This is a genomic window from Peribacillus sp. RS7 (assembly GCF_041956845.1).
GTDB lineage: Bacteria > Bacillota > Bacilli > Bacillales > DSM-1321 > Peribacillus.
Map to the genome: position 1 here is coordinate 807,401 of NZ_CP168135.1, position 230,686 is coordinate 1,038,086.

The 230,686-nt window shown below is 39.4% G+C and carries 233 protein-coding genes, 5 pseudogenes, 3 riboswitches and 3 other annotated features (1 of these 244 only partly in view); of the genes and pseudogenes, 71 read left to right on the plus strand and 167 right to left on the minus strand.

Annotation, left to right across the window (positions count from 1 at the left end; translation table 11 throughout):
- The 10 genes from ACDZ29_RS04175 to kdgD form a co-directional block, all read right to left on the minus strand.
- Positions 1-406: the 5' end (the start) of an efflux RND transporter permease subunit gene (locus tag ACDZ29_RS04175; protein ID WP_375090008.1), read on the minus strand. It extends 2,633 nt beyond the left edge of the window; the window shows 406 of its 3,039 coding nt (coding positions 1-406); its start codon is at positions 404-406; its stop codon lies off the left edge, out of view.
- A gap of 602 nt (positions 407-1,008) precedes the next feature.
- The gene (locus tag ACDZ29_RS04180; RefSeq protein WP_375090009.1) at positions 1,009-1,707 is read right to left on the minus strand and encodes a polysaccharide deacetylase family protein; all 699 of its coding nucleotides are present in this window, start codon (positions 1,705-1,707) and stop codon (positions 1,009-1,011) included.
- Between the two features lie 103 nt (positions 1,708-1,810).
- Complete coding sequence (locus tag ACDZ29_RS04185; RefSeq protein ID WP_375091095.1) at positions 1,811-2,260, minus strand: ASCH domain-containing protein; 450 nt, start codon at positions 2,258-2,260, stop codon at positions 1,811-1,813.
- A 73-nt stretch (positions 2,261-2,333) separates the two neighbouring features.
- On the minus strand, positions 2,334-2,810 hold the full coding sequence (locus tag ACDZ29_RS04190) for a VOC family protein (protein WP_289315147.1): 477 nt from the start codon (positions 2,808-2,810) through the stop codon (positions 2,334-2,336).
- A 35-nt stretch (positions 2,811-2,845) separates the two neighbouring features.
- Positions 2,846-3,157, minus strand: coding sequence for a hypothetical protein (locus ACDZ29_RS04195; protein ID WP_289315146.1), 312 nt, complete (start codon positions 3,155-3,157; stop codon positions 2,846-2,848).
- Between the two features lie 253 nt (positions 3,158-3,410).
- On the minus strand, positions 3,411-3,824 hold the full coding sequence (locus tag ACDZ29_RS04200) for a hypothetical protein (RefSeq protein ID WP_375090010.1): 414 nt from the start codon (positions 3,822-3,824) through the stop codon (positions 3,411-3,413).
- 403 nt (positions 3,825-4,227) lie between these two features.
- The gene (locus tag ACDZ29_RS04205; RefSeq protein ID WP_375090012.1) at positions 4,228-4,680 is read right to left on the minus strand and encodes a GNAT family N-acetyltransferase; all 453 of its coding nucleotides are present in this window, start codon (positions 4,678-4,680) and stop codon (positions 4,228-4,230) included.
- A 207-nt stretch (positions 4,681-4,887) separates the two neighbouring features.
- Positions 4,888-6,411: a galactarate dehydratase gene (gene garD, locus ACDZ29_RS04210; RefSeq protein ID WP_375091096.1), complete on the minus strand. Its 1,524-nt coding sequence runs from the start codon at positions 6,409-6,411 to the stop codon at positions 4,888-4,890.
- Between the two features lie 124 nt (positions 6,412-6,535).
- A complete protein-coding gene (gucD, locus tag ACDZ29_RS04215; protein ID WP_289326216.1) occupies positions 6,536-7,999 on the minus strand; it encodes an alpha-ketoglutaric semialdehyde dehydrogenase GucD in 1,464 nt (487 codons plus the stop codon).
- 17 nt (positions 8,000-8,016) lie between these two features.
- On the minus strand, positions 8,017-8,949 hold the full coding sequence (kdgD, locus tag ACDZ29_RS04220; RefSeq protein ID WP_289326217.1) for a 5-dehydro-4-deoxyglucarate dehydratase: 933 nt from the start codon (positions 8,947-8,949) through the stop codon (positions 8,017-8,019).
- 311 nt (positions 8,950-9,260) lie between these two features.
- On the opposite strand from kdgD, the gene ACDZ29_RS04225 reads away from it, so the two are divergent.
- The 3 genes from ACDZ29_RS04225 (at position 9,261) to ACDZ29_RS04235 (ending at position 12,864) form a co-directional block, all read left to right on the plus strand.
- Positions 9,261-10,622 carry an MFS transporter gene (locus ACDZ29_RS04225; RefSeq protein WP_375090014.1) on the plus strand — a complete coding sequence of 454 codons (1,362 nt, stop codon included), beginning with the start codon at positions 9,261-9,263 and terminating at the stop codon, positions 10,620-10,622.
- A gap of 31 nt (positions 10,623-10,653) precedes the next feature.
- Entirely contained in the window at positions 10,654-12,012 is a 1,359-nt protein-coding gene (gene gudD, locus ACDZ29_RS04230) for a glucarate dehydratase (protein WP_375090016.1), read from the plus strand.
- Positions 12,013-12,162: 150 nt separating this feature from the next.
- Entirely contained in the window at positions 12,163-12,864 is a 702-nt protein-coding gene (locus ACDZ29_RS04235; protein WP_370016219.1) for a FadR/GntR family transcriptional regulator, read from the plus strand.
- A gap of 73 nt (positions 12,865-12,937) precedes the next feature.
- On the opposite strand, the gene ACDZ29_RS04240 is transcribed toward ACDZ29_RS04235, so the two are convergent.
- Together ACDZ29_RS04240 and ACDZ29_RS04245 are read right to left on the minus strand one after the other, a co-directional pair.
- A complete protein-coding gene (locus ACDZ29_RS04240) occupies positions 12,938-13,078 on the minus strand; it encodes a hypothetical protein (protein ID WP_289315137.1) in 141 nt (46 codons plus the stop codon).
- A 175-nt stretch (positions 13,079-13,253) separates the two neighbouring features.
- A pseudogene (locus ACDZ29_RS04245) lies at positions 13,254-14,011 on the minus strand (SDR family oxidoreductase).
- A 189-nt stretch (positions 14,012-14,200) separates the two neighbouring features.
- On the opposite strand from ACDZ29_RS04245, the gene ACDZ29_RS04250 reads away from it, so the two are divergent.
- The gene (locus ACDZ29_RS04250) at positions 14,201-14,827 is read left to right on the plus strand and encodes a TetR/AcrR family transcriptional regulator (protein ID WP_289326221.1); all 627 of its coding nucleotides are present in this window, start codon (positions 14,201-14,203) and stop codon (positions 14,825-14,827) included.
- 89 nt (positions 14,828-14,916) lie between these two features.
- On the opposite strand, the gene ACDZ29_RS04255 is transcribed toward ACDZ29_RS04250, so the two are convergent.
- Positions 14,917-15,606 (minus strand): alpha/beta fold hydrolase, encoded by a 690-nt coding sequence (locus ACDZ29_RS04255; RefSeq protein ID WP_375090018.1) that lies wholly within the window; start codon positions 15,604-15,606, stop codon positions 14,917-14,919.
- 256 nt (positions 15,607-15,862) lie between these two features.
- Positions 15,863-16,765: a LysR family transcriptional regulator gene (locus ACDZ29_RS04260; RefSeq protein ID WP_289326223.1), complete on the minus strand. Its 903-nt coding sequence runs from the start codon at positions 16,763-16,765 to the stop codon at positions 15,863-15,865.
- A gap of 122 nt (positions 16,766-16,887) precedes the next feature.
- Between ACDZ29_RS04260 and ACDZ29_RS04265 the strand changes: the two genes are divergently transcribed.
- Positions 16,888-18,891, plus strand: coding sequence for a YhgE/Pip family protein (locus tag ACDZ29_RS04265; RefSeq protein ID WP_375090019.1), 2,004 nt, complete (start codon positions 16,888-16,890; stop codon positions 18,889-18,891).
- 227 nt (positions 18,892-19,118) lie between these two features.
- Here ACDZ29_RS04265 and ACDZ29_RS04270 read toward each other — a convergent pair whose 3' ends face one another.
- The gene (locus ACDZ29_RS04270) at positions 19,119-20,567 is read right to left on the minus strand and encodes a DHA2 family efflux MFS transporter permease subunit (protein WP_289327375.1); all 1,449 of its coding nucleotides are present in this window, start codon (positions 20,565-20,567) and stop codon (positions 19,119-19,121) included.
- A gap of 256 nt (positions 20,568-20,823) precedes the next feature.
- Here ACDZ29_RS04270 and ACDZ29_RS04275 point away from each other — a divergent pair, with 256 nt between their 5' ends.
- Together ACDZ29_RS04275 and ACDZ29_RS04280 are read left to right on the plus strand one after the other, a co-directional pair.
- Complete coding sequence (locus tag ACDZ29_RS04275) at positions 20,824-21,720, plus strand: TetR/AcrR family transcriptional regulator (protein WP_375090021.1); 897 nt, start codon at positions 20,824-20,826, stop codon at positions 21,718-21,720.
- A 238-nt stretch (positions 21,721-21,958) separates the two neighbouring features.
- Positions 21,959-23,632: a ribonuclease J gene (locus ACDZ29_RS04280; protein ID WP_375090022.1), complete on the plus strand. Its 1,674-nt coding sequence runs from the start codon at positions 21,959-21,961 to the stop codon at positions 23,630-23,632.
- A 50-nt stretch (positions 23,633-23,682) separates the two neighbouring features.
- Here the strand turns inward: ACDZ29_RS04280 and ACDZ29_RS04285 are convergent, their stop codons facing one another.
- From ACDZ29_RS04285 to ACDZ29_RS04295, 3 genes are all read right to left on the minus strand, one after another.
- Positions 23,683-25,020, minus strand: a complete 1,338-nt coding sequence (locus ACDZ29_RS04285) for an amino acid permease (protein WP_370017094.1) — start codon at positions 25,018-25,020, stop codon at positions 23,683-23,685.
- A gap of 189 nt (positions 25,021-25,209) precedes the next feature.
- Complete coding sequence (locus ACDZ29_RS04290) at positions 25,210-25,842, minus strand: LysE family transporter (RefSeq protein ID WP_375090024.1); 633 nt, start codon at positions 25,840-25,842, stop codon at positions 25,210-25,212.
- Between the two features lie 183 nt (positions 25,843-26,025).
- A complete protein-coding gene (locus ACDZ29_RS04295) occupies positions 26,026-27,261 on the minus strand; it encodes an MFS transporter (protein ID WP_370016227.1) in 1,236 nt (411 codons plus the stop codon).
- Positions 27,262-27,876: 615 nt separating this feature from the next.
- On the opposite strand from ACDZ29_RS04295, the gene ACDZ29_RS04300 reads away from it, so the two are divergent.
- The 3 genes from ACDZ29_RS04300 to ACDZ29_RS04310 all read left to right on the plus strand — a co-directional run bounded on the left by ACDZ29_RS04300 (position 27,877) and on the right by ACDZ29_RS04310 (position 29,515).
- Positions 27,877-28,503: a LysE family transporter gene (locus ACDZ29_RS04300; RefSeq protein ID WP_375090025.1), complete on the plus strand. Its 627-nt coding sequence runs from the start codon at positions 27,877-27,879 to the stop codon at positions 28,501-28,503.
- Positions 28,504-28,948: 445 nt separating this feature from the next.
- The gene (locus tag ACDZ29_RS04305) at positions 28,949-29,254 is read left to right on the plus strand and encodes a hypothetical protein (RefSeq protein ID WP_375090026.1); all 306 of its coding nucleotides are present in this window, start codon (positions 28,949-28,951) and stop codon (positions 29,252-29,254) included.
- Positions 29,255-29,299: 45 nt separating this feature from the next.
- On the plus strand, positions 29,300-29,515 hold the full coding sequence (locus ACDZ29_RS04310; RefSeq protein WP_375090028.1) for a hypothetical protein: 216 nt from the start codon (positions 29,300-29,302) through the stop codon (positions 29,513-29,515).
- Here the strand turns inward: ACDZ29_RS04310 and thrS are convergent.
- Positions 29,475-31,382 (minus strand): threonine--tRNA ligase, encoded by a 1,908-nt coding sequence (gene thrS, locus ACDZ29_RS04315; protein ID WP_375091097.1) that lies wholly within the window; start codon positions 31,380-31,382, stop codon positions 29,475-29,477. The genes ACDZ29_RS04310 and thrS overlap by 41 nt on opposite strands.
- 59 nt (positions 31,383-31,441) lie before the next feature.
- Positions 31,442-31,666: a binding site (T-box leader), on the minus strand.
- Positions 31,667-31,696: 30 nt separating this feature from the next.
- Positions 31,697-31,920: a binding site (T-box leader), on the minus strand.
- Between the two features lie 30 nt (positions 31,921-31,950).
- Positions 31,951-32,170: a binding site (T-box leader), on the minus strand.
- Positions 32,171-32,290: 120 nt separating this feature from the next.
- Between thrS and ACDZ29_RS04320 the strand changes: the two genes are divergently transcribed.
- Entirely contained in the window at positions 32,291-32,566 is a 276-nt protein-coding gene (locus ACDZ29_RS04320) for a hypothetical protein (protein WP_375090029.1), read from the plus strand.
- 38 nt (positions 32,567-32,604) lie between these two features.
- On the opposite strand, the gene ACDZ29_RS04325 is transcribed toward ACDZ29_RS04320, so the two are convergent.
- On the minus strand, positions 32,605-33,261 hold the full coding sequence (locus ACDZ29_RS04325; RefSeq protein WP_289326234.1) for a DUF7010 family protein: 657 nt from the start codon (positions 33,259-33,261) through the stop codon (positions 32,605-32,607).
- 191 nt (positions 33,262-33,452) lie between these two features.
- Between ACDZ29_RS04325 and ACDZ29_RS04330 the strand changes: the two genes are divergently transcribed.
- Both ACDZ29_RS04330 and ACDZ29_RS04335 read left to right on the plus strand, forming a co-directional pair.
- The gene (locus ACDZ29_RS04330) at positions 33,453-33,968 is read left to right on the plus strand and encodes a TetR/AcrR family transcriptional regulator (RefSeq protein ID WP_375090030.1); all 516 of its coding nucleotides are present in this window, start codon (positions 33,453-33,455) and stop codon (positions 33,966-33,968) included.
- Between the two features lie 76 nt (positions 33,969-34,044).
- On the plus strand, positions 34,045-34,989 hold the full coding sequence (locus tag ACDZ29_RS04335; RefSeq protein ID WP_375090032.1) for an SDR family NAD(P)-dependent oxidoreductase: 945 nt from the start codon (positions 34,045-34,047) through the stop codon (positions 34,987-34,989).
- Positions 34,990-35,136: 147 nt separating this feature from the next.
- On the opposite strand, the gene ACDZ29_RS04340 is transcribed toward ACDZ29_RS04335, so the two are convergent.
- From ACDZ29_RS04340 to ACDZ29_RS04400, 13 genes are all read right to left on the minus strand, one after another.
- Positions 35,137-35,703: a hypothetical protein gene (locus ACDZ29_RS04340; RefSeq protein ID WP_375090034.1), complete on the minus strand. Its 567-nt coding sequence runs from the start codon at positions 35,701-35,703 to the stop codon at positions 35,137-35,139.
- A 12-nt stretch (positions 35,704-35,715) separates the two neighbouring features.
- Positions 35,716-36,570: an SAR2788 family putative toxin gene (locus tag ACDZ29_RS04345; protein WP_375090035.1), complete on the minus strand. Its 855-nt coding sequence runs from the start codon at positions 36,568-36,570 to the stop codon at positions 35,716-35,718.
- Positions 36,571-36,584: 14 nt separating this feature from the next.
- A complete protein-coding gene (locus ACDZ29_RS04350; protein ID WP_375090036.1) occupies positions 36,585-37,556 on the minus strand; it encodes a S8 family serine peptidase in 972 nt (323 codons plus the stop codon).
- Between the two features lie 202 nt (positions 37,557-37,758).
- A complete protein-coding gene (locus ACDZ29_RS04355; RefSeq protein WP_375091098.1) occupies positions 37,759-39,282 on the minus strand; it encodes an amino acid permease in 1,524 nt (507 codons plus the stop codon).
- Between the two features lie 160 nt (positions 39,283-39,442).
- Entirely contained in the window at positions 39,443-40,768 is a 1,326-nt protein-coding gene (locus tag ACDZ29_RS04360) for a peptidase (protein ID WP_375090037.1), read from the minus strand.
- A 42-nt stretch (positions 40,769-40,810) separates the two neighbouring features.
- Entirely contained in the window at positions 40,811-41,473 is a 663-nt protein-coding gene (locus ACDZ29_RS04365) for a 3-oxoacid CoA-transferase subunit B (RefSeq protein WP_375090039.1), read from the minus strand.
- Entirely contained in the window at positions 41,458-42,156 is a 699-nt protein-coding gene (locus ACDZ29_RS04370; RefSeq protein WP_289315117.1) for a CoA transferase subunit A, read from the minus strand. Before ACDZ29_RS04370 ends, ACDZ29_RS04365 begins: the two co-directional genes overlap by 16 nt.
- A 10-nt stretch (positions 42,157-42,166) precedes the next feature.
- The gene (locus ACDZ29_RS04375) at positions 42,167-43,534 is read right to left on the minus strand and encodes an aspartate aminotransferase family protein (protein WP_289326239.1); all 1,368 of its coding nucleotides are present in this window, start codon (positions 43,532-43,534) and stop codon (positions 42,167-42,169) included.
- 80 nt (positions 43,535-43,614) lie between these two features.
- Positions 43,615-43,845 carry a ferredoxin gene (locus tag ACDZ29_RS04380; RefSeq protein WP_289326240.1) on the minus strand — a complete coding sequence of 77 codons (231 nt, stop codon included), beginning with the start codon at positions 43,843-43,845 and terminating at the stop codon, positions 43,615-43,617.
- Positions 43,846-43,858: 13 nt separating this feature from the next.
- Positions 43,859-44,722, minus strand: coding sequence for a putative beta-lysine N-acetyltransferase (ablB, locus tag ACDZ29_RS04385; RefSeq protein ID WP_375090040.1), 864 nt, complete (start codon positions 44,720-44,722; stop codon positions 43,859-43,861).
- A 65-nt stretch (positions 44,723-44,787) separates the two neighbouring features.
- Positions 44,788-45,054, minus strand: coding sequence for a YokU family protein (locus tag ACDZ29_RS04390; RefSeq protein WP_289315114.1), 267 nt, complete (start codon positions 45,052-45,054; stop codon positions 44,788-44,790).
- A gap of 2 nt (positions 45,055-45,056) precedes the next feature.
- On the minus strand, positions 45,057-46,493 hold the full coding sequence (gene ablA, locus ACDZ29_RS04395) for a lysine 2,3-aminomutase (protein ID WP_289327379.1): 1,437 nt from the start codon (positions 46,491-46,493) through the stop codon (positions 45,057-45,059).
- Between the two features lie 268 nt (positions 46,494-46,761).
- Positions 46,762-48,243: a sigma-54 interaction domain-containing protein gene (locus ACDZ29_RS04400; protein WP_375090042.1), complete on the minus strand. Its 1,482-nt coding sequence runs from the start codon at positions 48,241-48,243 to the stop codon at positions 46,762-46,764.
- A 167-nt stretch (positions 48,244-48,410) separates the two neighbouring features.
- On the opposite strand from ACDZ29_RS04400, the gene ACDZ29_RS04405 reads away from it, so the two are divergent.
- A complete protein-coding gene (locus ACDZ29_RS04405; RefSeq protein ID WP_375091099.1) occupies positions 48,411-48,923 on the plus strand; it encodes a GNAT family N-acetyltransferase in 513 nt (170 codons plus the stop codon).
- 209 nt (positions 48,924-49,132) lie between these two features.
- Here the strand turns inward: ACDZ29_RS04405 and ACDZ29_RS04410 are convergent, their stop codons facing one another.
- Positions 49,133-50,050 (minus strand): peptidoglycan-binding protein, encoded by a 918-nt coding sequence (locus tag ACDZ29_RS04410; protein WP_375090044.1) that lies wholly within the window; start codon positions 50,048-50,050, stop codon positions 49,133-49,135.
- Positions 50,051-50,453: 403 nt separating this feature from the next.
- On the opposite strand from ACDZ29_RS04410, the gene ACDZ29_RS04415 reads away from it, so the two are divergent.
- Complete coding sequence (locus tag ACDZ29_RS04415; protein WP_370016233.1) at positions 50,454-51,368, plus strand: iron-hydroxamate ABC transporter substrate-binding protein; 915 nt, start codon at positions 50,454-50,456, stop codon at positions 51,366-51,368.
- 335 nt (positions 51,369-51,703) lie between these two features.
- Here ACDZ29_RS04415 and ACDZ29_RS04420 read toward each other — a convergent pair whose 3' ends face one another.
- The 6 genes from ACDZ29_RS04420 to ACDZ29_RS04445 all read right to left on the minus strand — a co-directional run bounded on the left by ACDZ29_RS04420 (position 51,704) and on the right by ACDZ29_RS04445 (position 59,151).
- Positions 51,704-52,351, minus strand: a complete 648-nt coding sequence (locus tag ACDZ29_RS04420; protein ID WP_370016234.1) for a 3-oxoacid CoA-transferase subunit B — start codon at positions 52,349-52,351, stop codon at positions 51,704-51,706.
- Between the two features lie 17 nt (positions 52,352-52,368).
- On the minus strand, positions 52,369-53,064 hold the full coding sequence (locus ACDZ29_RS04425) for a CoA transferase subunit A (protein ID WP_375090046.1): 696 nt from the start codon (positions 53,062-53,064) through the stop codon (positions 52,369-52,371).
- 32 nt (positions 53,065-53,096) lie between these two features.
- Positions 53,097-54,482 carry a GntP family permease gene (locus tag ACDZ29_RS04430; RefSeq protein WP_370016236.1) on the minus strand — a complete coding sequence of 462 codons (1,386 nt, stop codon included), beginning with the start codon at positions 54,480-54,482 and terminating at the stop codon, positions 53,097-53,099.
- Between the two features lie 814 nt (positions 54,483-55,296).
- Positions 55,297-57,045: a sigma-54 interaction domain-containing protein gene (locus ACDZ29_RS04435; protein WP_375090048.1), complete on the minus strand. Its 1,749-nt coding sequence runs from the start codon at positions 57,043-57,045 to the stop codon at positions 55,297-55,299.
- Positions 57,032-58,207 carry an acetyl-CoA C-acetyltransferase gene (locus tag ACDZ29_RS04440; RefSeq protein WP_289326249.1) on the minus strand — a complete coding sequence of 392 codons (1,176 nt, stop codon included), beginning with the start codon at positions 58,205-58,207 and terminating at the stop codon, positions 57,032-57,034. The genes ACDZ29_RS04435 and ACDZ29_RS04440 overlap by 14 nt, the downstream gene beginning before the upstream one ends.
- Complete coding sequence (locus tag ACDZ29_RS04445) at positions 58,204-59,151, minus strand: 3-hydroxyacyl-CoA dehydrogenase family protein (protein WP_375090050.1); 948 nt, start codon at positions 59,149-59,151, stop codon at positions 58,204-58,206. Before ACDZ29_RS04445 ends, ACDZ29_RS04440 begins: the two co-directional genes overlap by 4 nt.
- Before the next feature lie 253 nt (positions 59,152-59,404).
- Here ACDZ29_RS04445 and ACDZ29_RS04450 point away from each other — a divergent pair, with 253 nt between their 5' ends.
- Positions 59,405-60,181, plus strand: coding sequence for a 3-hydroxybutyrate dehydrogenase (locus ACDZ29_RS04450; protein ID WP_375090051.1), 777 nt, complete (start codon positions 59,405-59,407; stop codon positions 60,179-60,181).
- A 318-nt stretch (positions 60,182-60,499) separates the two neighbouring features.
- Complete coding sequence (locus tag ACDZ29_RS04455) at positions 60,500-61,339, plus strand: alpha/beta fold hydrolase (RefSeq protein ID WP_375090053.1); 840 nt, start codon at positions 60,500-60,502, stop codon at positions 61,337-61,339.
- 97 nt (positions 61,340-61,436) lie between these two features.
- Here the strand turns inward: ACDZ29_RS04455 and ACDZ29_RS04460 are convergent, their stop codons facing one another.
- The 6 genes from ACDZ29_RS04460 to ACDZ29_RS04485 form a co-directional block, all read right to left on the minus strand.
- Complete coding sequence (locus ACDZ29_RS04460) at positions 61,437-61,955, minus strand: histidine phosphatase family protein (protein WP_370016241.1); 519 nt, start codon at positions 61,953-61,955, stop codon at positions 61,437-61,439.
- A gap of 788 nt (positions 61,956-62,743) precedes the next feature.
- The gene (locus ACDZ29_RS04465) at positions 62,744-63,280 is read right to left on the minus strand and encodes a DUF1572 domain-containing protein (RefSeq protein ID WP_375090055.1); all 537 of its coding nucleotides are present in this window, start codon (positions 63,278-63,280) and stop codon (positions 62,744-62,746) included.
- Positions 63,281-63,338: 58 nt separating this feature from the next.
- Positions 63,339-64,085 carry a class I SAM-dependent methyltransferase gene (locus ACDZ29_RS04470; RefSeq protein WP_375090056.1) on the minus strand — a complete coding sequence of 249 codons (747 nt, stop codon included), beginning with the start codon at positions 64,083-64,085 and terminating at the stop codon, positions 63,339-63,341.
- A gap of 191 nt (positions 64,086-64,276) precedes the next feature.
- The gene (locus tag ACDZ29_RS04475) at positions 64,277-65,149 is read right to left on the minus strand and encodes a GyrI-like domain-containing protein (protein ID WP_375090058.1); all 873 of its coding nucleotides are present in this window, start codon (positions 65,147-65,149) and stop codon (positions 64,277-64,279) included.
- 326 nt (positions 65,150-65,475) lie between these two features.
- A complete protein-coding gene (locus tag ACDZ29_RS04480) occupies positions 65,476-66,126 on the minus strand; it encodes a hypothetical protein (protein ID WP_375090059.1) in 651 nt (216 codons plus the stop codon).
- A 140-nt stretch (positions 66,127-66,266) separates the two neighbouring features.
- Positions 66,267-66,728 carry a GNAT family N-acetyltransferase gene (locus ACDZ29_RS04485; protein ID WP_375090060.1) on the minus strand — a complete coding sequence of 154 codons (462 nt, stop codon included), beginning with the start codon at positions 66,726-66,728 and terminating at the stop codon, positions 66,267-66,269.
- Positions 66,729-66,957: 229 nt separating this feature from the next.
- Here ACDZ29_RS04485 and ACDZ29_RS04490 point away from each other — a divergent pair, with 229 nt between their 5' ends.
- Positions 66,958-67,137: a small acid-soluble spore protein H gene (locus ACDZ29_RS04490; protein WP_054399815.1), complete on the plus strand. Its 180-nt coding sequence runs from the start codon at positions 66,958-66,960 to the stop codon at positions 67,135-67,137.
- A 257-nt stretch (positions 67,138-67,394) separates the two neighbouring features.
- Here the strand turns inward: ACDZ29_RS04490 and ACDZ29_RS04495 are convergent, their stop codons facing one another.
- The 3 genes from ACDZ29_RS04495 to ACDZ29_RS04505 form a co-directional block, all read right to left on the minus strand.
- Entirely contained in the window at positions 67,395-67,907 is a 513-nt protein-coding gene (locus ACDZ29_RS04495; protein ID WP_289327380.1) for a DUF3189 family protein, read from the minus strand.
- Between the two features lie 66 nt (positions 67,908-67,973).
- A complete protein-coding gene (locus ACDZ29_RS04500) occupies positions 67,974-69,083 on the minus strand; it encodes a D-alanyl-D-alanine carboxypeptidase family protein (RefSeq protein WP_375090062.1) in 1,110 nt (369 codons plus the stop codon).
- A gap of 450 nt (positions 69,084-69,533) precedes the next feature.
- Positions 69,534-70,505, minus strand: coding sequence for an acyltransferase family protein (locus ACDZ29_RS04505; RefSeq protein ID WP_375090063.1), 972 nt, complete (start codon positions 70,503-70,505; stop codon positions 69,534-69,536).
- A gap of 391 nt (positions 70,506-70,896) precedes the next feature.
- On the opposite strand from ACDZ29_RS04505, the gene ACDZ29_RS04510 reads away from it, so the two are divergent.
- Entirely contained in the window at positions 70,897-71,289 is a 393-nt protein-coding gene (locus ACDZ29_RS04510) for a thiol-disulfide oxidoreductase DCC family protein (RefSeq protein ID WP_375090064.1), read from the plus strand.
- Positions 71,290-71,401: 112 nt separating this feature from the next.
- Here the strand turns inward: ACDZ29_RS04510 and ACDZ29_RS04515 are convergent, their stop codons facing one another.
- From ACDZ29_RS04515 to ACDZ29_RS04550, 8 genes and pseudogenes are all read right to left on the minus strand, one after another.
- Entirely contained in the window at positions 71,402-72,748 is a 1,347-nt protein-coding gene (locus tag ACDZ29_RS04515) for a DUF3238 domain-containing protein (RefSeq protein WP_375090066.1), read from the minus strand.
- A gap of 175 nt (positions 72,749-72,923) precedes the next feature.
- On the minus strand, positions 72,924-73,112 hold the full coding sequence (locus tag ACDZ29_RS04520; protein WP_375091100.1) for a KGG domain-containing protein: 189 nt from the start codon (positions 73,110-73,112) through the stop codon (positions 72,924-72,926).
- Positions 73,089-73,448 (minus strand): annotated as a pseudogene (gene gsiB, locus ACDZ29_RS04525) (glucose starvation-inducible protein GsiB); the annotation flags it as partial. The gene ACDZ29_RS04520 and the pseudogene gsiB, both read right to left, overlap by 24 nt.
- A 112-nt stretch (positions 73,449-73,560) precedes the next feature.
- Complete coding sequence (locus tag ACDZ29_RS04530) at positions 73,561-73,827, minus strand: KGG domain-containing protein (protein WP_251432644.1); 267 nt, start codon at positions 73,825-73,827, stop codon at positions 73,561-73,563.
- Between the two features lie 156 nt (positions 73,828-73,983).
- Positions 73,984-74,139, minus strand: a complete 156-nt coding sequence (locus ACDZ29_RS04535; protein WP_289315092.1) for a YvrJ family protein — start codon at positions 74,137-74,139, stop codon at positions 73,984-73,986.
- 50 nt (positions 74,140-74,189) lie between these two features.
- The gene (locus ACDZ29_RS04540) at positions 74,190-74,408 is read right to left on the minus strand and encodes a DUF2922 domain-containing protein (RefSeq protein WP_289326268.1); all 219 of its coding nucleotides are present in this window, start codon (positions 74,406-74,408) and stop codon (positions 74,190-74,192) included.
- A 40-nt stretch (positions 74,409-74,448) separates the two neighbouring features.
- The gene (locus tag ACDZ29_RS04545; RefSeq protein ID WP_289326269.1) at positions 74,449-74,667 is read right to left on the minus strand and encodes a DUF1659 domain-containing protein; all 219 of its coding nucleotides are present in this window, start codon (positions 74,665-74,667) and stop codon (positions 74,449-74,451) included.
- 197 nt (positions 74,668-74,864) lie between these two features.
- Positions 74,865-75,146 carry a DUF2798 domain-containing protein gene (locus tag ACDZ29_RS04550; RefSeq protein WP_375090069.1) on the minus strand — a complete coding sequence of 94 codons (282 nt, stop codon included), beginning with the start codon at positions 75,144-75,146 and terminating at the stop codon, positions 74,865-74,867.
- 192 nt (positions 75,147-75,338) lie between these two features.
- On the opposite strand from ACDZ29_RS04550, the gene ACDZ29_RS04555 reads away from it, so the two are divergent.
- From ACDZ29_RS04555 to ACDZ29_RS04565, 3 genes are all read left to right on the plus strand, one after another.
- A complete protein-coding gene (locus tag ACDZ29_RS04555) occupies positions 75,339-75,938 on the plus strand; it encodes a LysR family transcriptional regulator (protein WP_375090071.1) in 600 nt (199 codons plus the stop codon).
- Between the two features lie 62 nt (positions 75,939-76,000).
- Complete coding sequence (locus tag ACDZ29_RS04560; RefSeq protein WP_375090073.1) at positions 76,001-76,204, plus strand: hypothetical protein; 204 nt, start codon at positions 76,001-76,003, stop codon at positions 76,202-76,204.
- A gap of 341 nt (positions 76,205-76,545) precedes the next feature.
- A complete protein-coding gene (locus ACDZ29_RS04565; protein ID WP_289315088.1) occupies positions 76,546-77,190 on the plus strand; it encodes a hypothetical protein in 645 nt (214 codons plus the stop codon).
- 47 nt (positions 77,191-77,237) lie between these two features.
- Here the strand turns inward: ACDZ29_RS04565 and ACDZ29_RS04570 are convergent, their stop codons facing one another.
- From ACDZ29_RS04570 to ACDZ29_RS04585, 4 genes are all read right to left on the minus strand, one after another.
- Positions 77,238-77,492: a sigma-G-dependent sporulation-specific acid-soluble spore protein CsgA gene (locus ACDZ29_RS04570; protein ID WP_289315087.1), complete on the minus strand. Its 255-nt coding sequence runs from the start codon at positions 77,490-77,492 to the stop codon at positions 77,238-77,240.
- 231 nt (positions 77,493-77,723) lie between these two features.
- The gene (locus ACDZ29_RS04575) at positions 77,724-79,157 is read right to left on the minus strand and encodes a GntP family permease (protein ID WP_375090075.1); all 1,434 of its coding nucleotides are present in this window, start codon (positions 79,155-79,157) and stop codon (positions 77,724-77,726) included.
- Between the two features lie 135 nt (positions 79,158-79,292).
- Entirely contained in the window at positions 79,293-80,069 is a 777-nt protein-coding gene (locus tag ACDZ29_RS04580) for a 3-hydroxybutyrate dehydrogenase (RefSeq protein WP_289334417.1), read from the minus strand.
- Positions 80,070-80,109: 40 nt separating this feature from the next.
- On the minus strand, positions 80,110-81,393 hold the full coding sequence (locus ACDZ29_RS04585; RefSeq protein WP_375090076.1) for a GntP family permease: 1,284 nt from the start codon (positions 81,391-81,393) through the stop codon (positions 80,110-80,112).
- A gap of 448 nt (positions 81,394-81,841) precedes the next feature.
- On the opposite strand from ACDZ29_RS04585, the gene ACDZ29_RS04590 reads away from it, so the two are divergent.
- The 4 genes from ACDZ29_RS04590 (at position 81,842) to ACDZ29_RS04605 (ending at position 86,062) form a co-directional block, all read left to right on the plus strand.
- A complete protein-coding gene (locus tag ACDZ29_RS04590) occupies positions 81,842-82,771 on the plus strand; it encodes a LysR family transcriptional regulator (protein WP_375090078.1) in 930 nt (309 codons plus the stop codon).
- 152 nt (positions 82,772-82,923) lie between these two features.
- A complete protein-coding gene (locus ACDZ29_RS04595) occupies positions 82,924-83,850 on the plus strand; it encodes an NAD(P)-dependent alcohol dehydrogenase (RefSeq protein WP_375090080.1) in 927 nt (308 codons plus the stop codon).
- Between the two features lie 175 nt (positions 83,851-84,025).
- Positions 84,026-84,379 (plus strand): hypothetical protein, encoded by a 354-nt coding sequence (locus ACDZ29_RS04600; protein WP_375090081.1) that lies wholly within the window; start codon positions 84,026-84,028, stop codon positions 84,377-84,379.
- Between the two features lie 521 nt (positions 84,380-84,900).
- Positions 84,901-85,004, plus strand: a riboswitch (purine riboswitch).
- A 176-nt stretch (positions 85,005-85,180) separates the two neighbouring features.
- The gene (locus ACDZ29_RS04605; protein ID WP_289326275.1) at positions 85,181-86,062 is read left to right on the plus strand and encodes a 5'-methylthioadenosine/S-adenosylhomocysteine nucleosidase; all 882 of its coding nucleotides are present in this window, start codon (positions 85,181-85,183) and stop codon (positions 86,060-86,062) included.
- Positions 86,063-86,205: 143 nt separating this feature from the next.
- On the opposite strand, the gene ACDZ29_RS04610 is transcribed toward ACDZ29_RS04605, so the two are convergent.
- Complete coding sequence (locus ACDZ29_RS04610) at positions 86,206-86,571, minus strand: hypothetical protein (protein WP_289326276.1); 366 nt, start codon at positions 86,569-86,571, stop codon at positions 86,206-86,208.
- A 390-nt stretch (positions 86,572-86,961) separates the two neighbouring features.
- Here ACDZ29_RS04610 and ACDZ29_RS04615 point away from each other — a divergent pair, with 390 nt between their 5' ends.
- Positions 86,962-87,867, plus strand: a complete 906-nt coding sequence (locus ACDZ29_RS04615) for an Abi family protein (protein WP_375090083.1) — start codon at positions 86,962-86,964, stop codon at positions 87,865-87,867.
- A gap of 151 nt (positions 87,868-88,018) precedes the next feature.
- Here the strand turns inward: ACDZ29_RS04615 and ACDZ29_RS04620 are convergent, their stop codons facing one another.
- Together ACDZ29_RS04620 and ACDZ29_RS04625 are read right to left on the minus strand one after the other, a co-directional pair.
- The gene (locus ACDZ29_RS04620; RefSeq protein ID WP_375090085.1) at positions 88,019-88,744 is read right to left on the minus strand and encodes a ZIP family metal transporter; all 726 of its coding nucleotides are present in this window, start codon (positions 88,742-88,744) and stop codon (positions 88,019-88,021) included.
- A gap of 218 nt (positions 88,745-88,962) precedes the next feature.
- Positions 88,963-89,301: a hypothetical protein gene (locus tag ACDZ29_RS04625; protein WP_057276953.1), complete on the minus strand. Its 339-nt coding sequence runs from the start codon at positions 89,299-89,301 to the stop codon at positions 88,963-88,965.
- 214 nt (positions 89,302-89,515) lie between these two features.
- Between ACDZ29_RS04625 and ACDZ29_RS04630 the strand changes: the two genes are divergently transcribed.
- A complete protein-coding gene (locus ACDZ29_RS04630; RefSeq protein ID WP_370017098.1) occupies positions 89,516-90,010 on the plus strand; it encodes a L,D-transpeptidase family protein in 495 nt (164 codons plus the stop codon).
- Between the two features lie 119 nt (positions 90,011-90,129).
- On the opposite strand, the gene ACDZ29_RS04635 is transcribed toward ACDZ29_RS04630, so the two are convergent.
- Together ACDZ29_RS04635 and ACDZ29_RS04640 are read right to left on the minus strand one after the other, a co-directional pair.
- Positions 90,130-92,547: a DEAD/DEAH box helicase family protein gene (locus ACDZ29_RS04635; RefSeq protein WP_375090087.1), complete on the minus strand. Its 2,418-nt coding sequence runs from the start codon at positions 92,545-92,547 to the stop codon at positions 90,130-90,132.
- Positions 92,540-92,866 (minus strand): nucleoside triphosphate pyrophosphohydrolase, encoded by a 327-nt coding sequence (locus ACDZ29_RS04640; RefSeq protein WP_034309825.1) that lies wholly within the window; start codon positions 92,864-92,866, stop codon positions 92,540-92,542. The genes ACDZ29_RS04635 and ACDZ29_RS04640 overlap by 8 nt, the downstream gene beginning before the upstream one ends.
- Positions 92,867-92,985: 119 nt before the next feature.
- On the opposite strand from ACDZ29_RS04640, the gene ACDZ29_RS04645 reads away from it, so the two are divergent.
- The gene (locus tag ACDZ29_RS04645; protein ID WP_375090089.1) at positions 92,986-93,399 is read left to right on the plus strand and encodes a (deoxy)nucleoside triphosphate pyrophosphohydrolase; all 414 of its coding nucleotides are present in this window, start codon (positions 92,986-92,988) and stop codon (positions 93,397-93,399) included.
- Positions 93,400-93,404: 5 nt separating this feature from the next.
- Here ACDZ29_RS04645 and ACDZ29_RS04650 read toward each other — a convergent pair whose 3' ends face one another.
- From ACDZ29_RS04650 to ACDZ29_RS04690, 9 genes and pseudogenes are all read right to left on the minus strand, one after another.
- Positions 93,405-94,016 (minus strand): DUF3427 domain-containing protein, encoded by a 612-nt coding sequence (locus ACDZ29_RS04650; RefSeq protein ID WP_375090091.1) that lies wholly within the window; start codon positions 94,014-94,016, stop codon positions 93,405-93,407.
- On the minus strand, positions 94,013-96,214 hold the full coding sequence (locus ACDZ29_RS04655) for a DEAD/DEAH box helicase family protein (protein ID WP_375090093.1): 2,202 nt from the start codon (positions 96,212-96,214) through the stop codon (positions 94,013-94,015). Before ACDZ29_RS04655 ends, ACDZ29_RS04650 begins: the two co-directional genes overlap by 4 nt.
- A gap of 225 nt (positions 96,215-96,439) precedes the next feature.
- Entirely contained in the window at positions 96,440-96,994 is a 555-nt protein-coding gene (locus ACDZ29_RS04660) for a hypothetical protein (RefSeq protein WP_375090095.1), read from the minus strand.
- Between the two features lie 131 nt (positions 96,995-97,125).
- Positions 97,126-97,575, minus strand: coding sequence for an SMI1/KNR4 family protein (locus ACDZ29_RS04665; protein ID WP_375090097.1), 450 nt, complete (start codon positions 97,573-97,575; stop codon positions 97,126-97,128).
- Between the two features lie 486 nt (positions 97,576-98,061).
- Positions 98,062-98,487 carry a DUF600 domain-containing protein gene (locus tag ACDZ29_RS04670; RefSeq protein WP_375091101.1) on the minus strand — a complete coding sequence of 142 codons (426 nt, stop codon included), beginning with the start codon at positions 98,485-98,487 and terminating at the stop codon, positions 98,062-98,064.
- A gap of 156 nt (positions 98,488-98,643) precedes the next feature.
- Positions 98,644-98,823: an immunity 22 family protein gene (locus tag ACDZ29_RS04675; protein ID WP_375090099.1), complete on the minus strand. Its 180-nt coding sequence runs from the start codon at positions 98,821-98,823 to the stop codon at positions 98,644-98,646.
- Positions 98,824-98,936: 113 nt separating this feature from the next.
- Positions 98,937-99,239 carry a contact-dependent growth inhibition system immunity protein gene (locus ACDZ29_RS04680; protein ID WP_375090100.1) on the minus strand — a complete coding sequence of 101 codons (303 nt, stop codon included), beginning with the start codon at positions 99,237-99,239 and terminating at the stop codon, positions 98,937-98,939.
- A 308-nt stretch (positions 99,240-99,547) separates the two neighbouring features.
- Positions 99,548-99,988, minus strand: coding sequence for an SMI1/KNR4 family protein (locus ACDZ29_RS04685; RefSeq protein ID WP_375090102.1), 441 nt, complete (start codon positions 99,986-99,988; stop codon positions 99,548-99,550).
- Positions 99,988-100,121, minus strand: a pseudogene (locus ACDZ29_RS04690) (hypothetical protein); the annotation flags it as partial. The gene ACDZ29_RS04685 and the pseudogene ACDZ29_RS04690, both read right to left, overlap by 1 nt.
- Before the next feature lie 68 nt (positions 100,122-100,189).
- On the opposite strand from ACDZ29_RS04690, the gene ACDZ29_RS04695 reads away from it, so the two are divergent.
- Complete coding sequence (locus ACDZ29_RS04695) at positions 100,190-100,459, plus strand: alpha/beta hydrolase-fold protein (protein ID WP_375091102.1); 270 nt, start codon at positions 100,190-100,192, stop codon at positions 100,457-100,459.
- Complete coding sequence (locus tag ACDZ29_RS04700; RefSeq protein WP_375090103.1) at positions 100,443-100,622, plus strand: hypothetical protein; 180 nt, start codon at positions 100,443-100,445, stop codon at positions 100,620-100,622. The genes ACDZ29_RS04695 and ACDZ29_RS04700 overlap by 17 nt, the downstream gene beginning before the upstream one ends.
- 309 nt (positions 100,623-100,931) lie before the next feature.
- On the opposite strand, the gene ACDZ29_RS04705 is transcribed toward ACDZ29_RS04700, so the two are convergent.
- From ACDZ29_RS04705 to ACDZ29_RS04755, 11 genes and pseudogenes are all read right to left on the minus strand, one after another.
- Positions 100,932-101,441, minus strand: coding sequence for an ankyrin repeat domain-containing protein (locus tag ACDZ29_RS04705; RefSeq protein ID WP_375090104.1), 510 nt, complete (start codon positions 101,439-101,441; stop codon positions 100,932-100,934).
- A gap of 20 nt (positions 101,442-101,461) precedes the next feature.
- Positions 101,462-101,848 carry a type IV secretion protein Rhs gene (locus ACDZ29_RS04710; protein WP_375090105.1) on the minus strand — a complete coding sequence of 129 codons (387 nt, stop codon included), beginning with the start codon at positions 101,846-101,848 and terminating at the stop codon, positions 101,462-101,464.
- A gap of 223 nt (positions 101,849-102,071) precedes the next feature.
- Positions 102,072-102,416: a tRNA-Val4 gene (locus ACDZ29_RS04715; RefSeq protein ID WP_375090106.1), complete on the minus strand. Its 345-nt coding sequence runs from the start codon at positions 102,414-102,416 to the stop codon at positions 102,072-102,074.
- A gap of 396 nt (positions 102,417-102,812) precedes the next feature.
- Positions 102,813-103,223: an SMI1/KNR4 family protein gene (locus tag ACDZ29_RS04720; RefSeq protein ID WP_375091103.1), complete on the minus strand. Its 411-nt coding sequence runs from the start codon at positions 103,221-103,223 to the stop codon at positions 102,813-102,815.
- 252 nt (positions 103,224-103,475) lie between these two features.
- On the minus strand, positions 103,476-103,931 hold the full coding sequence (locus tag ACDZ29_RS04725) for an SMI1/KNR4 family protein (RefSeq protein WP_375090107.1): 456 nt from the start codon (positions 103,929-103,931) through the stop codon (positions 103,476-103,478).
- A gap of 12 nt (positions 103,932-103,943) precedes the next feature.
- Entirely contained in the window at positions 103,944-105,719 is a 1,776-nt protein-coding gene (locus ACDZ29_RS04730; protein ID WP_375090109.1) for a T7SS effector LXG polymorphic toxin, read from the minus strand.
- Positions 105,720-106,017: 298 nt separating this feature from the next.
- Entirely contained in the window at positions 106,018-106,344 is a 327-nt protein-coding gene (locus ACDZ29_RS04735; RefSeq protein ID WP_375090110.1) for a hypothetical protein, read from the minus strand.
- Between the two features lie 24 nt (positions 106,345-106,368).
- A complete protein-coding gene (locus tag ACDZ29_RS04740; protein ID WP_289326297.1) occupies positions 106,369-106,668 on the minus strand; it encodes a DUF2599 domain-containing protein in 300 nt (99 codons plus the stop codon).
- Positions 106,669-107,227: 559 nt separating this feature from the next.
- Positions 107,228-108,054 (minus strand): annotated as a pseudogene (locus tag ACDZ29_RS04745) (MetQ/NlpA family ABC transporter substrate-binding protein).
- An 18-nt stretch (positions 108,055-108,072) separates the two neighbouring features.
- Positions 108,073-108,735 carry a methionine ABC transporter permease gene (locus ACDZ29_RS04750; RefSeq protein ID WP_063235218.1) on the minus strand — a complete coding sequence of 221 codons (663 nt, stop codon included), beginning with the start codon at positions 108,733-108,735 and terminating at the stop codon, positions 108,073-108,075.
- A complete protein-coding gene (locus ACDZ29_RS04755; RefSeq protein WP_375090111.1) occupies positions 108,728-109,477 on the minus strand; it encodes a methionine ABC transporter ATP-binding protein in 750 nt (249 codons plus the stop codon). The genes ACDZ29_RS04750 and ACDZ29_RS04755 overlap by 8 nt, the downstream gene beginning before the upstream one ends.
- Positions 109,478-109,839: 362 nt before the next feature.
- Here ACDZ29_RS04755 and ACDZ29_RS04760 point away from each other — a divergent pair, with 362 nt between their 5' ends.
- Entirely contained in the window at positions 109,840-110,664 is an 825-nt protein-coding gene (locus ACDZ29_RS04760) for an alpha/beta hydrolase (protein WP_375090113.1), read from the plus strand.
- Between the two features lie 28 nt (positions 110,665-110,692).
- Here the strand turns inward: ACDZ29_RS04760 and tnpB are convergent, their stop codons facing one another.
- Complete coding sequence (tnpB, locus tag ACDZ29_RS04765; protein WP_375090114.1) at positions 110,693-111,898, minus strand: IS200/IS605 family element RNA-guided endonuclease TnpB; 1,206 nt, start codon at positions 111,896-111,898, stop codon at positions 110,693-110,695.
- 373 nt (positions 111,899-112,271) lie between these two features.
- The gene (locus tag ACDZ29_RS04770) at positions 112,272-112,640 is read right to left on the minus strand and encodes a hypothetical protein (protein ID WP_375090116.1); all 369 of its coding nucleotides are present in this window, start codon (positions 112,638-112,640) and stop codon (positions 112,272-112,274) included.
- Between the two features lie 93 nt (positions 112,641-112,733).
- Here ACDZ29_RS04770 and ACDZ29_RS04775 point away from each other — a divergent pair, with 93 nt between their 5' ends.
- Positions 112,734-113,924 carry an MFS transporter gene (locus ACDZ29_RS04775; RefSeq protein WP_375090118.1) on the plus strand — a complete coding sequence of 397 codons (1,191 nt, stop codon included), beginning with the start codon at positions 112,734-112,736 and terminating at the stop codon, positions 113,922-113,924.
- A 251-nt stretch (positions 113,925-114,175) separates the two neighbouring features.
- Here ACDZ29_RS04775 and ACDZ29_RS04780 read toward each other — a convergent pair whose 3' ends face one another.
- Positions 114,176-114,688 (minus strand): helix-turn-helix domain-containing protein, encoded by a 513-nt coding sequence (locus ACDZ29_RS04780; protein ID WP_289315065.1) that lies wholly within the window; start codon positions 114,686-114,688, stop codon positions 114,176-114,178.
- A gap of 174 nt (positions 114,689-114,862) precedes the next feature.
- Between ACDZ29_RS04780 and ACDZ29_RS04785 the strand changes: the two genes are divergently transcribed.
- Positions 114,863-116,161 carry an MFS transporter gene (locus tag ACDZ29_RS04785; protein WP_289326304.1) on the plus strand — a complete coding sequence of 433 codons (1,299 nt, stop codon included), beginning with the start codon at positions 114,863-114,865 and terminating at the stop codon, positions 116,159-116,161.
- 33 nt (positions 116,162-116,194) lie between these two features.
- A complete protein-coding gene (locus tag ACDZ29_RS04790; protein WP_375090120.1) occupies positions 116,195-117,178 on the plus strand; it encodes an ornithine cyclodeaminase family protein in 984 nt (327 codons plus the stop codon).
- Positions 117,179-117,620: 442 nt separating this feature from the next.
- Here ACDZ29_RS04790 and ACDZ29_RS04795 read toward each other — a convergent pair whose 3' ends face one another.
- From ACDZ29_RS04795 to ACDZ29_RS04805, 3 genes are all read right to left on the minus strand, one after another.
- Positions 117,621-118,157 (minus strand): hypothetical protein, encoded by a 537-nt coding sequence (locus tag ACDZ29_RS04795; RefSeq protein ID WP_375090122.1) that lies wholly within the window; start codon positions 118,155-118,157, stop codon positions 117,621-117,623.
- A 225-nt stretch (positions 118,158-118,382) separates the two neighbouring features.
- The gene (locus tag ACDZ29_RS04800) at positions 118,383-118,556 is read right to left on the minus strand and encodes a hypothetical protein (protein WP_375090123.1); all 174 of its coding nucleotides are present in this window, start codon (positions 118,554-118,556) and stop codon (positions 118,383-118,385) included.
- A gap of 958 nt (positions 118,557-119,514) precedes the next feature.
- A complete protein-coding gene (locus ACDZ29_RS04805) occupies positions 119,515-119,973 on the minus strand; it encodes an SRPBCC family protein (RefSeq protein ID WP_289326308.1) in 459 nt (152 codons plus the stop codon).
- A gap of 201 nt (positions 119,974-120,174) precedes the next feature.
- Between ACDZ29_RS04805 and ACDZ29_RS04810 the strand changes: the two genes are divergently transcribed.
- Positions 120,175-121,443, plus strand: coding sequence for an ATP-binding protein (locus ACDZ29_RS04810; protein WP_375090125.1), 1,269 nt, complete (start codon positions 120,175-120,177; stop codon positions 121,441-121,443).
- 499 nt (positions 121,444-121,942) lie between these two features.
- Here the strand turns inward: ACDZ29_RS04810 and ACDZ29_RS04815 are convergent, their stop codons facing one another.
- The 4 genes from ACDZ29_RS04815 to ACDZ29_RS04830 all read right to left on the minus strand — a co-directional run bounded on the left by ACDZ29_RS04815 (position 121,943) and on the right by ACDZ29_RS04830 (position 128,673).
- A complete protein-coding gene (locus tag ACDZ29_RS04815; RefSeq protein ID WP_375090126.1) occupies positions 121,943-125,113 on the minus strand; it encodes an ATP-binding cassette domain-containing protein in 3,171 nt (1,056 codons plus the stop codon).
- 275 nt (positions 125,114-125,388) lie between these two features.
- Positions 125,389-125,523 carry a small, acid-soluble spore protein L gene (gene sspL, locus ACDZ29_RS04820; protein ID WP_201186571.1) on the minus strand — a complete coding sequence of 45 codons (135 nt, stop codon included), beginning with the start codon at positions 125,521-125,523 and terminating at the stop codon, positions 125,389-125,391.
- Positions 125,524-125,704: 181 nt separating this feature from the next.
- Positions 125,705-128,044 (minus strand): RNA polymerase recycling motor HelD, encoded by a 2,340-nt coding sequence (gene helD / locus ACDZ29_RS04825; RefSeq protein WP_375090128.1) that lies wholly within the window; start codon positions 128,042-128,044, stop codon positions 125,705-125,707.
- A 461-nt stretch (positions 128,045-128,505) separates the two neighbouring features.
- Entirely contained in the window at positions 128,506-128,673 is a 168-nt protein-coding gene (locus ACDZ29_RS04830) for a hypothetical protein (RefSeq protein ID WP_370016288.1), read from the minus strand.
- A 247-nt stretch (positions 128,674-128,920) separates the two neighbouring features.
- On the opposite strand from ACDZ29_RS04830, the gene ACDZ29_RS04835 reads away from it, so the two are divergent.
- Positions 128,921-129,178 (plus strand): zinc ribbon domain-containing protein, encoded by a 258-nt coding sequence (locus ACDZ29_RS04835; protein ID WP_289315057.1) that lies wholly within the window; start codon positions 128,921-128,923, stop codon positions 129,176-129,178.
- Positions 129,179-129,353: 175 nt separating this feature from the next.
- Here ACDZ29_RS04835 and ACDZ29_RS04840 read toward each other — a convergent pair whose 3' ends face one another.
- Entirely contained in the window at positions 129,354-130,274 is a 921-nt protein-coding gene (locus ACDZ29_RS04840; protein ID WP_375090130.1) for a response regulator, read from the minus strand.
- Positions 130,271-131,542, minus strand: a complete 1,272-nt coding sequence (locus ACDZ29_RS04845; RefSeq protein ID WP_375090131.1) for an ATP-binding protein — start codon at positions 131,540-131,542, stop codon at positions 130,271-130,273. The genes ACDZ29_RS04840 and ACDZ29_RS04845 overlap by 4 nt, the downstream gene beginning before the upstream one ends.
- A gap of 205 nt (positions 131,543-131,747) precedes the next feature.
- Here ACDZ29_RS04845 and ACDZ29_RS04850 point away from each other — a divergent pair, with 205 nt between their 5' ends.
- Together ACDZ29_RS04850 and aspA are read left to right on the plus strand one after the other, a co-directional pair.
- Positions 131,748-133,019, plus strand: coding sequence for a cation:dicarboxylate symporter family transporter (locus tag ACDZ29_RS04850; protein WP_375090133.1), 1,272 nt, complete (start codon positions 131,748-131,750; stop codon positions 133,017-133,019).
- A gap of 20 nt (positions 133,020-133,039) precedes the next feature.
- A complete protein-coding gene (gene aspA / locus ACDZ29_RS04855) occupies positions 133,040-134,476 on the plus strand; it encodes an aspartate ammonia-lyase (protein ID WP_375090134.1) in 1,437 nt (478 codons plus the stop codon).
- Between the two features lie 225 nt (positions 134,477-134,701).
- Here aspA and ACDZ29_RS04860 read toward each other — a convergent pair whose 3' ends face one another.
- The 5 genes from ACDZ29_RS04860 to ACDZ29_RS04880 form a co-directional block, all read right to left on the minus strand.
- Positions 134,702-135,679 carry a 2-hydroxyacid dehydrogenase gene (locus ACDZ29_RS04860; RefSeq protein WP_375090135.1) on the minus strand — a complete coding sequence of 326 codons (978 nt, stop codon included), beginning with the start codon at positions 135,677-135,679 and terminating at the stop codon, positions 134,702-134,704.
- 79 nt (positions 135,680-135,758) lie between these two features.
- Positions 135,759-137,072: an Nramp family divalent metal transporter gene (locus ACDZ29_RS04865; RefSeq protein ID WP_375090137.1), complete on the minus strand. Its 1,314-nt coding sequence runs from the start codon at positions 137,070-137,072 to the stop codon at positions 135,759-135,761.
- Positions 137,073-137,797: 725 nt separating this feature from the next.
- On the minus strand, positions 137,798-138,358 hold the full coding sequence (locus ACDZ29_RS04870; RefSeq protein ID WP_289326320.1) for a competence protein ComK: 561 nt from the start codon (positions 138,356-138,358) through the stop codon (positions 137,798-137,800).
- Between the two features lie 496 nt (positions 138,359-138,854).
- Positions 138,855-139,172, minus strand: a complete 318-nt coding sequence (locus ACDZ29_RS04875; protein WP_375090138.1) for a protealysin inhibitor emfourin — start codon at positions 139,170-139,172, stop codon at positions 138,855-138,857.
- A 32-nt stretch (positions 139,173-139,204) separates the two neighbouring features.
- Entirely contained in the window at positions 139,205-140,266 is a 1,062-nt protein-coding gene (locus ACDZ29_RS04880; RefSeq protein WP_289326322.1) for a M4 family metallopeptidase, read from the minus strand.
- A gap of 401 nt (positions 140,267-140,667) precedes the next feature.
- On the opposite strand from ACDZ29_RS04880, the gene ACDZ29_RS04885 reads away from it, so the two are divergent.
- The 5 genes from ACDZ29_RS04885 to ACDZ29_RS04905 all read left to right on the plus strand — a co-directional run bounded on the left by ACDZ29_RS04885 (position 140,668) and on the right by ACDZ29_RS04905 (position 143,985).
- A complete protein-coding gene (locus ACDZ29_RS04885) occupies positions 140,668-142,011 on the plus strand; it encodes a PepSY-associated TM helix domain-containing protein (RefSeq protein WP_375090140.1) in 1,344 nt (447 codons plus the stop codon).
- Between the two features lie 27 nt (positions 142,012-142,038).
- Complete coding sequence (locus ACDZ29_RS04890) at positions 142,039-142,509, plus strand: FixH family protein (protein WP_289326324.1); 471 nt, start codon at positions 142,039-142,041, stop codon at positions 142,507-142,509.
- 216 nt (positions 142,510-142,725) lie between these two features.
- Complete coding sequence (locus ACDZ29_RS04895; protein WP_375090143.1) at positions 142,726-143,208, plus strand: hypothetical protein; 483 nt, start codon at positions 142,726-142,728, stop codon at positions 143,206-143,208.
- A gap of 451 nt (positions 143,209-143,659) precedes the next feature.
- A complete protein-coding gene (locus ACDZ29_RS04900; protein WP_289326326.1) occupies positions 143,660-143,821 on the plus strand; it encodes a hypothetical protein in 162 nt (53 codons plus the stop codon).
- Entirely contained in the window at positions 143,818-143,985 is a 168-nt protein-coding gene (locus tag ACDZ29_RS04905; protein ID WP_289326327.1) for a hypothetical protein, read from the plus strand. Before ACDZ29_RS04900 ends, ACDZ29_RS04905 begins: the two co-directional genes overlap by 4 nt.
- 256 nt (positions 143,986-144,241) lie before the next feature.
- Here the strand turns inward: ACDZ29_RS04905 and ACDZ29_RS04910 are convergent, their stop codons facing one another.
- The gene (locus ACDZ29_RS04910; protein WP_289326328.1) at positions 144,242-145,441 is read right to left on the minus strand and encodes a phosphoglycerate dehydrogenase; all 1,200 of its coding nucleotides are present in this window, start codon (positions 145,439-145,441) and stop codon (positions 144,242-144,244) included.
- Between the two features lie 138 nt (positions 145,442-145,579).
- Positions 145,580-145,658: riboswitch (ZMP/ZTP riboswitch) on the minus strand.
- A gap of 300 nt (positions 145,659-145,958) precedes the next feature.
- Between ACDZ29_RS04910 and ACDZ29_RS04915 the strand changes: the two genes are divergently transcribed.
- On the plus strand, positions 145,959-146,474 hold the full coding sequence (locus tag ACDZ29_RS04915) for a GNAT family N-acetyltransferase (RefSeq protein ID WP_375090145.1): 516 nt from the start codon (positions 145,959-145,961) through the stop codon (positions 146,472-146,474).
- A gap of 69 nt (positions 146,475-146,543) precedes the next feature.
- Here ACDZ29_RS04915 and ACDZ29_RS04920 read toward each other — a convergent pair whose 3' ends face one another.
- The 6 genes from ACDZ29_RS04920 to ACDZ29_RS04945 form a co-directional block, all read right to left on the minus strand.
- Positions 146,544-146,960: a VOC family protein gene (locus tag ACDZ29_RS04920; RefSeq protein WP_289334370.1), complete on the minus strand. Its 417-nt coding sequence runs from the start codon at positions 146,958-146,960 to the stop codon at positions 146,544-146,546.
- A gap of 35 nt (positions 146,961-146,995) precedes the next feature.
- Positions 146,996-147,151 carry a hypothetical protein gene (locus ACDZ29_RS04925; protein WP_375090147.1) on the minus strand — a complete coding sequence of 52 codons (156 nt, stop codon included), beginning with the start codon at positions 147,149-147,151 and terminating at the stop codon, positions 146,996-146,998.
- A gap of 161 nt (positions 147,152-147,312) precedes the next feature.
- Positions 147,313-147,804 carry a PTS glucose transporter subunit IIA gene (locus tag ACDZ29_RS04930; protein WP_370016298.1) on the minus strand — a complete coding sequence of 164 codons (492 nt, stop codon included), beginning with the start codon at positions 147,802-147,804 and terminating at the stop codon, positions 147,313-147,315.
- A gap of 86 nt (positions 147,805-147,890) precedes the next feature.
- A complete protein-coding gene (locus tag ACDZ29_RS04935) occupies positions 147,891-148,268 on the minus strand; it encodes an iron chaperone (protein ID WP_375090148.1) in 378 nt (125 codons plus the stop codon).
- Positions 148,269-148,365: 97 nt separating this feature from the next.
- Positions 148,366-149,010 (minus strand): Type 1 glutamine amidotransferase-like domain-containing protein, encoded by a 645-nt coding sequence (locus tag ACDZ29_RS04940; protein ID WP_370016300.1) that lies wholly within the window; start codon positions 149,008-149,010, stop codon positions 148,366-148,368.
- A 49-nt stretch (positions 149,011-149,059) separates the two neighbouring features.
- Complete coding sequence (locus ACDZ29_RS04945; RefSeq protein WP_375090149.1) at positions 149,060-149,704, minus strand: alpha/beta hydrolase; 645 nt, start codon at positions 149,702-149,704, stop codon at positions 149,060-149,062.
- A 216-nt stretch (positions 149,705-149,920) separates the two neighbouring features.
- Here ACDZ29_RS04945 and blaOXA point away from each other — a divergent pair, with 216 nt between their 5' ends.
- The 6 genes from blaOXA (at position 149,921) to ACDZ29_RS04975 (ending at position 158,772) form a co-directional block, all read left to right on the plus strand.
- A complete protein-coding gene (blaOXA, locus tag ACDZ29_RS04950; protein WP_375090151.1) occupies positions 149,921-150,712 on the plus strand; it encodes a class D beta-lactamase in 792 nt (263 codons plus the stop codon).
- Between the two features lie 399 nt (positions 150,713-151,111).
- The gene (locus ACDZ29_RS04955) at positions 151,112-152,872 is read left to right on the plus strand and encodes a sensor histidine kinase (protein ID WP_289326335.1); all 1,761 of its coding nucleotides are present in this window, start codon (positions 151,112-151,114) and stop codon (positions 152,870-152,872) included.
- Positions 152,873-152,933: 61 nt separating this feature from the next.
- Positions 152,934-154,106: a response regulator gene (locus ACDZ29_RS04960; protein ID WP_375090152.1), complete on the plus strand. Its 1,173-nt coding sequence runs from the start codon at positions 152,934-152,936 to the stop codon at positions 154,104-154,106.
- Positions 154,107-154,144: 38 nt separating this feature from the next.
- The gene (locus ACDZ29_RS04965; protein ID WP_375090154.1) at positions 154,145-155,425 is read left to right on the plus strand and encodes an ABC transporter substrate-binding protein; all 1,281 of its coding nucleotides are present in this window, start codon (positions 154,145-154,147) and stop codon (positions 155,423-155,425) included.
- A gap of 233 nt (positions 155,426-155,658) precedes the next feature.
- Positions 155,659-157,125, plus strand: coding sequence for a glycoside hydrolase family 68 protein (locus ACDZ29_RS04970; protein ID WP_375090155.1), 1,467 nt, complete (start codon positions 155,659-155,661; stop codon positions 157,123-157,125).
- A gap of 132 nt (positions 157,126-157,257) precedes the next feature.
- Positions 157,258-158,772 carry a glycoside hydrolase family 32 protein gene (locus ACDZ29_RS04975; protein ID WP_375090156.1) on the plus strand — a complete coding sequence of 505 codons (1,515 nt, stop codon included), beginning with the start codon at positions 157,258-157,260 and terminating at the stop codon, positions 158,770-158,772.
- 333 nt (positions 158,773-159,105) lie between these two features.
- On the opposite strand, the gene ACDZ29_RS04980 is transcribed toward ACDZ29_RS04975, so the two are convergent.
- From ACDZ29_RS04980 to ACDZ29_RS05020, 9 genes are all read right to left on the minus strand, one after another.
- Positions 159,106-160,863: a SulP family inorganic anion transporter gene (locus ACDZ29_RS04980; RefSeq protein ID WP_375090158.1), complete on the minus strand. Its 1,758-nt coding sequence runs from the start codon at positions 160,861-160,863 to the stop codon at positions 159,106-159,108.
- A gap of 16 nt (positions 160,864-160,879) precedes the next feature.
- Positions 160,880-161,473, minus strand: a complete 594-nt coding sequence (locus ACDZ29_RS04985) for a beta-class carbonic anhydrase (protein ID WP_375090160.1) — start codon at positions 161,471-161,473, stop codon at positions 160,880-160,882.
- Positions 161,474-161,848: 375 nt separating this feature from the next.
- Positions 161,849-162,604: a PepSY domain-containing protein gene (locus tag ACDZ29_RS04990; RefSeq protein WP_375090162.1), complete on the minus strand. Its 756-nt coding sequence runs from the start codon at positions 162,602-162,604 to the stop codon at positions 161,849-161,851.
- 106 nt (positions 162,605-162,710) lie between these two features.
- A complete protein-coding gene (locus tag ACDZ29_RS04995; protein ID WP_375090163.1) occupies positions 162,711-164,054 on the minus strand; it encodes a sensor histidine kinase in 1,344 nt (447 codons plus the stop codon).
- Positions 164,051-164,752 (minus strand): response regulator transcription factor, encoded by a 702-nt coding sequence (locus ACDZ29_RS05000; protein WP_214750939.1) that lies wholly within the window; start codon positions 164,750-164,752, stop codon positions 164,051-164,053. The genes ACDZ29_RS04995 and ACDZ29_RS05000 overlap by 4 nt, the downstream gene beginning before the upstream one ends.
- Positions 164,753-164,912: 160 nt before the next feature.
- Positions 164,913-165,794: a PhzF family phenazine biosynthesis protein gene (locus ACDZ29_RS05005; protein WP_375090165.1), complete on the minus strand. Its 882-nt coding sequence runs from the start codon at positions 165,792-165,794 to the stop codon at positions 164,913-164,915.
- 155 nt (positions 165,795-165,949) lie between these two features.
- On the minus strand, positions 165,950-166,444 hold the full coding sequence (locus ACDZ29_RS05010; protein ID WP_289326345.1) for a hypothetical protein: 495 nt from the start codon (positions 166,442-166,444) through the stop codon (positions 165,950-165,952).
- 28 nt (positions 166,445-166,472) lie between these two features.
- Complete coding sequence (locus tag ACDZ29_RS05015) at positions 166,473-166,823, minus strand: DUF4181 domain-containing protein (RefSeq protein WP_375090167.1); 351 nt, start codon at positions 166,821-166,823, stop codon at positions 166,473-166,475.
- Positions 166,824-167,018: 195 nt separating this feature from the next.
- Positions 167,019-167,249: a DUF3953 domain-containing protein gene (locus ACDZ29_RS05020; protein ID WP_289326347.1), complete on the minus strand. Its 231-nt coding sequence runs from the start codon at positions 167,247-167,249 to the stop codon at positions 167,019-167,021.
- Positions 167,250-167,503: 254 nt separating this feature from the next.
- Between ACDZ29_RS05020 and ACDZ29_RS05025 the strand changes: the two genes are divergently transcribed.
- The gene (locus ACDZ29_RS05025; RefSeq protein ID WP_375090168.1) at positions 167,504-168,907 is read left to right on the plus strand and encodes an NCS1 family transporter; all 1,404 of its coding nucleotides are present in this window, start codon (positions 167,504-167,506) and stop codon (positions 168,905-168,907) included.
- Positions 168,908-168,995: 88 nt separating this feature from the next.
- On the opposite strand, the gene ACDZ29_RS05030 is transcribed toward ACDZ29_RS05025, so the two are convergent.
- Complete coding sequence (locus ACDZ29_RS05030; protein ID WP_375091104.1) at positions 168,996-169,397, minus strand: NUDIX domain-containing protein; 402 nt, start codon at positions 169,395-169,397, stop codon at positions 168,996-168,998.
- A gap of 217 nt (positions 169,398-169,614) precedes the next feature.
- Between ACDZ29_RS05030 and ACDZ29_RS05035 the strand changes: the two genes are divergently transcribed.
- The 4 genes from ACDZ29_RS05035 (at position 169,615) to ACDZ29_RS05050 (ending at position 170,657) form a co-directional block, all read left to right on the plus strand.
- Positions 169,615-169,797 (plus strand): hypothetical protein, encoded by a 183-nt coding sequence (locus tag ACDZ29_RS05035; protein WP_375090169.1) that lies wholly within the window; start codon positions 169,615-169,617, stop codon positions 169,795-169,797.
- Positions 169,798-169,896: 99 nt separating this feature from the next.
- Positions 169,897-170,043, plus strand: a complete 147-nt coding sequence (locus tag ACDZ29_RS05040; RefSeq protein ID WP_375090170.1) for a hypothetical protein — start codon at positions 169,897-169,899, stop codon at positions 170,041-170,043.
- Positions 170,040-170,207 carry a hypothetical protein gene (locus ACDZ29_RS05045; protein WP_375090171.1) on the plus strand — a complete coding sequence of 56 codons (168 nt, stop codon included), beginning with the start codon at positions 170,040-170,042 and terminating at the stop codon, positions 170,205-170,207. The genes ACDZ29_RS05040 and ACDZ29_RS05045 overlap by 4 nt, the downstream gene beginning before the upstream one ends.
- A 45-nt stretch (positions 170,208-170,252) precedes the next feature.
- Complete coding sequence (locus tag ACDZ29_RS05050; RefSeq protein ID WP_375090172.1) at positions 170,253-170,657, plus strand: hypothetical protein; 405 nt, start codon at positions 170,253-170,255, stop codon at positions 170,655-170,657.
- Positions 170,658-170,825: 168 nt separating this feature from the next.
- Here ACDZ29_RS05050 and ACDZ29_RS05055 read toward each other — a convergent pair whose 3' ends face one another.
- The 3 genes from ACDZ29_RS05055 to ACDZ29_RS05065 all read right to left on the minus strand — a co-directional run bounded on the left by ACDZ29_RS05055 (position 170,826) and on the right by ACDZ29_RS05065 (position 175,146).
- Positions 170,826-173,996 carry a bifunctional cytochrome P450/NADPH--P450 reductase gene (locus ACDZ29_RS05055; RefSeq protein ID WP_375090173.1) on the minus strand — a complete coding sequence of 1,057 codons (3,171 nt, stop codon included), beginning with the start codon at positions 173,994-173,996 and terminating at the stop codon, positions 170,826-170,828.
- A 71-nt stretch (positions 173,997-174,067) separates the two neighbouring features.
- The gene (locus tag ACDZ29_RS05060) at positions 174,068-174,643 is read right to left on the minus strand and encodes a TetR/AcrR family transcriptional regulator (RefSeq protein WP_289326358.1); all 576 of its coding nucleotides are present in this window, start codon (positions 174,641-174,643) and stop codon (positions 174,068-174,070) included.
- Positions 174,644-174,915: 272 nt separating this feature from the next.
- Positions 174,916-175,146 carry a MazG nucleotide pyrophosphohydrolase domain-containing protein gene (locus ACDZ29_RS05065; protein WP_375090175.1) on the minus strand — a complete coding sequence of 77 codons (231 nt, stop codon included), beginning with the start codon at positions 175,144-175,146 and terminating at the stop codon, positions 174,916-174,918.
- 140 nt (positions 175,147-175,286) lie between these two features.
- On the opposite strand from ACDZ29_RS05065, the gene ACDZ29_RS05070 reads away from it, so the two are divergent.
- Positions 175,287-175,868, plus strand: a complete 582-nt coding sequence (locus tag ACDZ29_RS05070; RefSeq protein WP_375090176.1) for a TIGR00730 family Rossman fold protein — start codon at positions 175,287-175,289, stop codon at positions 175,866-175,868.
- 72 nt (positions 175,869-175,940) lie between these two features.
- Here ACDZ29_RS05070 and ACDZ29_RS05075 read toward each other — a convergent pair whose 3' ends face one another.
- Together ACDZ29_RS05075 and fabZ are read right to left on the minus strand one after the other, a co-directional pair.
- Complete coding sequence (locus ACDZ29_RS05075; protein WP_375090178.1) at positions 175,941-176,366, minus strand: NUDIX domain-containing protein; 426 nt, start codon at positions 176,364-176,366, stop codon at positions 175,941-175,943.
- Between the two features lie 33 nt (positions 176,367-176,399).
- A complete protein-coding gene (fabZ, locus tag ACDZ29_RS05080; RefSeq protein WP_375090180.1) occupies positions 176,400-176,825 on the minus strand; it encodes a 3-hydroxyacyl-ACP dehydratase FabZ in 426 nt (141 codons plus the stop codon).
- A 758-nt stretch (positions 176,826-177,583) separates the two neighbouring features.
- Between fabZ and ACDZ29_RS05085 the strand changes: the two genes are divergently transcribed.
- The gene (locus ACDZ29_RS05085) at positions 177,584-178,540 is read left to right on the plus strand and encodes an alpha/beta hydrolase (RefSeq protein WP_375090182.1); all 957 of its coding nucleotides are present in this window, start codon (positions 177,584-177,586) and stop codon (positions 178,538-178,540) included.
- 307 nt (positions 178,541-178,847) lie between these two features.
- Here the strand turns inward: ACDZ29_RS05085 and ACDZ29_RS05090 are convergent, their stop codons facing one another.
- Positions 178,848-179,462 (minus strand): undecaprenyl-diphosphatase, encoded by a 615-nt coding sequence (locus ACDZ29_RS05090; RefSeq protein ID WP_375090183.1) that lies wholly within the window; start codon positions 179,460-179,462, stop codon positions 178,848-178,850.
- Positions 179,463-179,653: 191 nt separating this feature from the next.
- On the opposite strand from ACDZ29_RS05090, the gene ACDZ29_RS05095 reads away from it, so the two are divergent.
- From ACDZ29_RS05095 to ACDZ29_RS05110, 4 genes are all read left to right on the plus strand, one after another.
- The gene (locus tag ACDZ29_RS05095; protein WP_375090184.1) at positions 179,654-180,049 is read left to right on the plus strand and encodes an SRPBCC domain-containing protein; all 396 of its coding nucleotides are present in this window, start codon (positions 179,654-179,656) and stop codon (positions 180,047-180,049) included.
- A gap of 252 nt (positions 180,050-180,301) precedes the next feature.
- Complete coding sequence (locus ACDZ29_RS05100) at positions 180,302-180,688, plus strand: hypothetical protein (protein ID WP_375090185.1); 387 nt, start codon at positions 180,302-180,304, stop codon at positions 180,686-180,688.
- Positions 180,689-180,858: 170 nt separating this feature from the next.
- Entirely contained in the window at positions 180,859-181,485 is a 627-nt protein-coding gene (locus ACDZ29_RS05105) for a DUF3885 domain-containing protein (RefSeq protein WP_375090187.1), read from the plus strand.
- A 71-nt stretch (positions 181,486-181,556) separates the two neighbouring features.
- On the plus strand, positions 181,557-182,150 hold the full coding sequence (locus ACDZ29_RS05110) for a dienelactone hydrolase family protein (protein WP_375090188.1): 594 nt from the start codon (positions 181,557-181,559) through the stop codon (positions 182,148-182,150).
- Between the two features lie 13 nt (positions 182,151-182,163).
- Here ACDZ29_RS05110 and ACDZ29_RS05115 read toward each other — a convergent pair whose 3' ends face one another.
- From ACDZ29_RS05115 to ACDZ29_RS05235, 25 genes and pseudogenes are all read right to left on the minus strand, one after another.
- Positions 182,164-182,358: a Fur-regulated basic protein FbpA gene (locus tag ACDZ29_RS05115; protein WP_289326367.1), complete on the minus strand. Its 195-nt coding sequence runs from the start codon at positions 182,356-182,358 to the stop codon at positions 182,164-182,166.
- A 33-nt stretch (positions 182,359-182,391) separates the two neighbouring features.
- Positions 182,392-182,601, minus strand: coding sequence for a Fur-regulated basic protein FbpA (locus tag ACDZ29_RS05120; RefSeq protein WP_289326368.1), 210 nt, complete (start codon positions 182,599-182,601; stop codon positions 182,392-182,394).
- A gap of 212 nt (positions 182,602-182,813) precedes the next feature.
- Entirely contained in the window at positions 182,814-184,022 is a 1,209-nt protein-coding gene (locus tag ACDZ29_RS05125) for a M20 family metallopeptidase (protein ID WP_289326369.1), read from the minus strand.
- A gap of 86 nt (positions 184,023-184,108) precedes the next feature.
- Positions 184,109-184,981 (minus strand): MetQ/NlpA family ABC transporter substrate-binding protein, encoded by an 873-nt coding sequence (locus tag ACDZ29_RS05130; RefSeq protein ID WP_375090190.1) that lies wholly within the window; start codon positions 184,979-184,981, stop codon positions 184,109-184,111.
- Between the two features lie 22 nt (positions 184,982-185,003).
- Positions 185,004-185,654, minus strand: a complete 651-nt coding sequence (locus ACDZ29_RS05135) for a methionine ABC transporter permease (protein ID WP_289318292.1) — start codon at positions 185,652-185,654, stop codon at positions 185,004-185,006.
- 13 nt (positions 185,655-185,667) lie between these two features.
- A complete protein-coding gene (locus ACDZ29_RS05140; RefSeq protein ID WP_289334338.1) occupies positions 185,668-186,690 on the minus strand; it encodes a methionine ABC transporter ATP-binding protein in 1,023 nt (340 codons plus the stop codon).
- Between the two features lie 40 nt (positions 186,691-186,730).
- Positions 186,731-186,904 (minus strand): hypothetical protein, encoded by a 174-nt coding sequence (locus ACDZ29_RS05145; RefSeq protein ID WP_375090192.1) that lies wholly within the window; start codon positions 186,902-186,904, stop codon positions 186,731-186,733.
- A 102-nt stretch (positions 186,905-187,006) separates the two neighbouring features.
- Positions 187,007-187,118: riboswitch (SAM riboswitch) on the minus strand.
- Between the two features lie 140 nt (positions 187,119-187,258).
- The gene (locus ACDZ29_RS05150; protein ID WP_375090193.1) at positions 187,259-187,726 is read right to left on the minus strand and encodes a GNAT family N-acetyltransferase; all 468 of its coding nucleotides are present in this window, start codon (positions 187,724-187,726) and stop codon (positions 187,259-187,261) included.
- Positions 187,727-187,824: 98 nt separating this feature from the next.
- Positions 187,825-188,193 (minus strand): DUF4440 domain-containing protein, encoded by a 369-nt coding sequence (locus tag ACDZ29_RS05155; RefSeq protein WP_289326374.1) that lies wholly within the window; start codon positions 188,191-188,193, stop codon positions 187,825-187,827.
- Positions 188,194-188,215: 22 nt separating this feature from the next.
- The gene (locus ACDZ29_RS05160) at positions 188,216-188,458 is read right to left on the minus strand and encodes a hypothetical protein (protein ID WP_375090194.1); all 243 of its coding nucleotides are present in this window, start codon (positions 188,456-188,458) and stop codon (positions 188,216-188,218) included.
- 325 nt (positions 188,459-188,783) lie between these two features.
- Complete coding sequence (locus ACDZ29_RS05165) at positions 188,784-190,094, minus strand: amidohydrolase family protein (RefSeq protein WP_375090195.1); 1,311 nt, start codon at positions 190,092-190,094, stop codon at positions 188,784-188,786.
- A 219-nt stretch (positions 190,095-190,313) separates the two neighbouring features.
- Positions 190,314-191,303: pseudogene (locus tag ACDZ29_RS05170) on the minus strand (zinc-dependent alcohol dehydrogenase family protein).
- A 374-nt stretch (positions 191,304-191,677) separates the two neighbouring features.
- Positions 191,678-192,868: an oxalate decarboxylase family bicupin gene (locus ACDZ29_RS05175; protein ID WP_375090197.1), complete on the minus strand. Its 1,191-nt coding sequence runs from the start codon at positions 192,866-192,868 to the stop codon at positions 191,678-191,680.
- 205 nt (positions 192,869-193,073) lie between these two features.
- Positions 193,074-193,865: an ABC transporter ATP-binding protein gene (locus tag ACDZ29_RS05180; protein ID WP_370016336.1), complete on the minus strand. Its 792-nt coding sequence runs from the start codon at positions 193,863-193,865 to the stop codon at positions 193,074-193,076.
- 15 nt (positions 193,866-193,880) lie between these two features.
- Positions 193,881-194,894 carry a FecCD family ABC transporter permease gene (locus ACDZ29_RS05185; protein ID WP_375090199.1) on the minus strand — a complete coding sequence of 338 codons (1,014 nt, stop codon included), beginning with the start codon at positions 194,892-194,894 and terminating at the stop codon, positions 193,881-193,883.
- On the minus strand, positions 194,891-195,895 hold the full coding sequence (locus tag ACDZ29_RS05190; protein WP_370016338.1) for a FecCD family ABC transporter permease: 1,005 nt from the start codon (positions 195,893-195,895) through the stop codon (positions 194,891-194,893). Before ACDZ29_RS05190 ends, ACDZ29_RS05185 begins: the two co-directional genes overlap by 4 nt.
- Before the next feature lie 85 nt (positions 195,896-195,980).
- A complete protein-coding gene (locus tag ACDZ29_RS05195; RefSeq protein ID WP_375090201.1) occupies positions 195,981-196,949 on the minus strand; it encodes a Fe(3+) dicitrate ABC transporter substrate-binding protein in 969 nt (322 codons plus the stop codon).
- Positions 196,950-197,783: 834 nt separating this feature from the next.
- Entirely contained in the window at positions 197,784-198,629 is an 846-nt protein-coding gene (locus ACDZ29_RS05200) for an HAD family hydrolase (RefSeq protein WP_289326383.1), read from the minus strand.
- Positions 198,630-198,747: 118 nt separating this feature from the next.
- Positions 198,748-200,016, minus strand: a complete 1,269-nt coding sequence (locus ACDZ29_RS05205) for a PTS ascorbate transporter subunit IIC (RefSeq protein WP_289314990.1) — start codon at positions 200,014-200,016, stop codon at positions 198,748-198,750.
- A 31-nt stretch (positions 200,017-200,047) separates the two neighbouring features.
- Positions 200,048-200,314, minus strand: a complete 267-nt coding sequence (locus ACDZ29_RS05210; protein ID WP_053347686.1) for a PTS sugar transporter subunit IIB — start codon at positions 200,312-200,314, stop codon at positions 200,048-200,050.
- A 17-nt stretch (positions 200,315-200,331) separates the two neighbouring features.
- Positions 200,332-200,598: a PTS sugar transporter subunit IIB gene (locus tag ACDZ29_RS05215; RefSeq protein WP_289314989.1), complete on the minus strand. Its 267-nt coding sequence runs from the start codon at positions 200,596-200,598 to the stop codon at positions 200,332-200,334.
- Positions 200,595-202,661 carry a transcription antiterminator gene (locus tag ACDZ29_RS05220; protein WP_370016343.1) on the minus strand — a complete coding sequence of 689 codons (2,067 nt, stop codon included), beginning with the start codon at positions 202,659-202,661 and terminating at the stop codon, positions 200,595-200,597. The genes ACDZ29_RS05215 and ACDZ29_RS05220 overlap by 4 nt, the downstream gene beginning before the upstream one ends.
- A 340-nt stretch (positions 202,662-203,001) precedes the next feature.
- Complete coding sequence (locus tag ACDZ29_RS05225) at positions 203,002-203,685, minus strand: hypothetical protein (protein ID WP_375090203.1); 684 nt, start codon at positions 203,683-203,685, stop codon at positions 203,002-203,004.
- 590 nt (positions 203,686-204,275) lie between these two features.
- Positions 204,276-204,917: an isochorismate family cysteine hydrolase YcaC gene (gene ycaC, locus ACDZ29_RS05230; RefSeq protein WP_289314987.1), complete on the minus strand. Its 642-nt coding sequence runs from the start codon at positions 204,915-204,917 to the stop codon at positions 204,276-204,278.
- 178 nt (positions 204,918-205,095) lie between these two features.
- Entirely contained in the window at positions 205,096-205,656 is a 561-nt protein-coding gene (locus ACDZ29_RS05235) for an NADPH-dependent FMN reductase (RefSeq protein WP_289326386.1), read from the minus strand.
- 209 nt (positions 205,657-205,865) lie between these two features.
- Here ACDZ29_RS05235 and ACDZ29_RS05240 point away from each other — a divergent pair, with 209 nt between their 5' ends.
- From ACDZ29_RS05240 to ACDZ29_RS05255, 4 genes are all read left to right on the plus strand, one after another.
- Entirely contained in the window at positions 205,866-206,957 is a 1,092-nt protein-coding gene (locus ACDZ29_RS05240; protein ID WP_375090205.1) for a low temperature requirement protein A, read from the plus strand.
- Between the two features lie 133 nt (positions 206,958-207,090).
- Positions 207,091-207,534, plus strand: a complete 444-nt coding sequence (locus ACDZ29_RS05245) for a MarR family winged helix-turn-helix transcriptional regulator (protein WP_089363027.1) — start codon at positions 207,091-207,093, stop codon at positions 207,532-207,534.
- A 169-nt stretch (positions 207,535-207,703) separates the two neighbouring features.
- Positions 207,704-208,048, plus strand: coding sequence for a hypothetical protein (locus ACDZ29_RS05250; protein ID WP_375090206.1), 345 nt, complete (start codon positions 207,704-207,706; stop codon positions 208,046-208,048).
- Positions 208,035-208,673 (plus strand): O-methyltransferase, encoded by a 639-nt coding sequence (locus ACDZ29_RS05255; protein WP_375090208.1) that lies wholly within the window; start codon positions 208,035-208,037, stop codon positions 208,671-208,673. Before ACDZ29_RS05250 ends, ACDZ29_RS05255 begins: the two co-directional genes overlap by 14 nt.
- 183 nt (positions 208,674-208,856) lie before the next feature.
- Here the strand turns inward: ACDZ29_RS05255 and ACDZ29_RS05260 are convergent, their stop codons facing one another.
- The 6 genes from ACDZ29_RS05260 to ACDZ29_RS05285 form a co-directional block, all read right to left on the minus strand.
- Positions 208,857-208,991 carry a hypothetical protein gene (locus tag ACDZ29_RS05260; protein WP_375090210.1) on the minus strand — a complete coding sequence of 45 codons (135 nt, stop codon included), beginning with the start codon at positions 208,989-208,991 and terminating at the stop codon, positions 208,857-208,859.
- 302 nt (positions 208,992-209,293) lie between these two features.
- Positions 209,294-209,443, minus strand: coding sequence for a hypothetical protein (locus ACDZ29_RS05265; protein ID WP_375090211.1), 150 nt, complete (start codon positions 209,441-209,443; stop codon positions 209,294-209,296).
- Between the two features lie 199 nt (positions 209,444-209,642).
- The gene (locus ACDZ29_RS05270) at positions 209,643-209,798 is read right to left on the minus strand and encodes a DUF1540 domain-containing protein (protein ID WP_065310844.1); all 156 of its coding nucleotides are present in this window, start codon (positions 209,796-209,798) and stop codon (positions 209,643-209,645) included.
- A gap of 345 nt (positions 209,799-210,143) precedes the next feature.
- A complete protein-coding gene (gene cstA / locus ACDZ29_RS05275; protein WP_375090213.1) occupies positions 210,144-211,937 on the minus strand; it encodes a carbon starvation protein CstA in 1,794 nt (597 codons plus the stop codon).
- A gap of 141 nt (positions 211,938-212,078) precedes the next feature.
- Positions 212,079-212,825 carry a LytR/AlgR family response regulator transcription factor gene (locus tag ACDZ29_RS05280; protein WP_375090215.1) on the minus strand — a complete coding sequence of 249 codons (747 nt, stop codon included), beginning with the start codon at positions 212,823-212,825 and terminating at the stop codon, positions 212,079-212,081.
- The gene (locus ACDZ29_RS05285; RefSeq protein ID WP_370016351.1) at positions 212,797-214,614 is read right to left on the minus strand and encodes a LytS/YhcK type 5TM receptor domain-containing protein; all 1,818 of its coding nucleotides are present in this window, start codon (positions 214,612-214,614) and stop codon (positions 212,797-212,799) included. The genes ACDZ29_RS05280 and ACDZ29_RS05285 overlap by 29 nt, the downstream gene beginning before the upstream one ends.
- A gap of 525 nt (positions 214,615-215,139) precedes the next feature.
- On the opposite strand from ACDZ29_RS05285, the gene ACDZ29_RS05290 reads away from it, so the two are divergent.
- Positions 215,140-215,814: a response regulator transcription factor gene (locus ACDZ29_RS05290; RefSeq protein WP_375090217.1), complete on the plus strand. Its 675-nt coding sequence runs from the start codon at positions 215,140-215,142 to the stop codon at positions 215,812-215,814.
- Positions 215,815-216,173: 359 nt separating this feature from the next.
- Here ACDZ29_RS05290 and ACDZ29_RS05295 read toward each other — a convergent pair whose 3' ends face one another.
- The 4 genes from ACDZ29_RS05295 to ACDZ29_RS05310 all read right to left on the minus strand — a co-directional run bounded on the left by ACDZ29_RS05295 (position 216,174) and on the right by ACDZ29_RS05310 (position 220,528).
- Complete coding sequence (locus ACDZ29_RS05295) at positions 216,174-216,635, minus strand: carboxymuconolactone decarboxylase family protein (RefSeq protein ID WP_289326398.1); 462 nt, start codon at positions 216,633-216,635, stop codon at positions 216,174-216,176.
- Between the two features lie 98 nt (positions 216,636-216,733).
- Entirely contained in the window at positions 216,734-217,606 is an 873-nt protein-coding gene (locus tag ACDZ29_RS05300) for an RNA polymerase sigma-70 factor (RefSeq protein WP_375090219.1), read from the minus strand.
- Positions 217,607-217,823: 217 nt separating this feature from the next.
- On the minus strand, positions 217,824-219,254 hold the full coding sequence (locus ACDZ29_RS05305) for a YfcC family protein (RefSeq protein WP_375090221.1): 1,431 nt from the start codon (positions 219,252-219,254) through the stop codon (positions 217,824-217,826).
- 71 nt (positions 219,255-219,325) lie between these two features.
- On the minus strand, positions 219,326-220,528 hold the full coding sequence (locus ACDZ29_RS05310) for a M20 family metallopeptidase (RefSeq protein ID WP_375090222.1): 1,203 nt from the start codon (positions 220,526-220,528) through the stop codon (positions 219,326-219,328).
- Positions 220,529-220,724: 196 nt separating this feature from the next.
- On the opposite strand from ACDZ29_RS05310, the gene ACDZ29_RS05315 reads away from it, so the two are divergent.
- On the plus strand, positions 220,725-221,000 hold the full coding sequence (locus tag ACDZ29_RS05315; protein WP_375090223.1) for a hypothetical protein: 276 nt from the start codon (positions 220,725-220,727) through the stop codon (positions 220,998-221,000).
- Between the two features lie 167 nt (positions 221,001-221,167).
- Here ACDZ29_RS05315 and ACDZ29_RS05320 read toward each other — a convergent pair whose 3' ends face one another.
- From ACDZ29_RS05320 to ACDZ29_RS05335, 4 genes are all read right to left on the minus strand, one after another.
- A complete protein-coding gene (locus ACDZ29_RS05320; protein WP_375090224.1) occupies positions 221,168-223,381 on the minus strand; it encodes a transglycosylase domain-containing protein in 2,214 nt (737 codons plus the stop codon).
- Positions 223,382-223,462: 81 nt separating this feature from the next.
- On the minus strand, positions 223,463-223,702 hold the full coding sequence (locus ACDZ29_RS05325; protein WP_289326403.1) for a hypothetical protein: 240 nt from the start codon (positions 223,700-223,702) through the stop codon (positions 223,463-223,465).
- Positions 223,703-224,515: 813 nt separating this feature from the next.
- On the minus strand, positions 224,516-225,409 hold the full coding sequence (locus ACDZ29_RS05330) for a LysR family transcriptional regulator (RefSeq protein WP_289326404.1): 894 nt from the start codon (positions 225,407-225,409) through the stop codon (positions 224,516-224,518).
- Positions 225,410-225,506: 97 nt separating this feature from the next.
- On the minus strand, positions 225,507-226,403 hold the full coding sequence (locus ACDZ29_RS05335; protein ID WP_375090225.1) for a LysR family transcriptional regulator: 897 nt from the start codon (positions 226,401-226,403) through the stop codon (positions 225,507-225,509).
- Positions 226,404-226,538: 135 nt separating this feature from the next.
- On the opposite strand from ACDZ29_RS05335, the gene ACDZ29_RS05340 reads away from it, so the two are divergent.
- A complete protein-coding gene (locus ACDZ29_RS05340) occupies positions 226,539-227,504 on the plus strand; it encodes a DMT family transporter (RefSeq protein ID WP_375090227.1) in 966 nt (321 codons plus the stop codon).
- A 35-nt stretch (positions 227,505-227,539) separates the two neighbouring features.
- Entirely contained in the window at positions 227,540-227,683 is a 144-nt protein-coding gene (locus ACDZ29_RS05345; protein WP_289326407.1) for a hypothetical protein, read from the plus strand.
- Positions 227,684-227,756: 73 nt separating this feature from the next.
- On the opposite strand, the gene ACDZ29_RS05350 is transcribed toward ACDZ29_RS05345, so the two are convergent.
- Entirely contained in the window at positions 227,757-228,086 is a 330-nt protein-coding gene (locus tag ACDZ29_RS05350; protein WP_375090229.1) for a hypothetical protein, read from the minus strand.
- 92 nt (positions 228,087-228,178) lie between these two features.
- Between ACDZ29_RS05350 and ACDZ29_RS05355 the strand changes: the two genes are divergently transcribed.
- On the plus strand, positions 228,179-228,355 hold the full coding sequence (locus ACDZ29_RS05355) for a hypothetical protein (protein WP_375090231.1): 177 nt from the start codon (positions 228,179-228,181) through the stop codon (positions 228,353-228,355).
- Positions 228,356-228,584: 229 nt separating this feature from the next.
- On the opposite strand, the gene ACDZ29_RS05360 is transcribed toward ACDZ29_RS05355, so the two are convergent.
- The gene (locus tag ACDZ29_RS05360; protein WP_375090233.1) at positions 228,585-230,489 is read right to left on the minus strand and encodes an endonuclease MutS2; all 1,905 of its coding nucleotides are present in this window, start codon (positions 230,487-230,489) and stop codon (positions 228,585-228,587) included.
- Positions 230,490-230,686 lie beyond the last annotated feature (197 nt).

Below are 230,686 nucleotides of genomic sequence, written 5' to 3' on the forward strand. Positions count from 1 at the left end.
GAATCATTGATGTATTTAGCTGTGTAACAGTAGGCTTTGCCATGCTTTGTGGCAATGCTACATTGCCTAAAGCCTCTTGAACATCGAGTTTCGCCTGTTTCATATCCGATCCGGCTTCAAAAAATAGATCTACTTTTGAAAATCCATCTCCAGTGGTGGAGTATACTGAACTCTTTCCTTTTACTCCCGTTACTGCTCTTTCAATCGGATCTGTAACTTGTGTTTCCATCGTTTTCGAATCAGTGCCCTGCCCCATTGTGATAATCGTAACTTGTGGATTATCAGCAGATGGTAAAAATTCCATTGGTAATTTAAAATAACTGACCACACCTATCAACAAAATAAAAATGGTTACCAATGAAACGGCAGCCTTGTTGTTAAACGACCACTTAGTAAAAAACTCCACGAACAAATCACCCCTGATTATAATTTAAAAGAAAATATTTCCATTTTAAATCTTACCATATTTTACTAATGCTGGAGTGTTAATTTTTTATTGATTTTTATATTTTTTTGCGTCTCTATAAATTAAGATAAACCAACTTGGTATGAAGAACTTTTTCCACATAAAAAAAGGCTGCGCAGCAGCCTCATAGAAACAATCTTGATTATTTAAATCCTTTTAAAAAAAGCATAACGATAGCGAAAATCATTATCCCGATAAATAATAAAGGTCCGATGCCCGAGCTATACACGAAGTATACCGTGATGTGGCGAAAAACGAGCACGACAAGAAATAGGAATAACAGGAAACACAAAATGATGATTAGAGCGGTATTTTTATTCCGATACAACGTAACCAGCCCCATTTTAATAGCTTTATTTACATGAAGGAAAATTCACAGGAAATCCTGCCTCTTACATCAACATACCGTTATGAAACAATATGCCGCCCCCATTTTGTACTATTCTGTATATCGGGAATTATTAACCCTTCACATAGCGGAATAATAAAAAAAAGGTTGCCGCAGCAACCCATTTTTTCGAGAATCTTGTAAAAATTTAACCCTATAACTCTTGAAGTTCATTGACCGTTACAAACGTGTACCCTTCGTTCGTTAACTCTCGTAAAATCTCTTCAATCGCTTGAAGTTCTTTACCCGTATCATCATACATCGGATGCAACAGGATGATCGAACCTGGTTTTATATTTTCCTTCACATACTTCACTTTGTCAGAAGCGGAAGTGTAATAGCTATCCGGTTCCAGATTCCAGGTAATGGTGTCCCTATCATTTTTATTTAAGTAATAAGGCAAACCTAAGATCTTTTTTCCGTTTGGTGGGCGAACGTCGATTTCACCCTTATATCCTGAGTTTCGAATCAATTTATCCGTTTTCTCGATTTCCGCTTTTATAAAGGAAGGGGATTTAAAAACCATTCGCTTGTGGGCATACGTATGATTCCCAATCTGATGTCCGGCTTCCGCTATTTTCCCAGCTTCCTCTGGATAATTTTCGATTTCGTTACCAATCAGGAAGAATGTAGCTTTTGCATCGTATTTATCCAACAACGGAAGGATTTGATTTACATTCTTCGATGGGCCGTCATCAAAAGTCAAAGCGACCACTTTTTCATTCGTCTCGACCTTATCCGTTAATCCTCCGAATACCTGATAGGTTCTCGAATTCATCAATTTATACGTACCAAGCAATAGCAGGAAAACAACCAGGATACCCAATCCAATGAATGTCAGTTTCTTTTTCATGGCAAATACCTATCTTTCTATAAGTTTTTTAATCCAATGACCTATTATAGCAAATCACTGAACGAAAATACTTATTGTGCACTTACGAATGAACCCTCTACATTCACTTCACATGAATCAATTCAAAACGCTCACACACCAGCAGCATATCTTCTTTAAAGGTGTGGCCAATTTTGTCCAGTGCTTCCTTGAAAAATTTTTCATGGGCATCCCACCAGTATGTATAGGTTCCATCGCCTTCCCCTTCTGCCATCGCAAACTCTTCACTCACTTCATTCATGGGCGATATATCGACTTTCACTGTTTGTATGATGGCTAAGGGCACATCCCCACTGCTTAATATAATGCTATAATCACCCACGGATGGTAATGGTTCATTTTCCTCTTCATAAAAAACATAACCAGAGCATGTAGCCGTTTTTTTCCCCTCGATCACTAATTGAGCCAAATGATCGGGATCAGCCCCGAATTGCCAGGCACTGACTGACTTGGGTTTTCCTTCGTCTTTCCCTTGCCAAAATTCATTCCAATATAATTCCGCTTTGACATTCATACTATGAATCCCCCATTCTGTTTTGACATAAAGCATATTAAAACGATTCATTCTTAAAACTTCCGCCCATCTGTCATTCGCTTTTTTCACTTCTGTATTCATTTAACCGTTCCCATTCACTTAAATACATACGATTCGTGATTTTTTTTGGATTTGCCAATTTACTAATAAATTCCAAACTGTTGCCATCTGGATCATTAAAGTGAATTTTAGCGTGGGCATCTTCCCCGTGAGGCATCACGAAAGGTTCAATTGGTTGAAATCCGAACGCCTCTCTTGGCGAATAGCCCCTATCTTCAAGCCATGCGACTGAACTCTTTAAATCTTCCAATGATACTTGAAATGCTATATGCCTTAAAGAGGGATGATACTCAACCTCCACTTTTTCCGTTTCCCAAAGCCCCAACCAACTTTTATCCTTTTCAATCCATAGAAAAGCCAGGTTGTCTTCAACCTTATGATCCAACTGTAAACCAAGTCCCTCATAGAATTCGATGGACCGTTTCAAATCACGGACCGGTAAATGTGCTTCATATAAACCTCTTATCATTGAAAAACCACCTTTTTAGTCAGATCCAATTGGGTCTACGGGGCAAATTCAATTTCACCCGTTAATAACAAAGTGATGACGATAACCCATAATATGAAGAAAGACGAAGAAAAAACCAAAGAAATAATAGGAATCACTTTTTTCTCCGTATTCTTCAAAATACCTATGATAGAAAGGACGATGCCGGTAATCGTAAGGAAAAATGTTATATAATATCCAGTCAGGCTCCCGATATTGGCAATTCCAATAGGTGTAACAAAAACAATAAAAAAGCAAATAATTCCGATGATGAATGAAATAAAACTAATTACACCGTACCTCTTCTGAATAAATGCTTCGTTTTCCATCGAGCACACCCTTTCATGATTGTCATATAGATCCTACACATCTATAAATATCTCACGAATAATTTTAACATATAATACCAGCGAATGTTTGTACACAAAAAAAAGTTGCCGCAGCAACCTTCCCCAATGATAGGACAAAAAACGTTGAATTAAAGCTTCATTTTCAAAGGTTTGCAAATGAAATTAGTAAGTGAATTAGAACGATAAAAGCCTACATCCCGATTAAGGATGTAGGCTTTTATTGACATTAATATTATTGCATTACTTTAAATGTATAAGTTATTTTTTTACCACTCGTGTTTTCAAATTTAACGCGGTATGTAGCGCCTTTGGTAACCCCCGTCCAATCCATTTGTGTTGTGCCATTTTTAGCAGGATATTTTGTTTTGTAATTCTTCCATACACCATTAGTCTTTTTTTGAAGAACTGCTTTGAATGTTCCAGATGCAGAGCTACTTGCTTTTACAGTAGTCCAAATTTCGTCTGACACAGTAGTCGTCATAGTACGTTGGTAAACATAATTAGTGAATGAACCAGAATGATAATATGAAGTCCAAATACTTCCTGTAGTTGACCAATCTGCTGCCTCTGCTTTTTGAGTACCTCCGAAGCTTGAAAGACTTAAAACAAGTGCAAGTGCAAGTGAAGCTATGATGCTTTTTTTCATATGTATTTCCTACCTTTCTAATTTCATACATTAGTAATATTAACACAACTACTCAGTAGTACAATTACATAAATTCATATTTTCTTCTTTTTATTATAGATAGTCATTCTCGTTATTTTAGCTTATTTAACGCTGTATTCTAGTTCCATAATTTCTTTCCATTCTTTGAGTATCTCTTCCTTATTACGGCCAAACCTAGAAAGTTTATGAATAACTAACTCATCATCAAAACGGATTATATTTTTATTTTTTGATACTCTGTACGTTCAATATCTCTGCCAGATAGATCCTACACATCTATAAATATCTCACGAATAATTTTAACATATAATACCAGCTAATGTTTGTACACAAAAAAGGTTGCCGTAGCAACCTTCCCCAATGACAGGCAAAAAACGTTGAATTAAAGCTTCATTTTCAAACCTTCATGAGTCGCTTTGAACCCTAAATGTTCATAAAAACGCAGCGCTTCTTCCCGATTTTTATCGGTCGTTAGCTGAATGATATGACAGCCCCGCGCTTTTGCACGCTCAATCGCATATTGGATCAACTTGCTTCCTATTCCTTTCCCCCGTTCTGAAGATGCCGTCCGAACCCCTTCAATCGTAGCTCTCCAACCGCCTTGATGGGTAATATAAGGAGTGAACGTGATTTGTTGCACCCCAACGATTTCCTCACCAAGACAAGCTACGATCAATTCATTATTCTCATCTGAATCAATGGATTCAAATGCTTTTTGATAGCTTTCAGGAAGGGGATTTTCATAGCGCTCCCTTTCCCTCCCCAATACATCGTCCGCAAGCATCTTCACTATTTCACTTAAGTCCTTTGCTATCGCATTCCTGAATGTGATCATACAATGCCTCCTAATACGTACTTCATCATCACACTTTTACGTCATGATGAAATACTAATCTATCAACCATCAATTCATGTATAACTTCTGCCAATAGTTCGGCGGTCCTCTTTTCTCGAGGAAAAATAATGACAGCATTAAAAATAGGAACAACAAAAAAAGGACAAACTTCCACTTTTATAAGGAAGTCCGTCCAGAAAATCATTATTAGGTAATTGGAGCTGGATTGAATAATGCCAAATCATTATGCAGGCCCCAATGCTCTGCCCAGGTTTTCTTTTTACCGCTGGCCACTTCCAATATAAGGTGAAATATTTCCCACCCAACATCCTCTATGGTTGCTTCTCCAGTAGCGATAGTTCCGGCATTTATATCAATCAAGTCTTTCCATTGCTCAGCCAATGTATTTCGTGTAGAAACTTTGATGACGGAAGCCATTTCCAGATTATAGGGTGTCCCTCTTCCGGTTGTAAAAACTTGAAGATGTATGCCGGAAGCCAGCTGTAACGTTCCGCAAACAAAGTCACTAGCTGGTGTAGCTGCAAAAATCAGCCCTTTTTCCGTAGCCTTTTCACCTGGAGCCAGTACGCCAGATATAGGGCTGCCTCCTGATTTGGCAATGGACCCTAATGATTTTTCCACTACATTGGCCAATCCGCCTTTTTTGTTTCCTGGCGACGGATTGGCACTTCGATCGGCATCACCCAATGCAAGGTAGTTATCATACCAATCCATTTCCTTTATTAAAGCCTTCCCTACTTCTTCATTCACTGCACGAGGCGTCAATAAATGAATCGCATCCCGTACTTCCGTGACTTCAGAAAATAGAACGGTCGCCCCTGCTCTAACTAACAGATCTGTAGCATACCCCACTGCAGGGTTAGCTGTCACACCAGAGAATGCATCACTTCCTCCGCATTGCGTTCCGATGACTAATTCGGAAACTGGACATGTTTCGCGCTGCCTGCGGTTCAACTTCATTAATCTTTCTTCAGCCATTTCCATGATGGATTGGACCATTCCCGCAAATCCCTGCTGATCCTGAAGTGAAATGATATCCGAGTCGTCTCCGCTTGGATTTATTCTCATTGGGGAAAGCTTTTCACAGCCCAATCCAACTACCAAGGCTTCACCGCCGAAGTTTGGGTGTTTCGCCAGGTTCTGAATCGTACGAATGGGAATAACTGCTTCCGGTGCATTGATTGCGACTCCACAGCCATAGTTGTGATTCAAAGCGACAACATCTTCAACATTGGGATACTTCGGGAGAATCTCTTTTTTTATGCGGTTCACCACGAAATCCAGAACGCCTACTACACATTGAACGCTAGTTGTAATGCCTAATATGTTCTTAGTTCCAACACTGCCATCTTCATTGCGAAATCCTTGAAATGTATATCCTTCAAGTGGTGGTAAAGTTTTAGGTATATCATTTGCTACCGTTAATTCCTTTAAATCCGGGGATGCCGGCAGTATCACCAATGACTCATGAATCCAACTGCCCTTCCTGATTGATTCAGCTGCATGGCCGATAACTTCTCCATAGCGGATGATGGCTTCATTCTTGTCTATATCCATTAATGCTACTTTATGTCCTTGTGGAATTCTTTCTTTCAATTCTAGCCCACAAGGGAAAAGGGTTCCTTGATTCAAGCCCCCAGTATTAACCACAATGGCGACATTGTCTATCGTATTTACCTTAATATAAAGCGGTACCTCCGTGAGTTGCATTTTCGTATCCACTTTACCACTCCCTTCATTATAAGAAAGCTAACAAAGATTCACGGGCCAGTTATTATTTCCGATATAATATCAGTTTAATAAAATGGTAACACACACACTTCTTCTTTTCCCCTTATTTGACAAACACCGTTTTAATCGATGTAAAAAACTCTTTTGCTGCTTCCCCTTGTTCCCTGGAGTGGGAGCTGGAGTTTTTCATGCCACCAAATGGCGCCTGTAATTCAACGCCTGCGCTTTCCGCGTTGACCCTGATCAATCCCGCTTCCATATCGTTAACAAATGAGAGCAAATGTTTGATATTGGCTGTAAAAATCGAAGCACTAAGGCCGTATTCCACGCTGTTCGCAAGATGCAGGGCTTCTTCAACTGAATCAGCTTTCATTATGGCAATCACTGGACCAAAAATTTCCTCTTGAACAATTGCCATTTCTGACTTGCAGTTATCAAAAATCGTCGGCTCTACATAAAAGCCATTTGCCTGAGGGCCTTCTTCAGCACGCTTTCCGCCAATTAGAAGGGTAGCGCCTTCTTGCACTCCTTTTTCGATATAGGAAAGAACCGTATTTAATTGATTTTCGCTAGCACATGGCCCCATCCATGTCCCGCTGTCCAATCCATCCCCGATGGAAATGCCTTTCGTTTCTTCCACCAGCATCCGCTTGAACTCTTCATAAACTTCTGCAGCAACAATGACACGGCTTGTCGCTGTACACTTTTGCCCCGTTGAACGAAACGCACCTGTAATGACTGCTTCCACAGCCAGATCAAGATCCGCATCCGCTGCTACGATTACCGGGTTTTTCCCACCCATTTCAAGCTGGTATTTCGCTCCACGTGCTAACGCCGCTTGTCCAATCCTTTTACCAACGCCGTTTGAGCCGGTAAAGGTAATGCCGTTAATATCTTCGTGATCGGCGATGCCCTGCCCGATGACACTGCCCGGCCCTGTGACCATATTGATTACACCCGCCGGTAAACCGGCTTCTTCAAAACACTCCATAATCTTCGCACAGGTGATGGCCGTCTCGGTTGCGGGCTTCACCACAATCGTATTCCCATATACAAGAGCAGGAGCCATCTTCCAGATTGGGATGGCGATTGGGAAATTCCAAGGTGTAATGACGCCCACTACACCAAGCGGGATGCGCGTCGTGAACATTAGCGCTGAACTGTCGGTGGATGGAATGACATCACCCACTTTACGCATTCCTTCTCCTGCATAGTATTTCAGGATCGCAATGCCGCGTGCCGTTTCCCCTTTTGTTTCAGCAAAGGTCTTACCCATTTCCCGTGTTGCACATTCAGCAATTTCATCAATCCGCTTTTCAAGAATTTGAGCTACTTTATATAGATACTCCCCGCGCTCAGATCCAGCTAGTTTGCGCCACTTATCTTTTGCCTTTTTTGCAGCTTCCACAGCCAGGTTCAAGTCATCCTTAGTAGACTTTTGTACATATCCGACAATGGCCTGTTTATCTGCCGGGTTTAAACTTTTTTCAACTTCATTTGAAATGGAAGCAACCCATTCACCATTAATATAATTTAGATACGTTTTTGTTTGAACTGTAGTTATCATATATAATCCCGCCTTTATTAGATTGATTGGATGGTTGTTTCTTTTGGAAAACGATCTAAGGCATTCTCTAATATCGTTTGCATTTCTGCATAATGTTCTTTTTCAACCGGAAGAATCGGTAATCTGACTGTTTGCCCAACCGGCATTCCCATGATCTCCATACCTGCTTTAATGAGAGAGACGGCATACCCTTTTCGCTGACGGCGAATGTTGTTGATCGGCATGATGACCTGTTGGTAAATTTCATTGACCGTTTCTTGATCTCCACTCAAAATGCCATTATAGAATTTTCGTGAGATGTGCGGGATGTAATTGGATATCGCAGATGAGTATGAGTCAAAGCCAAGTGGAACATAGGCCGACATGGTAACTTCCGCAAGCGGCATTCCGTTCAGCCAGCCGAAACGTTTTCCGAAGGTTTGTGTAAGCAGTCCATTCAACTCCATATTGCCTAGACCATCTTTGACGCCGACCACCTGCGGGACCTCCGCAAGCGCTTCCAAAGTTGAAATTGAAAGGGAAACATTATCACGCTGATATACAATCGAATTTAAGTCTGTACTCTCTGCGATGGCTTTGAAATAAGCCGCCAGACCTGCCTGTTCTCCAGTAACGAGATATGGTGGCAATATTAAATAACCATCCGCCCCTCTATCTGCTGATATTCTGGCAAGTTCCAGGGAAGTTTGAATGTTCCCCCCTACCCCTGTGTATACAGGTACTTTTCCACCCGTGACGGATACGGCCACATCCACCATCACTTCATATTCCTCTTTACTTAACGATGGATACTCTGCTGCCGCACATGCCACGAAAATGGCCTCTAGGCCTTCATCTATTAAAAATTGGATATTTTGGGCGAGTGCTTGTTCATCAAGCTTATTACTCGTCGTGAATGGAGCCACGGGAAAACCTAGGATCCCTTTAGGTGCTTTGCGAATCTTATTCATTATCCATTCCTCCTTGTGTATTATTGTTTTATTGTAAGACAAATACACCAAATGGTCAATCGTATATTTTTTATTTTCTGAAAAATGCGACATCAAATCATACCTCAATAATTTTGCTTCTAATATATACAAAAAAAATAGATAATTAAGGAGCTAAAATGTAAAAACGAATTTATAAAAAACACATTGACAAACAATTTCATTTGTCTTACCATTGGACAAAACTAAATAGTAAGAATTTTCGCAAAGGGGGGAAGCGAACACATTGTAAGCGGTATCAAGAAAATAAAATACGTTTAAGGAGTGAGTATATGAACGCAGAAGAAAAAGTTTTTCAAGCATCTCCTATACTGCCAAGTGCACAGAAAAAAACACGCACACGATGGTTCATTGTCTTTATGCTCTTTATGGTCACCGCCCTGAATTATGCGGATCGTGCGACGCTATCAATCGCGGGTACGGACATGTCTGGTCAGCTTGGTCTCGATTCAGTCATGATGGGCTATGTTTTCTCCGCTTTCGCTTGGTCTTATGTAGCTGGACAAATTCCAGGTGGTTGGCTTTTAGACCGTTTTGGCTCAAAAAGAGTTTACTTTTGGAGTATCATGCTATGGTCTACCTTTACGCTTTTACAAGGATTCCTCGGATTTTTCGGTTCTGCCGGAACAGCGGTCATGGTATTGTTCGGACTCCGTTTTTTAGTTGGATTGGCAGAAGCCCCTTCCTTCCCGGCCAACAGCCGAATCGTTGCTACCTGGTTCCCAAGCCATGAACGCGGAACCGCGGCTGCCACGTTCAATTCCGCCCAGTATTTTGCAACTGTTCTCTTTGCACCGATCATGGGTTACATTACGTATAAATTTGGTTGGGAATACGTCTTCTTCTTTATGGGCGCTTTAGGAATCATCGTTGCTTTCATCTGGATGAAAACGCTTTATAGTCCAAAGGAACATCCGCGTATCAACAAAGCTGAGCTTGAATATATCGAAGCAGGCGGCGCTTTGATCAATATGGATCAAACCATTACACATAAGGAGGGAAAGAAAGGCGTCAACTGGAATCATATTAAGCAGCTTTTATCGAACCGTATGCTGCTGGGTGTTTACCTCGGACAATATTGCATTACAACGTTAACGTACTTTTTCCTGACATGGTTTCCTGTGTACCTTGTGCAAGAAAGAGGCATGACCATTCTTGAAGTTGGATTCGTTGCTTCCCTTCCAGCCATTTGTGGATTCTTTGGCGGCATTCTCGGAGGGACATTCTCGGATTTCTTGTTACGGAAGGGATTCTCATTGACTGTCGCCCGAAAAGTGCCAATCGTTGTTGGGATGATTCTATCGATGAGCTTGGTGGCTGCAAACTATGTAGATACGGAATGGGTTGTTATTTTCGTTATGGCCCTTGCGTTTTTCGGTAAAGGATTTGGGGCACTCGGCTGGGCGGTAGTGGCCGATACCTCACCAAAAGAAATGTCCGGTGTTAGCGGGGGGCTTTTCAATACATTCGGTAACATTGCAGGCATTACAACACCGATTATCATCGGATATATCATTGCCACGACAGGGTCGTTCAATGGGGCGCTAGTCTTCGTATGTGCTAATGCTCTTGTCGCGATTTTAAGTTATTTATTCCTAGTTGGTGAAATTAAACGTGTCGAGTTAAAATCATAGTCAATTAAATATTCTAGTAGGGGGAAAAATTATGAACAATCAATTGCTTAAGGATAATGTAAAAATCGGCACACCGGTCATTTCAGAAATGAGCGTCATTCCAGTTGCGGGCCATGACGGCATGCTTCTGAACTTGAGCGGCGCCCATGCTCCTTATTTCACCCGGAACATTGTCATTCTAAAAGACAATGCGGGTAATACGGGTGTAGGTGAAGTTCCTGGAGGCGAAAAAATTCGCCAGACACTCGAAGATGCCAAACAATTGGTTGTCGGCCAGTCCATCGGGACATACAACAACATTCTAAATACCATCCGTAAGCAGTTTGCGGACCGGGATGCAGGAGGGCGCGGCCTTCAAACGTTTGATCTCCGTATTGCCATACATGCCGTAACAGCATTGGAAGCGGCACTTCTCGATTTAGTTGGCCAATACTTGGGGGTTCCAGTCGCAGCCCTTCTCGGCGAAGGACAGCAACGCGATAAGGTGGAAATGCTGGGCTACTTATTTTATGTAGGTGACCGTAATAAAACAGATCTTGGTTATTTAAGCGAACCTGAAGCGGAAGATGACTGGATCCGCCTCCGTCATGAGGAAGCACTGACACCCGAATCGATTGTCCGCTTGGCAGAAGCTGCCCACACTCGCTATGGATTCAATGATTTTAAATTGAAAGGCGGGGTTTTGCGCGGGGAAGAAGAAATCGAAGCGGTGACGGCACTTGCGGAACGCTTCCCTGAAGCCAGGATCACCCTTGATCCAAATGGCGGCTGGCTGCTGGAGGATGCGATTAAGCTTTGCCGGGATCAGCATCATGTTTTAGCTTATGCGGAAGATCCATGCGGAGCGGAAAACGGTTTTTCCTCCCGGGAGATCATGACGGAATTCAGGCGCGCAACGGGTCTTCCCACCGCAACGAATATGATTGCAACGGACTGGAGGCAAATGGGGCATTCCATTCAACTTCAATCCGTGGACATCCCTCTTGCCGATCCGCATTTTTGGACGATGCAAGGCTCCGTCCGTGTCGCTCAAATGTGCAACGAATGGGGATTGACATGGGGATCCCACTCCAATAATCACTTTGACATTTCACTTGCCATGTTTACACACGTTGCAGCAGCAGCGCCAGGCAAAATCACTGCGATCGATACCCATTGGATTTGGCAGGATGGTCAGCGCTTAACAAAAGAACCTTTTAAAATTGTCGGCGGAATGGTGGATGTTCCTTCCAAACCCGGACTTGGAATTGAATTGGATATGGAACAAATCGAGAAGGCGCATCAGCTTTATAAACAAAAAGGGCTTGGTGCCCGTGATGATTCAATCGCTATGCAATACCTGGTCTCCGGATGGAAGTTCAATCCAAAATCACCTTGCCTTGTCAGATGATTTTTTAAAGGAATGCATGCGTCACTCTCTTAAGAGCGGCGCATTTTACTTTTTTTGGACATAGGTCTACATGCAAATAAGTTTATTATATTATATAATTAGTCTTACAGTAGGAATACATATAGGAAGTCACAGAAAAGGGGTTACATAATGGAAGAATCGTCAAAGAAATTAGGCGTACAATCGGTACATCGCAACACTCTTTCACAACAAGTAGTGGATCAAATTGTGCATCTGCTCGTCACTGGACAAATGAAAGCGGGTGACAAACTGCCTCCTGAAATGGAACTTATGAAAGAACTTGAAGTAAGCCGGCCGGTTTTACGGGAAGCGCTCAGTGCACTTGATACCCTGGGTGTCATAACACGGAAAACACGTGAAGGAACCTTTTTTAACGATAAAATCGGAACTCATCCATTCTCTGTCATGCTGGCGCTGGCTACCGATAATTTACCAGCGATTATCGAAGCACGAATGGCATTGGAATTGGGATTGGTAACAATGGCTGCCGAGAAGATCACCGATGAACAACTGGGGAAATTACAAGTTACGATCGACACGATTGCCAATAGTGAAGACAACGATTATGGAGAGGCTGATAAAGAATTCCACAAAATCATTGCTTTAAGCGCGAACAATCCCATTATCGAAGGGATGATCGATTCCTTATTGATTACCCATAATAAAATAAACAGCCTGATTCAATTCAGGGAACGGGAATTGACTGTAAAATATCATAAAGCAATCTATGCGGCACTTGCAGCACATGATCCCCATGAAGCATTCAACCAAATGTACAAGCACCTTGATTACGTTCGTCAGAAAGTCCTTCAATATTCTCACGCAAAATAATATATCGTTTGTGAGGACGCAGCAAACTAATGGATCACTCAATGATCCAATTTAATAGGAAAAGTGGATTTTTTCAGGGAACCAATTTTGCTTCCAAGATTTCAGAGTTCAACTCATCTTTTAAATCCAATTGATAGCATAATTCTTTTTGAGAAAAACTGGATAGTAGTTGAACTATCCAGCCCCCACTTATCCAGTTCGATTGAAATGACAATGTCAGGACTCCCGAATGAAGTCGAAACCTTCCTCTTGCAAATTGTCTAACTAACACCAAAATCCCCATCCAATGAACCTGCCAATGACCCACTCAAAAAAATGCACCCCTGCTTATTGGCAGGAATGCATGCATATTCACCTAGTTTTTGACCATCCTCTTTTTAATCTACGGCTTAATAAGCACTCCAGCCAGCATCTGCCGTGATGACAGTACCATTAACAAAACTAGAATCGTCAGAAGCAAGGAACAAAGCCACTTTAGCGATTTCTTCAGGTTTGCCATTGCGTGGATTGATAGCCATACCCAGTTGTTGGCGGGATGCGCCAAACTTATTGATATTCGTCATGCTGGAACCAATATTGGTTTCAACTCCACCTGGTGCTATTGCATTGCAGCGAATGCCTTTATCTGCATACATGAAGCCCGTGTTTTTTGTGAACCCGACCACTGCGTGTTTAGAGGCAGTATATGCTGCGCCTGCTCGAGCACCATATAAACCGCCAGCAGAAGCAATATTGATGATGACCCCTTTTTGTTTTTCTAAAAAGATTGGTAAACCTTTCTAGTCGAACGCATGACGCTTGTCGTGTTAATTGCAAAAATCCGATCCCATCCAGAATCCTCTATATCCCCGGCAGGTTCCATGCCATCCATGATACCTGCATTATTCACCAAAATATCAACCGTACCATACGTACTGACCGTGGTATCGATCAAATGTTGAATATCTTCTTCTACCGCTACGTTCGTTTTAATGGCAAATGCCATTCCGCCATTCGCTTTTATTTCTTCTACCGTTGCATTCGCACCATCGAGATTTAAATCCGATACAACGACTTTAGCACCTTCTCTAGCATAATCTATAGCAATTTGTTTCCCCATGCCTGATGCTGCGCCAGTCACTACTGCAACCTTGTCTTGTAATTTCATTCAAACTCCCCCATTCATTCTAGTGAAGTGATACTTATTGTACAGATGTTCATTAACTACCTTCCCTTATAGTATAATTAGTTTCAGCAGGCTTATACAATCAGCAAATGATGACCTCGATGTTGAACAATGAACAGAAAGAGTTATATTGTTTATCAAAAGTACAATAACGAACAAAGGGTGAAGAAAATGTCTAATAATAACACTGGGATTGATAGAAGGATCAGGAAATCCAAAAAGGCTTTAAAAGAATCCCTCATATCATTAATGCAAAATAAGGATTTCAGGGAGATATCGATTACTGACATTGTAGAACTCGCCGATCTTAATCGGGGTACATTTTATAAACACTATCAGTACAAAGAGGAACTGCTTGAAGAGGTCATGGAGGATGTCATAGCTGATTTGATCATATCTTACCGGGAACCTTATAAAGATGTGGATACTTTCACCATCAATGAACTGACGGCTTCCGTCATCAAAATATTTGAACATGTAGCTAACTATGCAAACATTTATACCCTCATTCTAAAGTCGAATGCATGGCCAAAATTACTAGAAAGGATTTGTAATGAATTAAAGAAACTCCCTTTAGAGGACCTAGAAGATTATCGGCCGAACCCAAAGATCAATACAGAACTTGCCTCCAGTTACCAAGCTTACGCGATTTTAGGCATGATAATCGAATGGGTCAACACTGGATTTAAATACAGCGCTGACTATATGGCTGAACAGCTTCTGGAAATCATTAATAATAAGCCGGTAAACGCCGTTTATAAAATAAACCAAACATTGAAAGATTCCAGGCAAAAATAAGAGGGCTGCATTGGCAGCCCTCCCTCAAAATGCTATTTGGATGGAATTTAATCATTTATCTATTAAAAGGGCCTTATAAGTAGGTGGATTCACGAAATAAGAAAACTTCTCACGGCAGCTAAGAAAGCTGGTAAATTATCATCATGCACAAAGTGCCCGGCGTCCTCTATCGTCACCAATTCACAATTCGGAATAAGCTCGGAAACTTCCTGTAATTTGTTTTGGGGAATATGACTCGCCCCACCGCCTATAACAAGAGTTGGCATGGTAATCTCAGTAAGACGCGCCCACCATTCGGGATTGGGTTCATTCAGTTGCTGTAGAATCGAAGGCACCACCTTCCAATCAAACGGCAGAGGGCCAGAAGGTCTGGAAGGAAATTCGATTGGTTTATCCGAAAAAGGAGGAGGCGTGTCTTCGACTATCAACCTTTCTATCCTAGAAGGATAAGTTTGAGAGAAAAGATAGGAAACCGTTCCCCCCATGGAATGCCCCATTAACGAAAACCTTCCCAAATTCATAGCATCCGCAAAATGAAGCAAATCATCGCACATCAATTCAAAACTGTATGTATCAGTTCTCGAACTCCCACCGTGACCCCGTTGATCTAAAGCTAATACGCGATAATTTTCCCCTAATACGGCCGCCGCGTGATCCCATGATTCTGCACTTTTCCCCAGCGCGTGAAGGGCGACAAGCGGTGGTGCGGAACGTTCCCCACTCTCCCGATATTGAAAAGTGAGGCCATTCAACTCAATTTGATTAACCCGTACTTCCATCTCCATTCATCTCCTAGGATCGGATTTGTCATTTTGAACCCGATCTATTTAATAAAAACCTCCTAAAATACTATGTTCACCATAATTAAATTATACTTTTTATGCCTCCACCCATTTATTCGCCCTTCGCACCTTCTATTCCGGCCCTCATCCCTTTTATTCCGGCCCTCCTCCGATTTATTCGACCTTCACTCATTTATTCCGTCCTATGTCCGATTAATTCGACCTTCGCACGGTCAATCCTGCCTCTGTCCTATTATTCACCCATCAGCCTAGCAGAGTTGACAGCAGCGAAGTAATCCATTACAAATAAACGAAATTGCTTGGCTACTGGTGTGAAGTAGCGTTTTTCTGACCAGCCGAGCCCAATGGTTCTTTGACAGGCAGGCTCGGTTATCCGGATTTTATGGGATAATGATCCGGTTTGGTGGAGCCATGTCAATTCGGATACGAAGGCGACGCCCAATCCTTTCCTGACAAGGTCCGAGATGACAGCAGGTTCATCTCCTTCGAATGCGATGTGCTGGACAAATCCAGCTTCGAGGCAAAATTGGTCGGTTAGGTTACGGAACCCGAAGCCTGTGTTCATACTTATGAATGGTTCATCTTTCACTTCATGAAGTTGAATGCTTTCCCTGCCTGCCAGCCGGTGATTTGGAGGCACGATCAGATATATTTCTTCGGTAATCAGCGGTTCCCACTTTAATTCGGGGCCTTCAATTGGAACGGATGATATGCAATAATCGATTTCCCCTTCAATTAGTAGCTGTTTCATGGATGATATGGATTTTAGGAATTGTTGAAAACGGACATCCGGGTTTTGAGATAAAAATGTACCCAATAAATCAGGCAGGACCCTGGGAATGGTAACGGCCAATGTGATGTTCTTTTGGTCTTGATCTGTTAATTCCTCTATTTCGCGCCTTCCTTCGTTCAGTTCCGCGAAAGCCCGTTCGACCCGGTTCAAGAATATTCTTCCGGCTGCATTGAGCCTGATTTTCCTGTGTTCCCTATCGAAGAGTGCGACTCCCAAATCCTCTTCTAGGCGGGATATGGTTTTACTGAGGGATGGCTGTGCAATCTGAAGCTGTTCCGCAGCCTTCGTCATATGTTCCAGTCGTGCTACGGTTTGAAAGTACTTCAGCTGTAAAATTTCCATTTTCCCACTCTTTTCACATAGATTTAAATCTATTATTACATAATCATTTATGTATTATACAGTATCTTAAAAAGCCTTTATGATGAAATAATCTCATTTAGTTAGAAAGGGCAGGCTCTATAATGAAAGGTTTACAACTTGTACTTCATGATATAACAGCAATGTGGAAACATAAACACGGGAGAATCGCATTGATTTTCCTTTTAGTCGTTCCTTTAATTTACTCAGGTTTCTTCTTGGCAGGATATTGGAACCCTTATGGAAAGTTGGATCAGCTCCCGGTAGCGGTGGTCAATCTCGATAATGGTTCGGAAATGGACGATAAGCCAATCGAGGCTGGAGATGATTTCGTTAAACAATTGAAGAAGCAGAAAGAATTGGACTTTCACTTTGTTTCGGCAGAGGAGGCTAACACAGGCCTTGAAGAAGGTACCTATTATATGGTTGTCACGATTCCGGATGATTTTTCGAAAAATGTCACGACACTAATGGATGAAAAACCGGAAACGGCCAAACTTTTATATACGGTCAATCCAGGTAAGAACTTCGTTGCCTCACAAATCAGCACAACTGCTGTTGAAAAGATGACTGCAAAAATCAACGCAAGCATTACAAAGGTATATTCGGAAGGCATCCTTTCGAAATTCCAGGACGTTTCTAAAGGCTTGGCGGATGCCGGGGATGGAGCGGAAGAGCTTCATCTTGGAACGGCAGATGCGAAAAGCGGCAGTGAGAAATTGACTGATGGCATTCAGGATTTGAATGATGGTGCCCAGAAGCTGCAATCAGGCAGTACCATGCTCTTGAATGGACAAGAAGCCTTGGCTGATGGTGCGGAAGGATTAACATCAGGTTCCCAGAACTTGTATTCCGGCATGAAGCAGCTAACGGATGGACATCACTCATTGGAAAATGGAATGAATGAAGTAAGTCAGGGTGTTGAGAACTGGTCAGCCGGAAATGCAAAATTGATGCAAGGGCAAGAACAGGCTGCCGATACAGCGAATACTCTTAAGAAACAATTGGATGCCTATATCAAAAGTCATCCCGATGCAATGGAGGATCAAGACTTCAAGCAAATCCTTGCCCTATCAGAAGGCTTATCAAAAGCAGCCATCACTTTAAATGCCGGACAAAAGCAATTGGGCGAAGGTGCAGCTAAAGTGGCAGATGGCCAAGGCACCATTCAATCGGGAATGAAAACCTTTGGTGATAAAATGGCACAAGCTACCTCGGGTGCTAAGCAATTGAACGAGGGGTCTGAAGAATTCTCGAATGGATTCTCTAAATGGACTAATGGTTTTTCCACTTTAAATACCGGAATCGATTCACTAGCTGACGGCAGCAGCCGACTAGCCAGCGGATCGACGGAACTTCAAGACGGACTGGCTTCATTGGAAACGGGTTCAAACAAGTTATCTTCCAAGCTAAATGAAGCTGCGGATAAAACGGCCAGTCTTCAGTACGACGATTCGACCACCTCGATGTTCTCTGAACCCGTGCAATTGGTCCAATCCAATCTGTCGGAAGTTCCTAACTATGGAACCGGGATTGCGCCTTATTTTCTGTCATTGGCCTTTTATGTAGGCGGCATCATGGCTTCCAATATCTTGCCGCTTGGCCGCAGGCAGAATCTTAAGGTTACCGGAACCGTCCATTTCACGAATAAACTGGGGCTGGTATATGTAATCGGCTTGATTCAGGCACTTCTAGTGGATGCAGTCGTCCTGCTTGGATTCCATTTACATGTGGCCAGTATCCCTGTATTCATTCTATCAAGCATTATCGTTTCATTTACCTTCATGACGTTCATTCTTATGTTGGTGACCGTATTCGGAGTGATCGGCAAATTCGCAGCCGTGACCCTTCTCGTATTCCAATTGGCTACCTGCGGCGGAACATTCCCAGGCGAACTGGGCATGTCGATATTGACGAAAATCGGTCAATTTTTGCCAATGGCCCACTCACTAAAGGAGCTTCAAGAGGTCATCTCATTAGGCGGCTGGGAAAACTTGCGAACGCAGATTTGGATCTTACTTGCCTATCTCGTTTCTGCAGCGATCATTGGCTGGATAGCGAGTCATATCCAGCATGCAAAGACGACTTCAGATGAAGTGACATCCTGATGTAAAAGAGCGCAGTGCCAATGGCACTGCGCTTTTTTGCATACATAAAGTCAGAAGTGAACTCACGGAAAAAACATACTAACGGATGAGGCTTATGGATTGTTCGAATTATTTCCATCCGGGGTTTTAAATTTGGTGATAAACCAAACTAAATCGGCTGAAGTTTAAACAAAGCCCCTATGCTGCCTGAGTATTCAGGTGACATAGGGGCTTTTTGATTGTTTCCTTTAAGCGGTTTGATCTTCTTTCACAGCTGGTTTTTCTTCAGCCGGCCATGCACGCTTAATGAATAATGTCAGAATCAGTGCCACAGCAGCAATGAAGGTAGATACAAAGAAGGAGAAGTTAATTCCATCGAGCATCGCCTGCATTCCGATTTGGGCCTGCATTTGTTCCATCATCTCGGCAGTGGGCTGGCTTGTTAATTTGCTCATCGCTTTGGTCATTAAATCCTCACCGGAAGAAGCGGCATGGTTTGACATGACCGTAACAAGCAATGCTGTACCGATTGCGCCTGAAATCTGGTTCAGCGTGTTATTCATGGCTGTACCATGCGGGTTCATACGGGCTGGCAGCGAGTTCAATCCATTTGTCATGATCGGCATCATGGCCATGGACAAACCGAATAAACGGACGGAATACAGAATCACAATATGTGTATAAGAAGTATCCATTGATAATTTACTGAAGAAATACGTCGTCACCACAGTAATAAACAAACCGGTTGAAGCAAGTATGCGCGCACCGAATTTATCGAAGAGCTTACCGGTAATCGGTGACATGAGGGCCATCAATAGTGCACCGGGCAGCATCAATAATCCTGAATCGAATGGTGAAATGCCACGGACCGTTTGTGTATACATCGGCATTAAGATCATCGCCGAGAACATGGCCATATTCAACACGATTGAAATCGTTGCGGATAAAGCGAACATCGGATGTTTGAAAATCTTGAATTCAAGCATCGGCGTTTCCATTTTAAGCTGGCGTGTAATGAAAAGGATCAGGGAAATGGCACCGACAATCAATGTTCCATATACCCAAGGGCTATCCCACCCCTTGCTGCCTGCGGAACTGAATCCATAAAGCAAGCCGCCAAAGCCTAAGCTTGAAAGAACGACCGATAATTTATCAATTTTAATATCGACTTTTTCCTTTTTGTCTTTAAGTTTAAAGAAGCCGAGAATAAGCACTAGTAAAGCTAGCGGAGTAATGAAATGGAATAGCATTCTCCAATCATAATGTTCGATGATCCAGCCTGAAAGCGTCGGCCCGATTGCAGGGGCAAACATCATGACTAAACCGAATAATCCCATTGCCGAGCCCCGTTTTTCAACAGGGAATGCAGTTAAAAGCACGTTCATTAATAACGGCATCATAATTGCAGAACCTGCAGCCTGAACCATACGTGCGCTCAATAATAACGGGAATGCATGCGCAACACCTGCAACGATCGTCCCGATTGAGAATAGGAGCATGGCTGTCAGGAACAGATTACGCACCGAATATTTTCTTATTAAGAAAGCTGTTGTCGGAATCAAGATTCCGTTCACTAGCATGTAGCCCGTCGTCAACCATTGTACTGTGGAAGTCTCAATCCCCAGGTCTATTTTGATTGATGGCAGTGCAATATTCAAAAGGGTTGAATTCAGTATCGATATAAACGCCCCGACCATCAGTATGATCAAAATGCCATACGAACCCTTTTTTTCAGTTGTTTGTGCAGTACTCACTTTTTATCTATTCCTCCATTCAAACTATTGGTTCATTTAATTGTACGATAGGTATAACCCAATCTCATAAAATCAATAATATACCCCTAGTTCATTTTTTGCAATAAATATTTACTGGTTAAAATAAGGGTTTGTGCTGTGATGGAAAATAGAGTACGATTACATTATACAAGCAGTATAATGAAAATTAGGTGATATGATGAATAATCGAAGGCAGAATGTCATCGATACGGCTCATAAGCTGTTTATTGATAAAGGTTACCAAGCCACCTCCATTCAGGACATTCTAGACGGCAGCGGTATTTCAAAAGGTACATTTTATAATTATTTCCCTTCGAAGGGTGAATTATTTATAGCCATTTTCCGCTCCGTCTATACAAGGATTCGCCACGAACGGGAGAAACTGTTGATTGATCAAGATTCAACCAATATCGAAATTTTCATCCAGCAACTCGAACTGCAGATGATGGTGAACAAGCAAAGCAAATTGCTTATCCTGATCGAAGAAGTCCGTGTCTCCAACGATGAAGAATTAAAACAATTCATCAATCAGACGCTATTGTTGAGCATACGTTGGATGTATAACCGGTTTCTCGATATATTCGGGGAAAGCAAAAAACCCTTTCTTTTAGATAGCGTCATTATCTTTCATTCGATGATGACCCACATGAATCATTTTAGCTATCGTGCTAATGCGGCTGGTACACCGGACATACAAATTATCCGCTATTGCATGAACCGAATTGTCCATTTAGTCAATGAAGTGGCTGAAAGCGGAGAACAGATTCTTGATCCGGAACTAATGGACACGTGGTTTCCCAACTTTAAAAACCATCTTGATCCTTGCCATAATGATTTGCTGGACGCCACCACGGAATTGAAAAAAGCGATAAACAAAGCTTTTCCTTGCGGTGAAGATCGAACAAAAGCGATGGAATTGGTCGATTTTATTCAAGATGAGCTGATGCAGTCAGACAAACCGCGAAAATTTTTGATAGAAAGTTTGCTGAACTCTTTAAAGACTCAATATGCAGCGCAGGTCCAAGGATACATTGAGACTTTTGAGGAAAGCATCAACTCTTGCTTGAGCCAATGAAGGAACGAGAGCGGATTCTTCTCTAATGAGGATGGAATGGTTTACTCATGCACCTACTGAAAACGGTAGGTGTTTTTTTTATGAGCATTAGTAGCTTGTTAACGCATGTTTCTCAGACCTCCTCCCTTTCAGGTTTGGTTTTAAATTGCTTGGGAAGTCATTTTAAAAAAGAAGTTGGTTTTATAAGAGGGGCCTAAGGAAACACTATCTTTAATATATTAAAGGGAGGTCTAGCTATTTGAGTGTGAATGAAAATATTTTGTCCATACTGGCTCTAGGCGGAGTGAATGAAATCGGTAAAAACATGTATGTGGTTCAATATTCAAACGATTTGGTCATTATTGACTGTGGTGCAAAGTTTCCTGATGAAAGTTTATTAGGAGTCGATTTGATCATTCCTGATATTACCTTTCTTCAGGAAAATAAGGAGAAGATCCGGGCTTTAATTGTGACTCATGGGCATGAAGATCATATTGGCGGTATCCCCTATTTCTTGAAAAAATTGAATGTACCGATTTATGCCACACGTTTAACACTTGGTTTGATTGAATTGAAATTAAAAGAACATAACCTTTTGGGTGATACTGAATTGATCCAGATCGACTCGGATTCAAAGTTGGAGTTCGGGGGGTTGCGTCTGGACTTTTTCAAAACGAATCATAGTATACCCGATTGCCTTGGAGTCACCATGCATACTCCGGAAGGCACGGTCGTTCATACAGGGGACTTTAAATTTGACTTGACTCCCATGAATGATCAGTATCCTGATATTCATAAAATGGCGAAAATCGGGAGTGAAGGTGTACTGGTTTTATTATCTGAAAGCACGAACGCAGAACGTCCCGGCTCAAGTCCCTCGGAGCATCTGGTTGGCAGCCATATTGAAGAAGCCTTTATGCAGGCTAAACAGAAAGTTTTTCTTTCAACCTTCGCTTCAAACGTCAATCGCGTTCAACAAGTGGTGAACGCTGCTCAGAAGACAAACCGAAAATTGGTCTTACTGGGACGGAGCATGGTGAACGTCGTATCCGTTGCCATCGAGCGCGGCTACCTCGACGTTCCTGAGGGGATGCTGATCCAAGCACATGAGGTCGATAATTATGCTCCTGAAAGAGTCGCGGTTTTATGTACGGGAAGTCAAGGAGAGCCGTTTGCTGCTCTGTCTCGCCTTTCCAGTTCGAATTATCGGGATATGAGTATATTAGCTGGTGATACCGTGATTCTTGCCTCCACTCCAATACCGGGAAATGAACGCGATGTTTCACGCATCATCGACAACCTGTTTCAACTGGGGGCCAAAGTCATTTACGGATCTGGGACTGTAACAGGCATGCATGTTTCCGGACATGCCTATCAGGAAGAGTTAAAGCTCATGCTTACCCTGATGAAACCTAAGTATTTCATACCCATTCACGGGGAGTATCGGATGCTGCACCAACATCGACTACTAGCTGAGTCTGTCGGGGTGGAGAAGGACAATACTTTCATCATCAATAATGGAGATGTCGTTGATATTGAAAACTCGGTCGCCCGTCAAACGAGAAAGGTCGCTGCCGGCAATACCTTTGTTGACGGTGTGGGCGTTGGTGATGTTGGAGAAATCGTTCTGCGGGACCGTAAGCAGCTTTCCGAAGATGGGATGCTCGTAATCGTCATAACACTAAGCAAGACGGAAAGAAAAATAGTATCAGGACCCGATACCATTTCCCGTGGATTTGTATATGTTCAAAATTCCGAAGAGCTCCTGAGACATGTAAATCGTCTTGTTACGAAAACGGTCAACGATTTACAAAGTGATAAAATATACCGATGGAATATCATTAAACAAACCATAAAGAAGGAACTGGGGCAATATCTCTTTACCCAAACTAAGAAAAAACCAATGATCCTTCCGATAATCATTGAGATTTAGCGCCAACACATAAAAAGGAACTCGACTTCATATAGTCGAGTTCCTTTTTTTCAATCCAGTTCCGATTTACTGGCTTTTGCGGCCATCGCCTTATTCTTATTCCAAACCTTGAACTTCATGAAAACGGCAGCAAGACCGATGATCACGATGAATAAAAGGCTGATGAAAAACCCTGGTCGTATTTCTTTTTCAAGCAGCGTGCCACTGACAGCGGCAAAAATTAGAAGAAGTCCGAAAACGGCCGTAATCTTACTCCAAATCTTATTTTCCAAGATTTTGAATGAAGAAAGAATGATGAATGCCCAGTTATACAAAAGTAATATTCCAGCAGATGTTGTAATGTATTCATAAATCTTGCCTGGCAGGAGCAAGGCAGTGATGATCGATCCTAAAAGACCTAGGGCTCCAAGCCCTAGTGAGGGCAGTGGAAGATCCTTGAATTTCTTGATCTTTTGCATGAATACCGAGGGTGCATTCCCATCATTGGAGAGCGTTACCAATAGATTGGTTACACCAAATAGTGAAGCGGTCATCGTCGAGAATCCGGCAATGATGATCGCACCATTAAAAACGTGCGGGAAAAACGTCAGGTGATAACTGTCCAATGCCGAAACGAATGGGCTTTCTTTTTCACTGAATGCCCCTAACGATATCATGGTCACGGCTAACCCCAATGAAACGACATATATTATAGTAAGAACCAAAAGCATGATTGTCCCTGCCTTTGGAGCATCTTCTTTCTTTTTAAGCTGCATCGCCATCAGTCCAATGACCTCAATGCCGCCAAACGCATAAAAAGCATAGATAAGGGATGTCCAAAACCCTTTTAGCCCTTTTGGGAATAATTCATTGTACGTATTCGGAAATGAGGGCGGTTTCCCTCCATTAAGACCAAACCAGCCGAAAACGGCACATATTGCAATAATGATAAACATTACGATCGCTGCTGTCTTAATTACCGCAAGGATGTTTTCCACTCTGTCGAACCCTTTTGTTCCCAGCAATACCACCACGATTGAAACAATGGCAAAACCTGATGCAAATAGCCACAGCGGTACTTTAGGGAACCAAAATTGTGATAATAGCGAAAGAGCAGTAAGCTGACTTCCCATGATCAATATATTGGAGGACCAATAATTCCAGCCACAGCTAAAGCCAGCCCATCTTCCAAATGCTTTATTGGCATAATAACAAAAAGAACCCTCTTGAGGATCGGCAGCTGTCATCTTAGCAAGTAGATTATAAACGATGTAGGTACCTAGTGCAGCCAATACAAATGAAAATACAATGGATGGCCCCGTCGTTTTAATCCCTATAGTCGATCCAAGGAAATACCCTGTCCCGATCGTACAGCCTACACCGACCAATGATAGCTGCCACCATTTCATATCGCCTTGTTGTTCACCTGATGCATTAGAATCTTGGACAGCCTTCCCTTTCGCTGAACTGCAATTGGCTTTTGTCGTCATGACATTACCCCCTTCCATCATTCATAGTGTTGATAATGCCACAATGAATTATGCAAGGAAGAAGTTTTCAAATACCCTACCTTATGTAATAAACTAAAGCATTTTACTTTATGATATGATGGCAAAAATACCTTGATAAGCAAAATAAACCCCAAAGCCTACCAATGATAATCCAGAGATGATCGAAATCGCCATTAAGCTTTTTTCATTTAAAAACCTGCGAAATCCATTCGTTAATGCCGCTACAAAAAAATCCCAGCAGGTAAGACCAAGAAAAATCATCCCGCTATAGATGAAAAGTTGGGATGTCCCATAACTTGAAGCTGTTTTAGCCAAAACTGATCCATATATCCCTAACCAAAATAAAATCGATAATGGGCTGGTCACTGACATAATGAAACCAGTTAAAAAACAGGATAATAAAGAATCTCTATTCCTGTATTGATTTAATGTTATCGTATTAACCCGTAAAACACTTTCGACCCCAGAATAAATTAGCACAAATCCGCCAAAAAGCCATAGAAAGATTTGGACAATCGGAATTTCTAAAAACCGTACCATACCTACATACACTAAAATCATGAACAAGGCATCTGCGATCATCGACCCTACCCCTACGATCCAAGCATGCCAAAACCCGTTCTTGATCCCTTTATCGATACGAGCAGAATTCACCGGACCAATCGGTGCTGCAAGGGTAAGCCCCAAGAAAAAATAACTCAGCAGTAAATGTACACTCAAAAAGCATCACTCCTTCGAGCTAGTTAATAACTTGTACATTCTATGTGACACCCCCTCACCTATAACCTCTTGCTGAAAAAAATTTAGATGGGATAACACTTTTCACGCGAATTACACACAAAAAAAGCCGTGTGGAAAAACCCGGCTTTTTTGAATTTTCCTTAGTATGCTTTTCGAAGTCTTTTAGTTAGCAGCTGCTTCTTTTTTGTCTGAACTAATGAATTTCATAACAATCAATACAATGCATATACCAATGATTCCCGAAATGATATAGGTCATATTGACATGATTTTTCATGACAAGGGACATAACCGGTGGGCCTGCGGCAACTCCGATGAACCTAGATGACATGTAGAAAGAGGTAATCGTCCCCCGCTGTTCCTTTTTTATATTTTGAGTGATGATTGCGTCGAGTGTCGGCAATAACGCACCAATTGCTATGCCAACTAGGCTCGTTATGAGTAATAGAAGGAAAACCTTTTCTTTTGTAAAACCGACAAAAACAAGGCTGATTGAAAGGACAGCTATACTGATCATGATGATCATTTTCATGATTGGTAATTCTCCCTTGATTTTTTTCCCTGCAACATAAGAAGATACACAAAGAAAAAACAGCGGGATCGCTATCACGAAACCTTTTTTGACTCCATGCAAATCATGGACTTTTTCAAGGTTGTCAGACAAAAAGAAAAGAACACCGAACAAAACCAACATGACAAATACACCAATCAGGAAAACTGTATATAACCATTTTCCCTCCTGCTTGAATATTTTTTTCGTATCATGCCAGAATTCTTTAAATTTCTTCGGTTCATCCTTCTCCTTTGGTACCTTTATAAAGAAAAAGACCAAGACAATAGATATTAAACTGAAGAATGAAATCGAGAAGAATGGTAAAAACCAGATAAATGCGGCAAAAAGGGAACCCAATATTGGACTCAGGACTTTACCAAATGTATTCGAGGTTTCAATGATACCCAGGCAAGAACTGGTTTTTTCATCATCATCCTTGTATAGGTCCCCCACTAGAGGCAAAATGATTGGCGAGGCTCCAGACGCACCAATCCCTTGCAATACTCTCCCAATGATGATCCATGTATAGGGATCATCCATTTTCCATGATGCATAACCCGCGATCAAGCCGCCGATTAGGGCAAGGACAAGGCTTGGCAGGATCACCATCTTCCTTCCGAATCGATCTGATAAATAACCAGCAATAGGAATTAAGAAAATAGATGCAACAGAATAGCTTGTAATCACCATACTTGATTGAAATGAAGATATTCCCACCTTTTCCTCGAAAATCGGCAAAACAGGGATAAGCATTGAATTTCCTAGTGTCATTACCAATGGAATCGATGCCATACTGATGAGACACCACACGCTTACATTATTTTTTTGCTCCTCATGACCTTCCATACTTACACTCCTCATCCATTATAAAAGCAATAAAAGGTAACCTATCTGTGTAACCAATTTGTTGTGCATCATTTTTTAGATGTCTTTAATTATTATGTTATAGGGCAATAATATTTATTCAGTGCCAAAATTACCCCTTTAGGACTTCCCCTTCTAGTTTGCCTCGACTTTAAAATATGGATTCATTCTACTTTAAACCAAAAAACCCATTCTTTAAATGAATGGGTTTCCCTGCATTTCAAACGTCACTCGATTACAAGGTTTAACCAGTTGAAAGTCTTTCTTCAAAATGATCCTTAATTTCATTAATAGCAATATCAGTATGCATGATATCAAGGATTGTTTTGTACTTATTTGGCATTGATAATTTCGGCATAATTATCCTCCAATTCCCTTTTGAACATAGCGCATGCATTTAATTTGACGTCTTTCCATTTGACTAAATTACATTATGAAGGACCTTTCTCTGTTGTTACAAAAAGGGTCTCTACCAAGTGCAGCAAACCCGACTAAATTCACCATATCCACTCAAAAAAAGGACTAAAAAGGTGGTACAAGTCCAATTGTTTGAATACATTCAATTAACGAAGATGTAACAAACGATGAGGTGATGAATTGGGTGTTTTTTTCAGCTATGTATTATTGGGCTTATCACTGGCAGCTCCTATCGGTCCCATTAACGCTGCACAATTGGACAAAGGGATCAAGAAAGGTTTTTGGCATGCCTGGGTTTTTGGCTGGGGTGCCATTTTAGCGGATTTTGTTTTTATAGCCCTCGTCTTTTTCGGTGTCGTCCACTTTTTGGACAACTCCTTCATGAAGACATTTTTGTGGCTCTTTGGCTTTTTCGTCCTGACCTATACCGGAATCGAAAGTCTACTTAGTGCGGGTAAGATTGAAGTGAATGAACGAAAAGCAAAAGATTCCCTTTTTTCTTCATTCCTAACAGGATTCATCATGTCCCTTTCGAATCCTTTATCCATTTTGTTTTGGCTGGGGATTTATGGATCGATTCTCGCAAACTCCGCATCAAAATATGATATGGATCATTTACTTTTATACAGTTCAGGAATCCTTATCGGCCTCTTAGCCTGGGATTTCACAATGGCCATCATCGCCAGCACCTTCAGACGTTTCTTATCCAAACCCATTCTAATGGGCATCTCGATCATTTCAGGAATATCCCTTATAGGGATTGGCATTTACTTTTCCATCCAGGCAGCCAAAGTTTTGTTTACATAAAGATTTAAGGAGATGTAAGCATTTACTCGTGAATTTTGGTGCTTTACTCGTGAATTTCAGGCATTTACTCGTGAGTTTGGAGGATTTACTCGTGAATTTCGATGCTTTACTCGTGAGTTCGTAATAATTATCTTACTTTTTATAAAATAGGCCGCCTATTTTATTGTCCATAATTGTCCATGTCGGACACTAGCCCCTCTTTGTTCATAGTCTGAAGGGTAAACACAAAGGGAGGATTTCTTGAATGTATAATAATTACGGTTATTACAATTATAATGTTCCATATTATTATGATAATTCTTATGCTAATTTGCCTTATTATGATGACAGACTGCCAGTACAAACACTGGTACCAGTAGCCACTATTCAGTCACATTTAAACGCAGGCCGACAAGGTCATTGTTTCAGAGGTTTTTGGGGTAACTCCCAGCACACCTTTATTTTGATGGGAATAAATAATGTTACTAATATGGTACAGATACTCGAAGGCGGCATTCCAAATGAGGTTCATCATACAGATATAGTCGGATTACAATACCTAGGATTAACCTGCCCTGTCGGTGGCGGTGGCCAAGGTGGCGGCCAAGGCGGCGGTCAAGGTGGCGGTCAAGGTGGTGGCCAAGGCGGTGGCCAAGGCGGTGGCCAAGGTGGTGGCCAAGGTGGTGGCCAAGGTGGTGGCCAAGGTGGCCCGGGGGGTAACTGTTTCCAGCAGTTCATTCCTGGCGTTGGCTGGGTATGGATTTGTAGATAAAATAAGACAGCCGATTTATTCGGCTGTCTTATTTTATGGGTATTTATGGAAACGCAAGCATTTACTCGTGAGTTTCGTGCTTTACTAGTGAATTTCGTGCATTTACTCGTGAGTTCCACCCATTTACTCGTGAATTTCGTGCATTTACTCGTGAATTTCGTGCATTTACTCGTGAGTTTCGTGCTTTTACTCGTGAGTTCCGGATTAAGCTCCTTTCTTGTTAGATGCTCCGTTCTTTTATTTGCTGGACCATTTTATTGATGAACCGTTCAATTGCGACATTTTCAAATTCTTGTTCCCCGTATTTCCGGACATTCACTTCATTTTCTTTCTCCTCTTTATCGCCAAGGACCAGCATATATGGAATTTTCATTATCTGAGCTTCCCTGACTTTATACCCCATCTTTTCATTCCGATCATCAATTTTCACTCTTATGCCTTGATTCTTCAGTTCTTTTTGAACCTTTAAACAATAATTCAAATGAACTTGTGAGACAGGGATGATCTGTACTTGCACGGGGGCAAGCCATACCGGAAAAGCACCGGCAAAATGTTCAATCAGGATTCCAAAAAAACGATCGATCGATCCAAATATGGCACGATGAATGACGACAGGACGAACCTTTTCATTATTTTCATCGATGTAAGTCAGATCAAATTTATCGGGCATCTGAAAATCAAGTTGGATTGTTGCACATTGATGGCTTCGTTTTAATGCATCTTTAATATGAAAATCAATTTTCGGTCCATAAAATGCCCCGTCCCCTTCATTTAATTGATAATGTATCCCGATGCTTTCCAGAACATTTTTCAAGGCTGTTTCAGAAGCTTCCCAAAGGGAATCTTCGCCCATTAAATCCTCTGGACGAGTCGAGAGTTCCACCGAATACTCGAAACCAAAAGTGCGATACACCTTATCAATCAGATGAAACACTTGTTTAATTTCACTTTCGATTTGATCCTGCCGAACAAAAATGTGGGCATCATCCTGACAAAATGTACGGACCCGCAACATCCCGTTCAACGCACCGCTATATTCATGACGGTGGACTTGACCGAACTCGGCCATCCGGATGGGTAAATCCCTGTAAGAATAAAGATTGTTTTTGAAAATAAGCATATGACCTGGACAGTTCATTGGCTTCATAGCGAATTTTGTTTGATCCACCTCAGTGAAGTACATATTCTCATGGTAATGATCCCAGTGACCCGATTGTTCCCATAACTGCTGGTTCATCATGAAAGGAGTCCGAACTTCGTCGTAATCAGCTTCAGTCTGGATCTCCCGCGAGAACTTCTCCAATTCATTTCTAACGATTTGTCCTTTCGGTAAATAAAACGGCATTCCAGGAGCTTCCTCCGAAAACATGAATAACTCCAACTGCTTCCCTAATTTGCGGTGATCTCGTTTGGCCGCCTCCTCCAGGAATTTAAAATGATCCTGTAAATCTTTTTTCTTTCGGAAAGCCACGCCATACACCCTTTGAAGAACTTCATTTTGATTGTCTCCCCGCCAATAGGCTCCCGATACACGAGTCAATTTGAACGATTTTACAAATGATGTGGATGGAAGGTGGGGTCCTCTGCAAAGATCGACGAATTCCCCCTGTTGATAGATCGTTAGTTTTTCATCTTTAGGGATATTCTTTGCTATATCCAGTTTGAATGACTCCCCTCTATCCTGGAATAACTTCACAGCTTCTGCATAAGACACTTCGATCCTTTTAATTTCCAGATTTTCACTTATGATATGTTCCATCTCTTTTTCAATAGCTTGTAAATCTTCTGAGCTCAAAGGATGATCTAACTTAAAATCATAGTAAAAACCATCTTCTACGACTGGCCCCATCCCTAATTCCACATTTCGGTATAATCTTTTCACAGCCTGTGCCAAAACATGCGCCGATGTATGTCGCAAAACTTGTAATCCTTCATCCGAATCCAGATTCAAGATTGACAGTTCGGCATCCTTATTCAACTTGTGACTTAGATCAACCAGTTGTTTATCCAGTTTTCCTATTACTGCCTTTTTCCTTAAACTTGGGCTGATGGACCCTGCCACACTTTCCACTGTCATCCCTTGCGGATATTCCTTTTGCTGACCATCCGGGAATTGAACTTTAATCATTTTTTCACCCATCACATAAACACCCCTTTTTAGTAATAAAAAAACGCACCCATCCCTATATAAGGGACGAGTGCGTTTATACCCGTGATTCCACCCAATTTCCCATAAGCAAGAAAACACTCATGGCTCTGGAGCTTTTAACGCAGCTTAGACGATATCAGTTACTCTCGTTCACCGATATAGCTCAAAGGCGGTAAATCATTTTCCTAAGCCAGGAAGTTCGCAGCTGCCCTTCCCTCTCTGCAGACCGTAAAAATGATTCATGTCCTTATCATGGCAATATTTTTATATAAAAAAAACGCACCCATCCCTATATAAGGGACGAGTGCGTTATACCCGTGATTCCACCCAATTTCCCATAAGCAAGAAAACACTCATGGCTCTGGAGCTTTTAACGCAGCTTAGACGATATCAGTTACTCTCGTTCACCGATATGGCTCAAAGGCGGTAAATCATTTTCCTAAGCCAGGAAGTTTGCAGCTGCCCTTCCCTCTCTGCAGACCGTAAAAATGATTCATGTCCTTATCATGGCAATATTTTTATATAAAAAAAACGCACCCATCCCTATATAAGGGACGAGTGCGTTATACCCGTGATTCCACCCAATTTCCCATAAGTAGATTACTCATGGCTCTGGAGCTGTAACGTAGCTTAGACGATATCAGTTACTCTCGTTCACCGATATGGCTCAAAGGCGGTAAATCATTTTCCTAAGCCAGGAAGTTTGCAGCTGCCCTTCCCTCTCTGCAGACCGTAAAAATGATTCATGTCCTTATCAATGCTTCTAAAATGTAAATGGATTTTTATATTGTTATATATATTACAATATATTCCCATAAGTGACAACCTCAAATTTTTTAATTTCATTATAAACACTAAATTGGTATAATTAGTAAAAAGGAGTCGTCATGAAAAGTTTAAGCGATTGGTCTTTCGTATTTGCAGTGATTGGTGCCGTATCATTTTGCTGCGCCTTTTTTTCACCAAAATCCTTCGAGCTTCTAATGGTCTCAGGATTCGGTGCGTTACTTATTGGTATGTTATTTAGCTTCGGGGCCATGTTAAAAAGCGAAAAAGGAAAGACGAAGTTTCTGGCTGTGGCTGCCTTCTTTCTTTTAAGTTTCATTCTGGTTTGGAATGAACCATTTCAAATTGTCAGGCTATTAACCTGGATGAAAAATTAATCAAAACCCGTTCGCCACGACGGATTTTTGTATGTTTCCTATTTATTTTCATTGTGTGAATCTTCCTCTTTCGCTTCCCTTGGATTCTTTACACTAAGCAATAATGTCAGTCCAGTGGTCCAAAGAATTAGCGCGCATCCAAAGCCAAGCAAGGATAACGGTGCAAGGATTTGATGCTCCCCAAACATGACGGTGTCTGGCACAATAAGTAATGTGATAAGCGCCAATAAACAGAGAAGCACTCCTGTTGCATAGTAGATCTTGATTTGAAAAAGCGCCGCCAAAGGTAAAAAATGAATCCCTACAATAATGGCGATGACTCCAGGAATAAGATCGGTCTGATTGATCATATTACAGATGGCGATGGCAATCCCAATCAGTAAACCTTCGGCAATGAAAACGATATTAAACCAGAAATTCATACGTTTCAAACGCCTAGCCCCATTTTCTGAAACTTGATCGGGCATTTTTTGTGATGTATATATTAATGAAATGCCCTCTATAACCATTATGATTCCTACGAATATGGCAGCAAGTTCCACGTAAGGAAACCCCCACCCTTGCAATCCCATTACACCGGTACCTGCCCACAACGTGCCGAATAATGCCATGAAAATGACGCCAATTCCAGAACCGCGAAACGCCTCTTTCGATATGAGTCTTGAGGTTTGCATCATCAGTTTCCTTTCATCCACAGGTAATATCTTACATAGAATAATAGTATTGCGCTCACTCCCCGATTATTCATCATCACGGTCTTAAGCCAGGCAGACCAAACTGGAAAAAATGATTTAAATACCTTATTGCAAAAATTACCATACTGCGATATTATGTTATTAATTAGTGATTGATTAATCACTAATTAATTAAAATATGGAGGATACCAATGGCCAGACCAAAAAAAGAGAATCGAAAAGATGACATACTGGAAGCTGGTTTGGAGGTGTTTGCAGAAAAAGGCTATTACAATACAACGACTGCCTTAATTGCAGAAAAAGCCGGCATATCCCAGCCATATGTTTTTAAATTCTTTAAAACTAAAGAGGAGTTATTCGTAGCGGCTCTGGATCGAGCATACGAAAGGATCCTTCAGGCTTTCGAAATTGAAACAGAACCCGAAGACCTTGTTAACCATATGATCAAGGTATATGAAGATTTAACTGATTCCAATCCAAATGAAATTGCCTTACAGGTCATAGGACTTTCAGTAACGGAGGATGCAATAAGAAACTCTACGCAGAAAGGGTTATCCAGCATCAGGAATCTCACGCTGGAAAAATTTCAATCTGCTGGAATTCCGAATGCCGAGGACCAAGTGACCACCTTCCTGGCAAGGGGGATACTCTGTAATATTTCCCACTTCATCAATATGCCAGAACTTATAGATAGCGGGAGCAGGTAAGGACCGATTTTCATCGGTTTCTTATTTTAATCATTTATTTAGTGATTGATCAATAAATAAAAAGGGGATGAAAGATATGAAAAAAGCTATTGTATTAGGAGCAACCGGTGGATCAGGTCAAGTCATCGTTTCAGAATTGTTATCCAGGGGAAAAGAAGTCATCGCTTTCGGGCGATCAGAGAGTAAGCTTGAGCAATTAATGAAAGAACATGATCATTCTCAACAATTAACATACAGAATTGGTGACATCTTTGATTACAAAACCATTGTAGAGGCTGCAGAAGATGCGGAAGTCATTTTCCAATGCGCCAACGTTCCCTATCAAGAGATGGCTTTGAGACTCCTTTCACTTGGAGAAAGTGTAATGAAAGCCGCCGATATTTTAGGAAAGAAGATTGTCATTGTAGACGGGATATATGTTTATGGGCATCAAGTTACGAAAGGAGATGAAAACCATCCAAAACAGCCACATACAAAAAAAGGGAAAATCAGAGTGGAATTCGAGAAGCTTATCTTCAGCCAAAAATGGAAAAATGCCAAAGCATTGATTGTCAGGCTGCCCGACTATTATGGTGCCACTTCACAGAACTCCTACCTTCAGCCAACATTGAATGGGCTGGCAGCAAATAAAATGACCGTTTTTATCGGGGACTTAAAAACACCAAGAGAATATGTCTACTTACCGGATGCAGCAAAAATGATCGTGGAAATAGCAGAAAAAGACGACTCCTATGGAGAAGATTGGAACATCCCTGGGCCTGGGCTAATTTCCGGAGACGAAATCATCCAAATTGCCCGTCTGGTAACGGGACAGAAAAAGATGGTCCTTCCCCTTACAAAAAACATCATTCAGATACTCGGCTTGTTCAATCCTTTCATGAAAGAAGTAGTGGAAATCATGTATTTAACCAAAGAAAGATTCATTCTGGATGGAGAAAAATATGAAAACCGCATCGGCTCCATCCCTAAAACTTCATACAAAGAAGGAATGGAAGAAACACTGCGACTTTTAATGAGATAATTGCCCTTTTCGTCGATATATTCTTACTTTCGGAGATATAACTGGGTTTTCGTCGATATATTTCTATTTTCGGAGATATAAACATAAGTTACGATGGTTTTATGGATATGTTGTCTAAAATAGCCTACCACTAAGGTAGGCTAAAATTTAATCTAGCATTTTATATTTTTCTAAATTTTCCAAGTAGAACTGAAAATAATAATCATTAATATCCTCTTCATATTCACCTGTTTCATGAACTAGCTTTGCTCCTACCATTAAAGCATTAATGTATCCATCCAGATAATCACATCTAGCTTTCACCTTACATTCAGAAACATGATGTCCATCTTTACTTTCAAGAACAATATCAATTCGTCTTCCTTCATGTTCATCGATAATCATTTGATTATAATTATAATCGAGCCAGTTTTTTTTCCTATTACTTTTTTTAAGTGGGTAGCGACGATTGTCCTGCCGTTGTTCTTCATGAAATTTTAGTTCATGAGGCAGGAAAACTTTTTTCAACACATCTTTATCACATATTTTGAGGCAAAGAAATATCTTCTCATAATCAAAATGCTCATCCCTTGGCAAATCAAGAATTTCCGCTTTACTGAATTCCTCTGCCTTGAACTTTTGCTTCAATCTAGTTACAATCTCTTCTTTGTTAAAAACCAAATTTTGTTTCTTTTTTAAGTACTTCTTATAAATCTCCTCGTAATTAAAATTCATAACATTCCCCCATTATTTAACAGGCCCTCCATAAAAAGCATGAGCATTTGGCGTTTTTTTATAAGGATGCCAATGCCAATAATAACCTTTTCTAGGTTTATTATCTTTCTTATCCACTTCAGCAAAAGGCTTACCTAAAGTATTAGCGCCTTGTGCTACACCTTGTGCTTGATTACTTGAGACTGACCATGTATCTTTTTTAGATTTCATTCTAGAAATAGCTGCAGATTTAGAAAGCCCTTTACCAATATATACCCCACCACTTTTTACAGTCGCTTGAAAATGAATATATTTCTTATCTTTTTTTGCTTGTGTAGCTATCACAAAAGCACTTCCGCCAACAATAATCATAGCCCCCGTATGGAATAATGCAGTTAATACTGCTGGACTCATAGCAATTCCTAATGGAATTAAAAATGCTAGTGATGCATTTCCCTCTTCTGAATTATAATTGAATTCTTCACCTGAATTTGTATCGATAATCGTTACGTCTACTATCTCATTATCAAATGTACTATATTCTAATTCATTTAAGGGAACCTGATATTCTTTTTTCTCTAATTCACCAAGTTCATTAATTTCTTCTGTATAAAGTTTAATAAACTCTGCCCCTGGTTCTACTTCTACCTTGATATACCCAGTCTCGCCTACTGCATTTTCTACAGAAGCTTCTAATAATAATTCTTCACTAGAAATATCAAAATCTTCTAGTTCAATATTTTCATCTAATAATTCAGTTTCAATATTTTCTTGGAGTTCAATTATTTGTTCTTCACTTACTATACTCTTACTGTTGGCACTCATTTTATTAGGCAATATTGAAATAAATAAAGTGAATAAAAGTAAAAATATTAGATTTTTTTTCATCTGAATTCATCCTCCTATGGAAATGTCGGTACTCCATTACCAACATTCTCTTTATTAAGGTTTATACCTTTTGAATTTTTTTTAAGTAAATACATAACTTCAGAAAATGTATTTTTACCTTTTTCAATATCTAGATTATTCAAATTTTCGACAATTACCCCTGACACCAATGCTGTTGAAAATGAGCTTCCACTGAATTTAGAATACTCTCCATGATTATCTAGAGATATTAAATTTGTACCAGGGGCTACAAAATCTATTTTTCCAATAGCAGATAGATTAGTTGGTAAAAGTTGTTCGTTTACAACCCCAACTGAGATTACATTTTCAAACCTTGCTGGATATTGTGCATTTAGACCATTAGTATTTCCGCTTGAAGCAACAATGATAATTCCATTATTAACTGCTTCATCAACTATATCTTTCAATTCCTTAGATTCTGAATTGAACCCTAAACTTACGTTAATTACATCGACATTCTCATCTATCGACCAACGTAACCCATGTATGAAATCGCTTACATTAACTTCCCCATTATCTTGAATGACTTTAACAGAATAAATATCAACATTTTTTGAAATGCCTATACTATCACTATCATCATTTTTAGATGCTATTAATCCAGCTACTGCTGTCCCGTGGCCAAAATTATCAGACAAATCGTTTGAGTTATTCAAAGCGTTGAAACTTTTTTTAACAATACCTTTTAGATCAGTGTGATTTTGATTAATTCCACTATCTAAAACAGCGACTACAACTTTATCTCCTGAAATAGACTTAGATTCAAAGCTAGAATTATAGTTAAAAAGCTTATTAAGAGTTACAATTTGCTGTTTCTTTAATTGATTTAATGTTTCATCTTGTGATTTTACCTCTATCTGAGCATTTTTTAGAAATTCCATATACAATAATACAAAAAAAAACATAAGGAAAATAGTTAATGCCAATCCAGTGAATGTAAACTTTTTAGGAATATTATCACCCACTTATCGTTTATTTTAAATAAACATCTATAATTATAGTACTTTTAGTTTATATTTTTAACAATAAATAGTCAATTATTATTTTAAATGGACAATTTTTCATTAATAAACAATTTGTTATTATTCTACTTTATATAGGACATAAAAATCCCCATAAAAAAACCTGAGTCCCCAAAGGGGTCTCAGGTTTTTCTATTCCTATCAGCTAAATGGTTTTATCAAATTGGCAATCTTCCAATGAAATTAATTTGGTTTTATGATAAATTTTGTAACCTAACCAAATTGCCAGGAATATCGGTAATCCGATATAGGAGACAGCGACGCCATACCAGTCGATGCTGCCGCTTAGGTATGCTTCATAGTTTTGTCCTGCTATGACGACCATGCAAAGGATGAATGAAAAAATCGGACCGAATGGAAACCATTTTGCTTTATATTTCAATTCGGTTAAGTCACCACCTTGTGCAACATAGGCACGTCTAAAGCGATAATGGCTTATGGCAATTCCAATCCAGGCGATGAAGCCGGTTAGCCCCGATGCGTTCAATAGCCATGTAAATACATGGTCCCCAAAAATGGAGGTCAAGAAGGCGAGTCCCCCAATAAATGCCGTGATGAGCAAAGCATTCATCGGGATTCCCCTGCGATTGACCTTGCCGAGGAATTTGGGAGCTTGATTATCTTTTGCCATCGACCATAACATCCGTGTTGATGCATAAAGCCCCGAGTTCCCTGCGGATAGTAAGGAAGTTAACACGACAGCATTCATGACGGATGCCGCGAATGCAAGTCCTGCGCGTTCAAAAACAAGTGTGAAAGGGCTTACGGAAATATTTTCCACATCCCCGTTCAGCAAACTTGGGCTCGTATAAGGAATTAACAGGCCGAGTATCAGGATGGCCCCGATGTAAAACAATAGGATGCGCCAAAATACTTGGCGGATCGCATTCGGAACATTTTTTTCGGGTTCCTCACTTTCTCCGGCAGCAATACCAACCAGTTCCGTGCCTTGAAAAGAAAATCCCGCTATTAGAAAGATGCTGATGATCGATAAAAACCCTCCCTTGAATGGAGCCTCATCCATGGTGAAGTTTTCAAACCCGATCACCTTTCCGCCAAAAACCCCTAAGATGGTCAATAATCCAATAATGATAAAGAAAATGATGGCGACGACTTTTATTAAAGCAAACCAATATTCAGATTCACCAAAGCTTTTAATGGATAGGGCGTTGAGGGTGAAGACGATTCCAAGAAATAATGCACTCCAGATAAGGCTGGGGACATCAGGAAGCCAGAATTTCATGATGATGGCTGCTGCAGCTATTTCCACGGCAAGGGTGACTGCCCAGTTAAACCAATAATTCCAGCCTAGTGCAAAGCCGAATGCGGGATCTACAAAGCGCGTGGCGTAGGTGGAAAATGATCCCGATACAGGCATATATGTCGCCATTTCCCCTAAGCTCGTCATAAGGAAATAAACCATGATTCCAATGCATGCATATGCAGCGAGGGCACCACCGGGCCCTGCACTCTGGATGGTTGCCCCGCTTGCCAGGAATAATCCGGTTCCTATTGAACCGCCAATGGCTATCATGGTCATATGCCTTGCTTTGAGATTCCTTTTAACTGTCGGTTCTTGATTATCATTGAGATTCCTTTTAACTGTCGGTTCTTGATTATCATTGAGATTCCTTTTAACTGTCGGTTCTTGATTATTAATGAGATTCATGTCCATATGGTCCCTACCTCATTTTCTTTTAATATTAAAAGTTCAAGAAATAGTAAAAGAGATATTTTCAGATATGAATAGTCTCCCACAATCGTTTTGTGGAAGACTTTATTGCAGTTAAGGAAAATCCTGATATTTACTGGCTAGTCTACTATTGGGTTTAATTGCCATTGCCTTGAATCGTCAGCTTATTCCCTACAGGAATAGCCTCATCCTGATCTTGTTCCATTCCACACCATTGAATTAAAGTAAGGGCAATGATCTCCGCTGTTGAGAACACATTGTCGAGTAGGATGTATTCATTTGGATAATGGGCAACCTCGGTTACTCCAGGCCCGAACACGATTGCGGGCGTTTCACCTACATGTGTCAGCAATCCCCCATCCGTTCCCCACGGGGAGGCTTCAATGACCGGGTCCTGTCCAGCAACTCGCCGATATTGATGAACAAGCGCATTCATCAGTTCATGCTCTACATCAATTGCTCCTGGAACCCAGCGTGCCCCAAACCATTCCAATACGGGCGGGTTTTCCTTGAACCATTCGTCCACTTCTTTCAGCTGCACTAACCAGTCAGCCATTTCGTCCTTCGCCTGCTCCATCGTTTCCTCCGGCGCAACGCCCATCCTCCCCTCGATTTTCACAAGGTCGGGAACGGATGACGGCCAATTGCCACCTTCAATGACACCTAGATTGATTGGAATCGGAATAGGCGTGTTCTGATAAAGCGGGTCACTGATACGTGCATTTCGCTTCTCTTCCAAGGCACGAATATGATTGATGACGATCATGCTTTTTTCAATGGCACTAACGCCTTCATACCTTGTTCCGCCATGGGCTGAACGTCCTTTAACATGGACCCGGAACCACATCGAGCCCTGCTGTTTCGGGAAAATCCTCATATTCGTCGGTTCAGGGATAAGGGCAGCATCAGCTTTATATCCCCTCAGGACGGCTGCTAATGTTCCGGCCCCGCCGCTTTCTTCTTCAATCACACTTTGAAAAATGACATCTCCTTTTAATTGGATGCCATTTTCCTTCAATGCCTGCATGGCAAGGATCAGGGATACATTGCCCCCTTTCATATCGGTTACGCCACGTCCAAACATTCTTCCATTCTTAATGGCTCCACTATATGGATCGTCGTCCCATTGTGCCCGGTCACCGTCAGGAACCACATCGATGTGCCCGTTCAAAATGATGGAACGGCCGCCTCCAGTCCCTTTCATGATTCCCACCACATTAGGGCTGTTGGAGAAATCACTTCGTGGAGAATGGAAATAAGAATGCTTCTTCAGTTCGCCGCCGTCAGGTTCCCAACTATCGATCTGCAAACCCATTTCCTCCAGCTTTTCGGCGACGATGGCCTGTGCCCCGGCTTCATTTCCTTGCGTACTCGGGGCTTGTACCATTTTTTGCAATAGGTCTGTTCCTTCTTCCTGATGATCCTTAATCCATTGGTTTATCCGTTTTTTTATATCCGGCACTTTTATCCTCCTTAGTTATGCATATTCTATTCCTTTTTCGGCTTATTCAATAGTGTTGACGGCAGCATGGATTTTCAATGTCGCCTCTGTATTCCTTATCACATCATCAACGGTATATGGTGCCATGACTTCCTTCAGCACCAATCCCTCTTCCGTAACTTCCATGACAGCCATCTCCGTAATGATTAAATCCACACTTTGCCTTGCCGTCAATGGAAGCGTACAGGTCTTCAATATCTTCGATTCACCCTGCTTATTCACGTGATTCATCAGGACGATCACCTTTTTGGCTTTCTGGGCAAGCTCCATCGCCCCGCCCATCCCCGGCACCCGCTTACCTGGGACGATCCAATTCGCCAAGTCCCCCTTTTCACTGACTTCCAGGGCTCCAAGGATGGTGATGTCGATGTAACCTTTCCGGATCATTCCAAATGCAGTTGCACTGTCAAAGTATGAAGCGCCCATTACAGTGGTGATCGGGAACCCTCCCGCATTACAGAGGGCAGGATCTTCTTTCCCCCGATCCGGACTTGGACCTGTACCGAGAACGCCATTTTCCGCATGGAACAGCACATGGATATCTTGAGGTATATGGTCGGCCACCAGGGTAGGGATGCCGATGCCTAAATTGACGATCAATCCGTCATGGATTTCCTTGGCGGCGCGTTTCGCGATGCGATTTCGTACATCTACTGCCATGCCCATTTCCAATTCACCCCTTTTGTCGGAATCACCATATCTACATAAATGCCTGGTGTGGCAATACACTCCGGATCCAATTCGCCTGCAGGAACGATTTCTTCCACTTCCGCAATCGTGAAGGCCCCAGCCATCGCTACCAGCGGATTGAAATTGCATGCAGTCTTGTCGTACACTAAATTCCCTAGTGAATCTGCCTTTTTCGCATGGACGATGCTGACTTCAGCGGTCAACGCGGTTTCCACCAAATATTCTTTTCCTTCTATGACCATCTTGTTCTTGCCTTCTTCGGCTATCGTGCCAATCCCGACATCGACAAAAATCCCGCCTAAGCCTACACCGCCAGCACGAATCCGTTCTGCTAATGTCCCTTGCGGTGAAAACTCCACTTGCAGCTTTCCTTCAGTCATGAGCCTGCCTGCATTAGGATTGGATCCGATATGTGAGGCGATGACTTTCTTTGCCCTTTCAGCAGTCACAAGCCGGCCAATGCCGATATCAGGGAATCCAGTATCATTGCCAATCAAGGTCAAATCCTTAACACCTTTGGCCAGGATACCCTGCACGAGCGTGGGGGGAGTCCCCACTCCGCCAAATCCGCCATACATGAGCGTGCATCCATCGGAAATATGCTCCAGTGCTTCTTCCAGGGTCACAATTTTGTTTTTCTTCGTAATGACCTGCTTCATACCGTTCCTCCTAAATAGCCTGCATGTCCTCAATCAAGCCTTCCGAGTGCAATTCACGCTGCAACTCTTCAAGGGAAGCTTCCAGTATCTTGACGAGGCGATCGATTTCTTCATTCGTAATGATTAATGGCGGAGATAGGATAACCGCATCACCAGCGATTCCTTCAATCGCACCCGCAGCAGGATAGATCAACAATCCCTTCGCAAAAGCCTTATTGACAAGCCTAGTGGTCAGGCCAATTTGCAAGTCGAATGGCGTTTTTGAAATCCGATTGGAGACAAACTCAAGTCCGAGGAGAAGCCCTTTCCCCCGTACATCACCAATTATGTCGAATTTCCCAGCCAACCCTTGCAGCTTCTTAAACAGATATTGACCTTTATCTTCAGCCGCCTGAACCAGGTCATTTCCCTCAATGTAGGAAAGCACTTCCAATGAAACGGCTGCAGATAGAGGATTTGCACTATATGTGTGTCCAGCCATGATTGAATTCGAGCCTTTTAAAATGGGCTCCATGACACGGTCACTAACCATTGTGGCTGCCATTGGAGTATAACCGGCGCTCATTCCTTTACCCAATGCGATGATATCCGGGTCGACTCCCCAATGTTCCATCGCGAACATTTTTCCTGTCCGTCCGATTCCCGTCATTACCTCATCGGCGATAAAAAGAATGTCATAGTTTTCGCAGATTTCCTTAATCCTTTGATAGTAGCCATCCGGCGGTGTTACAGCACCAGCGGATGCCCCGATGATCGGTTCTGCGATGAAGGCTGCGATATTCTCGGAGCCGACCCTTTGAATGGCTGTTTCCAGTTCATTAGCACACTGAAGCTTGCAGCCGGAAGATTCATTATTATAAGGACAGCGATAACAGTAGGGAGCGGAAATGCTAGGGAAATCTTCCAATAGCGGAACAAAACGCTTTCTCCTCGGTACATGACCTGACATCGATAAAGCGCCCATCGTAATCCCGTGATAACTCGTCCATCTGGAGACGATACGATTTTTTCGCTCATATCCTTTTTCTTGCCAATGCTGAATCGCTATCTTCATCGCCGTTTCGGTCGCTTCGGATCCGCTATTCACGAAAAATGACCAATTCAAATCCCCTGGAGCCAAATCACTTAGCTTTTTGGCTAATGCTTCTGCGGCTTCACTCGTAAAATGAGACCTGTATGCAAAAGAAACTTTGCGGGCCTGCTCCGTCATTGCATCGACAACGTCTATTACACCATGGCCAATACTAGCCGTAACAGCACCTGATGATCCGTCTATATACTGCTTTCCATCTGTATCATAAAGATAAATTCCATTCCCATGAGAGATAGTGGGATAGTCATGATCTAAAGTAGGCTTAATCAAATAATTGCGTGTCATGTCATCTCTCCTTTTAACGTTCGTACCCACTGTGCAGCATTCTATTAATCAATTAATTTCCCAGATTAAAAAAACCTAGTTTACCAGCTAAAAGGTTCATCCTGAATCAGGATTGACTCTGTAGGGCAGCCTTCCATAGCATCCTGCATGTCCTCATGCAGGATTTCAGGAACTTCGGCAATCCCCTGATTATCATCCAAGATCACAAAAGCAATCCCTTGATCGTCATAGTCATAAATTTCAGGACCTGTTGAACCGCATGCCCCGCAGGCAATACAGGTTTCTTTATCAACCCATGTGTATTTAGCCATAGAAACAATCCTCCTACTTGAAAGATAAATCTTTACCCCAAATATTCATGTCCTCATACTTATCCCAAATATTGCAATTCTTCGTTAATCTGCCGCCATATTCATAACCAAGCTGATGAAAAACGGCGTTCATTCCCATCGACAATGATCGCGCCAATGAATAAGAGCAATAAATGTTTTTCCTGATCAATTCTTGTTCCAAAGCGGAGATTAGCACCTTCATGAAACCATGCTTTCGATGATGGGGAATCGTTGCACAGTCCGTCAATTCAGCATTATGATACATCTCATTCACTTCCGCGGATGCAGCACTCACAATGGATCCTTCATATTCGATAACACTGAAGATCGTACCTTCCTCCATCACTTTCTTGATATATCGCTCATCATTCATCGGTGTAGGATAGGTTTCAAAAATTTCACCATATAAATTAGCCAGCTCTTGCGCATCTTCATCTGTAGCAAAACGGAGGAGATAATTTTCAGGAATTTTCAGCATGTCCATCAGTCTGGGAATCTCACTTACATCTTGGATGACTTTATCTTCCTTGACCCAAAAGTCGCTCGTTCGCCTTTCATCCGTTAAATAGAAAGCCATGCAATAGGCATCATTCCCGTTGAAATACCTGCTTAATATTCCTTCCAGCATGTATCCTTGTCCCAATGCCGCAGATAAATCTTCGTTTCTAGCTTTAAGTATCACTTTAGTAAAGCCCTGCTCCTTTGCGATGACAAGCGCCCGGGCCATCGCTTTTTGGATATTTCCCCGATAATCATCCATGCGCAAGCGCTGATTGGCATGATCATGATAGAGTTCCATGGTATAACAATCCCCAGTCTCGATCTGGGTGAAAAAAGGCAGCTTTTGAACAGGCATTATGTAACCCCCTTATTTAAAGAATTCGGGAGAAGAGATGCATATCATCCGCTTCTCCCGGCATTCTATTTCCAATTGAATAATTTTTTGACGGGTGCCTGAAGAAGCTGCTCATACGTAAACTCATCAGGGTATTCACTCACATCATATATGGATAAGGCTTCGTCCACCTTTTGATTCATCGAATCAGACACATAGATTCCACATTCCGGACAGTTCAAGGCTGGAACTTGAAGGACTCTTATAGAGCGTTTCCCATCAGGCATGATCCAGTAACAATCCTTTTTTTCACTTTCTTCTACGTTTGGGGCATTACACCACAAGCAATCCATCTTCATTCCTCCTTGCCTTCAGATTTCACCGAGCCGCTTCCGACCAAGGCATTCTTTTTTTCTTGGGCTAACCTTAATTTTTCCTTCATTTCATCCCGTTTATCACGGCGATCCTTCAATGATGCATGTTCATCAGTGGTTTCATACGCCTTTCTCTTGTCAAGACGGCGAAGGCCCTCTGGCACCAAATTGAATTTCTCATCCGTCATGAGAGCGGAAATCCCCACGGCTTCTTTCCTATCCTCAGTACCATACACTTCATCAAAGTAAGCATCCGCACTGCCGGAAACATAATTCTTCGGCTCCGGATAACTAGTGATCACTCCTTCAAAGTTCCGTAAAACGACTTTATCCGGACTTTGCGAAAGCAGGTAATTCGGAGTCAAGGCAATCTTTCCTCCACCGCCAGGAGCATCCACCACAAAGGTTGGCACCGCATATCCTGATGTATGGCCGCGAAGCGCTTCAATGATTTCCAGTCCTTTTGAAACCGGCGCCCGGAAATGGCCAATCCCTTCAGATAGATCACATTGATAAATGTAATAAGGCCTAACCCTTGCTTTAACACAGTCATGCATAAGCTTTTTCATGATATGGACACTATCGTTGATGCCAGCCAGGATGACAGCCTGATTACCAAGCGGCACGCCTGCCATCGACAGCATATCGCATGCCTTTTTCGCTTCATCCGTCAATTCAAGGGAATGATTGAAATGCGTATTTAACCAAATCGGATGATACTTTTTCAGAATATTGCATAAATTTTCCGTAATCCTCTGCGGGAAAACGACCGGTGCACGAGTTCCGATCCGAATGATTTCCACATGCGGGATGGCACGTAAGTTACTCAATACATATTCAAGGATCTTATCATTGATCAACAGGCCGTCTCCTCCAGAAATCAGCACGTCCCTAACTTCGGGAGTATTCCGGATATATTCAATCGCCCCGTCCAGCTGCTTTTTGGGAACACCCATGCCAACCTGACCTGAAAAACGGCGGCGCGTACAATACCTGCAGTACATGGAGCATTGGTTCGTTACAAGGAATAGAACGCGATCCGGATAACGATGCGTCAATCCTGGAACAGGGGAATCCTCATCCTCATGCAGCGGATCCTCCAAATCATATCTGGTTTTGTTCATTTCTGCCGAAAGCGGTACCGACTGTAAACGAATCGGACAGCGAGGATCATCCGGATTCATCAAAGATGCATAATATGGCGTAATGTTCAATGGAATCGTTTGAGTCGAAATCCGGACTCCTTCCTCTTCATCAGGTGTCAAGTTGACGACCTTTTTCAGATCATCCAATGTTTTAATCGTATTGGTCAATTGCCAGATCCAATCATTCCACTGCTCTTCCGTTACGTCCTTCCAAAGTTCGATATCATTATAATGCCTGCGCCCACCAAGGTATTCTGTATGTTTTACATCCATTCCCATCAAATTCATTTAATATGCCCCCTTATTCTAAGAACTTATCTATATACATTTGCAAGAATGATGCCAACATTCAAAACAAGGGAAACATAAGAAAAGGGGCACAAATCGACCTTAAAATCGCAAATAATTTTTCGTTATGCCTAATTTTTTGCAGCCAGATTCTTTGCGCCAAGCAAAAAAAAAGAGGGTCTCTTTACACAAGAGCCCTCTTCAAGTTACATCATTATCAATGATTTGACAGCGTTTTCAAATACAACCACATTTATTTTGATTCTCGCGATCCTGCCGTATAAACTTTTTCAATGCCGTACTTGTTTAACTTATATTGTAATCCCTGTCTTTTAATATTGAGGGCTTCAGCCGTTTTGCTGATATTCCCGTTATATTTCTCGAACATATTGATGATCATTTCCCTTTCCATTTCTTCAAGAACGACAGGTAAATCAATCTTATTTTTCAATGGGGAAGGATGGTTCTGCGTATTTGATGCAGCGTAATTCCCTGAAGGAAAAAGATATGCAGGAAGATGGTGTTCATCAATCATATCTTCCCCTGCGTCCATGACGTTAAAGGTTAACTCGATGGCATGTCCCAGTTCACGAATGTTCCCGGGCCATGGATATTGAAGAAGCCGCTGCATTGCCTTATGACTGATTCCGCGTACTTCCGTAAAGAATGATTTGTTGAATTTCTGAATAAAGTGATTGACGATTTCCGGAATATCCGTTTTACGCTCCAGCAGTGAAGGCATTTGGATCGTCACGACATTCAGGCGAAAGAATAAATCCGAGCGAATGATTCCCCGATCTAACGCCTCTTCTGGAGAAATGTTCATCGCAGCAATGATCTTCACATTAACCTTTTGCTCCTTCGAACCCCCAACACGGCGTACCTCGCCTTCCTGAAGCACCCGCAGCAATTTTGCCTGCAGGCCGAGATCGAGGCTATTCAACTCATCAAGGAAAAGGGTACCGCCATTTGCCTGTTCAAAAATGCCCAGGCGATCCATCGCTCCGGTAAAAGCCCCTTTTGTCGTACCGAACAGCAGCCCCTCCATCAATTCCTTTGGAACAGCCGCACAGTTTTGCGCTATGAATGGTTGATTTCGCTGAGCACTTACATTATGTATACTTTGAGCGACCAATTCTTTTCCCGTCCCTGTAGGTCCATAAATCATGACTGGGGAATGTGTACGGGCCGCTTTTTTCGCCAATGAAATGGCTTGCTTAAATGCAGGGCTATCACCGATTAAATCACTGAAATGGTAGGTCGCCGTCCCTTCAAGGAACTTGGTTTTCTTATGGGTCTCGGCCAGCTGGGAACGCAAATCAACAATTTGGTCGTACATATTCATGACCTTCGTAATATCCTTTGCTATTTCCACTGCCCCAATAATTTCACCATCCTCATATAAAGGATACGTACTATTGATTGAAGTTATTTTTTTCTCTTTTAAATTGACATACGTCTGGATGGACTCATTCGTTTCCACGCCCTTTTCCAATGCTACATGCAGCGTACTGGATTCATCGGTCAAGGATGGATAAAGCTGAAAGATATTCTCCCCCAATACCTGTTCACGATCAAGCCCATCGATATGTGCCATCATTTCATTGTAGAAAACCGTATCCCCATCTTTATTCACTATATGGACACCCACATTGATCACATTCAATATCCATTCAAATTGAGTGGAAAACTGATTCACTGAAGATTTCATTTCTTCATCTCCGTTCTCTGTCATTTGATAGAATCACCTGTAAATTATAGCATTTAATGGGAAACTTTCATCTCTTTATCTTTAATAAAATCATACCCCAATAGAATAGTAATTTCACATATAAAAAAAGGTATCTCGCATCCAGCAAAGAAAGTTACTATAAGAAAAATTAAAAGGCAGGGGTGAGTCGGATTTCAGAACGAAGCAAAGAAACCAGATTAGAAATTAAACCATGGGAAGATAAGGACCTTGATTTACTTTTTCAACTTAATGCCCCAGAAATGATGGCACATCTTGGTGGTCCGGAAAGTAATGAACAAATCATGAAACGGCATCAACGGTATCTTCAGCTGGGAAATAAGGGGTGCATGTTTAGCATCATCCTGTTTCCAGAGACAGAAGCAGCTGGTTCCGTTGGCTACTGGCAAACCGAATGGAATAATGAAAATGTGTACGAAATCGGTTGGAGCGTCCTCCCTTCATTTCAGGGACAAGGAATCGCATCCCATGCCGTGAAGGCTCTGATAGCCAAAATCAAAGCCGAACGGAAATATAAATATATTCACGCATTCCCGTCAATCAATAACCCTGCGTCAAACGCAATTTGCCGTAAGCTAGACTTCCGCCTCATCTCCGAATGTGAATTCGAATACCCACCGGGAAGCCTAATGCGATGCAATGATTGGTGCTTGGAACTTGAATGAATTCTTTATGGATTATTCCCGGGTAAGTCGAATTATGCCGAGTTTAGGTGAATTATTTCCCGGGTAAGGTTTGGGGGGAGGTCGAATAATATCGTGTGCAGGCCGGATTTGGTGTTGTTCGATTATTGCGATGTAGGTCGAATTATGCTGTGTAGGTCGAATTATTGCTGTGTAGGATCAAATCCGCCATCATTTACCCGCATTCTCTATCAAGCAAACAATTCATTCCATGTTTCTTTACCTGCTTGCTTATCTGCAGAAATCTTGCTTGCCTTTTGGTATTTATATAATGCCATCTCTGTATTATCACCGAATTCTGCGTCAAGGGGCCCAGGGGTAAAGCCTTCCATGTAAAGTGCTGCTTGGAGGATCCATGTGATATTGCCTGCAGCTCCTTTTTTTACGGTGACAATCGCAGTCTTGGTTTTAGGCCCCCATTTTCCATCGACAGCAAGCTTTTTATTGAATTGCTTATTCAGTTCCGTTTGTATAGCTTTTATAAGGGCCGATCGAGTTTCGGGACCGTAAAACCCATCAACGGAAATTGCTGCTTTATACCGGCTATTTAACGTATTTTGTATGGAAATTATATAGGTATCTCCTTTGCTGGTTTTCGGGATATCCGTTTTTTCGAATTTAAAGGTAAGATGAGGTTCTTTCCCTGCTTGTAACTGTGAATAGGATAGCCCACCCGTCATTTCCAAGTGGGGATAATCCTTGAATGAACTCCAATCCCCGCCCCATTTAAATCCTAAATCCTTACCTATAGCAGCTACACGCTGCCACTTTGAATTCACTGTCCAGTTCGCTTTCTTGCCATCATCACTCACAGTGAAAAAATCAATAGCCAGTCCAAAATTATGATAAGACTGGCCTGGTTTAGCGTTTGTCACATTAGGCTTAGCTAGATTACTATAGTTTTTTCCATTGTAGCTGTAAACTCTTCCTTGGCCATAAAGCGCAGCTTGTTCTTCCAAAGAGCGGTGGCCAGCACTTATCTGTACATAAATCCCTTCATTATAAGCACGTTCGATCATTTCCAATGCTGATGCCTTCACCACTGGATTCATCCTTGTGCCCATCTTTTTCACTGATCTATCCAATAATGTTCGTAATGCTACTGTCAATGTAATCCCTCCTTTAAACCTTATATAAGCCTTTTTAACGGAAAAGTAGCATGGCTGGAATATTTCCATTTTATTATTAAGTCTCCGTTAATTGATTATGCCTTATTGAAAGGTTCTTCAGTTCTGATCTATCTTCCTTTGCCACATCTAGACCAACATTGCCGATCTTTGAACAGTTTTCTTAGTCCTCCGTGTATTTTCATAGCTTCGCCCCACCCAGCCTTAAACATGTTTCTACAAGTAGGGGCAACAGCTTAGTTCAATGAGTTTAGCAATCTGGCGAAAGTCATTGACAATGATTATCATTCCTATTAACATATTAAGTAGTAATTGAAAATGAATATCATTACTAATTACATACATTTTTTAAACTTATACTATAATAAGCAAGGAGAAAATCAGAATGAAAAAACTATTCATACCATTCCTACTCTTGTTCGTACTTATTCTTAGTGCTTGTGGGAACAACGAGACAGCGAACGAAGATAATGCAGCCAAGACTAAAAAAGAAACATTTACCTATCAATCAGAAACTGGCCCTATTGAGATTCCTAAAAACCCAAAAAGAATAATTGCTCTCTCTAATGGACCTAATGTTTTGGCTTTAGAAGGTAATATCGTTGGGATAGATCAATGGACTAATATGAATCCCCTTTTTCAAGAAAAACTTAAGGGAGTGGAAGTCGTTTCAGAAGATAGCCTGGAGAAAATCATCGAACTGGAACCGGACCTAATCATAGCAGGATCCGAGATGAAAAATATTGGCAAACTAAATGAAATTGCTCCTACTGTAGTATTCACTTGGGGGAAATTGGATTATTTATCACAGCAGATAGAAATCGGAAAACTCTTAAACAAAGAAAAGGAAGCAAAAGAATGGGTTAATGATTTCAAAACGCGTGCAGAATCCGCAGGAGAAGCGATACGTGCAAAAATTGGCGAAGATGCAACCGTTTCTGTAATTGAAAATGATGCCAAGGAGTTTTATGTATTTGGAAATAATTATGCACGCGGGACAGAAATATTGTATCAAGCAATGGATTTGAAAATGCCTGAGAAAGTAAAAGAAAAGGCACTTAAATCAGGCATTTATGTCCTCTCATCGGAAGTGCTTCCTGAGTATTCTGGAGATTATATGATCTTTAGTAAAAACCCGGATGTTGTTAATTCATTTTTGGAGACTGATTCATGGAAAAATATACCTGCCGTTAAGAACGATCGTGTATTTGAAATAAATAGTAAAGCATCAACTTACAGTGATCCAATCACACTAGAGTATCTTCTGGAATTCTTCGAAAAATCATTTCTTAACAATTAATATGCAAAGAAGGAATTCTTTTAATAAGAATTCCTTCTTTCAGACTGTAGACGAACTCGATGAAAACCGTGTTTGCCTACAGTTTTTTTATTTCTCCATACAAACTCTATGTAAAAAATGGAAGATGATAATTTTTCTAAGATTGATAACTGAATGAAAAGCCTGTTTTCCCTCCACAATCTCTAGTAAAATACAAACTGCTTTTTAACTATAGAAAGGGAATTTATTTCAACAACAAAAAAAAGACTACCTCCGTCCGCACGTTTACGAACTGAAAGTAGCCTAATAATGAGTTTTATCCGTTTCCCTGATAGGTCAATTCAAGTAATCTCTTACTATGCCTTAATTTCAATAGAGGGGCTTATTGTAAAGTCAGCCTCTGTTTTACTTTTCACTTCATCAAGTGTTATGCCATTTTGCAATTCAATCAATTCCATACCCGCTTCTGTAAAATGAAATACGGCCAATTCTGTAATCAGGCAATGGACGACCTTTTCTCCCGTCAATGGCAGTGTACAACTCTTTTTCACTTTGGATTCCCCATGTTTGTTCACATGGTCCATGATGACAACGATCCGTTTTGCTCCTTGGACGAGGTCCATCGCACCTCCCATTCCTTTTACCATCTTCCCTGGAATCATCCAGTTTGCCAAGTCCCCATTTTCGGAAACTTCCATCCCGCCTAAAATGGCTAGATCGATGTGGCCGCCGCGAATCATTGCGAACGATTCAGCACTATCAAAAAATGATGCCCCGGCCTTTGCCGTTACTGTTTCTTTTCCTGCATTAATCAAATCCGGATCGACTGCATCTTTTTCTGGATATGGTCCGATTCCCAGTAAGCCGTTTTCCGATTGAAGCATAACATTAAAGTCATTTGGAATCATGTTAGCAATCAAGGTCGGCATTCCGATTCCTAAATTTACACACATACCATCTTGGATTTCTTTAACGGCCCGTTCTAAAATTTGTTGTCTAGTCATTCGAATACTCCTCCTTTTTATACGTTAGCAGTTGTAAGTTTTTCAATTCGTTTTTCATAACGGTTTCCTACAAGTACTTTTTGTACATAAACCCCTGAAGTATGAATTTCATCTGGATCGAGCTCTCCTGTGTTCACAAGCTCCTCCACTTCAACAATCGTGACTTTCCCCGCGGTGGCAACGACAGGGTTAAAGTTTCTTGCCGTTTTCCGATAGACGAGATTACCGAAATGATCTGCTTTCCAAGCTTTTACAAAGGAAAAATCTCCGACTATTCCTTTTTCCATAATGTATGTGCGACCATCAAACTCTTTATGTTCTTTACCTTTGGCGACTTCCGTTCCTACCCCAGTAGCTGTATAGAAGGCAGGGATTCCTGCTCCACCCGCTCTTAGACGCTCAGCAAGCGTTCCTTGGGGAACTAGCTCGACCTCCAGCTCTCCACTTAAAAATTGCTGCTCAAATAATTTATTTTCCCCTACATAAGAAGCGATCATTTTTTTGATTTGTCTATTTTCCAGCAAAAGACCTAGACCCCAATCATCGACTCCACAATTGTTGCTGACAATGGTCAAATCCTTTACACCTTTATCACGCAAAGCAAAAATCAGATTTTCTGGAATTCCGCTTAATCCGAACCCGCCAACGATAATGGTTGCTCCATCCTCGATTTGTTGAATAGCGCTTTCAAAAGATGTTAATAATTTACTCATTTTCCATCATCTCCATTCCTAATACTATTCTATTAAATAAATAGGGAAGTTGCAAAAGCAAGGATGAACACAGTCACTGTTTTCAAAATCGTGATCGCAAAGATATCCTTGTAGGATTGACGATGTGTCAGTCCTGTAATAGCAAGTAAAGTAATAACGGCACCGTTATGCGGAAGCGTATCCATTCCGCCAGATGCCATGGATGCAATTCGATGTAGCATTTCCGGGCTGATTCCAACACTTTGAGCCACCTGTAAATAGTGACCGCCCATTACTTCTAACGCAATCGAAAGTCCACCAGATGCAGATCCTGTAATCCCTGCCAGTACATTGACGGCAATAGCCTCCGATACGAGTGGGTTACCGCTTGCATTGAACACCCAGTTTTGAATCACCGAGAATCCAGGAAGCGTTTTCACGACATTCCCAAAACCAACTTCAGACGCAGTATTGAATATTGCAAGCAAAGATCCCATTGCAGCAGCTGTTAATCCACTTGCCAATTTGACCTTTATACGCCCAACATTCAGAAGCATCGCTGCAATAATACCGATTGTCAGTGCAACAATCAAAGACCAGGATGAAGTGACTGTGCTTACATCGGCAATATTGAAGGATTCCTTCAACACCGATGCATCATACCAGTGCTTAACCGAAATGGCACTGCGACTGAAAGCAAAATTAAACGCTACGACAAGGACGAGCGGTACGATGGACAGCCAAAAGTTAGGCAGGTTTTGCTCTTCGGCACTTTCCGGTTCATTAATATGTCCTTCCCCGTAGCCTTCACCATTTGCCACCGCTTGTTTACGGCGACGTTCTAACCAGATCATTCCGCCAGTGAATACCATGATCGCGCCAATAATCCCGATTAATGGAGCTGCATAAGTATCTGTTCCGAAATAGTTCGTTGGAATGATATTTTGAATCTGTGGTGTTCCAGGAAGGGCATCCATCGTATAAGTGAATGCGCCTAATGCAATCGTTCCTGGCAATAATCGCTTTGGAATGTCTGCTTCTTTAAAAATTGCAGCTGCAAATGGATAAACGGCAAATGCCACTACAAACAGCGAAACCCCGCCATATGTCAGCGCCGAACAAGCCAGCACTACAGCAAGAATAGCCTGCTTTGAACCTAGTGATTTTACGATGGTCTTGGCAATGGATGCTGCTGCACCGCTCATCTCCATGACTTTTCCAAATACGGCCCCTAATAAAAATATCGGGAAAAATGCTTTTACATAGTTAGCAGCAAACGTCATATAAGTTTCTGTATAACTCGGCAGCAAATGCCCGCCAGATAAAATGACCGCCAATAACGTAACAATTGGCGCTATGATAATGACCGGATAGCCCCGATAGGCTAAAAAGATTAAAAGTCCTAAAGCCACTGCAATGGCTAAGATTTGAATCACCAATTTAATTCCCCCTTTTCTTTTTCTCCCCTTGCCCCCAAATTATTTCGGAAGCCTTTAAGTAGAAACATTAATCTCCCTAAATTCCATATTTTTAATTTTTCCGCTTTCACCATCCAAACCTGCCTTCCCCAAGTCAAGCTGAATGATCTTACTAAGTGCTTCCCATTTATTGAGAACGCTTTCAACAAACTATTGAATTAAAAATCCCTTTTCATTTTACGTCGAAACACCAGATAAAATGACAGATAGGCCATTCACCAAAGTATTTATGCAATTCTTGTGCCAACTTATCCTAAATTAAAAGAACATCATCTTTTAAAGCCTTTTCAAAGATTTCATCTCCCTTTTTATAAATTGTAAAAGCTGAAACCCCTTAAAACTGTCAAGGTTTCAATACACAGAAGTCATAAACCCCAAAAAAGTGTAAACCTTTTCTTACAACATTCAAATCCCCTCTTGTTTTGTGTACGGATTTCTTAACACACTCAAGGATTTACGGGTGTAAAACATGCACAAATGTGTATCTATTCTTAAGAGGTGGTTTAAAAGTATAAAAAAAGTACCCTTTGGCTAAAGGGCACTTCAGAATGTAGACAAACTCCATAATAATGATTTTTTGAGGATTTGTATAAATTGACCGTTGCGTTCAACTCCATGCACTCGCTTTCCGCGGGCGATCCGCCCTCGACACATTTGCGCCTGCGGGGTCTCCTTTGGACACGCTTTTCTAAGCAGGAGTTTCGCACACCCGTTCCAATCAAAATTGTTTTAAAATTCAGAAAGAACCCTTTGGCATAAGGGTTCTTTTCTACAATCATAAACCATATTTATTCATTTTTTCATACAGTGTTGTTCGGCTCACTCCGAGTCTCTTTGCCGTTTCTGATTTATTACCAGAAGTCATTTCCAAACATGAAACGATTGCAGCCCGTTCAGTTTCATCCATTACTTCAGCTAAAGTGCGGATTGAGACTGATTCTTTATGTCCCGTTATTTCTTTAGGAAAATGCTTGGAACGTATCATTTCCTCTTCATCGACGATATTCAATGCACGTTCAATAATATTTTCCAACTCACGAATATTACCCGGCCATTTATAAAGGCGAAGGAGACGTAATGCTTGATCACTCATGCCCTGTACGTGTTTTTTCATGAGGTTCTGGTACTTTTCAACAAAATGATTTACCAGTATTTCAATGTCTTCCGGTCGCTCCCTTAAGGAAGGTACGTGGATTTGCATGACCTTTAACCGGTAATACATATCAAGTCGGAATTCCCCTTTCGAGACCATTTCCTCCAAATTACGATTCGTTGCAGCAATTACCCGTACATCAATGGGAATGCTTCCCGTCGAGCCGACCCGTTCAATTTCTTTTTCTTGTAAAACACGGAGCAATTTCACTTGCATATGCAGTGGCAGCTCACCGATTTCATCCAGAAAAATCGTCCCGCCTTCAGCCGCTTCGAACTTACCTGCTTTTCCGCCTTTTTTTGCACCAGTGAAAGAACCCTCTTCATAGCCAAAAAGCTCTGACTCCAGCAGCTCTGCTGGGATGGCTGCACAGTTCACTTTGACAAATACACCCATGGCCCGTCTGCTGGCATTATGAATTGAATGCGCAAACAGTTCCTTACCAGTTCCGCTTTCACCCAAAATCAACACATTTGAGTCGCTTTTAGCAGCAATTTTCGCTTGACCTTTTACTTCCATGAATTCTGGACTTCTTCCCATCAAATGATCAAACGTATAGGAGGCCTTATTTCTCTCGCGAAAATCGCCTTTGTACTTTTTCAGCTCTACTTCAAGTGAGTTTATCCGCTTGGAAAGAGCGGTAAACTGCCCGACATTCTTAAAAAGAATCTTCCCGACCGCTCCCATTAATTTACCTTGTTTCCGTATCGGGGAGCGGGTCGCAATTATATAATTATCTTTAATCTTCTGTAATTCAGCGACCTCTTGCTTTCCAGTTTTGGCGACCACATGCATACGGGTATTTTCAATGACCTCCGTTACATGTCTCCCAATAGAGCTTTCCTGATCGACTCCAAGAAAATCCGCATAAGCGTGGCTCAGCATTTGGACATACCCTTCCGTATCGACCATCACCAAGCCATCATAGGCAAATTCGATGATATCCTTAAACAGAATTTCTTCATGATTATCGATATTAAGGAAATCACTTTTATTATTTGTAAACAATAGGAGATAAATCTGATATTCCTCATCAACCATTTGAACGATTGCTTTTCTGACAATCCCATTATTACCGTTCAAACGAATAGGAGTATTTACGTCTGGTATAAGGTTTTTTTCGATAATTAAATTTACTCGCAGGTCAAATTGATTCTCGGCAAAAGCCTCAGATAATACGCTATTGCATAAAACGATTTCTTTTTCGTTTTTCGTTACCAAAACCCCAAAAGGTAATTCTTCCAATATCGCTTTCACCAATTCCAATTGAACAGTTTTATTATCGCTGGCCATTCCCATTCTCCTTAACCGGTCTGAAGTTCCCCCCATTATATCATAGGAAATTGAGGCCAATGCATCAACGTTCCACAATCAGCGCAGTTCCCTGTCCGCCTCCGATACATAGGGTGGCAAGGCCGGTTTTTGCATCTCTGCGCTTCATTTCATACAACAATGTCACTAAGATGCGGGCACCAGATGCACCTACCGGGTGGCCCAGAGCAATTGCCCCGCCATTTACATTCACTTTTTCCGGATTCAATTCAAGGTCCTTCAGCACGGCAAGTGACTGGGCCGCAAAGGCTTCATTCACTTCCATCAAATCAATATCATCTATTGATAATCCCGCTTTTGCCAAAGCTTTTCTTGTCGCAGGCACTGGGCCGTATCCCATGATTTTCGGATCAAGCGCGGCGTTTCCATATGACTTAATTGTCGCTAACGTTTCCAGTCCCAGCTCGTCCGCTTTTTCTTTGGACATCAGGACCAACATCGCCCCACCATCATTGATCCCGGATGCATTTCCAGCCGTAACCGTTCCATTTTCCTTAAAAGCAGGACGTAGCTTCGTTAGCTGGTCTATGGTCAGCCCATGACGTGGGTGCTCATCTTGGTCTACCAAGATTGTCTTTCCTCTGCGTTTATATTCAACAGGTACGATTTCATCTGCAAATCGTCCTTCTAGCTGCGCCTTTTCAGCCTTCAATTGGCTATCTAAAGCAAATTCATCCTGCTTTTCCCGGCTGATGTCCCACTGCTCCGCAATATTCTCCGCAGTCACGCCCATATGATACTGATTGAAAACATCCGTTAAGGCATCATAGGTCATTGAATCCACTGCTTCGGCATTACCCATTTTCTGTCCAAAACGATAATTTGGAAGTAAATACGGGGCATTGCTCATGCTTTCAATCCCCCCAGCAAGAATCACATCGGCATCACCAAGGGCAATGAATTGCGCTCCCATTATTACCGTACGGAGGCCAGACCCGCAAAGTTTATTAACGGCCATTGCCGGCGTTGTTTCCGGAATCCCTGCATGAATCGCAACCTGACGTGCCACATTTTGCCCTAATCCAGCAGATAGAATATTTCCAATCAATACCTCATCGATCATATCAGCCGAGATATTTGCCCGCTTAATCGCTTCCTTTGCTGCCACAACTCCCAAGTCAACCGCTGAAACATTGGCTAGACTGCCTCCAAACGCACCCACTGGTGTTCTTGCTGCCCCTACTATCACTACTTCTCTCATAATACTTCCTCCTTCTCCATTTTTAATTTACCTAGTTTAATAAAATTACGGTCCCTCTCATTGATTTTCTGAGAAACGGTAGATTCCTCATACGTGAAAATCCCTTCACCCGACTTCGCCCCAAGCTTCCCCTTTTCGACCAAATCACGAATCAAAACAGGGGCTTCCTTACTCTGATCCAACACTGGTGAAACATTATCAAAAACACGCTGCCATGTATCCAGTCCGCCAAAATCGGCAATCTCGATTGGCCCTGTAAATGCCCATCGAAAACCTGGTCCTGCCGTTATCGCTGTATCAATATCCTCAGCATTGGCAACGCCCTCTTTTAATAGATAAAAGGCTTCCCGCATCAAGGCAGTCTGCAAACGGTTAGCAATGAATCCTGCTATTTCTTTTTTCAAGAGAATCGGAGACTTACCGATTTTACGCATCAAATCAAGTGTTGTCTTGACGACTTCCGGCTTTGTATCGTTATGCTGAACAACTTCAACCAAAGGAACCAAATGGCCAGGATTAAAGAAATGCGTGATTACCATTCGGTCCGCAAACGAGGCCTTCTCCATCAATTGGGAAATCGGAAAGGTCGATGTATTTGAAGCCACAATTGCATCCGGTTTGATTATCTTCTCCAATTGCTGATAAAGATCCAACTTCAACCCGATGACTTCCGGAATGGCCTCAATGATAAAATCAGCATCCCTTATAGCCCCTTCCAAATCAACACTATATGTAATATTAGCTAAGGCACCTTGCTTTTCCCGATCAGTCAAGACCCCTTCCTCAATGAGCAATGCTAGATTCTCAGAGATTCGATTTTGGGCATATACTAGATACTCTTCCTTTATATCGTTGATGGTGACGGAATACCCGCCAACTGCAAATGATTGAGCGATTCCACTCCCCATTACACCTGAACCGATAATGGCTATTTTTTTAATCATCTAGATTCTCCTTTCTTATCCGTTTAAATTACCTGCATTTACTCACCTTTTTATGTATGCAATATCTGTGCCAGCAATATGGGTAAACAAAAATTCTTTTGTTATTTTGAAAATCATGATAGACTCTTACTCAATAACCTATACCATATTTTCATAACCTTCCCTTTATATTCCCTTCCCTAGTTAAATATCCCTGTTCACCAACTTAATATGACAGACCTGGACCATTACATTTTTATTGGAGGAATGTAATATGGTTAAAGATAAAGTGGCGATAATTACCGGATCTGCCAGAGGAATTGGCTTTGAGATTGGAAAGATATTTGCTGAAAATGGCGCAAAGGTCGTTTTGTCCGACCTTGATCTAAACACTGTTGAAAAAGCTGCATTGGACCTAATGAACAAAGGCTTGGATGTTATCGGCTTAAAAGCAGACGTAACAAGTGAAGAAGATATTACCCAACTAATCAAACAAGCTAAAGACAAATATGGACGAATTGATATTTTCATTAATAACGCCGGCCTTCAACATGTTGCACCAATCGAAGAGTTTCCAACTGAAAAATTCGAACTGATGATCAAAATCATGCTGACCGCTCCATTCATCGCGATTAAGAACGTTTTGCCCATCATGAAAGAACAAGGCTTCGGCAGAATCATCAACATCTCTTCCATTAACGGACTAATTGGATTCGCCAACAAAGCAGCTTACAATAGTGCAAAACACGGTGTAATCGGATTAACGAAAGTAGCCGCCTTAGAAAGCGCCTCTTCAGGCATAACCGTAAATGCCCTTTGCCCAGGATACGTGGACACACCTCTCGTCCGCGGTCAACTGGAGGACTTGGCAAAAACAAGGCAAGTACCGCTGGAAAGCGTTTTGGAAGAAGTCATCTATCCGCTCGTCCCACAAAACCGCTTGCTCGACGTAAGCGAAATTGCCGACTACGCCATTTTCCTTGCAAGCGACAAAGCACGAGGCATCACCGGCCAGGCAGTTGTGTTAGATGGCGGGTATACAGCACAATAAAATACATCTTGCAAAAGAACAAAAGCCCGAATGAATGGCACCAAAAAGGTGCTCTTTTATTCGGGCTTTTCTGTATTCATGGAATAACAGGACAGACTTTTTCCTGAGGAAATAATGTGGAAAATTTTGGTGGCACAAAGAATTCCCCCATGTTACAGTATTATAGGGATACCTCCCATTTTACAAATATAAAAGGAGGCCTCGTCATGATTATTAAGTGGGTTAGACTGCGATAATTAAAGGGGCAGGCCCATCATGCTCCGGAAAGAATTTATTGATCTGCGCAATTGGATAATATTTTAAGCGGAGGTAAAAAACATGAGTGAACAGATACTGAAAATAAATAAAGTCGATATATGTACAGAAATTTTTGGAAACCCTAAGGACCCTGCTGTGCTTTTGATCATGGGAGCCATGTCTTCATTAGACTGGTGGGATGACGATTTCTGTCTCCGACTCGCTGGTCAGGGGAGGTTTGTCATTCGGTACGATCATCGGGATCTGGGACGATCGGCCGTTTATGAACCCGGTACTTCCAACTATACAATAACGGACATGGCTGACGATGCCGTGGGTGTCCTGGACGCTTATTCCATAAAGCAAGCTCATATCGTCGGAATGTCCCTAGGCGGTATGATCGGCCAGATTCTTGCCTTAAAATATCCGAAACGCGTATTTACCCTTACGCTAATTGCATCAAGTGTGTTCGGGACTGTGATGGAAAAACTGCCTCCAATGGACCAGACTATATTGGATCACCATGCGAAGAGTGCTTTCATCGATTGGTCAAATCGGGAGGCGGTCATCCCTTACCTTGCGGACGGATGGAAAACATTAGCCGGTTCCAAACCTTATGAGCAGGAAAGAATGTATAAACTGGCGGAAAGAGAGTTTGATCGCGCCAAACAGCTACCGAGCAGATTTAATCATGCCATGCTGCAAGGCGGAGACTTGTATTACGATAGAATGGGTGAGATCAGTGTACCTGTCCTCATTATCCATGGCACAGAAGATCCAGCCCTGCCATACGAGCACGGGCTTGCACTTACGAAAGCCATCCCTCATGCAGAATTAGTGACTCTTGATGGATCAGGGCATGAGATTCATAGTGAAGATTGGGACAAAATTATAGATTCAGTTATAAAGCTTAGTTCGTGATAAAAGAATAAGTCGAAGATGACCCTAATAAAAGCCCAATTTCTCAGTGGTACAAACGAGAAATTGGGCTTCCTTTGTTATATAGCGTACACAAACGTTAATTCAAATGCGTGGTACTGTTTAAAAATCTAATAAGTTTATATGGATGTTCGGTATACTCAAGAAGATGAATGCCAGTATTATTGGAATTGAACCACACATCATCAATTTCGTGTGGCAATTGAAGAAAACTTTCAATTATTTTTGTAATCATACCCCCGTGGGACACAACCGCAATCCTTTTATAGTTTGCACTGTTTTCTCTAAGGTGGGAAAGTACATTTTGAGCTCGTAATCTAAAATCAGATTCACTCTCCCTATCTTGCATCTCTCGTAACTCATCCAAGAATGTTACTGGACATTTGATAGTATTGGATAAAGTTTCAGCAGTTTTACTGGCACGAATTAAGGTACTTGACCATATGAATTCCGGTGGAAACTCTTCTGAAACACGACGACACATTTTTTCCACTTGTTCCACGCCCTTAATAGTTAGCGGTAAATCTGTAGATCCTTCATAATTTTCTTCTAAAAAATCGTCTTCTGACTCACCATGTCGAATTAATAGTATCTGCAAGATAACACCTCAATTTTGTTTATATATCCAAATTAGTAATTCTATTCAACTTTAATAAAACCTTTAAAAGAATAAAAACAGAAGTATTCGTTACAATTTATACGTGCATGAAACTTGTTCGTTGCATAAGAAAAGGAGCTGCTGATCAGCTCCTGGTAATGAAGTAAAGCATCCGTTAGTTCTACAAAAAAATCAACATACCCTTTAACAGAGCTGGCTTAAAAAATGTAATATATTTACACATAACCACTGGAACATCTGTTCTATTTATGTTATTATTATAAAAACAAAAAAAAGATCTGATCCTACCAAACGATTTGATCCGTAATTATAATTAAAGGTCGGTTGTATCCGCGGGCCTTACACGGTTGTACCGCTGAGCCGAGCCAATTGCTCTAGGGTGCCGGTAAAGACAGCTCCGAACTTCAGCTAACGCACCCATTAATTTAATAATCTGTTTAAATTTGAAAGGATTGAACTAAACAATCTTCATCATCGACAATTTTCTTTTTTTCTTCAAAATCTATATTTAGCTCACTCTCTTGATACCTGCTGCCGTACTCACGATTATTGCTATGGTACTTACAAATCATACCCGGGTCGTTGTAAATGTGACCAAAACGTTATCAATTGTGCGAAATCAACTAACATTTTTGGTTGGGGCGATATTGTAATCGTATTAGAAGGAATAATGCGTGCAAATTTGACTTCTTATTCATAATGAAAAAGCTGCCTTAAAGACAGCTCCTATCTTCAGCAAAGCACCAGTTAACTCAATAACGATCGATCTACTCTCGGTGTTTATCAAGCATTTGTTTTAAATATTCTTCAGATTTCCCCTTTGGTATACTGAGGCTTTCCCATTTATTGTTTTTTACTTGTTTACCAATATAAACAATTTGCCCAACATGATAAGAATAATGTGCCATTTGCCTCTCAATAGCCTCTAATACCAAATGACCTTCCCCACGAATATATATTTTTTTTAATAAATCTTGTTCACTTAAACCAGTTAATGTATCAATCAGGGTTTGCCAACCCTTTTCCCAAACAATTGTGAGCTCTGATTTTGAAGATATATCATCTGAAAATTCTTCGTCACGATTTCTATATTCCTTCTCTCCGTCTGTTGTTAAAAAGTCAGTCCACCTTGAAACCATATTTCCACTCAGATGCTTTACTATTATTGCGATACTATTTGACTCGTCATTATAAGTCCAATAGATCTCCTCTTCAGATAATTGGTTTATCGTTTTATCTCCAAGATCTTTTACACTTTTAAATCTTTCAATTACAATTTTTAAATATTCGTTTCCAATATTCATTATTCCGCCTCCTACAATTAATCTGATTTCTTAGAGCCTTCACAACTAAACTGCCAAGTTAGCTCCTATCCCCATTTCTTGATTTAATAATAATAAAAGACGGTCTCCGGTTTTCATTAATTAACTTCGGCATTTGCTCTAATCCAGTAGGGATTGATTGTGGTTCAATAATCTTTTCTACTACAAACCCATTATCTATAAGTGTATTTATTAAAGTTGAAATGGTTCTATGATATATAATCACACCATCAATATACCAATGTTGTTCCCTTTTTCCTTCTTCCTGGTAATTATCCAATGCCCAATGTAATTTAACCCCTTCATTATCGTGAATCCAATTATCCATCTCTTTTCGAGCTGTAACTATCGGATGTTCAGTTGAAAAGATAAATTCACCGTTCTTTTTTAATAATCCATTAATCTTCTTGATTAGGTTTGGGTAATCTTCTATGTAATGAATAGCCAAAGAACTTATGATTAAGTCGAATTTATGATTTGGTAGATCCAGGTCTTCTATTGGTATACACATATAATCTATTTTCTCGTGATTGTTATCTTTTTTCGCCTGTTCAATCATATTTCTTGAAATATCTACACCTAAAACTTTCGAAGCACCGTTTTCTATACAATAACTTGAAAAATGACCAGTTCCACAACCTAAATCTAATATTGATTTCCCCTTAAGGTTTGAAATGGTAGATTTAATTGATGGCTGCTCAACAAAATCATTATAGGTAACACCACTCTCACGTAACGACGTATATTCATTAAAGAAAATCTGATTATCATAAATATTTTGTTTCATTCATTTCCTCCCCCTGTTCTAGCATTAATCTATTAATATTAATTCTCGAAACATAATAAAAAGACCTCTTTTGCTTAGACCTGCCACCGATAGTTCCATAATAAAAAAGCTGCCTAAGGCAGCTACGATCCCCAGCTAAAAATAAATAAGAGCTGTCGAAACAGCTCTTCGGATAAATCTTATGCCTATGCTTACTTTTTCAAAACCGGAATCCAGATTTCACTTCGAAATGTTGGTGAGGTTACATCTTTATTTTCGTTCCAAAGGATTTCCGGCCCTTCGATTTGTTCATAGTTAGAGGATGGAAACCATTCGGAATAAATACGGCCCCATACATTTTGCAGTGTTTCAGGAAAAGGTCCGACTGCTTCGAATACCGCCCATGTAGATGCATCAACTTCAAGCTGTGTTAAGTTATCTGGACATTCCTTCGTTGTAGCTGCGCCGATATAATGATCAAGCTCCCCTTTTTCCTCCAGCCTGCCTTCGGAAAAGTTCGTAGATGCACTAAGCAGTCCTGTTGGCTCGACATTCGAAAGGTCTTTAAGTTCATTTATCATTTTCTCGTCTAAACTTTGCCACATGGATGCAATCTCTGGATTAACCCCGTTAAAAATGATCGGAACTCTTTTTTTAATTCCAATAATGCGAAACGCCTCTTTTTCTTCAATTCGGTAGTTCATTTCGTTGCCTCCTTTAATGGATAGTTGGAAGGACATCAGTGGAAAGGCTTTAAGTGAATGGCCATTACTTCTCGCTTCTGATGGTGTGATACCATGCAAATGTTGAAACGCCCTTGTAAAAGAGTCCGGTGAGCTGTACCCGTACTTTATCGCTATATCAATGACCTTTATCTTGTTATCTTTAAGCTCAAATGCCGCAAGCGTAAGTCGTCTTCGGCGGATATACTCGGATAGGGAAATACCTGCCAGGAAGGAAAACATCCTTTTAAAATGATATTCCGAACAATAAGCTAGCCTTGCAACTTCTTTAAAGTCAATTTCATTCGTAAGATTGTCTTCAATGAATTTAATGGCGCCATTCATATTTTTGAGCAAATCCATTCAATGACCTCCCTTATATCAACAGAATAGCAGGAGTTGAAACTAATCATCCGACATTCTGTGCACGATTATGTAGGGTCTAATCCTACTTCAGCTAAACTTCAGTTAGTTTAAGTACAAGCCCTCACAATCTCTTTATAGACTTTCAATAAAAAAGCAACCTTTTACAAAAGTAAATGAAAACGATCACACTGTAAGTCATTTTATTATTTTTATTCATGTTCAGTAAGAAGAAGCTTTTCGTTCAAAATTCTTTAATTTGGGCAACCGCATTTTTTGATTGTTTAATCAAAATGGCCCTTTTATTCACCCCGAAATTATATTTTTTAACGAATCGCTGTCATATATCCGTTATATAAATCATCACATTTTTCAAGGCATTCTAAATATAATTGTCTGATTTCTGATATAGGACATAGTTTTATATAACTTTCATCTTTTATTATCCTAATTAGTGGGTTCATTTCGTAATAATAACTATATTCTTGGTTTTCTTTATTTAAAATGCTTTTATATCTTTCTAAAATAGTTATATAAGCATCGTCAATTAACCTGTATTCACATTTGGCTCTCTCTTGTTTATAAAACGTATAGATTTCTCTTGCGAAAAATTCACTTTCCGTAAAGAAGGAAGAACTTACTGGCGAATAATATAGATACTGATCTTGATAAGGTCTCTTACAAATCTGCATTCTATGCCAACTTTTAACTTCTTTATACCGATCTCCTAAAGCTTTATGATTATTCGATATCGTTTTTATTTGGAGATTCGATACATATTGAAAAATAGCAGAATTATTTTCATAGTCAGAAATCGTAGTTATAGAACACCAGCATATATAGTTATTATCTAATATCCCAATAATGCAGACCTCTTGTTTTGGACTAATGTATATATCAAAAGAAACTTCCTTATCATCTACTTTATAATTTGGAACTACACTATGATTTTGCTTGATCAAATTAAATTTTTCCATTTTAATTCCTCTCATATCTTATATATACTGTTTTCCTGCATATAAGTAAGAATTGCTGCTTAAGCCCTTTTGCTCTATAAGAAAAGAGCAATTCGTCACTGTCCCTTAGAGAACTTTTGCACCTGCTAATGAAAATAACCTTATTGTTGATATGGGGATTTACGGACTTTTTGCATAAATAGCTCTGGATTATCAATCTGATTAAAACCGTATTTTTTATATAATGAATGTGCATCATTAGTAGCTAACATAAACCTGCGAACCCCTTCTAGTTCGGAATGGTTGGTGATAACATCCATTAACCATTTTGATAATCCCAATTTACGATAGTCAGGTAATATAAACACATCGCAAAGGTACGCATGGGTTGCTAAATCGGTTATTACCCTTGCAAATCCAACTTGTTCACTTCCTTCATTACCTATTTCACCTTTATAAACCCCAAAGCATAAGGTCGTATTTTCAATTGACTTTATTACTGTTTCCTTGAGTATCCCCTTTGACCAGTAAGCTTCTTGATTCAAAAAATTATGTATTAAATCTACATCTAAATACTTTTTATTAGTAGAAATTGAAAATCCCTTATTTACCCATATAGTCATTTTACATCCCCCTAAACTTTTTAATGTACTGTAATTATATCAAACCACTGATTTTAGTCTTTTGAACTAACATGCCGCGTTATTGGAAATAATTAAAAACTGACTCGATCTTCAGCTAACGCACCAGTTAGTTAAGTAAGGGTGTAAGGGCATTTTAATTACAACAGGTATATCTAAGTAATTCGAAACAAATATTATACATGTTGCAAGTCCAAAGGAGGTGGCTAAAATGAACGCACAACGAGCGGAAGAAATTGCTTCTTCACCAAATATGGTTACTGTAACCTATAATGAGGAAAGTATCTACATTGAGCACGTGGATGAACAAAATGGAACGGCTACAATCCATCCCCTTGATGATCCCAATAAAAAACAAAGTGTTTCTGTAACCAGCTTACAAGAACAGTAATTTCCTCGATTCAATAATAAACCTCCACTTTCGGGTGGTGGTTTATTGTTCGGTTCAATTCAATTATCATCATATTAATTAATCTATCCCCTAATGCACCCGTTAGATGAACAATCACCACCTCTTCTATAGCACATCTTCATTAAAAGCGTAACAAAAAAAGCCAACATCAATTGTTGACTTAATCTATATATCGACATTCGAATTCCTATGGGCTAAGCAATCTTTTACTAACAGAGATAAACCATTTAATAGTATTACTTATATATTTCATTTTCCAATATAATCACTTTTTCCCCAGTCGCTGCTTTCCCAATTTGTTTCGTATTTTCAACCAACCGAAAAATATTATCACAGCATTGTTTGGTGCCTATAATTAATAATGGTACACCTATAAAATCAATTTTTAATGCTCTTGATAAATATCCCCCTATGGACATTGCAATAGGTACGGTTGGTGATGTATTGGAGAATACTATTTTTTCGTTAAAGTGAAATTTCTCTTCTAGTAGTAAAGTCAATTCTTTTAATGCTGGAACAACAAGTTTGTCTCTTTTATGTCCAATTGTATAAACTGAGTTGCCCTCTTCATCGGTCCCGCGAAAAATTAGCTTTCCAAATTCTTTTTTTGTTAATTTATTGAAATATTTTACATGTAATATTTCTTCCGAAGTTAGTTTTCTTTCCGATTGAGGTAATTGTTTTAAATGATATGCGGCAGCCAAAGACGTGGTATGTGTACCCCCATAATCATTATAGATATACATCATGAAATCATCCCTAATAGTTTTATTTAATACTATTAGGGTCAGATACTCCATTTCCAATTCGGCTGGTTATTTGCCTCCCCATGCTAGAGATGGGAAAGAAAAATTTATTAGCTTCTCATTGATTGTTTCTTTTTTAATCGAGGCAGGCAAAACTGTGTTCCTGACATCAGCGACCGTTTTAAGGTCAAAGGATTCTATTGCTTCCCCTTCTTGGTTCATGATTGAGAGAATTCCATCATTGCTCGTTTTTAGACTGGGTATATCATTAATTAAATGAGTATAGTATAAGTCTTCGTTCAGCGTGTAGGAATTAGAGTAGTCCGCTGAATACAGTATGCTTTTTTTATCAATTTTGGCTGATATAAAGTTTTCAAAGGCATAGCTGAATAAAAGCTCAGTATCAGAATAGGCAACCTTGTCCGAAGGAGCATTTAGAGTGACGGCAATCAAGTCCTGTTCTCCTCTAGTAGCAGTAGATATCAAGGTGTAGCCGGATTTACTGACGAAACCGGTTTTCCCGCCGGTTATTCCCTTATAGGGTAGTTCGCCTTTTAACATTTTATGATGGGTAACTAGAGTTGTGTCCCATGTTTCCACTTCCCATGGTAACTCCTTCTTCCCAAGATATTCACGGAAAATTTCATTTTTCATTGCATATTGGGTAATTTTCGCAAGGTCACTTGCTGTAGTTACGTGGTTTTTGTCAAACAATCCATGGGGGTTCGTAAAATGAGTATCGGTGACGTTTACTTCTTTTCTTAAAAACTCATTCAGATCTTCCATGAACAGTTTTTCACTACCAGACATATGCTCGGCAATTGCGATGGCTGCATCATTTCCAGAGTTGATTAGCATCCCTGCAATTAATTTGGAAAGCTCTATTTCCTCCCCAGGTTCAATAAATACCGAAGACCCGTCTGCCTCCGCTGCTTTTTTGCTAACAGTCACCAGTTCGTTCTTATCCCCGTGTTCTATAGCATATATAGCAGTGGCAACTTTCGTTAGACTGGCTGGATACATACTTTTATCCATGTTTTTTTCGTATAATACTTTTCCACTTTTCGCATCAATAATGATTCCCGCTTCACTATTGAGAGGTAAGTCAGATTCTGCACTTACAGTCGTAGAGGCGAAGGGAATTAAAGCCAAAATGAAGATGAAGAAAAACTTTTTCATATGCCTCTCCTTTGTTGATAGTAAAATCCTATATAGTCATAATAAAATAAATCTGAATGTTTAGAGGTGGTTTATTGAAATTGAAATAAAACAGTAATTACCCTTTAATAATTTTGGAAACATTTCGGGTAATAACCTTCATTTTCTTTCCTGAAATAACTTTATAAGGGGTATTGCCCTTTTAGTGGGAGGCTCCATTTAAATAAAAAAGATTCCCCTTTTAAATAGATAGTTTTTTGCGAATCACCAAATTAGGGGATCTGTGTGTTTTTTTATCTTGATGCGATGGGGTCCTCCTGCATGACAATATCTTTTCATGAAAAAACCCTTCAAACTGAAGGGCTAGTTACTTTTTAGATGCTTGATCATTTCTTTATGAAATATTCATGTCCATGTATTTCGGACCTGAATTTTTTACAAGCTTTATTTAAACCTATCTTCAATTATCTGTTATGTTTTCATTTTCATACCTATTAACACACATTCCACTTTTACAATCGGTTTTCTTGATAATATAAATATAATGGTCACAGGTATGACTAATAAAACATAATATTGGCCACTTTCTTTGATCCAATCATATATAAATGAGTTATAAACATATTCCAAAATAAACATATGAAAAAGATAAATAACCAATGTTATGGATCCTATCTCAGTAAAAAATGTATGCTTTCTAGGAACGATACAAAAAAAACAATAAGTTGCTGCTCCCATGATTAAATAAACGATCAACTTATATATAAAACCGAGGGCAATGGAACCTTCCATTAATTCCTTATAACCTAAACGGCCATAAAACCATTCCCTCCAAGTAATTTCACCATAGAAGTAAATACCGGTAAAGATTAACCCTAGTACAACCCAGCCGATTAGGGCATTACTTTTCTTTTTAACCCATTCAAAATGATCTTTTTCTAAAAAATGTCCAATTAAAAAGAAAGGAAAGAAAAAGAACGTTCTCGACAAACTTAACCATTCATTTACTTCACCAATGTAACCAATTATTAGAGATACAATTATCGAAAAAACGATTCCATATTTCCTGGAGGAAAATATAAACAATAATATATTCCAACAGAATAAGCTTATTAAGAACCATAAGGCCCATCTTGGAGTCAAAATGGTGAATTCAATTGGTTCATCAAATAACTTCTGATAATAGAAGGTATAAATCACCTGGAATATTACAAAGGGAATTAATATTTTCTTTATTAGCACCCAGAGGTCCTTTTTACTTTTTATCTTTCTTGAAAAATAGCCGGATACTAAAATAAAAGCTGGCATATGGAACGAAAAAACAAACAAATAAATAGTTAAAATCCATTCGTTTTCTTCTACCATTCGAGCTAATGTGTGTCCCAAAACCACTAGTACGATTAAAACAGCTTTCGCATTATCAAAATAAGGATCACGTTTCAAATAAATCTTACCTCCTATAAAGAAACTGCTAGTTATATCTCCTAATCCTCAATTATGGTTTGAATGAAAAAACCGGCTCTCCTCTAATAAAGGATTGCCGGCTTTTTACTAAAGGAACTTCATTGGAGTATCTACCATAACATAGCTTGTTTACAGTATGGTTAATGGAAAATAACAGTTTGATAACAGACAGAGACTGAAACCAAATTCCACCGCCAAATGCGGCCTTCTTATGGCGCTAACGCACCCGTTTAGTGACTTGCCGGAACAATCAATCACCTTCCAACATTTCAAAACTCCAAACAGTTCCAGACGTTTTCGCCTTACCAAAACGGGTAGTGTATTATATAAGCATGAGTATGATAAACGTCTCTCTATAGGAGGAATGTTCATGAATCCGGTCATTTTATTTGATGGTGAATGCAACTTTTGCGATTCGAGTGTCCAGTTCATTATCAAGCTGGATCCACAGGGGCTTTTTCATTACGCTTCGCTTCAAAGTGAGGCTGGTCAAGAGTTGCTGAAGAAGTACGATGTTCCTGCAGATATAGATAGCATGGTGCTGATCGAAAAGGGTCAGGCCTACTATAAATCGTCTGCAGCCTTGAGGATTTGCCGCCGCTTAAAAGGGGCATGGAAATTGCTTTACGGTTTCATCATCGTTCCAAGCTTCATCCGGAACTTCGTTTATGACTTCATTGCCAAAAACCGTTACAAATGGTTCGGAAAGAAAGAAGAAAGCTGTATGCTGCCATCGCCAGGTGTTCGAAAGCGGTTTTTATAATAAGACCTAATCGAGAAGCAAAAAGGACTTAAAAGTATTCGAGGTCCTTTTTGTTTGTTGTATTAAAAATGGTCAAAAAAAGGACGATAAGCAATCATGGCTTTTCGTCCTTTCATTGTGTAAATGTGGAGTATCTCCACAAATGGTTGGCCGTAGGATGCGCCATCATTTCGAGCCCTTTGTTTTCCGCTTGGTGCAGGGGTTGCCAGTTTGGGTCATCTGCCTCCTTTAGGTAGACTTCGTGATGGGGTGCCTGGTCATGATAGCCGGCTATATTGATTTCGCCATTTCGGTAAAAGGTCCCGATCACTTTATAATCCACGGCAGGAGAAATGATGATTGGGTTGCCTACAGAGTGTGTCAGCTGTATTGTCGTTTTCTCATGATTGGATAACACGTGCTTCACTACAATGTCTTTATCGGATGCCACTCCTTCTTCGAGGAAATCCCCATCATGGTTGTAGGCCTCACTCTTCCCGACGGCTTTGGAAAATTCAATCTCGGCTTCCTTCTCCTTTTCGTGAATATACACATCGACCCTAGTCCGGTAACGGGATGATTCAGGATCAAACCCGCGGTTGTCACCTTTAAAATATGGAACCTTTGAGGCAAGATTGGGGTTTTTCAGCCATTCTTCCGGTAAAAAGGTGGAATAGCGCAGCTGCCAATTTCTTTTCTTTTTACCATCCACATCGTTTTCAACTGAATATAAAAGCTGTTTCACAGGTCCTATCTTTTTGGTATTCGTTATTTCCTCGATCGCTGCCTGTGCTTGGGAAGAACCTTTTTTAAATGCTCCGACAATACTCGCCAAAAGGGATTTCACCGCAAAGGACTCTTGCTCTGAAAGTGGCAGGGGCCGCTTCGCTTTGATGGTGTAGGTGTATGCTTGATCTTCACTAATGCTCCGATCACTGAAGGAACATCCATCCACTTTCCCAACCTCCACGCTGTTCCGGTAAACCCTATACTCCTTTATCCCTTTGATGGGCTCCCATTCCAGGCTGGTTTGGCCTTTTGCGACAATCGTGGTGAACACCAAATCCAAAAGGATATTATCCTCTTTTTTATTCTCGGGGGTCGTTGATGTCTGTATCTTCATCCTGTTCACTGCCTGTTCTTTTTCATTCAAGCTATCTATCGTGTACGTATAGATGGTCCCTGGAGTCAAACCCCGATCTGCAATACTTGGCTCCGTGCCGCTGTAAATGAGCTCTTGCCCCCTATATACCCGATAGAAGCCACCTTCATCAGGCCACCTAAGCTTAATGGCATCCTTTTCCCTTTCGATCTTACACATCAATGAAGCCGTTTTGAATACCGCTTGATGCTTCCGCTTATTGGAAAGGAGAAAAGCGATTCCCGCAAGACCAAGAGCAAGCAATGAATGCCGTGCAGTGAATGTAACTCCGCCCACTTTTAAACGGGGAATTGAATAATGAGCGATCAACTTCTTCATCACCTCTTCCTTTTCTAGGTGTTATTTCTTTACCCACTTTAAACTCCAAGCACACTTTGCAATGTGCTGTGATAGGCATTTCCCCGGGACACAATGTTGAATCAACATAAAAAAAACCGAGGGAATGGTTACTTCCCTCGATTATTTATGTGTTTTACTGATTTTTCCTTCTATTTTAACGGCGGCTTTTTTCCCCGCCTTTGCGTCCTGCTTCTTCCCGGCTCATTTTCCCATTACCGGAACCGTCAGAGCTGCCGTCGCCATCTCGTTGATTGGCCCGTGCCTCTCCGCCTTTTTCGCCGATTTCCTGATAGAATTCCTTACCATGACTTTCGGATGTCGCTTCTCCGCCTTTTTGGTCAATCTCCTGATAAAATTCCTTACCATGACTTTCGGATGTCGCTTCTCCGCCTTTTTGGCCAATCTCCTGATAAAATTCCTTATCATGATTTTCGGATGTCGCTTCTCCGCCTTTTTGGCCAATCTCTTGATAGAATTCCTTACCATGATTTTCGGATGTCGCTTCTCCGCCTTTTTGGCCAATCTCTTGATAGAATTCCTTATCATGATTTTCGGATGTCGCTTCTCCGCCTTTTTGACCAATCTCTTGATAGAATTCCTTATCATGATTTTTGGCTGTTGTTTCTCCACCTTTACGGCCTGCTTCTTCACGATTCATTTTACCATTGTTGTTAGTCATTAAAAATCCCTCCTAATATTTGGATTTTCCATGAACTAGCTACATGTGTCATATACCCGCTTGAACGACTATAAAACTAGAATCTACAAATACTTCAGGTCGCTTCTTCTATTTAACGGCGACTCTTTTCCCCGCCCTTGCGCCCTGCTTCTTCCCTGCTCATTTTTCCATCATCGGACCCATCACGTTGATTGGCCCGTGCCTCTCCGCCTTTTTGTCCAATTTCCTGATAGAATTCCTTATCATGGTTTTCGGAAGTGGCTTCTCCGCCTTTTTGGCCGATTTCCTGGAAAAATTCCTTATCATGATTTTTGGCTGTCGCTTCCCCGCCTTTGCGGCCAGCTTCTTCCCTACTCATTTTTTCATTGTTGTTAGTCATTAAAACTCCTCCTTATTATTTGGATTTTTCATGAACTAGCTACAGTTTTATGTATACCCGATAGTTAAGGTATAAAACTAGAATCTATTAAAACTTTGCCATTTCAAAAGGAAGAGCATCATGAATGATATCACTCATGATGCTCCCCGCTTTTCGTTAACCTGACTTGGAAATCCCTTCTCGCAAGCGATTTGGCAGCTCCACAAGCGTCTCATTCAAAGTATCCAATTTCGTTTCAATCCTATGAAGCAAATAAAGGGTAACAATGATCGGGAACCCAATATCACTGACAAATGGCAGGATTTGATCCACTTTTCATTCACCTCACTTCCAGGGCGTCCTACAAAGATGACCTTCCTCCGTTAGATAAGTTCCACTTCCTCGACATTCCGCTCGACAACGCGCGCCGCTTTCAAATCTACGAAATCCCCGGAAGATGTAACGAACACATTCCCCGCTATCACTTTTTCCATAGCCAGTTTAACCGTATTTACACTGACCGGCTCCTTCGGATTATCAACAGAAATCGTCGCTGACTGCCCTTCCTTCGTAACGAAAATCATTTCCAGTACTTTAGCCATTTCATGTCACCTCCCCCTCTTCCAACTATCCAAAAGCCAATTAGCCAAACAATGAATACGTATCCACTCGAGTCACTTCGCCCATTGGATAATTCTGCACACTCGCGATTGCAACAGCTGTCGAAAACAACTGATCTGCCGTCGCATCGACCTTGATGTTCGAAAATGACCTCCGCCTGAAAACGAGAGCCCCTTTTTCATTTAACCCAGTCTCAAAATCGATCCGCAACGTACTTGATACTGGAATCTGGTTTGCCATGCCACTCACCCCCTTTCACACTCTATATAAACTTTTATGGGATGAAAGTAGCATGGCCTTGAAATTTCTTAATTAGGACATAAAAAAAGCCGCTCATCATTTGAGCAGCTCTCTTTATCAGTCTTCTTAAAATCCATATTTTTTACTGTTTTTCAGGAATGCCTTTAAAACAATTTCCACAAATTCTCTACTGGCCATTATCTATTATCTTCTTCTCTCACTAAAAAATCTTCCTCAATTATTAGCGGTTTTTCCACAAAATTAATTCTTCTCATTATTTGTTGTATTACTCTGGGAAAAAAGTAAGCTCCAAAGAAAGCACAGATAAAAGCCTGTGACCAAGTTTTTAACCATGTAGATAAGAATATATGATCATACCCACTATTTATTGAGACTAATATAAATGAAATAAAAAAGGACATACTAAAAGCCATTAATAATGCAAAAATAATATTTCTGTATTTAACGTTAATATTCATTATTTTTCTACTTCAACTCCTGATCTAATAGGTTCCTTGATATTTTCAATTAATTTAACAAGTGAAACATTACTTCCCAACCGTTTTACGTAGTCCTGTTCACAACTATATTTTATTTCTTCCATTTACATTAGTAAAACCAATTTTTATAATAGATCTATTAGGATTACTAATGTAAAGGGGTTAGTGGGGTTGAATTCGTATTATGCTTTTATCAAAACCATAGAAACAGGCAGTTTTACAAAAGCTGCTGAAGAACTTGGCTATACTCAGTCCGCCATTAGCCAAATGGTGCATTCATTGGAGGAAGAGCTTTCTACCACTCTTATTTTACGTTCTCGAAAGGGTATTACACTGACACCGGATGGCGAGGAATTTTTGCCCTATATCAGGGAGATTTGTAATTCACATAGGGAACTGACTGAAAAGCATAAAGAGATGGAAGGACTGCAAAGTGGCCTTATTCGAATTGGCACCTTTTCCAGTGTTACATGCCATTGGATACCGGGATTGATCAAAGATTTTAAGGAACTTTACCCAACTGTTCATTTTGAATTACATCAAGGAAATTATACGGAAATCTCAAACTGGATTAAAGAAGGCAGCGTAGACTTTGGCTTTGTGAATTCAAATGTTTCGGATCTAACTACGATACCCTTGCAAGAAGATGAAATGCTGGCTGTATTGTCAGAAAATCATCCTTTAGCATCATCCACAAAAGTTTCATTAAAAGAATTGCTAAAAGATCCTTATATCCTATTGGATGAGGGAGTGATAAATGAACCTTTATAGTTTTTAAACAGTACAATTTTGAACCTGATACACAATATCGAGTATATGATCCCTATGCGATCATGTCCATGATTGAACAAGAGCTTGGCATTTCGATTTTACCGAAACTGCTCTTAAATAGATGTCCCTATAATATTGTGACGAAAACTATCACTCCTTCTATTATTCGAACAATTACTTTGGCATACAAGGATAAAAGGGTATTGCCAATAGCAAGTAGGTATTTTATTGATTTTATTATTGAAAGGTATAGGGAAGCTAGATAAAAATGCTCAAAACTGCGTTATCCATAAATGGAACCTTCGTATTCTACACTAACGGCTGGATTAAAAATCAAATAAATAGCCTTAATTCGCTTCGATAAACACTCTTCCATTAGATGGTTTGGTTTTATTTAGTAAGGCAATGCAGTTTGCAAAAAGCATTGCCATTGATGGAATAGTACAACCAGACATTTAGCCTTTTTGCTTTTCACTTTATTTTTCCTTTAAATTTTTTTTTTATAACTGACATTTTTGATGTGAAGTTAAATTCCATTTGGCTTTAAATGGAATGTCATGTTCGCCTTTTCTGGGAAATAATAATGATGAAAGGAAGTGGATGTTGAATGTCATTAGAATGGTTTGACAGAGTAAGCGGGGAATTGCAGGATCATCTTAAATCAATTTGTGAGAAATACGACCGCAATGGCAGCATGATCGTAGAACGCGGGTCTAAGCATCCACGCATCGAATTTTATACAGAGCTGGATGACGATGAGAGAGATTATTTTTCCACGCTGTTTTTCGATCCGTATAATGAGGAATTTTATATGGAATCCTTCGATCCGGATTTAGGGCAGATTAGCAAGGTGATCCTTTCAGATATTGAAGATATCGTCGATGCTGTCCATGAGAGCTTCCATAATTATTTGGAAGAGGATGACAACGATTATGAATTTGAATTGGATGATGAGTATGATGAATCTTATGATACAGACGGCGGCGAAGAATCCGATGTATACGAAATCGATGTAGATTGGGAAACGCCTGAAGTGACCGCCTATATCCAGGATAATGAAGTGGAGGTCACCTATCAATTCGGCATCGTACAGGAAACGGGTGATGGCGTGTTGAAACGGATCAATCGAATTCGGACAGCGGATGATGACTTGATAAAGGATGAAACAAATTTCATTTTCAGCAGGGAAGAAGCTAGCACGATCATCGCCATGATAGCCAGTCATATGGATTCACTTAGTGAAATGGAGTAAAAAAAACCAACAAAACCTTGTCCATGATCATCATGGACAAGGTTTTATTAAATAAGAAGCAGTTCATATACCTCCGACAATTGAGTGACCCGTTCCGTATCACTGACTTCCTTTGCATGCTTAATTTCCTGGGGAAGAATATGGTTAAGGAGACTGGATTCTTTACCAGTAAGCTTATTGACGAGTTCTTCTTCAGAATGAAAATGTCCACTTTTGATTTTATTGTAAATTTCCTGCGCTTCAGGATATTGGTCCGTATAGTTAGACAATATCTCGCGTAAGTAACCAATCGTACGATCCATCTTACCATCCCTCTCGAATGTTAATTTTTAGATACTCCATTTATAACTTCCCCCATTATTTGCTGATAAATTCCTCTGTTGACCCCAAAAAAGGATATCCAAATTGGATATCCCTTCTTTTTAGGGTTTTACTCGTAAGTTTTGGGGATTTACTCGTGAATTCTTGGCTTTTACTCGTGAGTTTTGGAGTTTTACTCGTGAATTTCAAGGATTTACTCGTGAATTCGTTATTTATACAATACCAAACCAAGAATAGAGGGCAATGATCACAAAGACAGCCAATGATTTAATGATGGTAATCATGAATATGCTGCCATATGATTGTCTATGCGTTAATCCTGTGACGGCAAGCAGGGTGATGACGGCTCCGTTATGCGGAAGTGTGTCCATACCTCCTGATGCCATGGCAACGACACGGTGCATCACTTCGGGTGAGATATTTGCCGCAGCGATCGCCTGATTGTATTTATCGGCCATTGCGCTTAATGCAATACCCATTCCCCCTGATGCCGACCCGGTTATACCTGCCAGTGCACTAGTGGTGACAGCACCATTGACTAGCGGATTCGAAAATACGCCGGAAATTCCATCACTGATTTTCACAAACCCTGGAAGGGCAGCGATGACTCCGCCGAAACCATATTCCGAACCAGTGTTCATGACGGCAAGCAGTGAGCCGCCAATACTGTTGTTCAGTCCTTCTTTCATGTTTTTCGTTACTCGTTTCCAATCATAGGCAAGGGCTGTGATGATTCCGACGATCAGGGCAATTTCCACTGACCAAATTGCAGCATTGGCCGCTACATCAACTGAGTAATCCTCTAACCCAATTGCAGAAAAATCGAATCCATCCGGATACCATTTCGGTATGGCTTTAGACAAATAGTTATTCATGATGGCAACTAATGCAAGCGGAACGAATGCTAAAATCTGCCGTAAAACAGATTGGTTTGAATGCAGATCAGGAACTGGTTCCTCTTTTTCCTTGTCCTGTTCAGGTCCAGCGGCATTTTCCTCTGCAAGCCCATAATATCCTTCTCCCGCTTTTTTGGCTCGCCTCTTCCGGCTCTCCAAGTAGGCCAATCCAACCGATAAGACAAAAATGGCACCTATGATTCCAAGGATCGGAGCCGCATAAATGTCCGTACCAAAGAAGGACGTAGGAATGACATTTTGAATTTGCGGAGTTCCAGGCAAAGCATCCATCGTGAACGTGAATGCACCAAGTGCGATGGTAGCCGGCATAAGCCTTTTAGGTATATCGGCTTGCTTGAACAATTGAACGGCAAAAGGATAAATGGCGAAAACCGCTACGAATAAACTCACGCCGCTATAGGTTAAAATGGCACCCAAAAGGACAATCGTCAGCATGGCTTGTTTGGCACCGATCAAGCGAACGATCGTCTTCGCAATCGATTCGGCGATTCCCGACATTTCGATGATTTTCCCGAAAATGGCCCCTAATAAAAAGACGGGAAAATAGTTTTTAATGAAAATGACCATCTTTTCCATGAAGACGCCGGAATAGAACGGCAAAACATTACCCGGGTCAATGAAGAAAACCGGTAAAAGTGCAAAGATGGGTGCAAATAAAATGACAGAATAACCGCGGTAGGCTGCAAACATCAATAGCCCCAGCGCCAGCAATATAATCATTAAGTCCATGAAAGTCCCCCTTAACATTTATTCCAAGTCTGAAAATTTTGCCCAACTTAGTCAAAAATACGCCAAAAGTGAACCTCTCTGTCAATATTCAAATTGACAGAATGGTTCACCATGATTTTTCTTATAATTCATCAATTATTGAGCTGTATAACCGCCGTCGATGACTACAGCTTGACCTGTTACACTTTTCGCTTTATCGCTTGCCAAGAACAATGCATAATCAGCAATTTCACTAACATCCAATAAACGTTTTTGAGGCACTAATGGAAGAAGGACTTCTGCCAATACATCCTCAACCGGGACATTACGAGTTTTCGCCAAGTCTGCCATTTGTCCGCGAACAAGTGGAGTATCTACATATCCAGGGCATAAAGCATTAACCGTGATACCGTGTTCCGCTCCTTCTAATGCAGCCACTTTCGTTAAACCGATAACTCCGTGTTTTGCGCTGTTGTAAGCCGCTTTACCTGCGAATCCGATAACTCCATTAATGGAAGAGACGTTAATGATTCGGCCGAAACCTTGTTCCTTCATGATCGGGAACACGTTTTTAGTTAGAATGAATGGCGCTGTCAGCATGATTTTTATCATCAATTCGTATCGATCAGTCGGGAAATCTTCGATTGGTGATACATGTTGCAGCCCGGCATTGTTAATCACGATGTCGATTGAACCATATGTTTCTTTAGCTTCCTTCACCATATTTACGATATCTTCTTCTTTTGTTACATCGGCTTTGATTCCAATTGAATCGTAACCTAGTTGTTTCAATGATTCCGCAGCTTCTTTTACCGCCTCATCATTAATGTCAGATAGAACCACTTTGGCTCCACTTTCAGCGAAATGCTTACCAATTTCAAATCCAATACCACGAGCAGAACCTGTAATAATAACGACTTTATTTTCAACCATCATAAATTCCTCCTATAGTAAATTAATTTTTTCAGGTTTATTAAACGATACCGATGGCACCCATGATAATGCCGACGATCATGGCAATGGTCGGGATGATGAACGCTACCACGAAAACATCTTTATATGTTTCTTTATGAGTCAATCCTGTTACCGCCAAAAGTGTTAACAGCGCACCATTGTTAGGGAAAATGGATGCACCCGAAGCAACGGCAGCCATTCTATGGAACACATCCGGGCTGATTCCCGTTGATTGGGATAAGCTGTAGAAAGTATCGCCAAGGGCATTAAGTGCAATACCCATACCACCTGAAGCAGAACCAGTGATGATCGCCATGATTTGTACGGCAAGAGATTCAGCAACCAGCGGATTGCTCGAAATATTAAGTAACCAAGTAGTGATGTTATCAAAAGCGGGTATAACTGCAATGACAGCCCCAAATCCAACAGCGGCACTTGTATTCAGGATGGCCATCACTGACCCTTTCGCTCCCTCGTTAACAGAGAAAATGAACTTTTTGTAATCCTTGATATTGATGACCATAATGCTCAGAACCCCTAATAATAAAGCATAAATAGGTTCTAATTTCACAACGTTAAGCAAGAGGACAACAATAAGAAGCGGAACCAAAGACAATAACCAATTCGGTACTTTTTCACCTTGCTCCGAACCCGTAACCGAATCATCTTTTTCGATGAATCCTTCTCCTTTGGCAGAAAGAGATCTTTCTCGATAGGATAACCAGAAATACCCGCCAACTGCCATTATTAATGAAGTGACGATCCCGATGATCATCCCTGAAGTAGGTTTCGTATGGAAATACTCCATCGGTATCAGGTTTTGGATTTGCGGTGTTCCCGGTATAGCCGTCATCGTGAAAGTGAATGCCCCAAGTGCAAATGTAGGAACAAGCAGCCTTCTTGTAACGTTCGCTTCTTTAAATAACGCCAACGCGATCGGATAGACGGCAAACACGACGACAAATAAACTAACTCCGCCATACGTCAATAAAGCGGAAGCGATCAGTACTCCAAGAATCGCCCTCTTTTTACCAATGATTTGCGTTACCTTCTTGGCAACGGATTTCGCTGCACCCGTTTCTTCCATCAACTTACCGAAAATCGCTCCCAGTAAGAAGATCGGAAACCACTTCTGTACGAATCCGACCAAACCGGTCATATACGTACCAGTATACGTATCAAATACATCCAATCCGCTCATCAATGCGACTACTCCAGCCACCAGTGGGGCCACCCAAATGATGGACCAACCCAAATAAGCCAAAGCCATCAGCAATACTAAGCCTACAATTATACTTAACACTCGAAATCACCTCTTTTTAAGGTGATGTAAAAAGTTATGCTTTCCATCATAAATCCCCCTTGGTGTGTACATCCCTCTGCTGCAGACATCAAAATCCTTGTCTTAAAGCAGCAAACTCAACCCTAAATGCCATTACAAAAAATGTGAAAGCGGATACGATAACATCCTCTTTTTTTGGTATTCTAAAATAACTTAATAAACATAACTTGTCCGCATTCTGAGAAAGATGAATATGTCGCTTGATAAGTTGGAGATATATTCATTAACCAAAAACAGCTCATAAGCAATCCCTTTCCCCCTATACTTCTACAAGAGAGAATATTTTATTAAAATAGGGTTATATATACTTGCTTTTTAATCCTCATATAGTTTACATCCACTTTATTTATAAGTAAAATGAATAAAAAGAATATATTCTATGCTAATTGCGAATAAATAGGAGACAGATATGGAATTACGAGATTTAAAATCATTCATGGAGGTAGCCCTTCATAAAAGTTTTACGAATGCCGCCGCAAATTCTTATTTAACACAGCCTTCCTTAAGTAAAGCCGTCAAAAAACTCGAAGAAGAACTGCGTGTCGAACTTTTCGACCGCTCAACGAGACACTTGCGTCTTACGGATGCCGGACAAATCGTGTTCCAGCAAGGCCAAAAAGCCTTCGCGGCATTATCCGAATTGAACATACTCTTGGATGACCTCAGGGACATTACAACAGGCGAAGTGAAAATCGGCATCCCGCCGCTGATAGGCACATTGTTTTTCCCGGAAATTGCCCGCAGCTTTCAAGAACGTTATCCGAAAGTTTCCCTCGAGTTGGTCGAACTTGGGGCAAAGCTGATCGAAAAGCTTGTCGAAGAAGGCGAAATCGACCTCGGCATCGTTGTATTGCCGGCCAGTGAAACAAAATTCAATATCTACTCCTTCATTGAAGATGAATTCGTTTTATTCCTTCATGAAGAGCACAGACTTGCCCGCCATTCTGACATCACCTTGACTGAATTGAAAGACGAGAAATTCATCCTTTTTTCAGAAGACTTCACATTACATGATTACATTATCCAGGCATGTGAAAAAGACGGATTCACCCCTGACATCTCATACCAAAGCTCACAATGGGATCTAATCATTGAACTCGTCTCATCCAAACTGGGCATCACCCTCCTGCCGAGATCGATTTATCATAAGCAAACTAACGAAAATGTTAAAGTCATCCCGCTAAAAAACTCGAACCTCCACTGGAAACTCGGGATCATCACCAAAAAAGACGCCTACCATTCCTTTGCCTTGAAGGAATTATTGAAGATGCTGAATGAGGGAGTTCGTCTAGAAAAATACATGCATTGTGACATGAAAAATGAGCCTTTAACAGATTAAACAAATGTAAAAGCAGTGGATTTCGGATGTGAAATCTCACTGCTTTTAAGCATTCATTCAAAAGTTTCTTTAGTTTCGTATCAATGTAGTTTTATCTTTCAGCTTATTTCATAGTATTAAAAGATTGAATCCAAAAACTAAGGAGACTCGCGATGAAAGCAATGATATGCACTAAATACGGTTCACCCGATGTACTGGAACTCAAAGAGGTAGCAAAACCAACTCCCAAGGACAATGAAGTTCTGGTAAAGGTCCATGCGGCAACAGTGGCTTCAGGGGACATAAGAGTCCGGAGCTTCAAGAGCCCTTTCTTGTTATGGCTGCCGATGCGGATCTTCCTGGGTCTTAGAAAACCGCGAAAACCGATACTCGGAGTGGAGTTGGCCGGGGAGATAGAGGAAACAGGGAAGAATGTGAAAAAGTTCAAAAAAGGTGACCCGATTTTCGCCATGACTGGCATGAATTTTGGGGCACATGCCGAATACACCTGCTTACCTGAAGATGGGACCATGGCACTGAAGCCTGCCAATATGACCTATGAGGAAGCCTCCGCCGTTTCTTTTGGGGGAACGACAGCCCTGCATTTTTTCAGAAAAGCCAATATCCAGGACGGACAAAAGGTCCTCATCTACGGTGCATCCGGTTCGGTTGGCACTTCCGCGGTACAGCTTGCCAAATACTTTGGCACAGAAGTTACCGGAGTATGCAGTGCCGCTAATTTTGAATTGGTGAAATCGCTGGGGGCCGATAAGGTAATTGATTATATGGAAGAGGACTTCACGGAAAGACAAGAACGATATGATATCATCTTTGATGCAGTCGGGAAAAGCTCGAAAGCCAATTGCAAGAAGGCACTAACCCCGAACGGGCGATACGTGTCCGTTGAAGGACAAGGAATAGCAAAGGAACGTACGGAAGATTTACTATTTCTCAAAGAACTAATCGAAACAGAAAAGTTAAAATCGGTCATTGATAAACGCTACCCGCTGGAACAGATTCCCGAGGCTCATAGATATGTAGAACAAGGACATAAAAAAGGAAATGTAGTTATAACTTTGGTTGATCATGATAAATCCTGACAAAACCTTGCACATGTTTTAACTACCCTTTTGGACATGAAAATACCCCTTAGGCAATGGATCTAAAGGGGTATGTCGTCACGTGATCATTATCAAAGGTGTCCTTTCATATGTTGAAACTTTAACCAGATACAAACGTATATGGAAGATATGTAGCAATTTTCTGGAGGACTCAATGAATATAGATGCAATCGTACGATTAGTTTTAATGTTAGGGATTCCGGCCTTCATGATGTGGCGGGGTTATAAAAAGATGTCAGAAGAAGAACGAAATGACCTGAAGACTGATGTTACGAGTATGCGTTTTATCGCTACATATGGTTTAGTCGCACTCAGTTTGATATTCTTGTTGGTCGAACCAATTTTTGAAAAGACATGGATGAAAGTGATTAGCGGCGTGCTTTTTTCTATTGGAATGATAGTGAGCAGTGTCTTTATATGGTTGAACGCTTCTTCAAAGTGGAAAGCAATGCTTGGTATCATCTCTTCAATGATCGCTTTAGCCATCTTTTTATGGGCGATTAACTAAATAGAATCACCCCTTTGCACCTATTCTTCTATCCTGTAATCATTTTTCGCCCTATTCATTAATGAACGAAAATTCCTCATTTTTCTATTTAAAAACATTCCAGTTGATTGGAACGGAAGGTACGAGACTCCTGCGGGAAAAGCGTGTCCAAGGGAGACCCTGCAGCCGAGCGGCGAGGAGGCTTCCGGACCGCCCGCGGAAAGCGAGTGCCCTACGTTCCAATCAACGATCAGATTTACAACCCCTCAAAAAAACATTAAGAAAACCATAGTCTTGTTTTAAAAATTATGGTTCGTGATGAGACACTTCCGAATCTTCTATCTCTGACTTGGCCTTTAAATTATACTATTCGAAAAGCATCCACATAATGATTGTGTCCAAGCCCCCACTAAAACCCCATTTACCTTGTAAGAAATTGGCTTTTTTATCGAACCTCCCCTTAAATACGAACATTAAAACAATTTTATATTTAAACGTTCATTTTTTTATTGATTATCTATCATTTGTTTGTTATATTAGCAAAGTAATAATCGTAATTTACTCGTATATGCTCGGAAATATGGTCTGAGCGTTTCTACCTGGTTCCCAGTGAAAGAACTAGACTACGAGTTAAAGTATTCGGCTGCCCGCTTTCTTGAGCAGCTAATGATTTAGCATTATAATCATTTTGCTTAATCATCTTTACTTTGACTATCGTAGGTCTAGAAGGCAGTAATCATTCTGCCGTTCTGGACCTTTTTCTTTGACCGCAACTGCGAGTGTATCAAACAATCGAATAAATATGTTTTAAGGAGAAATTATATGAGAAAAAACATGTTCAAAAAGTACACTCTATTAGGAATCCTTACATTACTTTTCGTGTCGGTGATTGCAGCATGCAGTTCTGCTTCCAAAAATGAAACGGCCGAAAAAAAGACTCAAAGGCCTATCATGATTCAAGGTCCAATGCCGATCGAAGCTGAAAATTTCGCGAAAAGGTTAAAAAATGTCAAAGAAGAAAAATCAGGAGATTTTGTATTTTACATTGGAACTTTAGACAATTATCCTGTAATCGTTGCAAAAACAGGTAAAGGGATGGAAAACACAGCTGCCGCTACAGCATTGGCCATTGAAAGATATAACCCCATTGCCATCATCAATCAAGGAACATCAGGCGGACATGATCCAAGTTTAAACGTTTTTGATGTTGTTTTAGGAAAAAGAACGGTAAACCTAGGTTCATTAAAAACGGCAGATAAAACTGAAAACCAAGGAATTGATCCAACCATTTGGAAACCAATGGACCTAATGGCTTCTGAAGGAAGTGCAGGAGAAGATCCTAACGCTGAAAAACCACGCTTTTACGAGGGAGATAAGGATTTACTCGCAGCTGCTCATGCAGTTAAAGATACCTACACAAAAGGTAAGGTTGTCGATGGTACTATCGGTTCTGCAGACGTTTGGAATAATGAAGTGGATCGGATAAAGTGGTTCCATACGAAATATGGTACATCTGTTGAAGAAATGGAAGGAGCTTCGGCAGCACAAATCGCCAAAGCTTACGATGTTCCCTTCTTAGGTATACGAGTGCTATCCAATAATAAAGTGAATGGCGGTAAATATAACCCTAATACAGCAGCAGCCAATCAAGAATATGTGTATGAAGTAGTCAAAAAATATATCTCTGCGATGCCAAGCAAATAAGATCGGGCTCGGAGCAAAAAGAATTAGAATCTTTTTGGTCAACTATCCCTATAATGAAATAGAAGAAGAGCACATATTATATACGATAATATGTGCTCTCTTTTATTCGAGGATGCCCAAATTAACGGACTATTTTTTTGTGGTTATATTGATTCTTCCTCGTTACAAAAGGTTAAACTGAGGCTATTCAATGTGTAAATTCTAGCGGTAAAAATGAATAAATCACTGTAGTTATTTTCTACGTATTCTTCAATGATGCCCATTCCTTTCCTGAATCTATCTACTAATAACGTAGTGTAGTTTTCATCCCAGGTAAACCGATTGATCCGTTTAAGTTCATCGGCCAATACTTGAAACTTAAACTCCTCAACAAGAAGCTTTAATTGATACAATTTATCTCTATTTAAACAAAAGCAATTGTTTTCATTTTCATGATTTTCCCGAACGAATGTAATGAAACCATTTATGTTTTTAGCCAACATATTCGCTATTTGCATCTCGTAGTTCATTTCTCCATCACCTCAATTTCCAAAATCCAATATATGAAAAGTGTATGATTTGAAATGATATTTTAACACCAACAATTATCTTTAAAGATAGATTTCCTTGCTATACTGAAAGTTCTAATGGAATATTACTGGTCATGATGACAATGACCATTACCGAGCCACCTCTAATTAAACTTGCTTTAATATTGATCGACAAGGTATTGCATACACAAAGAAACCTAGAACTCGCCCTCTAAATAGAAAAGCCTATTCGATATTTCCTTATTTTACTAATTTATTCCTTGACATTATATATATTGAAAGATAGGTTAAAAGTAACAGAACCCACCACGCCTCTTAACAATGCGGACCAAGGTGGGTCATTTTATTTATTCAAGGAGAAATGTATGTATGGATCCTGAAAAAGATAAGCCGACTGGAAAACTCCCCACTACGTATAAAGAACAAGTGGAATTATATAGGAGCAAAAATTTACATGTAGCGAATTCTGAAAATACAGAAAAAATATTACAAAGGATTAATTATTATCGTCTATCTGCTTACGGACTAACTTTAAAGGATCCAATTAATAATGATCAATATTTAAACGGAGCATCATTTAATAAATTACTATCATTATATGAATTTGATCGTAAATTAAGAGTATTGCTTATAAGTGTATTAGAAACTATTGAAATAGCCTTCAGAACTCATACTTCTTATGAAATTGCCCATAGATTTGGACCTCTGGGCTATAAAGATAAAGAAAACTTTATTAATGAAAAATTTCATAAAGAATCTCTGGATGAATTGGACAACTTAATTAAAAAAAGTCGTAAAGGTGAACTATTTATTCAACATCATTACAAAAATTATGATGGTAACATTCCTATTTGGGTGGCAATAGAAGTGACTCCGTTTGGCTTCCTGTCTAAACTATATCGAAATTTAAGCGAAGATGTAAAAAAACACATAGCAAAAATATATTATAACGTTCCTTATCTATACTTAGAAAGTTGGTTGCAAACATTATCCAATGTTCGAAATGTCTGTGCTCATTATGGACGGTTATACAATAAAAAGTTAACTTTTAAGCCACGCTTGTTTAAAGAAGAAGTGAAAAAATTTGATAACAGATTTACATTTGCTGCAATATACATTATTCAAAGATTATTGACCAAGGACGAAGGGCGAAGATTCATTACTGATTTACACGCACTTATTTTAGAGTATGAAGATAGCTTAGAATTTCCACATATTGGGTTCCCCTCCGATTGGGATGAACTTTTATCTAAAATCAATAATCAAAAGTCTTAATTGTAAAAAGATAGGAATGACAAACTCTTACTAATAGACCCAGGTTTATAAAATTGGCTTTTTTCCACAACAGCTTTCTAAATCTCCATAAACTACTTCCCACACAAAAAAAATGCCCCCTTTTCCAAGGGGACAATCTCCCTTTTCGTTATCACATCGAATCCAAAACCAAAGATACAAGCAGGCCGGCTGCAGTGAATATGCCCGTGATCGGTCCTCCGTCTTCATACGCTTCAGGCATCATCGTTGACGCAATCATGGCGATGATCCCGCCGCCTGCAAAGGCTGCCATCGCTGCCAGGACATATTCCGGGGCATGATCGAGAAATAGATAGCCCGACATCGAAGATAAAGCTGAAATGAGCATTACGGAAAACCACAGCAGCATGATTTTCTTCTTTGAATAGTCACTTTTAAGCAGACCAGTTGTACTGGAGAGTCCCTCAGGGATATTACTGATGAAGATGGCAATGATCAATAGCCAGCTTACCGAGCCACCGCTTATTAAGCTTGCGCCAATCATGATCGACTCCGGTATGGCATCCATCACCGTCCCAATAAAAATGGCTAGGCCCGCTTCTTTTGAAGAGCTGTTATTGGACCGTTTCCTTTTATTCGCACCTTTTTTGGAAACAAGAATATCCAAGCCAGTAAACACGGCGGCCCCTGTTATGAATCCAATCGCCGTTGCCCAGATTCCTCCATCCCGCACCGAATCAGCAAGCAGCTCATATGCCGCTGCACCTATCAATACTCCAGTACCAAATGCCATTATATAGCCAATGATGTTTTTCTTTATCGGAATGAAGATGGCGGCAAGTGCGCCAATCAGGACTGCAGAACCCGAAACCCCTCCCCAAAAGACCGCACTCCACATGCTACTCCCCCATTTCCTTTTTATAGGATAGTGTACCCTGGTTGATGTTGGGGTAAACGGTGATTCGGGAATAGAGGCGGTTAGCGCTTTTTTTGCAAATCCCCTCAAAAAAAAGCAGTTATAAATCCCTGCCATGGTAGATGAGTATGAAAAAAATAGTAGAGCCGATCCGGTTATCCCATAAGGATTCCTATGGATTGAGGCTCTGAATCTTTGCCTTATATGACTGATATTTGAGGCTTTCCTTCTTCTCTTTCACTAACCTTTTCAATTTTATCAACAAACATTTGGAAAACCTTTCTCTTCTCTTCCAGCTCTTTTATCGATTCTTTCAATTCGTTCAACTTTTGTTCAAAAGGTTTATGATAGAGCTCGCGGATGTTCCGAATAATTTCATCATTTATAGTGGATTGCACAACTTGTTTGGTGATATTGAATTTATAGGAATAAACCTGAAGGTCACGCTTAACTTCTTCATACTCTTTTTCTATCCCATTTAACACATCACTAATTTCTTCATTCCATTCAACTAAAGCCTTTTTCACATGTTCCTCCACCTTTGTTCCCCCTCTTTAACTAACAAAAATCCGTCTCCATAAAAACTTATTTTATCAAAACTTCATTTCGGTTTCTTTTCTGCTTAGTTACTTAACAAATAAGTTTTATTAAAAAAAGATAACAGCCTGTCATGGTCTTGTGGCAGTTACGAAACACTTTTTAATAATTACATAGAATGTAACATGACAACTATAACCTTTGGAGGTGTTCAGACTGATTCATACAGTTAAACCAGGTGAAACACTGACACAGATATCAAGGGACTATCGGAAACCGCTATCGGCAATCATCACTGCCAACCCGTCCATAAATCCAAATGTCATTTACCCTGGTCAACCCATTTTTATACCTGGTTTTCCTCCTGCCGATACCATTCCATTTCAAATCGATGTGTCCGTTAACAATCGTAAGCTAAGGCTGCTAAAAGATGGAGTACTGCAAAAACAATATCCGATTGCCGTTGGAAGAATGCTGTTCGGTACACCAGTAGGACAGTTCATCATCATTAATAAAGCCCCCAACCCTGGAGGCCCATTCGGTACCATGTGGATGAGTTTATCAAAAGAACACTATGGCATTCATGGAACGAATGATCCCAGCTCGATTGGTAAAGCTGTCTCAAAAGGCTGTATTCGCATGCATAATCGGGACGTGGAGGAATTATCAAGAATTGTTCCAATCGGGACAACGGTTTCGATTCATCCTTAGTTTTGTTTGCCCGCGTACCATAGAGGAAGCGACGCATGAGGGGATGATGAGTGCTATAAGTTTATGAGGGAGAAGAGACATACCTTTTGGGAATGTCTCTTTTTTTAGGGTGGGTTCTTTTACTTAGCCTTGCGCTCAAAGTGATAATGAAGTCTATATTCACAAATATCTTTGGTCATATCAAACAAAACCCTCTGGTCTTCTGGTCTTACATCAAAGTTCAGCTTGAAAATATCACCTTCGTAAGAAATCAATCCTTTGGAGCTTCCACTCCACTTAGACATTGGCATAGTCGCAATTAACTTACTAACTCCATCTTTATCGTAATGCCATAGCTTTTTAGAGGATTTGTCAGCAAAGTCGATTTGTTTTCGATACTCTGTTTCTGTTAAGTAGCTATGAAAGAATGGTGCAGCTTCCTCAGAAGTGATTGACTTGAACCAACTATCCTCTCCACGCTCTAACATCGCTAGCAGAACAACCATCTTATAGCTCTTCGCCATACCTGTTTTCTCAACTTCCACTATCCATTGTTCATATAGACGAAAGATTTCGGATTCACTTTCAGAAAGCTCTCTAGCAAAGTCCAAGAAACCATAATATGAAGAGAATTCCTGACGATACTGCAGGGAATCAGAGGCACCTTTTAAATGCAATTCCAAATAGGAAGGCCTTCTCCCTAATTCCTGCTTTAATACGAGATAATCATTTACTAATTTATCTCGTCTAGGTTGCTTCTTTTTCGCCATTTCCTTTAATAGATTAATTACTTGAATATCTAATTCTATATCACATAAATCAGGAACAACCGGCTCAATGGTTTTCTTCTTCTGCATACTCAAATCCGTATCAAACAAACTTAATTTAACATCTGCATTTCGATAATTACCAATTAAATCAATAATAACGCAATGATCCTTGGAGTCATGGAGCCTAAGTCCTCTGCCAATCTGCTGGGTAAAAACCGTTAAAGATTCTGTTGGCCTTACAAATAAAAGCGTATCAACAGCCGGGATATCGACTCCCTCATTGAATAGATTGACCGTAAAGATAATATCGAGGGCTCCATCTGCAAGCTGGCTTATTGCATCATCTCTATTCATGTCTTTTTGCTTTGAATGCAGACTAATTGCTCTAAATCCCTTTTGATTAAAAAAGGCAGAAAGAAAATCTGCTTGCTTAATGGATGAACAGAAACCAATTGTACGAGTCTTCCTTTTTTCCTTCCACGCATTCAATACCTTTTCAGCCATCTCATCCCGTAATTGAAGCTGGAGCAACTCCTTTTCATCATACCGATTTCCGAGCCAAGTAATCTGACTATAATCTGTATCATCATACACACCAAAATATTTAAAGGGCGCTAACCAGTTCCGTTGAATAGCCTCAAGGAAATCCATCCGGAATGCTACATTTCCACCACAGATAGCATATACATCCTTGTTATCATTCCGATCCGGTGTGGCCGTGATTCCAAGCAAAAATTTCGGTTTGAAGTAATCCAGTACTCGTTGATAAGATTCAGCCGCAGCATGATGAAACTCATCGACGATAATCAAGTCAAATTCTTCGGGATCAAAAACTTGAAGATGCCGCTGCATGCTTAACGTGTAAATCGAAGCAAAAATGGTATGTCCATGCCTTTCCTTCACCTTGCCATTATAAATAGAAAAGCTCTCTTCCGGCATAACCGTTTGGAATGACCTCTTAGCCTGATATAGAATTTCTTCAAGGTGAGCAATAAACAGCACCCGTTTGAAATTGCGCGCAACGAACCCGGCTAAATATGTCTTTCCTAATCCTGTGGCCATCACTACTAACGCCTTATCATAATCTTCTTCCATTGTTTTATTTAATTCCTCTAATGCCTCAATTTGCGCAAAGCGAGGATAAATTTCCCCATAAGGTGCAGATGATTCATGAATGATCTCCGTTGTTGGAATAGACTCATCAACTTCACTTGGAAGCATTAAATCCATTTCCTCTGTCTCTGTCCACTTTTGAGGAAGATTTGGATTAGTTATATGAAACTTCTCATAGCTTTCTTCATAATTCTTCAACGTCTCTTGATTCAATGAAATCGTTTGATCACTATAAAACGTTTCTAAAAATAGATGCAAGCCTTGAGAAAATACTTCTTCATCATCACTAACAGAAAGACTCCATTCCACTCCATTACTTAAAGCCGAACGGGAAAGATTGGACGAGCCAACAAACAAGCTATCTTGGCTATCTTTTTGAAACAGATAAGCTTTAGGATGAAAGGACACCCCGTTACTCTTCCATAATCTGACCTCAATCCTTGAATCTATCCCTAATAATATCCTCAATCCTTCTGGCTGGGTCACAAACAAATAATCGCCAGTACACACTTTAATTTCCGCTCCACGTTCAGCAGCTGCTTTTAATGCTTCTCTCAAGTATTGAACACCAGATTTCATCACAAAAGAGGTCAAAATACAAATAGAAGAAGCAGAATCAATCTGCTTCAATAGGTGTGTCCCTAATTGACTGGTAATTAATTGCACCTTACTCATCTTCAACCTCAATCAGATAAATCTTTTCCTTAAATCCTCCTCGTTTGTCTGCTTTGATCTTCCTTACCTTCTCCACTTCCTCGATAGAAGCCCCATGATACTCAGCGAGCGCATGAAGGATTTCTAGCACATCGGCCAACTCCTCAATCGCATCCTCTTTACTTTCAGTCTCTACATATTCCTGTAACTCTTCAAAGCTCTTCTTTTTCAATTCTTCTATGTATTCCTTCTCATCTAGCACTCTCGTTGTAAACTTCTTACCTGTAGCTTCAATCACTTCAGGAATCCGATCACGGACTAATTTATTGTGGACTGGCATAGATTGGCCTCCTTCAAAGTTTATATTACAATTATATCACTTACCCCAATTTTGTATTTATAACAAACCTCACTTAATCATGATATTATTTAATCATAGCAAACCTATAGGAGGATAACATGAAAAAGCAAGTTAAAGTAGTTGCAGCCATTATTGAAAATGAAAAAGATGAAATACTATGTGCGTTACGCTCTCCAGATATGAGCATCCCGAACATGTGGGAATTCCCAGGTGGAAAAGTAGAAAAAGGCGAAGATATTTTTACTGCTTTAATAAGAGAGATTAATGAAGAATTACATTGCAAGGTTGAAACAGAGACTTCAACCTTTAATGATAATACGCATGAATATGAAACGTTCATTATTAACCTACTGTCTATAAAATGTAAGGTCATTGAAGGTACTCCAACTGCCAATGAGCATTCTAAACTTATATGGTTAAAGCGCGAGAATCTAGGTTCTCTAAAATGGGCTCCTGCTGATATTCCAGCTTTGGAACAATTGATAAATGAAAAAAATAGTCTTCTCAAATGAGAAGACTATACTCTTTCAGTGAACTCAGTATATAAACTAGCTGGGACTTCATTCTCTAATTCCATTGTAACGGTAATTGGCTTTTCCCCTTCATAGTCCACGGTGTTACCCTTCCCTATATAGATATAGGGTTCTGTCTTTCCATCTATTTCTTTATACTTTCTAATAAATAAATGTAAATGTATCCCTCTATCCTGATTGAAAACAATATTCTTTCCTCTCTCAGAACTTGGGGCAGTACTATTTGGAGTCTGCCATTGAAAAATGCGTTCGTTTATAAATTCATCGTGGTAATTAATGCTCTCTTTAATATCTTCTTCCTTGTGCAAATCAATAAATAAGAAATAGTCATTTCCATTTGAAAGTAGGCCGGAACCTCTAAAAGCACTGTGGCTTTTACGATAATTTGAGAGTAATGCAGCATCAGCCATTTGATATTGTTCATACAGCTTCAAATGTGGCACACCATAGTAGTCTTCTTTAAATTCCTTTTCATATCTAAAGATTCCATAAATGATCAGATCTTCGATATACGTTCTATACTCTTCATTCTGTAGAACCTTTTGATAAGAAGTTGTCTTAGTTAAATGACCATTTTCAAGAGCAAATAACTTCAAGTTCCTCTTTTCTGACCAGGATCATAAAAATCCTGATTTAGACACTGCAAGGCATGTAATACGCTATCTTCATCTACCTCTTTAACCAACTTCAATATCTCATGTTTTGCGATTTCTAAAGAAATATCATCATGCTCCAATAGATATTTAGCAATAGCAAATTCATACACTCGCTTTAAAGGTAGCTTACTCGATAATTCCCTTAATACTCCTTCAAAAGCTTCGTCTAGTAATAGCCTTTTCAAGAAATCTTCTTTTTCCACTTTTGCTACAAATTGCAAATATGATTTTTCGCGATTAATAAACTTAATCGGATCTGGAGCTCCATCAAATTTCATATAATCCATTAATAATAAAGGAATTTTACCTTGATTCATTTTCTTAAATTCAAAGTACTCTTCCTTCAAATACTTCAAAGAATTAAAGTTTTCCTTATCAATCTGCGCTAATATCCGTTCTTCAGAAATTTTATCCATTTGAATATGCGTACACCCTGGAATATTTGCAAATCCAGTCGCAATGGCGACCTTCAAGCTTTCTTTATCATAATAACGACTTCCATTTAATGCGATGGCAATTAAGAACGTTTTACTATGATTCCCGATGAAATCAAGTACCGTTAGGAAAGTCTTGTCTTTATGTTTACGAAGTCCTCTCCCCAGCTGTTGAATAAAAACAATCGGAGAATTTGTAGGTCTAAGCATTAAAACGGTATTTACAGAAGGAATATCCACACCTTCATTAAAAATATCAACGGTGAAAATAAATTCTAAGTCATCATTGTCATCTTCTAACTTATTTATATAATGTGATCTCAGCTCGACTGAGTCATTTCCAGATAAACAGATACTTTGAATACCCCTACTATTAAATTCTTGTGCCATATATTGTGCATGTTCAACGGTTACGCAAAACCCTAGACCTTTTCTTTTTTCACCGTCATGGCCATAGAAATTCATATTCTTAATAATAAAGTCGACTCTCTCGTTAACCTTTAATCTCTTCGTTATCTCCACTACATCGTCAATATCTACATCACTTAAATCAATTCCCTCAATGTCGGTAATACCAAAATAATGAAAGGGAATAACCAGTTCATCCTCTAAAGCTTCATGTAAACGAACTTCTAATGCCACATTATTATCAAATAGGTCAAAGACATTTTGTTGATCGCTTCTCTCTGGAGTAGCTGTCATCCCTAATGTGAACTGTGGGTCGAAATATTCTAGCACTGCTTGATAGCTTGGGCTTGTTGCATGGTGAGCCTCGTCAAAAATAATATAATCAAATTCGTCTCGTTTAAATTCCTCGTAGCATTTAGACAAAGTTTGTATGGTGGAGAAAATATAATTAGCATTTTTTTGCTTTTGATTCCCAGTCAGTAATCCAAACGTCAGTTTTACATTAGGAAGGAGCTTTTCAAAAGTCTCTTTTGCTTTTTTTAATATTTCTTCTCTATGTACAATGAACAGTAATCTTTTAGGCTTGAATCCCTTTACGTCAAAAGCAGACATATACGTTTTACCCGTCCCTGTTGCTGCTATAACTAAGGCCTTCTTTTCCCCAAACGATCTAATTCTTTCAAGGTTTTCAACCGCACGTTTTTGCATGTTATTAGGAATGATATATTCAGAGCTTTCATAAATAAATTGCTGAGTATTCGTATAGCCCTTTAATTTACTCAAAAACTCTTCATACTTACTAATGAAATTGTCATCCGCTACGACACTACTGTTCCATAAGCCATCATATTCCTTAAGAACATCTTTAAGAAATTGAGCATCCTCTTTAGCAATAATCTCAACATTCCATTCAATATTACTCTTAAGGGCACTTTGAGTAATATTAGAAGAACCAATAATCACCTTATAACTATCCTTAAATTCAAAAATATACGCTTTCGTATGAAAACCAATCGCCTTATCTGTCTCAAAAATCTTCAAATGAATATTACTAAACTCATTTATTTTCTTTAAAGCCTTCGCTTCAGTAAAATTCAGATAAGTAGAAGTTATAATCTTTCCCTTTACTCCCCTTCTTTCCGCGTTCTTAAAGGTATCCAACAACAGCTGAAGACCACTATAATTAATAAAGGCCACGCTGAAATAAAACTTTTCACACTCATTTATAGAAGAAATTAATTCATTTAATAAATTACCCTTGTCTGAATTGACAATTAGCTTTTTCTCGATGCTCATGATTTGCTCCTGACTGTGGTTATATATATAAGGGATTATAAGATGTAATTTCAATAACTCGTAAAACAATAATACATTACTCTGGCTTGTTTATATAGGCGATGGTTTATCTTCAACTATTTCACAAGACAGGAAAATATATTCTATTCTTACTTCATCAAGTAGTAGTAGTAAGTCTTTATCTTTTTTATAATACATATTTCTTAAAAGACACATAAAAAACTCCTACAATAGACCATCTATTATCTGTTTTAATTCTTCATATGTACTTGGGTGAGCTATTTTTTTTAGTGAATTTAAAGATATTGTTTTTTGATTAGGAAAATATAAATCTAAGTCTTTAGTTAATGCAACGTAAAAATCCCATTGTTTCATATTTAATGGTTCAATTATTTCATGATTTTTTTCTTTTAGTAAACAAAAGACATATATATCAGCATTCCGTTTTACGGTCGGGTTATATTTATTTGTTGTATAATCATATTCTTTTTTTGCCCCAATACTAAAACTGATGTTTGAATATTTTTCCTTATGCCATGCTTGGATGTATGCAGAAGATTTCACCTCAATTTTCATATCTTTATAAACTAAATCAAATGCGTCCCATTCAACTCGTAATTGATTTAAACAGCCAAGAGCAGTTCCGATTAAAAACTCGGCAAAAATTCCCCTTAGGTTGTTTGTTAAAATTTTTGAAAATCCCCATTGCCAGAAATCTAAAATAGTATGGTCTGTTCCTAATATTGGGGTTTCTGATTTAAGAGGTTTATCATTATTCATTAATAACCACATCCTTTTATGCAAACTTTCGAAACTATGTTTTCTTTTCTTATATATTTTAACTCCCCAATTAATTTCCATATAAACCTAAAAGGCATGTCCCATTTATAAATTGCTTCTAGTTATCCATTTTAAAAATCTTCTTCCCATGCGTCTTTTGCATCCAATAACCTTTGTGATAAAAACTCATAAAAGTTCTTTGCTGTATTGTAGTCATCAAGTCCCCCTTGTCTATTCCACGCTATTACTGGGCACTCATTATTCTCCATTTTGCTTGTATATAAACAATAAACATATTCTCCAGCATCTTCAATAACCACTAAATCCTTTTCCAATCCTAACTCTCTATAACTCTTCGTATTAACAACAATAGGAGCTCTATTTGACTTAGCCACTCCTAAAATATCAACACCAAATACCCCACCAGAACCATAGGTCGTTAAAAACCACTTATAACCTTCTGGTAATTCCATCACTAGATCATTTTGGACAACATTGATTTGACTTTCATCTACTCCACCTGTAAAGTCATCTGATTTCTTATGTTCATTGATAAAATTTGTTAATTCCTCTTTATTCATTCAAGATTTCTCCTTTTACCTTTCGCTTTTATCTATTTGCTTATCTCTCATACGACTTGTGCAAACTGTGTGGAATTTCCACCATTGATACTGGCTGATTAAATGATGAAACTCTATAACAGTGCCCTCTTTCCAAAAGGAAGTGCATCCTTTCTTTACCATAAATAATTCCACTATATTCCACATCTTTATAGTTTTTATATTCTTTACCCGTACCCTATAACGTTTTCAAGCTACTTCTTCTCTCTTACTATCGACAATTTATAGGCTGTTTTGTGCTTCATCATTCCGTAGTGCATGATGTTTAATTTATTATCTATAACACATTAGGTATCTGTATTTGAAATAAACACGTACATGAGGAGTAAATTCCTAGCTTTCTTTTTAGTGTGTAAGGAATCGGTTATATAGGTCAAAAAGAAAACCTTGACTGAGTGACGAACACTAAATCAAGGTTTTTTAGCTAATTGGTTTGGTCTTGTTTTATTAATTATTTTCATTCTTGATTTGTTCAAACCATATCCTAGCAATAGAACTTGCAGTTTTATTAGGATCATTTGTATGTACAAGATCATATTTATAATCTGCCGCTAGTTTATTTGCTTGTACATCATAAACAATCTTAATTTCTGTAGGCATTTCACGATCATATTTTCTGCATAATTTAATCAATTCTTTAATATTTTCATTTATTATTTTCACAACTGCTTTTTGTCGATCTACTGATATATCATAAGAAAAGTTTGCATTCCCCTCTTCATTGACTAATGCATCATTGAGTTTATGTCTCTCTACAATCTTACCATTGATATTATAAAAAAAGTCATTAGAGACAAGGCCTTCTTCATGTGAACAATATATATATATTTTATTAGCTCTTTCAAAAACATACTCTAAACATATCGAAACCATATCTGCTTGCAATTCACTAAAGTAATCCTCAAATACTTTACCCACTTCTTCCACTCCTAATTCAATATATTTACTTCATCATATTTTCCGTCTATCTCATATAGTACGAGAAATTGGATACCCCATTACTTTATCTAGATTTATAAAACTTAATTCTTAGGTTCTTTGTATCTTTGGAGTTAGTATAGTTTCATCCATATCAATATTGAAATCTATAAAAAATTTGGAAGGAACAGACTCCCCATCTTCATCATATTTTAAATCCACATATTCTTCTATAGAGTTTTCATTTTTGATATTACCTAACCATATAGAAACCATTCCTTGTTTTACCATTATAAACGCTCCTAATTTATTCCAGTCTATAGTTAACCCGATTATTAAGTTTAAGGTATGTTATTAAGAAAAACCTTGAAAGGCTTTTAGCCATCAAGGTTTTCCTCATAAGTCTATTTTGTTTTAACAGCTTCTTTTATTTGTTCAATTACTTGATAGAGCCACAGAAGTGGTTCTAAACCAAGAGCGGGAAAGTACAAGCCATCTGCACAAGATTGAATGTATTCATTCTTTTCGATATCTGAATACTCACTTCCAATAAAATCTGTTAAAAAAACAATAGCAGATTCCAGATACTCTTTACTTTCCTCTGTTAATAATTCTTCCAATGCCTCCTCTGGAGATTCAATATCCTGATGAAAAGTTCCAGCCAAGAACTGAAAAACTGGTTCTTCTAATTTGTTAGAAGACAACATAACATCACAACCTTTAGTATTAATTTGGATAACCAGTTAGAGAGGGCACGGGATTACATAAAGGTTATTTGGGATAGCCCTGTGCTTTATCTAAATCTATAAAACTTAATTCTCTGGAATGATATCATCAATTCCAGCCAGTATAAAAATAATACTCCTTGATGGTACTACCATCATGAGCTCTCGATTCTTAAACAAATCTTTTTCTTTTTGTATCACTCTATTCAGCTGATTTATTTAATATAATTTAATGTAAAAAACCTTGAAAGGCGTAAAACCAATCAAGGTATGAGTTTTATTATCATTCTTTAATCAGCTAGTAACTCCAAGTAATATTTATCATTTTCTACTATCTTTCTTAAAAATTCTTCAAGAGAAGTCGCAATTTGAATATCATAATAGTAAACTGGACTTCTATTATTTTCATTCAAATCGATTGACATTAAAGCTGATTCACTTCCTTCAAAAAATATTAGTTTGTTATTCTCAAATTCATCATAAATTTCTATGTCGGGATAAAACTCAAAATCATTAACTCTTAATTGAAAATCTCTTATGGAATAAGGATCCATAATACGATTAATATTAAACTCTGAACCTTTTATAAACCCGTAGCCAACCTCTATATAAAAGTTAACTAACTCCTTAGGAAATTTTAAATCGAGTTCCTTCTCAACCTCTTTTATTTCGTTTTCAGTCACTGGATTAAAACTATTTTCTTGGTTTGCCTTAGTAAATTCATAGTCCATTATTTTTTACCTCCTTTAAATAGTGTATTTGCTGGTGAACCTGTTCCATGAATACCAGCTTGATGCTCATTTAGGAATTTTTAGGATGTATATTCCACCATTCATGTTCTCCTCTAAAAGTATTTTCAATTATAGGTTGTAACCGAAATAAAGCATATAGATGCCCATTATGCTACGAATCCTGAACCTTCACATACAGCTATTTCCGGCTGCTCACTTGGAGGACTTGTTTCGATTTTCGCTTCCTATTATTATCCAGAGGTATTCCATCAATATATCTCATTATCTGCTTCTTTTTGGTACGAGGATGTTCTTCGCTATCTTCAAGGGGAGAAGATTGAACGGCAAGGAAATATCTATATCAAACCAACTGTGAATCGTCAAGATCATCAGCTCTATTTCTATGTTGGGGAATTAGAGGGAATTTATAAAGAAACGATTCAACATAATATGGTTGACTACACCGAATAAGGCCCATATTGAATTTATCAAAGAAGGCTATTTGGAATCTAATCTATTATTTGAGTTAGATCCAGAAGGAACTCATGATGACCTATTCTTTTCTAACTACTTCAATCAGTCACTTCGTTGGTTATTTCGCATGGAAAATAAAAACGAAACGTTGGATCGTTAATTTGCCTTAATTGATGGCATCACAATAACCTCCAAGAATGATGATTTTCCTCCAGTCTTGGGGGCTGCTTTTTCAAAGGTCTTTATCTATTGGCGAATCGAAGGCCATACTTATAATGGTCGGCACTACAGAAGCATGATTTTCTTCAATCGCTACTACAGCTCCTTATTCCTTTTTTAACACTTCATATTATAAGGCAAAAAGCACCTGTTTCCTAAAAGACAACCAAGTGCTTTAATCCGGTTCTTGATAGAATAACTTATAAAGTCATTGTAACCATTTTATTGCACTAACTAAAAAGTCACTTTTCTATTCTTTTTCATCTATCTTCTGCTTTAAATATTCAGAAATTTCTGTTTGCCCTCTTTCAATAGCAAATTCATAAGCTCCCATATCTTTCATAGTATCCCCTGTATACTTAACAGTAATATCAATACCATTCTGAACAAGATACTTTACAATATCAAGATGCCCACCATAAATCGCTGAGAATAAAGGGTTTCTATTCGGGTCACTAACATCTAATATTGCACCATTATCAAATAAGTACTCTACAATACTAATTTCACCTTCACTAGCTGCATGTGCAATAGTCGCCGACTTTGGTACGCCTTCGTTTATGTTAATATCCATACCCGATTCAACTAGAAATTTTATCATATCCAGTTTACCAGCTCTAGCCGCAACATGTAGCCACGTTCCAAAAGGTGTTACAAAATCAAGTAAACTTTTATCAGTAATAATGATCTCTTTCGCATGTTCTATATCACCATTCTTAATTAAATCATAAATTTTTATTGCTTTTTCCTTATTATCCATAGTATCCTCCAAAAATATCTTTATTTCATTGATGCTGCTTCTTCACCTAGTAGCTTAAGCATATCAACCATTTTTTCACGAGTTCCACCAAAACTATCTACTTCTTTCAACTTATCAACAATATGTTGAAGACGTTCTATACCGTGTTGTCCTGCAATTCTATTTGGTGCCCAAACAAGATTTTCTTCACCAATTATCGATTCTATTCCATACCTTTTTAATATTTCTTGACCTTCTGCAACAAGTTCTTTTTGCTTCTGGCCAAGACCTTTTTTAAATAGAATATGATGTGCATGTGGATCTATCATAGCAGTAGGTGGGCCACCTATTAGTCCTCTAAGATACTTACCAAAATCAATTTTAATTAATGCTTCATTATATTCTTTAGTAATACCTAAATCAGACATCTTTTTAAATCTTAGAAAGTTCATCTATACTAAAAGTATACTTTATGGGTAAAATTTATGAGCTTTTTCCTTCCTTATTTTTGGACTTTAGAGGAAATGGGATTACATAAAGATTTATTATTTTTCTTCAAAATTAAAAAGTTGATAGAACCAACTTTTCATGGTTGTATCAACTCTTCTTTAAATTTTGGATATCCCATTACTCTATCTAGATCTATATAACTTAATTCTCAGGTTCTTTGTATCTTTCTGGAATTTTTTTTCTCCATATTAGCATAAGTTCTTTAAATTGTTCAGTTTCCATTTCATTCTCATTTGGCTTATCGAAGATATAAAAGTGGTGAAGAACCGTTGTATCTTTTTTTATCAAGACACTGGTAGCATTCCCTTCTATTTCAAATTCATCGTATTCACCTTCCATTACTTTCTCAACAATATCAATATACTCATCCACTTCTGTTTCAAATACAATATCTTCAATGAAGTCTGAGAAAAGGTTAATTTCTTTTGGTAGGATTACTCTTAGATATCCTAATGGGTTTCTTTTAAATTCATATGAATATTTCATACGCTTTTATCCCCTTTTAGACCATTTATATATAATGGATATGCCGTTTCTATTGATTCATCTTTATTCAAGTACATTTCTACTTTAATATCAAATGAAGTGATACCCCTATATTTATTTGACCTATTTATTCTCTAGATTGATAAGTTTCATTAATAGCTTTTAATAATTCGACACGGTTTCACTTTTTGGGGAAGAAGCGCATCTTCTTGATACTTCAAGCTATATCCAGCTCTTGCTTGTTAATCACAAAAATTTTATGTTAAAGCCAACTCGCTTGTTTAATTTCGTTAGTTGTTTTTTTCCCTCTAACTATACTTGGTAAGTTTAAATGTCATCTTCAATTCTTATTTTCATAACTAAGTTTCGTCATACAACTCCATGATGATACAACCATTAATCCCAGTTATCAATTGCCTCTTGAAAGCTATCTTGTAAAAATTGATTAAAAGATGAATATCTATTTAATTCTTTTTTGCTTATATCATCCCATCGCACTACATTATGTTCATCTATTGTGCTTAAACAATAAACAAACTCATCAACATTCTCTATAACAACATATTTTTTTGGTAAACCTAACTTTCTATAACGCTTTGTACTTTCAACTACAGATGCGTAGTCTGCTCCTTCAACACCAAGTACGTCAACTCCACAAATCCCTCCGGAACCAAATTTTTTAACAAATTCTTTATATTCTGGTGGGAAATTCACTTCCAGTATTTTCTCTACCCTTGCTATGTTATCATCAGAAACTTCTCCAATAAAGGCTCCTTTTTCCGTATATTGGTTTATGAATTCTAATATTTATTATTCAAGATTAAACACCTCACTCTAGATTATTAGAAGACCATTTATAGTACTTCTTTCTGAAGTTGTTGAATTGTTTATCTAATAAGCTGTTTTGTTCCTTAATTCGGATATGGAAGTACATAACTCTAAATGGACAAAAAATGGATAGTCCCTTTGATTTTCGAAAGGCTCTATCCACTTCTTCTTTATATAAAAATAAATATTTCTTACTTTATAACAAAGCAATATAACTATTACCCTCAGCTTTTACCAATCTTCTTCATCTTCATCCCAATTATCTTTAGCCTCTTCAAGACTTTCGATTAAATAGTCTAGGAAATTATCAGCTACCTTTCGACCATAGCCTTCTTGATTATCCCACATAATAACTGGGCATTCACCATTCTTCATTTTATTAGTATCGAGACAATAGGCAAATTCATCAACATTTTCTATAACAACTATCCCATCAATTAATTTATAATACTTCTGATAATCTTTAGTGGCATCTACTACTGCTGGACCAGTTAAACCATACCCAATTATTTCTACACCAAAAATACCACCATAACCATAGTTTCTTAAAAACCATTTGTAACTATCCGGAAGTGGGACTTGTAGTTTAATTTCAGTTTCTTTTACTTTTTCATCACTTACTCCACCTGTAAAATAAGCATCTTGACGATTTCCCTTAATAAATTCTTGTAACTCAGAATACCTCAACTAATTCACCTTCTAGTCTTGAGTTTCGTATTGCTTTCCTCTCCACTTCCAATACTTTCTATGGAATGCTTTATATTGACTTTCAAGCTCAGGAATATTTCTAAAACTTTCTCCATTATTTTTCAATCCATGTATTACTTTACTATACTGTTTATGTAGACTCTCTGGTATCTCTAACATAGTACCAGGTTCTTCTTGAATTAAATGATGTAAATTAATTTTAGTTCCATCATTTGCATACGGAGCACGCCCACTCTTCATTCTTTGCAAATTGGTTTCATTTGTTACCGGATCTAATTTATTTATATCTAAATCCTTGATTTGATACACTCTTCGGTCTATATCTTTTATCTTACCTTTAGCTTTAACTTTCCCTTGTACTTCAACAGCATTATATTTTTCATTATTCAACCAAGGTAGTGATATATTTTTCCCTGTAAATGGTTTTCTTGTTGGATCTGAAACTTTTTGGGCCTTAGATATAAGCTGATCTTTCAACCCAACACCATTTACCACATTATAAGGTACTCCCCCTGCCAACGACAGTTGGTTTTTAGGATTGTATGGCAATAGGTTAGGGATAGTGGCCAGTTCTTTTGCCTTCGATACGCCTTTTACTGCAGCCGCTTTTGTAGTGGCTGCCCCAGTCTTCGCTACAGCACCCGCTCCTTTTGTTCCTACTACTGATGTGACGACTGTTCCGAGGGCATAGGATACCCAATGTGCCCGCGAATAGGCATCGCCATTTACCATATCCCGTTCATATGAGTCCGAGATGGATTTGGATATATATTTATAGGTTTTTATCGGGTGCATGATTGAATTTGCTACACCTTCAACTGTTTCCCCAGGATCTGTGACAAAGTCCCAAACTCCGGTCACAAAGTCTTTCCCTACATCATACAGGCCTACGCCATTTCCTTTTGTAATGTCTGCGGTTTGCTTAGCCGCTTCTAGCTGCATGACATATTGCTGCTGGGTGGGTGCTAAGTTTTCATACCCGATCTGCTTGGCGATTTTGAGAAACTCATCTGGATCTGTTACATGATCGAGTTGTGCCTTCAAGTCTTTGATCCGGCGATTCTCCGCTTCCTCTTGCTTAACCTTCAGATATTCGGCGGTTTCTTTTTTCCTTACTTCTAGGTTTTTATAGGCTTCACTATTTTTATAAGCTGTTGCATTAAAATAGAGCGGGGATACTTCTCCTCCCCTTGTACTGGATATTTTCAATTGCTCCATGAGTGCCGTCACTGCCGCTTGGTCCGCTTCGGATTTAGCATATTCAGCCGTCCACTTATGATCGATTTCGTTTACTTTGTCTATCGTTTGGTTCCGTTTCCTTTCAGCTTTCTCGATATTCTCAAAGAACGCATCATCAGAGAAAGGCTCTAACTGAATGATATCATCAATTCCGGAAAATATTTTTTTCAGATCATTTTTCTGGGCTGTGACCATTTCCTTGGAATTTCGATTGGCGTTTTCCAGCTCTTCCTCTAAAAAAGGAACTGTAACCACGGTTTCACTAAGGTTCGCTTCGATTGTATCTCCTTGAATTCCACTTAAAAAGGCAACATGCCGATTGATCAGGCGCAGCCAAGAATCCACGACATCGATCTGTGCTTTGTAAAACCCTTTAATGGCCTCTGCACCTTGACCCTGTAGCTCATCATCCAAATTAACGATACTCTCAAATCCTTTTTTTAATTCCGTGAGCTGTTCCTTTAGATCTTTATATTGTCCGACACGCGTTTGCATGGCAGAAACTAGTGTTTGAGATTCGTAAATCATCGACATAATGGAAAGTCCTTTCAACTACTTGTCTTATAAAAACTTAGAGATTACTTATGTAATATTTTTATTCACTGTAAAATTATGGACTAAATATATTTTAGAAGAGTTTCTAGATTTATTCAAGAATTAACAAGATAAGTGGCTCTTTTGTTCCAATACCACTAAAAACACAAAAGGGCGCTTATAAGCGCCCTCAATCCAAAACTAAATTAATTTTCCTCTGACCAGATTATGGTTAATTCTAGATGTTTATTTTCTATTAAACCCCAGATAAAGCTTTGATTTCTCCCCTGAGTTACTCGCCTTTTTTACCAAGAACCACCGCCAAAGTAAGAAATATATAAGGATAAGTTAATAAAGTAAGCTCTAAAAAACCCATACTTCCAAAAAGAAATAGATCTGGAGCGTGTCCGTCTGAATAATATCCTTTTCCGGTCAAATACAAGCCAACAAGAAGATACGTTATTATAGATATACCTATTAAACCATAGCCTATGAAATTAAACTTAATTATTGTAAAACTATATACTAAAATACCTAAATATAACAATCCAAGCAGCAGCAATAAAATCGGTATGTAAAATGGCTCATAAAAATAGTCACTCATACTTTCAATTAGCATCTTATACCCCCTTCTGACCATAACTTATTCTGGATTACAAATATTAATATAAGTACCAGCCAAAGTTTTATCAGGTCGCCACGGTTCTAAATTCCAAGAACTTTTATAAATAGTAAGAGGATTAGCTGCATGACATATAAACTGGTCTTTAATTCTACCTACCTTTGAGCTACTAATATACTTCTTGAAATCAGCATCAGCCGTCACTTCACTCCACATATCCAACATAATTTTTGCTTGAGAAAGACCTGTCATACTAGACGGACCCAAAGCCCAATGAGCAGTAATATAAGCTTTAGTACAGGTTCTAGCTCGTTTTTTCATTTTCTTCTCCTTTTTTGTTTTTTCCTATAATAGAACATTAACAAAAAACTAGGATTGATTGATCCCAAAAATGAATTCAGGATTTCCACATATGGAATATTTCCCTTCTTTCCGTCCACTCACATATTAGATAGGTAAAAAAGCTGTGAACCACCTCTTTGTGATACCTTTTTCCCCGCAAATTAAAAACCCCTGACACTAAAAGTACCAAGGGTTGAAGATTAATATATTTACATATAATGGGCACGTTCCCATGGAAGGGTCATTAAACATTTGTTTTTCAAAAACAATTTTACTGACCTCAATGCGAGTTCTTCAGTTGTCCAGGTTAGTAAGTAGCTTTACTCGTGATGTATCGGTCATTACGGTATGGGGGCTAATAGATTTGTATTACTTTAAGCTTTGTAATATTGAACAAAAATAGGCTGTCCAGGAGCCACAAAATTGGCAAGCTGGACAGTATTTTTTAATAGTAGTTAGACGATGGGTGATCACAAAGTTAAACTGATACGTAAATAAGGGCTATTCCTCTAGGAATAGCCCTTTCTTTGTATCAAAATTAAAATGCCGGTATGGCAGTTTCACTATATTTCTCTTCTAAAAATTTGCGTACCTCTGGGCTTGTCATAGCCTTGGCCAGCTTTTGGACTGGCTCAGAATCCACGTTATCCTTACGTGCTACTAATGTAATCGCAAAGTCATTTTCAACACCTTCTGTGAGAAGAGCGTCATTTTTTGGTGTCAAACCAAGCGGTGCAGCGTAAGCAGGTGTTATCACTATCGCATCTGCTTCATCATACGTTCTCGCTAGCATTAATAAATCCACTTCTTTAAACTGATAGTTTTTAGGGTTTTCGGTAATATCAGACATTGTATAGTATGGACCCTTTTTTTCCTTTAAAGTAATAACTTTATGCTGTGCTAGCAATGCCAATGAACGATCAATATTCGACACATCATTTGCAATGGCAATAACGGCACCCTCTGGCAATTGATCGATTGAATCGTATTCTTTTGAATACACACCATAATTGGCAAAATAAATTGGTTTCACTGGTACAAGCTCGGCATTTTTGTTTCGATTGAATTCCTCCATATACGGAACGTGTTGGAAGAAGTTCACATCCACTTCTCCTGCCGCAAGTGCGGTGTTAGGCTGCACATTATCACTTAATACAACCATTTCCAGGTTAATGCCCTCCTCTGCCAACTTTGGTTTAACAAGCTCAAGAATTTCCGTCATTGGGGGAATGAGTGAGGCCACTTCAATGTTACCTCTTCCTTCTCCTGGTTCTGCGCATTTTCTTTCTCTTTTACTTCATTCGCCTTTCCACATCCTACTAAAAGCAACATGATTGCTGTCATGAGAAAGAGTATTTTTTTCATGATGTTTCCCTCCATTATTTATCTTTTATCAATCATTCTGGCTACAGCTGTGCCAATAAATTGGATAAGCTGTACTAGAATAATCATAATGATAATCATATAAATCATTAGCTCTGTTTTAAACTGCTGATAGCCATACCTGATGGCAAAATCGCCGATACCGCCGCCTCCGACCACTCCCATGATCGTTGAATAGGAAATAAAGCTGATAATCGATGTTGTTAGTCCGAGGACAAGCCCTGAACGAGCCTCCACGTAAAGAAATTTGAATATGACATCCTTTACAGAAGCCCCCATGGAAATGGCTGCCTCGATCACACCCTTTGGCACATCCAATAAAGATTGCTCGACCAATCGCGAATAATGGGCAATGGCAATGATCGCTAATGGAACGCAAGCAGATGCTGTACCAATGGCTGTGCCGATTATGAGTCTGGTAAACGGGATTAAAAAAACAACCAATAACAAAAATGGGAATGAACGAATAATATTCACAAGTAAATTTAAAATCGAGAAAGCCCACGGATTTTCAAGCAAATGACCCTTCCTACAAAGAAATAGCAAGGTCCCGACAGGCAATCCAATCAAAATCGCAGCTAAAATGGACACACCAACCATGGTAATGGTTTCTCCAATTGACTGCCAAATTTCTGCCTCATATTGAACTAAAATCTCAGGCATGACCTAGCCCACCATTCTCTGCTAATTGTTCGATAAAGTATTCTGGACGATTATCCCTTTTTTGAATCCCGGTTGGTTCGATTAAGACAGTGTCATAAATCTCTCCATCTGCCATGATAGTAACACGATTGCATATACTTTTAATGACATCCAGCTCATGACTAACAATGACAATCGTCACACCGAAGCGTTTGTTTATGTTCTCTAGCACGTCTAATATTTCAGCCGTTGTATTTGAATCAAGGGAAGAGGTCGGTTCATCACATAACAACACTTGCGGGTTATTTGCCAATGCCCTTGCTATGGCAACACGTTGCTTTTGTCCCCCACTTAATTGTGCAGGATATCTCTCCATCTCCTTCTCCAATCCGACAAATTGAAGACACTCTACAACACGGCTCCGACGTTCTTTCTTTGGATAATTTGCCAGCTCTAAAGAGGCTGCCACATTGTCATAAACCGTTTTATTTGCCACAAGATTAAAATGCTGAAAGATCATGCCAATCGACTTCCGTGCCCCTCGAAGTGCTTTATTGTTCAATGTTGTCAACCTTTGGCCGTTTACCTCCACTTCGCCCGCATCTGGGGTCTCCAACAAATTCATTAGCCGCAGCAACGTTGATTTCCCTGCTCCACTTGCTCCGATTATTCCATGAATTTCACCTTTAGGTATTGTTAAAGTAACAGACTTAATTGCCTGAAACTGTGAAAATTTTTTACTCACTTGATGCAGGTTTATCATAAAATCCCACTTTCTATTTGTTGAAAGGTAAGCATATCGCTCCTCATTATAGTTTCATCAAAGAAACACAACTGAGAAACATTTTATCAACTAATGAGGACCAAATGCAAAGACACAAATTAACAGTTAAAGACTTCCAACCCTATTAGGCTCCCTCTTTCTATTGGCTTTTTATATACCATTCTTAGATATGAGTGATTATTTCATAATTATCATCCTTTATGACTGGATTTTTTTGAGTTTTCACTCTATTAATCGGATTATTCATTTTAAACTAATAGAGGGTGTATTATAATTATAAATGATAATGGTTATCATTATCACAAAAATACGAATATTCTAAAGGACGTGGAGGAAAATACATGATTCAATACCTTGATGAGAAAATTGCCAACTATGAGGTATGTGTCATCTTACCCTCAAGTTACGATCAATCCAAGAAATACCGAACGATCTATATGCATGATGGTGGGGAAACTGCCATGCAAGCTGCAAACTATATCGATCATTTAATACTTTCAGGTCAAATTGAACCACTTATCGTTATTGGAATTGAACCAATTGATCGCAACAATGACTATACGCCGTGGGAAGCACCATCACTTGCACCACATGCTTCTACCTTTGAAGGACAAGCGCAGATTTATTTACATACTGTTGTAACCGAAATAAAGCCATATATAGATGCCCATTATGCTACGAATCCTGAACCTTCACATACATCTATTTCCGGCTGCTCACTTGGAGGACTTGTTTCGATTTTCGCCTCCTATTATTATCCAGAGGTGTTCCATCAATATATTTCATTATCCGCTTCCTTTTGGTACGAGGATGTTCTTCGCTATCTTCAAGGGGAAAAGATTGAACGGCAAGGAAATATCCATATCAAACCAACTGTGAGTCGTCAAAATCATCAGCTCTATTTATATGTCGGGGAATTAGAGGGAATTTATAAAGAAACGATACAAAAACATATGGTTGACTACACGAAGAAAGCCCACCTTGAATTTATCAAGGAAGGCTATTCGGAATCTAATCTATTATTTGCGTCAGATCCAGAAGGAACTCATGATGACCTATTCTTTTCTAACTACTTCATTCAGTCACTTCGTTGGTTATTTGGCATAGAAATTGAACTACCCACCAATTATCGACCTTACAGTCTGATTGAAGTGGGGGATTCCTAAGAACATTAGCCTATCGGCCAATTTTTAATTAGGCTAACCCCGTAGTTCCTACGGTTAGAAGCCTTATGGCTTCATTCATTAAGTTGAGTCCTGCGTTATTATCTCGATCGTGGTGCGTAGAACAAAAAGGACAATCCCACTCACGAAGATTCAGATGTTTAACCTCTTTATTTTGGTAACCGCAGCTAGAACACAATTGACTAGAAGCAAACGTTTTAGATACGGTCACGATTTGTTTACCATACCATTTTGCTTTGTATTCCAACATTTTTTTGAATTGGTACCAAGATACTTCACTAATTGCTTTAGCAAGTTTGTGATTTTTCATCATATTGGACACTTGCAAGTCTTCCATTCCAATAACATCGTGGTTTTTGATGATTTCGGTAGAAAGTTTATGTAAGTAATCCATACGGGCATTTGAAATTTTTTCGTGTTGGATAGCCACTTTTCTTTTTTGTTTTTGATAGTTTTTGGCTTCAGCCAACGATTTATTTTGATTCAAGGCTATTTCTTGTCGCCTTGAAAGAATCCGTTGTGCTTTGGCCAATTTCTTTTCGACCGTCCGGAAGAATTTTGGGTTTGTATAGACCGTACCATCTGAAAGAATCGCAAAGTTCTTCAAACCAACATCTACACCGCACGAACGATTCGTTTTAGGAAGTACTTGTACATTGGTTTCGGCTAAAACGGAAATGAAATATTTACCCGAAGGGTTTCGCCTGATTGTGGCATTGATTATTCGTCCTTCGACTTCACGGCTTTTAGCAAAACGAACGAAACCGAGTTTGGGCAATTTGATTTTGTTTCCAATCATTCCGATATTTCCATTCGTATGTTTAGTCGTGTAGGATTGGACCGGGTTCTTTTTCGATTTGAAGCGTGGTGACTTGTTTTGCTTTTTATAATATCGACTATAGGAATCTGCTAAATTTTCCACCGATTTCTGTAAGGCTATACTGTCTACTTCTTTCAGGAAAGAATACTCTTTCTTTAAAGCTGGAAGTTCTTTGATTGTTGCGTATTTATTCAGAAAGCAACCTTTCCATTCATTAAAGGGTAATTGGCCGTTCTGCTTCATTTCTTCACAGACATACCAGTAGGCATCTTTCTCATTTTGTTTGCCCAAAAAGAAGTTATAGACAAAACGGGAGCAGCCGATCGTTTTATTGATTAGAACTATTTGTTCTTTCGTTGGGTAGATTCGAAATTTAAAAGCTTTGTTTACGACCATTGGTTTCACCCCCTTATAGTTATCATTACCCAAGGAACATATGTTTGTCAACAAGGATACTTTGGCTTATGCCAACCGCCATTCATCTCCCCCTTACCGTTGGGCTCTCGCCCTTCACACGCTTGAAGAGGGAGTCTTCTGGCGGGAAATGATAAAACCGAAACGCTGGATCGTTAATTAGCCTTAATCGATTGCATCACAATAGCCCCCAAGACTGGTGATTTTCCTCCAGTCTTGGGGGCTGCTTTTTTCAAAGATCTTTATCTATTGGGGCGAATTGAAAGGCCCTACTATAATGGTCGGCACTACAGAAGCATGATTTTCATCCATCGCTACATACAGCTCAACGCTAATTCCTTTAATGATTGTCTATTCAGCATGGCATATAGAACTTTGCATCCTCTACAATAAACCCTTCCTCACTTCCAACAGTGATCAAAAGCCATTGATCGATACAATGATCGCAATCAGCATGCAGCAGAACCTCATGATCGTTCCACCAAATGGAAGGACTTGATGCCCACATACGATAAAAAGCTTTGGTTGAGTAAAAAGCGCCCAGAGCAGGTTGATAGGCCCACTGCCAACATGTTTTTGTTAACCTGTTATTTAAATAGCTTTTTCCATACCATCTTGTTACCCTTATGCTTTTCCTTATTAATCCGTATATAAAGGTTACGGTAAAATTAATGAATGATTCAGCTACAAGTTTTTTAGCAAGAAATAACCGATAACTAAGCAAGGGTTTTCCTCGTAAAAATGTTTTGTGGTATGATAGTTAAATTGTTTATCTACCCTGTGTCACATTTACATTCATCTAAGAAAAGAGGTATTTATGCACGCCACAGAATTATCCAAGCGTCATTGGTTACTTATCTTAACACTTACTTTATTAACATTTGTTCTCGGGACAAGCGAATTTGTTATCATCGGGATCTTAACCGATATTTCCTCGAGTCTCTATATCACAAATGCAAAAGCAGGCACACTCGTTTCTGCGTTTGCGATTACGTTTGCCATTGCCACACCACTCGTGATGTCGGCAACGAGTCATTTTCCAAAGCGTAAATGGATGTTGTTTTTGATAGGTTCGTTCATCATCCTGAATGCTTTGTGCGTGATTTCGACGAGCTACATCATGCTCCTTGCACTTCGGATGCTGACTGCGATTGTAACAGGGGTTTTAATTTCTCTTGCCATGGTTGTTGCAAGTGAAACCATACCGATCCCTAAACGCGGACTTGCTATATCATTCGTTTTCGGTGGCTTTACTCTTGCAAACGTGATTGGAGTACCAATAGGCACTGTCATCGCTGAATGGTACAACTGGAATGCAACCTTCCTGTTAACGACTTTTCTCGGAGCTATTGCGTTTTTGGCATCTTTCTTCATTTTGCCTACTATGCACAGTCCAATTCGGAGTTCGATGCGTGATCAATTTTCTTTGTTAACACACCCACGAATTTTAATGGCTTTTTTCATTCCATCTCTTGGATTTGGAGCGACGTATGCTGTTTATACGTATCTCGTTCCAATCCTGAAAGTTATGGAAGCACCAAGTAGTTCAATCAGTTTGATTTTGTTTGGCTACGGATTTATTTCCATTTTCAGCAACATACTCGCGGGTAAAATTGCCAGCTACAATGCTATCGGACGCCTCCGGTTTGTTTTCCTCGTGCAAGCAATTGTTCTGATCAGTTTATATTGGACGACAAATAATTTTATCTTTGGATTGGTTAACATTGGCCTGATGTCGTTAATGGCCATCCTCTTAACAACATCCACCCAGCTTTATTTGATAGACCTTGCCGGTATCTATCAACCAAAAGCTACAGGACTAGCTGCTTCACTGATGCCAGTAGCAAGCAATGTCGGTATCGCCTTTGGTTCCGCATTAGGCGGAATTGTTTACCATCAGGGAAATTTGATGAGTGTGACATGGGTCGGTGGGCTGGTTGCTATCTGTGCAAGTCTTCTAACTTTCCTAAGTCATCGCTTAGACCAAAAACAAAAGAAAGCAGCATAAGAGAAAGCTAAGAACGCCTTGGTATGCTTCCTAGGGTACCTCTATAGAACAAAATCTTTCCATGTCCTAATAAAAGGGATTACAGTTAATCCTTCAAATAAAATTGAAGAAAGAAGTATCAAGAAAGTTAGTTGTTCTTTGATACTTCTTTTTTTAAAAAAACTAGGTGCTTACCTCTAAAAACCAAGCGGACAATTGCGATTTACGCTGCCTGAATTATACGCTTTTTCTTCCATTTATATACCGTGACGTTATTTCGACGACACCACCAAAAACCGGACAATTTGATCCGAGAAGTTAAACCAGTAATGGGCTTTTCTAGCATCGAACATGAACGAATGCTGTTCATGGAGTTCTATTCTTTCTCCCTCTATTTCCACTGTTAACTTCCCTTCGATAATGAATAAAAATTCATGTCCGCTATGAGAAAAAGCGCTTCCTTTATTTTCCCCTGGCTTTAACGTGACTAGAATAGGCGAAAAAACAGCATCACGAATGCCGCTGGATAAATTCTGATAATGAAATTGTTCATGATTATAATCTGAATTTTCTTGGGAGCGGTCCTCAGAAAAAAAGAAACTTGGATTGACATCTAATGTATCAGCGATTTTTTTTAATGACTCTAATGTGACGCTTGATTTTCCCCGTTCTACTTGTGATAAAAAGCTGATCGAAACGCCTGTTTGTTCAGCCAGACTCTTTAATGTTAGTTTTCGCTCTTTCCTCAATAATTTGAGTTTTTTTCCGATTGAATCAAAAGGCATACAGATGCCCCCTTTTTTACATAGTATCTAGCTTCATTATACAGACAAAATTTGATGAATGCTCCGTCATTAATAACTTATTAAAAAAATATTGACAGAAAATTTCTAATTATTTAAAATAAAGAAAATAAAATAAATTGAAGTGATACTTCAATTTTAAAGGGGTGACTCATGATGGAAAAGAAACAAATGCGGCGAATATTAATCGCGAGTTTAGTCGGAAGTTCGATTGAGTGGTTTGACTATTTTTTATATGGGACCGTTGCAGCTCTCGTGTTTAACCAGCTATTCTTCGTGAATGAGGATCCGACAATAGGGCTGTTGCTTTCCTATGCATCCTTTGCGTTAGCATTCTTCATCCGCCCTTTTGGCGGAGTGATCTTTAGTCATATTGGCGATCGTATCGGGAGAAAGAAAACACTTGTTATAACACTAAGTTTAATGGGGGTCGCAACATTTGGGATGGGGCTTCTTCCTACGTATCAAGCCGTTGGTATTTGGGCGCCGATTTTATTAATCACGTTGCGCTTAGTTCAAGGTCTAGGAATTGGCGGTGAATGGGGAGGCGCGCTTTTATTGGCCGTTGAATATGCTCCCGCTGAAAAACGGGGCTTGTTCGGAGCTATTCCCCAGATGGGTGTTACAATAGGAATGCTGCTTGGAACCATTGCCTTATCTATTATGACACTGCTTCCTGAAAGCGCATTCATGACTTGGGGATGGCGTTTACCATTTATTTTTAGTGCTTTGCTTGTGTTTTTTGGCCTATGGATTCGTAAAGGAATCGATGAAACACCGTCTTTCAAAAAAGTAAAGGAATCCGGAGAAGTTCCAAAGCTACCGATTGTAGAAACTCTTAAGAATTATTGGCGTGAAGTGATTATCGCCGTGGGAGCCAAAGTGGTAGAAACAGCGCCATTTTATATTTTCAGCACATTTGTCGTATCATATGCTACTTCGAATCTCGGTTTCTCACGGACAGCTACCTTGACTGCAGTCATGATTGCAACAATTATAACGACAATTTTAATACCATTCATGGGGATGTTATCCGATAAAATTGGCCGCAAAAAGCTGTTTATAGCCGGAACGATTGGGATGGCACTGTTTGCATTCCCATACTTCTGGTTGCTGCAGCAAAAATCGGTACTCCTATTAATCATTGCAACAGTGATAGGTTTAGGGGTTATTTGGGCTCCAATCACAGCTGTTCTTGGAACGATGTTCTCGGAAATTTTCGATGCAAGGATTCGTTATACCGGCATCACGCTTGGATATCAAATCGGGGCAGCTCTGGCAGGAGGAACAGCGCCGCTAGTTGCAACTGCTTTACTTAATAGGTTTAATAACTCCTATGTTCCTGTCGCCATTTATATTATTTTTGCATCTGTCCTTTCCCTAGCGGCGATTTGGGCAGTTAAGGATCGCAGCAATCAGAAATTAGACGAAACGCATAATAGTAGCGCCATGTAACCTATGGTTTTTTACTTCAAGGAGGACAATTGAATGTTGGTTATAAGTGAAAAGGAAATTCAACAATCATATGGAATGAAGGACGCAATTTCGGATGTAAAGGCCGTATTACGTGCACATGGTGCTAGAAAAATAGACAACCCTCATCGCACAGTTCTTGCTTTCCCTCAACACGAGGCATCGGCACTTTACATGCCAAGCGCTGATTTATCTGAAGAAGTTTCGGCGGTCAAAGTTGTTACCATTTTTCCAAAGAATCCTTCAAGGGGAATGGCAACAACACAAGGAGTCATCTTGCTGTCAGATGCGGAAAATGGCGAACATTTAGCGTTGTTGAATGCCTCATATTTAACACGTCTCAGAACGGGGGCATTGAGCGGCATTGCCACAGACTTTCTTGCTCGTAAAGACGCCAGGGTTCTCACGATTATTGGAACAGGAGCTATGGGATTTGAACAAGCACTTGGTGTGTTAGCCGTAAGGGACATTGAGCGTATTTTATTAGTAAATCGTACACCAGAGAAAGCGAAGAAATTCGGTGAAAAGCTGCGGGCATTCGGAGTAACCGTTCCTTTTGAAGTTTGCGAAGATGTTTCAACAGCTGTTCGTCAAGCAGATATTATTTGCTGTGCAACCCGCTCGAACGAGCCTGTATTTAATGGGCTGGATTTAAAGCCGGGCACACACATTAACGGGGTCGGTTCTTATTTGCCGTATATGAAAGAAGTGGATAATACCACGGTTTCACGCGCTGCTAAAATTATCGTCGACGATTTGGCGGGCGTGAAGGATGAAGCAGGAGAACTCATTCATGCAGCCAATCACGGAAATTGGTCGTTTAATGATATTCATGGGGAGCTTTTTGAACTTGTAATGCTGATCAAAACAGGCAGGGAAAATGATGAGGAAATTACCTTCTTTAAATCAGTCGGTGCAGCTTACTTTGACCTCGCTGTGGCAAAAGGTGTTTACTGCCAATCGAAAGAACGGAACATCGGGATGGAGATTGAGGTATAACAGAAGCTCGTACATGTTGCGGTCTATTATTTGAGTTAAATCCAGAAGGAACTCATGATGACCTATTCTTTTCCAACTACTTCATTAAGTCGCTTCGTCGGTTATTTGGCATTGAAATAGAAACGATGGATCGTTAATCATTAAAATAGCCGCAAAGAATGGTGATGTTCACCAAGTCTCGGCGGCTGGTTTTTACAAAGGTCTTTATTTATCGGCGAATGGTACGGCACTGCTCATGGTGGTCGGCACTACAGACGCATGATTTTCTTCCATTGCTACATACAGCTCCACTGCTAACTTTTTCAATCACGTTTACTTTATCATCAATTGCTGTAGAATACTTACCAAATGTTTTAGCTTTAACCGTACCCCTGCCAACAACAGTTGGTTTTAGGATTGTAAGGCAATAGATGTGTTTAACTATTTAGAAATCTTTAATTACTTAACTTACGCCAGAATCATTTCCAAGTATTTTCTCTAATAATCCCATCTGACTAACTATTTCAATATCATTTTTAAAATTTTGTAAACTAGCATTATGTTCATCGTATTCTAAATCTTTGGAGTAGCCAATACATAAGTTTAATATACTGTTTAGTTTTTCAGCAGAACCACTAATAAAATAGGTCGTGAGTATTTTATTATTTGTGCTTGCAAGTACTACAATTGTTGCCATGTCCAGTGCATATTCTATGTCTGTATCTGAAATCTTTCTATTCTTTTTCTTAGGGTATTTAAATTCATAGCTATTAATAGAATGAATTTTTCCTGTGATTAATTCTAGTATCGTTTTATTATAGATTAAATATACTCCTTTAATTAGCTTCATTTCTGGAGCATAAGGATCAGCCAGTATATATTTTATACGTTCATCTTCTTTAGGAATCTCTATTCCGTCTAAATCAAGCTCTAATATATAAGCTACTTCCTCAATTCTTTTAGGAGGGAATAAATTCGCGAAGCCGTATTTTTTTTCCATAGAATACTCCCTTTGTAAATGGATTATTTATCCAAATGCTCATAAAAAGAACTGAAACGATCACACCAACCACAAATACCCATTTCATTCAAACCACACATTTCTTGAAAATTATAACTATAGGTAGAAGAGCCTTGCTCAAAAGGAGGCGAATATCGTTAAATAGAACAAAGCAGATAAAAAAGTAATCCGCATCACCTACAGTTTCTTGTGGAACATCCACATCTACCGCAAAAGTACCATCCATTTCATTACCTTTAGATTTTTTATATCCTCCGAACTTACGTCACTTACATCATCTTTCTCGGAATCGGAACAAGCTGAAACTATCAAAGAAAGACTAACTATAAATAATAGTGAAGCAAGTAACTGAACTTTTTTCTTACCCATCGTTTTCATTACTCTTCTTCCTGTTAGTATTTCTTATAAGCAGCGGTATAAGAAGCTTTATCATAATGCTATAATAACCAAAAATTCAGATTGAAATATCCCAAAATTGAATTCAGGATTTTCATATATGGAATATTTAATAATATTAATTAAACCAAATATACTCGTGTGATATCAGATGCATTGAAGAAAAAAACTATGATTACTATTTTTTATATAATCAAATTTAGCCACCATCAATTACCTTTTATATTGGTAAAAGTTTCAACTAATAATCACTCATTTTTTATTGATTTTTGAACGAATAAGTATAGATAAAGCACAAGTACCATAGAGAATAAAGCTATGAAAAGTAAAGGTACTAATATTGTTGATATTTGATCTTTTGGGACAACCCAAAATAATAGAACTGCAAAGGAAATTGTTCCACTTAACCCCACGAATATCGCATAAAATAATAATCCGAAATTTAAAGCCTTTTTATAATTCTCTTTATTTGTAGACATCAATATCAAAATTCACCACCTAATTTTAATTTTGTTTTAACCACTGTTTTTTAGAATTACTTATCATCTTCTAATCCTGCCTTTACTCCTACTCCGATACCGTAACTTTAGAAAAATAACTTCAAGCAACTCCCTATTTGGAGTAAGCACCAGTCAACAACTCCTCCTCAGACCCTATATTTTACAACAAATAAAAAAAAATCCATCTTAAAAAAAGATGGATTCTTTTTCTATCTGTGTTGCTGTGTCAACTTAGTTTTCATGCAGAGTTGATTGAAACGGAAGGTGCAAGACTCCTGCGGGAAAAGCGTGTCCAATGGAGACCCCACAGGCGCAAAAGCGCCGAGGGCGGACCGCCCGCGGAAAGCGAGTGCCTGCAGTGGAATGAAACGTTCAAAGCACACCCTCCAACATGGGCAAGTTGTATGACCCCTATAATGCGGAAGATTGACTTAATTAATTCATGATCCACTTGTTTCTGCTTCAGCTACCTTTTTGACACGTTCTAAAAATTCAACTACCACTTTATCGGTAGCAAACAATAATAATATTTTTAAAAACCATTTTAACGGGCGACTTGTGACTGTATATGTAAAGGAAGTCTTATTGTCATTGATTTTATTTAGTTCATAAAGAGCTGTAATTTCAAACATTTTAGCAAGTATAAAGCCTACTTTTAGCTTCTTCTCATTAGTTTCATTCAAGTATTCTAATGTTTCTATATCATACTCTTCCGTTCGTTTTCCTTCTCTATATTTTTGGCGATATACACTTCCAACTACTTCTTCCGTTATTTTAACGGGCTTTTGTTCAACCACCTGAGGCATGATTCGTTGCATATTCTCTACAGAACCATCAAGAAATTTCCAAACCTGTTCAATTGGGGCGTTTATTTCTATTTCTCTTGTCCATTTTTTCAAAGAAAATCACCTCTACTTACATTATATTCACTTTTTCTTAAATATAGGCAAAATAATGCAAGTTTTGTTTTCCTTATTTAAGAGGCAACAACTCTTTTTTGAATTTAAATATCTTTCTGTCAATAAATTACTTTATTAAATTCCTCCCATTTAGTGTTATTCTTGTATAATAGACCAAATTGTAATTTTCAGGAGAATCCAATGAATTTTATTTATATTAATCAAAATATATTAGATAATCTCTTTTATATTTTAGTAAGCATTTTGATTTATTACATTTTATTAGATCATGGCAAAAGGTTAAATCAGTATCGCAAGACCCTTATTACTGCATGCATGAGCATTCCCATTATATTATGTATGAAGTTCCCTATTTATATAGATGAATATTGTGTCCATGACCTCAGGCAAATTCCTTTTATAATAGGGACACTTTATGGTGGTTGGCCTGTAGGGGCTGCCCTGTTAGTCATAATATTAACAGTTAGGTTTGCTTTTTATGGTTTCAATTTACTTACGTTAATTGTTTATATCGTTATATTTATTATAACGGCTCTATTTTCTTCCAAATTCAAAAATTTTAATAGAAAAAATAAGCTAAATAGCTCGATACTATTAATTTTGTTTCTAGGAATCCTAACCAGCTTTATTTCACTCGTTATGTCTGATTATTTTCGAATAACGGATGCCTATGTATTTTACTTTATTATCCTTCCTCCTTTCATTATAGGTTTAGCTGTATATATCATGGAAATTTTAAAAGATGCAATTTTAATCCGTACACAAATGGTAAGGCTTGAAAAGATGGAGATAGTTAGTCAGCTTGCAGCTAGTATTTCACATGAAGTCAGGAATCCTTTAACGGTTGTGAAAGGATTTGTTCAACTGCTAAAGGATTCTGATATTTCTCAAGAAGTAAAAGAACAATATATAAAACATATTGTTAGAGAACTTGATAGTGCAGAATCAATTATTAGTGAATACTTAGCATTTGCCAAACCTGCAATTGAAAAAGTGGATACTATTTTAATTAACCGTGAAATAGGATATGTAATTGAAATGATAAGACCTTTAGCTAACATGAATTTAGTTAATATATCAGAACAGTTGACTCCAGGCACTACCCGCGGGAATATTCAACATTTCAAGCAATGCTTCCTAAACCTGATTAAAAATGGTATCGAGGCTATGCCAAATGGCGGGGAACTTAGTATTGTTTCCTATATTAATAATTCCGGCATGATTATCGAAATAAGTGACAATGGAATAGGAATGAACAAAGAACAAATAAATCGTTTTGGCGAACCTTATTACAGTTCCAAAGAAAAAGGGACAGGGCTAGGATCTATGGTAGCTGTTAAGACCATCCAAACGATGAATGGTTCACTTCATATAAATAGCATTTTGAATAAGGGAACAACGATTTCAGTAACACTTCCCGTTTATCATGAAGATAATCCTAAAAAATAAATGAAGAATCTTTTCATAAAAAAAGTCCGCCATTATCGGCGGACTTTCAAACTGTAGACAAACTCGATGAAAACTCAGTTTGCTTGCAGTTTTTTATTTAAAAAGTTCAGATGATTTCAGAAATCCGCTCCCTTTCCGCCGACTGCCTGCCAAGCCTCCTCGGCGCAAGCGGGCGCAAGCGCCTGTGGGGTCTCGGCTAGCCAGTAATTCGGCAGGAGTGTCGCAAATTTCTTCAATCCAATGAGGATTACAGTAAAAAACCATAATAACCGGAGCATTTTATTCGACCAGCTACACTGTCTTGGGCCATTGACGCAGTTTATCGACCTAAACCACACAATATTCGGCCGTTCACGCACAGTATTCGACCTATCCCACATAGTATTCGACCGTTCATGTTCGACCTTCACCTCACTATATTCGGACTCTGAACCCCTTTTATATTCAAACAGAACTCCGCCTTTATCGGCGGACTTTTTTCAATTGAGTGCTGTTAAATTTATTTTTTCTGTTCAAGGCATTGATGAACCGCCATCATATCTCGTTTGTTCAATTCACGAATCCGGTTGAAAATGGGAATATCGGCAACGGCCTCGGTACGTTCACTTTCTGCCACGACATCCCTTACTTTCCCTGTCAGCCAGGTCTGCACGTCGATGTCTTCGACGATTGCTTTACGCCCTTCATCATCGATGCCACTGGCATGACAACTCACACAGGGTATCGTTAATTTATACACACCGTCATGGATGTTATCTTCTGAAATGACTTTCTTCCCATTACAGAATGGGCATTTATGACTTGCTTTTACTTTATTGATTTGGGTAACGATTTTTTTGTAGCCAAATGCTTCATAGACATAGGTTAGTTTTTTGTATTTGCCATTGGTGAAGTATTTATCAATAATGGTTTCTCTTGTTTCGTTAATATTGGCAAAGTCACAGATGGTGATCTGGTTTTTGCTGCTGATTGCTTCGATATTGCCTTTAATGCTGCCCCAGAATGGCAGGGTATTTTGTAAAACCACTTCATAGCCGACGAAGCTTGCCAGTTCCAGTTCGAGCATTTTCAACGCCGCTTTTGTTTCCCGAGGAAGGAATGAGACATCATCTGTAAGTGCGATATCGCCCCCCACAATCGCTTTTAGTTTTTCCAGTTCTGGAAGCTTCCCAACAATTTTGATGACTTGATCAATCGGCTGTTGGATGATCTCGCGAATGTCTGTATCACCAAATGTCAGTTTTTTATGATGCTTGAGGATCGTTCCTTGACAGACAGGACAGGCGATCATCTCTTTTGATGCTTTCATCTGCTCTTTAATGATCGATTTCGATATGAACATATAACGTCCAATGATGAAATTGAATCCTTCCCATGTTCTTGATGCCTTGCCTGCTTTATCGTAAAAGGACTTTTCCCAATACCCATATAAGAAGGTCTGCTTTTCGGCATCTGTCATCTCATTATAGCTTTTACTAATGTCGTGACCGAGTTCATTCTTGATCTCATCAAACAGGAATTGCAGTTTTGAATGTTGATAATATTTTAGTACTTCCATCACGTCTGGATGTAATAAGCCATCCCAGAATGGCACGTTTTTGTCTTGAATGACGACATCAAAGTCAAATTTTTCAATGACCCTGCGGCCCGAACAGCTTGGACAATGATTTTCTGCAGAATAGAAATCGAAGCTTCTTGTATCTTTATTGGTTGGATGTGCAGCCACTATATGGTTGATCATTCCGCCCAATTCATAAAGAAACGTATATTGACTGTACAAGTGCCGTTCAAGATCGATGGCGATCACAGGTGCAATCGTGTCTGATTCGTATTCACCATAAATCACACGAGCGATTGGTGATAGGCTTTTTAAAATGCCGCCCTTATAGACGTTCTCTGCCTTTTTGAAATAGTCCAGATGATTTTCCTGTAAATAATTGATGCCATTTTTTGACCGGAGTGTAGAAGTGATTTGCAATGGTTCCACTTGAACCTCACTGTTATTGTGTCGAAAATGATCATCATGACTGACAACGTCAAGATGTTGGACAGGTGTTAGCTGTCGTTTACCAAAATCAACGATATAATCCGAGCTATCCAGCATATAACCATTATGTTCTATCATGATGATGGAGACGGATTCATCCTCCAGGATGACCCTGACACTATCGATGAATTGGTTTAAAATGTTTTGGGATAACCCTTTTGAAGGCTCGTCAAAAATGAACAGCGTATGCGGGTTTCTTGTCTTCGCGAAAAGCTCGGAAACTAAGTGGACACATTGAAATTCACCCGTCGATAGTGTTTGTGTTTTTCTTTCCAACGTCAAATAACCAAGCCCAAGTTTGATCAATAAGCTCAAGCGTTTATGAGCGATGTCTTCATTTGGCAATTCTTCGATGATATCTTCAATCGAACGCAGAAAAATATCATCAATTTCATCACTGTATTTGGTTAGTTTCTTTTTAATATCAAGAAATGTCGCAACGGTTGATCGACTGGTAATCGATTTGTTTCGATCCTGCCCGACCATGACCAGTTTATCTTTTGGATACCGCTTCTGAAAATCTTTAGAGATACATTCATTGACAAGTGTAGATTTCCCACAACCTGACTCACCCGTAAAGGTAACCAGCCTATTCTTGGGAATCCGGATTTCTTCCATTTGAATATTACGGCAGTAAAGATCCTGAAATTGATAGTATTCCATTGGCGCTGCTTCATTTCGTTCCCAGGCGATTGGTTTGGGACGTGGTGATTCCTCAACAATTTTCCCGCCATATTTCCCGCTGCCAGGTCCAAAGAACAATTGTTCATTTGTGCTATCTAATACCGTGTCTGAGTGATCAATGAGCCAAATTTGATTCTTATATCCTAATTGCTTAATCTGTTCCAAAATTTTCAATAGGGTTTGATGATCAAGACCGACGGAGATTTCATCAATGATGATCACGGTATTTTCACTTGTTGCCATAAATTCGGCCAAGTAAAGCCGTGTTAATTCTCCCCCTGATACTGTCCCCATAATACGATTTAAACTTAAATAACCAATATTCATATTGATTATATTTTGGAGAATATGCTGTTTAGCTTCACTAATATGTAATGTCTCTGCGAGTGAAAGGATCGTTTCGATGCTTAAGTTGTTGATATCGGAAATAGTATGCGGGCGATCTAATAATTCAATCGTATATTGCTCGACTTCTTGATTGTAGCGTTTCCCCTCACACTTTGGACATTCGACATTTTTCGTCGTACCGCGTCCTTTACAAGTGGGGCACCAGCCTAAGGCATTATTAAATGAAAAAACTTCCGGAGAAAGATTGAATTTTTCAGCAAGACAAACACGAATCTCTTTAAAGACACCAGTATGTGTGCCAATGGTTGAACGGGGATTGGCTGAAATGGATGATTTGCCGAGAAAAAGGACCAGCGGCATTTCCTCCATCTTGATGGCGCTGAAGTTGGTTTCCATAATATTAGGAAATAAATATTGATATTCAGACTTGGGCAATAAGGAAACGAGACGCTTCTTGGATTCTTCCCCAATGGTTTGACAAAAAGTCGTCTTCCCGGAACCGGATAACCCAGCAATTCCTAATGATTGATCGTCTTGAAGTGCTGCATCTAAATGGTTTATATTGTTCGCTATTAATCGATTTATTTTCATTTGTAACTCCTCTCCATTTTATTAAGCTCAGTCTTTCATATTAGCACAGCGACAAATGTATTTGGTATTTTTTTAACGGTAGCCCCATTTTACTATTCTTTCACATTCCGCTGCTCCAAAAACGTATGATTCATCGACAAAAATCGTGGACTTAGGATAGGTTTTTTTCCATTATCAATAAAATGATTAGAGCCTTCTTATAACTTATAAAAGCCCCTCTCGATTAAGAGAAGGGCATTCTTTACGAAGTATGACCATATTTTTGCCCAATACACTTATTTTGTATTGGACTTTTTTGCCTTGTTTTCAAGCTCGCTTTTGGGCTCAGTGGCGAATTCGACATCTTTTCCATGTCCCTGCGGGTTAACACTTGGTGCGATTTGGCCTCTTCCTGCTGTCTTTTTACTCATTTCCTTCACCTCCAAGTATATTATGTCCGAACTGTTGTAAATTAAAATGGAGGTCCTTTCTTTCTGTGAACTTCTGCCTGCGATCAGGAATTTATAAAGAGTACCCCAATAAAAAACCTGCATAGAACTAAAGTCTACACAGGTTTCAAAAAAGTTGTTTTCCATATTCGGGCCCTCTTTGTCAATCTAGGGTCAGAAGTAAACTCTTCGTTGCATCGTTGAGCAAGAAAGGACTGGGTTCGCCAACCGTATATATCTGCAAGTTATGCATAGCCCTGGTACATGCGGTGTAGAACAATCTTCGTAAGCTCTCATCACCGTAAGCTTGCACAGATGCATCATAAATGATGACAGCATCAAATTCGATGCCTTTGGCCAAATAAGCCGGTATAACAACAACACCCTGTTCATATTCATTTGTGCCTTTCTGTACGAGTTTAATTTCACTGATGATACTAAGGGCATCGTATGCAGCGGCACTTTCCGCAGCAGATTTACATATGATTGCGATTGTATTATACTCACGACTTTGAAAGTCTTTGACTTTAGTCACGATTTTGTGGTGCAATTCATCACGGCTGGAGACTTGGGTCAGTACAGGCTTTTCACCTTCACGGTCGAATGCCTTAATTCGATGGCCTTCAGGAACTAGTTCACGTGTAAATTCTATAATCTGCTTTGTGGATCTGTAGCTTTGATCCAAGGTTATACTCTCGGTTTCACTTATTCCGTATAAACTGGTAAGAGTCTGGAAATCCACCCGTTCGCTGGCATGAGCGAATATCGCCTGGTTAAAGTCACCGAGCACGGTCATCCTTGCAGAAGGAAACAACCGTTTCAAAAACTCGAATTGAAATGGAGAATAATCTTGTGCTTCGTCTACAAGCACGTATTTTATAGAGGTATTCGTCTGAAACCCTAGAATTAGCTCCTTCAGTAGCAAAAATGGAGTCGCGTCTTCGTAATGCAGTTTACCTTCGTCCAGCATTTTTTGCGTTGATAAGCAAATTTCCCTTTCGATAGGTGTTTTACCCTCATTCCACACTTCGATCCGTATTTGATCGTCAAAAAGTTGCTTGTATATTCCCTTAATGTTGATAAAATGAAATGCTTTTATCCGTTTGCGTAACGTCTTCAATTTCTTTCGAACAATCATACGCGCGAGCATTTTATTCTCCATCTCATAATCGTCAAAGGAATCTTCATTAACACCGCGTTTTTTCTCTAAGTGAGTGTATACCTTTTGATAGTCTTCTTTGCTAAGATACTCGATTTCCTCCTGGACCCAAGGTTGTTTCAACTCAAACTTTTCCCTTTCATCAAGTAACTCACATAACCATTCTTTCAACTTTTCAATCCTATTGTGAAATCTTAGTGTGGTGTCTCTGTTATAAAATCTTTCTGAGATTTGTTTGGCGGAGACGAGCGTTTCCCCTCGGAACTTGAACCCTCTAAAGATCATTCCAGATGATTCCAGTGATTGACTGTATGTTTTGATTATCTCAAAGAAGCGAATTGAAGCCTTAAATCGGATACTCGCTGCCCTAGTGCTATAGGAAGGATCATCCGCTCCAGTCAACAAAAATTCTAATTGCTCATAAGGGTCCTCAACTTGAAATGAGTCAGCCAGACGATGGTCCAAATATTCCTGGAATGTTACCTGCTGCATATTCTCTTCACCAAGTTCGGGTAGTACATTGGATACGTAGTTATTAAACATGGAGTTAGGTGAGAATAGAATGATTTGATCGGCCTTAATCCTATCTCGATATTTATAAAGCAAGTAAGCGATCCGTTGGAGGGCAGCTGATGTCTTGCCACTGCCAGCGGCTCCTTGAACAATGAGCAGACGTCCGCGATCGTTCCGGATGATTCTATTTTGCTCCCGTTGAATGGTGGACACAATACTGTGCATATGCTTATCCGTCCCCTTACCAAGCACCTGCTGCAGTATCTCATCTCCAATGGTGAGACTCGTATCGAACATTGAGTCGATAACGCCTCCCTTGATGATATATTGCCACTTATTCTCCAGCATCCCCCGAATTACGCCTCCGGGAGTAGAGTATTCTACGGGACCGGGAGGATAGTCATAATAAACACTCGAAATCGGAGCCCTCCAATCGTAGACAATGAAGTTTTCTCCTGTTGTATCAGTAAGGGTGGCGGTCCCAATATAAATATGTTCCGTAAGGGAAGCCCCTTCTTCAGTTAAATCAATCCGGCCGAAATAAGGTGCCCCCTGCATGCGGCGCAGTGTTGACAACCTCTTGAAGGAATATCTATGTGCACCTTCGCTTTGTGACAAGTCTTGAGCCTGTTGCCTTAAGCCAATGATCGTCTCGAGGTAATCATCGAAAGTATCCACATTAACCTTGAGGTCATCCCAAAAGTGTTTCCGGATATTAACAACTTCTTTTCTACGCTGTAAAGTCTCTCCTTCTATTTTGCTGATTTGCTTCGTAATTGTTTCTATCACCTCATCCAAACGTTCTTGCTCCTGCCGAATTTCATTGTTCATATCAGACACTCCTTCAAAAAAAGAAATTAGGGGTTGACTAGAGGTGAGTTTAACCTTATAATTAAAATAAGGGATAAACTGTTTATACATAATTCGCAAATGTGTTTCTATACTAAGTTATCACAATTCCAGAATTATATCAATGAATATTACATAACAGTTGCCATGAAAGATCCGTCGTTTTTAACGCATGGAGGAACAATCCAACTTAACATTTAATGTCAGTAATCACTCCAGCATGTCGCATGGCTGGTTATTTTTTTTGTCTATTTACATATTTGAAGGCCTCATTGCTTCGCTGGTCACTGATTTCATGGTAGCTAAGACACTCTCATCAACGGTTTGGCTCGTAGTATCGAGACATGTGATTCATAGTGTCCTACACCTGTATACAGATGATGATCAGGACCTCCTTATAAGAGGATTACAATAGCCCCCTTTCGATATAGAGAAGGGCTTTCTTATATGAAGTGTGACCTTAATTTACCCGTATACCGCTTATTTTGTATTGGACCTTTTTGCTTGTTTTCAAGCTCGCTTTTTGGCTCTGTGGAGAATTCGACATCTTTTCCATGTCCTTGCGGGTTAACACTTGTTGCGATTCTGGCGCTTCCTATCTTTTTACTCATTTCCTTCATCTCCAAGTATATTATGACCGATCTGGTCTATATTAAAGACGAGTTCCTTTCTTTCTGTAATCCGTAATTCTACTGCCTCCTTATCTGCATGCATTTTTAAACAGAACGATTCAAAAAAGGCTTGCCTGATGGATTTGTCATACATATGTGAGGCTTGTCCCAAACTTCAGTCAGTTCTACTCATAATTTCTTGCCTTATAATTTGTTTAGATTAAAACTTTTTGTAGGAGAATTTATAATGAAAAGATATAAAACATGTCAGAGTTGTGGAATGCCGCTCTCTAAAGATGAATTAGGTGGAGGAACTGAAAAAGATGGTAGTAAAAGTACTAAATATTGTAGTCATTGTTATATAAATGGTGAATTCACTCAAAATATTACTGCGATAGAAATGCAAAAATTTGTTCAAAATCATTTGATGGAAAATATGAAAATGCCTAAATTTATTGCTAAGTTTTTTACTAGAGGAATACCAAAGTTAGAGCGATGGCATTAGTCAAACTATTAGAAAACGAATAACTTTTTTATCTTTTTCTGTAGATTTGAAAGAAAGTCATACTGTTCATAAAAAATACGAAGAAAAAAGTGATAAAGACAAATCCATATAAACGGATTTGTCTTTATTATGTTTTTGTGAATTTTCAATCAATTTCACTTGTGTTTCTGGTTTATTATTTCATCATCTGTCTTGCTTCCATAAACAGCACTTGGATAAACTTTTTCATGTTATTACGGCTCTGGCTGCTTACTTTTTTGCTCTTGTCTTCCAGCTCCAGCATTTTTTTGCGGACTTCCGAGAAATCAAAAAATGTGGATGAATAGGCTTCGAATTTTGGATTCAAATAATCCGTCAATCCTAATGAAGCGATATGGATGAGGGCCTGGTTAAGAGCGCGACGGACACGCTGCTCAGAAGCTTTCATTTCTTTCTGGATTTCGGCCTCTTTCGCCTGATCTCCCAGCTTTTCAGCAGCAATCCCTGCAAAAATTTCCTTTAAATATGGAAACGTGTAGGCGGAACCGAGTCTTTGCTTTTCATTTTGGAGGAATCCTAAAATGTTTAGTAAATCCTCGCTTCCCCCTTCGCCAATCATACCTAAATCGGAAATTAAGGAACGTCCGGCTTCCATAATATTTTTTGTATGGGCGGAGGGCACTTTCGAAGACCTCGGGCGGCCCGTAAAAACGTTCAACGATTTTTGAATGCCCTGGATCGATTGATCCACCAGTATTCGCTCATTTACTTTGTTTAATATGCTTGAAATTTCAACTTGGTTCAGCGGTTTTGTAATGTAGTATTCCGCCCCTAATCTATACGCCTCTCCAATCAGTTCCTTCGATTCCACTTGCGAAATCATCACAAACTTCCCTTGAAATCCATCAGCAAGAGCCCTGATCGTTTCAATTCCGTCCCTTATTGGCATGAGCAAATCAATTAGGACAACGTCTGCTTTTTTTAAAAACAGCAAGCCATTATTCACTAGCGATCCGTCTTCTGCTTCTCCTACCACTTTTCCTAAATCTTCATCTTCAATCATCTCTGTCAGCATTCCTCGAATGGCAGGATCGTCATCTATAATGAAATAATTCATTTCGTTAACCCTTTCTCCATAATCGCATCAATCGGAAGTTCTACGATGAATACGGTCTCTTTATAGTTATCCATTAGCCTGATATGTCCTCCAAATTTTTCAACAGTTTGTTTCACATACGATAAACCGATTCCCGTCGAAGGGTTTCCCGCCGCATCGAATTTCTTTGTATATCCTGCTGTAAAAATGAGTTCCTTCTGCTTCGGTGCAATGCCGGGGCCATTGTCACTGATGCAAAACTCCACGAATTGATCTTTCCTTTTCACATGCAGTGATACGTACCCCTCTTCTTTAATGGCTTCCACTGCATTGGCCAATAAATTATTTATTAATGATAATACCATATATACATGGTAGGGCGGATGATCACCATCTATCTGCAAGGAAAATGAAATATCTTTGCGAAGGGACTCTGCATATCGTCTATTGGACACGATCATGATGTTACCAAGCTCTTCGATATTCATATATTCCTGCAGGTTTTCGGAAGACACGAGTTCCGACAGCCCCGCATAAATCCGCTGGTTATCTTTTTTGATCTCATGCACGAGACCGGCAATCTGCAACGCAGTTTGCGCATCGCTTCCATTAGTCCCCTCTGATTTTAACCGACGGTAAAAGTCATAACAAGTGCGGGTGATTTCTTCCGCATTTTGCATCGTTTTCTTCAGTTGAACCGATTCTTCATACAAACTTGAAATGAAAAGCAGCATTTGTTCCTTTTGCATGCGCTGCTCCGCTTCTGCGAATTTTGCTTCTCTCAGCTTTAATATATTAAAAAAGCCGAGGACGAAAAAGCTTCGAATAAAGGCGATTAAAACGAGTTGGTCAATGGCTAGCAAGGGTGTGCCCTGATTCGCCAAGAAAGAACGGATCATCATTTCCGATACACTTGCAAAAAGCTCGATCAATACCCCTAAAAGTCCGATCATAAACGGCTGATTGTGCCGTTCGTTCAATTTCGTTTTATGAAATGCGAACGCGTAGATGAAGTAATAGAAAAAGGCTGGAACATAAAGATACATCGCTTCCTCAACAGATATGTCCCGTATCCCGACAGCCAGTGAAAAACGAAAAACAAACACACTCATTCCCGTTAATATGCCTGCAATAATCGGGTGGATTCCCCTCCCCCATAGTAAAAATAAGAAAAATACGGGGGTTCCCAAACTGACTCTGAATGTATCGTCGAATGGATAAAACTTGAATTCACCCGCAAGAGGCACCGCAATCATAATCAATAGTAATATCCTTATACTCTTTTTCAATACGGTCCCTCCCAGTCACTATAGTAAAAACATAACACATGAAATGGTAAAAAGGAGAGAAGGGTTTTGACTGAAATTATTATTTTTTCTGGCCCTTGTAAGTATCAGTAGGTTTCAGTAGGTTCCAGTAGGATGATCATAAACTTAAAATAATCTAAAAATTGAAAGCGTTAACAATAATGCAATCATCATAGGAGGAATTTAAATGAAAAAGTTTGGCTTAGCTACTCAAATTTTTGTTGCACTTGTACTAGGTATCATTGTCGGTGCTTTATTCCATGGTAATGAAACAGCCATGGCCATCATGGTACCTATCGGCGATATTTTCATTCATTTAATTAAAATGATTGTCATCCCGATTGTCATGGCTGCATTAGTAGTCTCCATTGCGGGAGTCGGCGATATTAAAAAACTAGGAAAATTAGGCGGGAAGACTCTTCTATATTTTGAGATTGTCACCACAATTGCCATTGTCATTGGATTACTGGCGGCAAACTTGTTCCATCCGGGGGCTGGTTTAGATACAAGCAATCTTGAAAAAAGCGATATTTCAAAATATGAAGAAACAACAAAGACGGCAGGAAGCAGTGGCTTTGGAGAAACAATTTCTCATATTGTTCCTCAAAATGTATTTGAATCAATGGCTCAAGCGGATTTATTACCGATTATCTTCTTTTCTGTTTTATTCGGCTTAGGTGTGGCTGCGATAGGCGAAAAAGGAAAGCCTATTCTAGGATTCTTTGAAGGTGTGTTGGAAGTAATGTTTTGGGTGACGAATCTAGTCATGAAATTTGCCCCCTTTGGCGTATTTGCACTCATTGGTGTAACCGTTGCTAAATTTGGCATCGCAACTTTAATTCCTTTAGGGAACCTAGTAGTTGCCGTTTATGTGACGATGGTATTCTTCGTGTTCGTCATTCTTGGAATTATCGCGAAAATGTCTGGGACAAGCATTTTCGTTATCCTGAAAGTATTAAAGGATGAACTGATTTTGGCCTTTACAACAGCAAGTTCAGAGTCGGTATTACCAAGGCTTATGGACAAAATGGAGAAGTTTGGCTGCCCGAAATCCATTACTTCTTTTGTTATTCCAACAGGCTATACGTTTAATCTGGACGGCTCATCGATATATCAGGCACTCGCTTCACTTTTCGTGGCACAAATGTATGGTATTGATCTATCCATTACACAACAGATTACGTTGTTACTAGTACTGATGTTAACGTCAAAAGGAATGGCTGGCGTTCCGGGTGCGTCATTTGTTGTTGTTTTAACAACACTTGGTTCTATGGGACTGCCGGTGGAAGGTGTTGCGTTCATTGCCGGTATCGACCGAATTTTGGATATGGGAAGATCAGCGGTTAATGTCGTGGGGAACTCATTGGCGGCGATTGTCATGTCGAAGTGGGAAGGCGAATTTGACCAGGAAAAAGCAGACCATTACGTTGATTCTATTAAACAATCAGACGTAGCATAAACTATAAAGGAGGAAACACGATGTCAACAATCCATATAAATCATAACGTACGTATTGAGAAAGATTTCTTAGGATCAAAACAAGTACCAGTGCATGCATACTATGGTATCCAAACATTGCGTGCAGTCGAAAACTTTCCGATTACAGGCTATCGCATTCATGGAGAATTGATTAAAGCGTTGGCTATCGTGAAAAAAGCAGCGGCTTTAGCAAATATGGATACTAAACGTTTGTACGATGGTCTTGGTAAGATGATCATTCAGGCAGCAGACGAAGTAATCGAAGGCAAATGGCATGATCATTTTATCGTGGATCCCATCCAGGGCGGTGCAGGTACATCCATGAATATGAACGCAAACGAAGTCATTGCTAACCGTGCACTCGAATTGCTTGGAAAAGAGAAAGGTGACTATGTTCAATTAAGTCCTAATAGCCATGTGAACATGTCACAATCAACAAATGATGTGTTCCCGAGCTCGATTCATATCGCCACTCTTATTTCACTTGAAAAATTGTTGGATACGATGGAATATATGCTTACTATCTTCAGGAAAAAGGCCCAACAATTTGACCATGTGATTAAAATGGGACGGACACATCTTCAAGATGCAGTGCCCATCCGTCTTGGTCAAGAGTTTGAAGCATATAGCCGTGTAATAGAGCGGGATATTAAACGCATTCAACAATCACGCCAGCATTTATATGAGATAAATATGGGCGCAACAGCTGTGGGAACAGGATTAAATGCAGACCCTCGCTACATCGAAAGTGTGGTTGAACATTTGGCGGATATTAGCGGGCTTCCGCTTGTCGGGGCCGAGCATCTTGTTGATGCGACACAAAATACAGATGCTTATACAGAAGTCTCTGCTGCATTGAAAATATGTATGATGAATATGTCCAAAATTGCGAACGACCTACGTTTAATGGCCTCAGGTCCCCGTGCGGGCCTTGCGGAAATTAACTTGCCGGCTCGTCAGCCAGGTTCATCCATCATGCCGGGAAAAGTCAATCCGGTCATGCCTGAAATGATCAATCAAGTAGCGTTCCAGGTTATTGGCAATGACCATACCATTTGCCTGGCATCTGAAGCGGGTCAGCTTGAACTGAACGTGATGGAACCTGTGCTTGTGTTCAATTTGCTTCAATCCATCAGCATTATGAACAATGCATTCCGTGCCTTTACAGACTACTGTCTGGTGGATATTGAAGCAAACGAAGACCGTCTAAAAGAGAATGTGGAAAAAAGCGTAGGGATTATCACGGCTGTTAATCCGCATATTGGATACGAAGTGGCAGCCCGTATCGCACGGGAAGCCATTTTAAAAGGAAAATCAGTACGTGACCTATGCCTCCAGTATGATGTGTTAACAGAGGAAGAGCTTGATCTTATTTTAAATCCTTACGAGATGACAAACCCAGGTATTTCCGGGGCTGAGCTGTTTGATAGATCGTAATTTTCGATTTTGATGGAATGGCAGATGCGGTTGATGAATAATTCCAGTTATTTTCAGCAATCCAATGAGGATTTCTTAAAACAGTAAATCCGAACTCCCTGAAGCCCTCTTTTTATAGAGGGCTTTTTTTGCTTTACAGGATGAGTAAAAATATTGAATAATCCGGAATTGAAAAACTGGATAGCCCCATAAAGGACCATCCAGCGTAATTCATTCCATTATAAATTACTTTACCTTTACACCAGCTTTAATCAAGGTAGGCGGAGTTTCCCCCTGTAATCCGGTAACAAGGTTGGTTGCGGCCAGTATCGCCATTTTCAAGCGGGTTTCATATGTTGCGGAACCGATATGAGGCAAAGTGACAACATTCTTCATGGAAAGCAATGGGTTGTCTTCCTTGACGGGCTCTTGTACAAAGACATCCAGTCCTGCCGCGTGAATTTCACCGGTTGTTAGCGCATGGATCAAGGCTTCTTCATCCACTGTTTTCCCTCTTGAACAATTGATGAAGATGGCGGACTCCTTCATGAGTTTGAATTCTTTTTCCCCCATCATATTTTCGGTTTGGGGAGTGAGCGGTGTCATCAAGCAGACAAAATCAGACTGCTTTAACAGATCTTCCATTGAACAGTATGTAGCCCCATACTTTTGTTCCGCTTCCTCATTTCTGGATCTGTTGTGATATAAAATGTTCATGCCAAACCCAAAATGAGCCCTTTTTGAAACGGCAGATCCTATTCCTCCCATACCGATGATTCCTAATACTTTATGATGGACATCCACCCCAAACCATTTTTCCCCGATATTCGATGTCCATTGCCCTGACTTCACCAATTGATCCAACTCTGGCATTCTTCTCGCTGTGGATAACATCAAGCCCATAATCGTATCGGCGACTGTCTCATTTAATACCTCAGGAGTATTCGTAGCCATAATTCCCCGATTGGACAGCTCTGTTACATCCAGATTGTCGTAACCAACCGACGAATTACAGACGATTTTTAATTGCGGTGCCTGATCCAGTAAACTTTTATCCACTTTTAATCCTGAACCTAATATCCCTTGTGCTGTCTTCAACTCTTGAAGGAATTCAGGATGATTTTGTGAGTCAAGACCCTCAAAATATACGACATCACATGTCTTTTGAATATAATCCAACACTTCTTGATCCACTTTCTTATAAATGATTACTCTCGGTTTCATCATTGATCCCTCACTTCGAATAAAGTTTGATGTTCATTACCCAAGCAGACAAATCCCCTAACTATAATCTACCATTATTTCAAATAAAGGTAAGAGCCAATTGGACTGCTGACCAGACCGCTAAAACGGAGGCTAGAGTCAGAACAATATTTTCGAACCAATTATTTTTATATTTACCCATCAAGCTTTTTCGATTTGATAGTACAAGCATTCCTATTGCGATAATAGGGAAACCAATTATGTTTATTGCATTTACACCAATTGTCAATGTAATAAAACCAGGCATGCCAGGAATGGACCAAATGATTGGAGTAACTAATACAAAAATCGTAATCCATTTATACATTGGATCTTTTTCATATTTTCCATTGTACTTTTCGCGTCGGTCCTTATTGATTACGTAAAAGGCGTCTACAATCAATCTTGGAAAACCAGTTGACTTCCCTACTATACTCGCAAACAATACGCCAAATACACCAAGATAAAAAATGTACCAGCCAAATTGCCCTAACGACATTTGTAATGCCATTGCCAAATCATCAATCGTTTCCACATGAATTCCATTTGGTTTTAAAATTTCTGCACCTACAACCCAAATGGCCAAATTGATCACAATGCAAACTCCGATGGCAAACAGTAAATCATTTCTTTGAACCTTGACGTGACTCGGTTTCGTCCAACCCTTTTCTCTCATGAAATATGGATGAACAAAGTTCGAAATGGATCCTGCCACTGCACCTATAATTGAAATCGCCACCAGCAATGCTCCATGAACGCCAGTATCACTTGGAATGCTAAAACCGACCGTCCCTTTAATGATTTGCCCCACATCCGGTGTTGCTGAAATGGCCAGGTACAAGAAGGCAATCGTCAATAATGCCAAAAGCACTTTCATTACACTTTCAATTCTATTATAAATATTTCTGCCAATAAGCATGAAAACTAATGCTACAACTACCATTGAAGCCAAGAATGGCTGATTAACATGGAATAGGGTCGATAATACCTCTCCCGCACCCTTAATCATATATGCATTAAAAAGATGACCCATTATTAATGCATAACCAAACATGAAGTAACCGAAAAATGGATGAATACGTCCATATCCTTCAAGAATGGTTAACCCCTCTGTGTTACAAAGCTGGAACCGAGCAATGATATTAACGATAAGAAAACGAAGGATTAATGATAAAGCTAAAATCCACATTAAACTATATCCATAATCTGCCCCGGCAACAGAAGAAGTCACCAGATCACCAGCTCCAAGCCACGTTAATACGGCAAGTATTCCTGGACCATAAGCTGTTTTAAACTTCGTGAAAAAATTTTGTTTCCTACTTTCGACCTCAGGAGCCATTACAGTAGATTCAGCAAGATTAGATTGATTTTTCAAGTTTTTCAACTCCATCCCAAAGAGTATGTATTCGCTTTCATTTCCCTGAGTAGTAAATAAATTGCTTACTCAAGACATACAGATATTGAAAATATGACAAAACCTTCTGAAAATATGATTCCGGAATTGACATAGAGTTTACACTCAGGATGTTGTCATGCTTCATGTTGAAGTGAATCAGCTCCTTAAAAAAGCTCCCCTTCCATTTAATTGAATGTTTCGACTATTACAAACGCAATTGTAAGACAAATTAAAATGTAAGTCAATAATAAATTTTAGAATATTCTTTAAAATAACACCATAAAAATCCTTATGACCTTTCTTATTAATTGATAAATCAGGACGTTATCTTTCAGACTGGCAGCCTCAAAAATTCTCGAATATTCTTTTCTCCAATCCATACATTCTCTTAGAAACGAATTACTTTTTTAGAAAGTAAATAAGCCTGACTCCCAATATTTAATGGAGTCAGACTTTTTACGTTCTACATTCTCTTAAACAAGCAAATCTTTCTTTGTAAAAATGAAAAATTTATAAAACGACGTTATCACAAAATAACAAATAACAGTACCTAGAGTGAGATGTTTGACGTGAATTTTATTACATTGGATTGCTGTCACTTTTCCAATCAATAATAACAAGGAGCATGATTTCAAATGAAATCATGCTCCTTTAAGTTGTTTTTCATGGCTAATTCAGGTGGTCTACCTTTACATTTTCCTTGGCTAGATTTCCTTCCCTTTCACCCTGTAATGGACCTCACCAGGTTCTTTGCAAAAGGTGATTCCGCTTCCCGGCTCGTAATAAAAGGTTTTTTTGCCTAAAGAGCGTCCATGGAAGGTGGTATGCAGATAGGATGCTTGGTCCCTTTTAAAGGCGAGCTGATTTTTGCTTAAGGATACAGGAAGGCAATGTCCATAGTTTGTGTGGACCATTGTTTCTTTTTCGTTCATTTCCTCTAAATCACGAATGTGGATGTAGGAAAACCAGACCCCTCCTCTTTTCCGGAAAGAGCGGGAGGAGAACCAGACCATTCCAAGCTGGGCGTTTATACAGACGGGCAGCCTGTATTTTCCGCCAAGCACGGATTTTGCTGCTGCAAGCCCGCCGTCAAGGTCCAATCCAAAGTGGTTTAGCGTGTTATTCAGGATTTCCTGGCGCGGTTGTGCGACATGGAATGTGTTTTCTCCTTCCACCACCATGGTCATCTCGGCACCATTTGAATCGTAACGCTCCATCATTCCCACCGTTTCCATATTCATTAAATAATTTTTCCGTATCATCATTCCATTCACTCCCCCATTTACTATTCACTTTCTTGGAGTATACTGGATATAGAGGCAGGTATACTCCTGCTCGCAAGCCCTTAGGTGATTGTCTTCCCGGACGTACTCACCTAGGGGTTTTTATTTCTGGCTATCGTCACTTTCATTTCCTGAGATGTCATTCACTTCACCTCTATGCGACCATTATCCTATTTTATGCATTTTTTGTAAAATCGCTCTGATTTTACCTCTATCAAAATTCGTTCCCTTTTTGTGATTCCATTACCTGTTTGATAGCTAACTCTTTACAATTTGCCATCAAACGGCCATACTTTCCAATTTCCTTTTCAAGCTTTCTGCTCTAGATCGATCTTTCCTTGTTAATCTGTGTCCATTTAGAGAACTAACTGCCAAAATCCATACAAAAAGTGAAATGAAATGACATTTTTGTGAAGTTTTAAAACCACGTAAAAAAAGGTCTATCTGAATAGATAGACCTTCTTTCATTACCTTCATTTCATTCTGCCATCTTTATGTCAATGGCCAAATTACGTAAGTAATCCAATAAGGGCCGAACTTCCTCTGGAGCGGTTGTGTCAGTAAATGAGAAAGACTGTTTCTTCTTTTCATCAGCTATATCCAGCTGGTATGAAAACGAGTCGAACCCTTGAGCTTTAGCTCCGGCCATTTTATTTAGTTGAGCATTAGGAAGGTCCGCTGTCTTCATTAAGTTCTGTAATTCCTCATTTTTCTCCTTCGGCAATTCATCTGTATCTATCTGAAAGTTCAAGTCGAGGTTGGCCATTCCCCCCATGCAGCTAAATTTGATATGCATTGTAGATGAAGCCTCCTATTCATCGAATATGACTACTCAGGCAGTCCAACCGCTTTAAAAGCATTTTCAATTGTCTCTATGGCTGTTTTGGTAACTTCTCCGCTATCAACAAGTTTTTGTGCTGCCTTGATGACTATTTGTACAAATTGATTGAAGTTTGCCGTTGCAAATAAATTTTGCATTGCATTGAACCAGATCAAAGCCGCTTTGTCCGTTCCGATCTCCATGGATACTAGATAAAAGGCCTTGTTGGGTATGCCGCTATTGATATGGACACCATGATTATCCCGCTCTCCTTTATAGAAGTTCCTCATGTGATCTGGCTGAATATCTTTACCCATTAACTTATTGTCAAATGCAGTACCTGGTGCTTTCATCGAACGTAGGGCCTGTCCTTTCAGTGTTGGTCCCATTATATCAGCTCCGATTAGCCAATCGGCATCACCTGCTGTTTGCTTTAAATGAAATTGTTTTATGGCAATTCCAAACACATCCGAAAGATGTTCATTCAAAGCCCCCGACTGACCTTCATACTCCAATCCACTTGTGAACTGCGTAACCCCATGTGTCAGTTCGTGTCCAATTACATCGAGTGAATTGGCAAAATTGCTAAAGATGACCCCGTCGCCGTCACCAAATACCATTTCATCCCCGTCCCAATAGGCATTCGTGAATTTATTCCCATAATGAACGTTCAGAATGATATCAAGGCCTTGGTTATCAATTGAATTACGGTGCAAGACATCCTTGAAATAATCACGCACAACTCCGCTATAATCGTATGCAGCGTTAACTACCGAGTCTGCACTTGATCGATCTCCTTCTTTCCTAGCCTCATTCTCCCGGAGCTTGGTTCCTCCTTTACAATCATAAACATGGCGGGCAGATTCACCATGACGCCCAGATCCTGCATCAGTTAAAGCAACAACCCCGTCAATATCATATTCTTTCAAAATTCTGCGCCTGCGCATTTGACGGCTTTTCGCTAAACTGATCCGTGCTTCTTCCACTTCATTTTGTGCCAAATTCTCAAGAATATAGTTAGGTACAATGAAACACTGACACTTCAATTTGGAACAATCTCTTTTGTGCATATTTAACACCCCTCCATGATTTTTTTTACGATCTATTACAGTTTCTTTTTTCAAGAGTGCTGGTTCCCTTCATGTGTTTGTCTTCATGTTCATTAGCAGTTTATCTCTGATCCGTTTACATTGTTGTCTCGCTGCTCTTCCTATCTTCAAGACATTCTATAGATTACTTTCGCCGCACTTACCCCATTTCCCTCCATTCCTTCCAACTCTACCAATCGCAAACTCTTTCTCATTACGTTCGCTCCTCTGTTCCAGTTGTTCTTCTTATTTGGAATGACCACCATCTCATCTTTAACAAATTCAAACTTCCTTTTTTTGAATAAATTTCATATTTTTCTCACAACTTTCTTTTATCATCTATATAGGTGAATTTAATAGTACTACTTGGAGGTCCTGTATAAATGGAAACTAAACAACCAAACGCCGCTCTGTATAGAACAGTATGGAGATGGCATTTTTACGCTGGAATTATTTTTGCACCCTTACTTATCATTCTGGCAGTTACTGGTTCAATCTATTTATTTAAGCCACAGATTGAACAAGTACTTTATCAAGACTACCAAGAGGTAACACCGCAAGGAGATAAATTACCAGCATCTCGGCAGATCGAGAAAGTGAAGAAGCTATACCCAGATGCAGTGGTGACAAAATATCATCCCGGAGAAAATGCCTCCCGTTCAAGCGAAGTGAGCATTACTACTAATAATGAGTCTCTTACCATTTTTATAGACCCCTATACAGGTAAATCTATTGGAGAGTTAAATGATGGAGACAGAATTATGGATAAAATCGAGGAAATTCACGGTGAACTGATGGCTGGCACCTTGGGAGATAGAATTGTAGAGTTAGCTGCGTGTTGGGCAGTTGTGTTAATTGTTTCTGGTCTTTATTTATGGTATCCCAAAAATAAGCTAAGTCTTTCTGGTGTTCTTTTTCCAAGAATAAATAAAGGGAAAAATACTTTCAGAAGAGATTTACATGCAGTACCTGCATTTTGGATATCAGCAGGAATGTTATTTTTAATTATGACAGGTTTGCCTTGGTCAGGTTTTTGGGGAAGTAATTTTCAATCGTTAGCTACCTATTCCGGATCTGGGTATCCTCCTTCCATATGGACAGGAAGTGCTCCAACATCCTTAATTAAAACAAAAGACATTGCAGATGTTCCTTGGGCTGCAGAAAATTTAGATGTACCTATCTCAGATATTCAAGGTTTTATCCCACTGTCCATTGATGATGTAGTCACGATAGCGAATCGTGAGGGTATGCATCCAAGTTATAGCATTAATATTCCAAAAGAAACGGATGGCGTTTATACATTGTCAGCTTTTCCACCGAAAGCAGAAGATGAAGCAACTATTCATATTGACCAATATTCCGGTGCTGTTCTAGCTGATTATCGTTATGATCATTACGGTTTAATAGGAAAAATAGTTGCTTGGGGGATTACCTTGCATAAAGGGACTCAATTTGGTTTGATTAATCAAATAATCAGCCTTCTTATTTGTTTAGGAATTATCCTTGTTGCATTTAGTGGTTTTTATTTATGGTGGAAGCGAAAGCCGAAAAAAGGATTAGGTGCACCAAAAGCTCCTCCTATAAAGAACATGAGATTCTTTCTATTTCTGTTAATAGGTCTAGGAATTTTGTTTCCTTTGGTTGGTTTGTCTCTTATTGTTGTTTGGCTAATTGACTGGTTAATTATTAAACGAATATCTGCAGTTAAGAAGTTTTTGAATGCATAATTCGAAATGTAAAGGGTGGCTTTTGCCGTGAAAAAATATATATGTATTTCTTTAATCTTTATTTTCAGCCTATTGTTAAGTGCGTGTTCACTTGAAAAGGATGTCACTAATCTATACAAAGAAGAAACACCACTTGAAGCTGAAATAATTATACCAGCATCCTTTTCAGCTAATACACAGGAGACGATAAAGGCTGTTCTTACTCAAGGTGGTAAAAAGGTTGAAAACGCAGATTATGTTCATTTTGAGATATGGAAACAAGATGGCTCTCTCAAATATAGTATGGAACAAGCTGAGGAAGAGGTAAACGGCACTTATACTTTACGTAAAAACTTTGATAGTGATGGCCTATACTATATAAAAGTACATGCTAGTAACGATGGTTCAATCATTATGCCTCAAAAACAGTTTATCGTAGGAAAACTGTCTGAAAGTGAATTGAAATTCTTGCAAAAAGGGATCCAAAAACAAGAAGAAAGTCATGAACATCATCATTAATAAATTTATTTGAAATCCGGTTTTCATTTGAAGACCGGATTTTTTATGGATATTTGTTTACCACGATGGTTCGGAGAGGATGCAGTTACAGGCAGGGTATGTAATGCTTCACCTTTATTTATTGGATTATTCTGCTCGTGCCGCATATACTGGATTGTTCCTATAAACAAGGGAGCTTCCTCAGAACATAAACAAACTTTAAGGGAGGGCATAGCATTGGTAACTTCACAGGGAACTGCTTCAGTTAGCTTTCCATTCCCATCTGTATGGGGTATCCACTCTTCAATAGCTGGCAGAACGATTATTTGGGGAACACTTAACATTAACTCCATTACAGATAATAGAGTAAGTGGTACGGCTAATTTTCGTGGTACACCTATTCCGATTAATGGCTTTTGGAATGAAAGCACCAAACAACTCACATTCGATTCACCTTATGCCACATTCTCTGGCAACTTAACCATTATTGATGATTTCCAGATTAGAGTTCGACATTTTATTTTACGCGGACGTTTTCTTATGAAGCCTCCCTCTTTACAAGCAGGTGAGTCTGGATCGTGGATTGCCACTACTGATATAGCTCTGAATGAATTTCCTGTTAGTGGTAATACCTATGCCGAGCAATTACCTCCTGTTGGAGCTTTTTTAACATCGAATATCCTTCATCAGTATCAGAATTTTTGGGGCAGAACAACATAGGGAAATCCTTTCTGTGTAGAAAGGGTGTGAATCGTCTCTGTATTTCCTAGGGACGATTCTTTCCTATAGCAAATTACCAAAAGCCTTATTGAACTGACAGGTTGGTTGAGAATTTAGGGATTACTTTTCTGATACCTCATCTTTTCAAATGTTTCCCATCATGATATTACATTTTGATGTAATCCTGATGCCCACATAGGATGGCAAAAAATAAACCCTTTCCCAAACGGAAAATGCGATGAGATGAAGTGAACGGATGCAAGGAGGCACACCAATGACTATCTAACTATGCAGATTAATATTTGAGATAGTGATTTTGGTAGATAACTTTTGAATCCATTAACTCAAAATGAGTACAGATGGAATATTGATTGACAGCATTTTCCCTGTACTTCATACTATTGTAATAACGTAACTGACAGAATATTTGGTAAATTAGGAGGAGGACACTATGAAACCAGCAGTAATGACAATGGATTTACAATTATTAGCAGATGTTCTTAGGGAAAATAATTGTACAAGTTTAATAAATGCAATTGCAGAAAAGGATTTTCAAGTGGCTCAAATGCTTGATGTATTAATATTTGAGGATAAATGGGAGGATGACATGTGACTAAGCTCAGAATCCTTTTAACCATTCCAATTTTGCTATATGGAATTTTCATATTTGTTGTCATTCAAAATGATAAGAATATTCCACTTTATTTGCATCTTCTATTCGCAATCTACTTGATGTTGTTTGTACATTATGAAGAAGAAACGGAAGTGAAACCATGACAGATTTTTAATCTTGGAGAAGTTCGATCTTAATCAATTCGTGATGGAAGAAGTTTTGACTTCTACAGACTGTATCGAGCTGCACGGCATAACCCGTGCCAGGCTGAGTTCGTTCTCAACACGTGAGTCACTTTAATATGATCACCACAATAAGTGGCTTTTTTTGTTCAAAAACATTAACAAAGCCTAAAAAAAAGCCCCAACTCCTTAAAGGAATTGAGGCTTTCACTATTTATCATCTATCTTCCGGTACCAATTAGATAATACGAGTTGTGACGATACCTTCGATTTGTTTGATTTTTGCTTCCAAACCAGGAATGATATCGCCGTTTACTTCACCCTCAATGTCGATGATCGTATACGCATATCCCCCACGGCTTCTGTTAACCATGTCAGCGATGTTCAAATTAAAGCCAGATACAGCCAGTGTGATTTGCCCAACCATGTTAGGAACGTTTTCGTGGAAAGTTGCCACACGACGATTTCCTGTATAAGGAATGGCAGTATTCGGGAAATTCACAGAGTTCTTGATGTTCCCTGTTTCTAAAAAGGTCTTCAACTGACGAGCTGCCATGATGGCACAGTTTTCCTCTGATTCTAGTGTAGAGGCACCAAGATGCGGAATTGGAACGACATTTTTCATTTTCAACACATTTTCATTCGGGAAGTCTGTGATGAACCTGCCAACTTTCCCGCTCTCAAGTGCCGCTTCCATATCCGCTTCATTCACTAGCTCGCCGCGTGAGAAGTTCAAGATATGTACGCCAGGCTTCATGATGCCAAATGTTTCTTGGTTAAACATTCCTTTAGTGTCATCAGTTAATGGAACGTGTACTGTAATGTAATCAGATTCTGCAAACAATTGTTCAATTGTCATGGCGCGTTGTACATTGCGGGACAAGTTCCAAGCTGTATCAACAGAGATGAACGGGTCAAACCCAATGACATCCATGTCCAAATCCAGGGCATCATTCGCTACAAGTGCACCGATCGCTCCTAAACCGATTACGCCAAGAGTTTTCCCCTTGATTTCTTTACCAACGAATTGTTTCTTTCCTGCTTCTACAAGCTTTGGAATTTGTTCTCCTTCGCCTTCCAGCGTCTTTGTCCAGGCCACACCGGCAAACAGGTTACGAGATGAAGCCATTAATGACGTTAGCACCATTTCTTTTACAGCGTTTGCGTTAGCTCCAGGTGTATTGAAAACGACGATTCCTTGCTCTGTGCATTTGTCGACCGGAATATTATTGACTCCTGCCCCTGCCCTTGCAATTGCTTTTAACTGATCGCCGAATTCCATAGTATGCATGTTAAAGCTGCGAAGTACGATCGCATCAGGGTTTTCACTGTCATTGTCGACTTTGAAATCGCCTTTGTTGAATACATTTAGCCCGCTTTCGGCAATATTATTTAACGCTTTGATCGTTTTGACTTTTTCTAAAAGTACTGTGCTCATTTTGTTTGCTCCTCTTTGGTTATGATAGTTTTGAAGTTTCAAAATATTGACAAGATTTTGAATCCGTGAAAATCTGCATTCTCTAAACCTTTACTATCCTCTGTAAATACACAGAAAGAGGCAAGGGATAAAATCCCTTACCTCTGCCCAGGCGAACGGCTACGACACTATGTGTTCCCTCACGGTTATCCGTGTTTCGCCAGTTGCACATAGTCTTTTCATTTATTTTATTTTATCAAATTATTCAGCAATCTTCAATATCATTTTAAAGATTTATCTCTTTTTTTGAAGAAGTCACATCTCACCAGAACTTTATCGACGAAATCTATCGTTTTATCTCCGAAATTAGGAATATATCGACGAAATTAATTATTGGCTATTACTCGTTGGAAAAAGGCACTGTTGAAAGTGGCTGTTGATATTCTTGGACTATTCCGGACAGCTTTGTTGTAAAATGGATAATATTAGTAAAATAAAGAAAGTATAGCAAACTAAAAGATAATTAGGGGGAATTAATATGTTAGTAAGAGAGGCAACGCTTGCTGATGCTGAAGGTATAGCAATAGTCCATGTGGATTGCTGGAGAACCACTTATGAAAATATAATACCAAGTGATTTTCTAGATAATCTGTCTTATGAGAAAAGGAAAGATTTATGGATAAAGAATATATCCAGTGATGGGAATCATATTTATGTAGCAGAGAATAACGAGGGAAAAATAGTAGGATTTATAGCTGGTGGTAAAAGGGAAACAAATAAAGTTGAGGATTCGGGTGATTTAACTGCAATATATATCCTCGAAAATTTTCAAAGAATGGGAATAGGAAAGAAACTTATCAAAGAGTTATTTTTTAAATTTGAAGAACTTGGATTCAAGACCATTCTCGTTGAGGTGCTTGAAGATAATAAATCTCGTTACTTCTATGAGGCATTTGGTGCTGAATTGCTTAAAACCGAAAAAATCAAAATCGCTGGCGCTGAAATAAATCTATTGGTTTATGAATGGAAGGATATTAGCCCGGTATTGTTATGAATAAACCTACGACACCGAACTTCAAAAAAAGACACAATCCTAAGTGAAGGATTGTGTCTTTCATTTGATTTAATTTTGATTAAATCCGCTTTCGTCCATGTAGAACACTTCCCAAGAATGACCGTCGATATCCTTAAAGCTCCAACCGTACATGAAACCATGATCAATTGCTTCATTAAAAGGCTTTCCGCCAGCATCCAGTGCCCTATTCACGACCTCATCCACTTCTTCCTTACTTTTAACCGATAGGGCTACGATTGCTTCCGTAGTTGTTGCTGGATCCGGGATATCCTTCTTGGTAAACGTTTTAAAGTAATCTTCCACCAATAACATGACATATATGGATTCACTGATAACCATGCACGTTGCATTTTCATTGGTCATTTGCTCGTTAAATTCAAAGCCGACCTTTGTGAAAAATTCCATTGAGGCATCCAAATCTTTAACAGGCAAGTTTACAAAGATCTTTTCTGCTTGAACTCCCATCAAATTCACCCTCGCTTGATTTATTTTATGTTCATTCACCTACTATTCGCTGCACTTCCCGATAATCCTGCTTGCAGCAAAAAAGGAGAGCTCACCGTGCCTCCCTCCCTATTAGGTATGCATAATAAAACCCATTCAACGCCGAACGTCGCTTTCACTGCAAGTGCATGCCTGATCAGTTCCAATCTCAACTATCCCGCTCCACAATGCCGCTGTGCAGGCTTCGTAAAGCAGAAAGGTCGCTTTCAATAATTTTCATGCTTCATTAGAACATAAGCATCCGTGAGGCTAATGATTCCGTTTGCTAAACTTGTAGACATGTAGAATCGCGTCTAATAAAGGACCTTTATTTTCACTTCAAATAAACACTCATAATCTGTGTTTCCTTAATATTTGCTTGTGTACTATCTGTTTTTTCTATTTTTTCAACCAGGTCGCCATTCGTGACAACAATCGGAGTTACGATGCTTGGAGCTTTGGATTTTAGAAATTCAATATCAAATGTAACAAGCTTGTCCCCTGCTTTTACCCTTTGCCCTTCTGTGACATGGACTTCGAACCCCTCGCCTTTCAGGTTCACTGTTTCTAATCCAATATGAATTAACAATTCTAAGCCATGCTTCGTGCGAAGGCCCAAAGCATGTTTAGTATGAAAAACCTGGATCACTTCTGCATCAATAGGAGAAACAACGAGCCCCTCCTCAGGAAGAATCGCTATTCCGTCCCCCATCATCTTACCGGAAAATACCGGATCCGGAACATCTTCAATATTTATTACTTGTCCATTTATAGGAGCAAGTAGTTGTTCCACTTTTTCTTTGTTACCGAATAATTTTTTAAACATAATATTCCTGCCTTTCTCTTTCCAGTTGATTTTAAGCTTCTTACAGCTTACATTTAGTGTTTAGTAAATTCTGATAATAGTCGAGATTATTTTTTCTTTTTCAATTTACCTTCTGCTTTCTTCTTATTCTCTTCCACTCTAAATGTAACCATCTTGGTTATTAATTCATAAGGAATTGGCTTGTTAAGTGGAAACTGAACGGCTCCTTTTGAACATTTATATTCAGATAAAGCATGTTCAAAAGCAGAAATCGCGTTTGGAGTTGGATAGAATCCAATATGTTTTTTATAGGCAGCGAAATGCACCAGATTTCCGTTTAAAGCAAAAGTAGGCATTTGATAACTGATCTTTTCTTCTGCAGCCGGTGCTGAATCTTTTATGACTTTTCTTAACGTTTTCAGTATCTCCTGAACTTCTTCGGGAAATTGCATAATGTATTCATCAATTGATTGAATTTCCTCCATGTTTAACTCCTTTCATAATCTAAACGATCACTGCCCACTATTATACCCTATCCTTTTCCGTTACCCTTAAGAAGAAGTGCTCCAAACACAACCCGATTCAAGAATCACTTTCCTTCTTTTGTTTATTTTTTTTAGTGTCACTAAAGTGAAAAATGTTCTTAATCGATGTTAACCCCTCATCATTCCAAAATAGGGCCCCTCCATTTGGGATGGCATATATATCCCTCTCCTTTGATAGAGGAATGAGTTCTTCATCCACAGAATCTTCATAATGGACTTCGACACTAAAGTCCACCAATCCAAGTCCTCTCAGTATTTGGGTTTCAGGATAATCCTCGTCTTTCGTTATAAGGCAATCCTTACAAAAGGCCAGCGCACCTGCACTAACACCGATCATTAAACCTTTGAATTCCTTTACCGTTTGTATCAAACCTTTATTGACCATACATTCCATTAATATTTCGGGTCTTCCTCCAGTGAAGTAAAGTACATCTTGAACTGATATATTTGCTTTCATTTCTTCATTGCCAAGTTCATCATTAAGAAGCTGAATATTCTCTACACCTATATCGTTGAATGATTTTTTAGCAGATTGAAACCATCCATCCCGTTTTGCATGTTCTGTAGCGAACGGAATGATCAAAACCCTGCTTTCAGGTTCAACATAAGTGGCTATCCGCTTCATGACCTCATCAAGTTCCCCTGTTAAAGGATTTCCTCCCCCAATAAAACAAAGATTCATATTTTTATCTCCTTCGTTCGTTATTTCCCGCTACCCTAACTTAAATGAGTTATATCTTTAAGAACTCTTCCATTCTTTTCATTACACCTTCTAGCATGGTAATCGACCTTGAAGTATTCAAAGGTTCACTATCCAAAGAATGATTAGCATAGGGAACTTTATCCATACTTATATTCGTTTTTGTTTCAATCATTTGAATTTTACCTGGAATATAATGATGATCTTTTTCTCCTATTATTATATGTACTGAATGGTGGCTGCTTAATAACCCTTCAAAAATCGAATCGAACTTCAATAGTGGCGTAAGCAAAATCATTTTGGAATTCATAAACCGCTCACTTTTCATAATTCCGTTGATGATTGGTATGGTACCAAGTGATTTGCCCAAAAACACAGTTTCTTGATATTCATGATTTTGAAGAACTTCAGTTATGACGGGATTAATATCATTAACTATCACTTTTTTGATATCTACCAACGGATGCTTGAATATATCCTGGTCGTAAGAGTAATGAATATGCACGACATCATACTGAGTTTGAAGCATGATCATTGTCGAATAATAAAATAGCGGCTTCTCATACGTGTAACCCGCACCAGAAAACATAAAACAAACGGCTGGGCTTCCATTTTCAATATGCGTGTATGTAATTTCTTTTTCATTACTATTTATTTTTCCTTGGTTAACCTTCATGATAGATTCCTCCCATTGAATCCATTCTATCGTTTGCTCTATATATTCATTAGCTACCCGCTGCATTCCTCCTTGATTGATACATCTAGATAGAATCCAAGAATAAGGTTTCGTTTTTCATCGGGAATAGGTATACTTTAGCTGTCAACCTATTTTTTGGAAGTTATTCTGTATTTCTGATGATCGATCAATCCATGCCTTAAAGGAGAGTGTGTAATGAAAATCAAAGCGTTATGTTTCATTCTTGTCCTGCTAGTCACTGGTTCCATGGGCTCGATTCATGCAAGTGCAAACGATCAAAAGGTGAAAGAACTGGATATCGGGGAGTCTTTCGATGGTGCGGAAGGCACGATGGTTCTCCAAAACTTAAAAAATGATAAAGTATTCATCTATAACAAACAGAGAAGTAAAGTACGCTACACTCCAGAATCGACATTCAAAGTGGCGAATGCATTAATCGGCTTACAGACAAAAGCGGTAAGCGATGAATATGAAGTGAAGCGCTGGGATGGCGTAATCAGGGAATTTGAAGATTGGAACAGGGATCATACGCTGGCTTCAGCCATGAGACATTCAGTGATCTGGTATTATCAAGCACTGGCCCACGATATCGGGGCGGAAAACATGCAGCAATATGTGAAACTAATCGATTACGGCAATCATGATATCTCCGGTGGAATCGATCAGTTCTGGCTGGACAGCAGCATAAAGATTTCTGCCCGGGAACAAGTCCGATTCATCGAAAACCTTGTAGAGGAAAAACTGCCTATCGATAAGCAGCATATGAGAACCGTTAAGAGAATCATGATCAATGAAGAAGCAGACTCATATGTCCTCCATGGAAAAACCGGTACACGCCTTTCCGATATGGGATTGGGCTGGTATGTGGGTTACATCGAAACGGACAAAGGCAAATGGGCTTTCGCCACCAACTTGGATGGCAGCGGAAGCAAAGCCAAAACGATTACACTGGATACCCTGAAAGAGTTGGAAATCATAAAAGAATAATAGTTCACGCATGCTCTTAATTCGGGCATGCGTTTTTACTTTATGAAACTTCACCTGAATTGTCAGCAAACACATTCAAAACTCTTCTAGACAAGCTACTATAGTCGTAATCATTTATACTCTTCCTTCCTCCAATTTTGAAAAATGAGAAATTATGAATTTCCCGTTTTTTTATATCGAATAGTTTTTTGTTCCATGTTCTCAATGGGCATCACGTGTTTATGCCTTGTTGACGATACGTGTTTATTTGATATAGTTTTAAAATAGTATTCAAGACTGACTAAATAAAGCAAAAAAACTGCATCATAATAAAATGGAGCTAAGGATTATTTGTTTGTAACGTTTATATAAACTCTGCATGAAATAAATAATGGGCCTTTAGCGAAAGGGGCACCTTCTGTGAAAACCATTCAAAGTCGCTTATTGTTAATGTTACTTCTTTTTATCATCTTACCGTATTTTCTATCAGTGTTTCTGATTTACAGCTATACAAAAAATAGTGTGGAGAGACATGAGCTTGAAAATAGCCAAGAACAACTTCAGAATAACGCTGAAGAACTGGAGCAATACTTTGATGACATGATTAATCTTCCCTATCTATTATATCGAAATCCCGATTTATTCCGGATTTTCAAGAATGGTTTTGAAGACTCGATATACTTTAACCCAATTGCGATGGAAAAAAGTATAGAAACCTTTTATCTGATGCGAAACGAAATCCGTCAAGTACGGTTTTATATTGATAAGGATCAAGAATCGTTTACAGTTTATAATGCGACGGTCAGTGCCCGGAAACCTCAACCCGATTTATTAAATGAGGAGCCGATAAAACACTTTTATAGCTCTGACTCTAATTACATGATTGAGCCGCCACATCAAATTCAAAATTACAATGACACAGCAATCATTCCCCAGTCGGACGACACGATGGTGATGACTTTTCACCATAAAATAGTCGATGTGCCTTCAAACGAATATCTCGGAATAATTACAATTGATATAGATTTGGATGCCTATGCCCGTATATGTAACAGCCTTATTCAAAAGGATGAAGAATCTGTAATACTTATGGATTCACATAACAATGTCATGTATGCAAATGATCGGTCCCTTATAGGAAAATCAATTACTCCTGAATTTAAAAAGCAGATTACGGGTGAAGATATTATCTTAACCAAAACATTATCAGGAACTCTAAATCATTGGAAATTAGTTAAGATAACCCCTAATCATGTATTATTCGATGATGTCCGGAAGACTGCCTATACAAATATAATTGTTGGACTAATAGTCGGCTTGTTAGGGCTATTAATGATTGGTATTATTTCATACAGAATCACTCGTCCCATTAAACTTCTTAGCAAGAAAGTGAGAACAATAAAAGGTGGAAATATGGATGTCCCCTTTGATGATGGAAGAAAAGACGAAATTGGTGAGCTGGAAAAACATATGAAGGATATGATGAACCGAATCAATCTACACATTGAAAGAGAATATAAACTCGAAATAGAAAATAGAAAAAACCAATTCAGAGCATTAAAATCTCAGGTTAATCCGCATTTCTTATTTAATTCGTTACAATCTATTGGTGCAGTTGCCCTAAGATCTAATTCTCCAAGAGTTTACCATTTATTGACGTCACTATCTAAAATGATGCGCTACTCCATTAAGGCAAACCAATGGGTGTTGGTTCGAGATGAAATGAATTATATAGAAGCATACCTAAACCTTCAAATGGAGCGTTTTGGAAACAATGTGAACTATTCTATTAAAATAAGCGAGACGATCCTTGATATGACGATTCCAAGTATGATTCTTCAGCCCCTCGTTGAAAACTTTTTTAAACACAGTTATGAAGAAGGTTTCTATCAGGCTCATTTAACTATTCATGGAGAAATACAAGGAGAATTTTTACACCTCATCGTTGAAAATTCGGGTCCTAGTTTGACTCAGGCGGAGCTTCGAATATTAAGAGAAAATATATACGCGTCCCCACATGAAAGCACATATTCACATAATCATATCGGTCTGAAAAATATTTATGACCGTTTAGTTCTAAATTATGGATCAAAAGCAGGCCTGGAAGTGGATACGTATCAAGGACAAGGATTTTCCGTTAAGATAGTGATTCCACTAGAATTTCCGCTTGCTAATGAATAGATTGCTTCGTAGCTATTCAAAAACGGACACTTTAACTCATTCATATAAGGAGATGAAATCTGTGAAAGCTTTAATTGTCGATGATGAGTTCAATGTACGTGACGTAATACGCCATTTGGGGCAGTGGGAAAAATACGGTATCACCCAACTATTAGAAGCAAGTAATGGCGATGATGCAAAAAGAATGATAGAGAAGGAAAGTCCGGAAATCATCTTTACAGACGTGAAAATGCCTGGAATGAGCGGTATGGAACTAATCGAGTGGCTAGATTCCATTTCTTATCCTGGTAAAGTGATATTAATTTCGGGTTTTGACGACTATTCATTTATGCGTAAAGCAATTCAGTTTAGCAGCTTCGATTATTTGTTAAAACCGATTGAAGCTGATGCATTTAACAAAACACTGGAAGAAGCCGTTAAATCATGGGCGAATGAAGAGGAAGTTCGTGCTAATGAAGATACCGGTGTATATGAAGATGTTAAAAGGTATCGGGGTAATCAAATAGTTACTGCCGCTTGTATGGGGGAAAACTTCGACAAAAACGATATTGAGTCATATCTTCCAAAAGCAGACGGATACAATCTTACATTAATTTCCTTTTATCAAATGCACCATCCTGCCCCCTACATTCAGTTACTCGCTGACGAACTTGTTGAGCGGAAAATCGGAAATGTATTTGCGCTTCAGAATGATCATAATCTTTGTCTAGTGATCACCATACCTGACCATTGGTTATCCGTTGAAGAATGGATCAGTCATCAATTTGATATTCCTGTTCGCCTTGTTTGTGGCGAGCCCTTGGAATCATTGGGGGATATCCACAATTCCTTTAAGTCATTACAAAAAGCAATGAAAAATCAAAACTTCAGATCCATCCACCGTTTGGATGACTTGGATGTTGCACGTCGCATAGAGGACATCGTTTCATATGTTGAAAAATATTACATGGAAGAATTGAGTTTAGAAAAACTATCGAATGTATTCTTCTTAAGTCGCGAACATATCTCAAGAAAGTTCAAACAAAAAACCGGAATGCTCCTGTCCAAATACGTCACTAAACTTAGAACTGACCAAGCAAAACGCTGGTTAAGAGAAACCGAAAAAAGCATTTACTCCATCTCTTTAATGCTCGGCTATCAGGATGAGAAATACTTTTCAAAACTATTCAAAAAAGTGGTTGGCATGACACCATTCGAGTACCGAAACGGTGAAAAGAATGCAGATCAGAAGTAAATAATTCACCTTAATTAGAAAATTGCAGGGGTGACATGATGAAAAAAGAGATACTAAACATATTTTTAATCGGAATATTGAGCCTATCACTTTGTGCATGTCAAACAAAGACCGAGAGCGGAACAAAAAAACCGGAAATTTCAGAGCGAAAAATCACTTTGAATGTAAGGAATCCGAAAGTTGAAATTTCTACGCGGTTCGAACAAATGGTGATTGCTTATGAAAAAGAAAATCCAAATGTAGATATAAAGGTTCACACGGTTGGCGGGGCTATGGATAACCTTGCTGATTTGAAAGCAAAAATGGCCACTGGCAATGGTCCTGATATTTTCACAAACAGCGGATACGAAAATGCCAAACAGTGGAGTGAATATTTAGAGGATCTTTCTGACCAACCCTGGGTTGAACATGCATATGAAGATGCATTAACCCCTATGAAATTCGATGGGAAAATTCATGGGATGCCGATTAATCTGGAAGGGTACGGATTCATCTATAATAAGGATATATTTAATAAGGAAGGAATCGATGAATTACCCAAAACGCTGACTGAATTAATAGCAGTGGCTGAAAAATTGCAAAAAGCAGGAGTTACTCCTTTTGCAACTGGATATTATGAAGAGTGGAAATTGGGTGACCACTTAATGAATGTTGGTTTTACAGAGCAAGAAGATCCACCGGCTTTTATAAAAGGCCTAAATGATGGAACTGAAAAAATATATAATAATCAAAAATTCAATGATCTAATCAATTTGTTGGATGTAACATTAAAGTATGGAAACAATAACCCGCTAACAACCGATTACAACATGGAAGTGAATCTATTCACTTCAGAAAATGCTGCGATTATCCAACAAGGAAACTGGATACAGCCGATGATCGATCAACAATCACCGAATATGAACATCGGATTTATGCCAATACCAATAAATGATCAACCTAAGAAGGAAGCCTTGATGGTCGGCGTACCGAATTATTGGGTTGTAAACAAACAAACCACACCAGAAAAGAAAAAAGAAGCGAAGAGATTTTTAAATTGGATGGTTTCTTCCGAACAAGGCAAAATGTTTTTGACAGAACGCTTTAAATTCATACCTGCTTTCACTAACATTGAAGCTGACAATTTAGGACCTCTTGCTGATGAAACGATTCAGTATTATAAAGAAGGAAAAACATTACACTCAAACTGGTATGATTTCCCTGTCGGAATAAGAGAAGAATTTGGGGCTGCCATGCAACTATATGTAGGAAACAAGCTTAGTCGTGGTCAATTACTGCATGAGTTTCAGAGGTCATGGGAAAGGGCTTCCAACGAATAAAATAGGACTTCTGTACACTTCTTGCCTCCTTTGTTGGGGCATTTTTTTGTACGGCGAAAACTACGATATCAATATAAGACTAAATTCTAATCAATATATGACATATCCATAGAATTAAGACTAACCTATAATTTTATTAGTACTTCAAACAGGCGGGACTGTTACTCCCAAAAAGTAATCGTTCCACTAGACTTTATTTTTATATACTAATAAACATTCTAGGAGGAAGGCATATGAACCTTAACAGGCTTGCCAAACAAGCAACAGTAATAACACTTAGTACAGTTATCTTATTAGGAGGCAGTCGCTCAGAAACTTTCGCGGCACCAAAAGACCCATTAGATCACAATGAAAAGTATGGCACTTCACAAATCACTCGTTACGACATGCAAAAAATGATTAATCAACAAGGCGATGCAAAGTTTACAGTTCCCAAGTTTGATGAATCAACAATAAAAAACATTCCCTCAGCAAAAAAGTATGACAAATCAGGAAATTTAATTGATATGGATGTATGGGATACCTGGCCATTACAAAACGCTGATGGTACAGTGGCAGAATATAAGGGCTATCATATCGTATTCGGATTGGCTGGAGACCCTCAAAATGGTAGTGACACGTTCATTTACTTGTTCTACAAAAAAGTTGGAGAAACATCCATTGATGCTTGGAAAAATGCTGGCAGAGTATTTGATGATAATGATAAAAATGTTCCAAATGATCCTTATTTAAAAAATCAAGCAGAAGAGTGGTCCGGTTCTGCAACCTTCACGTCTGATGGAGAAGTTCGCTTATTCTATACAAATCGCGGACAGTTTTCACCAGATTCCAAGCAATACGGTAAACAAACATTAACAACGGCTCAAGTAAACTTATCTGAGTCAGGTGCTGGTACATTGCAAGTGGATGGCGTAGAAGATTTCAAGTCCATCTATGAAGGCGGAGACAGCAAGTTTTATCAATCACATGATAAGGCTTTCGCTGATGAAAATTTTAGTGATAATCATACATTCAGAGATCCTCACTATATTGAAGATAAGGGTCGTAAATACCTTGTTTTTGAAGCGAATACTGGGACTGAATATGGTTACCAAGGAGAAGAATCCCTTTACAACAGGGCTTACTATGGCAACAGCAATAAATTCTTCCAAGCTGAAAAGGATAAACTTCTGCAAAGCTCTAAAAAAGGTTTAGCTGAATTAGCAAATGGTGCAATTGGCATCATTGAAATAAACGATGATTATACATTAAAAAACGAAATGAAACCCCTGATTGTTTCGAATACAGTAACAGATGAAATTGAACGTCCTAACATATTTAAAAAGGACGGAAAATGGTATTTATTCACAAGTACAAGAGGATCAAAAATGACCATTGATGGAATTGATGATAAAGATATTTACATGTTAGGCTACGTGGCAAATTCTTTAACTGGCCCATACAAACCGTTAAATAAAACCGGAATTGTCTTACATCAAGATCTTGATCCTTATGATATTACTTGGACATACGCTCACTATGCTATCCCACAACCGGAAAGCGATAATGTAGTTATCACAAGTTACATGACAAATAGAGGTTATTTTAAAGACCATAAATCTACCTTTGCCCCAAGTTTTTCACTTAACATTAAAGGGCCAAATACAGCTGTGATAGAAGATAGTATTCAGGAACAGGGTCAACTAACGAATAACCAATAATTTAATGTTCATCCTAATTTTTACAAAATAAATCAAAAAAGAAAATGTCTATAAAATTGGCATTTTCTTTTTTTGATTAGCGTGGTGATTTACTTGGACAAAATAGTTTTTACTAAGAAAGGTTTTAAGTCGTTGGCTCTATTAATACTTGGATTATTCATTGCAGGATTATTAGTCTTTTTAGTCAAATCAACTTTACCAGTTAAGCATAAAGAGGAATCGTATCAAGCTAACTACCATTTCACTGTACCTGACAAGTGGAAAAACGATCCTCAGAAGCCGATTTTCATAGATGGTGAGTACCATTACTTTTACCTCTATAATGGGGATTATCCGGATGGAAATGGAACAGAATGGCGTCATTCAACCTCAAAGGACTTGGTGCATTGGAGCGATCAAGGGATAGCCATTCCGAAATATACCAATGATAATGGAGATCCATGGTCGGGATCAGTCGTTGTAGACAAGGAAAATACGGCAGGCTTTGGAAAAGATGCTCTTGTGGCAATTGTTACGCAGCCCTCCAAGGATGGCGGTAAACAGGAACAATTTCTATGGTATAGTACGGACAACGGTAAAACATTTACCTCCTACAGTGATGATCCTATCATCTCAAATCCAGGAACAAAAGATTTTAGAGATCCAAAAATCATCTGGGATGACAGTGATCATAAATGGATTATGGTCATGGCTGAGGGAACAAAAATAGGTTTTTATAAGTCTGACAACCTAAAAGATTGGCAGTATATGAGCGGTTTTGTCACGAAAAACATAGGTATTGTAGAGTGCCCGGACCTTTATTTGTTACGGGCGGATGATGGGACTCTAAAATGGGTACTTGGTGTCAGTGCTAATGGGCAATCGAATGGTAAACCAAACACATACGCCTATTGGACTGGAAGCTTTGATGGAATGGAATTCTTCCCAGATTACAATGAACCGCAATGGTTGGATTATGGATTCGATTGGTATGGTGGAGTTACATTTGAAGATGGGACAGAAAGCGATAAATACAACAAACGGTATGCTCTCGCTTGGATGAATAATTGGGCCTATGCCGATAATACTCCGACCCTGAAAGAGGGCTTTAATGGAATGGATTCCATCGTTCGCCAAATCGGGCTAAAACATGCGGGCAACAACCAATATTATTTATCTTCACAACCTATCGAAGCATTGAAAGAATTGACGAGTTCAACGGATTCCTATGAACAAATTGAAGTGAATGGTTCCAAAACACTAGATGTAAAAGGTGATGTATATCAATTGGAGACGGATATCAATTGGTCAGACCTAAACAATGTAGGCTTAAGGCTTCGAGAATCAGCAGATCGAACACGCCACATTGACGTAGGAATTTTTGTAGAAGAAAACTACTCTTATGTCAATCGAAATTTCACCGAACACCCTGACGAAAGTAATCAATATATTAAAAGCATTGCTCCATATGATGCTAGCAAGAAACATGTTCACTTAAAGATCCTCATTGATAAAACAAGTATTGAGGTGTTTGTGGATGATGGAAAGATTGCACATTCAAATTTAATATTCCCTGAATTTGATGATAAAGGAATATCCCTCTTCTCAGAGGGAGGCAAAGCGGTCTTTCATAATATTAAGATCAAACACCTCGGTTCGATTAATTGAACATCATTTATGAATGGCGATACTATGAGGGTATACATCGACCACAATTCACCATGTCTTCCCTACTCTTCAATAAGGAGTAATAACGAAAAGCCGGATTCAACAAGTATTGAAATCCGGCTTTTCGCTATGGCTGAGAGGCTTCTGTCCCTCCCTCTCCATTGTGTCTTCATGAATCTATTTGTATTTGAGTTACTTCTACTTGTAACCTTCCTGACTACTACCGTATTCATTTATAGCCATGGTGAATCAAGAAGATAGTTGATTAGAAAAAAGGGCATCTGCCAAAAGCAGATGCCTTAATTTTCGTGGATTGATCTTTCCTGATAAGGGTCATGTTAACCCTATCTCCCGTTTTCTTTTCTGTTTTAATACCGCAGGCTTTGGAACCTGCTGGGAGAGTACCGTACATTCATCAAAAGCAAATTGTTTACACCCTTTACAACGGTTCTCATCCAGTTTGGATAAAGCTTCATTAATGGCATCACCCGTATTGGAAAAGAACTGTTCTTCACCAACCAGTTTAATAAAACCGGTTTTTTCGAGCATTTCTTTAGGTTCCTGTTGAATCCCGGAAATCAACACTTGTAGTTTGTGGGACTTGAATTGCTTCACAATGTCGGTGAGAAGTGCTTCTCCCGAAGTATCAATGAATGACACATTGCTCATTCTTAATAGGAGGATTTTTGGTTTAGAACGCATCATTTCCTCGATTTCTTCTTGCAACCTTTCGATTGAACCAAAGAATAAAGGTCCTTCTATCGTATAAATGTTTATCTGCGGGCAGCTTGAACCTTGTTGCACCATTTCCGGTTTAACTAGTTTATCAGCTGGATCTGGTAAAACCTTTGTTAATTTCAGTGTACCGCTCATTAGTTTAACAAAAGATAGAATAGCTAATAGTAAACCGATCCCAACACCTGTTGTCAGGTCAATCAAAACCGTTAACAAGAAGGTGACGATCAATACGACCGAATCCATGGTTTTTGCTTTTAAGATATGCGAAAATTCTTGGCGTTCGCTCATGTTCCATGCGACAAACATAAGAACGGGAGCCATGCTTGCCAAAGGAATGGCAGAAGCATAAGGAGCTAAACTGACTAACACCAGCAATACCACCAACCCATGTATCACACCTGATATGGGGGAAACTGCACCGTTTTTAATATTCGTTGCGGTACGGGCGATGGCACCTGTAGCCGGAATGCCTCCAAATAATGGCGTAATCATATTGGTCAATCCTTGCCCCATCAGCTCTTTATTGCTGTTATGTTTACTGTTGGTCATGCCGTCTGCCACTACAGCGGATAATAGTGATTCAATTCCTCCAAGCATGGCAATGACCAAAGCAGCCGGAAGGAGTTCAATCACTAGGCTGCCAGTGATATGGGGGAACTGAAAATGGGGCAATGCATTAGGGATGGCGCCATAAGCCGATCCAATGGTCGCTACCTGATCAGGAAAGAAAAAGGTGGCGACTAGAGTTGATACAATCAATCCCAGCAAGGCTCCAGGGATTTTCGGTAAATATTTTGGAGTTAATATGACGAGAGTTAAACTTATAAAAGCCACCAGTACACTGTAGATATTAACTGTATTGAAGTTCAATAAGATTTCTTTCATGTTTAAAAGAAAGGCTTCTTCTTTTTTTAAGTTACTGAGTCCAAAGAAATTGGCAATCTGGCCAGAAAAGATAATCACAGCAATTCCAGCAGTAAATCCGATGGTAACTGGACGCGGAATGAACTTGATGAATCTCCCCAGTTTGAACACACCTAAAAGAAAAATCATGATACCTGCCAAGAAACCGGCGATTAACAGTTTTTCATATCCATACTGCATGACCACTCCCAACAAGATCGGGACAAAGGCTCCAGTCGGGCCTGCAATTTGATATCTCGATCCGCCTAAAAGGGAGACCATGATTCCAGCTATTATTGATGTGTACAGTCCGTATTCTGGTCTTACCCCTGAAGCAATGGCAAAAGCCATCGCTAAAGGAATTGCTACAATCCCAACTACCACACCGGCAACCAGGTCTTTCTGAAAATGGCCAAAGTTGTATCCTTCAAGCCTGCTAGAACCCATCATTTTATCGCCCCTTCTTTTATTGAATATGTATTTCATCCTTGTTGACAACGTTGCTATATCCATCTATGATTCGATCCAATTTACCGGTTTCGGGATGGATGACCATACCGTGAACGGCAATGGAATCCGGTAATAAGGGATGGTTTTTGATCAAACGGACACTATTTGTAACACTCTCCTCCACGCATTGAAAACCTGACAGCCATTTTGTTAAATCAATACCAGAGTTTGTTAGGATATCAATATGCTCCTGACTGACTTTCTTCTGCTTTGCGGCATCAAGAAGTGAAGAGGATTGAAGCCCCACCATACCGCATCCGTGATGTCCGATCACGCATACTTCCTCCGCTTTCAGCTCATAAATAGCGACAAGGATACTGCGCATAATACTGCCAAAGGGGTGAGAAACAATAGCTCCTGCGTTTTTAATGATTTTCGCATCTCCATTTTTTAAACCCAACGCCTTTGGAAGCAATTCCAATAGACGGGTATCCATACACGTTATAATGACGATCTTTTTATCTGGATACTTTGTCGTTTGAAACTCTGTATATTTGTTTTGATCGACAAACATCTTGTTATAATCCAAAATACTCGAAATGATTGACATTCATCATTCTCCTTTCCGTTGCAATTCTTTGTTAAATTGTTATAGAAGGTAAGGTTCTAAAAAAGGGTATGTACAATGATCCAGATGCCTTTCATCCAATGATCTTATTTGGCTTCGTTTTACATGGATGAAACCTTCTTTTAAGCTAATTCCATGTTAAAGTTATTAAATTAGAGTTAAATGATAGAAGGATTAGAAAATGGTGAGAATTATTACAATTTCTTCTCTTTTGTTTTGCATTTCCCTTACTCAACAAAAAAGGGTGATACCCATTAGACATCTAATTGGTATCACCCTTTTTTATTTTAGCGGAAAGAAAAATTGAAATGTGATGGGAAACATCTCTTAGTTTTTCTCAGTTTTGAGCAAACTGTTTTATTTAGAGTCATCATTATCATCCACATCAGCATCATCATCTTCCCATGTAACTGTTTTTACCTCTTTTGTGTAACCGTCCACTTGGACAACTGCGTCACGATCATCTTCCAATTCAACTTCGACCAAATAATAGGGTGTCTGATTCGGGGGTTGATAAAATTCTGTATCATCACCTGTTCCTTTAACATGTTTTTCGGCAATCGCAATTGCTTCGTTTTCTGTAATGATACTATCTGCTACCTTTTTTGAGTCAATAATAGTTCCTGTATATGGGTCGAGTATTAATGTGGTTTTTTCATTATTCTTATTTACAACTGCTTTATAATAGGAGTTGTCTTTTTCCTGCACAAAATCAATTTGTTCCAGATCACCTTTTGCGGAAATACGTTCCTTTATTTCTTTTTGAGTTAGTTGCTTTTGAGGTGTTTTTTTCGTCGTTTCTTCAGTTGCATGATCTGAAGTTTCTTCAGCTAACCTCTTCCTTTTTATGGAATTAACTTCCCCAATTTCTGCATCCAGCCTAATTTGATATACCCCAGTTTCAAGCTGCATTTCAATCTGATATTCTTCACCATCATTTTTCGTTGTCTTAATAATGGTTCCAGGATATTTATCCTTTGCTATCTGGTTCACTTCTTCTATAGTCAAGTTTTCCGCGGATAATGATGGAGCCCACCATTGAAAACCGACAAATGAAAGCAGACCAAACACGACAATTAACCCAACTGGTACCAGCCATCTTCTACTCTTCATCGTATCACCCATCCAACTTCATTCTGGCTTAATTAAATCTTGGTAAAATGAGAACTCGATAAGAATTCACCCATTCTTTTATTTAAATCTCTTTCAGTAAAGGGACTTAAGTAAATAAAAGAGTGACGATTGTTCCCTTGCCTTCGAGACTATCCATTTCAATCCGTACGTCAATTGCCTCAGCAATTTCCTTTGCCATGGAAAGCCCTAATCCTGATCCGCCTTGCTTTCGGCTTCTTGCTTCATCTACACGATAAAAGCGATCGAACACTTTTGGCAATTCAGCCTTCGGGATTCCGTCCCCTCTGTCTTCGATGCGGATATATGCTTCATTACCCGTTTTTCCTATGTAGACTGAGATATGCTCGTCACTATACTTTCTTGCATTGTCCAAAAAAATGAACAAAAGCTGTTTTAACTTTTGAACGTCCGTTAATGCTTCAATTGCATCGCTGCTAAGAATCTCCACTGTTCGATCGTACGCATTTTTATACACTTTTGCTAAATCTGCCATGATATCAGTCAGATTTACGTTTTCCTTCACTATATTCCATTTTTCCTGATGCTTTGCAAGCAGGAGCAATTGCTCTGTCATCTCTCTCATTCTAATGGCCTCAGAATGAATGGCCTCTATTGATTCATCAAACAAATCAGGACGCTTTAAACCCCTTCTTTGCAAAAGACTCGCATAGCTTTCGATGACAGTTAGCGGTGTTTTTAATTCATGTGAAGCATTTGATACGAATTGTTCCTGTTTCTCGAAGTTAGCCTGTAACAAATCAATCATGTGATTAAAGGTTTTCCCCATTTCCACAAGTTCATCTTTTGAATTTTCTTCTAGGCTGAGTCGCTTAAATTGGCCACTTGTTTGAATCTCTTTCATCGTTTCAATCATCGAGCGAATCGGACGAGCAATGAAATTACTGAGAATACTGCTTGATATCAGAACAGGAATCATGGCGATGACCGTTACAGCAATTAATACAATGCGAAGAACAGCGAGCATTTCTTCTGTTGCTTGGATGCTTTTGGTGATTTGAAGATTAACTACGCTTCCATCCCCCCAAACGATCGGGTTTGAAACGAACACATACTTTTTCTGATCAAAAGTGATGATCGCGCTCTCCTCACCTGGGTAAAAGCTGCTAGGTCGATTGCATAACTGTTTTTCAGAATTGGATGTAACAACTGTTCCTTGCCTTTGACCCTCTATTACAATACCAACCATGCCATCTATAGGCACATAGGCACGTAGTAGATCATTTGGTGAAATACGATTTACATTTTCACTAACATCAAATGCCATTTTCTCTGTCTCCGCTTTCGCACGATTAAGTTCATTCATCATCACCTGTTTACTGAAAACAAAATAAATGGAAACATTCATCAAAAGCAGCAGGAAAATGAATAACACCGTTGTATATAAATTTATTTTCCTTCGAAGTCTCATTTGGCTTCCTTTATGACGTAGCCAACGCCTCTTACAGTATGAATAAGTGGCGCATCAAAGCCATATTCGAGCTTTTTTCGAACATATCGGATATACACATCCACTACGTTTGTTTCTCCATAGAAATCATACCCCCAGACCGCTTCCAGAATTTGATCCCGGTTTAGCACTTGACGCTTATTCTTCAGTAAATAAAGAAGTAAATCATACTCCTTTGGGGTTAGGTCAATTTCATTTTCGCCTCTGATGACTTCGCGCGTTTTGACATTTAACCTTAAATCAGCAGTATTTAGCCATTCATCGCCGTCATCTTCCATTGAAGGTGCTGCAGTTCGCATTCTTAAAACCGCACGGATTCGAGCAAGCAATTCCTCAATTTGGAAGGGTTTTGTAATGTAGTCATTCGCGCCGAGATCAAGACCAGAAACTTTATCTTCCACCGACCCCTTTGCCGTTAACAGGATGACAGGTGTAAAGGTGTTTTTCGTACGAATTTTACGAAGAAGCTCGATTCCGCTAATGCCTGGAAGCATGACATCCAATAAGATCAAATCCCATTTTCCTGATCCATATACTTCAAGTGCTTCATTCCCGTCCATTGCCTTTCCGATTCGGTAGCCTTCGATTTCAAGCTCTAATTCAAGCAGTCTCAAAATTTTCTCTTCGTCTTCTACGATTAATATTGATTCTTTATTCATATGGAATGCCTCCTTTTGGGGGGATTTTTTTGTGGGACTTTTTATTTTGCGTAAGAAAAATAGAATCACGAGATTAATAGCGAAGCTAAGTTCAATAAGAAAAAGGCTGCCTCAGCAACCTTACTATTTGAAGCAAAGCACCTGTTAGAATGTTAGGTTATTAAAGGAACCATTCACCTTGAGCAATTTTCACTACTTTACCTCCTACATGAACGTTGATTTTCCCGGTATCATACCCTGCTTTTAAAAACAACAAAGAAGGCCTTCCGATTTCGTATCCTTGTTCTACGCGAACGTTTATTTCACTATTTTCAAAATACCGGTATTTAACTAAGTAAGAAGCTAAACATCCATTAGAACTGCCAGTAGCTGCATCTTCGGGGATACCATAAAAATCTGCAAAGTCTCGAACATTTAAATCATTTTTCGAATTATACGTTTCTGGAGAAAAAACCATAATGGCTTTTGCCTCAGTATGTTCAATTAACTCAAATTTTTTTCCTCTATTCACCTTTACTTTTTTAACGGCATCCAATGATTTTAATGGGACAACAATCACTGGTAGTCCAGTCGAAACTTCCTGAATGGGAAATCTATCATCTATGTTTTCTTTATGTATATTTAAAACTTCAGAAATTTTATTTTCATCTAAAATCCGGCCGAAAGTTGGTTCATTTTGTTTCATCCATATAAGTTCTTCCTGATTATTGAATGATACTGTTATCTGATCACCTTTAAAGTTTAAAATAATGTTTTCCAATGGTTCATCCAATACTTCGTTTTGAATGATGTATGCAGTTCCTAAAGTCGGATGGCCAGCAAAAGGAACCTCTTCATTAGGTGTGAAAATCCGGACATCATAACCGCCATCAATTTTTGAATCAGACAAGATAAAGGTAGTTTCTGAAAAATTAATTTCTTTGGCTATTTGTTGCATTTCATTATCCGGAACATTTCCAGCGTTTTTAAAAACCGCGAGTTGATTTCCTGTATATTTTCCATTTGAAAACACATCAACAATAGAATAATTAATCCTCTCCATAAGACTCCCCCTCATTTACTTGTTAGTTATTTAAACGAATGTCCCAATTATTGCATTTAAATTTTTAAAATTACAGTCGCTATTTGCCCAGTTAGCTCCATAAAAAAAAGAGCTGCCTGAGCAACTCTCATGTTAAAAGCCCTATATCTATTCCACTAAAAATAATTTGGGATTTCATAGGATATGGAGTCCATATCCTTTTCATTCGAATAATACATACAAATACTATCCTCATATTTTTGCTTAGTGGAAGTGAGTTCAATAAAGTTCAATTTTTTATAAAATGCCGTTCCAATATCGCTATATAGGAAAAAATCAGTACAATTCATCCTCTGCTCTAAATCGTTTATCACTTTCTGGATCAATAGCGATGCATATCCTTTGCTCCTCAAATGCATCGGGGTGGCAATTGAACCGATCCCTCTGACAATCAAGGCTTCCGAGGGATTTAATTCATATACAATCAAGGAACTTAATAGCTCTTTTGTAGCCGTTTCTTCTAAAACATGCCATTTACCTTTTTTATATTTACTGGAATTCCGACACATCGTTATATATTCGTTAGCTGCCATTTTGTCTCCCCAAACATCATGGCCCATCATATACACAGCTTCCATATCCCCGCTTGTTGCTTCTCTCATTATTTTCAAATTATCCGCTCCTTATGTACCATCCAACCTATATAAAATAATCCACATTATACATAATCACTAAGGCTAACAGAAGCTGAACTATTGTAATGACATGTTCTTTTGCGTTTTTCAAGTACTTCCATTCCAAGAACAACTGAAAACCAGTTAATACAATTAAAAAGGATATCAGATACACCTTCATGACATATGGGTCCTCTGTAACAAAGGGGATAGTACATAAATAAATGGATGCAATGATGGCTCTTCCCCACCGATCCACTTTCTTACCAGGGGTATCGGCTATCTTTTTCTTATCTACACCAAACCATTTCCTTAAAAATTTATCTATGAAGAGAGAAAAACTAATAAAAATAATGAAGATCCACACAATTCCCACTAAAACTACATCCCTTCCACCAACCATTTTATCTATATTTTACCATAATTAGATATGGTCTTATCAACCGAATCAGCCATTTAAGCACATAAGAAAAAGAGCTGCAAGAGCCCCCCTTGTTTTGTTATGAACTTCAAATCTATATCCCAATGATGAACAAAGACCCCCATTAAGATCTTTAGGTAAAAACTAATTCTATATTAAGAAACTCAGAATGACGGTAAAGAGAACTAATAGCGAGACAACAAGACACATATACCCCACGAATCCTTTACGATCCTTTTGAAGTTCGGTAATTCCAATCACCAGCATCATTAACCCCAGGAAAAACATGCTGTATGGTAACAACTTATCATTCCCGGTAATTAGCTGTGTAGCTGATAAAGCAAAAACAATGATTCCTAAGATGATTCTAGCTATATTCAAGAATATTCCCCCTTTAATCCAATCCACCAACTATATCCTAATTATACCATTTTGTGAAAGGTGAGCTTTCAGACAGAGGGTCTTTTTTATATATTCACCGAAATAATTTTAGTTAAAAAGCACAAAATAATATCTGAAATTTCACACTTCTTCTAATGATTCCTAAATCCAAATCTTATATACTTTATTTATGTTAGCTTTTATTACATTATGCGGTATGTCATATAACACTACGAATGGGAGTTGAGTGTAAATTGTCTACATATCTAGAAAGTCATGCTTTGGAAGAAACGGAGTTCAACCATACTGCGGATTTGGATGAATCTCTGAAGCCTAAAACAAAAGAAGATAGGACGGTTGGCCCGATATCCTATATATTCATGTGGATTGGAGACGGCGTCAATTTAGGGAATATGACACTAGGGGCCAGCTTGGTTGTAGCGGGAACCGCAACGTTGAACATCATTCAGACGTTTGCTGCAGCTGCCATCGCCATCGCCATCATTTCCATAATTTTCGCTTTAAATGATAGGATCGGATACAGGACCGGACTTCCCTATGTTGTTCAGCTCAGAATGTCCTTCGGGATGAAAGGCTCCATCATATCATCACTTTTGCGCGGAATTCCGGCCATCATCTGGTACGGTTTTCAAAGTTGGATCGGTGGTACTGCCTTAAACGAAATCGTGAAGATCATGACGGGTGGCGCTTTTGATAATGCCGTCATTTGCTTTGTCGCGATTCAACTGGTGCAAATTGCGCTTTCGCTGTACGGCTTCCATGCCATCAAATGGGTGGAAATGCTTGCATCCATCGTTATCATGCTAGCGCTTGTCTATGTATTTGGTATTCTCCTTACATCCCATAGCAAGGTCATCGCGGAAAAATGGGTGCATGCCCAAGGATCATGGGGCTTGCCGTTCTTTGCTTTCATCATGATGTTTTTGGGGAATTATGCGGCTATCTTTTTGAGCGCAGGGGACTATTCAAGAGAGCTTAAGTCTGGCATCAGTGATGCAAAACGAGGTTTTTTGTACTTTTCGCCCATTTTAATAGCCTATGGATTCGTACTGACAATCGGTGTAATGCTTGCTACCGCTACCGGCATATCCAATCCCGTTAAGGCGTTTGCAATAGTGGTGGACAATCCTTATATCACTGTAGGCGTTTCTGCATTTATCGTAATAGGTGCGATTGCCGTAAATATGGTCGCCAACATTATTCCGCCAACCTATGTCATTACTTTACTTACAAAGTTGAAATATAAGATTGCCGTTATCATAACCGGACTTCTTGCCTTTTGCTCATTCCCTTGGGTGCTTGTACAGGATTCTTCGGCGAAGGGGCTCGGTATGTTCATACTGATTTATTCCGCTTTTTTAGGCCCGATCGTTTCGATTTTATTAGTCGAATATTATATATTAAGAAAGCAAAAAATGAATGTTGCCGATTTATACAGAGAAGACGGACCATTTGCAGGATATAATCCATGCGCACTGCTCGCCATGCTTATCGGCGCCGGTGCCGCCTTTATAAAAGTGGAGCTTGCCTGGATCATCGGTGTTGTTGTGGCAGGCATTGCCTATATTATTCTGATGAAGTTCGCCTTTAAGGATTCAAGATTCAAAAAAGGTACGATATTCGAGAATGAATGTTAATTTGTAGACGCAATCAACATTCATATGACAGCCCAAAAAGGGATACTGCTCAAAATGGTAGTATCCCTTTTTTTAAGGAAGGTTGGTTTCATGAATGATACGTTTGACCATTTTTGTAAGTGAATGTGTAGTTTCCTTCTTTATTCAATAGAACCGGTAAGTACTGTGCGACCATTTCAGCAATTCCGAGATTCTCTGGATGGAGGATCCACTCAATCGATTTCCATTCCAGAATACCTTCCCGCGTTTTTTTCGGTGTTTCATATATTAAATCTGCATCCACTTCATACAAATATACATATATCCCATCCAGTTCACCTTCTGGAGTCTCCCAAGTTACCGTTCCTTTAGAAAAAAAGGGCTCTACTTCAATGTCCGTTTCCTCAAACACCTCACGCCGTGCACCTATATCAGGTGTTTCACCGTTCTCGATTTTGCCCCCTACCCCGTTCCATACACCCATAATTGGAGCCTTCTCCCGATTGAGCATGAGTATTTCATTACCTTTCTTAACAAAACAAACTGTATACTTAAACATTATATAAAGTGACCCCTTTATCGTTAGTTTAACCCCACCACATGGCCGTGACGAATGTTGACCATAGAGAGCGTCATCTGCCTCCACTATTAACACACCCTCAAATTTTAACAATGAATAAAGAATCCGTAAACGTCCGTCCTCCCTCAATGGATGTTGTACTCCCCATTTGCAAACCAACTCTTCTATTTTTGCGAAAATAGCTTATTTCACTCGTGAGTTTGATCGTTTGAGCTGTTTACTCGTGAGTTTGTGCTTTTTACTCGTGAGTTTGCGTGTTTTACTCGTGAATTTGTGCTGTTTACTCGTGAGTTTTGCTGTTTACTCGCGAATTCGTGCTGTTTACTCGTGAGTTCGTACTTTACTCGTAAGTTTTGCGCTTCACTCGTGAATTTGTGCTTTTTACTCGTGAGTTCGTGCTGTTTACTCGTGAGTTTGAGCTGTTTTACTCGTGAGTTCGTGCTGTTTACTCGTGAGTTTACGCACTTTACTCGTGAGTTTTGCTGTTTTACTCGTGAGTTTTGCTGTTTTACTCGTGAATTTTGCTGTTTTACTCGTGAGTTCGTACTTTACTCGTAAGTTTGCACTTTACTCGTGAATTTGTGCTGTTTACTCGTGAGTTCGTGCTGTTTACTCGTGAGTTTGCGTGTTTTACTCGTGAGTTCGTGCTGTTTACTCGTGAGTTTTGCTGTTTTACTCGTGAATTTTGCTGTTTTACTCGTGAGTTCGTACTTTACTCGTAAGTTTGCACTTTACTCGTGAATTTGTGCTGTTTACTCGTGAGTTCGTGCTGTTTACTCGTGAGTTTTGCTGTTTACTCGTGAGTTTTGCTGTTTTACTCGTGAGTTTTGCTGTTTACTCGTGAGTTTGCGTGTTTTACTCGTGAGTTTTGCTGTTTTACTCGTGAATTTGCGTGTTTTACTCGTGAGTTTGTGCTGTTTACTCGTGAGTTTGTACTTTACTCGTGAGTTTTGCAGTTTACTCGTGAATTTGTGCTGTTTACTCGTGAATTCGTACTTTACTCGTGAGTTTTGCGGTTTACTCGTGAGTTTTGCTGTTTTACTCGTGAATTTGTGCTTTTTACTCGTGAGTTTGATCTGTTTACTCGTGAATTTGTGCTGTTTACTCGTGAATTCGTGCTGTTTACTCGTGAGTTTTGCTGTTTTACTCGTGAGTTCGTACTTTACTCGTAAGTTTGCGCTTTACTCGTGAGTTTTGCTGTTTTACTCGTGAATTTGTGCTGTTTACTCGTGAATTTTGCTGTTTTACTCGTGAGTTCGTGCTGTTTACTCGTGAATTTGTGCTATTTACTCGCGAATTCATATATCATTGCCGCACAAGAAAAGCAGCGATTCTCTTGGAATCGCTGCTCCCTCCTATTTATGCTCCTGCCCAAACATCTTTTGCATATCTGCCATTCTCCTCTAATGATTGCAGCCATTCCGTGGCTTCCTCTTGAGGTTTTTGATAGAAATGCATATAGCTGTCGATTAATGTTCGTTCAACATCGGGTGCCATTTTACCTCCGTCTCCGCAGATGTATAGGTGTCCTCCTCCTTCTTTTAATAAAGGAAGTATGTCATGAGCGTTTTCCGCTAATCGGTTCTGGACATACGTTTTTTCTTGGCCGGGACATCTTGAGAAAGCGGTGTGCAGTGTTACAAGTCCCTCTTGTTCGGCTTGCACGAGTTCTTCTTGATAGAGGAAGTCGTGTTCCGGATTACGGCATCCAAAGTAAAGGTGGGCAGCCCCTAGCGTTTCACCTTTTTCCTTCAGAACGCGACGAGCCTGAATGAATCCTCTGAATGGTGCAATTCCTGTTCCAGGGCCAATCATGATGATTGGTTTTCCTGTTTGCTCTGGAAGTTGGAAATTGGATTGCGGCGTATTGATAAAGCAGGCTACCTTGTCGCCTAAGGAGCGTTCTGCCAAATAATTCGATGCAATTCCTTTGTATTCCCCGTTGCCGCTCAAAGCTTCCCCGCGGACAACGCTGACGGTGATGCTTGCTTCTCCTTCCTTGTGAAGTGGAGAGCTTGAAATAGAGTAGTATCTTGCTTTTAAAGGTGGCAGTAAAGCCAAGAAACGTTCAAATGGGATTTCACATGCAAGATACTTTTCTATAAGATCAAGCATGGTTATGCGCTTGTTCAGGATTTCTTGTTTATAGGTACTGTCCTCAAGTAGTTCTTCAAGTTCTTTTACATGTGGAGGACATACCGTGTAAGTGGCAAGCGCCCGAATTTGAGACCGGGTGGCGGGTTCTTGGAACTCCACATGATTTGAAAGTAACTCCTCGAGTTTTACTGGTTTTCCTGTAGGAAGATGGGCAGCTTTTCCCGAATCCCCAGTCAGATTCACGTAATCTTTGCCGTTTAGGTTAAATCGACTGAGCACTCGCTCGACAAGTTCCGGTGGATTTTGTGGAAGAACCCCGAGATGATCGCCTTCCTGATAATGTATTCCCTCTGGCAAAGTTAACTCTATATGCCGTGTACTTCTTCCGCTTTCCACATGTTGTAATTCGTAATTCCTTTTTAAAATGGCTGTAAAAGCATGATGGGTGCGGGCTAGTGGCGTTCCGCTCACATCGCTTACGAAGTTCATCGTAATCGAGCTGACTACCCGATCATTCATATTCACTTCAATGTTAAGGGTTTCGGCAAGATTCGGCCAAAGGGCTTCTGTCCATTTCTCGTAATCACCTTCAAAGTCATCACTTGCATCTCCATAGCCTGTTTCTGACAGCCGCACCGCTCCTTTTTGTTCCAGCTGCTCATCAATGAAACGTGGAATGCGTTGGTACGTATCGGCCCAATTGCGGTCCCCGCATCCGAAGATCGCATAGTGAACACCATCCAATGTGTCATCCTGACTTTCCTTCAGCCATGAAACAAAGTCACCCGCATTATCAGGGGGATTTCCATTATAAGATGCCGAGACGATGAGAACAGCCCCTTCTCGAGGTAGCCGATCCGTGTAATCATTCAAAGGGGCAATCTCGGCATTGAAGCCTTGCCGCTTTCCTGATTCAGCAAGGTCACGAGCAATCCCTTCCGCTGTTCCCATGTTTGATCCAAACAGGACAAGTAATGGTGTACCATGTGCTGATTCGATTGAAGATGCCGTGGCTCCTTTGTCCGCAGACTTTGGTTCTGGAGAAGAAACGGTAAACGACATCTCCGGCTTCCTCGGAGAAACGCGCATGGTCATCCCGTCCGGTTTGAGAGTCAACGTTTCTTTAACATCCAATTGATATTCTTCATGATCAATCAAGTCAAAGTGCTGTAAAACCATGCCAAGCACCAGTGTCGCTTCATGAAGGGCAAACTGCTGTCCGATACAGGCGCGCTGCCCGTTTCCAAACGGTTTATAAGCATGATAAGGGATGGAATCCAAATCCTCGAACCGCTCAGGAATGAACGATTCAACGTCATCACCCCAAACGGATGGATCACGGTGAAGCTCAGGAATAAGTAGCGAGAACACATCGCCTTTCTTCACCTTGTATTTTCCGCCCAGCATGGTATCTTCTTTAGCATAAACGGAAAATGCCGGAGCTGTCGGCCACATACGAAGCGTTTCATTCAGCACCATCCGGACATATTTCAGCTTTTTCACTTGTTTGTAATCAGGAACATCATCACCAAGCACTTCATCGACTTCCTGCTGCGCTTTTTTCAACTTGTCCCTGTTATTCATCAGGAAATAGATGGCGAACGATAGGAGACCGCTCGTCGTTTCGTGCCCGGCTATTAAGAAGGTAATGATTTGAAAACGAATATTTTCAACATCCAGGGAAACGCCCGTTTCAGGATCGACTCCCTTCAACATATGGGAAAGAAGATCATCTTCTCCTTGATCGCCATTTTGTTTTCGTTCAGCAATCATTTCATCCACTAGAGAGAACATATATTGAATGTCTTCCCTGAATTGTTTTTTAGACTTGATCATCAGTTTATCTTGGATGCCAAGTCGCTGCGTTTGACTCATCGCTTCATCCAACGCACGCACCATACTGGTGACGAAAGGATGGGTGGTCTCCCGATAAAAACTGTTAAAGCGGTAATTGAACCCGCAGAGTCCGATCGTATCCAAGGTCAATCGTGTCATATCTTCAGGAACATCTATCTCATCAGCCGGATTCAGGCGAGCCCATTTTTGAATGAGTTGGGTTGCAAGATCCACCATTTTAGCATGGTAGCCCTTCATTGCCTGCTGGCTAAAGCTGGGCAGCAGGATGTTATGGGCTTTTTTCCAATTCGGCTCCGTGGTTTCACTTGTGAAGAGTCCATCGCCGCCGAACGCTCTCACTTTTTGTAGGGCAGGTCCAACTTTCTTATCAAACCTTGCTTCATCACAAATTTCTTTAGCGAGGTCAGCACTGGATACGAATGTAGCGATGCGACCAGGAAATTGAAATTGAAAAACCGGCCCAAGTTCCCGTGCCAGCTTCATGAAAGACTGAAGCGGCTTATCCTTATCAATGATAGGCAGGCTGCCTAGGGGTCCGTAAGTTTTTGGCTGTGGAAACTGAGTTGTATTTTCCATTTTATAAGCACCTCTTTTAATAGTTTAGAATGAGGAATGAACATTCATTCAGTTTAATTGTTAAAAATGTGTCAAGCGTGCAATCGGACTGCATCCCAAAAGCTTTCTTCCACATCTGCCAATAGTTTTGGTTCAGGTTCTAATTCCCCAATGCGGACAAGTCGCTCAAGCTCAAGAAATGCTCCGTAAATGATGGCAATCAAAGCAGAAGAAGGCAGCTCCTTAATTTCTTTTTTTTCTTTTCCATAATCAAAGAAATTTTTAAATATATTCAATAGCCCTTGAAAACTAGCATGACTATCTTCATTTAAAAAATGGGCTCCACTATGTATCTTTATAAAATAAAGAGCTTGGTCCTGCTCATTTGTAAAATGAACCATAGATTTAAAAATATGGTGGAACTGATTGCGAATCGAATCATCATGGGGAAATCCATTCTTGATCGTTTCAGTGAAAATATCCAAGTACTCTTGAAAAATCTTGTTGCCTAGCACCTCCTTATTCTCAAAGTAACGATAGATGGTACCGGCTCCCACCCCTGCCGATGTAGCTATCATCGGAATCGTCGTAGCATCATATCCCCGTTCGGCGAATAGTTCCAAAGCGCTGGATACTATACTGTCTCGTTTATTTACTGCATTGATCATAATGATTCACCCCTTTTATAAGATGCGGAATGAATGTTCATTCCTATTAATGTAAGTGTATACCCAATAAAATCCCATCTCAATCGCGCATAGTACCCATATTTTGTGAATTCTTTGTTAATGAAGAGGGATAAAAGGCTGATGTTTTTCCTTATAATGAGTTAAATTAGTACAAATCACTATCGTTAGACCCATGAGAAAAAGAGCTGATCGTCACAGCTCTCCAAGTTTAAAAACAGGATGTTTTTCATGCACACCAATAATGACGGAAATTATGCATGATGATAGCGTTCGGATAGTTTATTTTTATGGGCATTAAACACTTCTTCCAATGGAATATCGTACTTGTTCGCAATCACAATCAAGTTACCTAGCACATCTCCCAATTCTTCGGTTAACTCCTGTTTGTTCTCTTCAAACGAACCAATAACTTCATCAGGCCTATCCCTGCCAATCTCAAGGGAGCGAATGGCTCGTGCCACCTCGCCAGTTTCTTCTGCCAAAAAGCCAATCTTTTACCCATTGTTGAAATTCAGTGACGTTCATATTCATCCACCTTTCATTTAGATAATTCAAGTTTAACAAAACCCCCTGAATTATGTATGATAAGAAAGGAAGATTACTAAATGGGAGATGTGATATTTTGAAAAGTCTAGCTGTATTTTGTGGATCAAGCATTGGTGCATCTGCTGTCTATGTAGAAGAGGCTAAAAAACTGGGTGCGGTACTGGCAAAACGTAATATTACCCTTGTTTATGGAGGCTCAAGTGTAGGAATCATGGGTGCAGTTGCAGATTCCGTTTTGGAAGCAGGCGGAAATGTAATTGGCGTAATGCCAGATTTTCTAGAAAAAAAGGAAATAGCCCATAAGAACTTAACCGAACTGATTGTCGTGGAATCCATGCATGAAAGAAAAGCTAAAATGGCTGAGCTTGCAGATGGGTTCATGGCCTTGCCAGGCGGGCCAGGAACATTGGAAGAATTCTTTGAGATTTTCACTTGGGCTCAACTTGGTCTTCATCAAAAACCTTGCGGACTCTTAAATATCAATCACTATTATGATCCTTTGGTCGCTTTATTCAATCATATGTCCGACGAACAGTTCCTTCATGAAAAATTTCGTTCGATGGCGCTGGTAGATGTTGAACCAAATGGACTTCTTGATCAATTCAATACATATGAACCGCCAACCGTAAAAACTTTCATTACCGAAAAACAGACCTGATTATAAAAAAACAACAGGCCAAGATCAATAATGACCTTGGCCGGTCGTGATATACTGCTGCGTACTGAAGGGTTAGGTAAATATCAGGTTTAAATAATCTTTATGCCCTTTAATAAGTTCCACTTCATGTTGGGATGAAATCCAGAAGAAATGGAATGTCAGCCCCTCTTCATCTCCTCCACCCGTTGGCTGATAGTCCCATTCATCAGGAACAATCGATACACTTATTTGATAAAAATATCTATTATGTATGGCACCATCAGCGCTCTCCCAAAAATCTTCCGCAACTAATTTCTCCACATAAAAATTCTCAAGACCTGTTTCTTCTTTCATTTCCCTAATCACTGCTTGGTAAGCACTTTCTTGAGGCTTCACTGTTCCCTTTGGTATCTGTATACCCGCTCCTCTAATGGGATGTTGAAAAACCAATACCTGAGTTTCTCCATTTTTAATTCTTGTCACATAACCATAGGCTTTTTTTATCGGTATCAATTTCATACCCCCGTTGTTCAAGTTACCCCTATTGAAAGATCAATCACCAAAAGCAAATATGAGCTCTGTCTCGCATACAGTTTCTCCATCGACAGTAGCCCTTCCTTTTCCTTTCCCGATAGGACCTTTCAAGCGAGTAATCTCCACTTCTAAACATAATTGGTCCCCTGGTCTTACTTGCCTTTTAAAACGACATCCATCGATCCCAGCCAAAAGCCCGATCCGCCCTTGATTTTCTTCTTTTGTAAGCATAATAACAGCACTTACCTGTGCTAAAGCCTCAACGATCAATACCCCTGGCATCACTGGGTGATTTAGAAAGTGACCAGTAAAAAACTCTTCATTTGCTGTTACATTTTTAATGGCCACCGCTCTCTTTCCTTCTTCCAATTCCAGTACTCTATCAACTAAAAGAAATGGATAGCGATGCCTGATAATGTCTTTGATTTCTTGGATATCAACCAATATTAAGCCCCCCATTGTGATGAATTCTTTCCCTTTATTTTACCATCAGGATCATCATATGGATATTTTTGTATTTACTTTCTACATATCGTTCACTAAAATAGCGGCTGTACTTAAAATACAAAATTGAAGTGTTACTAAATAAATAAATGAACTGGTACAACGCTTTATACTTGTGGAAAATATATAGCTGATAATAATTCAAAATGGGTGGCAAACATTTGAAAGTAAGTGGTACTTCAAAAAGTATCACCTGTCCTCATTAGACTAAAGTAGCAGTTTTGTGGAAGAAGGATTTCCACTTTCTCACGAACAAATATTAGAAAATTTTATAGGTCATACTGAAGAATTTATATAAGGATCTAACATATAGTAAGATGTGGAAAATGGCATATAGGTAACGTGTATCCATTAGAATATATTTATGATGTTGAATAGCCATCAGGTGATACTGAAATTTTAAATGACAGTAAAAGATAACATCAAATTTCTAGAGGAAACAAATTAACGCGATTGTATATCTCCTAAAGGGCGTGATGACTATATCGAGCATACCAATCGGTTACCTTATTTCTGTGCTTTTTGTCGCTTGGTGTACATATTTCGTAGTGGCACCATCCAACTTCCCTCGAAGTTTTAACTCTTTAGGTTCTTACTTTTCCGTAATAAATGAGCTACCATTCTTTGCACTTTTCTGGTTGATTGGTTCAAATTCGTTAGCCTTTATTGAAGGCGACGTTCATTCTCCGGTTGGGTGGATGGCTTTTGGAATATCAATTTTGACAGTGGGAACACTCTTAGTGATTATCCATCGGGGATTACAAACTTCTCCTGTAGTCAGTCAAGCCATGAATGATAGTCTTGAGAAAACGTGGCGAACTACAATTAACCCTAAGAATGAGCGCCGATTACACAAGAAATTTAGTTTCACAGCTTTACTCGGTCCATTCTTTAAAAGACGATACGATGTAGTGAGGATTGCAAACATCAACTACGGTAATGCAGGTATGAGAAACCAACTAGATGTTTATCGCCATCGCTCTCATCCGACGGGCTGCCCCACGTTGGTGCATTTGCACGGTGGAGGATTTGTAGGCGGTAAAAAGAACAGCCAATCTCTCCCTCTTATTTACCAGCTTGCTAGCAAGGGGTGGGTGTGCATCAGTGCAAACTACCGCTTAAGTGCTGACGTGAAATTTCCCGACCACTTGATTGACATTAAGAAAGTGATTGCTTGGGTACGCGAGCACGGGTCCGAGTACGGAGCTGACCCTACGACGATATTTTTAGCTGGTAATTCGTCAGGGGCTCATTTGACTGCTATGGCTGCACTAACCCCAAATTCCCCTTCATTCCAGCCAGGTTTTGAGTGTGTGGACACGTCGGTAACTGCCGCCATTTGTCTATATGGCTATTACGGTTATATCGATACACACCCTGGCTTATTCTCATCTCCTATGGCTTACAGTGGAAAAGAAGCACCGCCATTCTTCGTGGTGCATGGTGATCAGGACAGGTTAGTGCCCGTGGAAAATGCACGACGCTTCGCGGAGCATTTGCGTGATTCCTCATCTAATCCGGTTGTTTATGTCGAACTTCCCGGTGCTGAGCACAATTTTGATTTATATCACTCCATTCGTACCAAAGCAGTCGTGCATGGCATTGAAGCCTTTACCGATTGGGTTCGGGCAAATAACAAACATAATTCCAAATAACATCATTGTTTAAGTTTCTAGTCCTTATTTTCAAAAATGGGAGGCAAGACGAGGGATGGAATTAAGGGGTAGCCTCCTGTAATAATATAAAAAACTATGTTTGAATTAGAAAAACAAATTGTTGTGGTAAAACTTTGGTGTTGTAGTAGTAAATGAGGTCATATGTTGAATAAAAAGGATAGATGTATTCAGGAGTGCTTCCCTGTTCATTTATCCTTTTCTCTTATCTAAAATATTTATTGTATTGAATTGAATAAATATTTGCTGGACTTTTTAAAACCTGAGCAACCCTGTTTTTAAGTCTCGCTTAAAAGTCCTTTGATTTTTTTTCCTTCGATTTAGTCAATGGAGATAGAAGTATTTGTTCATACCTCGCATAACCCGCTAATATTTTATGAATCAAACTTATCTTAGGAACAACAAAGTAAACCACCAGGCCCGAAATGGTGCTCAGTATAGCTCCTGCCAGCACATCCGCCGGAAAGTGGACTCCTACCCAAATACGGGAAATGCCAACAAGGAAAGCCAGCATGATCCATAGCATCCACCATCCTCTTTTGAAAAGCCAAAAGGATACACAAAACGAGAAAAACAAGATGGTATGGTCGCTTGGAAATGAATTATCCACTGCTTTTTCAATCAACTTATTAACATTGGTCAATTCGGCAAATGGCTGATTGTTCGAATGCAATCCCCCTGCCATTTTCCCCATCATTTCAGCTATTACAAACGTAATCATTCCACAAACAACCATCATTCTACTCTGTTCATTTCGAGTGAACCATATTACGATGACTGCTAAAGCTAATAAGAATACCATGTACTCGGCAATGAAAATGGCAGAAGGGTTTAAATAAGAGTATTGTTTCCCTAAGTCATTTATCATTCTAAATACATTGACATTCCATTCAAAAAGACTCATTTCATATCCACCTTTCCTCTTTTTCTTTCATAGTAAAAGAAAAGAGGTGTAAATCGCCATCGATTTTCCTAACAGTTTTAGCTACAATCTAACATTATTGTCACGTATTCAACTATCGCTAGAGTATAAATCTTCTTGTATATTTCTTAGACATTCTATATAATCCATAGAAAAATCAGGAGGTTAGTCAAGTGAATAATGATAGTAACTCTGTTCTAATTCATAAAAACCAAGAAGCCGTTTGGCATGCGATTACAAATGATGAAAACATTTCAAAATGGTATGCCCCGGGTTCAAAATGGAATATTCCTAAACTCAAGGTTGGCGAGAAGGCAATCTTCGTATTAATGCCTAGTGCACATAACAATCTTAAAGATAATGAAAGTATTCCAATGAACTTTACCATCCAAGAAGTAATTCCTAACGAAAAGTTTTCTTATTCCTCGGATTCGGATAACCTCGTTTTCACTTTCGAAATATACCCAGAACCTGAAGGAACTAGAGTATCCATTAACATGGACGGATTTGAACTTAGTTTGGCAAATCTAAAAGCATTTTCAGAAGGAAGAGAACTTCCCTATACCTAAATACGACTCATGCTGTTGGAAATGATTTGTGGGTGTCTATTGGTTGGATGGTGCCAATCATTATGATTTCATATTTATATGGAATGAAAATTTTCAGGAAAGTATAAAAAATTATTAATATTTCATTCACTCGCTGGTTTTAAAGTCACGAAGTTTATTAAAAGATGCGAGTAATTTACTTAAACCAATAGAGAAGGTTCGTTGAAGAAGAAGTGATAAAATAAAGGGGAATTTAGTTGTGAGGTGGAAGAAATGAACACCATTTTAAAAGAGTTCTTGGAGTTAAAAGAAATATTAAACTCGTTCAATGGCCTCAATAAAGATTATAATTGGCTACTTACCGACTTAGATTGGTCTTACCCTGAAAATTACCTTGATTACTTCGAAGATTATCGAATTATTGACGACCCTCATAATAACTTCTGGATTACAGGTGAAAATCTAACGGAACTTGCCAATAATAAAGATTTTCATTTTATATGGGGTGCATTTTCGGCATTCGATAAAAACGAAAAAATTGATTTAGATGACATTAAAGAAGAACCATATGCTGATGGGAATCCAAATTTTGGGTGGAAAATCCAATTATCCAACATCCTAAGGCTATGGTTGAATTGGTTCTGTGGGACTCTTCATTGATTTTACTTCTTAGTAAAGATGATGATATATCCAGAAATTTCAGAAATACTTTTGAAGGGTGGAAAGATTTAATTTATCACAATCAGTCGTAATACCAACTGCTGCAACCCTTTTCTTCCGAACTAAAGGACAAGTTAATGAGGAATGAGGAAAATTAACGAGGTGCAAAAATGCTTTTAAACGAATTTATGAATGAGAATTTCCCAAACTTAGAACTTAGACCACCCGTGTTTTATAGTTGGAAAATTGGTATCCGTTTTGAATTAGGTGTGGACTATGATAGTGGTTTTGCTTATGAAAATAGCCCATATCTACAAGGAGTATATAAAAGGGCGATCACTTTATTTAAGTCCTTGCATTCTAATAACGATGATATTTATATTGTAGTTGACGTTAGTGATTATGCAGATGATTTTAAACTTCAATCAAAAACTTTTTCTCGTTATATTAAAGGGAAATCTGTCTTATATGGGTTAAACCAAAAGACTATTATTCATGACGATGATGAAGAAGGAACATATAAAACACATAGATTCACTTTAAAATGTAAAACATCTGACTTCAAATACATTCCTATGTTGAAAGCAATCTGCAATCAGGATATGGGGATAAGACCTAGTATTTTTAATATGGTCTATTTTATCAACATCAACAGGAAAACTATATTTCACGTTTATGATGACAGGGGTTGTGATTTAGTGGCGACCTCGCGCGAAACAATAAGAGATGTTTATGACAACTACAACGATTGGATATTAGCTTACGACAGAAATGAAACAGACGGGGTATTCAAATAAAGGATTCAACTAACAAGTGCGTTAGCTGAAGATCAATATATAATGAAGCAATAGGATAATGGGGGGGAAAAATGCTGCACATACAGAAAGATTCCGATACTGTAATCATTGTCATTCACGAAATTTATGGACTGAACGAACATATGCAGGGTTTTTGTGAATCATTAACGAATCAGGGTTTTGATGTCATCTGTTCGAATTTGTTAGACCGAGAGGCACCTTTTGATTATTCCCAAGAGGATGCTGCTTATCGTCATTTTATGGAGAATGTAGGTTTTACAGGCGCTTTACATAAAATAAAGGATATATTATCGGATGTTAAAGATGAATACCAAAAAATATTCATCCTTGGATTTAGTGCAGGGGCAACTGTGGCTTGGCTGTGTAGTGAGGACGAATGTGTCGATGGAATGGTTGGATACTACGGTTCCCGTATTAGGAATTATGTAGAATTAACGCCACAATGCCCTACACTGTTATTGTTTCCGCAAGAAGAATCAGCATTTAATGTGGACGAATTGATTTCAGCTTTAGAAATAAAGAATATCGAAGTGCATAAATTCAACGGAAAACACGGATTCAGTGACCCTTACAGTTCAAAGTATCATGTAGAATCAGCACAAAACGCTTTTAGCAAAATGATGAAGTTTTTCATGATGAACTGAGGTGTCACATTCTCTAATATCGTTTTGTATTGATCCATTGTATCGAACCAGCATCACTATGGGGATGACTGTCCGTTTGAACCTTTTTGTACTCCACTTCCAATTCTTTCAAGGTTAACTTCATAAGCTGTTCCACACTCTTATTTACAGTATGGATCATAAGTTTATGGATTAATTCCTTCCGCCTTTCTTCCACACTCTTCCTCATTTCACCCTCCCCTTTTCATTATCTTTCCACTGATTATATGAAATGATGTATCTTCAGACAGGGGTAATGATCATCGGATTCCTTCTCTTCAATTTTAATTATTTTGATATATTCTTCCTCTAAATCGGTTAGTGTTAATTCAAATAGATGGATGTCATTCTTTTTATAGACTCCCTCGTTAATCAACTTGTTGATCAGGAAGTTTCTTTTCTTTTCAATTGCTTTACGTAATAATATCCCCATAATAAATCCTCCTTTATTATATGAACAACTACGGTATTGGAACAGCGATGGAACCTGGCTCATACACCAAAAAAAACGGAGACATCTCTTTTTAAAGAAAAGTCTCCGGTTTTCCGGTCAATTAACCTATAATTCCTATTTAATTACTTGGTATTGTTATTTCTTATATTACAAACTCCGGGCTCCGTAGTCAACAAAAATTTTTATTTTATTTATTTTTCCGTTTGCTTCGCTTCATGAAATGCCGTTTTCACCTTACCCAACAGGTCTTTATCCGATAGCAATCGATATCCTGTAAGCGCAAGTGCTTTTGCACCAGTCAGGATGGCTTTGTTTCCAGCTTCTGATTTAGCACAGTCGCGGAATTCATTCGTATGGGCTATCAACTCATCCGGTCCAATTTTAATATAAGGATGGGCTGTCGGCACTACATGGCTTACATTACCTGCATCCGTCGAACCAAAACCACTCTCTTTTCGAGGGGCCACCGCTTCCCCCAATTGATCCAGTTCTTCTTTTAACAGTTCATCAAGGACTGGATTAATGACAAAATCGAGTACTTCATTTTGGAAACGCTCGACTTTAACCGTGCTTCCTGTGGCAAGCGCTGCCCCTTCAGCGACAGCACGTATTTTACGGGACACTTCTTGGCAAAGTTTCCATGTTGTTGCCCTAATGTAAAATCTGGCTGAAGCAAATTCAGGAATGATGTTAGGCGCTTCCCCGCCATTGGTGATTATTCCGTGGATCTTGACCTCGGTTGGAAGCTGCTGGCGCAAAGCATTAATGCCATTGAACAGCTGAATCACCCCATCAAGTGCATTTACGCCTTGTTCAGGAGCAGCAGCCGCATGTGCTGCCTTCCCGTAAAAATGAAAATCAAGGGGATCGACGGCCAAAAATGGACTAGTTATACCCGTTTGCCCGGCAGGATGGATAATGATGGCTGCATCCACCCCATCAAATAGACCATGTTTCACAAAACTGCCTTTTGCGCTTCCATTCGGCCCGCCCTCTTCAGCCGGTGTACCGAAAACAATCACCTCTCCGCCCGTTTCCTCCAGCACTTGAGCCAAGGAAATGCCTGCTGCAACACTCGTTGTGCCGATGATATTATGGCCACAAGCATGGCCTAAACCCGGCAATGCATCATACTCGGCTAAAAAGGCAATGGTAGGTCCTTCCTTTGAAGAGGTTTTTTTGGCGATGAATCCTGTTTCATGTCCAGCTATATTGCGGGTCACTTCAAATCCTTCATGGTGAAGTATTCCGGTTAACGTGTCCGAAGCGAAGAACTCTTGATTCCCAATTTCGGGTTTGGCATGAATGGCTTGACTCGTTTGGATATATAATTCGGAATGAAGGTCGATGTGATCTTCAATGATTTGCTGATGCTGCTTCTGCACTAATTCTCTCGCCATACTCTTATCTCCCCTTTTATTTATTGGTTTAAAAAGCCGGATAGCATTTTGAATCCTTCCGGCATTCCTTCACATTGTTCTATTCATCATTTTTCGTTAGCTGGTTTTGTCCAAGCATCTTGGTAATTCAATAATTCATCTACAGAAACATATGCAGGAATGGTGTTTCCATTAAACGTTTTTTCAATGAATTCCTTCACTTCTTTCGATTGATAAAGCTCTACTAATTTTTGCAGCTCAGGACGATCGGCATTTCCCTTTTTAACTGCAATGATATTGATATATGGTTTCGCCGTTTTACTTTCATGGAATAATGCATCTTTTAAAGTAAGGTCTGCTTCGACGGCAAAGTTATTATTAATGGCTGAAGCATCGGCATCATCCAATAGACGCGGTGTATTGCCGGCAGCAACAGGTTTGATTTTCAATTTTTTCGGGTTTTCCTTAATGATTTCCAATGATCCCGATCCATTGAATTCCTCTTTCAATGTAATCAATCCAGCTTCTTGAAGAAGGAGTAACGCACGGCCAAAGTTTGTTGCTTCATTCGGAACCGCTATCGTAGCGCCATCTGGAAGATCCTTGAGATCTTTGTGCTTTTTCGAATAAAGGCCCATAGGTGCAATGACAGTCGACCCGATGGCCTCTAATTTCAGATTTTGATCTTGAACGAATTCATCGAAGTAGGCGACCGTTTGGAATGAATTCGCATCAATTTCCCCTTCACTTAATGCAAGGTTCGGTTGGATATAATCATTGAAAGTGACCAGTTCGATATTCAGCCCCTTATCTTTAGCTAAGTCGACAATGTATTCCCATGTTCTCGTATCCCCACTGCTGACACCGACTTTTACTGTTTTCACATCATCCGAAACGCCTGATGCACCCTCTTCGTTCCCGCATGCTGCAGCCACGATGGCCAATGCCAATACTATGATCGTTAATAAGATTTTCTTCATTTTCTCCTACCTCCTGTTATTTTTATCTTCTTCTGATTTTTCTTGAAACAAAATTCCCGGTGGATTGTAGTAATTGAACGATGATTACGAGCGCCGCTACTGTGACGACCATCGTCATCGTATCGAACCTTTGATAACCGTAAGCCAAAGCTAAATCTCCGACCCCGCCTGCTCCGACGGCACCTGCCATGGCCGTAGATCCGACCAGCCCGATTGTCGCTGTTGTAAATGTAAGGATCAATGAACTAAGTCCCTCGGGAATCAAAAAGCGGTAAATGATTTGCCATGTCGTCGCCCCCATCGCCTGAGCTGCCTCGATGATCCCTTTGTCCACTTCCAAAAGGGAGTTTTCGACAAGCCGGGCAATATAAGGAGCCGCGTAAAAGATAAGCGGAACAATGGCTGCATTCGTTCCGATCGCACTGCCTACGAGCATTCTGGTAAACGGAATAAGTGCTACAAGCAAGATGATGAAAGGAACCGACCGCAATATATTGATGATCGGATTCAATACATTAAAGATCCATTTATTCTCCAGGATGTGACCCTTTCTTGTAATGACAAGCAGGATACCGAGCGGAAGCCCAATCAATCCGGAAAATACCAATGAGATGGCTACCATATAAAGTGTGTCACCGAAAGCTGTCGACAGCTGCTCTGCCGTTATTTCCATTCCCCAAAGCGTATTACCCATTTATCTGCACCTCCTGGACGAGAATCCCCTCATCTTTAATATATTGATAAGCCTTGTCCACCTCTTTTTTGTTCCCTGTCACTTCGATGATCAAATTCCCAAAAGGCGTTTCCTGAATTTCAGAAATATTGGCTGATAATACGCTTAAATGAACATCATATTTCTTCGAGATGGTAGAAAGTAAAGGAGTACCCGAAGTAGTCCCAATAAAATTAATTTTCCAAATAATCGGGATATGGGACCCTATACTTTTTAGGAAACTTTGTGGAATCTCATCATGTATGACCGTTCTCACGAAGTTTTTTGCAATATCCGTCTGCGGCTTGGCAAAAACCTCGAAAACTGAACCTTGTTCAACCACGCATCCGCCCTCCATGACCGCTACTTTATTGCAAATTTCCCTAATAACAGACATTTCATGAGTGATTAACAGAATCGTAATATTGTATTCTTTATTAATTTTCTTTAAGAGCTGCAGAACCGCACTCGTTGTTTGTGGATCCAATGCAGATGTAGCTTCATCACACAATAAGATCGATGGATTGGTAGCCAATGCTCTCGCTATGCCGATCCGCTGCTTTTGACCGCCGGATAATTGTTCCGGATAGCTCTTTGCCTTGCTTGATAAGCCAACGAACTCTAACAGCTCGCCTACCCGCTGTTTGATTTCTTTACTAGGAGTTCCTGATAAAACCAGCGGCATGGCGATATTATCAAAAACAGTCTTTGAGTTTAGCAAGTTGAAATGCTGAAAGATCATTCCGATTTTTTTCTTTTCTGCCCGCAATTCCTTCGGATTTAATGAAGTTAAATCCTTACCCCCGACAATCACCGAACCATCTGAAGGCTGTTCAAGCAGGTTGACCAACCTGATCAACGTACTTTTCCCGGCCCCGCTATAACCGACGACACCGAATATATCCCCCTTTTCCACCGTCAAATTAATTCCTTTCAAAGCCTCAACGGTCTGTTTCTTTGTTTGATAAACCTTTTTAACATTTTGAAACTCAATCATCCTATCTCCCCCCATGTTGTTTATTTGTTAAAATTCATTATCAGAGAAGAGCTTTGCAAAGTTTCATAATGATAGGGTTAATTTCGAAATTCACGAGTAAATGCCCGAAACTCACGAGTAAATGATCGAATCTCACGAGTAAATGCCCGAAACTCACGAGTAAATGATCGAATCTCACGAGTAAATCAATAATTCTCCAAATAACCATATACATTTTGAATAAACAAAAGAGGCCTCTTCCGTCATCAGACAGAAGAGGCCTCTTTTAGAAATAAAAAAGAGTAAACTCTTAATTTAATTATCTAAGAAAAGCTCCTTCTTATCTTTCAAACTTTCGTCCGTTGGAATTAGCACAGTATTTTTACAAAAGTAAAAACCCGCTGCCGAGGTATCATAGGGCCAAGTCCCTCCACATCTCTTGATAAGAATTAACGTTATATTTAATTATGTCCTTCACTATATATTCTAATTTCTCTAAAGTCAACCATATTTTTAATCGCTCTAAATATTTTCATAGTATAGTGACTTGTTGCTTTTTAATTATATTAATATAATTTTTATTTCTATTTTATAATGATTTACTCATTCTCCATACAGGGTAATTTTCATTTTCTTCGCTTATCTTCATCATGCCCGAATTCGTATATAATCGAATCGCCCTTTGATTATCCGGAGAAACCCTTAAATGATATTCGGATACATTAAATTGCCTGAAAAAGTTTTCTGCGTAGCGAACCAATTCCTTGCCAAGGCCTTTACTGCGGTATTCAGGAATAAGATAAAATAGATTCACATAGCCGATCTCAGTTCCTTCATACTCCCGAATTTGAAGCTCCATTTGTCCAATCGGTTCTTGGTCCTTTTCAAGGATCACCTGTCCATCCGGAAATTTGCGGACCCGTTCTTTCATTCGTTGCAAGTATGTATTTTCATCTCCAAAACCGTCTTCAGATCCAAAACTTACAACAAATGAATCTTTCCGGAATTTAACGATAATATCTTTATCTTTGTCCGTATCAATGGTACGAAAAAGCAACTTCATCCACCCCTATCATTTTATTGGAATAGTTTTCAGATAGGTAATACTCATTTTTTTACGCTAATTCACCATTTTCAATTTCATAAATAAAAGGCTTAAAGAGGCCCTTTCGTTTTTGTGCCTTGATGAAAAAACATTTGCCATCTTCCATTCGTACATTTCCAGATTGAACTTCTTAAGGTATGTTCCGCTTTACTTTCATCAAAAATCCGGTACGTAGTTAACACGGTATCCTCTGACAATTGATGCATGTCAAATTGACTTAAGGTCATTTTCACCGCACCGGCTCCCTCTTCCCCCACAAAATCGCTTTTAGTCCATATATTACCCGAACTGCCAAACTCAAAGAAATCATCTTTCAATAATAATGAAAGCTCTTCTGGAGATGTACGGATTTCAGATTTTAACAATTTCTCCTCCAGCTGATACAAATGCTCTTTTAACAACGAAGAATCACTTTCCATTCATCTTGTCCTCCTTTTTCAACTACTTTCCTCGAGTTGACTGCTTCTCAATACGATTGGAAAATGGTGTATAATTCATACAAAGACTTTCATACGGTGGTGAATTCATGATCCATGCTGTCAAAGATTTTTTTTCCAGCTGCTTGCTGATTACCAGTTGGTTAATATTTGCGGTCAGCAGCATTTTTTCGTTTTTAACCGTTTTTGCCATACCTATTTTCTTATTAATATTTTCAACTGGCTTAATTTGTTTCCATATTTCCAAGAAACTGGACTCATGGCGGATTTCTAAGTGTTAAGAACAATTTATTCCACAATAATTGCGGTAATTCCTTTTTAAACTGCATTCGATACGAATTATTCCTTGCTAAACCGAATAATATGGTCCTCAAAATGGATTAATTCGACCTACAATCGACTTATTTCGTCCTAAACCGGATTATTTCGACCTACATCAGTTTAGTTCGACCTACACCCCATTTATTCCGTCCTACATCAAAATAATTCGTCCTACATCCCATTTTTATCATTGAATCCATAAAAAAAAGGAGCTGCAATGACAGCTCCTTTTTTCGTGCATCCGTTCATGTTTATCGTGATAGTGTCCCCTGCAGCCGATTCGTTTCGGCAATCACTTTTTCTTCATCGATCGTTAAGCAGCGGCCATCTTTCACGACCATTTTGCCATCAATGTATACATCACATACATCATTTCCGCGTGCTGCATAAAGCAGGTGCGAATAGGCTTCACTCAGTGGCTGCAGATGTTCTTTGTTATATGGGTAAATGGTGATGAAGTCTGCTTTTTTACCAGCTTCAAGTAATCCCGTATGACCCATGCCGATCGCTTCTGCACCCATTCTGGTGGCCATGGCGAGTGCCGTTTGTGCAGGGAATTTAGTGGCATCCTTATAGATTCCTTTTTGTAGTAATGCAGCTGTCCTTATTTCCTCGAACATATCGAAGTTGTTATTCGAGGCGACGCCGTCTGTTGCAACCCCAACTTTAATGCCTGCATCAAGGAGGCTGACGACATCTGCTATTCCAGATCCGAGCTTCAGGTTACTGATTGGATTATGGGCAACCCGAACGTCATGCTGTTTTAGTATCGCCCGCTCTTCATCATTGAGAACCACACCATGGGCCATCACGGTAGGCTGATCGAACAGTCCTAAACGGCGAAGGTGCTCGACAGGACGGAATCCGTAACGTTTTTCGATGTCGAGGATTTCAAAGTCCGTTTCCGATACGTGAATGTGCACCATTAAATCATTCTCTTTTGCAATCCGTGCACTTTCCATAATCGCCTCAGGTGTACAGGCATAAGGGCTGTGTGGCGCGACCATGGTGGTTAGGCGGCCATCGGCAAACGTTTTATAGTTTTTTGAAAACTGCTCAGCCCCCATGAGGTTCGCTTTTTGGTCTTTTTCCGTACCCAAGCTGAAAATTGTGTAAGAGAAGGCTCCGCGCATTCCCGTTTCGCCTATCGTCTCCATGACAGCACCCGCATCTATTCCATTAGGATTAAACATATCCGAAAATGTCGTAGTTCCTGATTTCATCATTTCCATAAGGCCAAGCTGAGAACTTACAGAGGCGATTTCCGTTGTAAACTGGCTTTCAATCGGCCATATTTTCGTTTCAAGCCACGGCTTCAGCAGCATGTCGTCCCCGATTCCGCGTAAAAGGGTCATCACAATATGCGAATGGGCATTCACAAGGCCTGGCATAATCCATTTCCCGCCAAGGTTGACCACTTGATCAGCATCTGCCAATTGTTCTTCAGAGTGCTGGCCGATGTAGGATATGGTTTGATCTTGTACAATCATCATCCCGTTTTCAAAGATTTGATTTTCTTTATCCATAGTAAAAAAGGTAGCATTCATATATATCGTTTTCATATAAGTATTTCCTCCAAAGTCGTATCATGTATCAACATGTTTCTATTCCGCATTCTAAACTAGCATCTTACAGGTAATCAAGTAATTCCATATTATCAGGGGACATTTCCATTTACCTTAGGAACCTATTGGAAGAGCTTCAAGATGAATGCTTCCTTCAATATGTCCGTTCAATCAGCAAACCACATAGAAATGTCCATTGCAAATTCAGCAGGCAAATCAGCTGCTTAAAAAAATCTTCCCTCTATTGCCCACAGGGGTTTCGGTAATACGAATGGCTTCTTGCACATCTTGAAGGCCGTAGTAGGAATCCGGCTTCATGAACATCAATCTTTCATCAGCAATGAAACCCATCAAAAGGTTAAACGTTTCATGCCAGGTTTGAACGGAAGCCTGCTGATTCCAATGGCGAAGATGAAACATTTTAACATTCACTTTTGTCCTTTGTGAAATTTCCGCCCAATTTACAGATTGTCCTGATAAAAGACCAATCGTTAATAAGATGCCGTTAGGCCGAACACAAAAAGCTAGCTCTGAACCATCAATGCCGCCCACTGAATCTATGGCCGCATTCGCTCCGCGCCCATTCGTCCATTCCATCACGGTATCATGCAAGGATGATTGGGACGTATCGATTACATATGCAGCACCAAGTTCATGCAGTTCTTCCGTATACTTATCGTTTCTCGTTACAGCAATCAGCTTAAAACCAAGAATTCTGGATAACTGGGCAAATAAACGGCCAATGGAAGATCCGCAAGCATTTACGAGTAATACATCATCCGGTTTCAATGCTAATACTTCTGTGATTATTAGCCACGCGGTTATCGGATTTATATATAATTGCGCTGCTATATGGTCCTCGATCGAATCAGGAATGACGATGGCCAGCTCCGCAGATGCTTTAACATAATCCTGTCAGGTCCCTTCACCACGCAAAGGCAGTACACGCTTGCCTATCAGCTCTTTCGAAACCGATGGACCCACCTCTTCTACAATGCCGACACCTTCATAACCAGGTATGGCAGGCAAGGGAATTCGGTGGGAATAGGCACCGCGAATGGGCAGCAAGTCAGACGGGTTAATGGGACGTGTGGTCATCCGAACGAGGACTTCCCCCTCGAAAGGTCTTTGGATAAATTTATTTTCAACTTTTAAAACCTTTTGCGGATTCCCAAACTCATAGAATGTAACACATTTGGCTTCCAAAATAATAAGTCTCCTTTTATGTATAAGTCTATCTATTTTATCATTTAAACTGAACCTGGCCAGTATTCTAAAAAACTTAAAGAGCTGTTAACTCTGGATTTAATGTATTGTGGTTTTCCACGTTTTAATCACTTCTAATTAAGCATTCCGTTTTATTATTATAATTCCTTTTCACCTTCAATTGACCTGCCCCTTTCGTTCCATAAAAAAAAGGTTGCCGCAGCAACCCAGGTTTTGAAGTAAAAAATTCTTTTGTTAAATAAGAACCTAATCATAACTTTTCTAATATAAAACCCCTATCAGTTTAATCCGGCATTTTAGTAGGAAACCCCTATCAGTTTAATCCGGCATTTTAGTAGGAAACCCCTATCAGTTTAATCCGGCATTTTAGTAGGAAACCCGGGATATTTCACAACAGGCCATTTCTCCTTGCGTAGTGAATCGAGCAATTCTGATCCAACATTCAAGTTGCTTTGAACTAGCTCTTTAGGAGTCAGTGCCATCCACTGGTTTAGAGATACGTCTACAAAGCGATTGCTTTTGAACATTTCTAAAAACCATAACGTTTCGGTACCGGTGTTCTGAATATAGTGCCCAGTAGCAAAGGGGACATATCCGACATCACCTGCTCTATAATCTAATGTACGAGCTATACCGTTTCCAGTAAATACTGTCATGCGCCCTTGTCCAGTAAGGTAATACTGCCACTCGTCGTTATTGGGATGCCAATGAAGTTCTCTCATTCCACCCGGCTCAATCTCAACGAGTGCCGCGGCGATTGTTTTTGAAATAGGGAAGTTAGAAGAGTCCACAATTCGCACGCTTCCACCAGGGGTCTTGATTGGTGTTTGTTTCAACAGCTCGTGCTTAAAGGTTAAAGGAACTTCTCCGTAAGGTGACTGGACTTCCTGACTTTCCAGTGAACCGGGTACCTTTCCCTGATAGATATAGACCTGATCTGAAGGAATGGAGTCAAAGGCACTCTCTGGAACGCCGAAATTGGCCGACAGAACATCTTTTGGAGTGTGTGCAAACCAATCTGAGATGGATAAGGTGTTAAGATCGGAAAAGTTTCCGTCATCGAAGACGAGCAAAAATTCGCAATGTTCCAACCCTTGAATCGAATGTGGGATTCCTGGTGGAAAGTACCAAAGATCGCCTGGGCCGACGTCGGCAATGAAATTTCGTCCTTCTTGGTCAACCGAGGTTATGCGTGCCCGTCCTAACAGCATATAAGACCACTCTGCTTCTTGATGCCAATGGAGTTCACGTACTCCTCCTGCCGTTAAGCTCATATTCACTCCCGCAAGTGTGGTCGCAATCGGAAGTTCCCTTGCGGTGATCTCCCTTGACCATCCCCCGTGATTTAATGTCATTGAAGTGTCTGAGAACGAGAATTTCAAGTTAGGAAGCAAGCCTGCATCTGTGATAGGCGGGACGAGCATATTTGGATTTTGAAGATCCCGCATAATATTTCGCGGGCCAGAGTCAATCGCTCCGGCTCCATCACTTCGGATAGGCTGTGGCACATACCCGTCCACTTGATTAATAGTTCGTTTTTCCATCAAAAAGCACCTCTTTTTGGCATTATAAAGGGATAAGCCTTTATAGTAGTCTTATGATTTAGGCTTCGAATGTATGTCACTGTGCCTATTGAGAAAAAACAAAAGGCATCCCCTTTTGAAGGAATGCCTCATTTAATATTGGTTGGATTAATATAAAAATCTACCGCTAACGTCTTGATCTATATTAATAGGGAAGAAACTGCTTCTAATGATCTTGAGATAAACCAATTGGAATGCATAGAGGCGTTTGATCAACTGGATTTTCAATAATACAGCATTCCAGTCTAAAGACGTCCTTGATCATCTCTTTTGTAAAGACCTTTTCAGGCGGTCCCTCTTTATAGATTTTCCCCTTAACGATGCTAATCAGATGATCCGCATACTGTGCCGCTTGATTTAAATCATGTAGAACCATGACAATCGTGCGCCCATAAGTTACGTTTAAATCGCGCAGTAATTCCAATATTTCAATTTGATGTGCTAAGTCTAGATAGGTTGTCGGTTCATCTAACAGTAGAAGGTCGGTTTCTTGTACTAAAGCCATCGAAATCCATGCTCTTTGCCTTTGTCCTCCAGATAAGGCATCCAATGTACGATCAGCAAATTCAGTCATTTTCGTTGCAGATAAAGCACGGTCAACAATGGCATGATCTTCTGGAGTTTGTCTGGAAAACAAGCCTTTGTGTGGATGCCTGCCATAATAACATAAATCTTTAACGGTTATATCTTCCGGAGCTTCCGGAGCTTGCGGTAAAATAGCCAATTTCTTCGCAACTTCCTTGGAAGATTGTTGATGAATAGCCTTTCCATCTAAATAGATCGTGCCTTGCTGAGGTATTAATAATCTAGCTAGAGACCGTAAGATGGTAGATTTGCCACAACCATTGGAACCTATGATTATACTGATTTTACCTTCAGGAATTTCTAAATCGATATTATCAATGATTTGAGTTGATCCATAAGAGAGAGAAAGATGCTCTGCTGATAATGTTGTCATGATCGCCAGCCTTCCTTATGTTATTTTTCGTTCACGACGTAATAGATATAAAAAGTATGGCACCCCAATCACCGCAGTGATAATTCCGGCGGGTATTTCTATTGGAGGGAATAATCCTCTGCCCAAGCTATCAGCAACGAGTAGAAAGATAGAACCAAAGAGCGCTGAAGCAGGAAGTAAAACCTTGAATTTAGATCCAACCACTCTACGGGCAATATGGGGGGCGATTAAACCAATAAATCCGATAGAACCAACCGCAGCTACACAGACTCCAATTAAAATGACAGAAACACCTAGTAAAATATAACGCAGTAATTTTGATCTTTCACCGAGACCTGTAGCTATTTCGTCTCCAAGGCTCAGTACATCCATTTTAGAAGTTAATGCAATTAATACCGGGACAAGAACTAGACATGGAAGCAAAATGAATACTTGATCCCATCCTCTTCCCCATAGACTCCCTGTTAACCACAAGAGAGTCGTATTCACATCATCCGGGAACTTGACCATGAAATACTCTATGCCTGCTTGACATATTGCCCCTAAAGCAATTCCCACCAAAGCTATTGTATTTGGTTGAGCCCCTTTTTTATAAACAAATATCATCAAAATTGCCGCCATGACCGCTGCTCCGATAAAAGCTGAAAGGGGTAAAATGATGATTGGCGATTGCGGAAATAAAACAATGACGATAACAGCTGCCAATCCGGCACCTTTTGTTACCCCAATCACATCGGGAGAAGCCAATGGATTTCGAAGGACCCCTTGCAGAATGGCTCCAGCCGTTGCCAATCCGGCACCCACTATCACGGCAATCAAAATACGGGGTATCCGGTAGTTGTGCAGTATGAATGCCTGACTTTGCATGCCATTTCCAAGGAAATTTTGGATGATTTCCAAAGGTGAGATGTAAATGGCCCCTAATCCCAGGCTCACCATTGATAAAATCAGCATGATTACCATAAGCATAAGGAGAATCGAATAAGGGTGAAATTTGGGTTTCAACACGGATTTTCGACTAAGTTTCATTGCTTAATATTCCTCCCTCTCTTCGCTAAATAAAGGAAGAATGGCGCACCGATTATAGCTGTTACAATTCCTACTGGCGATTCAAAAGGATAAGCGATAAACCGGGCGATAATATCTGCATAAACTAAGAGTAAAGCGCCGAATAATGCAGAAAAAGGGATGATTCTTCGATAATCTCCCCCCACCAGCCTCCTGACGATATGAGGAATAATCAAACCAACAAAGCCCACTGGGCCTGCGACGGCAACCGAAGATCCTGCCAAAATAATGACCAATATTCCTGCTAAAATACGGATTCGGTACACCCGTTGCCCAAGTCCTTGCGCCATATTTTCTCCTAGTACAAGGACGGAAACAGATCGAGAGAACAAGACAGCGACAAATAGCCCAAAAAGAGACCAAGGAAGAATCATGTTAACGTGCGCCCATGTTTTCCCATTAATAGATCCGACTAACCAATAGAGCACATCTTTCGCTTGTTCATTAAAGATGATCATGCCTTGCGTTAAAGAAGATAAAAAAAAGTGAACAGCCATTCCCGCCAATGCCAGCTTCACTTGGGTCATTCCCCCTCCCGAAGCAAAAGAATAGACTGCCATCCCTCCCACTGCTGCACCAATGAATGCAACGCAAACTAGAGAGACGGAAGAAAGGTTAGGAAAGAAAACAAAAGCTGAAACAATAAAAAATGACGCACCGGCATTAACACCAAATACTTGTGGAGAAGCTAATGAATTCCGGGTGATAGCCTGCATGAGAGCACCCGCCACCGCTAAATTAGCACCGACCAATGCTCCAACCAAAGCCCGAGGTAAACGAAGAGTCCTTATAATAACCTGTTCTTTTGACGAGTCCATCTCAAAAAAGGACTTCAAAACCATTGCTAAATTTATGTCGGCCGCGCCCACAGAAATACTTGTTAGGACTCCCAAAATTAACAAAACGATTCCGGCTACAGCTGTACAATACACTTTCATTTTACTTCTAACTAAGGTCTCCATTGACTATACAACACACTTCCTAACAAGATTTTCATACTAATAGAAAGAGAAGTAAGAATTGGATCTCTTACTTCGCTTTTGTTCCTTATTCGTTACCAAGCATGTTTAAGGTGTCTTTAGCAATGGCCTCTGCGGATACAACACCACGGTATCTTGTCCATAAATCCCGATCAACACTATAAACTTGTTTGTTTTTTACAGCCTTTAGGTCTTTCCAAAGAGGGTTGTCTTTCCACTCATCAGTAAGTAACTTACCCTCATTGTTCGCCAAAAGCAGCACATCCGGATTAATCTCGACAAGTTGCTCCAGATTCATCTCAGCATGTGGTTGGTCTTGCTGAATGGCATTTTTCAATCCCATTCGTTCAAGCAATTCTCCATCATAAGAAGAAGAAGTATGAGCTTGGAATGAAGTATCCCGTACAACAGCAGGTAAAACCGTCATATTTGAATTAACTGTTAGCTTTGATTTAAGTTCTTTGATCGTTTTTTCATGCTCGTTTAATCTTTTATCTGCAGCCTCTTCCTGATTTACTGCTTTTGCAATCGTTTTGAAAGAATCCAAGTTTTCTTGATAGGTAGATTCCCGACTTTTTAAGACAACGGTAGGAGCGATCTGCTGTAAATCTTTATAAATACCTTTATGCCGCTCAGCATCTGCAATGATTAAATCCGGCTGTAATGAACTGATAACCTCTAAATTAGGCTGTTCACGTGTTCCCACTGAAGTATAATCCATTTCTTGACCTACAAGTTTTGTAATCATATCTTTTTTGTTGTCATCTGAAATCCCAATAGGTTTTATTCCTAGAGCATTTAGAGAATCAACGAAAGATAACTCAAGGGTAACTATTTTTTTAGGAGTATTTTTAATTTCCGTTTCTCCCATTTCATGCTTAATCGTCCTTATTTCTTGATTCTTTGTTTCGGCAGATGTCTTATCTGCTTCTGTTGTTTTTTGAGAATTATTACATCCTGATAAAATCATCATAATCGTAAATAACAGGATTAATGCTCCTCCCCCAAATGTTCTTACTTTTTTAGATTCTCTCATTTTTTGCACCCTTTCTCTCATCTATATCTATTTAACTTCTTATCCAACGAATACATTCATAATTGAAAATGATTATCATTATCCTGTTGTTATGATAAAGTCATCGATTGATAGCGTCAATATTAATAAAATTTTGTGAATAAAAATCATTATGGCCATTAAGGCAACCTGCATGCATTTTATTGATTACGTGAAGTAAGTTGAAGTACCGTTTCGGCAAGGGCTTGAAGTTGAACATTAACAAAAGTAAAAAAAGCAGACCCGTTAAGGTCTGCTCTTTTGATCAATGTATGTCCTCATTTTCTTTCCATCAGCATTTCCTCAATAGGAAATACTTCTTTTGAAGCTTCCCCTTTTGAGGGTTTTATGGAGGTGGAGTTTATTATAAGAATGATTCACTTGATCCCAGAAATCCGCATCCTTTCCGCCGACTGTCTGCCAAGCAGCATCAAAGGAATCGTCTGTGGGGTCTCGGCTAGCCAGTTTTTCGGCAGGAGTGTCGCACTCTTAATCCATTGAGGGTTTCATAAAATAGTAAAAAATCATTAAGGATTATCTAGTCTTGCTTTACTATCATGGGTCGGGTTGAGGCCCTTCCGAACCCCCTTTTATTGACCAATTATTATCGATTTTGCAGACAAAAGAAGTTACATCTAAAACAAAGTTGATTGGAACGGAAGGTGCGGGACTCCTGCTGGGATAGCGCGTCCAAGGGAGACCCCGCAGGCGCAAAGGCGCCGAGGGCGGACCGCCCGCAGAAAGCGAGTGACCTACGTTCCAATCAACGTGCAAATTTCACAAACAAGATTGGATCTTCTTTGCTTTCCAGGTTATTTAGTGAAACTTTCCCTTCAAAAATCGATACAGTCCATCTTCTCTGTATGAATGCTCCGTCACTTCATCGGCTTGTTCTTTGACCAGGTCAGTGGCGTTTTTCATGGCAACGCAATGTCCTGCGAGTTTAAATAGGGGGAGGTCATTTTCACCATCGCCCACTGCCAGGATATTTTCCGGTGCTAGCTGGAAATGCTTCAGTAATAGTTGGACCCCTGTTGCTTTTGAGACGCCTTCCACTGTCACTTCTACATTGTGATGGGTGGAGGAAGCTGTTGTGAAGGCATTGTATTGCTTGATTTTCCCCAAATCCGCTTTCCATTTTCGAATGGTATTCATTTCATTGCTGAAAAAGTAGATTTTGGCGACGCTGCTTATATCCATTTGTTCTGACCATCTTATTTTGTCATCCACTGCATCCTGTCTTGATAGCCATTCATTTTCATCGACTGTCTCGGGCTTTGGCACCAAGCCTTGTTTAACCATATAGTCTTTATCTTTAAGTAATGCCATCCGTGTTCCAGCGTTCGGATGCACTTCGTAAAAAATCTCTCCAGCTCCTGCTTTGGCGACCAATTCTTCCACAAGTTCCGGCGACAGGGCGTGTTCGACAATCTGTTCCTTTCCGATGAATACGGACATTCCATTGGCTGTCACCATTCCATCGGCTTCCATGCCAGACGGCAAAACGTCCCTCACTTCTTCCAGCGTTCTTCCTGTTGCAATGAAAATCAGCTTACCTCTTTCCCTAAGTTCGCCTATGTACTGTTCCAGCGTCTCATTCACCTTATTCATTTCGTTCAATGTCGTGCCATCCAAATCCAGCACAATTGCCTTGTTAGTCATGCAAATCACCTCTAAAATCCGAATGATATGAAAATGCCAACAGCCCATTATCAAAAAGATCTTAGGCTGTTGGTTTCATTGATTTATTTTTTTTCATGTACCTTATCAGTATAACAGTTTAGGATAATCCTAAAAGTTTCATGACACTTAGGATGAAGAGACCGACCACGCCGAAGTCCGAATCACCAAATGTGGTTCCTTCAAAACCTACATCCCCCAAGAAGACCAGGAGTATCGCCGGCAGGAAACTAATGATGAGCCCGTTGGCAAATGATCCTAGCATCGCACCGCGTCTGCCGCCTGTGGCATTTCCAAAAACACCTGCTGCCGCTCCGGTAAAGAAATGCGGTACGAGCCCCGGAACGATGACTTTCAATCCGATTGCCGGAAGGAGGAACATGGATAATAGGCCAGCCAGGAAACTGAATAGGAATCCGATGATCACTGCATTTGGAGCGAAAGGAAAGATGGTCGGGCAATCCAATGCAGGTTTTGTATTCGGTGCCACTTTATCAGCAATCCCTTTGAATGCAGGGACGATTTCAGCAATTAACATCCGTACCCCTGCAAGGATGATGTAGACCCCTGCTGCAAATGTTATCGCCTGGATGAAAGAAAATACGATGAAGTTCGAGCCGCCGGATAATTCCGTTTCAATATAGTTCTGTCCGGCAAACAATGCGACGATCACGAAGAACAACGTCATCGTAAGCGATACGGCGACTGATGTGTCCCTCAGGAATCCTAAAGATTTAGGAACCTTGATCTGCTCGGTCGTCTTCTCCTTATTCCCAAACCATTTTCCAACAGTCGCGGATACAAAATATCCGATGGTCCCGAAGTGGCCGATGGCAAAATCATCGCTTCCGGTGATCTTCCGTACGTATGGCTGAAGGAGGGCTGGGAACATCACCATGCATACCCCCAATAGAATGGAACCGACCAAGATAAGCGGAAATCCGTCAAGCCCGCCGACCGATAGGGTGACTGCAAGTAAACAAGCCATGAATAAGGTATGGTGCCCCGTTAAGAATATATATTTAAATGGCGTAAACCGAGCTAGCAATACATTGACGACCATACCAAAAACCATGATAAGTGCAGTCGAGGTCCCAAAATCACTTTGGGCGGCTGCGACAATGGCTTCGTTATTCGGTATGACGCCTTGTACATTGAATGCATGATCGAACATTTTACTGAATATATCAAGGGCGCCGATGAGCACTGCCGCTCCCGCTCCAATGATAATGAAACCCATGACTGTTTTTAACGTTCCAGATACAACATCCGCACTGGATTTCCGCTGTAACAGCAGGCCAATGAGAGCAAACAGCCCCACTAGTATGGAAGGTGTACCCAAGATGTCATTCATGATAAGTTCCAGCATTGCCTCTCCCCCTCTTTTTTAAGTTTTCTTGTTATAGATGTGACGCTAATTTCGATGTGATTTCAGGGATGCTCATCATGTTTTCCAGCGTGACGATCGTCCGGGTTCCATCATCCAGCTGACCGACAATATCCGCCGCTCCCAGGAAAATATCTGCCTGAACCGTTTTTGCGGATGTAAGATCCGTATGATCCACCTCGGCCGTTTTTCCCATTTCCGTCAATGCTTTCTTCACATTCATCTCCATGATGAAGCTGCTGCCCAATCCGTTTCCGCATACTACCATGATTTTCTTCATATCAATCTCTCCTTTTTTTATCCTACATGCTTGTCTAATTTAGATTTGATTTCAGGGATGCTCATCATGTTTTCCAGTGTGACGATCGTCCGGGTTCCATCATCCAGCTGACCGACAATATCCGCCGCTCCCAGGAAGATATCCGCCTGAACCGTTTTTGCGGATGTAAGATCCGTATGATCCACCTCGGCCGTTTTTCCCATTTCCGTCAATGCTTTCTTCACATTCATTTCCATGATGAAGCTGCTGCCCAATCCGTTTCCGCATACTACCATGATTTTCATTCCGTTTCCTCCTTCGAATATTTATGAACGTACTCCATAAGGAGCGATTTATCTGAAGTGCGTAAGATTTCCTCTATATTGGCTGGTTCATTCAATAATTGAGTGAGCTGGATCAATGCCCGCAAATGCGAATCGTTATCTACGGCTGCCAAAATGATAATCAGGCGAACCGGTTTATCCGGCCCAAAGTCCACGGCTTCATCCAATTTCAGCAAACTCATGGATAAAGATCTTACCCCCTGCTCCGGACGTGCATGGGGAATCGCCACTCCAGGCGTTATCACTACATATGGGCCATTCGTTTCTATGGCCTCGATCATTGCATCCACATATCGTTCTTCGACGGTTCCTAAGTCCACGAGAGGCTTGGCCGCGACTTGAATGCCTTCTTTCCAATTGGAAACATGCGGCTGTAATTGAATCGTTTGCATATTGAGCAGTTCTTCTAACACAGGCTTCTCTGCCTCCTTTAAAGAAAATTGGGTTACTTTTGGCGTGTGAGTAAACACATTCGACTGCAGTGCCTTTTCAAGCTGATCCGGTTCATGGATTGTCGCATGCTTGGAAATGATTTTTAATAATGCTGCAACATCCACACTTTCCGTTGTATATCCATACAATTCCTGCATGACCTGCTGGCGCAAAGTATGTTTATCCTGCATTTCCAAAATGGGCGGTACAACGAATAAGGCCGCTTTCGTTCTCATATGCACCGTTGAAAAAACAAGGTCGTACGACAATGGGTATTCTGCCGCATTCCTTACTGACAGAACATCCAGGAACAAAATATCCGGAAATAATTCCCTCAATGTATAAATGAGGATATTGCTGATGCCGATACCATTCGGGCATACGACAATGGCCCGTTTTCGATCATCCAATGTGGTCCCTTGCCTGCGCAGCCATCCGCCAAAATAGATCGTGAAGTATGCCACTTCCTCTTCTGATACTGGACAGCCAATCTCTTTCTCCAACACCCACAGGGATTTTTTTGTCAAATGATGCAGTTCAGGATATACTTTCTGAACCCGTCCCGTCATCGGGTTCATTTGCGGGAGACCATACCGCAGGCGATGATATGCCGGTTTAAAATGAATGTATAATTGTTGGCAAAGCTGCTCTTTGTCTTTCAGGTGAACAAACGCCAGCCTCTCGAACTCTTCCACGATTTCCTGCAAAAGCTGTTGAATGACTTCATCATCCTTAAGAGGGGAAATGTCCTTCGTTCGATTCATGCTCAGTAAATGTAACGTTGCGTATAAGTTTTCCGTTTCGCTCCACACTGATTGAAAGGCATCCGTCATGGTCATTTCCTCAACCATTTTGTATTCTTCCGTCGCTACAAATGGAGCCCAGCTCTGGTCGGCCTGTAACTCTTCCCCTTTTCCTATGAGCTGATCTGTACATAAAAATAAATAGCTCAGTTCATGAAGCCGTTCATCCGTAAAGGTGATGCCTAATTTACGCTCGATTCCCTCAAGCTGGAACCGGATTGAGCTGATTTGCTTTTCATGATTTCCCCATATGCACTCCATGATCAATTCACTATTGGGACTGTTCAGTACATCATGCACGAGACGTTCAATGATATATCTCTTTACCCGGCTTTCCCCAATCACCACGTAGCCATCTTGTTTGGAATACTGGATTTTGAGCGCTATGTCCCTGTTTTTCTCCTTAAGCCTTTTTAAATCCTTCAACACCGTATTTCGTGAAAGCCCGGTGATTGTCTGGAAATGATAGACGGACAATTCTTCATGGCTTAACAGGATCATGAGGTAAAAAACCTTTTCCCTATCTGTCTCTGAAAATATATAATTGCGTTTTGTCAGTTTTACGTTCAATTCTTCATCCCTGATTGTTTCGGAAAAGGAGTAGCCCAGTTCACGATTATATTGAATCGGTTGATATCCATGAAATTGGAGCCAGTCATTCGCTTTGTTCAGACCATATTGTATTTGCCTTCTCGTCAGACCTGTTTGGGCTTCAAGTTCTTTCATTTTTGAAATGGGCGAATGCTGTAATAGTTTTAGTAAATTGGCGCTTCTTTCATCTAAAAACATTCTCTATCCCTCTCCCTGCTTCTACGATATCTCACTTCTTATTAGAATTATAGCGTTTCTAAGTCCGAATGTTGTCATGGGTACTGCACAATAATAAACTCTTTATAAATTTGTGCACAATACCGCATCCTTGCTAGGTCAATTACCATTCTGCCTTGTAGAAAAGCGGGTGAATTAAAAGTGCATTATGCAGTACTAAAATGAAATTGCACACACTCTTTAAAACAAAAAAAAAGTGGTGAAAGTTTTGAGATTAAACTCCACCACTTTTTTATAACTATTAAGAAATATGCCAACAGGACCTGTTTATAAATCACAAGTATTGTTCCAGATTACTATTTTACTTAGCTCTTTTTTGATAACTCACACTTGTTTTTCCTACTTGTATTTTACGTGCCTTGTCTTTGAAAAATTTCACAGTTCTTTTGTTGTATAAGTACTTACCAGATGTGCATTGAGCATCATTCAAAGAGTAATATATATTTGAAACAGCGCCAACAACAACACTTGCAGCTGCTAAAGCTGAACTGTAAGGAGCTTTCGTAATAGTAGATAGATATGCTGCAAATGCTGAAACACCTATTTTAGGTACAGCTGAACTTCCATAATACGTCCCCAGACTTTTATACTTGCACGCATTAGCTGTGGCCATTTCTATAACTTGAACCTCATTTTCTGCTGAGACGAAGTATTCACTATCGGAAATATATTCATTATTAACATATTCAACATAATTATTAAGTTCTATTTGTTCTTCTTCAGACAAATTCACACCATCAATTTCCAAATGATTTGTTAATTTATTAATCTTTACTTCAGTAATCTGATTCCCTTCTGCATCTGTAACTGTTGAAATGATGAAGTTATCGTTTTCAACACTATTAAAGTGAAGCTCCTCGCTAGTTCCTTCAAACAATATTTCTTCATTTTCATATTCTTGAGAAGCAAACGCTATAGTACTACTTGAAAATAATGAAAAAGTAATAGCAAAGGCAACCAATAGACTTAAAATATTTTTTACCATAGGTAAAACCTCCTCTTTTTCATTACAAAATATTTTCAATTATATATTTTACATTAAATTATTTGTAAATTCAAAACATTTTGACTATAATATGTAATATACTAACTAAAAAAGTGAGGAATTGTATTTTTATGTTTAATTACCTAAGGTTTAGATATAAATCTTATATTATTATTCTTTTAGGGATTTTTATTGGTACAATACTTGCAGACATTTTATTTGAAAACCCAGATTATTTTATGGGCATTACTTGTGTTCTAGTAGGTCTATTAATTGGAGAATGCATAATGATAAAAAAATGGTTCAAAGAACGATAAACAAGGAGAAGACTTTACAAAGGTGATCCTCTAACTATTCAAATGAATAAGATTTAGAAGAATAATCATGGTACATTCATTTTTGTTTGAAAGCTCCAGCTTATTAAACACCTGCGATTACGAACGGGTAGGACAACCATTCTCGATAACTGCTTTAAAATTCGGTAAAAATTCAAAAAGGTTTCGGAATGGGAACATTCCGAAACCTTTTTGTTTACAAACCGGGAAGGACATAATGTCCCCTCCCTTATTCAACTTGGATAAAGACACAATCTAAATCTGCTTGCTGAGATTGCGCTGAGCTCCCCTATAGCTTCCGATTATATTTTGATAACCAGGCAGCTGGCTGGAAAGTAAAGCACCAAAACCTTCGACATCGTTGCGCCAATCACGTTGTAATTCGCACGCTACGCTAAACCAGTTCATAAGCTGCACACCGCCATGTGCCATACGCGATAATGCCGCATCAGCTACCTGTTTGCTGACTGTTCCAGAAGCATCAGTGACAGCGAATACTTCATAACCAGCTTTCAAAGCGGAAAGTGCCGGGAAAGCAACGCAGACATCTGTAACCACGCCCGCGATGATAAGTTGTTTTTTTCCAGTTTCTTCGATTGCTTTAACAAAATCTTCATTATCCCATGCGTTAATTTGTCCAGGCCGAGCTATTTTTGGTGCGTGAGGAAAGAGTTCTTCCAATTCTTGCATCAGCGGTCCGTTTGGTCCGTTTTCAAAGCTTGTTGTTAAAATAACTGGCAAATCAAAAAACTTGGCGGTGTTGGCAAGAGCCATAACATTGTTCTTGAATTCATCAACACCATAATCACGCACTAGCCCGGAAATAAGACCGGTTTGATGATCCACTAGAAGAACGGCAGCATCATCTTTGGATAGACGAGAATAGAGATCAGACATTTTTAAAGTCCTCCTTTTATTAAAGCTATCGAAGAAAGTTCATATGTAGGGAAATTCCCCCCAACTCCTTCGTTGGTTTCAATCAGTTTATAACTTAACTGACTGTTGCTCATAAGTTTATCTATAAACTTATAGCCTGTCAATCATATATATAATAAGAATCATTGATTATTGATAATTAATCTAGAACTGGAGTGTGATCGATCCAATGAATGAATTGTTGTAAATAACGCTCAAGATAACGTTTTGTTTGATCATCAGTAAGCTCTTTCCGATCAGAATCAATCTTTTTATGCACTTGCGATATCAGCATTTTTTGAAATGGAAGAACATGAACTTGCATCGCTTCAAGTACTTGCCTGATTTGCATTTGAGCAAATGCAGTACCTAATCCCCCAGGAGTAGCTCCAATCAGGCCAACTGGTTTTTTGGTAAGAACAGCGGACTCCCGAGGTCTTGACGCCCAGTCCAATGCATTTTTTAATACGCCTGGTATTCCAGAATTGTACTCTGGACTTACGATAATGATACCGTCAACGTCCTGAATGGCGGATTTAAATGATGTCACTGTTTCTGGAACCCCACTCATTTCCAAGTCTTCGTTAAACAAAGGAAGATCATTAATTTCGATCCAGCGAAATTGATAAGAATCAACCATATCTGTCAATGATTGAGCAATGATTCGATTATAAGAATTTTCCCGTAAACTGCCACAAATAAGGCCGATGGTTCTAGTCATCTACTTCCCTCCCTGTTTGAAATCATCTCCTATAGTACCATAATCTACCAACTATAAAAAAGTGGCGTTATTCCTAATTAAGCTTGTGATCTAAATATGGCATAACATGATTGCTGGGTAAAAAGAACTTCCTTATATTGATTCCACTTCCATTTTCTGAATATTTCCAACATACTATAAACTAGAAGGGTATTGGGAGGAGTGCAGAAATGGATGAAAAGAAAGTCACATGGTTAGAGCTCTTTTATGATTTGTTATTTGTGGCGGCCGTTGCGGGCGCAACTCATGTTTTACTTCATGTTGAAGATGGATATATCCATCCGGAGTATTTATTGAAGTTCGTGTTGATTTTTATTCCTATCTGGTGGGCTTGGGTAGGGCAAACCATCTTTATTAACCGGTTTGGAAAGGATTTATTTCATCAACGGCTATTTTTGATACTGCAAATGTTTTTTGTCCTAATTATGACATCAAGCTTATCAGCTGATTTTGATCCTTATTACCTTTCTTTTTTAATTGGTTATATTGGCTTAAGAGCCGTGACTGCTATCCAATATCTTGTTGTACAGCGTATAGAAGAGGGATTTCGAAAAAAAGCGGCACTCTTTTTGGGAAGGTATTTTTGGATTGGAATCGTCATTTCATTATTCTCCGTCCTTTTTGATTCTTGGCTTCGATATGCTGTGTTGTATTTGGGCATCCTGATCGATATCATTGTCCCAATCCTTGGAAGAAAATGCTTAGAAAAGGTTCCTACAAATACGGCCCACTTGTTAGAGCGCTTTGGTCTATTTACCATCATTCTCTTTGGGGAAGCGCTTATCAGCACTCTTGCGGTAATTCAACCTAAACAAGGAAATTGGGACTCGATAGCCTTTTCCATCATTTCATTTGCCTTGATAATAGCTATGTGGTGGCAATATTTCGATAACATGGAGAAGAAAATCGACAAGTCTGTACAATCTTCCGGCCAAATCATCATTTACGGTCATCTGTTTATTTTAATGTCTATAAGCATGATTGCAGCAGCCATCAGATTATTGTTTTTACATGAAGTCCATTTTTCATTTATCCTCTATTTTGTTTTTGGTTCCGTATTGCTCTATTTCATTTCAACCACTTTTGTTTTCCACCAATATAGACATAAGCACCAGCGGTTGCAAATATATCATTTAGGGTTATTTTTAGGGATTTTAGCGGTCTTTTTTATTTTTAATTTGATTGTCGTGGTACCGAATATTGTGATAATAGGCGAATTAACACTGTTTTTTATCATCTTTGCTAAACTGACGACCACATAATAAAGGAATCAAAGAAACCAGTATCAAACGATAATACTGGTTTCTTTGTATGAAAATTGGAAGTTTTTGTATTTGACTTCGAATTAGTTTATTCATAAACTGATTGTGACAAAAGAAGAATGAGGTGACATTCATGAAAGAAAACACAACGAATCCCTCCACATCTAATAATGAGGAACGACTGGGTTTAATGTTATGGTTCCGAATAACACGAATATATAACCAGAGTATCCGGGAATCCAATCAACATTTAAAAAAATGGAATCTATCGGCAGCCCAATTCGATATCTTGGTTCAAGTTGGTTCCCATGAACGATTATCTCAGCAAGAACTTGCAAACAAGCTTTTTGTGACAAAAGGCAATATCACTCAACTATTAAGGAAAATGGAAGAGTTGGGATTGATTAAACGGGAACAGGAATGGAAAACAAAATACCTTTCATTGACTGAGGAAGGAAAAGAGTTTTTTCATGAAGTTGTTCCAAAACAAGAGCATTTTCAGGCATCACAGTTTGCCAACTTGAATGAGACGGAAAAACAACAGCTTTTAGATCTACTTAGTAAAGTTCAAAAATAAAAACAGATCACCTGTTTAATGGTGATCTGTTTTTCTATTGATAATCGAATTTGTACTTTGAGCAGATGTTTTTTTCTATTTGTATGCGTTGACATTTTGTATACATTTGTATACATTTAAACCAAGACACAATGTGTATACAATCGTATACACAGAAAGAGGATTTAACATGAGAAATGAAAAATTCAAGGATTTCAAGAAAGAGGGACATCACCGTGGGGAGCATCACAGTGGCAAAGGCCATGGTCCAAAAACCTTTCGCCGAGGGCGGGCAATTGCTTTTTTGGAAATGATGAACCTTAAACGTTCAACCATTAAGGAACAGTTAGATAAACCAGAGTTTCAATCCATTAATCAAATCTTAGTCGGTGAATTAAAAGCCATTGATATGTTAATCAACGAATTCATTCAATTATTTGAAATACAAGAAAGTGAAGCAGCCGATAAGAAAAGTGAAGAAAAGGAAACTTCCAATAATAGTGAGAAAGGAATGGAAAGCAATGAAACAAATTAACAGTTATATCGATTCAGTGTTTTATACCCAAGATGCCCTTTTGGAAGAAGTCATTACGTCCATACAAGAAAACGGAATGCCGTCCATATCGGTATCTCCCTCATCTGGAAAACTACTTACCATGCTTGTATCCATTTCAGGGGCTAAAAACATTTTGGAAATAGGCGCTCTAGGGGGATATAGCGGGATTTGCCTTGCCCGGGGATTCGGCAGCGAAGGAAAATTAACCTCCCTTGAATTAAAGGAGGAGTACGCAAAGTTAGCTTATGGCAATCTATCCAAAGTGGGCTTTGGCAATCAAGTATCATATATGACCGGAGCAGCTCTGCTAAGCCTGGAAAAACTGGTTCGTGATAACAAGAAATTCGATTTTTTCTTTATAGATGCTGACAAAGACAATTATGAAAATTACCTGCAATATTGCATTAGTCTGGCGGAACCGGGTGCTTTAATCGTCATGGATAACGTACTTGCGGGAGGCAGTGTCGCAGACCAGGATGCTAAACCTAAACATTATACTGCATTCATGAAGGCATTCAATGAAACTGTGGCCAATCATCCTCAATTGGAATCCCTGCTCATCCCGATCGGTGATGGACTGACCATTTCAAAAGTAAAGAAATAAAGAATTGGAATGAAGTTTGATTAAAAGTACGTGCATGAAGACATATAAGTCAAAAAACAAAATTCACGAGTAATACTGCTAAATTCACGAGTAAAACAGCTAAACTCACGAGTAAAACTGCTAAATTCACGAGTAAAGTGCTCTAACTCACGAGTAAACAGCTTAATTCACGAGTAATACTGCTTAATTCACGAGTAATACTGCTAAATTCACGAGTAAAACAGCCAAACTCACGAGTAAAACAGCCAAACTCACGAGTAATACTGCTAAATTCACGAGTAAAACAGCCAAACTCACAAGTAAAACTGCTAAATTCACGAGTAAAGTGCTCTAACTCATGAGTAAACAGCTTAATTCAGGAGTAATACTGCTAAATTCACGAGTAAAACAGCCAAACTCACGAGTAAAACTGCTTAATTCACGAGTAAAACAGCCAAACTCACGAGTAAAACTGCTTAATTCACGAGTAAAGTGCTCTAACTCACGAGCAAAGTGCTAAATTCACGAGTAAAGTGCTCTAACTCACGAGTAAAACTGCTTAATTCACGAGTAAAGTGCTCTAACTCACGAGCAAAGTGCTAAATTCACGAGTAAAGTGCTCTAACTCACGAGTAAACAGCTTAATTCACGAGTAAAGTACTCAAACTCACGAGTAAAACTGCTAAATTCACGAGTAAAGTGCTCAATTTCACGAGTAAAGCTGCTAAATTCACGAGGATATCGATCAAACTCTCGATTTTATCGATCAATCTCTCGTATTTATCGATCAAACTCGAATTTATCGTCCAAACTCTCGTATATATCGCACAAACTCACAATTTTATCAATCAAACTTACGTATATATCGCCAAATTTCCTTTTCATGAAGAAAAATAAAATGAATTTCTATAATCTTGAATGAAAATGATTTTTATTATCAATAATAAATATGAAAGAAGGGTAACCAGTTTGATGGTTACCCCCGATGATTTAAATTTCTGGATCAAATGTTTTGCAATCCGTTTCTTTGCTATTTGATGCTTGGTTCCCTTTATGACTGACAACATAAATAGCATCTGCACTGCATTTGTTTCCAGAATCCCAATATTTACAATTATTCACTTCACATAGAACATCTTTTGCCATCGTATCACACCTCCTCATTTGCTATCATTAACAAAATTGGGGTTATTGATACTTTCCTTTTTTAGGTTCAGGTTCCTTCATTTTAAGAAAACCGCCAACCTCGTGTAATAGAGCGCTCTAACTCACGAGTAAATCGCTCAATCTCACGAGTAAATCGATCAAATTCATGAGTAAATCGCTCAATCTCACGAGTAAATTGCTCAATTTCACCGAGTAAATTGCTCTAACTCACGAGTAAAACCACCAAATTCACCTGTAAAACGCTTTTCGATGAAAGAATTTCATTCTCGTGTGGAATCTAAGGACAAAAAGATCCGGGCAGCTTCTGCCCGGATCTTTTTATGATCATGCTGATCTTTTCAGTAGTTCTGCTTGTGGGATTTTCCAAAGCTCCCGCCATTTTTTCAAGGCTGCAATGAGAATGACCAAGCCTAGGCATAGCATGATGATCGATAATACTCCGTTCAAGATGCTGAATCCTGCAGAGTCCGGATTCAGGTATACATTTTTCACCATCCAGTACCCAGCTACATTAACCGTTACATATAAGTAGGCTAGGGGTACGAGGCATGTCCAGATATACCAGCGTTTGTCTGCAATTTTCAAAACGACGGTCGCACCGATGATGAGCCCAATCGAAGCCATGAGCTGGTTGGATACACCGAAGAGTGCCCAGATCGAACCAATGTCCCCAGAGTATAGAAGATATCCCCATATAAAGCAGGCTAACGCGCTGGCGAAGATGTTACCTGGCAACCAGTCGACTCTTTTTAATGGTTTATAGAACTCCCCAAAGAAATCCTGGATTAAGTAACGGGCAACACGTGTCCCCGAATCGATTGCGGTTAATATGAACACCGCTTCGAACATGATGACGAATTGGAAGAAAAACGAAGCCAGTTTGTCAAAGAAGGGTATTTCGGTAAAAATATAGGTCATGCCGACAGCAAGTGTAACTGCCCCGCCTGTCCGTCCTTCTAGATTCATGCCGATTTCTTCACTGAGTTCGTTAAGGTGTACGGTTTCCATGCCTAATGTTTGAAATACTTCAGGTGTGGAGTTAATGGCAAAATAATCTCCTGGCTGTAGCGAAACCGCAGCAATCAGGGCCATGATGGCAACGACACATTCTACAAGCATCGCTCCGAAACCAACGGATTTGATATCACTCCATCGGTTTAACATTTTTGGAGTTGTGCCTGATCCAACAAATGCATGGAATCCTGAAATCGCTCCACAGGCGATGGTTATTGAAATGAATGGCCAGACAGGTCCGGCTACAATTGGGCCCCCGCCATTAATGAATTCGGTAAACGCAGGAAATTGGATTTCTGGATTCACCACGAAAACGCCGATAATCAATGCGGCAAATACGCCGATTTTCATAAATGTACTCAAGTAATCACGAGGTGCCAGCAGCAGCCAAACAGGCAATGCGGCAGCGAAGAAAGCATAGATTGGCAAAATGATGGCAAGTGTGCTCGCTTCCAGTGTCAATAATTCACCAAATGCCGTTCCTTGAATGTTCGGCCCAAGTAAAATTCCGGCCATGATGAGCGTGAACCCGACGATGGTCGCACCTTTCAGATTGCCAGTTTTTTTATGGTAAAGCCCAACACCCATGGCGATGGGAATGGTGATCCCGACAGCAAATGTCCCCCATGGATTATTTTCCAAAGCATGCAGAACGACCATTGAAAGTCCTGCCATCGTAATGGTAATAATAAAAAGCATGGCAAGTCCTGTACAGAAGCCTGCTACAGGTCCAAGTTCTTCTTTCGCAACTTCCGATAGGGATTTTCCGTCTTTACGCATTGACGCGAAAAGCACGACGGCATCATGGACGGCTCCCCCGATTACAGCCCCGATTAAAAGCCATAATAAACTTGGTAAATACCCGAATTGTGCAGCAAGGATCGGGCCCACCAATGGACCAGCCGCTGCAATGGCTGCAAAATGGTGGCCGAATGCCACCCATTTATTTGTTGGAACATAATCTTTTCCATCCTCTAATTTATGGGCAGGAGTCGGCTTGGAATCATCTAGTTTTAATACTTTAAGTGCTATGAATGTCCCGTATAAACGGTAGGCAATCATTAATATACAAATGGAGCCTATGACGATTGGAACCGCATTCATATTTGAACCCCCTCTATTACTTACATCGTAAACTGATGATATCACGATGAAAGCGGATTCAATGGGTTTTCAAGTTATAATGCAGATAATGAGGGATGGGCTGCATTATATAGAAGATAAAATGCAGAATTGTGAAAATTTTTAAAAACCGATTAGCTGCTTTAGCTCCTTCACATACGTGCGGCTTACCGGAATGTTTGATCCGTCACTCATAATGAGGTTATAAGTAGAATTGAACCAAGGCTGTATTTCAGATATATGGATGACATTCACGATAAAACCGCGATGAACCCGTAAAAATGAGCGATTGTCCAGCTTCCTTTCAAGCACGATGAGAGGGTCACCGATTTTATATTCATTTTCCTCGGTTTTAATGATCGTCTTTCCTTCTATGAGTCCTATGAATAAAATAGTGTCCCGGTCGATCAAAACAATCCGATCATCTATCTCTACAGCCAATTTACCTGTCTGTTCCACCGCCGTCCGACTGGCTGGAGGTGCTGTTCTGGGTCCATCTTCCCTGTTTTTACGCTGCTTCATTAGCTTATCCAATGTTTGACGAATCCTATTTTCATTATAGGGCTTTAATAGATAATCAAACGCATATAATTCGAAGGCTTGGAGGGCAAACTCATCATAAGCGGTCGCAAAAATGAGCGAAGGTGCAGGGTCAAGTTCAGCTAATTGCTTAGCCAATTGGAGACCATTCCCCTCTGCTAGCTCAATATCCAAAAAGACAAGATCAGGTTTAAGGTGGGAAATATCCCTCATGGCATCTTCTATCCCTTCGGCCTCACCCACAACGTCTACTTGCCTGCTTCTCTTCAGTAAATATTTCAATTCATCTCTTGCCAGTGGTTCATCCTCTACGATAAATGCTTTCATCATCGTTGACATATGCTCCTTTTTCGTTGAGTGGTATTGATATTTTCACTTGTGTTCCGTGCCCCGTTTCGCTTTCTATCGAGAGACTGGCCTGACCATTATAGATCCCATCCAGCCGTTCACTGATATTATGAAGCGCCGTTCCTGTACCTTTAGTCGATTCTACAGCATGCTTACCCAATTCATCTAATCTCCCGCTTGAAATCCCTTTCCCGTTATCTGCCACAACAATCTGCATCTTATCGTCTTTAAAAAAAGCCTGTATGATGATTTCACCTTTGTTTTTCACATGTGGAAATGCATGGTGTACCGCATTTTCAACAAGTGGCTGTAACGTGAATGGAGGAATGAGGACTTCCTTAAGCCTTGGCTCAATGCGATAATCGATATGATATTTATCTGGAAAACGGGCCTGCTCCAGTGATAAATAAGCGTTGATATGCTCTAATTCCTTTTCAAGCGGTACCAGGATTTGACGGGCCCCTTGTAAATTTGAGCGAAAGAAGGCACTGAGCTCCGACAATAAATTTCTTGCCTTCTCGACATCCATCCGGCATAAAACGGATATCGTATTGATTGCATTAAATAAAAAATGAGGATGGACCTGTGCCTGCAAGGCCTTAATTTCAGCATCTTTCAATAATTTCGTTTGCATTTCCGCTTTAGCGAGCTCCAATTGAGTGGAAAATAGTTTCGCCAATCCTTCCGCTAGCTCTTGCTCCACTTGGCTTAATTTATCCGGATGCTTGAAATACATCTTCAAAGTCCCCACCGTTTTCTGTTGTACCTGCAACGGCAGGACTACGGCCGCCTGCAATGGGCATTGATCATGAAAACAATAAATGTCCTTTTTTGTTTTGGCCACGATGATTTTGCCTTGTTCAAGGGCCTTTTTCGTTAAGCCTGTCGCTATTCCCACTTTCGGGACATGGTGATCGGACGCAGCACCCACATGGGCAAGTACACTATGTTCATTGGTAATGGCCACGGCATCGGCTTCAGTCAGCCCCAAGATGATTTGGGCAATTCTCTTACAGGAAGATTGATTCAACCCTTGCCGGAAATAGGGCAATGTCTGATCCGCAATCAGGAACGCAAGGTTCGTTTGCACGGCCCGCGTCCGTGCTTCTTCCCTCGTGATCGATTGAATGATGAGCATGAATAGTAAAGTGCCGAACCCGTTGATGATGATCATCGGGAGACCGATTACTTGTACGAGCTCCCACGCCCTTTCAAATGGTTTGGCCGTCACTAGTATGATCCCCATTTGGATCGCTTCCAAGGCCATGCAAATAGGGAGGGCAAACCAAGGGGTGATCGTCCCATGCTTTCGGCGCCTTTTTCCCAAAAACCCCGATAAGACTCCAGCCAAAATCGCTGCGATCGCACAGGCCACCGCTGTAAACCCCCCGAGAGAATAACGGTGAAGCCCCGCAATCAAACCCACGCCCAAACCGACAAATGGTCCCCCCAGCAAACCGCCGATTGCCACACCCATGATCCTTGTGTTGGCAATCGCATTATCCGGAGCTATCTCAGTATGCCAAGCACCCTCTGGTATGGCATGATTCCCGATTTCAATTCCTGTATAGTTACTTATGATGCCGAAAGTTCCAAAAAGTGCGATAAACATGATTTTCTTCGACATTTCATGTTCATGGCCTATCATTTGCCGAAAGGGTTTCATATAAGAAAGCAGGAATGCAGCAATCACGATGATCCCCACTTTTTCAAACAGCGACGGTAATAAATGAACCAACTCACTCACCCCATTTCTGGCTTTTTCATTCATCTTACAACAGCCATGAAATCTTTGTCGAATTTTGTTTTTACGATTAACACTGATAATCCTAGGGGCGCTAAACAATAACATGGAAACAAACATGTCACATTCGGGACATACGCCTTCAGATACCTCTCATCAATATATCGGGAGAAAAAGCTAAAATAGTAGTTAGAGCAGAATAAATCTAGTGGGACAGAAGCTTTAGGGCAATTCTATTAAATACAAAAAGGGCATGTTTTGATTAATCTTTTTTCAAAACATGTCCTTTCTATCGCTTTCGAAATTACCTTTGTAGGTTCGTCAAAAAGGTTAATTATCGGAAAAGTCCACATCTGCACCCCCGGGTATCATTTCTGAATTTGCATTCGTCATTTTTGGAATCCATCACACTGAAAAATAGTTTATTGTTAAACGAGGAGAATAAATAGGTTATTTCATGAAAAAAGGTAACCTGAAGGGTTAAAGATGCAGTGCCTTCGCACCCTTTTTAAATGCCAAAAATATTATCTTTTATAACTATGAGGTATGAATATGGAATTGAAAAATCAAATCATTTATATCAGTAAAAAAGTATTGAATAGTATTAAGAATTTCAAATTTAATTTTGAAACTTCTATATTTATCTTTGATAAAGAGCTAAATGTTTTATACTCTAAGAGTAATTTTGAAAATGAAGATATATGTAAAGTGGTTATAAAAGAATCTGTTGAAAATAATGCATTTGTTTTAAGTACATTGCAAAATACTACTGTAAGAACTAAAAACCAAATCTACGGGAAGGATTTTAGTGTCATATCTTCCCCCATCCATGAAATTAAAAATAAGGAATTGCAAGGATATGTAGGTATAATTACAACGGATGATAGTGAAAATTTCAAAATGATTTCTGAATTGCTAGCTAATCAAATCTCCTACGAGTTACATGTGCATCGTGAGAAATTATTAATTGAAGATATAATAAAAACAGATACATCATCTTTAATTACCAGGGAGCAACAACATAAAGTTGAATTGCGAATAATAAAGAATATAACTCAAGGTCTCAAAGATAAAGAAATAGCTGATAATCTGCATATAAGTGTTTCTACAGTTCGTAACTATGTAAATAAAATGTTTGAAGAATTAGAGATAACCTCCAGATCACAATTAATCAGCTTGTACTATGAAAATAAATTGTATGACATTCTTAATCAAATAAAGATTTAAAACCGCTATTTTTAGTAGGAGGAATTAAGATTAGTGGAGTCAGGATTTTTTATACACTAGGGATAACATCATTAATTGGTGCTGCACTGTTCCCAGTAGGCTATGTAAAATCTTTCAATATATTTATCTCGTTGTTTATTTTAGGTATGGTACTTATCTTAATCGCTCAAATTCAAAAAAAGAAAAATAAATGATGAGATTTCACTATAAGTTTATATTAGATGGTTGAAATCATTAATCTGCTTGATAGTTCAAATTTGACTATACAGAGGTTTATTAAAAAAACTGAGGATTACCTTTCCGCTAAAAAGCTAAATAAAAACCCCTCGCATCAATGCAAGGGGTTTTTTTGTTCAAAATCATTTTTCCATTACAGGCTTATAGTGTCCGGGTATGCTTCTGGCTGAAATGGCCAATCGGTTCCAGCCGTTGATCGTGATGATTATGGTAACGAGATCGATATATTGTTTTTCATCAAAGTGAAGGCGGACCCGCTCATACAGATCATCAGGGACACCATTTGCAGAAATGGCCGTGACCGCTTCCGTCAATTCCAGCGCTGCCCTTTCAGACTCAAGATAGAACGGCGATTCACGCCAAGCACTCAAACAGTAAATTCTTTGTTCCGTTTCACCCATTGCCCGGGCATCCTTTGTGTGCATATCCAAGCAGTACGCACAGCCGTTGATTTGAGACGCACGAATTTTAATCAATTCGATTAACTTGCTATCGATTTCCGTTGTTTTCTTGTACTCCTCGAGTTCCATCATCAATTTGACTACTTCCCGATTTGTTTTCATGTAGTTAATGCGTTGTTCCATGTCTATCTCCTCCATTAAATCTTTTTAGGTTTCACTTATAAGACAAAATAGAGGATTGATTTGTGACATACCAAAAAGAGAGCCCTCAGTCCATCCTATTAAGGAACAGGAATATGAGTTAATTTATCCGGATTTGAAACAATGAAGATTTTCCGGATATTTTCTTGTTTTGGATCTAATTCAAAGCAGATGACTTTGATAGGCTGCCCGTCTTTCATTTGCAAAATTCCTTCCTGACCATTGACCATCACCGGAAGAAGCTCTCCTATGAAACCTCCTTTAGCAGAAACTCCTTTAAGAAAGGAGGATACGCGCTGTTTGTTTACAATTGGATTTAAAGCAGAAAGCACTTTTCCTCCGCCATCAGTGACAAGAACGACATCTTCTGTAAGGATATCCAAAAACTCCTCAAAGTTCCCTGTCATTGATGCTTTTATGAATGTTTTTGCCAAAAGATCGACATGTTTTGTATCCTCCGTAAGGACTGGCATATCATTCTTTAATTTCCGCTTAGCCCGGCTGTAGATCTTTCTGCAGTTCACTTCATTCTTTTCCAGCATCTCGGCAATATCCTCATAGCTGTAAGCGAATGCTTCTCTAAGCACGAACACCGCTCTTTCAACAGGTGACAGCTGTTCCAGCAAAACGAGGAAGGCATAAGCAACCGTTTCATCTGTTACAACCTTATCTAACTGCTCTGTTTCGTTTACCCGAGGTTCAGGCAGCCAAGGTCCTGTGTAAACCTCTCTTCTCTTACGGGCTGATTTTAAAAAGTTTAGACAGCGATTTGTCGTCATTTTCGCAAGATATGCTTTCATGTCCTTAATTTGGTCGGTATCAAGCTTAAGCTGCAGGAACAAATCATGAACGATATCTTCTGCGTCGGTAATCGATCCAAGCATCCGGTATGCGATGGAAAAAAGAAAAGGTTGATATGTCTTATATAATGTATCCAACTCCACTTTCTTCACCTATTTTCTATCAAATTCATTTTCGAGAACGTATGACCCTTTCCATAATTATTCTCTAAATCAATCATTTATCCTTCTTCACCTGGTATAAAGCATTCATTCTAAAATTGATATAGTTTAATTCAAACAACATAAAAAAGAGCAGCCAAAGAGCTGCTCGATTCGTTCTTGTTCAGTATATCCAGGCATATATAACCGAATTCACCACTTACCATATTTAATATCGAATGAAATCTGCTATTAAAATAAATACAGCACCTATTACAATCCATATCAATAACAAAGGCCAGAAGAATTTTACCCATTCTTGATATTTAATTTTAGAGACTGCTAAACTTCCCATAAGCATGGCAGAGGTAGGGAGAATACAGTTTGAAAGACCATCTCCTAACTGATAAGTAAGGATGGTCGTTTGTCTCGTAACACCGATCAGGTCGGAAAGCGGTGTTAAAATCGGCATGGTCGTTGCTGCCATACCCGTTCCTGAAGTAATGAACACATTCATGATTGTCTGAAATATATACATGCCAAGAACTTGGATCGAACTTGGCAAATGGCCTACTGTTGATGCAAGTCCGTTTACAACTGAATCGATGACATGCCCTTGCTCCAACACTACGACTACACCTTTTGCCAGACCAACAATAAAGGCCCCGAAAGTAATATCCCTTGCCCCCTGAACAAACTCACTGGCAATTTTGCTCGGCCCATATTTAGATATAAAGCCAACAATCACACCTAATGTTAAGAAAAATGCAGCTAATTCTTCCATCCACCAGCCTTTTTTGGAAACACCCCAAATTAAGAAGCTAAATCCTATCAACACGGCAAATATCGTTAAGTAATGATTGAGCTTCATGGAGGATAAAGTGGATATATCCAAATTCTCATGCTTTTCTTCTTTTTCTAAGTCATATACAATACCGGCTTGTGGATTTTTTTGCACTTTTTTTGCATATTTAATGATATAAAAACTCGTGACAATTAGTAAAACCACCAAGATGATTCCCCGTAACCACATTCCGGAAAACATCGGAATTTCAGCAATGGCTTGAGCGATTCCTACATTGAAAGGATTAAGGAGTCCAGCTGTAAATCCGACCGCTGCGCCAAGCGTCACCATCGCTGTTCCAGTCATGGCATCATAGCCTAATGACCTTGCAACGGCGATGCCAATTGGCACAAATGCCATCACTTCAGCTGACATTCCAATCGTGAATCCCCCAATTGAAAATAGAGTTAAAAAAATAGGAATAATGACGATTCCTTGGTTCATGAAAGTCTTTCCAACCCTCGCAGCCACGGCTTCAATCGTACCTGTGGAATTAATGATTTGAAATACTCCACCGACAATGAAAATAAAGAAAACCGTATCACTTGCATCAATAAGGCCATGAACGATCGCTAAAGGGACTTCGAATATACCAATGGGGTTGTTCTCTACAGAATGGTAAGAGTTTTCCACTACTACCGTATTGCCTGTTTTTTTATCTTCCACTCTGTCAAACTCACCTGCGGGTACTAAATAACTTAATGCAGCTGCAATCAGGATCATACAAATAATAATTACAAATGTGTGTGGCATTTTTATTTTGCTTTTTTTGAATGGGGGTTCACTCTTTATTTTTCCGACGCTCACTTTACTCATTTTCCCGTACCACCTTCAACATTATTTCCACCTGTATTTCCTGGATCCACCCCGCAAAATGGAAGCTTTCTTTATCTTCCATTACATGATTTAGTAGCTTTCCATGCTTCGAATTCTCCCCGAATTCCTTGAATATATTGAGGGTTCATACATACTTCGTATGCCGTCATCGCTAATGCCTTTGCCGCTTTATTCAATCCGATCATCCCGCTCTCCGATGCTGCTGCTTGTACAAACTCCGGAGTATGGGTTATTGCGTCATCCGTTATTTTGATATACGGATGAATCGTTGCAGTTACTTGTCCAACATTACCAATATCCGATGAACCGATTCCCCCTTTTGCAGGCGGGTCACATACTACCTCCCCTAACAACTCCAGGTTGTCTTTAAATAAGGCGGCTAGCGCTTTATTATTATTTCGTTCAGCATATATCAGCCCTTCGGTTATCTCGATTCTGGCACTGACAGCTTCTGTAGCATGACGAGCTGCAGCATATACTTTCTCACGAACAACATTTAACTCTTCCACAGTGCTTGCTCTCAGTAAAAACTCAGCCTGGCAATAGGCAGGAACTACATTTGTTGCATCCCCGCCCTTTGTAATGATCCCATGGATTCTCACATCATCTTTTAAAAATTGACGTAAGGAATTGATGGCAACAAAAGTATTAATGACTGCATCAAGAGCACTAATTCCTTTTTCCGGAGCAGAAGACGCATGAGAGGCTTTTCCATAAAACTTAAAAGATGCATCCACACATGCCAGACCCCCACGCAATACCATTGTCTGTTTTTGCGGATGACACATCATGGCTACATCCACATCATCGAAAATGCCATCCTCTACCATTAAAATTTTCCCTCCGCCTTCCTCTTCCGCAGGCGTCCCTAATACGACGATTTTCCCCGGAAGGTCAGGGTGAGCATCTTTCAATGCTAATGCTGCTCCAATTGCTGATGTTCCAATAATATTATGGCCACATCCATGGCCAAGTCCTGCCAGTGCATCATATTCAGCTAAAATGGCAATCGTCGGACCGCCGGGGTGCCCCTCCCATGTTGCCCTGAATGAAGTTTCTAAATTAGCAACCCCTTTTTCAACCGAGAAGCCCGCCGTCTCTAAAGGCTCTATCAACCATTTCATTGCCTGGTACTCTTGGAAACTAAGTTCTGGATGAGCATGAATGTTTAATGCTAGCTCACGTAATTCAGCATCACGGGCATCAACAGCCACTTGAATAGATTTCTTTCCTTCCACAACATTCATTGACATAAATATACAACCTCCAAAATATTCAGAAAATTAAATGTTTATTTTTAAATATTACGTTCACTTTAATGATAAGTAAAATTAAGGTTTTTTTATGATACTAAAAAATTCTTTTATAGTTTAAATAGTAACAACCATGAATATTTAAAAATTAATTGAACTTTCTGTTAACAATGAACGCAAAAGGAGGGTTCGGATTGTGTCTCATCTTGAATCAGCAAGGAGCGAATTACGGAATCAATACTTGGGGATTACCATAATTTCAAAACAAGAATTGGTTATAATCCATGATTTTTTACTGTTTTATATGGATGGAACCCTCACTAGTTTGAAGAAATCTGCGACACTCCTGCCGAATAGCTGGCTAGCCGATACCCCACAGGCGCTTGCTTTGATGCGGCTTGGCAGACAGTCGGCGGAAAGGGAGCGGATTTCTGAAATCAACTGGAACGTTTTTTTAATAAGGCTTTGCTAAAGATTAATGTTGATTTTTGAACAAATAAAAGAGACCACCTAATAAGTGATCTTCTTTAGTGCATCCTATGGAACTAACGCACCCTATAGTTTAAGAAGAAACCTTCACATTCTCTTACGTGTATCAAAAAAAAGGATGGAACCAATGCGATCCCATCCTAAAAATCTTTATTGATTGTGTTTCTTTTCCTCTTGTTGTTTATGCTTCTCTTCTTTTTGTTTATGCTTCTCTTCCTTTTGTTTGTGTTTCTTTTCCTCTTCCTTTTGTTTATATTTCTCTTCCTCTTGTTTATGTTGTTTATCCTCTTTATTTCCATCAATATCAAATGGTTTATCTTTATTATTTTTTGTAACTGGTGGAGCTTCTTCAGGATTTGCACCTTTAATGAACAGTTCATTATTCACCTGGTATACATCACTAGGCTGTTGGAAGCTACTCCGGTCTGTTCCAAACGCTTCCAGCATGACCTTAAACATTTGGTGCGAGATTTTAGTTATATTTCCATCCATATAATTACCCGGACCATTTTTAGTATATCCAGTCCAAACCGCCATAGTGTATTGCGGTGTATAACCAGCGAACCAACTATCATTTACCGAACCGGATGGATATCCATATTGTGCTCTGGTTTTACTGTCAAAATTGGTTGTGCCAGTTTTTCCAGCCACATCTAGTCCAAGGACATCTGCTGTTTTTCCTGTACCAGATTTTACGACTGTCCGTAACATATCCGTCACCAAATAAGCTGTGTAGTCATGCATAACACGTTTTGGCTTTGGAGTTAAATTAACAACTCTGCCATCAGGATAGACAACTTTACGAACAAAATGTGGTGTATTGTATTCACCGTTATTTCCAAAAGCACTATATGCCCCTGCCAGCTCTAATGGATTAACCGTATTACTTCCAATCGCATATGATTCGTACACCTTATTATTATTAAAAGTAATACCCAGATTTTCTGCAAAGTTTTGTGCTTTATCCATCCCTACTTCTTGAAGGGTAAGGAGTGCTGGAATATTGTATGACCATTGAAGTGCTGTTCTAATCGACAACATTCCGTGATATTGATGATCCCAGTTAGAAATAGATTGACCATTTGAGTAGGTTATCTCATGATCATTAATTTGGTGTGCTGTAGACCATTTTGAATTTTCAATAGCCGGACCATAATCAAAGACTGGCTTGAAAGTAGATCCTGGTTGACGTTTAATATCAACCGCAAAGTTGTTGCCTCGGAAGGAAGCTTTATATTGGTTTCGACCGCTTCCAATAGCTCGAACTTCTCCTGTTTTTGTATCTAAAAATACGAAGGCTCCTTGAAAATTGTCATTTGGATAAGAAATAATCGTATCGGTGTTCATTATTTTGTCCGCAAAGGTCTGAGCTTTTGGATCTAGCGTCGTATAAATAGATAATCCATCCGAACTGATATCTACATTTTTCAGCTTTCTTTCAACTTCTTTTACAACAGCGTCCAAAAACGCCTCGTACGGCATTCCATGTTGTTTCTTTTTTGGAACAAGTCCTGATGTAACTGGAACCTTCTTTGCATCCTCCAATTGCTTTTTCGTAATATACCCTTGTTTATACATGGCTTCTAAAACAATATTTCGACGATTTGTTGCAGCTTTCACATGTTCGGGTTCAGTGGGATCGTAATAACTTGGACTCTGTGGGAGCCCCGCCAACATAGCGGCCTGCGGAAGCGTTAATTTATTTAGATGATCGGCATCGATTCCGTAGTAATTTTTGGCGGCAGCTGCTACACCATATGCCCCGTCTCCAAGGTAGATCTTATTTAAATACATCATTAAGATTTCATGTTTAGAATACTTTTGCTCAAGCTGATATGCCAAACTCCATTCCTGTACCTTTCGCTTTATTGTTTTCTGTGGGGACAAAAAGGAGTTTTTGATGACCTGCTGTGTAATCGTACTTCCGCCTTGAGATCCGAAATCCCCTTTTAGGTTCTTGAAGATTGCTCTCGCAGTTCCTTTTATATCAATGCCATTGTGTTCATAAAAATGTGCATCCTCCGTGGCAATGAAAGCATGTTCCAACATTTTTGGAACTTGAGAATACTTAATTTTTGTCCGCTTTTCTTTACCATATTCGTAAAGGAAATTCCCGTTTTTATCGTATAATTTGGTAGAAAGCGGATCGACTAGTTTTGAAGCATCTATTTTAGGTGCATCCTTAATCATTGCTGTAACCGTAACTGCCCCTATTCCAATTGAAACAACACCTAACAGTAAGCACCAAAGTAAAACTTTTTTCAAGAAAGACCTTCTTTTAGGGGAGTTTTTACCTTTTTTTTGATCTTGTTTTGTTTTTTCCACTTGTTTTCGTTCCTGACGAGAACGATACGTTTCTGACATTAATCTTCTCTCCCATATTCAAGTTACTCAACAAAATTGAAGAAAACTTTGCAAAGAAATAACCTTTTATTTACTCACTGGTCATTGATGATCAGTATGGTATTTAATACAATGCATTTCATGCAAAACCTGTATATAACGTATTAAGGAAGAATTTATCCTATACTCTCCTTGGTCGGTTTTCGCAATAAAGTAATTACTTCGTACTATCTTATCTAATACATCTTGTAGAACGTCTTCCTTCTTTACATCTGGCCCTTTTATTATTTTTTCTCGTTTAATATCATTTTCCAAGGTATAACAAACAATAAAGTTCTTCAAATTAAATCCCCCTTTCGAGAACCACTTCTGATTGTCTTAAGTAGGGAAACACGTCTACTTATTTGAAGCGAATAGTCTTAAAATTTATATACTGAATAAGAAGGCAATTATCGACCAGCTTTGTCTTTCAAAGACGTTATTCATGAAGCAAATACCCATGTTGATAAAATGATGGATAGCATTCCTACTATTTTTGAAAAATACCTTGTATACCATCTATAAATATTTCATGAATACCATAGATACAGCCTAAAAAGGTCAAAGCGTGTATAGAAAATTTCTTTTTTTTCAGTCCATTACACAGTCCATTTATATTAATTCGAAAGGAACCTTAGTAATAAGGGGGCACCTCGATTCCCCCCTCTATATAAAGACCAAATCTGCACTTTAATCAAATAAAAAGCCACCAATTATGGCAGCCGGATTTTGTTCCCGTTTATAAGCACATTCTCTTATTCTATATATTATGTTCGTTTTACGTAATAACCTGGATAACTTACCTTTCTATAGACCATAATAAGATTTATCCAAGAGACACCCTAAGGATCTTGGTGTTTGTCTGAAATCCATCCTTGAAGCTTTTCAGGGATGGATTTTTATTTTTTACTTTTCTTAGCTGAATAATATTTCTCAAGAGCGACTTAAAAGAGAGCTGGATTTTTCAACCCGTCTTATGGCACTAACATGCCCCGTTAGTTCATCAAGATGATCAACAACACTCTTTAACATAGCCTTTAATAAAAAAACTGCAGGCAAACTCGCTTTTCTTCGAGTTTGCCCACAGTCTGAAAGAAGAACAATCATTATCTCCGTTTAGCAATATAGCTTTTTGATTTCACTCACAAACTTGGAAACACTGGCTAATTGTAAAGATGATTGCCGGTATAGCATCCATGTTCTTCTTTTTAGTTCTTCACCATTTTTTAAAATCAAATCATGGGAAAACAAGTCATCATTTTCTTGCAAAAAAACACGAGGAATAATGGCATACCCAAGCCCTCTTTTTACCATTTCTCTGCATGTCTCATAGCTATCCACTTGCATCATCATCAAAGGAGGTGATGTAAACCTTTCATTCCACCAATGATCGATACTCATTTCAGAAGGAATTTGCGATATATTTCTATATTTCAGCAAAACATTCGGTTCTTTACGATTAATCATCGGCAATCCCGGAAGGCTATCAACAGGTATCTCATCTTTTGAAATGATGCATATATTTTCTTCCGCAAGAAGATGTTTTTCATCGAACCATTCATAATCGCCTTTTACAATCGCAACATCGATCTCCCCTTGCATGAGCAATTCCATCATTTCCGTACTGAAGCCCGTATCAACATTTAAATGGACCATAGGACAATTGACCATGTAATCTTGTAAAATGGAAGGCAGGTTATAAAGACCGAAATGGCTGCTTATCCCTAACTTCAAACTACCCTTTGTTTCACTTCCCATATTCAATAAATACTCTTTGGTTTGACGTAAATCTATGAGCATTTTTTTTGCATAGCTTACCAAATATTCTCCAGCTGGTGTCATTTTAATGTTTTTTCCGTTCTTGGACAATATTTCAGTTTGGAATTCCTTTTCAATTTGCCTTACGCGGTACGTTAATGCAGGCTGGGTCATGTAAAGCCGCTCCGCAGCTTTTGTCAGATTCTGGTCTTGGTATAAATATTGCAAAATTAAACAATCTTTCTCATCCATAAGTTTTCGCCACCCCTAATAGTTTCGCAGCCTAATAATCAACGGTTTCAGCGATCCTCAATCATTCTATGTACAGAGATATGATGCTCCCCTTCCTTCATACTAGCTCAGGAGTGGTTCCAGGACTTTGCTTAAATCGGTCTTCATGATGAACTTCAATCGTTTGCAAGAAGCTTTGCATGGAGTTTGTCATATAAGCATCTTTACGGTGAATGAAGACAGTCGAAATATTGCCGTACTCTTCCGGAATTGCATGCACGTGCACTTTTTCATTGGCTGCAAGGTGATTTACCGCTGATTGTGGTACGAGGGTAATGCCAAGACCGAGAGTTACGCTGGTTAAGATCGTTTCCAATACATTGAACTCCATGATCCTTTTGGGCATCACTTCTTCTTCTTTCAGCCATTGTTCCAGTTTAGAGCGATAGCCACAACCCTGACTGAATACCAAAAATGGTTCTGTTATAATTTCTTCAAGGTCAAATGTTTCATTTCTTGTAACCAATACAAGTTTTTCTGTACACACATCATATGGCTGAATGAGCGGATGTTTAATCGGTCCTGTAACGAAAGCTCCATCCAACCTATGTTCAATGACATCTTTAATTAGGTCTTCTGTTAACCCCGCCTTTATGGATAAATCAACATTTGGATACTGTTTATGATAAGAGGCTAGAATCTTGGGAAGATCGGTGACCGTTTCAACTGTACCTATGTTCAATATCCCTGTAGGTGTTTCACTATCCAGGAATACTTGCTTGAGTTCTTCAACATCAAGCAAAATTTTGTTTACATACTCCAACATTTTTCGAGCCTCTGCAGTTAATGACATACCACGTTTATGTCTATTGAATAAAGGCGTCCGTAACTCCTGCTCTAAATGCTTAATCCTCGCCGTTACATTGGATTGGACGTAATTCAACTCAACAGCCGCCTTACTTATGCTGCCATATTTAGCGACGCACTGGAATATTTGCAAATCCCTTATTTCCATAAAAGTGACCCCCTTTCTCAACTATCATTAATAATGATGATTATATTCATTTTAAGTCATTTTACATGATAATGACTTTATCATAAGGTGTGTATAGGAATTTAATCAATCATTATTTTTTGAGGGGAAGCTTTTATGAAAAAAAATCAAGTTTTAATCGGTGCACTTTTATGTTTGACAGCCAGTATTTCCTGGGGAGCCATGTTTCCAGTTGCAGAAAGGGCATTAATGTATATTGATCCTTTTTATTTCTCTTTTTTGCGATATTTAGCTGTTAGCGTAATTTTAGGGATATTACTTTTAATGAAAGAGGGGAAGGAGTCATTTAAGCTGGAAGGGCAAGGAAAGAGTTTATTGTTTTTCGGAACGATGGCTTTTACAGTATATAACTTTCTCATTTTCGCAGGTCAGGACTTACTGGGACATAACGGGGTAATTGTTGCTTCCATCATGGAATCATTAATGCCCATGATCTCAATTTTAATAATGTGGGTTTTCAAAAATTCCAAACCCATGAAATATAACATCGCCAGTATGCTCCTTGCCTTAATTGGGGCCATTCTTGTCATTACAAGTGGCAAATTATCATTCCTATTATCATTGAAAGATAGCATCATTCCTCTACTTTTCATTCTCATCGGGGTTATCGGCTGGGTTATATATACGATGGGCGGCAACCAATTCAATGGATGGTCAACACTCCGCTATTCGACTTTAACATGTATTTTAGGAACTTCGGTATCAGGAATCATTACATTATTTGCAAGTGTACTGGGCCTGTCTGTCCCTACAGCAGAGGTTATGCAATCCATTTATGGCGAAATGATTTTCATGATTATTTTCCCCGGTGCCATAGCCCTTTTAAGCTGGAATTTAGGCATAAAACTTTTAACGCCGATCAATGGAATCCTATTTATTAATTTAGTGCCAATAACCACGTTGGCCATCGTTTTCATCCAAGGAGGATCACTATCATCATTCGAATTACTGGGAACTTTTTTAGTGATATATGCATTGATTCAAAACAATTATTATCAAAGAAAAAACTCGCCTTCCCAAGTTGAGGAATTGAATCCAAGGAAAGTAAAGAGAATCGTTTAAACATAAAGGTACAAAACATCAATAGGAGGGCAACAATGGATTTATTAACGCTTATGCTAATCTTTGGATTAGCTGTACTATGGGAATTGGCAACGATTAATAAGAATGTGAAAAAAATGAATGAGCAAAATGCAGAATTAATCAATCTATATAATGATAGAAATAAAAGAACTCAATAAAATAGACTTTTGGCAATACAACGCAAAAAAGCCTCTCATTTAGAGAGGCTTTTTTGCATATTAGATGATCGTACTATTCACCAAGTTTCTTCCGTATATCCGCTGCTACATTCTTTAGCGCCTTTTTTGATCCCCTGTCAAGGTCGTGGTTCAATTTCCTTTCTTTGTAACTGACAAATAAAGTATTGAGATCATAGCCTTCAGGGTATAAATCGACGGCCTTTATTTCAAGCTCGAGCTTATTGGCGTGAACCTCCTTGAAGGTATCTTCGAAAAGGACGGTGACATCGCTTCCGCGGAGATCCGTTTCATTTCTGAAATTACACTGGTCATTTTTGGAACCCACGAACAAAAAAAAATAGTTTAATGTGAAAACAAGGGTAAGTAAATATGTGATTATCATTCTATATATTTGGAATACCAGTTTACCCTGAAAAAGGAAGCTCCAATTTCTGAGATTTTATGGGTTAAATAATTTACTAAAGGGGGAGTAAAATGTCATTCTTTAAGAAGGTATCTATACTAACAGTTTTAATGTTATTGTGCAGTTCACTAACATCTATAAGTGGTTTTGCAAGCGAAGAACCCATACTTGAAAATGTATTGGCTACAGAAAAAATAGAAGGAATTTCAACTAATGTTGATTTAAATGAATATGTCACACCTAGGTGATACTAACAACCTTTCAGATGATGTATGTATCCCTTTCTTATTTTATCTTTCAACTCTAATTGATTTTGATTGTTTATACCTTTTATATCTGCGTCTAGAGCCTAATCCTTCCTTCTTCACACGAGAAAGTAAGACAAAATTAAAGGGTATGAGCCCTGTTAAAACAGAACTCATACCCTGCCGATGTCGTTTTTTTACAACCTCCAAATACCATTTCATTAATTATCGGTCATTCACCAAGTTTCTTCCGTATATCCGCTGCTACATTCTTTAGCGCCTTTTTTGATCCCCTGTCAAGGTCGTGGTTCAATTTCCTTTCTTTGTAACTGACAAATAGGGAATTGAGATCATAGCCTTCAGGATATAAATCGATGGCCTTTATTTCAAGCTCCAGCCTATTGGCATGAACCTCCTTGAAGGTATCTTCGATAAGAACGGTGACATTATTGTATGAATCCTTTTTCTTATAAACGATCCCATATCCATTCAGTTCGCTTACCTTCACTTTGTCGCCGACTTCATATTCATACGATGCCTCCTTAGGAACGGCCGCTGGCTTCGCTTTTTTGATTTTACCTTCCTGGACACACTCCAGGTCATAGTCTTTATTGTCGATATATAGCTTTGCCTTTTGCAAAACCTTTTCACGCACATTCATTTTCTTCGCTATCCACAAGGCATTGCTTTCCCCGGATTGACCGATCAACAGCTTATACTTTGGCTCAAGTGTTTCACTATTGAATTGCATGGCCGCATTCATGAAATCACTGTGTATTTCCGAATAGCGCTTGATTTCACCATAATGGGTCGTCGCAACGGTAATGCAGCCCCTCTGATAAAATTCCTCAAGGATGGCAATTGCTAACGCGGCGCCTTCATTCGGTTCCGTTCCGCTCCCGATTTCATCGAACAGCAGCAATGAGTTATTGGTTAATGCCCCCATGATTTCCGAGATGTTTTTCATATGCGACGAAAATGTGCTCAGTGCATTTTCAATGCTTTGGTTATCACCGATATCGACGAATACCTGATCGAAGACGGCAAGCTCCGTCCCCTCTTTCCCGGCAACATGCAGTCCTGACATGACGGCCAATGTAAGGATGCCGATCGTTTTCAGGACGACCGTTTTACCCCCGGCATTAGGGCCGGTAATAATCAAGCTGCGATAGTCCCTACCGATTTCAAAATCCAAAGGTACGCTGTCTTGCGGCAAAAGGGGATGTTTACAGCCCTTTAATTTAATATAACCATGATCATTGATTTTCGGTTCGATGGCATCCATGCTTTTACTGAACTTGGCTTTTGCGAAGATCATGTCATATTGACTGATTAACTCGATGTTTATCTTGATCGGTTTCAGCTGTTCGAAAACCGTTCCGGATAATGTGGCCAAAAGTTGATACTCTTCCATCGATTCCTCCGCTTTTAAACTGGCCAATTCTACATTCAATTTCGTTACCGAGGCAGGTTCAATGAACACGGTAGCCCCTTTTGCAGATACTTCCACAATAGTTCCAGCCACTTGATTTTTATAGGAGGCTTTGATCGGGATGGTGTAGCGATCATCCTTTTTACTGATGAAAAATTCCTGAATGAACTCTTTATTGGCTCCGCTCTTCAAGAACTTATTCAGTCGTTCCTCTATTTTACCTTCTGTCTTGATGATTTGGTTCCTGATCCGTTTAAGATCCTTGCTGGCTTCGGAAACAACAGCATTTCCTTTGATGGTGAATTGGATTTCTTCTTCAATGCTCCTGAATTCAGTCATGGAGCGGGCGTAGGAATGCAGTGTTGGTGCAAAGAACTCTTTATCGGTCATGAATTTCTTGATATTCCTGCAGCCTCTTAAGAAGTCTGCTATCGCCACTAACTCTGACGGCTCCAAAATCATTCCTTTTTCCAGTTTGTCGATATGGAGGCCAATATGTGAAATTCCTTTTAAGGGAATATGGCTTTCCGCATTCAGTAAGTTCCTAGCCTCCGTAGTCTCGTTCAAACGATTTTTAACGACCTTCAAATTGCTGCTAGGCTTAAGCTGATCCAATAATGCTTTTCCTAAACCGCTTACGCAATGGTTTTTCACCATTTCCTTGAGTTGGATATATTGTAATTTTTCATAAGTCATTGTATTCATCTAATGATCCCCCTTGAATGAGTGAGTGATTAAAATTCCCGAATCCAAAAAATGCCCGCAATGGTCCCCCTACCTTTACAAATGAACAAGCCATTTGAGTAGAAAGCTCCTGCGGGCATCGGTCTTATCTATAGATAAGGACCTAAAATCGTTAACAAATAAGGCAGCTCGAATAGACCTGCGTACACAAAAAAGCA

Bases quoted from the DNA above. Each gene is read 5' to 3' on its own strand.
- ACDZ29_RS04815 (WP_375090126.1), bottom strand. From the start codon at position 125,113: ATGAAAATAAATCGATTAATAGCGAACAATATAAACCATTTAGATGCA.
- sspL (WP_201186571.1), bottom strand. From the start codon at position 125,523: ATGAGTAAAAAGACAGCAGGAAGAGGCCAAATCGCACCAAGTGTTAAC.
- ACDZ29_RS05185 (WP_375090199.1), bottom strand. From the start codon at position 194,894: ATGAAACTTAGTCGAAAATCCGTGTTGAAACCCAAATTTCACCCTTAT.
- ACDZ29_RS04965 (WP_375090154.1), top strand. From the start codon at position 154,145: ATGAAAAAAGAGATACTAAACATATTTTTAATCGGAATATTGAGCCTA.
- ACDZ29_RS05205 (WP_289314990.1), bottom strand. From the start codon at position 200,016: ATGCTGGAACTTATCATGAATGACATCTTGGGTACACCTTCCATACTA.
- ACDZ29_RS04980 (WP_375090158.1), bottom strand. From the start codon at position 160,863: ATGATGGGTTCTAGCAGGCTTGAAGGATACAACTTTGGCCATTTTCAG.
- ACDZ29_RS05105 (WP_375090187.1), top strand. From the start codon at position 180,859: ATGCTTTTAAACGAATTTATGAATGAGAATTTCCCAAACTTAGAACTT.
- ACDZ29_RS04445 (WP_375090050.1), bottom strand. From the start codon at position 59,151: ATGATTAAAAAAATAGCCATTATCGGTTCAGGTGTAATGGGGAGTGGA.
- ACDZ29_RS04850 (WP_375090133.1), top strand. From the start codon at position 131,748: ATGAAAAAGTTTGGCTTAGCTACTCAAATTTTTGTTGCACTTGTACTA.
- tnpB (WP_375090114.1), bottom strand. From the start codon at position 111,898: ATGGTCGTAAACAAAGCTTTTAAATTTCGAATCTACCCAACGAAAGAA.
- ACDZ29_RS04885 (WP_375090140.1), top strand. From the start codon at position 140,668: ATGGAAACTAAACAACCAAACGCCGCTCTGTATAGAACAGTATGGAGA.
- ACDZ29_RS04680 (WP_375090100.1), bottom strand. From the start codon at position 99,239: ATGTTGTCTTCTAACAAATTAGAAGAACCAGTTTTTCAGTTCTTGGCT.
- ACDZ29_RS04275 (WP_375090021.1), top strand. From the start codon at position 20,824: ATGAATAATCGAAGGCAGAATGTCATCGATACGGCTCATAAGCTGTTT.
- ACDZ29_RS05270 (WP_065310844.1), bottom strand. From the start codon at position 209,798: ATGGCAAAAGATGTTCTATGTGAAGTGAATAATTGTAAATATTGGGAT.
- ACDZ29_RS04180 (WP_375090009.1), bottom strand. From the start codon at position 1,707: ATGAAAAAGAAACTGACATTCATTGGATTGGGTATCCTGGTTGTTTTC.
- ACDZ29_RS05235 (WP_289326386.1), bottom strand. From the start codon at position 205,656: ATGACTAGAACCATCGGCCTTATTTGTGGCAGTTTACGGGAAAATTCT.
- ACDZ29_RS04780 (WP_289315065.1), bottom strand. From the start codon at position 114,688: ATGCCTTTTGATTCAATCGGAAAAAAACTCAAATTATTGAGGAAAGAG.
- ACDZ29_RS04620 (WP_375090085.1), bottom strand. From the start codon at position 88,744: ATGTGGAGTGCGGTCTTTTGGGGAGGGGTTTCGGGTTCTGCAGTCCTG.
- ACDZ29_RS04920 (WP_289334370.1), bottom strand. From the start codon at position 146,960: ATGGGAGTTCAAGCAGAAAAGATCTTTGTAAACTTGCCTGTTAAAGAT.
- ACDZ29_RS05220 (WP_370016343.1), bottom strand. From the start codon at position 202,661: ATGTTTTTAGATGAAAGAAGCGCCAATTTACTAAAACTATTACAGCAT.
- ACDZ29_RS05320 (WP_375090224.1), bottom strand. From the start codon at position 223,381: ATGTCAGAAACGTATCGTTCTCGTCAGGAACGAAAACAAGTGGAAAAA.
- ACDZ29_RS04420 (WP_370016234.1), bottom strand. From the start codon at position 52,351: ATGACTAGACAACAAATTTTAGAACGGGCCGTTAAAGAAATCCAAGAT.
- ACDZ29_RS04470 (WP_375090056.1), bottom strand. From the start codon at position 64,085: ATGAAACAAAATATTTATGATAATCAGATTTTCTTTAATGAATATACG.
- ACDZ29_RS04590 (WP_375090078.1), top strand. From the start codon at position 81,842: ATGGAATTACGAGATTTAAAATCATTCATGGAGGTAGCCCTTCATAAA.
- ACDZ29_RS04330 (WP_375090030.1), top strand. From the start codon at position 33,453: ATGGCCAGACCAAAAAAAGAGAATCGAAAAGATGACATACTGGAAGCT.
- ACDZ29_RS04475 (WP_375090058.1), bottom strand. From the start codon at position 65,149: ATGGATTTGCTCAAAAATATGAATGGCGCCATTAAATTCATTGAAGAC.
- ACDZ29_RS05340 (WP_375090227.1), top strand. From the start codon at position 226,539: ATGAAAAAAAATCAAGTTTTAATCGGTGCACTTTTATGTTTGACAGCC.
- ACDZ29_RS05110 (WP_375090188.1), top strand. From the start codon at position 181,557: ATGCTGCACATACAGAAAGATTCCGATACTGTAATCATTGTCATTCAC.
- ACDZ29_RS04730 (WP_375090109.1), bottom strand. From the start codon at position 105,719: ATGATTTACGAATCTCAAACACTAGTTTCTGCCATGCAAACGCGTGTC.
- aspA (WP_375090134.1), top strand. From the start codon at position 133,040: ATGTCAACAATCCATATAAATCATAACGTACGTATTGAGAAAGATTTC.
- ACDZ29_RS05175 (WP_375090197.1), bottom strand. From the start codon at position 192,868: ATGGAAAAACGAACTATTAATCAAGTGGACGGGTATGTGCCACAGCCT.
- ACDZ29_RS04875 (WP_375090138.1), bottom strand. From the start codon at position 139,172: ATGCATATCAAATTTAGCTGCATGGGGGGAATGGCCAACCTCGACTTG.
- ACDZ29_RS04860 (WP_375090135.1), bottom strand. From the start codon at position 135,679: ATGAAACCGAGAGTAATCATTTATAAGAAAGTGGATCAAGAAGTGTTG.
- ACDZ29_RS04645 (WP_375090089.1), top strand. From the start codon at position 92,986: ATGAAAAAGCAAGTTAAAGTAGTTGCAGCCATTATTGAAAATGAAAAA.
- ACDZ29_RS05130 (WP_375090190.1), bottom strand. From the start codon at position 184,981: ATGAAGAAAATCTTATTAACGATCATAGTATTGGCATTGGCCATCGTG.
- ACDZ29_RS04755 (WP_375090111.1), bottom strand. From the start codon at position 109,477: ATGATAAACCTGCATCAAGTGAGTAAAAAATTTTCACAGTTTCAGGCA.
- ACDZ29_RS04190 (WP_289315147.1), bottom strand. From the start codon at position 2,810: ATGATAAGAGGTTTATATGAAGCACATTTACCGGTCCGTGATTTGAAA.
- ACDZ29_RS04565 (WP_289315088.1), top strand. From the start codon at position 76,546: ATGTCATTAGAATGGTTTGACAGAGTAAGCGGGGAATTGCAGGATCAT.
- ACDZ29_RS05355 (WP_375090231.1), top strand. From the start codon at position 228,179: ATGTCATTCTTTAAGAAGGTATCTATACTAACAGTTTTAATGTTATTG.
- ACDZ29_RS05055 (WP_375090173.1), bottom strand. From the start codon at position 173,996: ATGGAAAATACAACTCAGTTTCCACAGCCAAAAACTTACGGACCCCTA.
- ACDZ29_RS05255 (WP_375090208.1), top strand. From the start codon at position 208,035: ATGAAACAAATTAACAGTTATATCGATTCAGTGTTTTATACCCAAGAT.
- ACDZ29_RS05350 (WP_375090229.1), bottom strand. From the start codon at position 228,086: ATGATAATCACATATTTACTTACCCTTGTTTTCACATTAAACTATTTT.
- ACDZ29_RS04795 (WP_375090122.1), bottom strand. From the start codon at position 118,157: ATGGAAAAAAAATACGGCTTCGCGAATTTATTCCCTCCTAAAAGAATT.
- ACDZ29_RS04260 (WP_289326223.1), bottom strand. From the start codon at position 16,765: ATGGAAATTTTACAGCTGAAGTACTTTCAAACCGTAGCACGACTGGAA.
- ACDZ29_RS04545 (WP_289326269.1), bottom strand. From the start codon at position 74,667: ATGGCAAACCAGATTCCAGTATCAAGTACGTTGCGGATCGATTTTGAG.
- ACDZ29_RS05125 (WP_289326369.1), bottom strand. From the start codon at position 184,022: ATGGCGAGAGAATTAGTGCAGAAGCAGCATCAGCAAATCATTGAAGAT.
- ACDZ29_RS04200 (WP_375090010.1), bottom strand. From the start codon at position 3,824: ATGAAAAAAAGCATCATAGCTTCACTTGCACTTGCACTTGTTTTAAGT.
- ACDZ29_RS05000 (WP_214750939.1), bottom strand. From the start codon at position 164,752: ATGAATAAAGAATCAATATTAATCGTAGAAGACGAAGAGAAAATTTTG.
- ACDZ29_RS04785 (WP_289326304.1), top strand. From the start codon at position 114,863: ATGGAAAAGAAACAAATGCGGCGAATATTAATCGCGAGTTTAGTCGGA.
- blaOXA (WP_375090151.1), top strand. From the start codon at position 149,921: ATGAAAATCAAAGCGTTATGTTTCATTCTTGTCCTGCTAGTCACTGGT.
- ACDZ29_RS04970 (WP_375090155.1), top strand. From the start codon at position 155,659: ATGAACCTTAACAGGCTTGCCAAACAAGCAACAGTAATAACACTTAGT.
- ACDZ29_RS04515 (WP_375090066.1), bottom strand. From the start codon at position 72,748: ATGAAGAAGTTGATCGCTCATTATTCAATTCCCCGTTTAAAAGTGGGC.
- ACDZ29_RS04635 (WP_375090087.1), bottom strand. From the start codon at position 92,547: ATGAGTAAGGTGCAATTAATTACCAGTCAATTAGGGACACACCTATTG.
- ACDZ29_RS04715 (WP_375090106.1), bottom strand. From the start codon at position 102,416: ATGAAATATTCATATGAATTTAAAAGAAACCCATTAGGATATCTAAGA.
- ACDZ29_RS05005 (WP_375090165.1), bottom strand. From the start codon at position 165,794: ATGGAGAGGATTAATTATTCTATTGTTGATGTGTTTTCAAATGGAAAA.
- ACDZ29_RS04900 (WP_289326326.1), top strand. From the start codon at position 143,660: ATGAAACCAGCAGTAATGACAATGGATTTACAATTATTAGCAGATGTT.
- ACDZ29_RS05330 (WP_289326404.1), bottom strand. From the start codon at position 225,409: ATGGATGAGAAAGATTGTTTAATTTTGCAATATTTATACCAAGACCAG.
- ACDZ29_RS04485 (WP_375090060.1), bottom strand. From the start codon at position 66,728: ATGACTATATGGGTAAATAAGGGATTTTCAATTTCTACTAATAAAAAG.
- ACDZ29_RS04355 (WP_375091098.1), bottom strand. From the start codon at position 39,282: ATGAATCTCATTAATAATCAAGAACCGACAGTTAAAAGGAATCTCAAT.
- ACDZ29_RS04400 (WP_375090042.1), bottom strand. From the start codon at position 48,243: ATGACAGAGAACGGAGATGAAGAAATGAAATCTTCAGTGAATCAGTTT.
- ACDZ29_RS04915 (WP_375090145.1), top strand. From the start codon at position 145,959: ATGTTAGTAAGAGAGGCAACGCTTGCTGATGCTGAAGGTATAGCAATA.
- ACDZ29_RS05280 (WP_375090215.1), bottom strand. From the start codon at position 212,825: ATGATGAAAGCATTTATCGTAGAGGATGAACCACTGGCAAGAGATGAA.
- ACDZ29_RS04870 (WP_289326320.1), bottom strand. From the start codon at position 138,358: ATGATGATACGGAAAAATTATTTAATGAATATGGAAACGGTGGGAATG.
- ACDZ29_RS04305 (WP_375090026.1), top strand. From the start codon at position 28,949: ATGGGAATAAATAATGTTACTAATATGGTACAGATACTCGAAGGCGGC.
- ACDZ29_RS05090 (WP_375090183.1), bottom strand. From the start codon at position 179,462: ATGAGTCTTTTTGAATGGAATGTCAATGTATTTAGAATGATAAATGAC.
- ACDZ29_RS04995 (WP_375090163.1), bottom strand. From the start codon at position 164,054: ATGAGACTTCGAAGGAAAATAAATTTATATACAACGGTGTTATTCATT.
- ACDZ29_RS04255 (WP_375090018.1), bottom strand. From the start codon at position 15,606: ATGGAAGTACGGGTTAATCAAATTGAGTTGAATGGCCTCACTTTTCAA.
- ACDZ29_RS04575 (WP_375090075.1), bottom strand. From the start codon at position 79,157: ATGGACTTAATGATTATATTGCTGGCGCTGGGGCTATTGATGTTTGCA.
- ACDZ29_RS04790 (WP_375090120.1), top strand. From the start codon at position 116,195: ATGTTGGTTATAAGTGAAAAGGAAATTCAACAATCATATGGAATGAAG.
- gudD (WP_375090016.1), top strand. From the start codon at position 10,654: ATGAACAATCAATTGCTTAAGGATAATGTAAAAATCGGCACACCGGTC.
- ACDZ29_RS04365 (WP_375090039.1), bottom strand. From the start codon at position 41,473: ATGGGCATGGCAGTAGATGTACGAAATCGCATCGCGAAACGCGCCGCC.
- ACDZ29_RS04270 (WP_289327375.1), bottom strand. From the start codon at position 20,567: ATGGTCGGGGCGTTTATATCGATACTGAATTCAACCCTTTTGAATATT.
- ACDZ29_RS04600 (WP_375090081.1), top strand. From the start codon at position 84,026: ATGAATATAGATGCAATCGTACGATTAGTTTTAATGTTAGGGATTCCG.
- ACDZ29_RS05115 (WP_289326367.1), bottom strand. From the start codon at position 182,358: ATGAGGAAGAGTGTGGAAGAAAGGCGGAAGGAATTAATCCATAAACTT.
- ACDZ29_RS04320 (WP_375090029.1), top strand. From the start codon at position 32,291: ATGAAAAGTTTAAGCGATTGGTCTTTCGTATTTGCAGTGATTGGTGCC.
- ACDZ29_RS04310 (WP_375090028.1), top strand. From the start codon at position 29,300: ATGGAAACGCAAGCATTTACTCGTGAGTTTCGTGCTTTACTAGTGAAT.
- ACDZ29_RS05030 (WP_375091104.1), bottom strand. From the start codon at position 169,397: ATGCTCAATCGGGAGAAGGCTCCAATTATGGGTGTATGGAACGGGGTA.
- helD (WP_375090128.1), bottom strand. From the start codon at position 128,044: ATGAACAATGAAATTCGGCAGGAGCAAGAACGTTTGGATGAGGTGATA.
- ACDZ29_RS05290 (WP_375090217.1), top strand. From the start codon at position 215,140: ATGGAATTGAAAAATCAAATCATTTATATCAGTAAAAAAGTATTGAAT.
- ACDZ29_RS04775 (WP_375090118.1), top strand. From the start codon at position 112,734: ATGCACGCCACAGAATTATCCAAGCGTCATTGGTTACTTATCTTAACA.
- ACDZ29_RS04195 (WP_289315146.1), bottom strand. From the start codon at position 3,157: ATGGAAAACGAAGCATTTATTCAGAAGAGGTACGGTGTAATTAGTTTT.
- ACDZ29_RS04370 (WP_289315117.1), bottom strand. From the start codon at position 42,156: ATGAAGCAGGTCATTACGAAGAAAAACAAAATTGTGACCCTGGAAGAA.
- ACDZ29_RS04250 (WP_289326221.1), top strand. From the start codon at position 14,201: ATGTCTAATAATAACACTGGGATTGATAGAAGGATCAGGAAATCCAAA.
- ycaC (WP_289314987.1), bottom strand. From the start codon at position 204,917: ATGTCTGATCTCTATTCTCGTCTATCCAAAGATGATGCTGCCGTTCTT.
- ACDZ29_RS04655 (WP_375090093.1), bottom strand. From the start codon at position 96,214: ATGAGCATCGAGAAAAAGCTAATTGTCAATTCAGACAAGGGTAATTTA.
- ACDZ29_RS04285 (WP_370017094.1), bottom strand. From the start codon at position 25,020: ATGAAATGGTGGCAGCTATCATTGGTCGGTGTAGGCTGTACGATCGGG.
- ACDZ29_RS04440 (WP_289326249.1), bottom strand. From the start codon at position 58,207: ATGAGAGAAGTAGTGATAGTAGGGGCAGCAAGAACACCAGTGGGTGCG.
- ACDZ29_RS04235 (WP_370016219.1), top strand. From the start codon at position 12,163: ATGGAAGAATCGTCAAAGAAATTAGGCGTACAATCGGTACATCGCAAC.
- ACDZ29_RS04990 (WP_375090162.1), bottom strand. From the start codon at position 162,604: ATGAAGAGTAGAAGATGGCTGGTACCAGTTGGGTTAATTGTCGTGTTT.
- ACDZ29_RS05100 (WP_375090185.1), top strand. From the start codon at position 180,302: ATGAACACCATTTTAAAAGAGTTCTTGGAGTTAAAAGAAATATTAAAC.
- ACDZ29_RS04605 (WP_289326275.1), top strand. From the start codon at position 85,181: ATGAGAAAAAACATGTTCAAAAAGTACACTCTATTAGGAATCCTTACA.
- ablB (WP_375090040.1), bottom strand. From the start codon at position 44,722: ATGCCTGTTCAAAAGCTGCCTTTTTTCACCCAGATCGAGACTGGGGAT.
- ACDZ29_RS04580 (WP_289334417.1), bottom strand. From the start codon at position 80,069: ATGGTTGAAAATAAAGTCGTTATTATTACAGGTTCTGCTCGTGGTATT.
- ACDZ29_RS04660 (WP_375090095.1), bottom strand. From the start codon at position 96,994: ATGAATAATGATAAACCTCTTAAATCAGAAACCCCAATATTAGGAACA.
- ACDZ29_RS05075 (WP_375090178.1), bottom strand. From the start codon at position 176,366: ATGAAATTGATACCGATAAAAAAAGCCTATGGTTATGTGACAAGAATT.
- ACDZ29_RS04295 (WP_370016227.1), bottom strand. From the start codon at position 27,261: ATGGAAGGTCATGAGGAGCAAAAAAATAATGTAAGCGTGTGGTGTCTC.
- ACDZ29_RS05245 (WP_089363027.1), top strand. From the start codon at position 207,091: ATGAAAGAAAACACAACGAATCCCTCCACATCTAATAATGAGGAACGA.
- ACDZ29_RS05225 (WP_375090203.1), bottom strand. From the start codon at position 203,685: ATGGTAAAAAATATTTTAAGTCTATTGGTTGCCTTTGCTATTACTTTT.
- ACDZ29_RS05060 (WP_289326358.1), bottom strand. From the start codon at position 174,643: ATGATCAATGCAGTAAATAAACGAGACAGTATAGTATCCAGCGCTTTG.
- ACDZ29_RS05195 (WP_375090201.1), bottom strand. From the start codon at position 196,949: ATGAGAGAATCTAAAAAAGTAAGAACATTTGGGGGAGGAGCATTAATC.
- ACDZ29_RS04335 (WP_375090032.1), top strand. From the start codon at position 34,045: ATGAAAAAAGCTATTGTATTAGGAGCAACCGGTGGATCAGGTCAAGTC.
- ACDZ29_RS04670 (WP_375091101.1), bottom strand. From the start codon at position 98,487: ATGGTTTCGATATGTTTAGAGTATGTTTTTGAAAGAGCTAATAAAATA.
- ACDZ29_RS04570 (WP_289315087.1), bottom strand. From the start codon at position 77,492: ATGGATCGTACGATTGGTTACTTACGCGAGATATTGTCTAACTATACG.
- ACDZ29_RS04810 (WP_375090125.1), top strand. From the start codon at position 120,175: ATGAATTTTATTTATATTAATCAAAATATATTAGATAATCTCTTTTAT.
- gucD (WP_289326216.1), bottom strand. From the start codon at position 7,999: ATGATAACTACAGTTCAAACAAAAACGTATCTAAATTATATTAATGGT.
- ACDZ29_RS04640 (WP_034309825.1), bottom strand. From the start codon at position 92,866: ATGCCAGTCCACAATAAATTAGTCCGTGATCGGATTCCTGAAGTGATT.
- ACDZ29_RS04550 (WP_375090069.1), bottom strand. From the start codon at position 75,146: ATGAATATTAACGTTAAATACAGAAATATTATTTTTGCATTATTAATG.
- ACDZ29_RS04390 (WP_289315114.1), bottom strand. From the start codon at position 45,054: ATGGATTGCTTGTGGTGTAATGCCCCAAACGTAGAAGAAAGTGAAAAA.
- ACDZ29_RS05120 (WP_289326368.1), bottom strand. From the start codon at position 182,601: ATGGGGATATTATTACGTAAAGCAATTGAAAAGAAAAGAAACTTCCTG.
- ACDZ29_RS05210 (WP_053347686.1), bottom strand. From the start codon at position 200,314: ATGAAGAAAATCATGGTAGTATGCGGAAACGGATTGGGCAGCAGCTTC.
- ACDZ29_RS04450 (WP_375090051.1), top strand. From the start codon at position 59,405: ATGGTTAAAGATAAAGTGGCGATAATTACCGGATCTGCCAGAGGAATT.
- ACDZ29_RS04800 (WP_375090123.1), bottom strand. From the start codon at position 118,556: ATGAAAACGATGGGTAAGAAAAAAGTTCAGTTACTTGCTTCACTATTA.
- ACDZ29_RS04610 (WP_289326276.1), bottom strand. From the start codon at position 86,571: ATGAACTACGAGATGCAAATAGCGAATATGTTGGCTAAAAACATAAAT.
- ACDZ29_RS04185 (WP_375091095.1), bottom strand. From the start codon at position 2,260: ATGAATGTCAAAGCGGAATTATATTGGAATGAATTTTGGCAAGGGAAA.
- ACDZ29_RS05250 (WP_375090206.1), top strand. From the start codon at position 207,704: ATGAGAAATGAAAAATTCAAGGATTTCAAGAAAGAGGGACATCACCGT.
- ACDZ29_RS04705 (WP_375090104.1), bottom strand. From the start codon at position 101,441: ATGGATAATAAGGAAAAAGCAATAAAAATTTATGATTTAATTAAGAAT.
- ACDZ29_RS04940 (WP_370016300.1), bottom strand. From the start codon at position 149,010: ATGAATCTTTGTTTTATTGGGGGAGGAAATCCTTTAACAGGGGAACTT.
- garD (WP_375091096.1), bottom strand. From the start codon at position 6,411: ATGCAACTCACGGAGGTACCGCTTTATATTAAGGTAAATACGATAGAC.
- ACDZ29_RS05215 (WP_289314989.1), bottom strand. From the start codon at position 200,598: ATGAAAATCATGGTAGTATGCGGAAACGGATTGGGCAGCAGCTTCATC.
- ACDZ29_RS04910 (WP_289326328.1), bottom strand. From the start codon at position 145,441: ATGAGCACAGTACTTTTAGAAAAAGTCAAAACGATCAAAGCGTTAAAT.
- ACDZ29_RS05310 (WP_375090222.1), bottom strand. From the start codon at position 220,528: ATGTCAATGAATGTTGTGGAAGGAAAGAAATCTATTCAAGTGGCTGTT.
- ACDZ29_RS04835 (WP_289315057.1), top strand. From the start codon at position 128,921: ATGAAAAGATATAAAACATGTCAGAGTTGTGGAATGCCGCTCTCTAAA.
- ACDZ29_RS05145 (WP_375090192.1), bottom strand. From the start codon at position 186,904: ATGTATATGGTTATTTGGAGAATTATTGATTTACTCGTGAGATTCGAT.
- ACDZ29_RS05345 (WP_289326407.1), top strand. From the start codon at position 227,540: ATGGATTTATTAACGCTTATGCTAATCTTTGGATTAGCTGTACTATGG.
- ACDZ29_RS04500 (WP_375090062.1), bottom strand. From the start codon at position 69,083: ATGAAAAAGTTTTTCTTCATCTTCATTTTGGCTTTAATTCCCTTCGCC.
- ACDZ29_RS04830 (WP_370016288.1), bottom strand. From the start codon at position 128,673: ATGAGTAAAAAGATAGGAAGCGCCAGAATCGCAACAAGTGTTAACCCG.
- ACDZ29_RS04510 (WP_375090064.1), top strand. From the start codon at position 70,897: ATGAATCCGGTCATTTTATTTGATGGTGAATGCAACTTTTGCGATTCG.
- ACDZ29_RS05140 (WP_289334338.1), bottom strand. From the start codon at position 186,690: ATGATTGAGTTTCAAAATGTTAAAAAGGTTTATCAAACAAAGAAACAG.
- ACDZ29_RS05305 (WP_375090221.1), bottom strand. From the start codon at position 219,254: ATGAGTAAAGTGAGCGTCGGAAAAATAAAGAGTGAACCCCCATTCAAA.
- ACDZ29_RS04735 (WP_375090110.1), bottom strand. From the start codon at position 106,344: ATGCTAATTGAAAGTATGAGTGACTATTTTTATGAGCCATTTTACATA.
- ACDZ29_RS04880 (WP_289326322.1), bottom strand. From the start codon at position 140,266: ATGCACAAAAGAGATTGTTCCAAATTGAAGTGTCAGTGTTTCATTGTA.
- ACDZ29_RS05335 (WP_375090225.1), bottom strand. From the start codon at position 226,403: ATGGAAATAAGGGATTTGCAAATATTCCAGTGCGTCGCTAAATATGGC.
- ACDZ29_RS05240 (WP_375090205.1), top strand. From the start codon at position 205,866: ATGGATGAAAAGAAAGTCACATGGTTAGAGCTCTTTTATGATTTGTTA.
- ACDZ29_RS04615 (WP_375090083.1), top strand. From the start codon at position 86,962: ATGGATCCTGAAAAAGATAAGCCGACTGGAAAACTCCCCACTACGTAT.
- cstA (WP_375090213.1), bottom strand. From the start codon at position 211,937: ATGAATGCGGTTCCAATCGTCATAGGCTCCATTTGTATATTAATGATT.
- ACDZ29_RS04560 (WP_375090073.1), top strand. From the start codon at position 76,001: ATGTCCATGATTGAACAAGAGCTTGGCATTTCGATTTTACCGAAACTG.
- ACDZ29_RS05165 (WP_375090195.1), bottom strand. From the start codon at position 190,094: ATGAAAACGATATATATGAATGCTACCTTTTTTACTATGGATAAAGAA.
- ACDZ29_RS05135 (WP_289318292.1), bottom strand. From the start codon at position 185,654: ATGGAAATAACGGCAGAGCAGCTGTCGACAGCTTTCGGTGACACACTT.
- ACDZ29_RS05285 (WP_370016351.1), bottom strand. From the start codon at position 214,614: ATGAATGAAAAAGCCAGAAATGGGGTGAGTGAGTTGGTTCATTTATTA.
- ablA (WP_289327379.1), bottom strand. From the start codon at position 46,493: ATGGATGTAAAACATACAGAATACCTTGGTGGGCGCAGGCATTATAAT.
- ACDZ29_RS04480 (WP_375090059.1), bottom strand. From the start codon at position 66,126: ATGGAAAAATTTAATTTGATCAAGCAAAATCATAGTGTAGTTCCAAAT.
- ACDZ29_RS04985 (WP_375090160.1), bottom strand. From the start codon at position 161,473: ATGTCAATCATTTCGAGTATTTTGGATTATAACAAGATGTTTGTCGAT.
- ACDZ29_RS04595 (WP_375090080.1), top strand. From the start codon at position 82,924: ATGAAAGCAATGATATGCACTAAATACGGTTCACCCGATGTACTGGAA.
- ACDZ29_RS04750 (WP_063235218.1), bottom strand. From the start codon at position 108,735: ATGCCTGAGATTTTAGTTCAATATGAGGCAGAAATTTGGCAGTCAATT.
- ACDZ29_RS04540 (WP_289326268.1), bottom strand. From the start codon at position 74,408: ATGGCTAAAGTACTGGAAATGATTTTCGTTACGAAGGAAGGGCAGTCA.
- ACDZ29_RS05180 (WP_370016336.1), bottom strand. From the start codon at position 193,865: ATGACAACATTATCAGCAGAGCATCTTTCTCTCTCTTATGGATCAACT.
- ACDZ29_RS04490 (WP_054399815.1), top strand. From the start codon at position 66,958: ATGAACGCACAACGAGCGGAAGAAATTGCTTCTTCACCAAATATGGTT.
- ACDZ29_RS05360 (WP_375090233.1), bottom strand. From the start codon at position 230,489: ATGAATACAATGACTTATGAAAAATTACAATATATCCAACTCAAGGAA.
- kdgD (WP_289326217.1), bottom strand. From the start codon at position 8,949: ATGAATAAGATTCGCAAAGCACCTAAAGGGATCCTAGGTTTTCCCGTG.
- ACDZ29_RS04340 (WP_375090034.1), bottom strand. From the start codon at position 35,703: ATGAATTTTAATTACGAGGAGATTTATAAGAAGTACTTAAAAAAGAAA.
- ACDZ29_RS04930 (WP_370016298.1), bottom strand. From the start codon at position 147,804: ATGTTTAAAAAATTATTCGGTAACAAAGAAAAAGTGGAACAACTACTT.
- thrS (WP_375091097.1), bottom strand. From the start codon at position 31,382: ATGATTAAAGTTCAATTCCCGGATGGTCAGCAAAAGGAATATCCGCAA.
- ACDZ29_RS04530 (WP_251432644.1), bottom strand. From the start codon at position 73,827: ATGACTAACAACAATGAAAAAATGAGTAGGGAAGAAGCTGGCCGCAAA.
- ACDZ29_RS05190 (WP_370016338.1), bottom strand. From the start codon at position 195,895: ATGGAGACCTTAGTTAGAAGTAAAATGAAAGTGTATTGTACAGCTGTA.
- ACDZ29_RS04935 (WP_375090148.1), bottom strand. From the start codon at position 148,268: ATGGAGGAAATTCAATCAATTGATGAATACATTATGCAATTTCCCGAA.
- ACDZ29_RS04495 (WP_289327380.1), bottom strand. From the start codon at position 67,907: ATGATGTATATCTATAATGATTATGGGGGTACACATACCACGTCTTTG.
- ACDZ29_RS04205 (WP_375090012.1), bottom strand. From the start codon at position 4,680: ATGATCACATTCAGGAATGCGATAGCAAAGGACTTAAGTGAAATAGTG.
- ACDZ29_RS05085 (WP_375090182.1), top strand. From the start codon at position 177,584: ATGGCTTTTGGAATATCAATTTTGACAGTGGGAACACTCTTAGTGATT.
- ACDZ29_RS04465 (WP_375090055.1), bottom strand. From the start codon at position 63,280: ATGAATATTGGAAACGAATATTTAAAAATTGTAATTGAAAGATTTAAA.
- ACDZ29_RS04665 (WP_375090097.1), bottom strand. From the start codon at position 97,575: ATGAATAAAGAGGAATTAACAAATTTTATCAATGAACATAAGAAATCA.
- ACDZ29_RS04455 (WP_375090053.1), top strand. From the start codon at position 60,500: ATGAGTGAACAGATACTGAAAATAAATAAAGTCGATATATGTACAGAA.
- ACDZ29_RS05200 (WP_289326383.1), bottom strand. From the start codon at position 198,629: ATGACTAACAAGGCAATTGTGCTGGATTTGGATGGCACGACATTGAAC.
- ACDZ29_RS04380 (WP_289326240.1), bottom strand. From the start codon at position 43,845: ATGGCTAAATACACATGGGTTGATAAAGAAACCTGTATTGCCTGCGGG.
- ACDZ29_RS04740 (WP_289326297.1), bottom strand. From the start codon at position 106,668: ATGAAAAAACGAGCTAGAACCTGTACTAAAGCTTATATTACTGCTCAT.
- ACDZ29_RS04945 (WP_375090149.1), bottom strand. From the start codon at position 149,704: ATGAAGGTTAACCAAGGAAAAATAAATAGTAATGAAAAAGAAATTACA.
- ACDZ29_RS05295 (WP_289326398.1), bottom strand. From the start codon at position 216,635: ATGGAACAACGCATTAACTACATGAAAACAAATCGGGAAGTAGTCAAA.
- ACDZ29_RS04425 (WP_375090046.1), bottom strand. From the start codon at position 53,064: ATGAGTAAATTATTAACATCTTTTGAAAGCGCTATTCAACAAATCGAG.
- ACDZ29_RS04675 (WP_375090099.1), bottom strand. From the start codon at position 98,823: ATGGTAAAACAAGGAATGGTTTCTATATGGTTAGGTAATATCAAAAAT.
- ACDZ29_RS04375 (WP_289326239.1), bottom strand. From the start codon at position 43,534: ATGACACGCAATTATTTGATTAAGCCTACTTTAGATCATGACTATCCC.
- ACDZ29_RS04225 (WP_375090014.1), top strand. From the start codon at position 9,261: ATGAACGCAGAAGAAAAAGTTTTTCAAGCATCTCCTATACTGCCAAGT.
- ACDZ29_RS05155 (WP_289326374.1), bottom strand. From the start codon at position 188,193: ATGGAAAGTGATTCTTCGTTGTTAAAAGAGCATTTGTATCAGCTGGAG.
- ACDZ29_RS04345 (WP_375090035.1), bottom strand. From the start codon at position 36,570: ATGAAAAAAAATCTAATATTTTTACTTTTATTCACTTTATTTATTTCA.
- ACDZ29_RS04760 (WP_375090113.1), top strand. From the start codon at position 109,840: ATGATTCAATACCTTGATGAGAAAATTGCCAACTATGAGGTATGTGTC.
- ACDZ29_RS04685 (WP_375090102.1), bottom strand. From the start codon at position 99,988: ATGGACTATGAATTTACTAAGGCAAACCAAGAAAATAGTTTTAATCCA.
- ACDZ29_RS04265 (WP_375090019.1), top strand. From the start codon at position 16,888: ATGAAAGGTTTACAACTTGTACTTCATGATATAACAGCAATGTGGAAA.
- ACDZ29_RS04415 (WP_370016233.1), top strand. From the start codon at position 50,454: ATGAAAAAACTATTCATACCATTCCTACTCTTGTTCGTACTTATTCTT.
- ACDZ29_RS04840 (WP_375090130.1), bottom strand. From the start codon at position 130,274: ATGAATTATTTCATTATAGATGACGATCCTGCCATTCGAGGAATGCTG.
- ACDZ29_RS04710 (WP_375090105.1), bottom strand. From the start codon at position 101,848: ATGTCTGATTTAGGTATTACTAAAGAATATAATGAAGCATTAATTAAA.